Genomic DNA, 224,279 nt, shown 5'->3' with positions numbered 1-224,279 from the left:
GGCCGACCCTTCGGAAAGCGCCTGTCGCACTCCCATTTTCGAAGCAGTCCTGAAGGCGTGTTCCGAACTGTCGACAGCATGGTGCTGACCATCGAACAGCGTTACGCCGACATCGATGACCTGGAAGCCGAGCGGCCCTTTCTCCATCGCTTCGCGCGCGCCTGCTTCGACGGCAGGGATGTAGTTGCGCGGAACGACGCCACCCTTGACGGTTTCGCTGAAGGTGAAGCCCCGGCCACGCTCGTTGGGGCGAATGCTGAGCTTCACATCCGCGAATTGCCCGGCGCCGCCGGTCTGTTTGCGATGCCGGTAGTGAATCTCGGACGGCTTCGCGATAGTTTCACGATAGATCGGGCGGGGCGTTCGATCTGTTACCTCGATGTGGAAGACGTCGGACAGGGTTCGGCAGAGATCGCGCAGATGTACCGGGCCCTGGGCGCGGACGAGCTGGGCGCCGGTGCCTTCCTCCTGCAGAACGACAAGACCGCGATCCGTCTCGGCAAGTTTTGCCAGCGTTTCGGAGAGTTTGTTTTCATCGCGTTCGCTGCCCGGGACCAGGATCCTTTCAAGCATCGGCGTCGGTGGCTCGGTCCATTCGGGCGGGGCGACCGCTGCGTTTGATGTCAACAGCGACGGGACGGGCAAGTGGTCGGACTTGACTGTTGCGAAGACATCCCCCGGTGCAGGCGTGATCGCCGAACTGGACCGTCCGTTTGCGGGATCCTGCACGGCGCCGAGGCCGGAGCCGCCGAGTGATGCGCCTTGCCGCAGTCCCTCGCCAAATGCACGCACCAGCACCGTCTTGCCGATATTCTGACGATGATAGGCATGGAAGCTCACGGCGGTCAGCTTGTTTTCATCGACATTGCCCGCACGAGCCAGGCGCTGTCGAAGAGCCGTGACCTGCGGCGCCTCGTGGCGCAGCGCTTTCATCAGCCTCATCATGCCGTTGCCGTGACTTGCGGCGCCGATCAGGACCGGAATAATCCTGTTTTCGCTCAGAACCCGCGATGAAATGGCATAGAGCGCGTCGCTGGGCGGCTCGCGATCTTCGATCAGTTCCTCAAGAAGCCAGTCATCGAATTCGGACAGGTGTTCCAAAAGCTCGCTGCGCGCTTCCTGCTCGCGCTCGGCAGCACTTTCGGGGATTGCAATCAGCGCCGAAGTCTGGCCTTCCCGGTAGCGCCACGCCCGTTCGGAAATCAGATCGCAACTGCCGACGATCTTGTCTCCCTCGCGGATCGGGATCTGGCGAAGCAAAAGCGTGTGGTTGGCGTAGTCTTGAAGCGCGGCGATCACATCCCTCAGCCGCCCTCTCGGTTCGTCCATCCGGTTGACGAAGAGGATGCAGGGCGTCCCCGAGGCTTCGATTATCCGCAGATAGGGTGCGGCGAGCACGGCCTCTTCGGGAGCCGGAGAAGCACACAGAATGCAGGCGTCGCTGGCAAGAAGCGCGTGCTGCACATGCGCCAAGGCTTCGTTCGGTCCCGGCGCATCGAGCGCGCACCACGCCTCATTTCCAAAGGTGAATTCCGTGAGGTTCAGTCCATAAGGGGAGCTGGATTTTCTCGGCGTTCCCTCCAACGAGCCGAGCTTTTCGACGACCGTCGATTTTCCAGTCTGCGAGGGTCCAAGTACGGTAAAGCAACGCATCGGCATTCCTCCAACTGCCATAAACACAATTTTCAGCCATCATAGGATGCCCTGAACCGCTGCAAGGCGCCAGAGGGGTTCAGTCCCCTTGCTCCGCTACACGATCCATGCCTCTATTTAACTTTAGAGGGGTGAGCTTCAACGTCATGGCATCACGCACGAAGATAGCCGCTTCGCGGCAGCGCGGAGCTGGGGTCGACCTCCATCCCCAAGCGACAACGGAAGGCTTGAGGATGAGTGTCTTGCGCAAGAATTCAACTCGGGTTGGCCCCGGCTACCCACAGGTCGTTGTGCTCGTCGGCGCGACGGGCGATCTCTCAAGGCGCAAACTACTGACCGGGCTGTTCCACCTCACCAATGCGGGCTTCATCCCAGGATGTCGCATTATCGGCGTCTCGCTCGACGACATCGATGCCGATGCCTTCCGCACCATCGCCCGTGACTCACTGGACAAATTCTTGACTCGCAAGTTCTCGCCGTCCGAATGGGAAGCGTTTGCCGCATCGCTCGACTATGTTCCGCTCGCTGCCGGCGCCAATGCTCTCAAGGAAGCGGTCGATAGAGCCGAGAAAGCACTGGGCGCCGAGACGCGGCGCGTGCATTATTTATCCGTGCCACCAAGCGCCGCCCTTCTGGCCGTGCAACTTCTCGCCCAGGCTGAGCTGACTGAACGCTCCCGTATCATCATGGAAAAGCCCTTCGGCACGGACCTTGCCAGTGCCGTTGAACTGAACAACAAGCTGCACGAGGTGTTCGACGAGAAGCAGATATTCCGGATTGACCATTTCCTCGGCAAGGAGCCGGCGCAAAACATCCTGGCCTTCCGATTTGCCAATGGCCTGTTCGAACCAATCTGGAACCGCAACTTCATCGACCATGTGCAGATCGACGTTCCGGAGACGCTCGGCCTTTCCACCCGCGCCGCCTTTTACGAGACCACCGGCGCCTATCGTGACATGGTGGTGACCCACCTTTTCCAAATCCTCGCCTTCATGGCGATGGAGCCGCCCACTGCCCTTGAGCCTGCGCCGATCTCGGAAGAGAAGAACAAGGTGTTCCGCTCCATGTTGCCGATTGAGCCGCGCGACGTGGTGCGCGGTCAATACATCGGCTACCGTAAGGAGCCTGGCGTCGATCCCGAAAGCGACACTGACACCTTCATCGCCTTAAAATGCGCCATCGACAACTGGCGCTGGGCTGGCGTGCCCTTCTACCTGCGTACCGGCAAGCGCATGGCCGAGGGGCAGCGCATTATTTCCATCGCATTCCGCGAGCCCCCGAAATCGATGTTCCCTGCGGGCTCTGGCGTGGGGGCGCAGGGCCCTGACCACCTTACCTTCGACCTTGCCGATGCCTCCAAGGTCTCGCTTTCCTTCTATGGCAAGCGCCCTGGACCGGGCTTCCGGCTCGACAAACTCTCGCTGCAATTCGCCATGAGCGAAACCGGCCTGATTGGCGAAGTTCTGGAGGCCTATGAGCGTCTGATCCTCGACGCCATGCGCGGCGACCACACGCTGTTCACTACGGCCGAGGGTATTGAGCGGCTCTGGGAGGTTTCCCAATCTCTCCTCGATAACCCGCCGCCCGTACGCCTCTACGACCAGGGCGGCTGGGGGCCGAAGTCGATCCACCAACTCATTGCCCCGCACGCTTGGCGCCTACCGTTCGAGCGCGCCTGGAGGGATGCGGCAAAGCGTGATTGAGGGTCAACAGTTGGATCGGTGCCGGGCGACCAGAATGCGCCGACCAATTGCATGCGGAGCGTCGGGGCGGCCCTCTCTGGCTGCAGCCGCAGGTGATCGGCCGCGACAAGGAGGACGGCCGTGTCGCCGAGCCGGAGGACATCCGCATCTGGAATGGCTCCCTTTGCCGGCGGCCTCCGTCCCCCACGTTGAGAGGCGTCGTCACGGCGGGTCGCCGCTATGGCCGATGCAGGTGTCAGGTAGCTTAAGCGCCGACGGCGTGGTATTCTGTGGGGAAATTTCAAGGTGAAGCTATGCGCCGGTTTCTTACATCGGTGGCGTTGTTTTTTTCAGCGACAGTGGCGGCCGCTGGGGATCCCTTGTTCGATGCCATTTCAGCAGGAAACACCGTTGCCGTGGAACAGTCTCTGGCTTCGGGTGCCGATGTCAACAGCCGCACGCGCGATCAAGCAACACCACTCATCAACGCCGCGCTTGAAAATCAGCTTGCCGTTGCCGAGCTGTTAATAGACAGACATGCCGATGTTATGGCGAGGAATTCAGGCGGCTTTACGCCCCTTCATGCTGCGGCATTTTCGGGTAGCCTACCCATCAGCAAACTGCTCCTGGACCATGGAGCAGTTCTCGACGATGCATCCAACAAAGCCGGTGTTACGCCCCTCATGGTTGCGGGCGAAGAGAACCATGTCCTCCTAGCCGAGTTTTTGCTTACCAAGGGGGCCGATGTCAACCACGCCGAGGTTCACGGCTACGCGCCAATCACGAGGGCCATGTGGAAAGGCAATTTCGATATCGTCCGCCTGTTCAAGCGACATGGTGTGGCCTGCCCTCCGGGCAGCATCCTCGGCGCGGCCAATTACGCTAAGTGCATGGAAATACATGATTAAGACAGGAGGAGCAGATGCATTCTGGAAACGGGACACGATGCATTGGCCGTTCTTCGGCAATGATCGGTCTGGCTGTCGCAGGTGCAGTCAGCGGATCACCAGCCATGGCCGACGATTCCGTAAACACGGGCTACTTCGGCGGTGTCGCTATCATGGGGTACGACACTGTCGCCTACTTTACCGAAGGCAAAGCGACGAAAGGCTCGGAAAAAATCTCCTACGAATGGATGGGGACGCCCTGGCATTTCGCCAATGCCAAACATCGTGAGATGTTTATGAGCGAGCCGCTTAGATACGCGCCTCAGTACGGCGGCTACTGCACGGGCGAGGTGAGCGGCGGGTCCGTCACCGTCAACATCGATCCGGAAGCCTTCAAGATCGTCGAGGGCAAGCTTTACCTGATGTATGACAAGGCGGATGCGGAGGACTTTGCCGCGCATCCGGCGGACACTGTGGCCAAGGCCGATGCCAAATGGGCGAAGGTCGCGGCCGATCTCGAGCTGGATCAGTACCACTGACGGACTGACAAGCGCCTATTGGGCCGGTGAAAAATAGAAGACCTTGGTTGAATTTGCGTAAGCATAGCTGGTTTCGCCAGCCGGGTTTGCGTGTCTATAGACCGGGCCGCAATCGGCTCGCCCAAATGCGTTTTCACTTTGCTCGCAAAGCAGGTCCCCTTTGACAGAAATCTTCTCGGTCATCATTTGGGACGCCGAGCGGAATGCGGCCTTTCCGTCCACTTGGACTTGCATCAGCGCAGGGCTATCGGACGGCTCGGTCTTTCCCCGCAGAAGCTTGCCCATGACGGTGGCAGCGATCTCGGCACCCTTCAACCGATTTTGCTCGTCCCCCTGGAAGCGGAACGGCCATTCCGGCAGCCCCGCCTCGCGCAGCGCGTCGAGGATAAATGCCAAATCCTGGTCTCTGAAATGGGCACTGCCCAGCCGCCATGACGCGAGGCAGTCACGCCCCCCCATGAGACGTTCGGCCTCGGCGACAGTCGCTCGAGCCTCATCAATGCGACCGACACGGACATAGGCCATGGCGAGAGCGGTAACGAACTCGCCGTTACCTTGGGAGCCATAGCCTGCGCGTTTGAAACTGTCTATCGCCCTCTCGTAGTCGCGTTGCAGATAGAAAATCATGCCAGCCGTATATCGGTCGACAGCAGAGGGGTTCGGATCAAACCTGAGCGCCTTGTCGACCGCAGCAGCGGCGTCGGCGTGATTGCCCGTTACCAATTGAACATATGCGGCCGCCATATGGGCCTCGGCATCGGCGGGCCCGAGCGACACGGCCTTCTGCGCCGAGGCGATCGCCTGGTCATAACGTCGGTCCACGACCTGCATGATAGCGAGGACCGCATAAGGCGACGGTAGTTCGGGATCGAGGGCGAGCGCGCGACTTGCCTTGTCGTATGTTCTTTTTCGCGCCAGGGCACTCTGGAGGACGTCGTCATATGCGCTTCGCCAGACAAAGGCCGACGCATGCGCATCGGACGCGAAGGCTTCAGCAAAGCCGCTGTCGAGTTCCTCGGCCTTGTCAAACAGCGCCAATGCCTCCAGCATCCGAGAACGACGGCCGGTACGGGCCGCCTGCTCGGCACGCAGATAATAGTCATAAGCTTCGAGATTGGCGGTCGGGGGTCGGGCAATTCGCTCTACCTCGGACGGGGTGAGTTCCAGACCGAGCGCATTGGCGATCTGGCGGCTCATCGCATCCTGGACAGCAAACACATCCGCCCCGCTGCGATCAAACCGATTGGCCCACAGATGGTCGCCGCTCACAGCGTCGACCAGCTGCGCGTTGACGCGCATCAGGTCGCCCATGCGCTGAACACTGCCCTCCACGACAAAGCGCACGCCGAGGTCACGGCGTATGTCTGCCAGCAAGTGGGGCTTATCCTTGTAGGCAAAGACGGAATTCTGTGAAATGACATCAAGTTTCGACAACCTGGTGAGGTCGGTGATCAGGTTGTCGGTAATGCCGTCGGCGAAGTAATCCTGGGTTTGGTCACTCAAGTTGGCGAAGGGTAGCACTGCGATCGATGCGCGTTGCTTCTGCGGCCATTGCCAGGCGACGACAGCCGCGCTGGCAAGGATCAACAGCGCCGCGAGCGCCAGCAGTGCGATACCTCGTGACCTTGGCCGAGGGGAAAAGACGACCGTGCCGATGTGCCCTGGGTCAAGCAGAACGCGATAGACGCGAACCGGGTCCGCAATGTTTTTCAGTCGATGCTCGCCGAGTGCCGAGAAGCCGACATCGACCTTGTGCACAACATGGTCGAATGCGGTCCCGGATATGAAGATTCCGCCAGGTTCGGCAATTGCCTGCAGACGGGCGGCTATGTTGACGCCGTCGCCATAGATGTCATCGGCTTCAACGATAATGTCGCCAAGATTGATCCCGATGCGAAATCGAATGCGCTGCTCCTCGGAAACTCCTTGGTCTCTGCTGGGCATTTTCCGCTGGATGACGGCCGCACATTGAACCGCGTCCACAACGCTGGCAAACTCGACGAGTGCGCCGTCACCCATGAGTTTGATGATCCGGCCATGATGCTCTTCGATGGCGGAATCAACCAGCTCCCGGCGGCAGGCCTTCAACCGCTCGAAGGTGCCGCTCTCATCCACTCCCATGAGACGACTATAGCCTACCACGTCAGCGGAAAGTATCGCGGCGAGACGCCTCTCCATTTCTCTGCCCCACGATTTTGATACAGGGAGCTGAGCATCTTACCACGACCGAGGGCGCGCTGGCACAGGAGTCCGGTCTTTTCGCTAATTTGGGGGCTAGCCTGTTTTCACTTTCGTTCCGGCGCCAGCACGAAATCGTGCTCGACCTGCCAGAACGATCCTGCGAAACCGAGCTCCCTTGCCCTCGTGGGGTCGTCCATCAGCTTGAATTCGGCCAGCAAACTCTCCTTGACGCCGAATACCGCATCGGAATGGATGTAGCGATCGTCGGGATCGAAAATATGGGTCGTCAGCGTCTCAAACCCGTCTGCCTTGATAATATAGTGCAGATGCGCAGGCCGGTAGGGGTGACGGCCGAGCGCACCGAGCAATTGCCCCACGGGACCATCATTTGGGATCGGATAGTATTTCGGCTTCACCGCGCGGAACCAATAGTGTCCGTCCTTGCCGGTGCGGAATACGCCGCGCAAATTGAAATCGGGCTGGATGCCCTTCTGCTGGACGTCATAGAACCCTTCGTCATTCGCCTGCCAGACGTCGAGCACCGCGTTTTCGATCGGGCGGCCTTCGGTATCGAGGATTCGGCCGCTGATCACCATGTCCTCACCCTTCTGGTCGAGGCAGATATTGGCGCCCATCGGCAGTTCCGGCGCATCCGCGACATGGAAGGGGCCGAGAACCGTGCTTTCGGACGCGCCGGATGGTTTACGGTTGTTGATTGCGTCGACCAACATCGACACGCCGAGCACGTCCGACAGCAGAATGAATTCCTGCCGCCAGTCGGTGCAGGTGTGACCGGTGCGGGTGAGAAAGAGGATCGCTTCCATCCATTCGTCCTGGGTCGGCTCCAGCTCTTTCACCGCCTCATGCAGCTTGCGGGTCACCACCTCCATCACCTGCTTCAGCCGCGCATCGAGTGCATTGGTGTTGCGGCCGGTGACAACCTCGACAGAGTTTTCCTCAGTGAAATAGCCTTTTTCTTCAAAGCTCATTGTCGCCTCACCGATCCAGAATTGCTTTCAATGCACGACGCAGCTCGTTTTCCGGATCGGCGACTGCGGCATGCGAACGCCAGCCGACATGATGGTCCGGACGCACGAGCAGAACGCCGGCATCGCGGATTTCGCGGGCGCGCGCCCAGTCTCCCGTCAGGTCCTGCCATTCCTGCCGCGGGCCGATCTTATGAGTCGTGATTGGCAGGCCGAACTCCTTCGACAAAGCCCTCGCCGCCGCAATCCAGCCGTCGCCACCGATACCGGTCAACAGGGTGAAGACGCCATGACCGGTGAGATCGAGGCTCGATACTTTCCTGCCGCTGTCGTTGAACAGCCAGGCATGCGGCAGCCGCGCGCCCGGCCACGTCGTCGGTTGGAAATGCAGCTCGGCATCCTTCTCGTAGGCTGGCTCCGGCTGCCCGTCCTTGACGACGGCATTCGAAGCGTAGCGATGGTTCATCTCCACGCCATGCGCGTCGAACTCATAGACCTTATAGGCGATCGCCTCGCGGATTGCCGTGCGCTGGCGTTCGGCGTCGGCGGTATCATCGCAGCGCGCATCCATGTTCTGCTGCATTTTCACCGGATCGACGGAATCGAGCAGACCCAGCGACTTGAAGATCGGGCCGAATTCCTCGATCGACTTGTTGGCGCGGGTAACGATCTGCTTGGCAACCGGCGCACGTTCGGCCTGGTAGCTCTCGAGCAGGCCCATGCCCGCCTGACCCTTGAGGACCAATGCGAGTTTCCAGGCGAGGTTGAAGCCATCCTGGATCGAGGTGTTGGAGCCGAGGCCGTTCGAAGGCGGATGGCGATGGACGGCATCCCCCGTGCAGAACACCCGACCGTTCGACAGACTCGTCGCGTACATGTTGTTCACAGTCCAGGTCGAAACGGATTTGATCTTCGGCTTGAGATCGGCAACGCCGACCAGTTCGCGCACGACCTTGGTGGCGAAAGCATCGTCGACCTGAGGCGCGGGCTGATTGATGTCGTAACCCCAGACGATCAGCCATTCGTTCCATGGCCGCACCATGCGAACAAGGCCCATGCCGATGCCGCCGACATCGGCGCCAGGCTGCAGCACCCAGTAAAGCACCGACGGGCGATGGGCGACATAGCGTGAGAGATCAGCCTCGAACAGAATGTTCATCGAGCCGGCAACGCCCATCCTGCCTTCGAAGGTCAGGCCGGCATGCTCCGCCACCTTGGAGTTGCCGCCATCAGCGCCGATCAGGAATTTCGAGCGGATCACCAGCTCCCTGCCGGTCATGCGGTCGAGACAGGTGGTCGTGACCCCTTCGGCATCCTGAACATGGCTCACATACTCCGTCGACATGCGCGCCTGCGCGCCCCGCGAGCAGGCTGTCTTGAACAGCAGCGGCTCCATGTAAGTCTGCGGCAGGTCGTTCATGCGGGCGGGCGATGAAAGAAGGTGCTCGGCACGCGACAGCGGGTGGTTGCCCCAGCTCTGCATGCGGCCGATTTCCTCGCCGGCAACCGCCGTGCAGAAGACATTCTGCCCCATCAGATCCTGTTCGACCGCGAAGAGATAGGCCTCCTCCTCGACGTCGCGACCGAGATCGCGCAGAACCTCCATCGTTCGCTGGTTGGTGATGTGCGCGCGCGGCGTGCTAGCCAGCCAGCGATAACGGTTGATCACCATCGGCTCGAGGCCGTAGGTCGCAAGCAGCGCTGATGTCGCCGAGCCGGCGGGTCCCGTACCGATGATCAGAACGTCGGTGGTGATGTCAGCCATTTGGCCCTCCCTTTTCATCATGTAGCGTTGATCCGCCTCTCAGCAGGCGGCGGACCGGAAAGAGTTCCCAACCGGTACGGCTGGATATGAGACCCCAGAGACCGCGTGGGGCGAACAGCATCGTGACGATAGCAAGCGCCCCGAGCGCAAGGAGATACCAGGAGCCGTAGCTCGAAAAGGCATTTTGCAGGAGGAAGAAGACGAGCACGCCGACCAGCGGGCCTTCGATGGTGCCGATGCCGCCTATGACGACAATGAACACGACATAGGCGGTCCAGTCGGTCAGCGAGAAGGCGGCTTCCGGCGATATGCGCGCCTTCTGCAGGTAAATGAGCGCACCGACCATGCCGGTGACGGAAGCGGTTGCCAGATAGACAAGGATCTTCAGCCGCCGCGCATCGACGCCGAGCGCACGGGCCGCTGTCTCATTGTCGCGCACGGCAGCAAGGCCAAGGCCCTGCTTGCTGCGCAGCAGCCGATAGATGAAGCCGATCGTCAGCGCGACGAGAGCCAGCGCCAGCCAATAGGTGAGCGCATCGGCCGCGGCCGCGGAACGCATGCCGAACCAGTTCTTCAGCACCGAAATACCGAGCATATCCTTGGTGGCTTCGCGCGGCAGCGAAGTTCCCGTTCCGCCGCCGAGCATCTTCCATTGGGCGAACAGCAACCGCCCGACTTCGGCGATGACCCAGGTGCCGATCGCAAAATAGGGGCCGTAAAGCCGGAAGGAAAAGAAGGCGGCTGGCGCTGCGATCAGCATTGCAAAGAGGCCGGCGAGCGGAATGGCGAGGATCGGGTCGACGCCGGCAAGAATGACGAAGCCGAACAGCGCATAGGCGCCGGAGCCGACAAAGAGCTGCTGCCCGACCGAGATCAGTCCGGCATAGCCGGCAAGCAGGTTCCAACTCTGCGCCAGCGCCAGCATCGTCAGGATGAAGAAAAGATCCTGCACGACGCCGCGCGACACCATGAAGGGTGCAGCGGCGAGCGCGGCCGCCGCGACAAGCGAGAGGATGATGAAGATGCTCGAAAGCCGCGTCCGCGTTTCCACCCGCCAGCCCGGCGGTGCAGCAATTTCGCTCGGCATTGTTTCGAAACCCGGAGTCATGGCGCCCTCAATCCACGGCGCGAGGGAAAAGACCGCGCGGCCGGAAGACCAGCACGAGCAGGAAGGCGATATGCCCGGCAAGAATCTGCCATTCGGGATTGACCGCAGCGCCGACCGTCTGGGCAACTCCCAGGATGACCCCGCCTGCAAGCGTGCCCCACAGCGAGCCGAGACCACCGATGATAACGGCTTCGAAGGCGTAGATCAGCCGCGCCGGCCCAGCCGTCGGATCGAAGTTCGCCCGCATACCGAGATAAAGGGCAGCAACCGTCACGATCATCATCGCAAGCCCGGTCGCGACGGCGAAGATCGTATTCGGCCGAATGCCCATCAGGCTCGCCGTCACCACATCGTCCGAGGTGGCTCGAAAGGCGCAGCCGAGCTCGGTGCGGTAGATGAGCTGGTTGAGACCGACGATGACGAGGACTGCCGAGGCAAAGGTGATGAGCGGCATCAGGCCGGCGCCGACACCCCCGAATTGCAGCGAAGCCGTTTCGAGGGCGCCCGCGGAGATCCGCCGGCTATCGGCCGTGAAGCCCTCCAAAAGACCGTTCTGAATGACGATCGACAGGCCGAAGGTGACGAGCAAGGGTGGCAGGATGTCGTTGCCAAGGGTGCGGTTCAGCAGGTGATATTGCAGCAGCCAACCGACGGCGAACATCACGGGTGCGGCGATCAGCGCAGCCAGGAAGGGATTAAGCCCCAACAAAGAGACAAGCACCAGGATCAGGAAAGCCGCCAGGACGATGAGATCGCCATGGGCGAGATTGACCAGGCGCATGATGCCGAAGACGAGGCTGAGACCTGCCGCGAACAGCGCATAGAGCCCCCCGAGCAGAACACCTTGCAGAAGCGTATCAAGCCAGTTCATGGGTGTCCGCTCCAAAATAGGCCGCATGGATATCGGCGCGATCGAGTTCTGCGGGACGGCCAGTCAGGGTGATGCGGCCCTCCATCATGCAGTAGATACGATCGGCCACCTTCAGCGCCTGGGCGATATCCTGCTCGACGATCACGGTGGCGGCACCCGCAGCACGGATATGGGAAAAGGCGGCATAAATGTCCTTGATGACCACGGGGGCGAGGCCGAGGCTCAGTTCGTCGCACAGAAGAACCTCCGGGTTGGACATCAGCGCCCGGCCGATGGCGACCATCTGCTGTTGCCCGCCCGAGAGCGCCGTCGCCGGATTGCGGCGTCTCTCCTTCAGGACCGGAAATAGCGAATAGATGCTATCGAGCGTCCAAGGTCCAGCGACGCGGCGGCCATAGCGGCCGATCTGCAGATTTTCCTCGACCGACAGCGACGAGAACAACTTCCGCCCCTCCGGCACGAGCGCGATGCCGCGCCGCACGACATCGGATGCAAGCATTGCCCCAATCGGCTCGCCATGGTGCAGGACCATATCGGGCTTGTTGGCAATGACACCGGCGATCGAGCGCATCAATGTCGATTTCCCCGCGCCATTGGCGCCGATAATGGCGATGGTCTCGCCCGCCTCAAGCCTGATATCAACCCCGAGCACGGCCTGGAAATCGCCGTAGGAGGCCGTAAGGCCGCGAGTTTCGATGAGGCTCATCGTCAGACCTCCATCCCGAGATAGATTTCGCGCACCTCGCTCGAACCCATGATCGCATCGGGCTTGCCGATGCCGATCACCCGGCCGAAATTGAGCACGAGGATGCGCTCGGCCACAGCTGTAAGAGCATGCAGCACATGCTCGATCCAGATGATGGCGATGCCGCGCTGGTGAACCCGCTTGATCGTCGCGATGAGCTGGCGGCATTCGCCTTCCGTCAATCCGCCGGCGATCTCGTCGAGAAGCAACAGCTTCGGCTGGGTGGCGAGCGCACGCGCCAATTCCAGCCGCTTGCGTTCAAGCAGGGTCAACGATCCGGCAGGCACATTGGCTTTGGCGATCAAGCCGGTCTCGACAAGGATGTCCGCGCACGAAGCCGAGACATCGCTTTCCCGCGCCTTGGCACCGAAAGCACCGGCAACCAGCAGGTTTTCATAGGCCGTCAGACGCGCGAAAGGCTGCGGGATCTGGAAGGTGCGGCCCATGCCGGCAAGGCAACGTTGCATCGGCGGCACATGGGTGACATCGCGGCCGTCGAACTGGATCGATCCTCCGGCAACGGAGAGATTGCCGTTGATAAGGTTGAACAGCGTCGATTTGCCGGCGCCGTTCGGCCCGATGACGCCGAGCGCCTCGCCAGGCTCGACAGAGAAGCCGATATCCTCGGCGACGACGAGCGCGCCGAACGACTTCGAGACTCCCTTCAATTCCAGTAGGGGCATTGTCGTTCTCCGTTGGCGGCCGCCCGACCGAGTGCCGGGCAACCCTCCTTTCACGCAAGGGCTTCGAGCTTGCCGCCAAGCGGTACGTTCGGCGCCAGCCCGTTTTCGACGACGACGAGATCGTAGCCGCCGCCGGATTTCAGCCGCCATTGGCCGCCGACCAGCGGCGTCTTGGCGACATTCTTTTGCGCGAACGGCGGCAGTTTCTCGTTGCCCCAGGCAACCGGCCCGATGAGCGTGTCGAGCTTGGTCTCGCCGATCGCCTTGGCGACGGCATCGCCATCGCTCGCATCCTCGCTCCGCGTCATGACATCGACGGCGAGCTCGAACAGTGCATGGGCAAAGCCGATCGGCTGGGTCCATGGTCGGCCGGTTGTCTTGGTGAAGGCAGCCGCCACTGCGGCTGCGGTCTCGCCCGTCAGCGACGATTTGAACGGATGCGTCGGGGTCCACCAAACCTCGGTCGAGAGATTGTGCCCGGCATTTCCCAACGCTTCGACGGTCTGCGGGAAGAGAAGCGCCTTGCCGATCGAGGCGACCTTGGGCTTCAGGCCTTGCTGCTTGGCCTGGTTCCAGAAAGTGGTGAGGTCGGGTGGGATCATCACCCCGGTCAGGATATCGGTGCCTGCCTGCTTGAAGGCATTGATCTGCGCCGAGAAATCATCCGTGAGGTTCTGGTAGCGGCCGGTATCCGTCAGTCCGTAGCCGAGCTTTTCCAGGACCGGCGGGAAGCCGACGACCTTGTCGCCCCAGGCATTCCCGTCACCATCGTTCGGGAACAGGCCACCGACCTTTTTATTCGTCTCGATTTGGCTCCACATGCCTGTAAAGACGGCGATGATATCCTCAAGGCCCCAGAAGAAATGATAGGCGTAATTGAAGGGCTTCCAGGAGGCCGGATCGCCGGGATTGCCCTGCTGGCCGATGAACCAGGGCTGCCACGGCGCGACCGTGGAAATGCAGGGCATCTCCTCGCCCTCGCAGGTCGTGGAAACCGGATTGGTCGTCTCCGGCGTCGAGGATACGAGCATCAGGTTGATCTGGCTGTCGACGATCAGCTCCTTTGCGACCTCGGCAGCGCGGTTCGGGTTCGACTGGCTGTCCTTGACCACGACCTCGTAGTTCAGGCCCTTTGCCTTCGTCGTCGCCAGAAAGGCATCGATGACGAACTTGTCGGCCTCGCCGAAAGCGGCGAGCGGCCCCGTCTGCGGGCTGACATAGCCAAGCTTGATTGCCGCATTCTTGGCAATCGCCGGCATGGGCAGGCCCGACGTTGCAATCAATGCGCCGCCGGCCGCCGTCGTCTTCAGAAAATCGCGTCTCGTGAACATGTTTCCTCCTCCCATTGTCTCTCCTCCCAAAGAGCGCGCCCGCAGGCGCCTGTGTCTCAGTCCGTCGGCCGCCGGCCCTCCCAAGCGTCCTGCAGAAGCTGGCGGATCGCACTCCGTTCGATCGGTCGCGGATTCCAGTAGGGATTCTCAACAGCGATCGCAGCCGCGCGATTGAGATCATTTTCTGTCAGCCCGAATTCCTTGAGCGATAAGGGCGATCCGATCGCCCTGGCGAAATCCCAGAGCCCGCCACCGATGGCGCCGCCGAAAATATCGGCCGCGCCTGCCAGCTCCGATGCCGCGGCTGCGGCATTGAAGGCGGCCGTATGCGGCAGCATCACCGCATGGGTTTCGGCATGCGGCGTATCGAAGGAACCGCCGAGCGTATGACAAATCTTGTGATGCAACGCCATGCCGACCGTGCCGAGCACCGAGCCGCAGAGCCAGGCGCCGTAAAGGGCATCGCTGCGCGCCTCGGCGTTCTTCGGATCGTTGACGATAACCGGCAGGCTTCGGGCAAAGGCGCGCAGGCCTTCCAGCGCCATCAGGCTCGAAATCGGGTTGCGGTCTTGCGCGTAAAGCCCTTCGATCGCATGGGCCATGGCGTTCAGCCCACTCGTCACGCTCATGGCGACCGGCAGGCCGAGCGTCAGCTCGGGATCGTAAATCACGATCTCCGGCAATATGCTGGCATCGCGCACCGTCGTCTTGCGGCCGGCTTCGGTCTGCCCGAGGATCGGCGTCACCTCCGAGCCGGCATAGGTCGTGGGAATGACGATCTGGAGAAGATCGGTGCGATAGGCAACCGCCTTGCCGAGCCCCGTTGTCGATCCGCCGCCGAGGGAGACGACACAGTCCGCCGCGGTTTCCGCCACCACCCGCATCGCCGCCTCCGTCACCTCGACCGGCGTGTGCATGGTCGCGCCGGAGAAGACGCCGCAGGCAAGCGGCCCGATCTCTTCGGCCAGCGCGTCTGCATCAGCCTTCTGATGCGGCGTCGAGAGGATCAAGGCCCGCTTGCGGCCGGCTTTGGCGACCCATTGCGCGACCCGATTGCGGCTGCCGGCACCGAAGACGATTTGGGCGGGACTGCCCGCATAGGAAAAATCCCGGGTCATGCCGCCCTCCCCGGCTTTGCTCGAACCATCACGAAGGTGAGGCTCAACGCCTTGGCGGGCTGTCCATCGATCTCGGACGGCTCGAAGCAGACAATGAGCTCGGGCCGCACGCCGAAGAGGGCGTCTTCGCCAAGGTGTGGATCGCTCGCATCGTAAATCTGGGTGGTGATCGTCTCGAAGCCCTTGGCACGAACGACGAAATGCAGGTTCGCCGGGCGACGCAACGGATAGCCCGCCTCGGCGAGCAGCCGCCCGACCGGGCCATCGTCCGGCACGCCATAACCCGACGGCATGACGGAGCGATAATGGAACCGTCCGTCGATATCGGTATGGAAGAGGCCGCGCAGATTATGTTCCGGCTGCAAATCCGGCTGCTGGTTCTCGTAAAAGCCCTCGGCATTCGCCTGCCAGGTGACGACCTCGGCGCCTGCGATCGCAAGGCCATCGAGATCCTGCACCCGCACGGCCACCGCAAGCGGCTCGCCGATGCCGTCGAGCGAGATCGAAGAGCCCGATACCCTTGCTGGCGCATCATTGCGGAAAAACGGTCCGCGAATGGTATTCGGCGTCGCCGCTTTCGGTCGCCGCGAATTGATTTCCTCGACCAGGGCCGACGCGCCGATGAGATCGGACAGAAGCACCCATTCCTGTCGCCGCTCGTCCGAGGCATGGCCGACATCGGTCAGGAAGGCAATAACCTTGCGCCACTCGTCCTGGGTCGGGCGAAACTGCTTGATGAGATCATGAACATGGATGACGGCGGCAGCGATCAGCCGTGACAGATTGCCGTCACTGCCGGCGGAGAAGCGTTCCGAGAAAACCTCCGCCGACGTCGCCTCGCTGAATGTGAGCGCCTTTGCACGCTCCGCCATGCTCATCCTCCACGATCTCACGTGTATCCGAGATTGATACTAGCAGTCGGAATTGCATGGATTGATGATTTTGTTGCAAAACAATATAACGGATCGTTATGAAGTTCGATGAACGTCACCTGATCCAGCTTGCCGCCGTTGTCAAAACAGGCGGCGTAACCGAAGGTGCGGCCTTGCTCGGCCTCGCTCAGCCTGCCGTTTCGCGCACCTTGTGCATGTTGGAGAAGCGCGTGGCCGAGCCGCTCTTCGTCAAGGGTCGCCGGCCATTGCAGCCGACGCCGTTTGGCCTTTCGCTCGCCGAGCACGGCCTCGTCATGCTCGCAGCCTCGCGCAAAGCCTCCGATCTCGTCGAAAGCTTCCGCGTCGGCAAGAGCGGCGTCGTGCGGATCGGCGGCACGCCCTTCTTCATGGATGCGCTGATTGCCGGACTGTGCGCAGAGTTTCAGACAAGCCGTCCGGACGTGCGGATCGATCAAAGCTACGGTTATTTCCCGGATCTGCGCGCCGCGCTGAAGGCAGATCAGATCGACCTCGCCATATGCCCGATCGACATACTCGACGAGGGTTCCGGGCTCGAATTCCAGCAGATCCTCCCGGGCCGCAATGTCGTGGCCTGTCGGGTAACCCATCCGCTGCTTCTGAAACGGCGGCCGCAGCCGAGCCATCTGCTCGACTATCCGTGGATTGCGCCGCCACCCGGAAGCCCCCTGCTGGCGGACCTGCGGGCACTGCTGCTCTCCTTCGGCGCCACCGAGATCAAGATCCGCTACGGCGGCGGCTCGCTGATGAGTGTAATCAACTACCTGAAATCGGCGGATGCGCTGACCATCATGCCGCACAGCGTCGTCTTCGCGCAGCGCAAGGAAAAGACGATCACCGCACTGCCAATCACGATCCCTCATCCAGAGCGCGCACTTGCGATCCTCAAGCGCGTCGATGCTCCACGAGCTCCCGCCGTCGATCAATTTGCCGAATTCGTCCGCCTGGGTTTCCAAGATCTTCGGCACTTGATCAAACGTCATGAGGAGTCGGTGATTTGGGGAGTTTGAGAGCCCCCATGAGATACGAACCGGGACCGCGTTCTGGGCTAGAAGTCCCATATCTCAAATGTTCCAGGAGCAGGCCCGGCTGCGGCCGAGAAGGAATGACCGATTTGGGGCCGGGAGCGGTCGTCGGCCTATCGGCTCTCAAGAGAGAACTCGACGCCGGCGGCCACAAAGAGGGATGCGGCTTGATGGAGGTGGAGGTCGCCTGGGCTTTAGCCCTTACCTTTTGTTGACTCACCCGCCCTTGAACAATAATTTGGGAACTTGGTCGTGGGGCTTGTCCTCAAATGACGGATCATTCTCTTCAGCGTCGCCTTGCCGTCATCGTCGTTGCCGATGTGGTGGGATATTCACGCCTGATGGAGGCTGATGAAGTGGCGACGCTTGAGAACCTCAGGAAACTCCGTTCTGGCGTTATCGAGCCGGCTGTGTTGCGTCACAAGGGTCGCATCTTCAAGGTCGTGGGCGACGGCTTCCTGATCGAATTCGCCAGCGCGGTGGACGCGGTCGACGCAGCCTTGGAAATGCAACGAGCCACCACCGCTGTTGAGGGTTCCGAAGACCGGCGCCTGCTTTTGCGCGTGGGCGTCAATCTCGGAGATGTCATCGACGACGGTTCAGACGTCCTCGGCGACGGGGTCAATGTCGCGGCGCGCCTCCAGACGCAGGCCGCGCCGGGAGGTATCTGCATTTCAGCCAGCGTTCACGGCGAGATTGTCGGCGAGATCGCCGACCAGTTCTTCGATGCAGGTGAACGCTACTTGAAGAACCTGACCCGCCCAGTCCACGTGTGGCATTGGCCGGATGCGCTGCAGAGCATATTGCCGCTGCCGGAAAATCCCTCGATCGCTGTATTGCCGTTCACGAATATGAGTGGGAATGAAACGGATGAGCCTTTCGTCGACGGCTTGACTGAAGACCTGATCACCGACCTTTCCCGCACTGCTGGCCTGTTCGTCATCGCGCGCAATTCCGTCTACGGCTACAAAGGCAAGCCGATCGACGTACGGCTCGTCGCCCAGGAACTCGGCGTCCGCTACGTCCTCGAGGGGAGCGCCAGACGCGCAATGGGCCGTGTCCGCATCAATGCTCAATTGGTCGACGCGCTTGGCGGCCAGCACTTGTGGGCCGAACGGTTTGACAGGACGTTGGAAGATGTTTTCGAGTTGCAGGATGAGGTCAACGCCAAGATTGTTGAAGCTCTCGTCGGCCGGCTGACCATTCCGACGCCGCGCAATCGGCCGAAAAACTTCGAGGCCTACGATCTGTGTGTGCGCGCCCGCCTGTTGACGGAAGAGTCGCCGCAAACCGAGCGTGAGGCCTATATGCTGCTCCAACGCGCGGTCAAGCTCGAGCCATCCTATGCCGAGGCGCTCGGTCTGCTCGCCTATAACCGTTGGCTTGCCTGGACTCATTTCGGCGAGCCCGAAGATCCTAATCGTCGGATGGCGGTGACATCAGCGCAGAAGGCGGTCGACCTCGATCCCAACGATGCCGGCTGCCGTTACGTTCTGGGGACCATTCTGGCTTATGAGCGGCGATGGGAGGAATCCGAGGCCGCCTTCGCCATGGCCCTGAAACTCGACCCCAACCACGCCGATACCTGGGCCGCCATGTCTGATATGTCCGTGCTGGACGGCAGGATTGCCGACGGACTGGCGCAGATCGAAAAAGCTCTGCGGCTCAATCCCTATCCAGCCTGCTGGTATCTTTGTCATCTTGGCCAGGCGCAATACGCTGCGGGTGACTATGAGGCGGCAACCGCTACACTGCGCAGGAAAGAAACGTATCGCACCAACTCACGCAAATTCCTGGCTGCTGCGCTTGCGCAGTTGGGCCACCATGAGGAGGCGCGGCGAGAAGCGGAATTGTTCCTGATCGCCCACCCTCATTTCACGATCGGCCATTGGCTCAGCTCCCAGCCGCTGCGCGATGCATCTGTACGGGACCACTTTGTCGACGGCTTCCGAAAGGCTGGCCTGCCGGAGACGTGACAGCGGGAGGGGGACAGTCCGGACGCGCTCAGGACTTGATCAACGGAAATGCGCTGCGGCGCATTTCTGCCATCTCTGTCACAGCGCTATTACTCGAAACGACCATATGCGCCTGGTCAAGGTGCGAAGCAAACCGAGCAAGCGATGATTACGCCAAAGGCGATCATTGTAGCGGTTTGCGGGGCGCCGCGCCGCCGGCGAGTTGGGCGGATACGCCCCTCCGGCCTCCGTCATTCCAGGCCTCGAGCCGGGAATCCATGGCCACAGCCGATAATGCCGGCGTGGGTCCTCGGGTCAAGCCCGGCCAATGCCGCCTGCGGCCGAACGTGCCCGCCATCCTCACCCTGAAGAGAGCTCGTTCGCTTTCCGGGCATAGCGATCCGCCTGCTCCTGCTCGCCCATTGCTGCCAGCAGAAGGGCCAGGTTCCGATACGACTGGGGGTCCCCGGGACGCGACCTTATCGCCGTAAGGTAATGTGACCTTGCTTCCATGAAGGCGCCTTTCTCGTGAAGCAGCACCCCAAGATTGTTATGTGCTTCGGCGTAATTCGGCGACGAGCTCAGTGCTGCGCGATAGTGTGATTCTGCTGCCTCGACGTCCCGAGCCTCAAGAAGCATCGCATAGTTATAATGCGCTTCGGCGTAGTCTGACCTCAGCTGCAACGCCTGTCGGTAGTGCGCCTCAGCGGCTCCCGCATCACCGTTTTTCTCGAGGAAGACCGCGAAATTGTTGTGGGCTTCGGCAAAGCCTGGTCGAAGCCGCAGGGCCTCCTGAAAATGCTGATGCGCTTCGAAGCGGTCACCCCATTGGTCGAAAAGACCAGCCAGACGCAGAAGGGCGTCGACGTGACCCGGTCGGCACTTTAGAGCCAGCCGATAATGGGCTGCCGCTTCATCAGGGCGATCGGTTTCCTCGAGGAGTATCGCGAAATTGTAGTGAGCTTCCGGATATTGGGGCCAGAGACGAACGGCATCCCGGTATCGAGCCTCAGCGGCGGTTCTGTGGCCGGCGGCCTTCAGGATGACACCCAGATTGTTGTGCGCTTCCGGATAGTCCGCGCGTAGCTCCAATGCCTTTTCGTAACAATGCCGTTCCCCTGCCAACTCCTTCTCATCCGCAGCGGTCATTCCCGCCCCTTTCAGGAACCAGTCCTCGGCGGTCATCCGCTCTTCGGAACGCCCCGCAAGCGCTGCGTGGTCGACCGACACGATCCGATAGAGATGTCGCCTCGGCAGGAAGTCGCCCTTGAGTTCGAAGACATCAACCTCCTGGAAGAGATAGACGGGCAAATCGATAAGATCGAGTATGGTCTGCGTGACGAAGAGGGTGTCCGGCTCGGCACATGATTCCACCCGCTTCGCGATGTTCAAGGCACGACCGATCCAGGCGTGGTCATCGTGCATTCGGGAACATTCGCCGAAGTGACAGCCCACCCGGATTGGCAAATCGTTCGCCTGGCCGGCCGTCAGGTGACGCCGCCGCTGTTTCCAGTAGGCGATGAGTTTCAACGAGAAATGGACGGCTACGTCAGCAGATTCGAATAGATAAAGATGCCCGTCGCCTGTAAAATTCTCGTGCCGTCGTCCGTATTGGCTGGCAAGCGTCTGAGACAGGTAACGATATTCTGCAATCGCGCTCGTGATCGTGTCGCGCGAAACCGTGTTCCAAACCGCTGAGTGTCGGACGAGGTCTGTGAATACGGCGGCAAAATAGATGTCCATTCGCAACGGCCGGAAGTTAAAGCGATCGCGCGACATGTCCAAACGCATGCTGTCATCGCTCAACACAAGGACAATCATCATGCCACAGTACATGGTCGAAAGACATCTGCCAGGAATCACTCCCGATCAGCTCAGTGCAGCGGCATCGCGCGCAAAAAATGTCACTGCCGAGATGACCAGGCAAGGTAAGCCGGTGCGCTATCTGCGCTCGACATTCATCCCCGCCGAGGAACGATCATTCTGCCTATTCGACGCTTCGTCGGAGCAGGATGTGAAGGAGGCAAACGAACGCGCCGAGATCCCGCTGGTGAGAATTACCGAAGTCAGGCACATCTCGGCCGACGATGTGAACTAGCGCATCCAGCGCAACAAAGCGCAATTGTTGCGACACCGCGTCCGGTCAGCCCCCGCCTTGAGCCTTTCGGGCTGGCTGAAACTCTTGTTGGCTCAATGGGTCATAGACCAGCCCTGCGGCCAAGCCGGTCGGGCGGCGCTTTGGGGGATTGCGATCAGCGCCGAAGTCTGGCCTTCCCGCTAGCGCCACCCGAACCCCGCAACACTACTGTCCGGCAAACACCACCTCGTCCCAAGGTGGACGCGCCGGGAAAACCTCATCGAGAAATGTCAGAAATGCTTTGACATTCGGATTGGCGCGGCGGCTCTCTGGCCAGAGTGCAATCATGCTGGAGCGGTCGACGGCGAAGGCGGCGAGGATCGGCACGAGTTCGCCACGTTTCACATAGGGCGCGGCGATGTAGGTTGGAGAGATGCCGACGCCGCCGCCGGCGACGAGGACAGCGGCGACACCATCGCTTGTGTCCACCGTGATCCCAATCTCTGGCGTGGCCTCGAAGACTCGTTTTCCTGATGCAAAGGGCCAGCGAAGTGTCTGGCCCGAGCTCTGGAAGCGAAAATTGACGCAGTCATGCCCCGCTAGTTCGTCAGGATGTCGAGGCGTACCCCGTCGTCTCAGATACTCGGGCGAAGCAAAGGCACAAAGGCGATGCGGCGCAAGCCGTCGGGACTTCAAACGGGAGTCGGCCAGTGCTCCAACCCGAATTGCGACATCTATACCCTCCTCGATCATGTCCACGAACTGATCTCCCAGGCGCAGATCGATTGCGAGTTTCGGATGGCGTGCGCGCAAGCGAGGAAGCGCCGGGCCGAGTATATGCACGCCGACCGGAAGTGGTGCCGATATCCGGAGAATGCCGGACGGTTCGGCGCGGGCGGCCATTGCGGCCTGCTCGATATCCTCGGCCTGCCGCAGCAGACGCAGCGCGCGATCGTGCAGATCGCGGCCCTCCGGCGTAAGCGTCAGAGAGCGCGTGGTACGGAGGAACAGGACAATGCCGAGCTGCTGCTCGAGCCGCTGGACGCTCTTGCTGACGGCCGACGGTGACACCGCAAGCGCGCGGGCTGCCGCAGTGTAGCTTCCAAGGGATGCGGCCCGCGCAAATGCAATCAGGCCCGTGAGACGTTCTATACCGCTTTGTGCCATGATGGCATGAGTAAAGCGAATATTGGGCCAATTATCAATCGAGGCAATTGGAATTACTTTCTGGCCATCGGCGCAATCGAGCGCCTCCAAAACGGAGCCAGAGCGATGGGCACTCAATCAAACATCTCGGATACCCTATCAGGCAAAACCATACTCATCGTCGGCGGCACCTCGGGGATCGGCCTCGCCGCAGCCACACAAGCCAAGTCCTTCGGCGCAAAAGTCATCGTGGTTGGATCTGACGCCGAACGGGCAAAACAAGCCGCAGAACAACATGGCCTCAGTGGCTGGAGGGCGGCCGATGTGACCAAGCGCGCGGCCATCGAATCCGCGCTCGCTGATATCGACCATGTCGATCACCTCGTCTTGATGGCCGGAAGCTTCGTCGTCGGCAAGGTGCTGGAAGCCGACGTCGACCATCTCCGCCGCGCGTTCGAAGAGCGCGTCTGGGCGGCGATATATACGCTTCGGTCCCTTGGAGACCGGCTCGCCGCCGACGGTTCGGTGACATTCATATCCGGAGCACTGGGCGACCGACCAAATGCCTATGGGACGGCGGTTCTAGCTGCCGCTTCGGCAGCGATGGAAGCATTGGCACGCGGCCTTGCGTTGGAACTCGCGCCGCGCCGGGTGAACACCCTTTCGCCGGGTCCGATCGATACTCCACTGCTCGGCAAGGCACTTGGCGACGGTCGCGACGCCTTTGTCGAGGGCCTCAGGGCAACATTGCCGTTACATCGTCTCGGGAGCGCTGAGGAAGCCGGGGCGGCAGTGGTGTTCTTGATGGCGAATGGCTGGATGAACGGCGCGACGCTCAACCTGGACGGTGGATCGCGGCTGGTCTGAAGGCTTTTCAGCATTTCGATCCAGAACTCTCTGAAATGTCGCTCGGGTTTTCGAACCCTTCAAGAAGGAATTCACTAAATGTCGACTGACCCAACCAAGACAGCCCTGACCTTCTTCGGCCACTGGAACGCGGGCCACATCGACGAGGCGATCGCCATGCTTTCCGAAGAAGTGCTGTATGACAACGTACCGCTCCCGAATATCATCGGGCGCGAGAACGTCCGAAAGTTTCACCGGGATTTCGGAATTGGAACGACATTCACCGTCGATTGGACGGTGACACAGATCGCGGCGGCCGGAAATGTCGTCCTTAACGAACGGCTTGATGTGTTCCTGCATGAGGGTGGTGGAAAAATCATACTTCCGGTCATGGGGACGCTGACGGTCGTGGAGGGAGCGATCACCGTGTGGCGCGACTATTTCGATCCCTCTGATTTCGATCGGCAGTTGGCTCTCATCGGGAAATAACTCGATGGAATATATTGGAGGGCCAACGGCGAGCGGGCGGCAACGCACCCCCCACTCACCGTCATTCCAGGCCTTGAGCCGGAATCCATTGCCACAGTCGCGGAGGCGGGCGTGGGTCCTCGGGTCAAGCCCGAGGACGACGGAGGGGTGAACCTTCTGCCGATACAGTATGCGCGCGCCAAAGGCGCACGCACCGCCACCGCAAGCCTCAGCGGACACCGCGGCCACATCATCAACACGGCATCCGTGGCCGCCTACAAGCTATTTCCGACAGCGGCCGTCCACTGCGCCGACAACAACGGCGAGGCACCAACATCCGCCCGCTTTTACAGCGCGAACATTGCCCCTTCTACTTGTCTTCCCCTTCCGCCTGGATGCGATCCAACACGGCTTCCGGCGCGATGTCCTTCTTCAGCTCTTCTACCTCATGGTCCGCCTCGGTCGGGACTTCAAGCTTCTTTGCAATGGCTTCGACCATGGCGATCAGGCGTGTCGTCTCGTGTTCGTTTAATAAGCTGATCTGGAGGTCGAGATCGGCGCGGATATTGTCTTGTGCAGCCATTCGGTTCTGGTTGATCAAGACGAATGTCGAGAGAAAGATCGCCTCGACCGAAGCCTCCATAGCGAGAATGACCAAAGAGGGGTCCCAGGGTGGAACCTGTGGGAGCAATCCCACATTGGCGATGATCCAGACTCCGTAAAACACGATGTGAATGTAGACGAACATCATGGAACCGGCGAACTTGCTGATCAAAGCAGCGGAACGCTCCTGAGCAGACGCTGCATTTTGGCTCTGCCGGCGGCGCTGCATGATAGCCTCGATGTTACGGGTTAACGCAGGCGTTAATCCTTCCGCGGCCGGTGTTGTCGGGCTCTTGCGCTCCGGATGGTCGTCGTTCATTCCGCAATCCTCGGATCTGTAATTGATGGTTTCCACCTTTGCCGAAAACTGCCCTACGAAGATCCGGTTTAATGTTGGCTGCAATTCCCTGGGGCGAACGTCGCCCCGGCAGTTTGCGCCAAGCGTTGCCGCCGTCGTTCTGCAATATCTCGCTTTGAGTGGAGTGGACTGTGGGCGCGGCGAACTCAGACAGCAATCAAGTATCATGCGGCCTGCGCTGGCGAGCAGGCTATGACCGAAAGATTGCACGCGCTTGACGACCGGGTGACTAGCTACCTCCTCCGCCGGCCCGTGTGGAACATTCGCCACCGAGTGCGGTTATGGGCCAGTTCAAAGGAGGACTCGGCATGTACCATCACGTCAAAAAGCTCATGTACACCGTTCGGGTGGATGAGCCTGATCCCCGATTCGGAAATATGCTCCTTGAGCAGTTCGGCGGGGCCAACGGCGAACTCGCGGCGGCAATGCAGTATTCGATCCAAGGCCTGAACTGCGAGGATCCCGGGCGGAAAGACCTGCTGATGGATATCGGCACCGAGGAGCTCAGCCATCTCGAAATCGTCGGCACGCTTGCCAGAATGCACCTAAAACCCTTGAAGTCCGTTCGCGAGGAGGCTGAAGCCGATCCTTTGATTGCCATTGCTGGCGGCGGCGGCGTGAACCTCTTCAATTCCATGGGCAACCCCTGGACGGCCGACTATCTGAAGATAACCGGCGAGCTCGACGTGGACTTGCGAAGCAACATCGCAGCCGAAGCCCGTGCGAAGATCGTCTATGAACGCCTGATCGACTTCTGCCGCGATTCCGGCACGAAGGACGCTCTGCAATTTCTCATGACAAGAGAGATCACCCATATGCGGGCATTCCAGCTCGCACTCGAAAGCATGGGCAAACCTCCCCTCAGTGTTGGAAGAATCGCTCCCACACCGGGGCTGGTCGACCAATTCTTCAACGACTCGACGGGCGAAGGCGACCTCGGCGAGGTCGATGTTCGCGGTCCGTGGAACGAAGGAGAGCCCTGGAAATTCGTCGAGGCTCCGGCGTTCCAGGGGTTCAAGGGCGCCGACGAGACTGCACCGGCAATCGAAGCGCGAAGCGCGCCGCCGGAAAGATCGGAAGGGATCGAGGCGGTGCTCGTGGACGAGCTTCGCGACCTGCTGCATGCCGAAAAGCAGTTGCTCAAAGCGCTTCCCAAGCTGCAGAAGGCAGCCCGCTCCCAGCAACTGCAGACCTTGCTGCAGAAACATCTTGCCGAGACCGAAGCGCAGGTCGAACGGCTGAACGAGTGTCTGCGAGTACTCGGCTCCGCGGCAAGAGCAAAACCTTGCAAGGGAATGGCTGGCCTGATCGAGGAGGGTGAAGAGGTAATGGCGGAAGGCAAGAAGAGAGAAGACGCTCCTGCAGATCTGGCTCTCATCGGTGCAGCATTGCGCGTCGAACATTACGAAATTGCCGCTTACACCACCGCGCGTAATCTTGCCCTTCAGCTTGCACAGCCGGCGGTCGCTCGATTGCTGACATTGTCGCTGGGTGAGGAACAGAATGCGGGCCATCTCTTGGATCAGCTTGCTCAACCCCTTATGTCGGCGGCAAGAATGCCTGCCAGCGTCCGTTGACGTGGCTGGTAATCGTGGCACCCGCGGAGGCGTCAGAGGCGCCGCCCGCGGGTGCCGCTTTACGGCAGAATTGGGCTAAGGCTCTATCGCACGCCTCCCCGTCGAGCTTCCTGGCAGCGGCTCAACTTTGATTTGCGAGATCGTGAGCGCCGACGTAGAGCAAGGCTCCAGGCTCACCCGGGGCCTAGAGCGGTTCAGGTTTTCAGAGCTGAACCGCTCTGACCTTTTGTTTTTACGCAATTCCGGACGAAAAACCGCTTCGCACTTTTCCTGGAATTGCTCTAGCAGCGACGGCATCCCTTAGCGTGCTAGAGGACTAGCCTCGTTCAGATCGTTTCGGATCGCGGTGGCCGCTATGCCCGCCTGCCCCATTGCGGTCCCGATCTGATCCAAGCCGATGACCACGTCTCCCGCTGCATAAAGGCCAGGAAGGCTTGACCTTTGGTGACTGTCGACGATGACGCAGCCGTTCTCCGACAATTCTGCGCCGACCATAGCTGCCAGTTCCGACCGAACGTCCGATCCTAGCGCCGGGTAAATAGACGAAAACACGCCGATGCTGGAAGCTGTTGCGATTGTGATCCTATCGCGCTCAGGGTCGATAGATTTTATCGGACCTTCCTGGAGGCCGATCCGCAAGTCCCGCAGCCGATTGAGCTCAATCTCCGAGAGCTCGTGTTCCTCTTGCGGAGTAATGATCGTTACGTGTGTCGTATAACTCCGCAGGAACAGCGCCTCTGCAAACGCTCTCGATCCGCAACCGATGACGGCGACAGGCTTGTCGGTGATCTCGAACCCGTCGCAGACAGGACAGTAGCGGATAAGGCCGCGCGCAACAGCCTCGTCATGACGCTCGGCCAACATCGGTGGCTTGCGGTCGACGACGCCGGTGGCGAGAAGGACTGTTCGCGCCCGCATGCTGCCGCTGCTGGAGAGAACTCGAAAGCCGACCTGCTCCTGCTGAAGCTGTCTGACGCTCTCACTGCGGATCTGAACTTTGTACCTTTGAAGCTGTGTGCGCATCCTGACGAGAAGCTCCCCTCCGCTGATGCCCTCCGGGAACCCTGCGAGGTTATGGGAAATCGGAATGGTGGCGGCACGACTGCTATTGTCATCGAAGACGGTTGTCGAAAGGTGGTAGCGCGCGAGATAAACGGCCGCAGTCAAGCCAGCAGGTCCACCTCCGATGATAATGCAGTCGCGCATCATGTCTCCAGACCGTCGCCGCTCAAGACGTCGTAAGGCGTTGGAATAACTCACATCGCCTGCATCGACCAGGTAGACCGCTCCGAGGAAGCCGTCCGGCGTTCGTTGCTCGTCAGGCGGATACCAAGATGGTGATCATCACTAGTGCGGAGCCAACGCCCGCCCCAGCGAGGCCCGTTGTCATATAGCCGGCAAATCTCCCGGCTTGGCCGTGCCTGATCTCCTCAGCGGTGCCGAGAACGGCCGCCAGGCCGGCAGCAATCCAGCATGTAAGCGTCAACGTCCCCAAAAGTATCGCCCAGTGCGGTGCGTCGATCGAAAGCACGGTCATGCGAATACCCTCGCGGCGAGCGCCGCCTCCATAAACGCCTTGCGGGCTCCCTCGGCACTTCCACGGCGAGCGATGGCATCGACGCATCTGCGCTTGGCGATGCCGAACTCACGAGAATTGGTCGACGGCCAGCGATGGAGAAGCGCCGCAAGCGCCGCGTCCGGACCCTCAATGCGCTCACGCATGCCGTCGCCGATCCGGACGTATACCGGTGGCTTCCAAGTGACATGGAAGTCGATATTGATAACCTTTTCCATTGCAGACCTCATTGCCAGGTTTCCCCGACAACCGCCTTCAGCTGTCCGAGTTCCCAAGCCGTAATGGTTGGTCCGTTATCGGACAGCTTGGAAGAGAACATGGGGAGAAGGTCGTGATCGTTGAGATCTTACACGAGCGTCGATACGGACGGATTCGCTGGAGTGTGCAGTCTGAGCGACGGCGTCCGCGATGACGCCAAGTTCGTGCAGCGGCGGTGGAGCTACATTTCCGGTCAGAGGGTGGCACGGAGGTCGGACAGGCAGGAGGTTGGTCGAAAAGCCGGAACTCCGCGGATTATCCAACCGGGCGGGTGATCATCAGCCAGAGAATTGCCAGCACCGCCGCGAAAGCCGGAAAGCCGAAATAGAACCAGGTCCAGAACAGCCGATGGTATCGCGCCGGCAGCGGCTCACCGTTGGCCGCTGCTCCCTTCGCAATCTTGCGCATCTCCATCTGCATCCAAACGACTGGTAACCAAAAAGCACCCGTGATGAGATAAAGAACGATCGACCAAATGAGCCAGCGCTCCCAAAGGGAATAGCCGACATACCAGGCGAGTGCTATGCCGGTGACCGGCTGAGCGATCACGGCCGTTGTTGTGAAGACGAAATCCGCAATGACCACGATCCTCGCGACGGCGGCCACGGTCGCTGCATTGCCGGTGCGATGCGCGACCAACATGAAAAAGGCGATGCCCGCGCCGGTGCCGAGGAGAACGGTGGCGCCGATGATATGCAGGAATTTCAGCACGAAATAGGTCATCGCTCCTCCAGGATTGCGAGAGCAACCAGGTGCAACACGAGGATCGGCCATATCTTTGTCAACGGGCCAAGCGGCTCATTCCATAACTCTGGCAATATCGCGGTGCCGGCCGCCGCATAGAAAAGTGACAGCAGGATAGCTGCGTAAAGGCCCCACCGCGCAGTGCGGCGTATGGCGATGGCGCATCCTATCGCGATGTCCGCAAGTGCCCCGGCAATAACGGTTGGTACCGCCAAACTACCTGCCCCGCCCCCCATCATCAGCTTGACACCCTGCTCGAAGCCCGATGTCAGCGAAATTATTCCCGTCGATATCCAGAAGAGGGGCAGCAGCACAAAAGTGACGGGCTTCAGGAAGTAGAGTTTTGCAAACCAACGCTCCTGAACCGAAACCGGGCGACGTGCCAAGGCATCGTCCAACGACGATGGCCGGATACCCGTTGCGTCGATCCATTCGCTGGGATCACCGACGGCGCCGCGGACGATCTCCCTTGCGGCCGTGGTTCGAACCGGCGGCCGCCAGCCCAGCAACCCGGCAAAATCGCCGAGCCAATAGAGAAGGCTGGCGAGCGGGCGGGGCAGCAGATAGCGCTTGGCCGGAGGCCAGCCAAGCCATCTGCGGTATCGCGCCACAATCTCTTCAAACTCGAGCGCCTGCGGGCCGACGATTTCGAGCGCGATTTTAGACGGGGCCGTTTTGTCGAGCAGCCGAATGACGGTTTCGGCGACGTCGTCGAGCTGCACCACCTGAAGTTTCCCGGTCGATGGCATCACTGGCAGAAACGGCAGCGCCGCAAGTCCGCGAAACAATGCACTGGAGCCGAAGGCCGCATCACCAAGGATCACGGACGGACGCAGTATTACCCAGTCGAGATCCGTCTCCATCAAGGCCATGTCGCCGGAAAGTTTCGTCCGCGAGAACGTCGATGGCTGCTGCCGATCCACTCCAATTGCCGAGAAATGAATCACACGGCGCACGCCGGATTGCTCGCATGCGAGGAACAGCGCTCCCGGTCCCTGCGCGTGGACGCCGGCCATGTTGTGGGTCACTCCGTCCTGCAATGCCCCGGCGCAATTGACGACGGCGTCCATTCCCTCGAGATGATGCAGCCAGGCAGAGGGCGCCACTGCTTTGGCCACATCGACTTCAACCCAACTGCCGGTGCCTTCAACCGGCCGTTTTCCAGGACGCACCACACAGATGATATCATGTCCGCATGCCGCTAGCCTGGCGCAGACGGCACAGCCAACAAGACCTGTTGCACCGGTAACAAGGATTTTCATACGGACGACCTTCGCACTCAAAAGCCCCGAACCTGTGAGTTCAGGATTTCGTTCCAGTGCCCTTCCTCGTGACAATGATGGGATAAGTTTTGAATTGCGTCGACCCAGCAATTCCGAGTGCTTGAGTTCCCAGATCGCGTCTGCTCGATGCGGCGAGTTGGACGGAAACGCACCCTCATTCTCCGTCATCCCAAGGACGATGGCCACAGCCGATAACGCCGGCGTTGGTCCTCGGGTCAAGCCCGAGGACGACGGAGGGGTGAACCTTCTGCCGACACAGTATGCGCGCGCCTCCATAAAGGCGCACGCACCGACATCGCAAGCCTTAGCGGAAACCGCCGCTCGCGACCAGCCGTTCGCCGGTCAGCCAGCGGGCATCGTCGGAAGCGAGGAAGACGGCAACATCGGCGATATCGTCCGGCTGGCCGATGCGGCCGAGCGGCGTCTGGTCGGCCATGTTCTGTTCGAGATCGGAGCCGATGACGCCGGCCGTGTGGGTGCCCTCGGTCTCGACCATGCCCGGCAGAATGGCGTTGACGCGGATCTTGCGCGGGCCAAGCTCCTTGGCAAGCACGCTGTTGATGCCCTCGACGGCGCCCTTGGTGCCGGTGTAGACGGCAGTGGCCGGCAGCCCGATGCTGGTGACCACCGAGGAGATGTTGATGATGCTGCCGCCCTCGCCGAGATGCTTGGCCGCTGCCTGGGTGGTCAGGAGAACGCCGAGAACATTGACGTCGAACATGCGGCGATAGTGCTCCTCGGTCACCTCGCCGATCGGGGCGAATTCATAGACGCCTGAGTTGTTGACCAGCACGTCGAGCTTGCCGAATTCCTTGACCGCGGCATCGACCACGCCCTGCGCCTGCTCGGCTTTGGAAACATCGCCCTGCACCGCGATGGCCTTGCCGCCGGCCGCACCGATCGCCTCGACCACGGCCTCGGCTCCGGCCTTGCTCGAGGCGTAATTCACCACCACTTCAGCACCTTCAGCCGCCATCGCTTTGGCAATCGCGGCGCCGATGCCCTTGGAGGCTCCCGTGACCACTGCGACCTTTCCTGTGAGCTTAGCCATTTCTTGTTCCTTCTGATCCGGATGACCGCCGGAATTGACGGCCTTGTTCCGTAGTTCAGAAATTCGGAACTGTTGATCTCGATGTCAAGTGGCCCTATATAAAATTCATGCGACCGATTTTTCACCCCGCCCTGGAGGACATAAAACCCGAGGCGATCCTCTATGCGCTCTCCGATCCGGAGCGCGTCGCGATCTTCGCCAAACTCGCCGGCACCGCCTGCGGCGGCACCTGTTCGGCGCTCGCCGATCTCGGCGACCGCGTCATTCCGAAATCGTCGCTGTCGAACCATTTCAAGGTCCTGCGCGAATCCGGCCTGATCCGCAGCGAGCGCCAGGGGGTGGAGATGCGCAACCAGACCCGCTGCGCCGAACTCGACGAGCGCTTTCCCGGCTTGGTCAGGGCGATTCTGACGGCTTACGGACAGCTTCCCGAGCAGCTGAAGACGGGTTGACGGACCTTGAATACCTTCGATGGGTGCTGCCGGTGCAGGCCTGGGTCCTCGGGTCAAGCCCGAGGACGACGGAGGGTGGGGAGGCGATTGCGGCAAACGCAGACCCCTGGCAAAACCAGGACATCGCGCTTTCTGATCTCACCGCCAAACTTCATCACTCACCGTTAGCCGACGCGCCATCCGCTGCGAATTGGCAGAACGTACCTTCAAACTCCGTCATCCCGGCCCTGCGCCTCAGTCCCTGAGTCTGGGATCCATGCCCGGCTGATCGAGACTTGCCGACGCGTTATAAGGTTTTGGCAGAAACTTATAACGAAGTGAAATGAGGACTTCGCAGCCTATGCAATATGGAAGTCATGTTGCCCTCCTGAAGCCATTGTGATGTCGCTGCCATTGCCGGCCAACGGCTACGCAGCCCTGCCGGCGCCGCCTAAGGCGGTTGCCATTCGTCGTCGCGCAAAAAGTTAACGAGATCGCGCACTCGGCTTGCGTCACCCCGGGGCTTTGAGCCATGGGTCCCGGTTGCGTGCGGCATATCCCCTTCTCCCCGTCAGAACGGGGAGAAGGTGCCGGCAGGCGGATGAGGGGTAACACGCATCGTCCGGCTTTTTTCACACCTCAGCGGACGCGACCGCGGCGCTGATGGCGTCTGCGAGTTCCCGCGCAATTTAGTTAGAACACAACCATACGTATTTGCCTTTGGTTTAAGTTCCGCTGCTAGTGATTGCGCATCGCGATCGGGTTGTGACACAGCCACCACGGGAAGGCCGCCTTTGCATGTTGCATCATTTCATTGCTAACCGATCCGCCAATTTCGGAATCATGGAGGCGGCACAGGGATGATCAGAGTTTGTTCGTTGGTCGTAGCGTGTCTGCTGGCCGTGTCCGGCGTGCTGTTCAGATCTTTCTGGTTGTCCGAATGGGGTGTGCCCAGCTTCATCTTCCTCGCGTGGCTCCTGGGCCTCGGCTTGGGGTGGGGAGGAAAGGACAAGCCGTACTCGATCCGCTTCGGGTTCATCTGCGCCAGCGGCATCGCGCTCGTCCTTCTGGCCACGGTCTACGTCCACCGCTATTTCGGCATCGCCCTGTTGCTCGCGCTCGTTTATCTCGGCGCCAAGACGAAATTCTTTGAACGCCAGTGGGGAGCCGCTCCGACCGGCCGGACGGGCAACCAGCAGCAATGAGCCCCTAGTTGCAGGGAGGCATTGTCACACTCGAGTCGAACTTCACCGGTGGAGCACCCTGCCCGCCCTGCCTTACCAATCCGTAAGTTGCCGCCAGACTGTCGTCTCGGCTAGATCTTGCCGCACCAGGCATGTCGGGAGCGGCCGATGCGAATCCTGCTGATCGAGGACGATACCAAGACGTCCGATTATATCGCCAAGGGCTTCTCCGAGGCCGGGCATGTCTGTGACGTCATCGGCGACGGCCGCGACGGGCTGTTTCAGGCGCAGCGCGAGGCCTATGACGTCATCGTCGTCGATCGCATGCTGCCGGGCCTCGACGGCCTGGCGATCGTGCGTTCCCTCAGGGCTGCCAAGGTCGGCACGCCGGCGCTGTTCCTGACCTCGATCGGTGGCGTCGACGATCGGGTCGAGGGGCTGGAGGCCGGCGGCGACGATTATCTCACCAAACCCTTCGCCTTCTCCGAGCTTCTGGCGCGCGTCAATGCACTCGGCCGTCGCCCGCCGGTGCAGGAGCAGCGCACCGTCTTGAAGGTCGCCGATCTCGAGCTCGATCTGATCCGGCGAGAGGCGCGGCGCGCCGGCCAGGTGATCGAGCTGCAGCCGCGCGAATTCACCCTGCTCGAGGTGCTGATGCGCGGCGAAGGCCGGGTCATCACCAAGACGATGCTCTTGGAGCGGGTCTGGGATTTCCACTTCGACCCGAAGACCAGCGTCGTCGAGACCCATATCAGCCGCCTCAGGGCCAAGGTCGACAAGCCGTTCCAGGTCCAGCTCCTGCATACGATCCGCAACACCGGATACAGCCTGCATGCGCCTCGACCAGCATGATTTCAGGCCCATCGGCCTGAAAATCTCAAATCCTGTTCGCAATTTAAAGAGTAAGAGCATGATGTCTTCCGAAAACCGCGCACACTTTTCGGCATCATGCTCTAGCTTGCGCAGGAGCACGCCGTTTCGCCTGGCCGTCACCTTCGGCGTGCTCTTCGTCGTCGCCTTCGTCTTCAGCGGCGCGATCATCTATCACATGCTCAGCCTCGGCCTCGGCCGCGATGTGGACCAGTCGCTGAGCGAGATGAATTCACTGATTGTCTCGACCTATCAGCCTGGCGACACCGAAGATCTGATCAACACGCTGAACAATTATGCAAGCTTCCAGTCGACCTCCGACGGGCTCTATTCGCTGACCGATGCCGGCGGGCGCAAGCTTGCCGGCAATTTCGCGGCACCCCGCATCCCGAACGGCGTCTATACTGTCACCTCGGGCGATGTCGGGCTCAAGGGGCATGAACGCTACCGCATGCAGGTCTCGACGATCGGCCCCTACAGCCTTGTCGTGGCCGAGAACTTCAACGATGCCGACGAGATGCTGCGGATCGTGCTGGTCAGCTTCGAATGGGCAGCCGCCATCGTGGTGGCGACGGCGATCGGCGGCGGCGTCTTTCTCGCCGTTCGCGCCCAGGCACGGCTGGACCGGGTCGCCAACACCATGAACGAGGTCTCCCACGGCGCGCTCGACGCCCGCATTCCGATCACCGGCAACGGCGACGATCTCGATACGGTGGCGATCCAGATCAACGCCGCGCTGGAGCGGCTGCAGCGATTGGTCGAGAGCATGCGGCAGGTGAGCGCCGATATTGCCCATGATCTGAAAACGCCGCTCAACAGGCTGCGCCTGACGCTCGATGCTGCCGCGGCCGGAAACGAGCAGCAGGCGGATGTTTCGGCTCTGCTCGACGAGGCGCGGAATGAGAGCGACCGCATCAACGCCACCTTCGAGGCGCTGCTGCGCATTTCCCAGATCGAGGCCGGCGCCCGCAAGGAGCGTTTCCAGCAGACGGATCTCGACGCCGTGCTCACCGTCATCTCCGAGGTCTATGTCGATGTCGCCGAAGACGCGGGGCAGTCGTTCCGGATCGCCGGGCGCGCGCCTGCCGTCATCTGGGGCGACCGCGATCTCCTGACGCAGATGATCGCCAACCTGGTGGAGAACGCGATCACCCACTGCCCGGCCGGAACCGGCATCACGCTTTCGCTCCGCCGCGACGGCAGCCGCGCCCTTCTCTCGGTCGCCGATACCGGCCCCGGCATACCCGCCGAGGAAAGGGACAAGGTCTTCCGGCGGCTCTACCGGATCGACAAGAGCCGCACGACGCCGGGAAGCGGCCTCGGCCTCAGCCTCGTCAAGGCGATCGCCGAGTTGCATTCGGCCGAGATTGCGCTGACGGACAATTATCCCGGCCTTCGCGTTTCGATCGCCTTCCCATTGATGCCGGAGAAATCCTGAGCCGCCATGCCGCGAGCCTGACGAAGCGGGCAACAAAACGGCGGATTTCGGCCGCAGCGCGAAAGGGCAGCACGCTCCAAGGCCTCCGGCGGCCGAGCCGGTAGGCCGAAAGCCCCGCCTGGATCTGCGAGCAGGGATCGGCCCTTTGGCTCACCGGCAGCGGATCGACGAAGCAGGCGCGTAGCCCCTCATCGAACTCCAGGTCGAAGGCGAGATCATAGGGCAGCCGCATCGGCAACATCGCCCCGACAATCCAGCCCGCCGCCTTGCGGTTGATCAGATAGGCGCCGGAGCCCTTCTCGCGGGTCAGCGCGATGGCGAGCGAGCGGGCGGCGGTCAGCGGCTCGACCCGGTGCTTCCGCCCGGAATTGACCGTCGAGAGCCGCAGAATGTCCCACTGCGCCTCGTGCTGGAGGGCGGCCTCGAGCAGCTCGGCAAAATCATCATCGAAGTCGAGGTCGTCTTCGAGGATGAGCGCGAATTCGGCATTGCTGCCGAGGAAGCGCCTGGCGCATACGACATGGCTGAGATAGCAGCCGATCTCGAAAAGGTTCGGCCGGCGGCCGTGCCGGCGGAGATAGGATCTCTCGTCGAAGTCGGGATGCGGCAGGCTCAACCCCGCCCCGTCGACGGCCGCCACGCGCTCATAGGCAAGGCCGAAGCCTGACAGCAGCCGCTCCATTCGAAACCGTCGCAACGGCGCGCGGTCGAGATTGATGAGATAGGTATTCACCCGCAGGCTGACCGGATGAAAGGCAGGCATAAGGGCGGCAGGTGTGGCGCGCATATTCATGAGACTTGGCCTCGACTTGGCAATGACGACGCCAAGCCTGCGCTGCCAATCTCACCGGGACTTCGCCTGAATCATACATTTTCGTAAGCTGCGCCATCGCCGGCCAGAGCGATGCATTCTTACGGATTGGTATTGTCCCGGCAAAAAGCCCGTAAGAATGCCGCGCTAGATCTCGCTTGCTGCACGCAATGGGTCACTTCCCTTCCCGCGATCATGACATCAATCACGCCTTCGATGACGACGGCGACCCATTGCGTGCCGCGCCGGAGTCAGAAACTCGCGTCGGCCGGAACCCCTAATTTCCGGCATGACGCTCGATCGAGTGGGCGAGGTCGATCCATTGAGGGCGATTGTCCCACCAATGAACGTGATCGGGCGCAGGAAAGGACGGATCGGCGAATGTGCCGGCCGCGATGACGACGGTGCCGGGGAAGTATGCGCCGGATCTGGAAAATCCGCCCCCACCGCAGATCCGGCAGAAGGCTTTCATCACATCCGGTACGGTTTCGCCTAACCATAGGGAATAGTCTCCCGAAACGATCCGGACATCTTCCTCACGGAACCATACATTGTGGGCGAGAGCGCTACCGGATGCGCGCTGGCAGCGCGTGCACGTGCAGACGTGATTGTGCACCGGATCGCCATCGACCTCCAGGCACAGGGCGCCGCAGATGCACTTGGCATGAAAGACTGGCATTTGGCTCATTCCATGTTGAAACCGTTGTTTTACGCTCGCTCGCCTGTCGGGCGGCCCGGATTGAACGAGATGGCGACCTTTTTTGCTCTGATGAAGCCGTCCAGGCCGTAGCATGGGATAAGTTCAATTTCGATATCGCGGGGGTCTTCAGGCATGGCATAATAGCAGGATCGACCTCTGTCGATCGCATAGCGGAGGACTAATCCCGCAATGACGTTCTGGCCGCTAAACCCATCCAGTTGAAGATCCATGACCCCTTCGAGCCTAAACGTCACTACGGCGTGCTTATCGAGGACGATATAACCGTTGAGATCAACATCGTCGGTCATGATCCAGCCATGAATTTTCAACTCACTCGCGCCGGTTCGGTTGAGGGAAAGGCTGATGATTTCCGCGTCGTGGAAAGTTGGCTGTTTACCAAACCACGCCAGCAATTCTGCCCCCCGGGCAAATCAGAATAGATCATGGACGACCCGAACGAAAAGTTGCTGGCGTCAGCATAGCAATTCAAGATGGCGTAGCAACGGAAACTGAAGCCACAAAGTGACCGAAATTAGCAGCGGCGCCCCTTCTGCGATCGATCAAAATACTTCGTCGGCTCGGGAACAACGGGCTCCGCCGATCGTAAGGTTTGTGGGCCGTGCGGAGGTGCTTATAACACAGCCATGCACTTCGATACTCTGTGCGGCCCACTCCGGTCAAAGCCAGGACGCGTCCATAGGTTTGGAAGCGCCCACGCCATTACCCACTTCCGATCGGCTTCGCGATTGGAGCCGCACCCGCACCCTCCGTCATCCCAGGCCTTGAGCCTGGGATCCATGCCCGGAGTTGGAGATCAGCGTGGATCCTCGGGTCAAGCCAGCGGGCGAGGCACTGCTTGCCGACGGTGAGCAGCGCAAACAACTGCAGCCGCGTGCGTGGCTGTGTGGATCCCAGGGTCAAGCCCTAGGATGACGGAGTGTGGGGTTGGCCTTGTTGCCCAACGCACCGCCGGTGCCGATTGCGCCCGCTGTTGCCGGAGCGACCGCGGGTGAAGCGCGTGAGGCGCGGCTTTTGGCGTGGTACCGCCGGCCAGCGTGAGGCGCCGCCTTTGCCGGAACGTCGTCGCGCCGACGCCGCCTATCTCTCCCGGCACCACTTCTCCTCCGTCATCCCAGGCCTTGAGCCTGGGATCCACGCGGGCGAGGCACTGCGTGCCGATGGTGTGCGACGCAAACAACTGCAGCCGCGTGCGTGGCTGTGGATCCCAGGGTCAAGCCCTGGGATGACGGAGTGTGGGGTTGGCCTTGTTGCCCAACGCACCCGCCGGTGCGGACGGAGGATGAGGCACGCTCTGGGGCCGACACCCATATTACCCAACCTTCGCCCTCCTTAGCGCGATCAAGCCCCGCCGCAGCCACAGCAGTTGCTGCGGCGGCATCTGGCGCAGGTGTTCGTAATCCATCACCGCCACGTTATAGACGGTGCTGCGCACCTGCGGCCCGTCCTCGCAGCGCAGAAGGACGGCCTGCAGTTCCATCATGCGGTTGCTGGCCTTGCGGGCGCGGTCGGCGAGGCTTTCGGTCACCTCGCCTTCATGGCCCTTGACGGCGAAGAGCGACTGGGCCCTCGGGCTCGGGGCCGGGATGCCGGTCGTCTTGTGGTAGCGGGCCATGACCTCGGCATAGTCGTCGCCGGCCTGGCGCTGTTCGTCAGTGATCAGACCATCGAGGAACATGCGGCCGAGGGTATAACCGGCATAGGGGCTCCTGACCGTCTCGTCATCAACCGTCCTGCCGAAGCCGTGGATACGCCGGCGCGCCGCCATCGCGACGCTGATATTCTCCTTCTCGGTTTCGAAGGGCTTGATCTTGCCGCAGGGGAAACGCTCGACATTGGCCTTGCGCGGCCGGCCGGCGCCCTTGTTTGCCCGCTGTATCTTCACCTTGGTGGCCTTGCCGCCCATGCTGATTATCCTTCCTATCGAATGATGCCGTTTCGCAGCGCGGCGGCGACCAGGGCGGTCTCCCTGAACACGCCGAGTTTCGCCTTGGCATTGGCAATGTGGGTGTTGACGGTGATCGGCGAGATGCCGAGGATGGCGCCGATCTCTGCGGCGGTCTTGCCTTGCGCCATCCAGCCGATGATCTCTCGCTCGCGCGGGGTCACAGCACTGGTCACGGCACTCATGACGCCGGCCCGTCGATCGTCGGCACGCGCGGCATCGTCACCTCGGCGCCGGACAGCGTCACCCGCCGCACCCGGTCGGGATGGCTTATCGGTGCGGGCGTCGCGCTGGCGACCGCCAGCGTCTTGCGCGGGTCCTGCCTCGGCGGAAACCGGTCGCGGTTGCGATGCGCCATGTTGATGACGGTGTTCTTCTTCGAGCCGAAGAGTTCGGCGATTTGACGTGCCGACAAGCCCTCCTGCCAGAGCTTCTGCGCCTTGACGATCTTGTCTTCCGTCCAGAACAGATCTCTCATCCCACTGCCTCCTGTGCGTCTCGTGCGGCCCTTGCGATGACCGGATTGTCGGGAAACATCTCAGCCAGCGCCCGCTTGGCGCTGCGGCTGCCTGTCTCAGCAGCCGCATCTTGTGGGCGGCGACCTTCGGCTGCGGCGGTTCGGGCGGCGCCTCGACGCGCGGGCGGCTTTGCGCTTCCATCACCGCCTGCTGCTGGCGGGCAATTTCGGCAAAGCTCGCCGCGCTCGGGGCAAAGGCGCGGTTATGGTCCCTGACCTTGCCTGACAGGAACAGCTTGGCGGCGCGCCAGACCGCCTCTGCCGCAATGCCGTCGATGGCGACGAGATAGGCGCGGATCTGCATGTCGGGATCAATGCCGGCGCAGGCCGGAAAGCCCGAAAGCATCCCCGCTATGATCTTCACCGGAGAGGAAATCTCTTGCGGCATCGACCGTTGTCCTTCTGCCCGTGCTTGCATTGATCGACCCGGCTTCCCTCGCCTTTTCATTTAAATACCAATCGGATTTGATCGCCCGCCAGCCGCGCAGGATCTGCATCTCGGCGGCTTCGACCGGGTTGCCGGTCTTGAGATATTCCTTGAGCTGGATCCTCGCCGCATAGGCCGTCAGCGGCTTCTTCAGCGTGCGGCTGCGATGCTCGATGATCGCAGCCGCCAGCTCCTGCCCGAGCACGGGGCTGAGGATCTCCATGATGTCCTTGCTCATCTCTGCCTTTTCCATGCGATTGCTTTTCCGCTCGCGACGTGTTGCCGTCGTCATACCGGGAGCCTCGGCCGCCCTCGGGCGAAGTTGACCAGGGCGCCCGGCCTTACTGCGCGGCCGGGAAAACGCCGGACCGCGCGGCCGTCATGATCCTGCTGGGCGGTGTCGCCCTTCTCGGCGCTGCGAAGACGGTGAATCTCGCTTTCCACCGCAGGCACCGGCACGCCGAGGATGGCTGCGATTTCGATATAATCCCGGCCGGAGCGGAAGAGCTCGAGGGCGTTCATGTGAGTGGCTTGATGCGCCGGGGCGGTGCTCATCGTTTGATCTCTTTTCATTCAATCCGCGGCCGAGGCCTTCTCGCAAAGCGGGCGCCGGCGAGATCGTTTGTCTCAAATCTTGTGGAAGGTGCCGGCGTCGCCGAGGGAGCGCGGCGACGCCAGCTGCCGATAGCCTTCAGGGAGGAGTGAGGCTGTCGGAATTGATCATCGGCGGAGAGCTGGGGAAGACCGGCGTCTGCCGCATCTCTTCGGGCTCGGTCTGCCGGCCGCAATTTTCGCAATGGCGCTCGATCACCTCGGCGATCGACAGCGCCCTGCCGCAGCGCGGGCAGCCGGTGTAGCGGACATTGGCAATGCCTGAAAGCAGGGGCCGGTTGTTGATGTAATCAGTGCTTGTCATGGGCATAAGGGTACGTAAAATACCTCGCACGTCAAGCGATTTAGGGGATTACATGTACCTTTTTTTAGGGTATTATTTATATCATGTTGAAAGATCAGGAACAATTTGAGCGCGAAGAACGCGCAAAGCGTCTGGTCATGGCCAGGAAGAACGCGGGCTTTGCCGGGCCGAAGGCGATCGTCGATCGTTTCGGCTGGAACGCCAATGTTTACAAGGCGCACGAGTCGGGCCGGAACGGCTTCGGCATCGCCGACGCGAAGAAATATGCCAAGGCGTTCAGGGTCAATCTCAACTGGCTGCAGTTCGGAACCGGCGATGCGCTCGATCCGGAGGAGCGGCCGGTTTCCGTCGCCGACGTGCCGAAGATCTCCTGGGTCAGCGCCGGCCAGCTGACCGAGCAGGCGCCGATCACCGACTTCTCCGAATTCCCGACCGTCGCCGCGCTCGATCTGCCCGACGGCGACTGGATCGCGCTCGAGGTCGAGGGCAATTCGATGAACAAGATCTCGCCGCCAGGCTCGATCATTTTCGTCAACCGCCGCGACAAGCGCCTGGCGCCGAACGCGCTTTATGTCGTCGCCGACGAGACCGGGGCTGCGACCTACAAGCGCTACCGCCCGAACGACAATCCGCCCTTCCAGCCCGCCTCCTACGAGGACGTGCCGCCGCCGGAATTCCACGGCGCCGTCACCATCGTCGGCCGCGTCCGCCGGTCGGTGATCGAGATGTGAGAGCAAGGCTCTTCAAAAAATATAAATCTAATCTGTGACTTAACGCTTACCGTTGCAGCAAAATTCCAACCACTTCCCAAACAGATTCAAGATCATCCGCCCGTCTTCACGAGCCGGCAGGATCTGGTTCCAAATCGCGACACTTGCCGTGCTGATCACCGCTTTCGGCGCCACGCAGGCGATCCTGCTTTGTGGTGAACCCCTCACAACGAAGACGGCTCTCAAGACCGAAGCCCGCTCTACCCGGGCTCCACTCGCCCCGCGCAAGGTGCCTGCAGCGACCTCGCTGCACTGACGCGCCTGCAAACAACCGCTTCGAGCGCAGGCGTCCGATCCAAAGGCCGCGACGCGCCGCAGAGCGGATCATCGCCCGCCCCGCGCGCCTGCGATATCCGGATCTCTCTCACTCCCTCTCTCTTCCATCTCTTTCCAGTTCCTGAAGGCTGGTGAGGGAGGGTTCCGGCCAAAGCTTCCCCCTACCCCATGAGCAAAGCCCATGAGGCCGGGAGAGCATTGGCCATGTCCTGAAGGCCGGAGCCGGGATGGGACACGTGCCAGAGGGGCCACTCGCTTCGCCCTCGTCCTGATTTTCTGACAGCGCACTTAAGGACTTTCGCTTCCCGCGCCGCTGGGCTTCGTCAGCTCGGGAGTTGCACCCGGTCGCCCAATCATCTGGTCGAGACATACGCCTACGATTCGTACCTCGTCAATCTGTAAGGTATTTTCTGTACCTTTTTTGATTGACGATTTGGGGTATGTTATGTACCTTTTCCGATATGCCGACCGGCCGGCACGAGAGGGCAGAGCAATGCAGCATATCCGCAGGATCGAGACCGAGCAGAGCCGGCGGGACGCCCGCTGGAATGCGGTGCGAGGGCTCGACGACTGCGATGCCTATATGGCCAACGAGGCCCAGCGCATGGGCGCCCTCGGCTTTGCCTATCTCGGCCGCCCCGAACATTCGGTCCGCGGCCCGTCATGGCTGCGCGGCGCCACGGCCAGCGTCGAGGCGCATTACCGTTATGCCCGCGAGATCATGGGCATCACCGATCGCGATCAGCTCTATGCCTGAGGGAGAAACCGACATGTCCGCCGATTGCATCATCAAAGCCTTTTCCGGCTGTACCTGCCCGCCCGGCCAATGCGGAGAGAAGCCCATTATCCCGGCGCCGGTCACCTTCGTCTCCTGGCGGCTCCAGGCTATCACCTGCATCGCCTTCGGCTTGCTGGCGGCGATCGTCTCGGCCGCCTGGATGCAGCCGCAACTCAAGAATCCCGACCTCGATAATCGGAAGCAAGCATCATGGAAGTAAGCGAATGGTTTTCGAAGCGCCGCTGGTCAGGAGCTGAACTTGATGTCGCTCGCCTTCGCCGCGGTGATGAAGGCGCGGCGCACCTGCTCGGGCTCGGCGACATCGTTGAACACATCGAGCACCAGCAGCTCGGCGGCCTTGGCCGCCGGCGTCTGCTCCGGCCAGTCGTTCAGCAAGGCATTGCCGGCCTGAACGACGTTGTAAACGGTCCTGGTCTTGCCGTTGATGGTGATCTTCACCGGCTTGAAGCTTCGTCTCCTGCTCATGATGCAGCCCCTCACGCGGAACACGCGACTCAACGAGCGGCGCTCGAACTCGTTCCGGTTGCGATGACTATCTCACATCTAATTGTCGCCGAGCGAATCAACTTGCGGGCAGCCAGACGTTCGAGAGCCAGAAAAACGTGGCGACCGATTTTTGGGTCGACCGCCTGACGCACGGGAGACGGGGGGTTTAGCAAATCTCGTTGGAGGGCCCACTGAATAGATATCAGTCCTGAGTTGTAAATAATCTGCACCTCGGAGTATAAAGCTGCAATCTTACGGCTACTCATCTCTATATAGCCGCCAGACTAGCATTCACGATAGTATTAATCATTGCAATAAATATTGATTTGTGTAAAGTAACTGCACAGCGCCCAGACGCGCAATGCCTAAGGAAACACCCCCCTTTCTTAATCCCCGCTTTCGCGGGGCTTTCTTTGTCAAGTTGAATCTCCGGAGGCGGTTGGACCTATTCTGGGCTTTTCCTTGGAGCGCGGAGTGCTGTTACCGCGGCAGCTCCGCCTTTCCATCACGCATATTGGCTCCACGAAATCATGACCACGGAAGAGATCAAACGGTGTTGTGCGCATGCAAGCGCGGAGCTTACAGCAGGCAGCAAACGCTTTCTAAGCGGTCCGCATGATCACTCGATCCGAAAATGAAAAACCCCGCCGTGGCGGGGTTTCTAGCTGGTCGGAGTGGAGTGATTCGAACACTCGACCCCCACGTCCCGAACGTGGTGCGCTACCAGACTGCGCTACACTCCGTGACCAGCGGCGCTTCTATAGAACAGCCTATCTGGTTGCACAAGCGCCAAATTTCAAAAAGGCGACGGATTTTTCGACCGGTTGATGACAGAGGCCGGAATGGGCCGCTGCTGCAAAAAGACACACTCTGAGCAAATCGAACGGAAGTGCAAAAGGGGCAATTTTCTTTTGCCGGGTTCCGCGCTAAAGGGCTCGGCGGGACAGGCGAAACCGCCGTGACGGCGGCTTCGCGGCCAATGCGCTAGAGATCAGGGACGACACGATGAAACTCCGCACCATTACCGCGGCCGGGCTTGCAATTGCGCTTGCCGGATGCACGACCATTCCTTCCGCCGGCAATCCGATCGAGGCCCGCTGGGTCGGCAAATCGGCCGGCGTCTTCTTTGCCGCCTACGGGCCGCCGATCAGCGATCGCGAGGAAGGTGCGAGCACCATCTACACCTGGCGCGGCGGCTACAAGACCGTGCGCATTCCGGCGAAATATGCCGAGGGCGCCGACGGCAAGCGCGGCAAGCAGATCGCCGCCGCCCGCACCGCCTATCTGCGCTGCCAGGCCGAAATCACCACCAATTCCGATTACACGATCCGCGACATCCGCACCGTCGCCGACATTCCGGGCGTCAACGGCCCGTCCTATTGCGCAGAGTTCCTGGCGCCCGAACAGAAATAACGGACGCTTCGTCCGGCACATGGAGACAGGCGGCCAGGGTGCCGCCTGTTTTCGTTTGGGGCTACAAGTCTAGCCTCAAAGCATCCGCACGAGGGGCAGTTGCGGATCGTTTCAGGGACGGGGACGGGGTCGGGCACGGAGTCACCGAGCCAATGATGAATTTTGGTTGTGCCGCGAGGCCCCCTTGCATGTTCAATTCGCGCTGATTGATGATCGGTGCGCACTCCGGCGGATGGCCATCCGCCGGAGTGCGGACGGCCGGGACCGCAGGCCCCTTGGCTTGAACCGGGGATGAGATTGGTCCGGCCGTCCTCGCGTTTGTCCTGAACAGATGATGGGGAGCAAGTCCCGCATGCAAGGCAAGGTTTCGTTCCAAGAAGACGCGATGCCGGTAGTTTATGCCGGTGTGGACGTGAGTAAAGAGTGGCTTGATGTTCATCTGCATCCGCTGGGCGAAAGCCGGCGGTTTAGCAATGACAAGACCGGCATCGACCAGCTGAAACGGCTGCTGGCCGGGCATCGGCCCAAAAGCATCGTGATGGAGGCAACCGGTAAGTTCCATCGCCCCGCCCATCACTCGCTTTGGCTCGATGGCTTTGCCGTCGCCGTGGTCGATCCGTTGCGCGCGCGCATGTTTGCCCGCGCCTGCGGCTATCTCGCCAAGACCGATCGGCTAGATGCCCGTTTCCTGGCGCTCTTGGCCGAGAGCCTGCGCCCGCCGGCCGACACGCCGCCAAGTCCTCACATCGAGGCCTTGCAGGAGCTGGTCAATGCACGATCGGCAGCCAAATGCGACATCACCGCCCTGCAGAATCGCAGCAAGGCTGCCACCACTGCCTTTCTGCGCGGCGAACTCAACCGCCTTGTGCGACGGCTGGAGCAGCATGTCGAACGTCTCGACAAAGAGATCGAACGATGTGTCGGCGAGGATCCGCAGCTCTGCCGCAAGGCCGAGATCCTCACCTCCATTCCCGGCATCGGCCGCGTCACGGCCCTGGCCTTGATGGCCGGCATGGACGGGTTGGGGACATGTTCGGGCAAACAGGCCGCCATGCTGGCAGGGCTTGCCCCAATCGCGAACGACAGCGGTGCACGAACCGGACGTCGTTCCATCCGCGCCGGCAGGCCCACACCCCGGCGCGCGCTCTACATGGCCGCCTTGTCGGCATGTCGCTACAATCCCGCGCTTGCTCGTTTCGCAGACACGCTCAAAGCCACAGGAAAACCAGCCAAGGTCATCCTTGTCGCCATCATGCGAAAGCTGCTCGTGCTGGCAAACTGCCTTCTATCTCAGAACCGTCTCTGGACACCAAATCCGCCTTGACAGCCAACACAGATTCTCATCCGACCCTTCGGGCCACCTTCTCCCCGCTGGGGAGAAGGGAAAGCAAGTCGCTCCGACACTGGCAAACGAACCCGCCTGCTTGTAGGCACTTCATCCAATGGGGTGGATGGCGAAGCGCCACTCTCCCTCTTCTCCCCAGCGGGGAGCAACCATGTTCAATTTTTCCGGTATTGGGGCGTCCATTCGGTCTTTCGAAAGAGGATTGTGTTGGCGAGAACGATGAGTTTTCGGGCGACGGCTATAACGGCGCGCAGGTGCTCCTTTCCGCTCTGACGCAAGCGCGTGTAGAAAGCGGCGAGATCCGGATTGTGCCGGGTTGCCGTGAATGCGCACATGAACAGGCTCTTTCGCAGGCGTTCGCGACCACCCGGGATGCGGCGTCTGCCGTGATATTTTCCGCTATCGTCGTCATAGGGTGCGACGCCGGCAAGGGCGGCGATCTCGGCGCGGCTGGCATGGCCGAGTTCGGGCAGCCGAATGATCAAGCACAGGGCGCTGCGCAGCCCGATCCCCTTGATGGAGATCAGCAGATCGAGCCGTTGCGCCAAGTCGCAATCGTCGCGAACCGTCTTTTCGAGCCGCAGCAGATGGGCCTTGCGGCAGGTTTCGAGGCGGGCGACCTCGCGCAGGTGGCGGCGTTTGATCGCCTCCGACAAGGCGGTCTCGGCAAAGGTCTTGACCAGCGCGATCTGCTGCTCGATCTGTTCCAGATAGGTCAGTTCGGCGGCCAACTTGTCGAAGCGTGCGTCCGGCAGCGCCGGCAACTGCTCGAGACTTGCCGTGAACAGCGCAATCAGCACGGCATCGAGCCGATCGTTCTTGGCCCGCTTGAGCCGGCTCTTGGCAAAGAAGCGCAACTGCGCCGGCTGCAGACGCGCCGCCGGCCGCTTGCCGGCCCGCAGATGCGCCAGCAGCCGCCATTCATAGCCGCCGGAGGCTTCGAAGCCGATGCGGCTGACGTCATGCTCTCGAAGAAAGGCGTCAAGCGCCTTCAGGCCAGCGGTGTCGTACGTGACCCTCAGCCTTGCCTTACCGGGATGGAGGGCAATGTCGAGATGGCTTTTGCCGACATCGATTCCGGCACAAATCATGCTATTATCGGTCATCTTCGTCGTCCCTGTCTTGGATACGAACCCCAAGGTTCCTGCAACCACACGGGCCAGATGAAGAGCCGGTTGCGATCCTGCTCCCCACAGCCCAAAACGGCTAAGAAGGTGACGATCCGACAACCAGCTGCCGGGCGGGCGGCCACCCGCCCGGCAAGCATCAATATCCTACATTTTTTTCATCCAAGAAGGTGGCCCGAAGGGTCGGATGAGGGGGCCTCGCGGCACGACATCAATGACAGGAGCCGTCGTTGCCCGACGAGCCGTCGATAGGTCTCACCCCTCCGCCGGCCCGTAGAGGCCGAGCTGGTCGAGAAGCGCCCGCTGCCGGTCGGCATTTTCGACCAGGAGGGCGGTGTAGCGTTCGACGATCCGCGCGCGGTGATCCGGGTCGGAGACGGCGGAAAGCGCGCCTGTTATGGCGGCGATCCTTTCCGAGGTCTGGCGCAGCTCTTCCAGAAGCTCGGCCTTGCCGCCGGCCTCGGCGACCACCTGCTTCGTCACCTTGCCGATGCCGGCCGGCGTGCGGCTGCCGGCCGAGACGTAACCCTCCGGCAGGTCGCCCTTCAGATTGACGACCGACTTGAAGCGGATGACGTCGAAGATCTGTTCGACCGCCTGCTTGGCGCCGGTCACCCGTGAGGGATGGTCGGTGTCGGCAGCGGCATGCGGCAGCAGTTCGAGCTTACCCTTGTGGCGCTGTTCGAGCGGCAGGTAGGGCAGCATCGGGCCGCTGAGCGTGCCGGTCGCAGCGTCCCGGAACAGGTCGGCGTCGATTGCCGCATGCGCGATCTTGCCGGATGCCAGTGCTGCATCGAGCGCATTGGGATGGACGACTTCGCCGCGGTCGTAATTGACGAGCACCGCGCCGTCCTTCATGGCGGAGAGCACTTCTGCATCGACGGTGCCGGCATTCGAATAGACGCCGGTCGATGCATCCAGGCGGCCGAGGCCGATATGGACGGAGAGCACGTCGGCGCCTCTAGCCGCTTCGACCGGGCTTGCGGCATAGTCGAAACCCTCAGCCTCGATCCAGCGCTTGTGGTGCTCGCGGGCATAGATCGCCACATTCATGCCGAAGGCCTTGCCGAGCTTGGCGACTTCACGGCCGATATTGCCGTAGCCGAGGACGGCGAGCTTGCGGCCCTCAAGCTTTGCCGTCGGGAAATCCTTGAGCTGACGGCCCGTGTCGAAATCGCCGCCCGCGACCATGCGGTGCAATCTATCGACCGGCAAGTCGGGAACGACCTTCAGGATCGCCTTCATCACCATTTGGGCGGTCGCCCGGCTGTTGATCCCCGGCGTATTCATCAGGGCCGAAGTGCCGCCCTCGCCATTGCCGCCGCCCCAGGAAGCCGAGCCCATATTGCCGGTGCCGGCACCGATGCGCACGCCGCCGAGCGGGAAGACCGAGGCCTTTGGAATGAAGGTCGCCGCCGCGATCAGCGCGTCGTACTGGCCCTTGTCGGTCTGCGGCAGGATCTCCGCCTCGGTGCTGAGGTTCGGCTGATAGAAGAAGTGGATGCGGCCCTTTTCGAGGCCGGCGCGATCGCCGAGCGGACCGAGATGGAAGACGCCACCCTTCTCCTCGATATAGGCCTTGACCTCGCTGTAATCAGGCTCGCCGTCGGCGCCGAAACGCAGGCCCACCAGGTCGGCGATCAGCACCGTGTAAGCGCGGGTCGGATCGTCCTTGCGCAGGGCGCCTTCGGCTTTGACCGGCGCCTCGAAGGTCACGCCGTGCTTTGCCAGCTCCTCCTCGAGAACGACGATCTTGGCTCTGAGATAGGCATATTGCAGATTTTCCAGCAGTGCCACGACATCCTCCGGCTCGCGGATGCCGCCGACCCAGGCGCGGTAATCGCCCGGCGTGCCCGGGAAGGCATTGACGTAGCGGGCCGCGTCGAGGCCGGGCTCGTATTCGCCGTTCGGATGGGTGATGCCCTCATAACCCAGCAGCTGCTTCGACCGGGCGATGATCCGGGCGTGGATGTCGGCGTCGGTGATGCCGTCGTCCTCGACCTTCAGCAGCGTCACCGCAGCACCGCGGCGATCGGCATCGGTGACGGTCAATGACAGCAGCGGGTGCGACTTGACCCATTCGTCGATCACGGCGCGGTTGGCGGCGGAGCGGCGGTTGAGATCGACGACGGAGCCGACCCGGGCCTCAGACTGCAGCAGGCCGAAGGTGGTCTCGGCAAAGGCGAGCGCGCTGTAGGTGTTGATGACGCCGCCGAGCATGCGGTCCTCGGCGGCATCGTAGAACGGGCCGGCATCGACCGAGCGTTTGGCCGAAAACGGCTGCCGGGGATCGATCGGCGGCGCGATCTTCAGCTGCCGCGGGATCGCCCAGGCCGGATCCTGCTGGTTCTTCTCGATCAGCGCCAGCGCATGCGGGGTGAAGGAGGCGACGAAATAACCCGAAATGCCGCCGATCGCCTTCTGGAACGGCATGAACAGGCAGCATTTCGCCATCACGGCGCTGACCAGTTCCGGCTCCCACGGCATGGCCCCGAGCATCGAGGTGGCGTCGAACACCGCATGGCGGTTGGCCGGGTCGCCGTCGAGCCAGCTCAGGAGTTCGCGGATTTCGCGGCTGGTATAGGCGTTCGCCCCCGTCGTCTCGTGGCCGACGCCGACGAAGATCGAAACGCCGAGGTCGGCAAGTTCGGCTGCCGTCGGGATCACGCCTTCGGAGGCGGCGAAATGAATGCGGCTCTCGCAGCCTTTTTCGGCGAAGCGCTGCATCTCGATCAGCTGTGTGGCCCAGGACTGGCGGAAGAAGCCGGCGGCCTTCGACGGATTGCTCTCCGGCCGCGGCGTGTCGACATAGACGCGCTGGCCGGCGTCGTTGGCATTCATCAAATGCTGGATGCAGACGGTGAAGCCGCTATGGCCGCCGCCGAGCCCGACCGCCATGCGGTTGACCTTCGGGAAGCCGAAATAGCGATGGATCGCCCGCATCATGTCTGTCAGGATCTTGTCGGCCGGGTAGCCGCGATGCATGCTGCGAGAGATCTCGGCCGTGGTGAAGCCGCCGAGATCGTTGCCCCGATCGTCGAACTTGCGATAGGTCTTCTCGATCCAGGCGTCGAAGGCGATGCGCCGCAGGCGGCTGTCGACCTCGTCGGTCGTCGCATCGGTAATCGGCCCGACGCCGAAAAACGGGTTGGACGGCAGTTTTGGCGCACCCGACGCGGTCTGTCGAAGGGCGCTCAGTCGCTGTTCCTGCATCTGCGCAATTTCTGTCATTGCCTGCCTGTCTCTGTCCGGAGCTGAAATTGCCTTCATGGTGAAGTGAGTGCACCGGCAGGACAAGCTCATATGCGCCGAACGACAGGCGAAACGCGCCATTGCCATGGCTGCGGTGATGTTCGCGCGTTTGGCAGCAGGCGGGACGCGCCGATGCCTGCCCCTTGCATGTTCAATTCGCGCTGATTGATGATCGGTGCGCACTCCGGCGGATGGCCATCCGCCGGAGTGCGGACGGCCGGGACCGCAGGCCCCTTGGCTTGAACCGGGGATGAGATTGGTCCGGCCGTCCTCGCGTTTGTCCTGAACAGATGATGGGGAGCAAGTCCCGCATGCAAGGCAAGGTTTCGTTCCAAGAAGACGCGATGCCGGTAGTTTATGCCGGTGTGGACGTGAGTAAAGAGTGGCTTGATGTTCATCTGCATCCGCTGGGCGAAAGCCGGCGGTTTAGCAATGACAAGACCGGCATCGACCAGCTGAAACGGCTGCTGGCCAGGCATCGGCCCAAAAGCATCGTGATGGAGGCAACCGGTAAGTTCCATCGCCCCGCCCATCACTCGCTTTGGCTCGATGGCTTTGCCGTCGCCGTGGTCGATCCGTTGCGCGCGCGCATGTTTGCCCGCGCCTGCGGCTATCTCGCCAAGACCGATCGGCTAGATGCCCGTTTCCTGGCGCTCTTGGCCGAGAGCCTGCGCCCGCCGGCCGACACGCCGCCAAGTCCTCACATCGAGGCCTTGCAGGAGCTGGTCAATGCACGATCGGCAGCCAAATGCGACATCACCGCCCTGCAGAATCGCAGCAAGGCTGCCACCACTGCCTTTCTGCGCGGCGAACTCAACCGCCTTGTGCGACGGCTGGAACAGCATGTCGAACGTCTCGACAAAGAGATCGAACGATGTGTCGGCGAGGATCCGCAGCTCTGCCGCAAGGCCGAGATCCTCACCTCCATTCCCGGCATCGGCCGCGTCACGGCCCTGGCCTTGATGGCCGGCATGGACGAGTTGGGGACATGTTCGGGCAAACAGGCCGCCATGCTGGCAGGGCTTGCCCCAATCGCGAACGACAGCGGTGCACGAACCGGACGTCGTTCCATCCGCGCCGGCAGGCCCGCACCCCGGCGCGCGCTCTACATGGCCGCCTTGTCGGCATGTCGCTACAATCCCGCGCTTGCTCGTTTCGCAGACACGCTCAAAGCCACAGGAAAACCAGCCAAGGTCATCCTTGTCGCCATCATGCGAAAGCTGCTCGTGCTGGCAAACTGCCTTCTATCTCAGAACCGTCTCTGGACACCAAATCCGCCTTGACAGCCAACACAGATTCTCATCCGGCTGCCGCCACCTTCTCCCCGCTCGCGGGGCGAAGGGACCGGGCCGCGACCTCTCCGTCCCTCGCCAACCTCTCGCAGGGCACGTCCCCTCTCCCCGTCAGAACGGGGAGAGGGTTAGGGTGAGGGGCAACCGTCGGTCCGAGGCCTCTGCCCGCTCACCCACTCAAAACAGACTTGCCGCACGCAACCATCCGGCGTATGTCTTTCCCGTCGCGAAAAGCGACTGCCTCCCTTGATCCGCTCAGTGGCGGAGTAAACAGGTGGACGAATGGGTCGTCCAGGCGGTCGAGCACACGCCGGCCATGCGCATCAGCCATGGTTCGGCCAGCACCTCCCTGAAACCAACGCCTGACAAGATCAGGCCTCATCGTGAGCCATCGGCGCACTCTCGTGGGCGCTCGTGCGCTCGCGTCGACCGTGGAACGCACCCATGACCAGATCCCTTATCGTCATCTTTACCGCCATTGTCCTCGATGCCGTCGGCATCGGGCTCATCTTCCCCATCCTGCCGTCGCTGCTGCAGGACATCACCCACAGCGACGACGTCGCGCCTTATATCGGCGCGATGACCGCACTCTATGCGGTGATGCAGTTCATCTTCGCGCCGGTGCTCGGGGCGCTGAGCGACCGGCTCGGCCGCCGGCCCGTGCTGCTGATTTCGCTCGCGGGCGCGGCCGTGAACTACCTGTTCCTCGCATTGGCGCCCAACTTGCTGCTGCTGTTCATCGGCCGGGCGGTCGCCGGGCTGACGAGCGCCAACGTCTCGGTGGCCACCGCCTATATCACCGACATCTCGCCGGAGGAAAAACGCGCCCGCCGGTTCGGCCTGTTCAACGCCATGTTCGGCCTCGGCTTCATCATCGGCCCGGTGCTCGGCGGCGTGCTCGGCGATCATTGGCTGCGGCTGCCCTTCATCGCAGCCGCCGCGCTCAACGGCGCCAACCTGCTGCTCGCCTTCTTCGTTCTGCCGGAATCGCGGCCTGGCAGCCGCGAGAGGATCGATCTCGCGACCCTCAATCCACTCCAGCCGCTGCGCTCGGTGCTGGAGGTCAAAAGCCTGCTGCCCATCATCATCCTCTTCTTCCTCTTCAGCGCCACCGGCGAGGCCTATGGCACCTGCTGGGCGCTCTGGGGCAGCGACGCCTTTCACTGGAACGGGCTTGCGATCGGCCTGTCGCTCGGCGCCTTCGGTCTCTGCCAGGCGCTTGCCCAGGCCTTCCTGCCCGGACCGGCCGTCAAACTGCTCGGCGAACGCGGCGCGATCCTGACCGGCGTCGCTGGCGTCTCGATCGCGCTTTGCACCATGGCCTTTGCCGACCGGAGCTGGATGATCTTCGCCATCATGCCGGTCTTTACGCTCGGCGGCATCGGTGTGCCGGCGCTGCAGTCGCTGGCGACCCGGCAGGTCGATGAAAACAGCCAAGGCCAGTTCCAGGGCGTGCTCGCCTCGGCCGTCAGCCTCGCCTCGATCGTCGCCCCGCTTGGCTTCTCCAGCCTCTACTTCCTCGTCCGGCAGCAATGGCCGGGCGCCATCTGGCTCTCCGTCGTCGCGGTTTATGCGATCAGCGTGCCGCTGGTTCTCGGTCTCGGGCTGAAGAAGCCAGAGAGGGTTGCGGCAGGCTAGCATGGGTGTCGCCCGTCCCCCGGCCCACAAAAGGGACAGTGGCTGAGGCAGGCCCATCTCTCCTCCCTCATTCCCTTCCTCGGGCAAGGCCCGAGGGGATGTCACAGGAATCCAGTGCGCCCAAGTCCTTGGGCGCGGGAACTCTTTGACATTGCATGAGTCATTCACCGCGCCGACGCGCGGTGGCTGGATTCCTGTGACGAGCACAGGAATGAGGGAGGAGAGGGTGACGCCTTTAGCCTGCCTGGCCGCGCGGCGCCTCCCCCCGCCTGCACCGCGCTTGTCGAAATCGCCTTCACGCCGACCGGCCGTTCTTCCAGGTCAACGCAAACACGCGCAGCCAGTTGTCGAAGGCGAATTTCGACAGGCTCTGCTGGTCGAACCCGCGCTTGCGCATTGCTTCGAACAGATGCGGCAAGCCGCTGGCATCGCCGATCGCGCGGGGAATCACCGCGCCGTCGAAATCCGATCCGAGGGCGACCCGGTCTTCTCCGACGCGATCGATCAGATATTTGATATGTTCAACGACGAGATCGAGCGGGGTATCGTCGTTCAGGTGGCCATCGGCGCGGATGTCGTTGACCGAGAGGTTGAAGCCGATCACGCCGTCGCTGTCGCGAATGGCGTCGAGCTGCCGGTCGGTGAGATTGCGGGTCGACGGGCAGATGGCATGGGCGCAGGCATGGGTGGCGACGAGCGGGGCGTCGCTCAAGGCCGCCACATCCCAGAATCCCCGTTCGTTGAGATGCGCCAGATCGATCATGATGCCGAGCCGATTGCAGGTCCTGACCAGATCCTTGCCGCTCCCGGTCAGCCCGGGGCCGGTATCCGGCGACTTGGGATGGGCGAAGGGAACGCCGAAGCCGAAGATGTTCGGGCGGCTCCAGACCGGACCCAGCGAGCGCAGACCGGCTGCATGCAGGCGATGGAGATAGTCGAACTCGCCATCCAGCGCTTCCGCCCCCTCCATGTGAAGCACGACGGCAAAGGCGCCCTCGGCTCTGGCGGCGGCGATCTCCTCGACATCAACCGCCAGGCGCATCCGGCCGCCGGAGCGACCGATCAATGTCTCCAGCGCTAGACGCTGCGCCTCGATCTGCCTGCGGGCATAGAGCGGATCGACGGTCTCGGCATAGATCACCTCGTAGCCGTCTTCTCTGATGATCAGGTCGTTTTCCGGCGGATGCTCCGGGCCTGCATGCAGCGCAAACAAGCCGCCCACCAGACCGCCCTCACGCGCCCTCGGCAGATCGAGATGCCCGCTTTCCGACCGCAGCAGAAAGTCGCGGCCGGCGGAGGTGTATTCCGCGATGAATTGAACCGCGTCATTGTGCCCGTCGAAGATTTCGATTTCGGCCATGTCGGGCTCCTCCGGGATCGCCAGGATCATCTATCGATTTTGCGAGGTTTAGCTGTCTGCTAGAACGAGCGGAGATTCAATGTCATGCGGCGATTGGCGAGATCAGCCCCTCATCCGCCTGCCGGCACCTTCTCCCCGCTCGCGGGGCGAAGGGGATAGCCGCGATCTCTCCGTTCCCAGCCCACCTCTCGCAGGGCACGTGCCCTCGCCCCGCGCGCGGGGAGAGGGTTAGGGTGAGGGGCAATTCGCGATCTCAAAGGCGGCGAACATTCACGCTGCGTCCGCCTGGGCCGCCCCCTCCGCTAGCTTGCGCGCCGCCACGAAATCGACCTTGCCGGAGCCCAGCACCGGCACCTTGCCGATGGTGACCTCGGCCGGGACCATCATGTCCATGGCGCCCCTGGATTTGGCGAAGGCGAGGAATTCGGCGCGGGTGGCGTTTTCGGCGTCGGTGAGCAGCACCAGGCGCTCGCCCTTCTTGGGGTCGGGCAGCGAGGAGACCACCGAGAGCGCCCCGGGCCAGAGTTCGGCGGCGAGCGCCTCGATTGCTGCCAGCGACACCATCTCGCCGCCGATCTTGGCGAAGCGCTTTGCGCGGCCGCGGATCTTGACGAAGCCGTCCTCGTCGATGCTGACGATGTCGCCGGTGTCGTGCCAGCCATCGGCGAGCGGCTCGAGCACGCCGGGCTTTTCGGCACGGAGATAACCGGCCATGACATTGGCGCCGCGCACATGCAGGCGGCCGCCCTCATCGATGCCGGGCACCGGCTCGAGCTTCCATTCCATGCCCGGCAGGATTTTGCCGACCGTGCCGGAGCGGTTGTACATCGGCGTGTTGATGGAGATGACAGGCGCCGTCTCGGTGACGCCGTAGCCTTCGAGGATGCGCAGGCCGAATTTTTCCATATAGGTGTGGCGGGTTGCGGCCTTCACCGGCTCGGCGCCGGCGAAGATATAGCGGATCGAACGGAAATCGTACGGATGCGCCGTTCTGGCATAGCCGTTGAGGAAGGTGTCGGTGCCGAAGATGATCGTGGCGTTGGAGGCATAGATCAGCTCCGGCACGATGCGGTAATGCAGCGGCGAGGGATAGAAATAGACCGGCACGCCCGAGATCAGCGGCAGCACCGTACCGGCCGTCAGCCCAAAGGAATGGAAGACCGGCAGGATGTTGAACACCTTGTCACCGCTGTGGAAATCGATGCGGGCGGCGGCCTGGGCGGCGTTCGACAGGATGTTGCGGTGGGTCAGCACCACGCCCTTCGGCGTGCCTTCCGAGCCCGAGGTGAAGAGGATGACGGCCGGATCGTCGGTGCGGCGTTTGACCAGCGGCCGCGCCTTGCGGAGAAGCCCGATGAGCTTGTCCTTGAATGAGATTTCGGCCCTGAGATCATCGAGCCAGACGATCGTCAGCTGCTTTTCCAGCTCCTCGATCACAGGGCCGAGCTTGGCCTGGGTGACGAAGGCGCGCGAGGTCAGCACGTGTTTCACCTCGGCCGCCTTGCAGGCCGAGAGGATGTTGGCGGCACCGGCGGTGAAGTTCAGCATGGCCGGCACCTTGCCCGCGCTCATGACGGCGAGAAGGGTGGCGGCGGCGCCATTGGCATTCGGCAGCATGACGCCGAGATTCTGCTCGGGGAAGCGCGCACGGAACTTGGCGCCGAGCACCGCCGCGCCGGTCAAGAGCTTGCCATAGGTCAGCCGGCCGGTGACCGGATCCTCGACGGCGAGCGTTTTCATGCCGAATTCATGGCCGGCGCGGATGACGCGCTCCAAGACGGTCGACGAGGTATCGGCGGTGCGGAAGAGCAGGTTCGACATCACCTGGTAAAGGGCAGCCCCAGCCGCCGTGCGACGCTTGCGGCCCTTCAGCTCCGGCGGCACTTCCAGCTTCACCGGCTCGAGAATGGTGACCTTGACCTTGGGGAACAGCCGGCGGCGGACCTTGCCGTCGCCGAGATAGGAGAAATAGGTCTTCTCCAGCCCGTCGATCTTGACCGGCACCACCATCGAGCCGGTCTTGTCGGCGACCATGGCGGCCCCGTCATAGACCTTCATCAGCGTGCCGGTCACCGTCAGGCGGCCTTCGGGGAAAATGCCGATCGGATTGCCTTCCTGCGCCACCTTGATCAGCGAGCGCGTCGCCATCGGCTTGGTCGGGTCGAGCGGCAGGAACTTGCACATTTTCAGGAAGGGGCGCACCCACCAGGCCTGGGCGATCTTGTAATCGACGGCAAAGACCGGCTCCTCCTCGGTGATGGCGAGCGCGAGCGCGCCGTCGAGCAGGCTGACGTGGTTGAGCGCAATGATCGGCGCCGGGCCGGCCTTCTTGATATTCTCCAGCCCCTCGACCTCGAGCCGCATGAAGGCGCGGAACAGGATCGAGATGAAATCGCGGAAGGCATTGGTCGGCAGCGTCTTCAGCATCAGCCAGGCGACGGCGAAATTGACGATGCCGAGGCCGATCAGGATCTGAGGTATGGAAGCGCCGAGCGCCTGGATGACGGCGACGAGGCCGAGGCCGACGGTGATGAACAGCGCCGAGAGCACATTGGCCGCACCGATGACGCGGGCGCGGCGATCCTCATGCGCCCATGTCTGCAGGCCGGCGAAAGTCGGCACGGCGATGAAGGCGCCCGAGATCGCCATGCCGGCGAGATCGATGGCGACGCGGATGGTATTCTGGCCGGCGAAGAAACCGAGGATCGTCGTCGCGTGCGACGTCGAGGTGAGGCCCCAGAGGTTCCAGGCGAGATCGAGGCTGAAGAGGCCGAGCAGCGCCGTGCCGACAGGGGCCGGCAAGAGCACGATGCGGCCCGACGACATCCAGGCGGCAATGCCGGAGCCGACGGCGACGGCAATGGCAAAAACGGTGAGATAGGCCGGCACGACGAGCTCGGAGCCGCCGAGCAGCTCGGTCACCATGGTCGGCAGGATGGAGAGGGTGAAGGCGCCGACCAGCCAGAACCAGCAATTCATCAGCGCCGAGCGCCACAGCCGCTTGTCCTCACGGATTTCCATGACGAGCCTGTAGCTGGAGCGGATGACGTTGCGGTCGATCTGAAGATCCGGCGCCTTGGAGCCGGTCGCCGGGATCATGCGGGCCGAAAGCCAGCAGAGCACCGACAGCCCCATCATCATCGAGCCGAACAGCAGCACATTGTCGCCGCTGGAAAAGGCAAGGGCGGCGATGATCGTGCCGCCGAGAATGGCGATGAAGGTGCCGCCCTCGATCCAGGCATTCGCCTTCGGCAGGTCGCGGCGTTCGAGATGATCGGGCAGGATGCCGTATTTGATCGGCCCGAACAGCGCCGAGATGACGCCGAAGCCGAAGAGGGCGGCCATCAGCACAAAGATGGAGGAGAAGCCGAGGCCCACCACCGCAAGTGCGGCAATAGCGATCTCCGAGCGTTTCAGCAGTTCGGCCACCTTGGCCTTGTCGTGCTTGTCGGCAATTTCGCCGCCGAGTGCCGAGAGCAGCAGGAAGGGCACGATGAGGATGACGCCGGCGAGCGTCACCAGCGCCGCGCCCTCGCTTGCCGACATCTTGAAGAGGATGAGGAAGACCAGGGTATTCTTGAGGAAATTGTCGTTGAAGGCGGTCAGGAACTGCGTCCAGAACAGCGGCGCGAATTTCCTCGATGTCATCAGATTCTGTTGCACGGCGAGACCCTCTTTTCGTGGGCAGAGCAGGCCACAGAGTTGTTACGCAAAAGTTGAGTGCGATAACAACTCTGCGATGTGGTTAAGGAAGATCAATCTTCATCGCTACGATTGAATTTGACCAGCAGCTTTTCGGTGCGGGCATCTTCGACCTTGCGGATCAGCTTCTCGGATTCGGCATTGTCGCGCAGCGTCTTGGTGATATTCACCGTCGTCTGCACCAGCATCAATATGCCCATGGCGAGATAGCCCTTCCCCCAGAGATCGAGCGGCATCATGTAGAGGCCGAGCGCCAGCATGAAGGCGGCGGCGCCGAAGGAGAAGTAGGAGAAGCTGACCCAGCTGGCGGAGTGTTTCTGAAAACTGTCGTTCATGTCGGTGACCCTTTAATTTTGAGGGGTGAATGGTGGATGACGATCTCAGGCGGCCGGCGTGATGCGGCTCTTCAGCCGGGCGAGCACGTCATCGGCCGATGAGGTGAGCGGCGCGCCGCAGCCGGCATTGGCAAGCTTTTCGATGATGCCGGCCGGCCGTGTGGCGCCTTCCATCTCCTTCAGCGCCGCCGCCGTCAGCTCGTTCTGGCTCTGGCGCAGGCGAAGGCGGGCCAGCGTTTCCTCGGCATCGTCGAGGGTGGCAAGGCCGGGGCCGGCGACCGCGACATCGAGCTTCTGCGCCTCCTCGGTGGCACGGGCCAGCCGCTCGCCGCGCTGCAGCGCCTGCAGCCGCGCCTCGGCATCCCTGACGATGGCCTTCAGCTTGGCGATACCAGTGGTGAACTGGCTTTGCGCCTGTTCCGACGCATCGCGCTCGGCCTCGAGAAAGGCGATCGCCTCGGCGGCTTCCCGCGCCAGCCCCTCATTGCCCTTGGTGAGCGCCGCGGTGGCGCGGGTCTCGAGATCGGCGATGCGGGCAAGGATCGTCTGATGCTGCGCCTTCTCCTGCTCGTTCTGGGCGATGGCGACGGCGACGCTGCGCCGCGCCGTCTGGATCGACTGCGCGGCATCGCGGATCTGCTGGGCCAGCAGCGGCACGGCGTGGCGATCGGCGAAAGCCTGCTCGGCATCATGCGCCCTGCCCCGCAGCAATGTGGAAATCAATTTGAACATTTCTGTCCTCCGGTTTATGAACGTTGTTCACGAGATGAGTTATGGCAGAATCATGAACGACGTTCAAGATAAATTTTGAACGTCGTTCAAAAATTTGGAAGGACATGGTTAATGGCCGGCAGACGAGAAGAAAAACGCGAAGACCTGAAGGCCCGGCTGATCGAGGCGGCACGCGAGCGCATCGCCCGCGACGGGCTCGCCAACCTGCGCGCCCGCGACATCACCCAGGATGCCGGCTGCGCGCTCGGCGGCCTCTACACCGTCTTCTCAGACCTCGCCGAACTCGTCATTCACGTCAATTCTTCGACGCTCAAGGCGCTGGAGGCGAGGCTGACGCTCGACGAGGCCAAGGGCAAAAGCCCGACCGACCGCCTGCGCAACCTCGCCCAGGGCTACCTCGCCTTCGCGGTGGAACACCGCAATCTCTGGAAGGCGTTGTTCGACCACTTCCCCCCCGCCACCAGCCCGACGCCGCAATGGCACCTCGACGAACACCTCTTCCTGATGGACGTGATCGCCGAGCCGCTCGCCGAACTGCAGCCCGACATGCCGGCCGAAGACCGCGCCATCCGCGCCCGCACGCTGTTTGGGGCGGTGCACGGCGTCGTCAGCATCAGCCTCGAAGGCCGCTTCGTCGGCCTGCCGCTGGAGCGGCTGGCAAGAGAGGTGGACGAGCTGGTGCAGACGATTGCCGCAGGGGCTGAGCTGCGGCGTGAAGCCGGCGTGTGAGTGCGGCCGGCAGTGGTTTGGCAAGAGCCCTCCTCCCCTCCGTCGTCCTCGGGCCTGACCCGAGGACCCATGCCCGGTGCTGATGCAGCTCCACCCCAAAAGCTGCCCCTCACCCTAACCCTCTCCCCGTCTTGACGGGGCGAGGGGACGTGCCACACGAGACGTTGGAGAGGAACGGAAAGGCGGCGGCATATCCCCTTCGCCCCGCAAGCGGGGAGAAGGTGGCGGCAGCCGGATGAGGGGCTGGCCGGCCCAGAAGCAACTCAACGACGTTTGTCTATCAAAAAAGGCAGATATTGAAAGACAAACCATTTTGAGTGTGGCTCCTGAGAGGCAACGTGGCTTGAGAAGCAGAATTGGCGACTTTTGAGAGTCAACGACATCTCGCCTTCAGCCAATCCCCTTCCCCACCCCCCATCGTCTGGGCTTGACCCAAGCACCCCTACCCAAGCACTCTGGACCCACCCCACGCCCCCGCGAAAGGAACCCCCATGAGCCGCATCTTCATCACCGGTTCCACCGATGGCCTCGGCCTCGCCGCCGCCCGCACCCTCATCCGCGAAGGCCACGAAGTCGTCCTCCACGCCCGCTCCCGCGAGCGCGCCGCAGCCATCGCCGAGACCTCCGCCGCCGCCCTCGGCCTCGTCGTAGGCGATCTCGCCAGCGCCGAGCAAACCCGCTCCATCGCCGACCAGGTCAACGCCATCGGCCGCATGGACGCCGTCATCCACAATGCCGGCATCTACCTCGAGCGCAGCCGCGGCGAAACGCCTGAAGGCCACGCCAAGACGCTGGCCGTCAACACGCTCGCCCCCTATCTCCTCACCGCCTGGATCACGCGGCCCCACCGCCTGATCTATCTCACCAGCGGCATGCACCGCAGCGGCAGCAGCGCGCTTGACGATATCGACTGGAAGAAGCGCCCCTGGAGCGCCAGCCAGGCCTATTCCGAAAGCAAGCTCTACATCGCCACCCTTGCCGCCGCCGTCGCCCGCCACTGGCCCGACGTCCTCAGCAACGCCGTCGACCCCGGCTGGGTGCCGACAAAGATGGGCGGCGCCGGTGCGCCGGATGATCTGGAGATGGGGCATCTGACGCAGACGTGGCTTGCGACGAGCGAGGACGAAGCTGCGAAGGTGAGCGGCGGGTATTGGTATCACCGCCAGCAGCGAGAGGCGGCGGCGGAGGTGAATGATGTTCGGTTTCAGGAGGCGCTGGTGGAGAGGCTGGCCCAGCTCACAGGTGTTCGGTTGTTTGCGGAGCGGGAGTAAGGCAGGAGAAGGACCGCAACAGGTCTTCGACTTCGAGAAGACGAAGAAGCTGGTCGAGGTGATCAGAGGATTAAATGAGAGCGCGGCAGGGTGAATGGACTGGCTGGGGCGCCTGGCTTCGAACCAGGGGGCGGTACCAAGAACCGTTGACCTACCGCTTGGCTACGCCCCGAGAGGCACCAACTGCCTACAGCCCAAGTCAGCGGCGGGCCATCTCGTTTTCCACCCACTCTGCATATTCCTTCAACTGCTCGAACAGAGATTCCGCGTCGGATAGCAGCATGAAACGGCCGCCGTATTGGGCCAAGTCTTTGTTTCCCAGAATGCGAGTGAGCCTGGTTTCCTGAGATTTCGGCAGTCGGTTTCCCAAGGCATCCCGCAAGGTCTTGATGACCGCCGCGTGATCGTTTTGATTGATCTTGTTGGCGAAGGTTGCCGTGAGTGCGTCCGTATAGGCAATGGCTGCGTTGACCACAGTCGCCGCAATCGGGTTTCCGAGTGTTCCGGCCTGGGCGCTGCTGATTTGCAGTCTCGCCGATTCCAGAAATCCTCTAGCGATGATCAGGCGGTTTGCACCGTGACGAGGTTCGGATGGTTTCGAAGGGCCGCTTCTGGTCAAGGTATCTCTTTCACATCCTTATCGATTCCGGACGAGGCCCGAGCACTACCAGTCCTTCGTTGAGAAACGCTTTCCATAGGGGATCGTCGCTTTGGCGCAATCGTTTCAGGTCAGTTATCGACAAGGTGTTGACCGACGGCGAAAACGACAGTTCTTTTCCCTTGGCGGCCAGAAAGTCGATGCTGCCGTTTTGTATCGTTTGGATGTCTGGCGTATCAGCGATGAGCGCCACGTCCAGATCGCTTGAGGCGTTGTCTTCCCGTCTCGCGGCGCTGCCGAATATCCATGCGGCCACAACCTTGTCGCCAAAGAGGGATGCGCATTCCTTCACCGCGGCAAGGATATCGGCAAAGCGTCTTTCCTCTGCCACGAACAGGGCTTGCACCGGCGCAAAAAACGGGGAGTCTCGATTGAGGCTGAAAAGACGGGCATAGCCGGTTCCAACTTCGGCAACTATTCGAAGACTTGCGAGGGTTGCCAACGCAGCGAGTATGGGCGGGCGGGAGATCCTGGTTCTGCTGATGAGATCGCCAACGCTCAATTGCCCGCCGTGAAGCGATAATTCCCGCATTACCCGCACATTCGCTTCGCTCCCGAAAACAGTTGAAAGCGGGAAGCGGAGAGCGCTTTCTGGTTTTGGTCGCGCCATAGAAGCCTCGTATAGATATCTTTATGATTATAGTGATATCTATAGGATCGTAAAGATATAGGTACGCTTCTATAGTTATCTTTATGATTCCGACATAGGAGACGGCAAGCCGCTTCGTTGAAGCCGCACAATCAGGAATGAGACGGAAAAACAAACAGTGGCTGGGGCGCCTGGATTCGAACCAGGGGATGGCGGTACCAAAAACCGCTGCCTTACCGCTTGGCTACGCCCCACCAGAGCTTGAGCGGCGAACCGCTTGCTCAAATCGACGCCTGATTAGCAAAGCTCTTTGCCTGTCACAATGACTAAGTTGCGCCTGCGGCAGATTTATGCGCGCGAAGCGGCGGGCGGCGTGCTAGCATAAGGCGATATTATCAACCTGAGATCATCGTCCCGCATGGAAAGTCCCGCATTCGACCTTGCTTTCGAGCCGGCCTATGGGCGGGCCGTGCCGGTTGCTCCCGATATCTTGCGCATCACGGCGGAAAATCCTGGGCCGTTTACCTTTTTCGGCACCAACAGCTATCTCGTCGGCTCTTCCGCGCTTGCCGTCATCGATCCCGGGCCGGAGGATGAGGCGCATTATCAGGCGCTGATGGCGGCGATCGGCGGGCGTGATGTGACGCATATCTTCGTCAGCCATACCCACCGCGATCACTCGCCGCTTGCGCGTCGGCTGCAGGCGGAAACCGGGGCGGTGACGGTGGGGCAAGGGCCGCACCGGCCGGCGCGGCGGCTGCGGGAGGGCGAGGTCAATCCCTTTGCCGAAAGCGCGGACATGGATTTCGTGCCGGATATCGCGCTCAGCGATGGTCAGACGATTGCGGGCGATGGCTGGGCGCTGACAGCGGTGCTGACGCCGGGGCATACGGCCAATCATGCAGCCTTCGCGCTCGAAGGCCGCGACATCCTCCTTTCCGGCGATCATGTCATGGCCTGGTCGACCTCGATCGTGGCACCCCCGGATGGGGCGATGGCGGATTACATGGCCTCGCTCGACAAGCTGATCGCGCGCGAGGACGGCCTGCTGCTGCCCGGCCATGGCGGGCCGGTCAACGAGCCGAAAACCTTCCTGGCGGCGCTGAAGGCGCATCGGCTCAGGCGCGAGCAGGCGGTGCTGGCGCGGGTCGCGGCCGGCGATCGCGAGATCACGGAGATGGTGAAGGCGATCTATCGCGATACCGATCCGAAGCTGCATGGGGCGGCGGCACTTTCCGTGCTCGCCCATATCGAGCATCTCATGGAGCGCGGCGAGATTGCAGCGGACGGGCCGCCTTCGCTTGCCGCGCGCTATTGGCCGGGGTAAAGGAGAGGCGGAGGGAGATCTGCATGGGCCGCGCCGATTACAGCTATCGCACCGATCCCGCCGTTCCCGCCTTTGCCGATGACCGGCCGCTGATCGTCTTCGATGGCGAATGCGTCTTCTGCTCCGGCTGGGTGAAATTCGTGCTGAAGCGCGACAGGCAGCGGCGATACCGGTTCCTCGCGGCGCAGACGCCGCTTGGCGAAGCGCTTTACCGGCATTACGGCCTCGATACGCGCGACTACGAAACCAATATCCTCATCGAAGGCGGCCGCGCCTTCTTCAAATCCGACGGCACGATCCGCATGGTGGCAAGCCTCGGCTTTCCCTATTCGCTGGCGAAGCTCTTCCGGCTCCTGCCGCGGCGCGCCGCCGATGTGCTTTATGAATTCATCGCCCGCAACAGGCTGAAGATCGCCGGACGGCAGAGCTGCATGGTGCCGACGCCGGAGCAGCGCGGCCGCTTCATCGCATGAGCGGCGGCACCTTTTCCCTGCTGATCATCGGCGGCTACGGCGCCTTCGGCGGCCGGCTCGCCCGGCTGCTCGGCGAGGAACCGCGGCTCAGGCTGCTGATCGCCGGCCGCTCGCTCGAAAAGGCCGATGATTTCGTCTTCGATTTGAGATCGCCGAAAGGCGGCGCCGGGCGGCTGGGCAGCAACGATCTCGGGGCCTGGCTGCAGGCGGTGGTGTTCGATCGTGACGGCGATCTCCAGGAGCAGCTGACGCGGCTGAGGCCCAATCTCGTCGTCGATGCCTCGGGGCCGTTCCAGAGCTTCACCGGCGATGGCTACAAGGTGGTGCGGGCCTGCATCGAGCTCGGCATCGATTATGCCGATCTCGCCGACAGCAGCGGCTTCGTCGCCGGCATCGGCGGGCTCGATGCTGAGGCGAAGGCGAAAGGCACCTTCGTGCTCTCCGGGCTCAGCAGCCTGCCGGCGCTCTCCTTTGCGGCGCTGGAGGCGATGGCGCCGCATTTCTCCCGCGTCGAAAGTGTCGCGGCCGGCATTGCCCCGTCGGCGCATGTGAAGATCGGCCTCAATGTCGTCAGGGCGATCGCAAGTTATGCCGGCAAGCCGGTGGCGGTGCTGCGCGAGGGGCAGCCGGCCGAGGGGCGCGGGCTGATCGACGAGATGCGGGTGACGATCGCCCCGCCCGATGTGGCGCCGCTCGCCAGCCGCACTTTCCTGCTGGTCGATGCGCCCGACCTGGCGCTGCTGCCCGCCCGCTTTGCCGGCCTGCAATCCACCTTCACCGGCGTCGGCACTGAGCCGCAGGCGCTGCAGCGGCTGCTGAGCTTTGCCGCCCGGCTGGTGGAGATCGGGCTCTTACCCTCGCTCACGCCGTTCGCCCGGGCGCTGCAGGCTGCCAGCCACCGCCTCGCCGTCGGCGCCCATCGCGGCGGCATGTTCGTGCGCCTGGGCGGCCTCGATCATGAGGGGCGGCGGCTGACGGCCGACTGGTCGGTGATTGCCGAAGGTGATGACGGGCCGTTCATTCCGGTTCTCGGCGTCGAGCTGCTGGTGCGCCGGCTGCTCGAAGGCAAGCGGCCGGAAAGCGGTGCGCGGCCGGCGGCGGGCGAATTGTCGCTTGCGGATTTCGAAGCGGCCTTCAGCCACTTCTCGATCGCTTCAGGCATCCGGCTGGATTACCAGGAAGAGGCCCAGCCGCTCTACCGGCGCATCCTCGGCGACGCCTGGGAGAAGATGCCGCCGGCGCTGGCGGCGATGCATGCGGGCGGCACGCGGCTTGCCTCCGGCCGGGCGCGGATCGAGCGCGGCAGCGGGCTCCTCGCCAGGCTGATCGCCGGCCTCATCGGCTTTCCCGCCGCCGGCGAGGATGTGCCGGTGGCGGTGCGCTTTGCCGCCGATGGCGAGCGGGAGATCTGGACGCGCAGTTTCGGCAGCAAGACCTTCCGCAGCTGGCAGGCCGCGGGCAAGGGCCGCGAACGCCACCTGCTCGTCGAGGTGTTCGGGCCGTTCCGGGTGCTCTTGGCGCTGGTACCGGAGGGGCAGAAGCTGCGGCTCTTCGTGCGCGGCTGGCGCTTCTGCGGCATTCCGCTGCCGCTGTTCCTGGCGCCAGGCGGCGATACCTACGAGGAGGAGCGCGATGGCCGCTTCCATTTCCATGTGGAGATCGGCGGCCGACTGACAGGGCTGGTGGTGCGGTATTCGGGGTGGCTGGTGTTGGAGTGAGGGGTGGCGGCAAGCGCGCTGCTGTCCCGTTCGTGACGGTTGCCCCTCACCCTAACCCTTGCCGGGGTCGAGCCACTGGTCTCGACCCGTCCTGCGGACCCCCGTAAAACGGGGCGAGGGGACGTGCCCCGCGTGAGTTTGGTGGGGAACAAAAAGGTTGCGGCATGTCCCCTTCGCCCCGCGCGCGGGGGTCCGAAGGACGGGTCGAGGCTCGTGACTCGACCCCGGTCGGTGCCGGCAGGCGGATGAGGGGCACGCGGCGTTCTCCCTGCGTTTGCAGGCGGCCGATCAACGGCCGGCGAAACGCCCTCTGGCAGCTTCGGTGACGGGCGTATAGAGGGCGACGCGAGTCCCCTCGGGATCGGCAAACTGCGCGGTCCGATTGCCCCATGGCAGATCCTTGGGCGGGTGCACCACCGTGACCCGGTCCTTGAGCCGTGCGAATTCCGCATCGACATCAGAGACCATGAATTCGAGAATGGCCGTGCGGTTGGTGCCCGGCTCGGCGCTGCCCTCGCTGAACAGGGCGACCGTTTCGGCGCTGCCGATGGCGAGCGTCGCGCCTGGCATGACGATCTCGGCGAAGACGGGCGCAAGCCATTCGGCGCGGCAGCCCGTCACAAATTCATAAAAGGCCACCATGCTGGCGATATCAGCGGCGATCAGGCGGGTGGATGCGAATTTCATGATGTTTTCCCTGGCTGCGCACGATCTCTTGGCTTGCCTTTGTCACACAGCCGTGCTGACAGCGTTGTGGCAGCGGGAGTCAGCAGGCATGCGAAAAGCGGAGCGGCTTTTTCAGATCATCCAGATTCTTCGCCGGTCGAGCCGCCCGGTGACCTCGTCGGCGCTCGCGGAGGAACTGGAGGTCGCCAGGCGCACCGTCTACCGCGACATTGCGCATCTGATTGCCCAGCGTGTGCCGATCGAAGGCGAAGCGGGGTTCGGCTACGTGCTCGATCCGCGATACGACATGCCGCCGCTGATGCTGACGCCCGAGGAGATCGAGGCGGTCGTGCTCGGCGTGCAGATGGTGGCAAGGCTGAATGATGCGGCCATGCGCACTGCCGCCAGCGATGTCATGGCCAAGATCACATCGGTCATGCCGCCGGACCTGCTTCCCTATATTGCCGAGCCGGCGGTCGGCATCAGACCGGAGGATATCGGCCGCGATGCGATGGTCGACACGCGGCCGCTGAGGTCGGCGATCAGGGAAGGCCGCAAGCTTGAACTCGATTATCGCGCGGCGGATGGGACGGTCAGCAGCCGCATCGTCTGGCCCGTGCTGCTCGGCTATGCCGAGGCGCACAGCCTTCTGATCGCCTGGTGCCAATCGAAACAGGCCTTCCGTCACTTCCGCACCGAACGGATCCTCAAGGTCGAGATCCTCGCGGAATCCATCGGCATGTCCAGGAGCCGGCTGCGGCAGCAATGGCAGCAGTGGCGCGATGCCGAAATGCGCAAGCCGGGTCGGCTGCCGTAACTGCTTCGGCCGGCGAGCGACGTCACAGCCTCGTCGGGTTCTCGCAAAAGATCGGAACCAACGACGGCATTGCGGGCTTCTTGTGACGGTCGGTTTCGGACGACAACTTGAACTCCGGCTGCCAGAGGAAACAACTCAATGCAGAGCAGACTGTCACGGTTCGATGCTACAGCTCTGATGAAAGACGGGAAAAATCGAAAACAGCCATGCTCCACGGTGACGATCAATCCAACTCGACAATCGCAACCGACGTTCCGCAGGCGGGTGCGATCTGCTATCGAAGAAACGGAAGTGGGCAGCTTCGCATCCTTCTCGTGGGAAGTCGTCGGCATGGACGATGGGGCGTTCCGAAAGGCAATCTCGACCCTGGCGAGACGACATCGGCAGCAGCGAGGCGGGAATCCTTCGAGGAAGCGGGCGTCGTCGGCGACGTGGAGGCGACAGCCTTCGGTTCATTCAGCTACCACAAAGACAGCTCGCCGCATCACTACCATGTCACCGTTCACCTGCTGCGCGTCGTCGAGGCGCAATCTGATTTCCCGGAGAAGGGCATGCGCAAACAGAAATGGTTTCCTTTGAAAGTCGCGATCCGAGATGCGGCGCAGCCCGGCTTGAAGGCTCTGCTTTCCAGGCTGGAAGGCGTGGTCCTTTGAAGCTCGGCTTCACCAAATCGCTGTCGAGATTGTTGAAGACGCGACGGCGAGCCGTACGTCTGTTGGAGAAGACATGGAGTCCGCTTCGCCATAAGCCATCCAGGCAGGAGCGACCGAGGCTCCAGACGACCTCCGCATTTGGCAGCAACCCCGGAAGGCTTGTGATGAAGACCTTCGTGCCCGCCGATCTGCCAAGCAAGCCGGCCCTTGTGGTGGTGCTTCATGGATGCCGGCAAACGCCGGAAAGCCTGGACGCCGCCAGCGGCTTCTCGCGACTGGCCAGGGAGAGAGGGTTCGTGGTGCTTTACCCGCAGCAGACCCACGCCAACAATGCGCACAAATGCTTCAACTGGTTCCGTCCGAGCGAGGTCGCTCGCGATCGCGGCGAGGTGCTTTCCGTCAAGCAGATGATCGACCATGCCCTCAAACGACATCGAGCCGATCGCACGCGCGTTTACATTGTCGGCCTTTCTGCCGGCGGAGCGATGACAGGTGCATTGGTCGCCAACTATCCGGATATGTTTGCAGGCGCCGCCATCGTCGCCGGCATGCCCGTTGGCGCCGTGCGCGATGCGATGTCAGCGCTGCGGGCGATGAAGTCCGGCGCGGCACTGCCCGCGGATGGCTGGGGCGCAAGGATTGCCGAAATCTCCCCTCGCCAACGGTCCTGGCCGCCGATCAGCATCTGGCAGGGGACTGCGGATCGCACGGTCAACCCGGCAAATGCGAGGGCCTGCGCCGATCAATGGCTTGAAGCGAACGCTGTCGATCGAAGCAGCGTCCGTGTCGAGAAGAAGCCCTGGGGCGAGTTGTCCTCCTGGAACGTTGCAGGCGCCCGCCCCGTATCGCTCTATTCGATCCATGGCATGGGGCACGGTCTTCCCGTCAAGAGTCGAAAGCCGGCCCCCTCAGGAGCGATAGACCCATTCGTGTTGGCAGCGGAGATCTCGGCTCCGATCGAACTGATGCGTCTGTGGCGTCTGCCGAGGCGGTAAGCATGCCTGGCCACTCCAGCCGATCTCAACACCGGGCGCTGGGTCTTCTTGCAACGAGTGCTATATTCAATTTCGGTCGTTTCACCTGAGACGATCCGGGAAAGGAATTCTTCCATGGGAGACCAGAAGCGCCCGCTGCAACCCGGAAACACCGCGCCCGCGTTCGAACTCGCCACGGCCAATTTCGACGGGACGGTTTCCTTGGCCGACTTGAGCGGTCGCGCGTTCCTGATCGGCTTCTTTCGCGGGCTGCACTGCCCATTCTGCCGACGCCAGCTCGAACAGCTTGCCGGCATAGAGCCCATCCTCAGCGCAGCCGGGGTGAAGACCGTGGCCGTGATCAACACGCCGGTGGAACGCGCTCGCCTGTATGTCCGCCACCGCCCGACGCCTGTGACGCTCTTATGCGATCCCGACTGCCACACGCATCGCGCCTACGGCGTGCCGCATGCCGAGTTCCTGCCCGATGGCAGCAGCGCGCAGCCCGAATGGCCTTATCGCGCGACGATGGCGCAGTTCCAGGCGGCGCGCATCAACCCCACGGGCGAGTTCCCGGAACCGCTCCAGCCGATGGAAGCCAACACGGTGCTCAACGCCAAGGACCGCTTCGAGCTTGATGAAGCCGATCATGCGATCTTCGCGAAACACGCCACCCAGCTCGTCGGGCACTTCCTGGTCGATCAGAACGGCACCATTGCCTGGGCGCAAATCGAGGCGCTGGACGGACCCAGCAGCCTTTGCATTTTCCCGACGGCAGCGGAGATCATCGCCGCCGTGGGTGAGCTTGGACGCGAGGTTGCAGGGGCGTAGCCGGATGATTGGCGGCGCTCTGGCGGCCCGATTCACGTGGGCAAGGAACGGAGCTCGCGGCACGCCCCCTTCTCCCCTCGGGGAGCAACCATGTTTAATTCTTGCGGTGTTGTGGCGTCCATTCGGTCTTTCGAAAGAGGATTGTGTTGGCGAGAACGATGAGTTTTCGGGCGACGGCTATAACGGCGCACAGGTGCTCCTTTCCGTTCTGACGCAAGCGCGTGTAGAAAGCGGCGAGATCCGGATTGTGCCGGGTTGCCGTGAATGCGCACATGAATAGGCTCTTTCGCAGGCGTTCGCGACCACCCTGGATGCGGCGTCTGCCATGATACTTTCCGCTATCGTCGTCATAGGGTGCGACGCCGGCAAGGGCGGCGATCTCGGCGCGGCTGGCATGGCCGAGTTCGGGCAGCCGAATGATCAAGCACAGGGCGCTGCGCAGCCCGATCCCCTTGATGGAGATCAGCAGATCGAGCCGTTGCGCCAGGTCGCAATCGTCGCGAACCGTCTTTTCGAGCCGCAGCAGATGGGCCTTGCGGCAGGTTTCGAGGCGGGCGACCTCGCGCAGGTGGCGGCGTTTGATCGCCTCCGACAAGGCGGTCTCGGCAAAGGTCTTGACCAGCGCGATCTGCTGCTCGATCTGTTCCAGATAGGTCAGTTCGGCGGCCAACTTGTCGAAGCGTGCGTCCGGCAGCGCCGGCAACTGCTCGAGACTTGCCGTGAAGAGCGCAATCAGCACGGCATCGAGCCGATCGTTCTTGGCCCGCTTGAGCCGGCTCTTGGCAAAGAAGCGCAATTGCGCCGGCTGCAGACGCGCCCGGCCGCTTGCCGGCCCGCAGATGCGCCAGCAGCCGCCATTCACAGCCGCCGGAGGCTTCGAAGCCGATGCGGCTGACGTCATGCTCTCGAAGAAAGGCGTCAAGCGCCTTCAGGCCAGCGGTGTCGTACGTGACCCTCAGCCTTGCCTTACCGGGATGGAGGGCAATGTCGAGATGGCTTTTGCCGACATCGATTCCGGCACAAATCATGCTATTATCGGTCATCTTCGTCGTCCCTGTCTTGGATACGAACCCCAAGGTTCCTGCAACCACACGGGCCAGATGAAGAGCCGGTTGCGATCCTGCTCCCCACAGCCCAAAACGGCTAAGAAGGTGACGATCCGACAACCAGCTGCCGGGCGGGCGGCCACCCGCCCGGCAAGCATCAATATCCTACATTTTTCTTATCCAAGAAGGTGCCGGCAGGCGGATGAGGGGGCCACAAGGTACATCCTCGCATCACAACCTTAGAGCCTGCTGCTTTCATACGGAAGCATATCCTGAGTTTGTGAGGTAGTTTGCGCATTCTGCTGGCGAGAAGCAGTCGAGCATTTCACCAGCCTTGCGCCATGTCGCTTCGACTGTGCGAGGCTGTTCTCTCCTAATTAGGTGCTTGAGCTTGGCAAAGACTTGCTCGATGGGATTGAGGTCCGGGCTGTAAGGCGGCAGGAAGAAGAGGTGCGCGCCTGCGGCCCGGATGGCACGACGGACAGCTTGGCCCTTATGGCTGCCGAGATTGTCGAGGATGACGATGTCGCCCTTGGCGAGCGTGGGCACGAGGATCCTCTGGATATAGAGGGTAAAGAGTTCGCCGTTGATCGGCCCATCGATGACCCAAGGGGCGTCGATGCGGTCGCAGCGCAAGGCGGCAATGAATGTCAGGGTTTTCCAGTGCCCATGCGGAACCGCGGCACATAGGCGTTGACCACGCGGTGCCCACCCCTGAGGGGCGCCATGTTGGTCTTGATCCAGGTCTCATCGAGAAAGACCAGCCGCTGCGCTTCGATCCGCCGTTGATGGGTCTTCCAACGCAACCGTTTCCTGGCGATATCCATCCGCGTCTGCTCGGCCGGCAGAACCGTTTTTTTTGAAACTCAGGCCCTCGGCCCGGACGAACACCCAAACGGCGCGTCGCTCGGTCTTGATACCGCGTTCGGCCAGTTCCGCCACAAGGCCTCGCGTCGTGAACGGGCCGGATCGACAGCGCTGGCGCAGCCAGTCGGCCCGTTCGCCGGACAAAGTCCGCTGCTTGCGACCGCCGACGCGGCCGGGCGTCAGAGCGCCGGTCTCCGCAAGGCGCTTCTTCCACTTCGAAACACAGGAGGGAGCAATCGCAAGTGCTGCTGCGATCGATCGTATCGTTTCTCCGGTGTTCAGGCGCGCCATCGCCCGTTCGCGAAGATCCTCAGAATATGGGTGCGTCATCCTTGCCGGCCGTCCTTTTCCGGTAGGACAGAGAATCATATTTCAGCTGATTTGCGAATCTGCGATTCTGAAAAATCGAAGCGTGCTCTAGGCGAGAATTTTCGAAGGATGCGCAGCTGTTTGGAAAGATCAGCGCGACCGGCCCCCTCATCCGCCCTACGGGCACCTTCTCCCCGAGGGGAGAAGAGGAGATCGACAGGTTGCGGCATATCAGCCTATTCCGGCCTTCGCTTTGGGCTCAGGGCGTTCGCCGCTGCAATCGATTCACTGGATCGATTGCTGGCGCCTCTGGCGGCACCGGATCAGCGGTCGCGTCTGCCGCGCCCTCTCCCGGCCCTTCGCTTGGGCTCAGGGCGTTCGCCGCTGCAATCGATTCACTGGATCGATTGCTGGCGCCTCTGGCGGCACCGCGGCTCACCCACCCGCAATCCCCAGAAGTTCGGCGTCGAGCGCCTTCAGATAATCGCCGGCGATTTCGGCGCTGAGGCCGAGGTCGTGCTGGCCGTAGCGGGAGGCGACGCGGATGTCGACGAAGGTGGTTTCGGCCTCTTCGCGCAGCCGGATCATCATATCGAAGCGCAGGCCGAGGATCAGCGTGCGGGTGGTGGCCTGCAGCGTCACGCCGTTGGCGCCGCGGATCAGCTTGGCGACATCGTCATCATAGGGGCGCGGCGTCGGCACCGGGATGATGCCGGGCGCATCGGTCACGGCGTCGTCGCCGGGGGCGGGCTTGGCCGGTCTGTCCTCGAGATCGCGGTCCGGCTCTGATGTGCCGGTGCTCCTGACGATCGTAAAGCCGCTCTGTTTGGCAACCTTGCGGACCGCTTCCAGCACGCGGTCGAGCGCGCCCTCATAACGCCGGCCGGTGAGTTCGGGATAGGCCTCCATCTGCTTCTCGCGATCTTCAGGCGTCACCACCGGATTGCGCTTCAGCCAGATCTGGTCGGATTTCGGCGGCGATAGCCAGTCCGGTGCCGAGACCGGATCGGTGGAGACATCGTAGATCGCAGGCAGGCTGATGTAGCGTTCGGCGGCCACAGCGCCGATACCAAGCGGAAAGGCAGCATAGATCAGCGCCGCCAGCGCAGCGAGCCCACCTTCGGCGCCCGATACCCAGAGGCTGCGCAGGCCGGCCGCGGCGAGCAGTGCTGCAAGCAGCGCGCAGCCGGCAGCGGCGATCAAGAGCAGCACCAGATAGGGGGTGGCGAGCCCGCCGAAGCGGTGGGCGATCAGCACGGCGAGCGCCAGAACCAGGGAAAATGCCCCGAGCAGCCGCGAAGCGTGGGCGGCGTTGGAAACGGGACGGTCGTAACGGATGGCCATCAAACTTACCGGTTGCTCGTCAGCGCCGCGTCATGGACCACGCAAATCGCCATATCATTGTTTAGTGCAAGATTCGGATGAATTGAAACTGTTGTCGCAAGCATATCCGCTGGAATCTGCGGTGAAGCTGGAGCCCTTCTACATGAGCCCTTGCTGATATGCCAAAAAAAGGCCATTCTGCCGCGGTTTCATCTCCAGGGTCACGGACAGGAGAGACGGGATGATTTCACCCGAGATAGCAGCAAGGCCGCAGGCGTCTGCGCTTGGCGCGATCGATCACACCGAGCCGTCGCTGCCGATGGAGCTCGTCGAGCTCGAACTTTCACTCGAAGGTTATGCCGGCGGTGACGCCGGCTTCTGCGAGGCGGTGCGCCAGGCAGCCGGTCGTTCCGGCGGCGAACTGCTGTTCGACCTGCCGGCCGCCGGCCTGATCGAGGATTGCCGGCGCATCGCCGTCTTGCGCATTCCCGATGGCGAGAACATGCGCGTCGTGCTGGCGCTGCTCGATCATAACGGCACCGAGATACGCATGCAGGCGCCCGACGAGGAGACCGCCCATCTGGTGCGCTTTGCCGATGCCTTCATCGAGGTGCTGGAGCGGATCTGAGCGCGACCTAGCGCCGCTCGGCCGCGGCTTCCGCCAGGCTGCGGAAGGGAAACTTGCGCCCGCATTCGCATTTGATCATGAAGCTTTCCTGATGGTTGGAAGCCCGCTGCACGCCGAAGCCGCGCGGCAGGTGATCGACCGTGAAACCCGGATGCTTGCGCTTGGGATCGTCGATCTCCGAGGCCTCGGCAAAACCAGCATTGCCGCATTGCGGGCAGTTCAGCTTCTTCGAAAATCGATCGCGGATGGCCATGCTCGGTTCCAGTGTTTTCCGGCCTCCTCATACAGAGGAATCGCCGGCGGCGAAAGTGGAACCATCTGCCTGGGCTGCCGTTCCCTTTTTCAAAAGGAGGCGATCATGCCGAACAGAGACCCGATCCCGACACCGACGACTGACACACCGCGCGGTCCGACGCCGACGCCGGGCGTCCCCGACCGCACCCAGGAAAAACCGCCGCTCACACCGGCGCAGGACCCGGGTGATACGAAAAACCCGCAAGACCCGCCGCTCGACCCGGCGTTACTGCCGATCGGGGATCCGGCCGGGGCGGCGTAGCAACACGTCCCCTTTTGCACTCCTCACTTTTTTGAGGTTAGCCTCGGCGTCGGCGGCCCCCTCATCCGCCCTACGGGCACCTTCTCCCCGCTGGGGAGAAGAGGGAATCGCGAGGTCGCGGCATAACCCCTTCGCCCCAGCGGGGAGAAGGTGGCCCGAAGGGTCGGATGAGGGGCCGCACGGCACACCATTCACGTCATCACCCATCTCGGCGTTCGCTCGCTTGACGCCACCACCCGAATGGCATTTCCTCAGGGAAAAGCAAGGAACACCCCGATGCGCCTCCCCCTTCTCCTCACCCTCCTCGCCGTGACCGCCGGCCTTTCCGCCTGCCAGACGATGACGCCGGAGGAGCGGCGGGCGGCGGATGAGCAGAAGTGCCTGAGCTATGGTTTCCGCCGCGGCACCGATGCGTTCGCCACCTGCCTGCAGCGCATCGAGCTCGACCGGCGGGCCGAATCGCGGGCTGCGAGTGCCGAGCTGATGCACAGCATGGCCTGGGATCTGAACGGGCCATACGTCTACCGCGATCACTGGCGCTATCACCACTGAAGGCCGGCTCGCCCGGTTTTACCGGTTTTCCGAAATCACCGCCTGGGCCGCCGCCAGTCTGGCGATCGGCACGCGGAAGGGCGAGCAGGAGACATAGTCGAGGCCGATCGTCTCACAAAAGCGGATCGAGGCCGGGTCGCCGCCATGTTCGCCGCAGATGCCGAGCTTCATGTCGTTGCGGGTGCGCCGACCGCGTTCGGCGGCGATGCTGATCAATTCCCCCACCCCGTCGAAATCGAGCGAGATGAAGGGATCGTGCTCGATGATGCCCTTGCGCTGATAGGTGGGGATGAAGGCGGAGGCATCGTCGCGCGAGATGCCGAAAGTTGTCTGCGTCAGGTCGTTGGTGCCGAAGGAGAAGAACTCGGCCGCCTCGGCGATCACATGGGCGCGTAGCGCCGCGCGCGGCAGCTCGATCATCGTGCCGACGAGATAATCGATCTTCATGCCGGCTTCGGCCATGACATTGCCGGCGATGGCGTCGATGCAGGCTTTGACGTAATCGAGCTCGGAACGGAGGCCAACGAGCGGCACCATGATCTCGGGCACGACCGCCGCTCCGGTCTCCTGGGCGGCCGCCACCGCCGCCTCGAAGATGGCGCGGGCCTGCATCTCGACGATCTCCGGATAGGAGATCGCCAGCCGGCAGCCGCGATGGCCGAGCATCGGGTTGAACTCGTGCAGCGCATCGACGCGCTGGCGCAGGACAAGCGGCTCCATGCCCATGGCAAAGGCAACCTCGGCGACCTCGTCGTCGGTCTTCGGCAGGAATTCGTGCAGCGGCGGATCGAGCAGGCGGATCGTCACCGGCAGGCCGTGCATGACGGTGAAGAGGCCGGTGAAATCCAGGCGCTGCATCGGCAAGAGCTTGTCGAGCGCCAGCCGCCTGCCCTTCTCATCCTCGGCAAGGATCATCTCGCGCATGACATGGATGCGCTCGCCCTCGAAGAACATGTGTTCGGTGCGGCAAAGGCCGATGCCCTCGGCGCCGAAGGAGCGGGCGGCGCGGGCATCGGCCGGCGTATCGGCATTGGTGCGCACCGTCATCCGCCGCGCCCGGTCGGCCCAGCCCATGATGCGGCCGAAATCGCCCGAAAGCTCCGGCTGGATCATCGGCACCTCCCCCTTCAGCACCTGGCCGGCCGAGCCGTCGATGGTGATGATGTCGCCCTTCTTCAGGGTGACGCCGATGCCGAGCAGCCGTTCGTTGCGTTGATCGATGCGCATGGTGCCGGCGCCGACAACGCAGGGAATGCCCATGCCGCGGGCGACCACCGCCGCATGGCTGGTCATGCCGCCGCGCGTCGTCAGGATGCCTTCGGCGGCATGCATCCCGTGAATATCCTCCGGGCTGGTCTCGACCCTAAGCAGGATCACCTTGCGGCCCTCGGCTTCCGCTTCGACAGCTTCTTCCGCGGTGAAGACGATGGCGCCGGTCGCGGCCCCCGGTGAGGCCGGCAGGCCGGTGCCGATCACCTGGCGGTTGACGCGCGGATCGATCGTCGGATGCAGGAGTTGATCGAGGCTCGACGGTTCGATGCGCAGCACCGCCTCCTCCTCGGTAATCAATTTCTCATCGACCATGTCGACGGCGATCTTCATCGCCGCCCGGGTCGACCGCTTGCCCGCGCGTGTCTGCAGCATCCACAGCTTGCCGCGCTCGATGGTGAATTCGATATCCTGCATATCGCGGTAATGCATCTCGAGCTCGCTGCAGATGCGGGTGAGCTCGCGGAAGGCCTCCGGCATCAGCTTTTCCATCGAGGGCTTGTCGGAGCCGGAGGAAAGCCGCCCCTCCTCGGTGATGCTGTGCGGCGTGCGGATGCCGGCAACGACATCCTCGCCTTGCGCATTGACGAGGAATTCGCCGTAGAGCGCCTTCTCGCCGGTCGAGGGGTTGCGGGTGAAGGCGACGCCGGTGGCCGAGCTATTGCCGAGATTGCCGAAAACCATGGCCTGGATATTGACCGCCGTGCCCCAGCCTTCGGGGATATTGTGCAGCTGGCGATAGGTGACGGCGCGCGCGCTCATCCAGCTGGAAAAGACCGCGCCAACCGCGCCCCAGAGCTGGACTTCCGGATTCTGCGGGAATTCCCGATCGAGCTCCTCCTCGATCAGCCTCTTGTAGAGCGAGACGATATGCTGCCATTCGGTGGCGCTGAGCTCGGTATCGAGTTCGTGGCCGAGCTTGGCCTTCTCGTCTTCGAGAATCTCCTCGAAGGCGTCGTTCCCAAGCCCCATGACGACGTCGGCATACATCTGGATGAAGCGGCGGTAGCTGTCCCAGGCAAAACGCGCATCGCCGGCATCGTGGCCGAGCGCCTGCACCGTCTCGTCGTTGAGGCCGAGGTTCAGCACCGTGTCCATCATGCCGGGCATGGAGACGCGAGCGCCGGAGCGCACGGAGAGCAGCAGCGGCTGGCTGGTGGATCCGAAATGGCGGCCGGTGATGGCCTCGATCGCAGCTATGCCGGCGCGCACCTCGGCCTTCAGCCGGTCGTCGATATGGCCGCCATTCGTGTAATAAGTGTTGCAGGCGCTGCTGACGATCGTCAGCCCCGGCGGGACGGGAAGCCCGAGAGCGCACATTTCAGCGAGGTTGGCGCCTTTGCCGCCGAGAATCTCATGGTCGCGCGCGCCACCCTCAGCCTGTCCGTCGCCGAACCTATAGACCCACTTGGTCATCTTCCCCCCAACACCACAAAAGGATCAGCGTGATCCCTCAGTTTGCTGACATGTCTTGCTCCCCTCGCCGTCATCCTCGGCCTTGTGCCGAGGATCTGCTCCAGATCGACTGGCTGCAGATGCTCGGGACAAGCCCGAGCATGACGAAGGAGAAGTTTAACAAACACCGCCAGCGTCTGGGAAATCAGCTTAATGCCTTGGAGTTGAAATGAAAATCGACAAATGCGGCGAAAATGCTGCGTCGCACAATATTTTCACAGTCACTGGCGGCTGAAAGCCATGTAACCCCGCCTGAAGAAGGCATAAAAAAAGCTTTGCGGGACTGCAACAATGTCCCGCAAAGCCTTGTTTCCGTCCGGCCAGGAAAACCGGACGGGGGGTCCCTCAACCCAGGGCGATTCATGGAACCGCCCTGATCCTTGTTTTCCGCAACTCCTCAAGAGACGCTTCGCATTTCCAGGGATTGCTCAAACAGCTTCCAGGTCCTTGCCCTCTACCTGAAAAGCGCATCGCAAATTCGACAAATCCGCAACTTTGACCGCCCCGCTCTTCAGCAAAGTCATCAGGTTGCGTTGAAACAACTTCTAATGCAAGTCAGAGAAAAGAGCATCACCCAAATGGGGTAGGGACCGCAAGACAGCCGACCTTTTTTGGTGTTTATCGCCGAATGCGGGAAAATTGCACGCGATTTGTACGAATTCCGTCTCGAGCGCGAGTCCCGACCGACCAGTGAGCAATCGCCTCGTCGTCGAAACGACCCTCTCGAAATGCGGCGAGGCAGATCCTGCGCCGATTGCAGACAGCCGTTTCTGCAAAAAGCTGACGCCCGACGGCGGTGAATGTCGGAACCCCGTTTGGCCGCACGTCTTCAATGCAGACAAGCCATGGAGAAAACGATGACGATCACCATTACCGCCTTTGAACGTTCGCCCGATCGGGGCCGTGGGCTGGCGCGCGACATGCGGGTTCGCTGGGCGCTCGAGGAAGCCGGCCAGCCGTATGATGTCCGCCTCGTCTCATTCGAGACGATGAAGCAGCCGGCGCACCTGGCGCGCCAGCCATTCGGGCAGATCCCGACCTATGAGGAAGGCGATCTCACATTGTTCGAATCCGGCGCGATCGTCCTTCATATCGCCGAGCGTCATGGGGGCCTGTTGCCGCAAGACGTCAATGGACGGGCGCGGGCGACTGCCTGGATGTTTGCTGCGCTCAATACGGTGGAGACGCCGATCTTCGAGCACAGCCTCGCCAGGATTCTCGAGCGCGACGAACCCTGGTATGAGAAGCGCCTGCGTTCCCTGGAGGGCAGCATCCGCAAACGGCTGAACAGCCTTTCGGCCCATCTCGGCGACGCCGACTGGCTCGACGGCGCATTCAGCGCCGGCGATTTGCTGATGGCGTCGGTGCTGCTGCGGCTGAAGTCATCCAATATCCTCGACGATTATCCCAGCCTCGCCGCCTATGTCGCCCGCGCTGAGGCGCGACCCGCCTATCAGCGCGCCTTCGCCGCGCAGTTCGCGGTTTTTCAGGCCGCATCGGCGGCGGACTGATCAGGGATCATGGCGGGTCGGTGAACGGCGAAGGCGTCCCACGGCAGAGAAATAGAAGTCCGCGTGTTTGTGTTTGGCCATGGATCCCAGGGTCAAGCCTGGTCAAGCCCTGGGATGACGGAGAGTGTGGTTGGCGTTCTCACCACGCACCGGCGACGCAGCTTGCGGCTCTGCGCCGGCCGTAGCTTCATCGCGCCCCGCACCAACTCTCATTGGTGATCCGAGGGCTTGACCCTGGGAGCACAGCCTCCTCGCAAGACCTCAGGCAATTTCGCGCAGGCGTTCGGCTGTCTGCAGGTCGACGGAGACGAGGGTGGAGACGCCCTGCTCGGCCATGGTGACGCCGAAGAGGCGGTTCATGCGGGCCATGGTGATGGGATTATGGGTGATGATGACGAAGCGGGTCTCGGTCGAAGCCGCCATTTCGTCCATCAGGTTGCAGTAGCGTTCGACATTGTGGTCGTCGAGCGGCGCGTCCACCTCGTCTAGCACGCAGATCGGCGCCGGGTTGGTGAGGAAGACGGCGAAGATCAGCGCCATTGCAGTCAGCGCCTGTTCGCCGCCCGACAGCAGCGTCATCGTCTGCGGCTTCTTGCCGGGCGGGCGGGCCAGGATTTCGAGGCCGGCCTCCAGCGGATCATCGGATTCGATCAGCTGCAGCTCGGCGGTGCCGCCGCCGAAGAGATGGGTGAACAGCCGCTGGAACTGGCCATTGACGACGTCGAAGGCGGCGACCAGGCGCTCGCGGCCCTCGCGGTTCAGGCTCTGGATGGCGCCGCGCAGCTTGCGGATCGCGTCGATGACGTCGTCGCGCTCCTTGATCAGCGCTTCGAGCTTCTCGCTCAGCTCCTTCTGCTCCTCGTCGGCGCGCAGGTTGACGGCGCCGAGCCGTTCGCGCTCCATCTTCAGCCGCTCCAGCTCGCGCTCGACCTCGCGCGGATCGGGCAGAGCCTGCATCGGCTGCAGGCCGGCGAACCGAAGCGCCTCATGCGGCGGCACGTTCAGCGCCTCGCGAATGCGGACTTCACTTTCGTGCCGACGTTCGCGGGCCGAGACCAGGCGCTCCTCGGCGCGGCCGCGGCGTTCGCGGTATTCGGCAAGCTCGGAAAGCGCGGTCGCCGCCTTGTGATCGGCATCGCGCTGGATGCGTTCGGCTTCGGCCAGAAGATCGCCGGCATTGCGGCGCGCCTCCTCGGCCTTCTGTAATTCGCTCAGCAGGGCGCGACGCTTGTCGTCGAATTCGTCAGGCGCCATTTCGAGATCGGCCGCCTCTTCGCGCGCCTCTTCCTCGCGCTCGCGCAGTGTGGCGACATGATCCTCGCCGCTTGCCGCCCGCTGGCGCCAGGTCTCGCGCTCCTGGCCGATCGCCATGATGCGGCGCTGGCGGGCCTCGTTTTCCCTCGCCAGGCTTTCATGACGGGCGCGGGCCTCGGCGAGCGTGCCGCGGTCGGTCGCCACTTCCGCCTGCTGGAAGCGCAAGCGCTCGTCGATCTCGGTGAGATCGGGCGCGTCCTCCAGCTCGATTCGGGCGTTTTCCTCCTGGACGCCGATCTCTTCCAATTGCGCGCCCAGCTGGCTCGCAGCCTCGCTGACGACGTCGCGGCGGCGGATGAGATCGCCGGAAGCCCGCTCGGCCGCAGCCAGCGCCTCGCGCGCTTCGGCCAGATGGCGCGCCGACAGCCGGCTCATGTCGCGGGCCTCGGCCAGCCGCCGCTCCTCGAGGCGGATCGAATCGGCCGCCCCTGCCTGCCGCTCTTCGGCCTCGGCAAGCACATCACGGGCGATCGCCGCTTCGCTTTCGAGTTCGGCCAGGCGGTTCTTCTGGGCAAGGCGCAGCGCGGCAGCGCTCGGGGCATCGGCGCCGGTGACATGGCCGTCCCAGCGATAGACGGCGCCCTCCTTCGTCACCAGCCGCTGGCCGGGCTTCAGCGCCGCCATCAGGGAGCGCGCGTCGCCATCGGCGACCAGGCCGATCTGGCGCAGGCGGCGGGTGAGAGCTGATGGCGCGCTGATATGAGCGATCAGCGGCACGGCGCCTTCGGGAAGCGCCGGATCGCCGGCGCCATCGCCATTGACAGACCAATGGGCCGGCGCCTCGGCATCGAGCGGCGATTCCAGATCGTCGCCGAGTGCTGCACCGAGCGCCGTCTCGAAGCCGCGATCGACCTTCAGCTCCTCGGCAATCGGCGGGAACTTGCCGGCCGCGGCACCGGCGGCGAGCATGCGGGAAATGGTGCGGGCTTCGGTTTCCAGCGCATTCAGGCCAGAGCGGGCCTGATCGACCGGCGCGCGCGACAGTGCCTCGGCCTGACGGGCAGCCGCCAGCGCCTGTTCGACCGTCTGGACGGCGGCATCGGCATCGGCAAGCGCGATTTCGCCGGCCTCGACCATCGCGCGTTTTTCATCCGGATCGGGCAGGCCTGATATCTTCTCGCCGATCGCCGACAATTCCGCGTTTGCTTCGTCCATCTGGCGCTCGAGGCGCATGCGGCGGTCAGCCAGATCGCGAATGGCGCGCTCCAGCTGGTTGCGCCCGGCGGCGGCTTCAGCGCGCTCGGCCGTCAGCTGCGTGAAGATGCGCTCGCTGTCGGCAAGTTTTGCCGCCGCCGCTTCGAAGGCTTCGCGTGTCTCCTCGGCATGACGGCCGGAATCGGCGAGGATGTCCGAAATCTCGGCCTCTTCGGCGTCGAGCTTGGCGAGGATGACGGCATTATCGGCCACCAGCCGCTCCTCGCGGCGGATATCCTCGGCAAGCTGGGCGAGACGGCGGGTCAGTTCGTCGCGGCGGCGCAGGATGCGGCCGGCATCCTCCTCCAGCTGGCTCCTGGCGATCTGCAGGCGCTGCAGGGCGGCGGCGGCGCGCGCCTCGCCGTCGCGCAGTTCCGGCAGCTTCAGGCTGGCGATGCCCTGCTGCTTGGCTGCCTCCATCTGCGCTTGCGCCTTTTCGGCAACGATTGATGTCGCCTGGTTCAGAGCGCTGTCGGCCTCCGCCTCAGCCTCCTTGGCCTGCACCCAGCGGATATGCAGCAGCATCGCCTCGCGGGCGCGGATATCGGCCGACAGCGTCTTGAATCGATTGGCCTGGCGCGCCTGGCGCTTCAGGCTCTCGATCTGGCTTTCGAGCTGCGAGGTGACGTCGTCGAGGCGCTCGAGATTGGTTTCGGCAGCGCGCAGACGCAGCTCGGCCTCATGGCGGCGCGAATGCAGGCCCGAAATGCCGGCCGCTTCTTCCAGGAGCTGGCGGCGGGCCTGCGGCTTTGCCTGGATCAGCTCGCCAATACGGCCCTGGCCGACCATCGAGGGTGAACGGGCGCCGGTCGAGGCATCGGCAAACAGCAGCTGCACATCCTTGGCGCGGCTTTCCTTCCCGTTGATGCGATAGAGCGAGCCCTGCTCGCGCTCGATGCGGCGGGTGACCTGGATCTCGTCGCTGTCGTTGAAGGCGGCAGGTGCGGTCCGCTCGCCATTGTCGAGATAGAGGGCCACCTCGGCGGTATTGCGGGCTGGGCGGTTGCCGGAGCCGGAAAAGATCACGTCGTCCATGCCGGAGGCGCGCATGTTCTTGTATGAATTCTCGCCCATCACCCAGCGCAGCGCCTCGACGAGATTGGACTTGCCGCAGCCGTTCGGGCCGACGACGCCGGTCAGCCCCCGCTCGATGATGAATTCCGTCGGCTCGACGAAGGATTTGAAGCCGACCAGGCGCAGCTTGTTGAACTTCATGCGGAGATATCCACGGCAGGAAGCCCCCTCATCCGCCTGCCGGCACCTTCTCCCCGCTGGGGCGAAGGGGATTTGCCGCAACGTCTCGATTCCCTCTTCTCCCCAGCGGGGAGAAGGTGCCCGTAGGGCGGATGAGGGGGCCACGCCCGCAAACTGCGCTGAAAACGAAAAACGGGCGCACGGCTTTCGCCGTCGCCCGTTGTGGTCGAACGATCCGGTTCAGATGAGGCTGTCGATGAGCTTCGACATGGTGTCAACCGGCATGTCTCCAGAATAGCGCTTGCCATTGATGAGGAAGGTTGGCGTGGCGTTGACGCCGAAATCCTTCGATCCCCTTTCCCGCGTGGCGTTCACTTCATCCAGAAGCTTCTGGTTCGTCAAGCATTTCGTGAAGCTATCCTCAGTAAATCCGGCAAGCTTCGACATCTGCAGCAGTGCAGCGCGGCCGTCATCGGCGGCGGCCCAGACCTGCTGCTGCTTGAACAGCATCGAAACCATCGGGAAATACTGTTCCGGCGTGCTCAACTGCTCCGGATTGGAGGAACTGCAGCGGGCGAGCATGAAGGCCGCCGCCGCACGCGGATCGAAGGGGAATTCGCGGATGATGAACTGCACCTTGCCGGTGTCGACGTATTTCTGCTTGATGGCGTCGAAGGTGGTGTTGTGGAAATGGGCGCAATGCGGGCAGGTCATCGACATATATTCGACGATCTTGACGGGCGCGTCGGCCTTGCCAAGCGCCATTTCCGGCAGCGCGCCGGGTTTCAGCACCTCGGCCATATCGACATCGCCGTCAGACTGCGGCATGTCCCCCGCCGTGGTGGCCGCCGTCTTGATGGTATCGACATTGGTGCCGTCGGCCATGGTCTTGCCGGAAGACGAAGCATCGGCAGCGTCCTTGCTGTCGTTGCAGGCGACAAGCACGGCGGCAGCTGCGGCGATGGCGATTCCGCTCAAGAGGCGGCGTTTCGTCAGTTGCATTTCGGACATCTGCATGGGTTCCCCATAAATGAGATTGACGGCGTGACTGTGCGATATAACGGCTGACAGCCGCCCACAAGGCACTGATCAGCAACTTCCTTCAAAGAATTGTGACCGCGGGAAGACGACTAGACCAAAAATTGCAGGATTGGAGGTTTTGCTCCGAAACTCAGTCGTCCAACCCATGACGCGCCAACAGCTCGGCCAGCGGCACGGTATCGCTCTCGCTCCGCCGAAGCTCTTTGAGGCGCTTTTCAGCAAGATAGATATCTTCGAGGTCGTCGAGCTGCTCGATGATGGCTTGCCGCGCATAGAAACTCTTGCTGCGGCCGGTACGCCTCGAAAGCTGAGTCAGTCGCTTCGATATCAGGGGGCAACTGCAAGACTAGCATGATTTTTCTCCAGTCTGCTGTAGAAGTATAGCCGACGCCTACTCAGAGGGTAATTTGAATGCGTTCTTTCACCAAAGCTTTTCTCTATTCCGTACTCATTGTCTCTGTCGCATTGGCCACGAAGGTCACAAGCGGCATCGCCTCTGAAGACGGCGGGAATATTGTTTTCAGCCAGATGCTTAAATGTCTGAAGCTACCCGCGGACGCGCCGAGCTCCTATGACTTCATGGTTGTGGCGGTCATCAAGGACGGATCTGCCGATTTTCTATCCATCAACTTCCACACGCCGCCATCCGAATGGGAAAAAACGGCTGCCCCGTTGATCGCTGATGCGATCACAGAATGTGAGCCTTACAATTCGATCTCAGGCAGGATGGAATTCGCAGTTACCCGCGAGCGTATCGAAGCAGGATCAAAAAACTAAGCATGCGGTGCCGTGGCACCCCAATGTGTTGCCGGCCAAGATGGGCGTCGCTCATCAGCGCCCATTCCCCCGCTTGCCCATCACCGCAGTCCCCAGTCGCTCAATCGCCTGCCGCAGCTTGTCGCCTTCGATGCCCTCCATCATGCCTTCGAGCTTACGGGCGGCTTCGCCCTTCAGCGGCGGCGGGGTGCGGGAGCGGCGGACGGCTTGCGACACCGGTTTCTGGACGATGCGGATCTGGTGGACGGCGGCGAAGCCGAAGAAGCTGTTGATGCGCTGGATGAGTTCGCCCTGGGCATGGGTGAGGAAGAGCGCGCGTGCCCCTTCGCAGGCGATGGTCAGCACGCCGGGGCGGAAGTTGCCGTCATCGCCGCCGCCGCGAGCCCAGGCGATTTTCTCCGGGCGGGTGCAATCGGCAAAATCCTCGCCGGCGATTTCGCTCCACGAGCCGAGCAGCGCCGTGTTGATGCCGGCGCGCCGGGCAAGGACCGGATCGATCAGCCCGTTCGCCAGCTCGGAAATCTGTTTCACATCTTTGCGTGGATAACTCATCGAAACCCTTGGACGGCGCCCCGAATTGGTGCGGCCGACTTGATCGCGCGGCGTTGCTTCGCCAAGTATAGGGCCTTCCCCCCAATGCGGCAAATCATGACGACCACCACACTCGACACCCCCTCGGCAAAGCCCCTCCTCGACTGGTACGACCGCCATCACCGCGACCTGCCCTGGCGCGTTTCGCCCGGCATGGCGGCGCGCGGCGTCCGCGCCGATCCCTATCGCGTCTGGCTGTCCGAGGTGATGCTGCAGCAGACCACGGTGCAGGCGGTCAAACCCTATTTCGAGAAATTTCTCCGGCGCTGGCCTGACGTCACCGATCTCGCCGCCGCCGACAACGACGAGGTGATGGCCGCCTGGGCGGGCCTCGGCTATTACGCGCGCGCCCGCAATCTGAAGAAATGCGCCGAAGCGGTGGCGAGGGAACATGGCGGCGTCTTTCCGGACACCGAGGAGGATCTGAAATCGCTCCCCGGGATCGGCGACTATACGGCAGCGGCCATCGCGGCCATCGCCTTCAACCGGCAGGCTGCGGTCATGGACGGCAATGTCGAGCGGGTGATCTCCAGGCTTTATGCGATCGAAACACCGCTTCCGGCCGCCAAGCCGCTGATGAAGGCGAAGGTGGCGCTGCTGACGCCGCCGGGCCGGCCGGGCGATTTCGCCCAGGCGATGATGGATCTCGGAGCGACGATCTGCACGCCGAAGCGGCCGGCCTGTTCACTCTGTCCGTTCCGCGATGCCTGTCAGGCACTGAGGCTTTCCGATCCCGAGCTCTTTCCGGTCAAGGCGGCGAAGAAGGAAAAGCCCGTGCGCCATGGCGCGGCCTTTATCGCGGTGACCAGAGAGGGCGAAATCCTGCTCAGGCGGCGCGGTGAAAGCGGCCTGCTCGGCGGCATGACCGAGGTGCCGACGACAGCCTGGACGGCGCGGCTCGACGGCGAAACCTCGGCGGCGGCCGCTCCTTTCGCCGCCGGATGGCAGGCCAGCGGCACTGTTACCCATGTCTTCACCCATTTCGAGCTCAGGCTTGCAATCTGGCGGGCGGCGATTGCCCAAAAGCCTGACATGGATGACGGATGGTGGGAACCCGTTACAAATCTTGAAGCGCAGGCCTTGCCGACAGTCATGAAAAAAGCGATCGCAGCGGCTATTCCTCTCGCATTCAAAACATCCAGGGCATAAACATGACCACCGAAATAAAGCATATCGTTTTCGATATCGGCAAAGTCCTCATTCATTACGATCCCAATCTACCCTTCGCCCGCCTCATTCCCGACGAGGCCGAGCGCAACTGGTTCTTCGCCAATATCTGCACCCATGACTGGAACGTCGAGCAGGACCGCGGCCGCACCTGGGCGGAGGCCGAAGCGCTGCTGATCGAAGCGCATCCGACGCGCGAGGAGCATATCCGCGCCTTCCGCAAATACTGGCATGAGATGGTGCCGCACGCCTATGAGGAGAGCGTCGCGATCATGGAGGGACTGATCGAGGAGGGCCGTGACGTGACGATGCTCACCAACTTCGCCTCCGACACGTTTCGCGAGGCGCAGGTGCGTTTCCCCTTTCTGACGAAACCGCGCGGCGTCACCGTTTCCGGCGATGTCGGCCTGATCAAGCCCGACATCGCGATATACGAGACGCATACGAAGAGCTTCGGCCTCGATCCCGCCGCGACGATCTTCATCGACGACGCGCCGGCCAATGTCGAAGGTGCGAAGGCTTTCGGCTGGAATGCGGTGCTGTTTTCGGGCACGGATAAACTGCGCAGCGATCTCGCCGCCCATGGCGTGACGGTCTGAGACCCATGGCCTTCGACCCGGCAGAAGAAATCGAACGCTTCCACGCCGCCATCAACGCGCTGGATTTTCCCACAATCGAGGACTATTTCGCCGAGGACGCGACCTATGTCTCGAACGGGGTCGGCAGCCTTGCCGGGCGCACCGAGATCATGGCCGCCTTCCGGCGCTATTTCGACGATTACCCCGATCAGACGGCCGAGAATTCGCTGGTGGAAAACCTGACGCCCCTCTCCGGCCGCGCCGTCTGGTCGCTCCGCGCCACCCACAGCCGCACCGGCAAGCCGCTGGTGCGTGAAGGCGAGGAGACGATCACCTTCAATGAAGATGGCCGCATCACGCGCGTCGAGGTCACCGACTATCGCCAGTTCTGATCATCGCGCATCCCCGCTCAAATAGAAGACGCCCGAGGCTCGAGCCCCGGGCGCCTTGGCCTTCTTCCGCAACTGGAGGAAACCGGAAGAAGGTATTTCGATCCCCAGAGCATGATGCCGAAAAGTGTAAGCGGTTTTCGGACGACATCATGCTCTCATTTTCTGACTTGGATCCGGATTCAAATTTTAGGCCAATCTGGCCTAAAATCATCCGGATCTAGGCGCTGCTCAATCCACCTTTGCCAGATCACTGCGGATGACGGACCTCAGATCGTCGATCGGGCGCAGGGACTGCCCGTCTTCGAAGTGCCAGAAGGTCCATCCGTTGCATGCATCGAGACCCTGCACCTTGGCGCCGAGACGATGAATGGAGCCGGCCTCGCCGCCGGAGGCCACCGTGCCGTCGGCGCGCACGATGGCGCTGTAGCGGCGCCTGGCATCGGTCAGCACCTGGCCGGGCTTGATCAGGCCGCTTTCAACAAGCACGTTGAAGGCGACGCGGACTTCGGCCTTCTTGCCGGTCATGACCGTCAGTTCCGCCTTCCCGAGCGGCTCGACGGCGGCAATGCGGGCCGAAGCCGCATCGATATAATCCTGCTCCCGCTCGATGCCGACGAAGTGGCGGCCAAGGCGCTTGGCGACGGCGCCTGTTGTTCCCGAACCGAAGAAGGGATCGAGCACGATATCGCCTGGTTTGGTCGAAGCCATGATGACGCGGGCAAGCAGCGCCTCCGGCTTCTGCGTCGGATGCACCTTCTTGCCATCCTCGCCCTTCAACCGTTCGCTGCCGTTGCAGATCGGGAACAGCCAGTCCGAGCGCATCTGCACGTCGTCATTGGCCGCCTTCATCGCATCGTAGTTGAAGGTGTAGCCCTTGGCCTTGGCATTGGGGCTCGCCCAGATCATCGTCTCATGGGCGTTCTGGAAACGGCGGCCCTTGAAATTCGGCATCGGATTGGTCTTACGCCAGATGATGTCGTTCAGGATCCAGAAATTCAGGTCCTGCAGCGTGGCGCCGACGCGGAAGATATTGTGGTAGGAGCCGATCACCCAGATCGAGCCCGTCGGCTTCAGCACCCGGCGGCAGGCGAGCAGCCAGGCGCGGGTGAAGGCGTCATAGGCTTCGAAGGAGGCGAACTGATCCCATTCGTCGTCGACCGCATCGACCAGCGACTGGTCGGGACGGTGCAGCGTTCCGCCGAGCTGAAGATTATACGGAGGGTCGGCGAAGATCACATCAACGGAGTGGTTGGGCAAGGCTTCAAGGGCGCTCACGCAGTCGCCCTTGATGATCGTGTCAACCCAGGAGTCCGCCTTGACGGAAGCCTTGAGGTCGGCAAGCGGAAAAACTGACGCCATTCTGATACTCACTCATACGCTTTACGCTTAACTCTCCGTTATGGTTACCCAACTTAGTTACCAAAGCCTGAAGCGATGACCGGTTTCGGGAATTTATTGTGGCGGCACCCTCTCCTGATCACGCCGCATCATGGACTTTGCGGCTGTCGGCCGGCGCCTCGTCGCGTTCGAACATGCCGTAATCACGCACGACACTGGCGATCCGCAGGCGGTAATCGGCGAAGACGCCGCCGCGGCCGGCCTGCTGGGCGGTCCGGTGGGCCTCGCGATTGCGCCATTCCTTGACCGCCGCCTCATCACGGAAGAAGGACAGTGACAGCAGCTTGCCGCGATTGGTGAGGCTTTCGAACCGTTCGATCGAGATGAAGCCGTCGATGGTTTCGAGCTCGGCGCGCAGCTCGCCGGCGAGATCGAGATATTTGTGGCGTTCGCCCATATAGGGCACGACTTCGAAGATGACGGCGATCATGGCAGCACCAGCTTGGCGTGGGGAGCGGAGACGTTTTTCAGGAAGATGCGGTCCTCCTTAAGGATGAAGCGTTCGCGTCTGGCAAAGTCGTAATTCTCGCGGCCGAGTGGGTCGGCGGCCAGCCTGGCGCGATAGGCTTCGTAAGCGGCGAGGCTTTCGATGTTGTAGACGCCGTAGGCCGTCGTCGCCGAGCCCTCATGCGGGGCGAAATAGCCGATCAGATCGGCGCCGTTGCGAGGAATCGCCTGGCCCCAATTCTCGGCATATTCGGCAAAGGCTTGCTTCCTGAAGGGGTCGATCTCATAACGGATAAAGCAGGTGATCATCGGGTTCTCCTTTGTGCTTCCCGTTTTCGCACATTGCCGGACGGCGATGCTTCGGTTACGATCGAAGTATGAAGGAAGGACCAGACATTGCCCACATCGGCGCGCTCATCGGTGATCCCGCTCGCGCCAACATGCTTGCGGCGCTGACCGGCGGGCGGGCGCTGACGGCGACCGAGCTTGCCGGCGTCGGCGGCATCACCGTGCAGACGGCAAGCACCCATCTCGCCAAGCTCGAAGCCGGCGGCCTGATCGCCCAGCGCAAGCAGGGGCGCCACCGCTATTTCACGCTGGCCGACGAGGCTGTCGCCCGGCTGATCGAAAGCATGATGGGCTTTGCCGCCGGCCGCGGGCATCTGCGCCACCGGCCCGGTCCGAAGGAGCCGGCGCTGCGCAAGGCGCGCATCTGCTACGATCATCTCGCCGGCGATTACGGCGTGCGCATGCTCGACAGCCTGATTGCCTCAGGCGCGATCGAGGCGGTCGGAGAGGGTCTTGCGCTGACAGATAAGGGCGAGAGCGATCTCGCCCGCATCGGCATCGACGTCGGCAATCTCAGATACTCGCGCCGGCCGCTCTGCCGTTCCTGCCTCGACTGGAGCGAAAGGCGCGCCCATCTGGCCGGCAGCCTTGGCAAGGCGCTGCTTTCAAGTTTCCTCGACAGGGGCTGGGCGCGGCGAACGACGGAAAGCCGCTCGATCCTCTTTACCCCGGAAGGCGACCGGCAATTTCTATTGCTTTTTCCGGCTGGATAGACTGGCTGCAGATCTGCAAGAACCTGCCACGAAGTTGCGGACGGTGCTCCATTATGCCCTTGGGGTCTTTTCACCTTCCTGCCGCACATGCGCCCGCAGCGCCGCCAGCGTCAGCGCCAGCGCCGCGTGATTGCTCTCGGCTTCGCCCAGCACGCTTGCGCCTTCCGCCGCTTCGCGCAGTTGCGCACCGTAAAGCAGATCTTCCGGGGTCTGGCGGCCGCGGGCGAGGTGCCAGGTCGCATCCGGCCGAATTTCCCGGCAAAGATCGATGGCGTGATTGACGTCGCGGGTGAACGGCCGCGCCATCAGGAAGCCGTGCTCAGACCTGATGCTGCTCGGCAGGTAGTCGCGAGGGCCATCGAAATCTTTTGGCTCGGCCGGCCGGAATTGCTTCAGCATAAAGGCGCAGGTGATGAAGGCGTCGATCCGGCCGTCGGGCATATCCGTCTTTTCCAGGGTTTCGATGATATCCTCGATCGTCATGCAGTCTTCCTCTTCGTTCACTTTCGGGCATGCCGCGTCCCTCCCACGGCGGCGGTGGTTTCATCTTCCCGGAGCGCCATCTAGTGCACGAAGAGTTCAAAGGTAGCCCTGGCAATGTTGCTGGTTGCCGATCAACCGAATTTCATCGATTTCGCACTCGCCGCGCTTGAGTTGCCACCCCAGAGCACCCGCTCCAGTCGAACAGCGTTCGCATTCGGCACGAGCGCGGGCTGCCATCCGGCGTCCTTTGCTGGCGCGCGAAGCCATCAACCGCTAGCAGCCTTTCTTCCGCATCTTCTTTTCGATCTTTGCCTTCCTTTCAGGCCCGTCGCCGGCATGTTTTCCGCCGGTCAAACCATGATCCATCATCGCCTGCAGCTGCGCACAGCTTCTGTGATTGTGGTGCTTGCCGCCCTTGGCGGCGGCATCGGCGGATGTGAAGGCCAATAGCAGCGCTCCAGCCGCCGCTGATCGAACAAGAGCCGACAGCCTCATGGTCCCTCTCCTCTCGCCGCCCATAGTAGGATCAAGCCCCTGAACCGGCAATGATGCTGGTGTCGCTCCGCCGCAGAACAGCGTTGCAAGTTCCTTCGCAGCGGACCGATCACGATCGGAATCAGACCAAAGTCGGGGTTTCATCCGACCGAGGGCTTAGCAGAGGAACAGTGAGGTTTAACCGAAGTTTGACATGGAGCTATCCATCCACTCCGGATGCGAAAGCGCCTCAAGAACAAACGGAGGAATATCCTATGATGAAGGTAACACATCTGGCATTGGCGGCGGCCCTTCTGGCCGGCACGGCGGCGTCGGGCTACGCCCAATCGTCAAGCACGGTCGGAACCGGCGGCTCGTCGGCAGGCGGCGGAACTGCGAGCAGCACCGTCGGTACTGGTGGCAGCTCTGCCGGGGGCACCTGCCCGGCCGGCACGACCAACTGCAATTCCGGCTCGTCCTCGACCCTCGGCACCGGCGGCTCGTCGGCTGGCGGCGGCACATCCAGCAGTTCTGTCGGCACCGGCGGTAGCGCTGCTGGTTCGGGGTCCGGCTCGGGCTCTGCTTCGACGCTCGGCACCGGCGGTTCATCGGCCGGCGGCGGCACGTCCAGCAGCAGCGTGGGAACCGGCGGTAGCGCCGCAGGTTCGGGCGATGCCAATTCCGCTTCGAGTGTCGGAACCGGCGCATCGTCGGCGGATGGAGACAAGACCGGCAGTACTGTCGGCACCGGCAGCAGTGCTGCAGGCTCTTCGCACGACAACAAAGGCAAGAAAGGCTGCGCACCGGGCCAGGTCAAGAAGGACGCCGCCGGCACTAAAGGTTGCTGACGACGTCGGCCGGCGCCTTGATGGCGCCGGCCAAAACCTTTGGAGATGAAAGCAATGACCAGATTTCCGACAATCGCATTGACGGCATCGCTCGTGGCGATCGGCGGGCAGGCCATGGCCGAGGAGATCAAGCTCGACGACGGAACGACGTGCACCGTCGTCCAGTCCCAGGCGGGCGACATGTCCACCACCGTCACCGCCGGCAACGGGCATGTGTCCTCGTCGACCACGACGGGGAGCGGTTCGGCCGGCTCCACCTCGTCATCGGCCTCCGCCGGATCCTCGTCGAGTTCGGGAAGCGTCGACAGCTATTCGACCGCCAGCGTTACCCGGCCCGACGGCACCGTCATCACCAAACGTTCCGATGGAACCTGTTCGGTGACGAAACCAAAGAAATAGGAGATGGCAATGAAACCTATCAATGTTATTGCTGCCGCCTCGATCGCACTGCTCGCATCGAGCCCGGCCGTTCTTGCAGAAGAGTGTAATGCGGCAGGAACCGTTGGAACGGCGGGAAGCGCTGCTGTCGGCGGCACATCCGCGAACTCCGTCGGGACGGCCGGCGCCTGCCAGACTGACGGCGGCACGACATCGTCGATCGGATCCGGCGGAAGTGCCGCGACGGTCGACGGAAAGGCGCAAAGCAAGACCCACATCAATGACAATGGCGACAAGCTGAAGGCGCAGACCAAGGCCCAGGCGGTCGACCAGGGCACGTTCAGCAAGTCGCGCACCAAGACCAGCACGGACGGCGACAGCTTGCAAAGCACAACGCGTACGATGTCGCATGTTCCCGGCGAGAAGCCGGTGAAAGGCACGACCACTCAGAAGATCATCTTGCCGCAACAATAAGGTAAGTGGGCTCACCTCTCTTGAACAAGGTGAGCCGTGCCTTACCGCCATTGCGGATCGGCGCTCAATGCCGGTCCTCCCCGCCGCCAACACAGAGAATTCAACCATCCATCGAGCGAGACCGCTACAACCTGTGGAGCTGCAATGCTGGGTGAGCTCGTTTCGCGATTCAAGCTGCGTTCGACAGCTTCGACGCAGCCTGCGGCGTGCCTCGGTTCCTCAGTTCATGGCGTTGTGGAAAGTCTCGAAAATCAGCGCCCGCAGCCAGCGATGGGCGGGATCTGCATCCATGCGAGGGTGCCAGGCCTGGACGATGTTGAAAACCGGCACGGCGACTGGCAGGTCAAAGGTCCTGATCTCACTGATCGGGGAAGACTTGCAATAGGACTTCGGGATAGAGCCGATCAGATCGGAAGCCGCTGCAACGGCGATCACCGCCGGGAAACTCGGGACGATCAGCCTGACATCCCGGTAAAGGTCCAGCTCGGCGAGCGCCCTGTCGACGGGACCGGCATAGTCCGCTTGCGGCGAGAAGACCACATGACCACAGGCGGCATAGCCCGCAGCCGTTAGCCCTGCATCGAAGATCGGATGCCCCGCCCTTGCGACACCGACGAACCGGTCCTCGAAAAGGCTCTGGCAACGCAGCTCCCCGCCGTCGCGCGGCAGGACACCGATATCCAAATCGATTGCCGCGTCCCGCAAAGCCTGAACGTCCTTGTCCGATCGCGGCGCAAAACGAAGCCTTATCCCCGGTGCGGCGTTGGTCACGGCGGCGCTGAGGTCGGCGGCGTAGAGAAGCACGAAGGCCTCATTGGCACGGATGGTGAAGTCGCGCCGCACTTCCCGGATTTCCACGGTCGATGGCGGACTCAGCACCGCTTTCACGGCGGCCTTCAACACCTGCACCTCTTCGGCAATCGCCAGGGCATGCGGTGTGGCGACCATGCCGCGCCCGGCCGGCACCAGGATCGGATCGCCGAGTGCCGCCCGCAAGCGCGACAGCGTCCGGCTCATGGCCGATGTGCTGAGGCCAAGCCGGCGAGCGGCGGCCGATACGCTCTGCTCGCGCAGCAACGCATCCAGTGCCACCAGAAGATTGAAATCGAGATCGGACATGGCGCTATCCTATCAGGCATGGCGCTGCATGCAACGGTCAATTGCTTCAGTTGCGTCTGGCGCAGGAGATCGACGAGGGCTAATGAATCGGCCATCCCATAAGCATCCCGGAGTTTCCATGTCCCTCACCTGCACCCCCCCGATCTCTCAAGATGGCCTGGCGTCACCCCGACGGTACCTGGCTGTCGCCCTCCTGCTTCTGGCAATTGTTCTCGTCGTTCTGGATGGGGCGATTGCCAATGTCGCCTTGCCTTCGATCGCGCTTTCGCTGCACGCGCAAGCGGATAGCACCGTATGGGTCGTCTCCGCCTATCAGCTGGCCGTGCTCGTCGCCATTCTTCCCTGCGGGGCGCTCGGCGAGATCTACGGCGCGCGCAGGGTCTTCCTGATCGGCGTCGCGCTGTTTACCGCGGCGTCCGCAGCCTGCGCCTTGGCGGGCGATCTGCCCGTGCTGATCCTTGCTCGTTTCGCGCAGGGCCTTGGCGCGGGCGCGATCATGGCCCTCGCGATGATGAACCTGCGCCAGGCCCTGCCGCAGCACATGCTGGGTCCGATCATCGGCGTCAATGCCATGATCATCGCCATTTCCTCGGCGGCGGGCCCGGGCCTTGCCGGCGCCATCCTTTCCGTTACGAGCTGGCCCTGGCTGTTTGCGGTCAACATACCGCTAGGCATGATCGTTCTCTTCGGCGGCGGCCTGCTGGGGCAGGTCGAAGGCGCGAAGCGGAAGCTGAATGCGAAGGTGTTGCTGGCCAATACAGCGATGTTCATCCTGTTCTTTTCAGGCGCCGACCGGATTGCGACCGCCCCAGTCAGCGGTGCCGCCCTCATCGTGGCGTCGCTCGCCTGCCTGTTCAGCCTGCTGCGCCTCGAACGGAACAGTGACGTCCCGCTCATTCCGACCGATCTCCTGGCCGCACCGGCATTCCGCGTATCGGTCATCGCCTCGATCTTCTGCTTCTGCGGTCAGATGCTGGGCACCATCGCGCTCCCCTTCTACCTGCAGCACAGGCTGCACATGACGCCGGTTCTGGCCGGTCTCTACATGATGGCCTGGCCGGCCGCGACTGCGATCATTGCGCCCGTCTCGGGACGCCTGGCAAACCGCGTCAAGACGGCATGGCTTTGCGCCATCGGCGGGGCGCTGTTGGCGCTTGGTCTGCTGGTGGCGGGCCTGACGCCGCCCGATCCGCGCGGCATCGCCTTTGTCGTCGGCACCGTGGTCGCCGGCCTCGGTTTCGGACTGTTCCAGACGCCGAACAACCGCATTCTCCTTCTTTCGGCACCGAAAGCCAGAAGCGGTGCGGCCGGCGCCATGCAGGGCACCGCGCGGCTTCTCGGCCAAACCCTGGGCGGGATCTCCATGTCAATCCTATTTGCAACATTGCCGTTGTCGACGGCACTCGACTTTGCGGTGGTCATATCAGGCGGCTGCGCTGCCGCAGCCAGTTTGGTCAGCCTGAGCCGGGCGCGCCACGAAGTGGCGGGACAGCCCGGAGCGTCCTGAACGAGCTTCTGGTTGTCCGGGTGGGAGCGGGCTTTACGGAGCCGGTCGCCTGCCGCATCGCAGCCATGCTTGAGATCAGGTTGAGCTTTGGCCGGCCATCGTGTAAAGCCGCAGCATCCCCGGACAAGACCAGATTTCCAGCAAGGCGTGAACAATGGACGGCTTCGATCTCATCATCTTCGACTGCGACGGTGTTCTCGTCGATTCCGAAATCATCGCGGCCGAAGTTGAATCCGCGCTGCTGACGGAGGCCGGATATCCGATCGGCGTCGAGGAAATGGGCGAGCGTTTCGCCGGCATGACCTGGCACAACATCCTGCTGCAGGTCGAGCGTGAGGCCAGCATCCCGCTTTCGGCCTCTCTGCTCGACAAGTCCGAGAAGCTGCTCGACCTCAGGCTAGCGAATGACGTCAAGGCGATCCCAGGCGTCGAATTCGCCGTCTCCAGGCTGCCGATGAAGCGCTGCATCTGCTCGAATTCGAGCATGAAGCGGCTCGACATGATGCTGGGCAAGGTCGGCCTGAAGCCGCTCTTCGCGCCCAACATCTTCTCCGCCAAGGACCTCGGCCCCGACCGCGTCAAGCCGAAGCCGGATATCTTCCTGCACGGCGCAAGCCGCATGGGTGTTTCACCCGACAAGACTGTCGTGGTCGAGGATTCCGTTCACGGCGTACATGCGGCGCGCGCCGCCGGCATGCGCGTCATCGGCTTTACCGGCGCCTCGCACAGCTACCCCGCCCATGCCGACAAACTGACCGACGCCGGCGCCGAGACGGTGATCTCACGCATGAACGACCTGCCGGGCGTCGTTGCCGCGCTGGCCGCCTGGGAAGGCGTGCTTTAAGGACTCGGCCATTCGCTCGGCTGCTGGGCCCCTCAAGCCCTGGGATGACGGAGTGTGTGGCTGGCGTTCTCGCCAAACGCATCGGCGGCGCAGCTTGTGAGACGTCGCTGAGGTTTGTGAAGGACGCTCCTGCCGAAGCGCCGCATCTGCCGTCGCTTCATCGTGGCTGCCGAGCCGATGTGCCCAGACACCACCTCTGATGCGCCGGCGGGCTAATGCATCCGGCACCACCTCTCTCAGCGCCGCGGAGTTATCGATCGCCGCACCACCTCTCCTCCGTCATCCCAGGGCTTGACCCTGGGACCCATGCGGCGGGCACTGTGCGAACAGCGATGGCATTCAACTGCAGGGAAGTTATCCAAGCCGAGTGCTTGGCCGTGGATCCCAGGGTCAAGCCCTGGGATGACGGAATGTGGGGTTGGCGATGTTGCCAAACGCACCGGCGGCGCAGCTTTTAAGACGTCGCTATTACCGAGGCTTGTGAGGGGCGCTCCTGCCGAAGCTCGTGCGAATGCAAAATCTAGCTGCTCTTCTTGCTCTTGGCCGGCTGGGTGTCGAAGCCAACGTTGACGCGCACCAGGGCGCCGGCGCCGACGGGCATCTTGATGCCTTCCTTGCGGAAGATGACCTGCGTGCCCGGCGAGCCCGCCGGGATTTCGGTCGCGAACTTGGTGACCTCGGAGTAGAGCACGTTCTCGCCGTCGAGAACGCTGACGCGAATCGGCAGCGTCACCGGGCCGGGAGCGCCGGCGGGGCCGGTGATCAGGCGCAGCTGGGCGACGACGGTCATCGTCAGATTGGTGTCGTTCAACATGCACTGGCGGGTGTAATCGCCGAAGGAGGCCTGGACGACGATCTGCTGCGGATCGTCCTTCTTGCCCTTGGCGTAAGTGCGGAAGATCGCATCCTGATCGCGCATGAAGATCTGCGGGCAGGCGCCCTGGACGACGGGGGCAGTCGTGCCCTGCGCGGTCTTGGCAGTGCCGATCGACGGATTGTTCGAGGAGGGGTTGGCGGGTGCCAGCGGCATGATCTGGGCGTTGCCGTTCGGCTGGGCGGGCGCAGCCTCCGGTTTGCTGTCGCCGCCGATGCCGAGCGAATTGCAGCCGGCGAGCAGGCCGACAAGAGAAGCGGAGACGATGAGACGCGAGACCTTGCCGAGCACGATATTCCACCCCTTGCACAAGCGTTTCTTGGCGGCCCCATGTCTTTTGCGTGAGGCCTTTCACGACGGTTTGCGATGGTCTATATCAGCGGCTCAAATAAAAATCGATTGGGTACGCGCCGTTTTGATGCACTTTTCGCCGCCGGATGCGGGCAACTTCAACAAGATAACGGCGATCATATGTCCGCAGGGCCACGCCTTCTCGGTTTCCGGCAAGGCAAGCCATGGCCGCGCCCGGCCCGATGTCTTTCAGCGATAGATCAAGGATGATGAACGTGGACTATATCTCGACCCGCGGCGAGGCCCCTTCCCTCGGCTTTTGCGACGCCCTCTTGACCGGGCTGGCGCGCGACGGCGGGCTCTACGTTCCCAGGGAATGGCCGCACTTCTCCAAGAAGGAGATCCGTGCGCTCAGGGGCAAGACCTATCAGGAGATCGCCTTCACCATTCTCTCGCCCTTCACCAATGGCGAGATCCCCGAGGCGACCTTCCGGGCAATGATCGACGAGGCCTACGGCACGTTCCGCCATCCGGCGATCGCGCCGCTCATTCAGACCGGGTCGAACAGCTTCGTCATGGAACTGTTCCACGGTACGACGCTCGCCTTCAAGGACGTGGCGATGCAGCTGCTGGCGCGGCTGATGGATTATGCGCTGGAAAAGCGCGGCGAGCGGGCGACGATCGTCGGCGCCACTTCGGGCGACACCGGCGGGGCGGCGATCGACGCCTTCGCCGGGCGCGAGCGCACCGATATCTTCATCCTCTTCCCGCACGGCAAGGTCTCGCCGGTGCAGCAGCGGCAGATGACGACCTCAACCTCTTCGAACGTGCATGCGCTCGCCGTCGAGGGCAATTTCGACGATTGCCAGAACCTGGTGAAGGCGATGTTCAACGATGCGGCCTTCCGCGACAAGGTCCGTCTCTCCGGCGTCAACTCGATCAACTGGGCCCGGATCATGGCCCAGATCGTCTATTATTTTACGACGGCGGTGGCGCTCGGCGGCCCGGACCGGAAGATCTCGTTCACGGTGCCCACCGGCAATTTCGGCGATATCTTCGCCGGCTACTGCGCCAAGCGCATGGGCCTGCCGATCGACCGGCTTGTCATCGCCACCAATGAAAACGACATCCTGACCCGGACGCTGAAGACCGGCCGCTACGATATGAAGGCGGTCAAGGCGACAAGCTCGCCGTCGATGGATATCCAGATCTCGTCGAACTTCGAGCGGCTGCTGTTCGAAGCCTATGGGCGCGATGCCTCGAAGGTACGCGCGGCGATGGAAAGCCTGAAGCAATCGGGCGGCTTCGAGATCGCTCCCGAGGCGCTGAAGGCGATTCGCCGCGACTTCCGGGCCGGGCGCGCCAGCGAGCGGCAGGTGGCCGAGACGATCCGCAAGACCCATGCCGCGACCGGTTATCTCCTTGATCCGCATTCGGCGATCGGCGTCTTCGTCGCGGCCAAGAACGAGAAGCCGAATACGCCGATGGTGACGCTTGCGACCGCGCATCCGGCGAAATTTCCCGTCGCCGTAAAATCGGCCAGCGGTATTGACCCGGCGCTTCCGACGTGGCTTGCTGGTCTGATGCAAAGGGAGGAGCGCTTCCAGATCATCAAACCGGAGCTGAAAGCCGTTGAGACCTTTATCGGCCAGCACGCCCGCAGCGAGACGACAGCAGGCGCAGAAAGATAGCCAATGACAGTTGAGTGCACCCGGCTCAAATCCGGGCTGACAGTAGTCACAGAAACAATGCCGCATCTGGAAAGCGTTGCGCTCGGAGTCTGGATCAAATCGGGATCGCGCAACGAGACGGAAGACGAGCACGGCATCGCCCACTTGCTCGAACATATGGCCTTCAAGGGCACGGCGCGGCGTACGGCCCGCCAGATCGCCGAAGAGATCGAGGATGTCGGCGGCGAGGTTAACGCCGCCACCTCGACCGAGACGACTTCCTATTACGCCCGCGTGCTCAAGGACCACGTGCCGCTCGCCGTCGACATCCTCGCCGACATCCTGACGGAATCGGCCTTCGAGGAGGAGGAGCTGGAGCGTGAGAAGCAGGTGATCCTGCAGGAGATCAACGCCGCCAACGACACGCCCGACGACGTGGTGTTCGACCGTTTCTCCGAGGCCGCCTATCGCGACCAGACGCTCGGGCGTGCGATCCTCGGAACGCCTGAGACCGTCGTCTCCTTCACGCCGCAGCAGATCCGCACCTATCTCGGCCGCAACTACACGACCGACCGCATGTTCGTGGTGGCGACCGGCGCCGTCGATCACCAGGAATTCCTGCGCATGGTCGAGCAACGTTTCGCCAGCCTGCCGACGCAGCCTTCGGCGCCGCCGGTCATGGAAGCGGCCCGTTATATCGGCGGCAGCGTGCGCGAGCCGCGCGACCTGATGGACGCGCAGATCCTGCTCGGCTTCGAGGGCAAGCCTTACCACGCCCGCGACTTCTACTGCTCGCAGATCCTCGCCAATATCCTCGGCGGCGGCATGTCCTCGCGGCTGTTCCAGGAAGTGCGCGAATTCCGCGGCCTCTGTTATTCCGTCTATGCCTTCCACTGGGGCTTTTCCGATACCGGCATCTTCGGCATCCATGCCGCGACCGGCGGCGAAAACCTGCCGGAGCTGGTGCCTGTCATCATCGACGAGTTGCACAAGTCGGCCAACGATATCCACCAGAAGGAGATCGAACGCGCCCGCGCCCAGATCCGCGCCCAGTTGCTGATGGGCCAGGAAAGCCCGGCCGCCCGTGCCGGCCAGATCGCACGGCAGATGATGCTCTACGGCCGGCCGATCTCCAATCCGGAGATGATGGAACGGCTGGAGGGCATCACCATCGAGCGGCTGACCGACCTCGCCGGCCGGCTGTTCTACGATACGGTGCCGACGCTTTCGGCGATCGGGCCCTTGGAGCAGCTCGCGCCGATGGAAGACATCATCGCCTCGCTTTCGGTCCCGGCGCCGAAGACGATGCAGGCCAGTTGAGCCGACGTCCGTCTGCCGGGAGTGATCGATGCCAAAATCGGTGTTTCGGTTCCTGTCGCGGCAGCCGGATGCGGTGGAGCTGGAGAATGACAAATATCTCCTGCGCCTGCCGCGCTACCAGGATTTCAACCAGTGGCACCGGCTGCGCGCCGAAAGCCGCAAGTTCCTCGAACCCTGGGAGCCGACCTGGCGGCGCGACGAGCTGACGGAAGGCGCCTACCGCGCCCGCGTCATCCGCGGCAAGCAGGAATATGCCTCCGGCCAGGCGATCCCGCTGTTCATCTTCCTCAAGGAAAACAGGACGCTCGTCGGCGGCATCACCATCGGCTATATCAGGCGCGGTGCGGCACAAAGCTGCATGATCGGCTACTGGATGGGCGAACGCCATGCCGGCCAGGGGCATATGTACGCTGCCCTTCAGTTGGTTATTCCTTACATCTTCTCCGGGCTTGAGTTGCACCGTATTGAAGCAGCCTGTATTCCAGATAACGCGCGCAGCATGCGCCTGCTTGAAAAGGCCGGGTTTCAGCGGGAAGGTTATCTGCGCGGATATTTGAAGATCAACGGTCAGTGGCACGATCACGTGATGTTCTCACGGCTCGCCACCGATACGGATAAAGGCAGGAAAACCGACAGCCGATGACCAGAAACAGCATGCTGCCCAAGTCACCGTCCGGACGAGTGATCGCGGTGATCGCAGCCCTTTTCCTGGCGGTCTTCGCCCTTTCGGCGGGCGTTTCGCAGGCGGCCGAACCGGTGAAGATTTCCCGCGACGATACCGCGCTCGACCTGACGGCGACGACCGAGATCTACGCCAACCAGGGCGAGGCCTTCCAGGTGTCCACGGCCGCCGGCGCCGACGGCATCCGCCGGCGCATCGAGGTCCGGGCGAGTTCGGAGAACCATCAGGGCGACTGGGCGGTGTTTGCGCTCGCCAACGTCTCGGAGGAACAGCTGGAGCGCGTCATCGTCGCGCCGCATTTCCGTCTGGTCAATTCCAAGCTGTTCTGGCCGGATCTCGGTTCGCAGCGCATTATCGCCATTACCCCGAGCGAAGGTTTTGCGCTCGATCGCCAGCCCAGCGACGAGGCCGACGTCTTCCGGATCACGCTCAATCCGGGCGCCGTCATCACCTTCGTCGCCGAACTGTCGACGCCGCAACTGCCTCAGATCTATCTCTGGGAACCGAACGCCTACAAGGATACGATCAACGCCTTCACGCTCTATCGCGGCATCGTGCTCGGCATTGCCGGCCTGCTCGCCGTGTTCCTGACCATCCTCTTCGTCGTCAAGGGCACCTCGATGCTGCCGGCAACGGCGGCGCTCGCCTGGGCAGTGCTCGGCTATATCTGCGTCGACTTCGGTTTCCTCGGAAAGCTCATCAGCGTCGCCTCGGCCGACCAGCGAATATGGCGCGCTTGCGCCGAAGTGGCGCTCGCCTCGAGTTTCGTCATCTTCCTCTTCACCTATCTGAACCTCAATCGCTGGCACGCCCATCTCGGCTACGCCACGCTCGCCTGGGTGCTTGGCCTTGCCCTGCTGTTCGGCGTGGCGATCTACGATCCGTCGATCGCCGCCGGGATCGCCCGGCTGTCCTTTGCGCTGACGGCGGCGACCGGCCTGCTGCTCATCATCTATCTCGGCTTCAATCGCTATGATCGCGCCATTCTGCTGGTGCCGGCCTGGGCGCTGACGCTCGTCTGGCTGTTCGGGGCGTGGCTGACCGTGACCGGGCGGCTGGACAACGACATTATCCAGCCGGCGCTCGGCGGCGGCCTGGTGCTGATCGTGCTCCTGATCGGCTTCACCGTCATGCAGCACGCCTTTGCCGGCGGCGCCTTTCAGCAGGGACTGTTTTCCGATCTCGAGCGACAATCCCTGGCCTTGACCGGCTCCGGCGATATGGTGTGGGACTGGGATGTGGCGCGCGATCGCGTCGTCACCATTCCCGACGTCTCGGTCAAGCTTGGTCTCTCCCCCGGCACCATGCACGGGGCGGCGCGTAACTGGCTGCCGCGGCTGCATCCCGACGACCGCGACCGCTTCCGCGCCACGCTCGACGTGCTGCTCGAACACCGGCGCGGCCGGCTGAACCACGAATTCCGCATCCGCGCCGAGGACGGGCATTTCCATTGGCTCTTGATCCGCGCCCGGCCGGTGCTCGGCTCCAACGGCGAGATCATCCGCTGCGTCGGCACGATCGTCGACGTCACCGAGCAGAAGAATTCCGTCGAGCGGCTGCTGCATGATGCGCTGCACGACAATCTCACCGGCCTGCCGAACCGGCAGGTCTTCCTCGACCGGCTGCAGTCGGTGCTGGCGCTGGCGCCGGGCGGCGAGACGCTGCGCCCGACTGTGATGGTGATCGATATCGACCGCTACAAGCTGGTCAATGATTCCCTCGGGGTTGCCGCCGGCGACAACATCCTGATTGCGCTGACGCGGCGGCTGCGGCGTCTGATGAAGCCGCAGGACACGCTGGCGCGGCTTGCCGGAGACCAGTTCGGCCTCATCCTGGTCTCCGAGCACGATCCGGCCAAGGTCGCCGATTTCGCCGATGCTGTGAGCAAGGCGATCATGGTGCCGATCAATTTCGCCAATCGTGAGATCATCCTGACGGCCTCGATCGGGCTCGCCTCCTGGGTGGACCGGCAGGAGAGCGCCAGCGGCCTGCTCAGTGATGCGGAGCTTGCGATGTATCGGGCAAAACGGGCCGGCGGCAACCGCGTCGAGCCGTTCCAGCCGGCTTTCCGCGACTTCGGCACCGACCGGCTGCAGCTCGAAACCGATCTGCGCCGCGCCATCGAGCGCAGGGAATTGTCGATGGTCTACCAGCCGATCGCCCGGCTTGAAGATGTCGAGGTCGCCGGCTTCGAGGCGCTGATGCGTTGGGAGCATCCGAAACGCGGCAATATCCCGCCGTCGGAATTCATTCCGCTTGCCGAGGCGTCCGACATCATCGGTGCGCTCGGCATGTTCGCGCTCGAACAGGCGACCAATGACCTGATGAGCTGGCAGAACCAGACCGGCGAACTGCCGATCTTCGTGTCGATCAACCTGTCGAGCGTGCAGTTGCTCAACAACGAGCTTTACGACGACGTGCGCTCGGTTCTCGCCAAGACGCATTGCGCGCCCTCGCGGCTGAAGCTGGAACTGACGGAATCCATGGTGATGGAAAACCCGGAACAGGCCCGCCTGGTTCTGCAGAAGCTCAAAGAGGCCGGCATCGGGCTGGCGCTCGACGATTTCGGCACCGGTTATTCCTCGCTTGCCTATCTCACCCGCTTCCCCTTCGACACGATCAAGCTCGACAAGGCGCTGGTGCGTGACAGCAGCGACAAGAAGGCGACCGTGCTGCGGTCGGTGATATCGATGGCGCGCGAGCTCGAGATGAAGGTGGTGGCCGAGGGGATCGAATCCAACGAGGACGCGATCGAGCTTGCCAAAATGGGCTGCAGCTACGGACAGAGCTATCTGTTCGGCCCGCCGATGCCGTCGGAATCGGTGCTGCGGCTGCTTCGCGACCGGTTTCCCCTGACGAAACGGGCGTGATCACCGGCAATGATCTCCCTAGAATGGCGATTGACCGGCGGCCGGCAATATGCGCCACTCGCTTATCATATAAGGAATTTGCGATGCTCAAACTTCTGCTCGCCCTGTCGATCGGCGTCTTTTTCGTTTCGCCGCTTCAGGCAGGTGACGTCCATCCCGTCATGAAAGCCTGCGTGCCTGGGGTGAAGCATTGTGAACGATGGACCCAGGAATTCCAGACGGCGCTGGCGCTGGCACAGAAGGGCGATCATGCCGCACAGCAGACCGTGGCTTTCTGCCTGTCTTCCGGATGCCATGGCGCGGTGGTCGTCGACAAGGTCGCCTCCTGCAGCTGGCATCTCGTCATCACCAATTCAGGTGCGGCCACCGTGCTCGACCGGTCCAACCTCAGGAACACCTGCCGGCCGATGACGCCGGCTCAGAAGGACGAAGCCCGTGCTCACGCCGGCGAGCTCGTCCGCAAGATCTACAATCGTGACATGGCCGCGACCGACCCGATGTAAGCCTGGCCGCCTCCGGCGCTCGGCAACGCCGACGTAAATAAAATCTCATTGCCCTCCAGGCTTTGGCCGCTATTCTCCTCGCAACAAAATCGGGAGGACAATAATGATCCTGCACTGCGTGTTCCTGCGGCTGAAGACGGCGCTGACGATGGACGACAAGCAATCGCTGTTCGAGGCGATCGTCGCGCTGAAACAGGTCATCCCCGGCATATTGGATATCAAGTACGGACCGAATGTTTCGCCCGAAGGCCTGCATGCCGGCTTTGTCGACGGTTTTGCCGTGACATTCGAAAGCGCCGAAGCGCGGGATGCCTATCTCATCCATCCCGCCCATGTGGCCGTCGGCGAGCGTATCGTCTCCTCGACGGACGGCGGCCTTGCCGGCATCCTGGTCTTCGACCTCAATCTCTAGCGTAGGAAGCGCGCCGCTTGATTCAAAGCTTCATGCGACGCCCTTTCAGAGCGGCCAGCCTTTAGCTCGATTTCGCCATGGCGGCGGCGAGTTGATCGACATTGTAGCGGAACATCTTCTCATAGGTCGGCGCCGGACCCTTGGCGTCGGAGAGCGATTCAACATAGAGCTCGCCGCCGGGCTCGGCGCCGGTTGCCTTGGCCACCTGCTTGACGAGGCGCGGATCGTTGGAATTTTCGAAGAAATAGGCCTTCACATGCTCGCTCTTGATCTGCTCGATCAGCTTGGCGACGTCGGCGGCAGACGCTTCGCTTTCGGTGGACAGACCGAGCGGCGCGAGGAAGCTGACATTATACTCGCGGCCGAAATAGCCGAAGGCATCGTGGCTGGTCAGCACCTTGCGGCGGTCGTCGGAGATCTTGTCGAATTTCGAATGGGCATAGGCGTTCAGTTCATCCAGCTTCTGCGTGTACTTCTCGGCATTGGCCTTGAAGGCTGCGGCATCGGCCGGATCGGCCGCCGACAGCGCCTTTTCGATATTGGCGACCCAGACCTTGACGTTGACGGGACTGTTCCAGACGTGCGGGTCGGTGATCTCAGCACCGTCCTCCTCCATGGTGCGAGTGGCAATGCCTTCGGACACCATGACCGGCTTGCCCTTGTAGCCTGAGGCGGTGATCAGCCTGTCCATCCAGCCTTCCAGCCCTTCGCCGCTGACGAAGGTGACTTGTGCCGCCTCCAAATTCTTCGCATCGGCGGGCGACGGTTCGAATTCGTGGGGATCGCCGTTCGGACCGACGAGGCTCGTCACCTTCACATGGTCACCGCCGACCTCCTTGACGACATCAGCAAGCACGGTGAAGGACGCAACCACCTTCAGCGTTTCGGCCGAGGCGGGCGCGGCCGAGAGCGCCATGAGTGCAGACAGTGCAGCGGCGGAGAGAAACAGTCTGGGCGGGTTCATCGAAGTCTCCTTGTGGTCAGCCCTTCAGATGCGGGCGGGGAAAGAGGCGCCGGGCGATGCCGGAGGGCGCGAAAAGGATCGAGAAGGCGTAGATCACAGCTGCCGTCATGATGATCGTCGGGCCGGAGGCAAGCTCGAGATGGTAGGAGGCGATAAGGCCGAAATAGCCGGAGGCGGCGCCGGTGGTGGTGGCAATCAGCATCATCACGGGCAGGCTGCGCGACCAGAGCTGGGCGACGGCGGCCGGCAGCATCATCAGACCGACCGCCATCAGCGTGCCGAGCGCCTGAAAGCTGGCGACGAGGTTCAGCACGACGAGCAGCAGGAAGAGGACATGATAGACCGGGCCGCGGCCGCCGACGGCGCGCAGAAAACCCGGATCGAAGCATTCGGCCACCAGCGGCCGGTAGATGGCCGCGAGGACGACCAGCGTCAGCGAGGTGATCGCGCCGATCTGATATAGCGCCGGCGCATCGATCGCCAGGATGGTGCCGAAGAGCACATGCAGCAGATCGATGTTCGAACCGCGCAACGAGACGATCAGCACGCCGAGCGCCAGCGACGCAAGGTAGAAGCTGGCAAAACTTGCATCTTCCCTCAAAACAGTCATGCGGCTGACGGCGCCGGACAGCAGCGCCACCGACAGACCGGCGACAAGGCCGCCGATGCCCATCGCCGTCAGCGACAGCGAGCCGGCGACGAGGTAACCGATCGCCGCCCCCGGCAGGACCGCATGGCTCATGGCGTCGCCCATCAGGCTCATCCGTCGCAGCATCAGGAAGACGCCGATCGGCCCCGAGCCGAGCCCGAGGCAGAGGCAGGCGACGAGAGCCCGGCGCATGAAACCGAAATCGGCAAAGGGCGCGAGGAAGAGATCATAGGCCGTCATGCCGCCGGCGCCTCTTGGGATTCGCAGGCCGCGGCATCCTCGTCCCAGCGCTCGGCCATGGCGCGCGCCTGCAAAAGATTGGCCGGCGACATGACCTCGGAGGTCGGGCCCCAGCCGACCAGTTCGCGGGCAAGCAGCAGGGTTTCGGGGAAATGGCCGCGGACGAGATCGAAATCGTGAAGCACGGCAATGACCGTGCGGCCCTCGCCATGCCAGCGCAGGACGAGATCGACGAGATCCCTGGTCGTGCGGGCATCGATTGCCGTGAACGGTTCGTCGAGCAGGATGATGCGGGCATCCTGCAGCAGCAGCCGGGCAAAAAGCACCCGCTGTAACTGTCCGGCCGAAAGCGAACCGACATGGCGCCGGCCGAAGCCTTCGAGACCGACCGCCGACAGCGCCTCGCCCGCCCTTTTCACATCGGCCGCAGTGATCCGGCCGAAGGCGCCCGATGTCTTCCAGGCGCCGAGCATGACGGTGTCGATGGCCGAGATCGGAAAGCGGCGGTCGATCTCGGCCGCCTGCGGGAGATAACCGAATTCCGCCCGCCCGAGCCGATGCTCGACCCTGCCCTCGGCCGGGCGAAGCTCGCCCATGATCGCCTTCAACAGCGTCGACTTGCCCGCCCCGTTCGGCCCGGCAATCGCCGTCAGGCTGCCCGGCGCAAAGGCGCCGGAGACATGATGGACGGCGGGATGCCTGTCATAGGCGACGGTGAGATCGTCGAGACGGATCAACGGCGTCATGGCAGCAGAACCGCCAAATGGATGGTGAGCCAGAGGACGGCAATGACCAGTGCCACGCCGAGCACCCTCGATAGGGCCGATTGTCCCATGAGGCTGATGGGAAGGCGATCGGGGTTTCGCGGCATGGCTCGTCCTACAATGTAATAACATTACGGTTATGTTATAACGATTGCGGCAAGATTGAGGCGGGAGCTCGTCCTGATTTGTTATGATGGGACAGGGAGGTGCGGCTATTTGACAGCCAAAACTGTCGACCGCGCTACGTCGATTTCAACCTGGGTAGCCATCACAGCGGCCCCTCATCCGCCTGCCGGCACCTTCTCCCCGCTCGCGGGGAGAAGGGGATACGCCGCGACCTCTCCGTTCCCAGTTACCTTCCGCAGGGCACGTCCCCTCTCCCCGTTTTTACGGGGAGAGGGTTAGGGTGAGGGGCAGTTTTGTGCCCAATGCCTACCGAAACTCAGAGCAGCTCCAGCATCGCCGCCGCACCGGAAACCGTCGCCTGGCCAGGGCTTTCCTCGACGTTGAGGGACTTCACCACGCCGTCTTCGACCAGCATCGAATAGCGCTTGGAGCGCAGGCCGAGGCCGCCGGCGGAGAGGTCGGCTTCGAGGCCGACGGCCTTGGTGAAGGCGGCGTCCCAATCGGCGAGGAAGTGGATCTTGCCGAGGCCGCCGGAGGATTGCGCCCAGGCGCCCATCACATGCCAGTCGTTGACGGCGAGAACGGCGATGTCGTCGACGCCCTTGCCGAGGATGGTATCGCGGTTTTCGAGATAGCCCGGCAGGTGGTTCAGCGAGCAGGTGGGCGTGAAGGCGCCCGGCACGGCAAAGAGCACGACGCGCTTGCCGGCGAAGAGCTGCTCGGTGGTGATTTCGACCGGGCCGTCGGCGGTCTTTTCCTTGAAGGTGGCGGCAGGAAGCTTGTCGCCGATCGCGATGGTCATGGTTTTCTCCTCGGGTTCTGTGGGTTCGGGCTGTGCGGCGGGCGCCGCCGGGGATGGGGCGACTATAAGTGCCGATCAGTCAAAGGCAAGCGTGGTCTCCATCGCCCTGTCGCCATCGATGACAAGCACGTCCCAGCGCTTGCCTGAAATATCGTAATCCTTGGGCAGCCTGCCGATTGCCATATCGGTCTTGAAGGTGGCGCCATCGCGTTTGCCGCCGCTCTGCTTGGTGAAGGCATAACCGCTCGGGCCGGTGACGATGATATCGGGGGCGCTCTTCCCGTCACCCGGCAGAGCGAGCGTCAGCGACAGCGTCTTCCTGTCAGGTGAGATCGCATGCGCCGTCACCTTGAAATCATCCGAAGGCGGCTTCGGCAGCGTCGCATCAGCGGCCGCAAGGATCGCCTCTTCCTGCGGATGCGACTGCATGGCACGGCCGAGCTTCAGGCTCAAATTCGCCTGGAAGGGAATGCAGATATCCTTGCAGATGCCGATGAAGACGGCGGCGTCGATCTTCACCTCGCCTTTGCCGGCCGCTGTCAGGGACAGCGGCAGCGTCACCGGCGCGTCATAGGCGATATCCTCGATCCCGCCGTTGAAAAAATGCTTCGGCACGGGATAGCCAATGGCGTCGAGCGTGACGCCGGTCGCCGGCGCTATGGTGACCTGAGGCGGAATGCCACTGTTGCCGGGTTCGCGCCAGTAGGTGATCCAGCCGGGTTTCGGCTCGATCTGCAGGCCGGCGCGAATTTTGCCGCCGGCATCCGGCGCCAACGCCACGAGGCGCATGCGGCCGCCCTCGGCCTCGGCCCAGGCGCTCATTTCCGCATGGGCCTGGCAAAGGGGCATAAGAACAGCGGTCCCTGAGACGGCCGCAATTAAAAACCTGCGCGGGACCAAGCTAATAATCATCATGGAACAACGGTTTACCGAAAGTGCTCTCCGGCCGCCAGAAGCCGCGCCCATTTAAATCTTCATTTTCGGTTGATTGATTTGTGACATTGGCCCATCTTTCTCTTGTCGGGGCCTTGGTGCGGTCTGGCAGCAGGAGGAACGATGTCCTTATCGACGCTGAAGAACAGACGGGAACGCGGCTTCTTCGATGGCCAGTTCCTCATCGCCATGCCAGGCATGGAAGACCGCAATTTTGCGCGCACGGTGATTTACATCTGCGCGCATTCGGATGCCGGCGCCATGGGCTTCGTCATCAACCGGCCGCAGAGCCTCACCTTTACCGACGTGCTCCTGCATCTCGACATGATCAAGCAGGAAGAACCGATCGTGCTGCCGCAGCGGGCGCGTGACTTCCCGATCCAGACGGGCGGCCCGGTGGAGAGCGGCCGCGGCTTCGTGCTGCATTCGGACGATTATGCCAGCGACTCCTCGATCCCGGTCAGCGACGACATCTGCCTGACGGCGACGCTCGACATCGTGCGCGCCATCTCCAAGGGCGCCGGGCCGAAGCGCGCGACCATGCTGCTCGGCTATTCCTCCTGGGCGGCCGGCCAGCTCGAAAACGAGGTCGCCAACAATGGCTGGCTCACCTGCCCGGCCAATGAGGAACTCATCTTCGACCGCAACCTCGATGACAAATACGAGCGGGCGCTTGCCGGCATGGGCATCAACGCCGCCATGCTATCGGCCGAGGCCGGCCACGCCTGACGGTCGCGGCTCCCTGGCGGTCGCGGCTCCCTGGCGGTCGCGGGAACGAATAGCCGCCAGTGACGTTCCCTTTCCGCGCGGACGACAGGTCCGACGCCGAAGCATGGAGACATCACAGATGGGTAGCACCAGCGACAAGATTTCAGGCAAGGCAAACGAAATTGCCGGCAAGACCAAGCAGGCCGCCGGCAAGGCCACGGGCAATCGCGACATGCAGGCCGAGGGCGACGTCCAGGAAGCCAAAGGCAAGGGACAGGTCGCAACAGGCAAGGTCAAGGACAAGCTCAAAGGCGCCGTCGACCGGCTCTGAATCACCAGCTCAACCCGGATGAACCATGCCTGCCGCGCACGCACGCGGCGGGCATTTTTCATCCGCCCCCTGCTTTGCAGAGATCAAAACGATGAAACTCTTTGCCTGCGACAATTGCGATCAGGTCGTCCACTTCGATAACCGGCACTGCGTCCGCTGCAATCACCGTCTCGGCTTCCTCCCGGGCGACCTTGCCATGCATGCGCTGGAGCCGCGCGACGAAATGGTCTGGCAGCTCGTTTCCGACCCCGACCGGCACGTGCGCTTCTGCGCCAATGCCGGCCTCGACATTTGCAACTGGCTGGTAGACGTCGAGAGCGACGGTGAATTCTGCACCGCCTGCCGCCACAACCGGCTGGTTCCGAATACCGACACTCAGGACGGCATCGATCGCTGGCGGCGCATCGGTCAGGCGCAGCGTCATCTGTTCTATTCGCTCTTGCGCTGGAAGCTGCCGCATCCCGATCGCGGCCAAGATCCGCAAGGCGGTCTGGTCTTCGATTTCCTCGAAGATTCCCTGCAGGGCAACGGCAATGTCGTGCCGGCCATGACCGGTCATGAGGAAGGCCTGATCACCATCCGCGCCGCCGAAGCCGACGACGCGACGCGCGAACAGGCGCGCAGCTCGATGAACGAGCCCTACCGCACGCTGCTCGGCCATTTCCGCCACGAGGCCGGCCATTTCATCTGGAACAAGCTGGTGCGAGACCAGAACCGCCTCGACGATTTCCGCGCCGTCTTCGGCGACGAGCGGTTGGATTATGCGGCCGCCCTGCAAAACCACTATTCCAACGGTCCGCCTTTGGGGTGGCAGAGCAATTTCATCAGCGCCTATGCTTCGTCGCACCCCTGGGAGGATTTTGCCGAATGCTTCGCGCATTACCTCCACATCGTCGACACGCTGGAGACCGCCCGCGCCTTCGGCATCGCCATCGATCCGCGCGGCCACGAGGAAATAGCAGGCGAGGTCGATTTCATTCCCTATAGGGCGAAGAGCGCCGAGCAACTCGTCAGCGCCTGGGTGCCGCTCAGCATCGCGATCAACGCCATCCAGCGCAGCATGGGCCAGCCCGACGCCTATCCCTTCGTGCTCTCGTCGCCCGTCGTCTCGAAGCTCGAATATCTGCATCGGCTGATCCAGGCCGCAGCAACGGCGCCGCTGCAGTGAGACTGGGACGTGGACTCATTGACGCGCAGCCTTCGGAGGACCCGTACGCCATCGCACCGACCGCTCGTCGGCATCCACGGAAAGAACGGGAAGGGATAGGGAAGAAACTGCTGAACGAGGGCGCTCCAGAATCTGGAACCCGAACCAGCCGCAATGACTGGTGCGACAAGCGGGATATTCGCTGCCCGATATCGCACAGGAACTTGGCCGCTTCCGCTTTGTTAGAGCGGCAGGAAAGCACGGACGTTCCCCCTGTGCGATCCCGTGTAGTCAACACCCTGCCCCGCTTCGGCGGGGCCTCTTTTTCGCCGACCGAGAATTTGAGAAATCTTGCTACCTATTCCAACCCATCCCAATAAGTCTTGCCGGCCGCTCATCGACTAACATGTTGGCACCGATCAGGCGCTCGTATTCTGCCTCGGGGGCGCCGTACGACGCGCCAGCAACATCCAGAAGAATCTGGCGGTTTAAAATTCGCACGTTGCCTCGCGTCGATTTGATTGCGTGCATTCCTTCCAGGATGTGCAATTGATCGGTCACACCGGAACGTCTGACCCCAAGCATCAAGGATAAAAATTCGTGCGTAAGGGGCATGTCGTCGACGACAATACGGTCATGGCACATGAGTAACCAGCGAGCCAATCGCTGGTGCATTTTGTAGCGCCCCGCCGCCAAGGCCGAGTGCGCCAGCTGCAATTCCCTGGTTTGAACGTAGCGGAGGAAGGTGAGATGGGTTTCGCGATCAGCCATGAGAGAGAGAAAGCGGCTGGTCGACAACTCAAGGCCAGAGCCCGCAACCTGCATGAAAGTTCTGTTCGGCGTTCGATCGGTTCCGAGCAGTACGGGATATCCGCTGATACCTTCGTATCCGATATGGCCGACCTCCAGACTGTTTCGATCTGAACTCACAGCTACCATAGAGGCCAAGCCGCTCTCGATGAAATAGATGCGCTCGATTGGCTTCCCGGATTCAACCAGCGGACGGCCAACTGGGAGTTCAACGCGTTTTAGATGGGGCGCAATGTGCTCAAAAGCATCCCCAGGAAGCCGGAGCAGCAATCTGTTCGTTATCCCCCTCTGAATTATTTTGGGCATGGCTCGCCTCCTTTGATGGGCTCCACATCATCTCTTTTAAACGCGGGGAATAACAAATCGAAACAATCTCGCCGGGAGAGCAGGACATCTGTGCGTATCCGCGCAGTACCGCGGAAAGTGTTTGATTTCGATGGCAATTGCAAAATGGGCAACTGGCAGCATCGGGCTTCACTGGCGCAGGCCGCCCGATGCACTGCCCCGCTATTGCGTTTGAGGAAATCATTTCTACCTGATACGGCGATCCTGTATCTTTCTTATCGGCGGCCGTGAGAGTCGTTCTGGCGCCAACTGGAGTAAATTATGGGCTTGGGTGATGGACAAGTGCAGGCCACCGCGGGCTCTCGGCCTCCTTACGAGGCCGCGGCCTTTCTTGCGGCCATCATCGAATCGTCAGATGATGCCATTGTCAGCAAGAGCTTGTCCGGCGTTATCACGACGTGGAACAAAGGTGCCGAGAGAATATTCGGATATTCTGGAGACGAGGTAATAGGCCAGCCTATCACCATCATCATCCCGAACGATCGCCTCGATGAAGAACCGGCCATACTTAACCGCATTCAAGCAGGCGAGCGCGTCGATCACTTTGAAACGGTAAGGCGGTGCAAAGACGGCAAACTGATCGACATCTCTCTGACAATCTCCCCGATCAGAGACGCCAGCGGCGAAATTGTCGGAGCGTCCAAGATTGCCCGCGACATCTCGGAGCGGAGGCGGGCAGCCGAACATCGGGAACTGCTCCTCAGGGAAATGCATCACCGGGTAAAAAACCTGTTCGCAATCATCGGCAGCATTCTCACCCTCGGCGCCCGGTGCGCGGCTACGCCAGGCGATCTCGCCTCCAGCACGATGGAGAGGCTCATGTCTCTGGCCCGCGCACATGAGATAACGTTGCCAAGTCTAACGGAACATTCCGTTGTAGATCAGCCAGCCACGCTGTTTCAGCTTCTCTCGAACATCCTTGCGCCATATGGCCGCGATGATAATCAGCAATGGAATTTCCATGGGGATGACGTCGAGGTAGGCCAGGCGAAGATCACCAACCTCGCGCTGCTGCTTCACGAACTCGCGACGAACTCGGCAAAGTACGGAGCGCTCTCTGTCGACGGCGGGGCCGTCGAGATCACAACCGCACTCGCGCCCGACACCGTGGAGTTCGTTTGGCTTGAAACGAACGGACCGCCCCCCGCGGATCCAAGTCCGGCTTCTTCCGGCTTTGGAACCATCCTGGAGCAAAGGATAGCTCGGAGCCTTAACATTGAAATCGAGCGGTCATGGACGCCAGCAGGACTATCCATTCGGCTTTCTCTCCCGCGCCTGGCGATCATGTAGGTTTGGCCCGAGACCGTAATCAGTGGACGCAGCTGGGGCCCGACCCGCAACGATTGCCCGACCGAAGTCGAATAGGGGGATGGCCGCCCAACGCACAGGAGATACGATGCTCGGGGTTTAGCAAGTTATCGCTGAGCAGCCCGCCCCTATGATAGGGAATGTTGCTGCAAGTAGAAGTCAATTTGTGTTCTCGTGCGAAACCAAAAAATAGACCCGCTGGTTGAACCAACCTGCGACTCAATATTGCAAAGAGAGGGACCGGCTCTGCCGAGCGCCCCAATGAACAATCCAGTCTCTCAAATTACGCGTTTGTCAATTGTATACTTTATTGTCAAAAGAAATCTAATAGGGAAGATACTTTATACGACGCACAAGCGGCGTCAGTACACCCCACCTTTCTGCCCCGCCTCGGCGGGGCTTCTCTCCCACTACCATGGGCTGCTGGTGGAACCTTGTTGCGTTACTGCGGTTACAGCTATTCAGATCCGATCTTTCCGTTGAACGCCTTGGCCCCGCTTAACGGGGCCTTTTTTGTCTGGTTTCGTACAGGAACCGCCGCGACGGAATCAGGTTAGCTCATCGGATCGCGGGAGGAAGGTTACCGCGAAGTGCCCCTCCTCTTAGCATGCGCCCCAAGAGTCGGGTCGTGCGGAGGCTCTGGTCAGCTCCCAAGCGACGCTCCGCGCGGCCCGGCGCCTGGAAAAATTGGCTGCATTGGACGCCATGTCATGTGCATCAAATGCCGGCTCTCCTTCATGGCCAGATAACTGTCAGTGATGTGACGTGGACGTCGGCACGTTGACCTGCAGCGAATGACTGTTATCAAACTTCATGATCAGCAGCGTGACCAGCTCTTCGCGCGTCTTATGTCCTTCGTTAAATAGGTCGACTGCCGCGCTGCAAAGCAGCTGCATTGCTTGTTCCGTTGGCGCGGCGTGATTATGCAGGAACCAAGTCCGAACAGCATCTGAAATCACGTTCACATCTGCCAGCTGAAGTGAGAGACTGAAGTCCGCCATACCATTCTCCTCAAGCGCCGCAACAGTTCGCTCGGAGCGCACGAAGAAAACAATAGTGCATCAAACTCTTAGGGCCAACCGTCTGTGCGGTTTTGACATTTGCTGGCGAGAGTGCGCCTTTATCCATCACTCCACTGAGTTGGAGCAATTCGCCGGTCAGCTTTCAAGCGACGCTCCGCGTTGCCGCATTCCCCGACGTTCCCATAAAGCAGTAGCCGTGATGAGCGCACATCGCGCTCATACTCAACGTCGAACCGGCGCTTGCCTTTGGCAGACATGGGCGTCACTATCTTAGGTCAATCTGTAACGAAATGGCCGGAAATTTTGAGGGAGAGAATGGCCCTCGGGCGGCTCGCATTTTCCCTGTCTAAGCGCTCTCGCGAAGAGTCCTGGTCTCTCCGCGGATGGGCCATCGCCGTCGCCGCGATCAGCACCGGGGGCGCGTTGCTCACGGGCGCACTGGCGGGCTGGTACTCCTGGCACGAGCAGAAAGCGCGGCTCGACCAGAGCATGGTGGCGACGACACGCGCCATCATCAAGGCCACCGAATATGAACTCGATAAAGTCGTCGCGCTGGCCCGCGGGCTAGCGATCGCGCCGAGCCTCCAAAGCGGCGATATCAATTCGTACGAGAAACGCGCGCGCGCGCTCATCCAGCCGTTCGGATATTTTTTCGTTTTGACCGACTCGGGCTCTTCGAAGGATCTCTTCGATACGACTGTCCCACCGGGCACTGGATATCCGGTTCTGCCGTCCGAGTGGATGCGGGACCTCGAAAATATGCAAACGCCTATCGTACGGCCTCTCTTCCAAAGACCCGCAGATGGCATGTGGACGGCCTTGTGCAGATGACAACCTCCTTCCCGCAGGGCAAAAATTATGTGATCTCATTGGGCGTCCCTTACGAGCGGTTTCAGCGCATCATCGATGAACAGCAACTCCCGCCCGAATGGTCGCCCGTTCTCATCGATCAAGAAGGGAAAATCGTCGCGCGCCGGCTAAATCCGAAAAAATTCATCGGAGCCAAAGCTGCAAACCCACAATTTAAGAACCAAGCCAGCCTAGACATTACGTATGACGGCAGAGAGCTTGAGGGTTTTAAAACGGCGAACGCCAGAAGCCGTTCCGAAAAGTTTGGCTGGACGGCAGCGGTCGCTGTACCCCGGTCGCTACTGCTGCAAGAGTTCTTGGGTCCGGCGGCGTTTGCGGCGCTCACTGGATTCTTCGTCTGTCTGGCGGCGCTCGGGACAATCGGACTGCTTGTATCGCGCCTGATCCGGGACGTTCGGGTTCTCTCGAAAGCAGCCGAGCAACTTTCCGAACGGCAGGTCGTCCAAGCGGGGGCAATGCACATCACCGAACTAAAGGGGGTCGCAACCGAAATCCAACACGGAGCGAACGACTGAAAGAAAACGGCGAGCGCATGGAGGTCATGGTCGCGGAACTTCAGCACCGCACCGAAACTTGATCGCCGTCGTGCGCTCAATTGCCAGTCAAACCATGGCGATAACCGGTCCGACTGAGGCCTTTCAAGATGAATTCAGTCGTCGGCTCGAGGCTCTCGGACGGGTTCAGGGACTGTTGTCCCGGGCGGATCAAGAACCGATCACGATTCAATCGCTTGTCGCAATGGAGCTTGACGCGCTTGGCGCCAAGGATATGCCTGACCGCATCCAGCTCATTGGGCCCGAGGTTCGTATCCAGCATTGGATCGTACAGACGTTCGCCCTCGCTCTCCATGAACTCGCGACCAATGCGCGCAAGTACGGCGCGCTTTCCACTGACAAAGGTGACCTGAAGGTGACTTGGCGGACGTATTCCGACCAAAAGACGCAGAGGCTTCACCTCGAATGGCTTGAAACTGGCGGCAACGGAAATGGCCACCAGGCAAACGGCTCAGGTGGGTACGGCCGTGAGCTCATCGAGCGAGCGCTGCCGTATAGCCTCAACGCAAAGACGTCATTTGAGCTAGGTGAGAACGCGCTGCATTGCTCTATCGACATGCCGTTGGATCGCAGCAGAAGCCGGAGGCGCGACTCATGACTACAACCCTCGTCGGACGGCGACTGCTGATCGTGGAAGACGAATATTTGATCGCTCGGGATCTCGCCCAGTTATTACGGAGCGGTGGCGCAGAGGTTATCGGGCCCGCTGCCACGGTTGATGCAGCCCTGGACCTGATCGATGAAAACCCGTCTCTCGACGGCGCGGTCCTCGACATCAACCTTCAGGGGGAGATGGCCTATCCGATCGCCGACGTGCTGACCAAACGCGGGGTACCCTTCGTATTCGCTACCGGATATGACGACGCCACTATTCTGGGTCGCTATAGGGATATTCCCCGATGTGAGAAGCCAGTGGCTGTACTGAAGATTGCTCAATCGCTTTTCTGATTTTCGCGTTCGTAAAGCGGCGCCATCTGTGCCTACCCGCCCAGGCGTCGATATCGGCTGATAGCACATCGGGTCATGTCGATTGCGGGCTTTGCTCTGCCCTTCGAAAACAGCAAGATTCCCACCCTGTCCGCTACAGCAGAAGTGCTAGCGTCAATCGTTGGGAGGGTATCATCCTTTCTGCTCGATCGAATATTTTATCATCATCATCGCGGCTGCCTTGTTGAGCAACAGATCGCGCTCGTCGGCCAGATCCTGTTCGAAACGCTCGCAGAGCTTTTCATAGACTTCAAACAGCGCCCTGGCCTCATCATGCCCGCGATACCTGCTCTCCAGGCGAGTGATTGTCGACTTCAGCTCGTCTACAGTTGGTATGGAAGCCACACTCGCCTCCTGAACAAAAGATCTCACGGTCGAGACAGATATGTGGAAAGTTTCAGGCGTGACAATGTTCATGTCGATGAAGCCCCCCTGGGGTCGCGATTGGCTGGGACGTCACCACGCATTCCGTCATCCTCGGCCTTGAGCTGCCTTGAGCCGAGGATTCACGCCCCAGCTGCTGGTTGTCGCGTGGATGCTCGGGTCGAGCCTGGTCCAGCCCGAGTATCCCTTAAAACGAAACCGCCTTACCCTTCTTGAAAGGCTCCATGCCGCGGCGCGCGAGTTCATCTGCACGTTCGTTTTCCGGATGGCCGGCATGGCCCTTGACCCAGTGCAGCGTCACCTTATGGCGGTTGCGGGCTTCTTCCAGCGCCTGCCAGAGCTCGGCATTCTTCACCGGCTTCTTGTCCGATGTCTTCCAGCCGTTTTTCTTCCAGCCGGAGATCCACTTGGAGATGCCGTCCTTGACATAGGCGCTGTCGGTATAGAGGTCGACCTCGCAAGAGCTCTTCAGGGCCTGCAGCGCCGAGATCGCCGCCATTAGTTCCATGCGATTGTTGGTCGTCTCCGCCTCGCCGCCGCAAAGCTCCTTTTCCACCTCGCCGTAGCGCAGCACCGCGCCCCAGCCGCCGGGACCGGGATTGCCGGAGCATGCGCCGTCGGTGAAGATATCGACATGTTTCATAGGCTCAACCCGTATTCGGCGGCCGAACCGATCTGGCGGTGGAAGCGCAGCTTGCGCAGATATTCGAGCGGATCTTTCTTGGTGACCATGGCGCCTTCCGGCGTCATCAGCCAGTCATAGAGCCGGGTCAGGAAGAAGCGCAGCGCCGAGCCGCGCGCGAGCACCGGCAGGGCGGCGATTTCTTCACCGCTCATCGGCCTGATGCTCTGGTAACCATCGAGCATCGCCATGCCTTTGGTGATGTTGTAGGCGCCGTCCTTCTCGAAGCACCAGGCATTCAGGCAGATCGAGACGTCATAGGCGAGCAGGTCGTTGCAGGCGAAATAGAAATCGATCAGGCCGGAGAGCTCATCACCCAAAAAGAAGACGTTGTCGGGGAAGAGGTCGGCATGGATGACGCCGGACGGCAGGCTCTTCGGCCAGACGGCGGCGAGAAAATCCAGCTCATTGCGGATCTCGCCCTGCAGGCCGGGCTCGACCTCATCGGCACGCGCCTCGGATTTCTCCCAGAGCCCCCGCCAGCCGTCGATCGACAGCGCGTTGGGGCGCTTCAGATCGAAGCCCTCGCCCGCCACATGCATCTCGGCCAGCGCCTTGCCGACCTCGCGGCAATGCTTCGCCTCCGGCTTCCTCAGCCACATCCCTTCGAGGAAGGAAATCAGCGCGGCCGGGCGGCCGGAGAGCGAACCGAGCAGCGCGCCGTCGCGGCGCGGCAACGGCAGCGGGCAGGAGAGGCCGCGGGCCGAAAGATGCTGCATCAAGCCGAGGAAGAACGGCAGGTCGCGCTTTTCCACGCGCTTCTCATAAAGCGTCAGGATCAGCGGGGCCTTGGAAGTATGCAGCAGGAAATTGGAGTTTTCGACGCCTTCGGCAATGCCCTTATAGGAGAGCAGCGTGCCTGCATCATATTCCGTCAGGAACCATTTCAGATCGTCTTCGGCGATATCGGTGTAGACTGCCAAGTGAGGTCTCGTCTCTGTATTGTGGATGGTAGATGACCGGGACGCGGGTGGCGGCCTAGCCGTTGACGAAGGCCATGTCGGCCGCCGTCAGCTCGATGCTGCGCAATTCGCGATTGACCAGGAAGTTTTCGGTTTCCTGCACCGTCTCGGCCAGCTCGACGCGGGCATCGAAGCGGGCGCGGAAGGCTTCGATGATCTCGTTGACGATCACCTCAGGCGCCGAGGCGCCGGCGGAAAGGCCGAGCGTCGAAATCGCGCCGATTTCCTCCCAGCCGAGCTCGGCGGCGCGCTGCACCAGGATCGATTTCTTCGCCCCTGCCCTCAGCGCCACTTCGACGAGGCGCTTGGAATTGGACGAATTCGGCGCACCGACGATGATGAAGAGATCGCAGCCGGGGGCTGCCTGCTTCACCACTTCCTGGCGGTTGGTCGTGGCGTAACAGATCGAGTCCGCCGCCGGCGCAGTCAAATTCGGGAAGCGCTCCTGCAGGCGGGCAATGACGCCGGCCGTATCATCGACCGACAGCGTCGTCTGGGTGACATAGCCGAGATTGTCGGGATCGGCGGGGGCGTAGGCGTCGGCATCCTCGATGGTCTCGATCAGCGAAACCGCGCCTTCCGGCAACTGCCCCATCGTGCCGATCACTTCGGGGTGGCCGGCGTGGCCGATGAGGACGACATGGCGGCCAAGGCGATTGTGGCGCATCGCCTGCTTGTGGACCTTGGAAACCAGCGGACAGGTGGCGTCGAGATAGAAGAGATTGCGGCTCACCGCATCCTCCGGCACCGATTTCGGCACGCCATGGGCGGAGAAGACCACCGGCTGGGCGCGATGCTCGGCCGGGATCTCGTCCAGTTCCTCGACGAAGACGGCGCCCTTTGCCTCCAGTCCTTCGACGACATAACGATTGTGGACGATCTCGTGGCGCACATAGACCGGCGCGCCATAGGATTTCAGCGCCAGCACGACGATCTGGATGGCGCGGTCGACTCCGGCGCAAAAGCCGCGAGGGCCGCAGAGCCTGATCGTCAAGGGAGGTTTCGCCGCAATATTCATGTCCGTTCCGTCAAAATTCCATCCAGCGTGGGAGTAAGGGACCTCTAGCCCAATATGGCCGGGAATTGAAGCGATACTATTGCCGCGGCGCCTTGCCGGGTTTTCGGAACCAGGAGATCGCCACCACGGCGACGAGCACGGCGGCAAGTCCGTACCAGGTCAGGGCATATTGCAGATGATCGTTCGGCAGATCGACCTGGGTGACGCCGCCGATCGGCAGGCCGGCCGGGTTGGACGTGGAATCGGCATCGACGAAGAACGGGATGACGCGCGCCTTCTCCAGACCGACGCTCTCGGCCATGACGTCGAGATCCTTCCAGTAGAAGATGTTCTTGCGGACGTCGTTGTCAGGCACCAGCCAGGAGGGCTTGCCGGCAAGTTTGGCGCGCGCCAGGCCCGTGACCGTCTGCTGATCCGTCAGCTGGCCCTGCACGCGCATTTCGGGCTCCTTGTTCTCATAGGGAACGAAGCCGCGGTTGACGAAGAGGATGCGCCCGTCGGCAAGCTCGAGCGGGGTATATACGTAAAAGCCGGTCTGGCCGCGCCAGGTGGCGAAGAAGTGCCGTTCCTTGTTGTTGATATAGCGGCCGGTGGCAGTGACCTTACGGTATTCGATATCGCCGCCGGAGGCCGCCAGTACCTCGATGTCGGCGAGCGGCACCGGCGCGGCAGCCTGGCGCGCGGCGATATCGGCGAGCAGGCCTTGCTTCCAGTGGAGGCGCTGCAGCTGCCAGGTGCCGAGCGACAGCAGGATGGCCAGCGCAATCAGCACCAAAATGCCGGTTATCACAGGCAGCCGGCGGCGCGGGGCGGCGCGATCGATGTCAGTCACTCAGACGTCCTTCGCGGGCATTGTGGCGGTACTGCATGGCAATCAGGATGCCCTTGAACCAGCGCAGCGTCAGAAGCGACAGGATGATCGTCAGCGGCCCGAAGATGAGGATATGCACCCAGATCGGCGGCCCGTAATTGACCTGCAGCCACAGAACCATGCCGATGATGATGAAGCCGACGATCAGGATGACGAAGACGGCGGGACCGTCACCGGAATCGGCGAAGGAATAGTCGAGGCCGCAGGAGGCGCAGCGCGGCTGCAGGCCCAGCAGGCCATTGAAAAGTTTGCCATGGCCGCAGCGAGGGCAGCAGCCCTTGATACCGGTTTTTACCGGATCTAGAGGGGGAAATTGCGCGCTGTCGTCGCTCATGCTGCTCCTCTGTACGGCCACTTGCGGCCGCGGCATTTTCGATGCTGCCTTAACTCTCCCATAAAGTATTCGCATCCCGAATGGAAATGCCTGCGCGGTTTCGCCGCTGCATAATTCCTCCGATCGGAATCGATGTGAGGAATGATGCAGCAATTCAAGGCGTTACGGCGTCCTTTGCGTGTCTGAGAAGACACGCGGCGCTGTAATGATTCGCGCCAAACAGAAGAAGAAGACTGATGACCAATGACAGCCATGCCGGACAGATCATCATCCTGAACGGGGCGCCGAGAAGCGGCAAATCCAGCATTGCGCGCGCGATTCAGGACGAATTCGAAGGTCCGTGGATCAACCTCGGCGTCGACGCCTACAACAACATGACGCCGAAGCGCTACCTGCCCGGCATTGGCCTGAGGCCCGGCGGCGAGCGCCCGGATCTCGAGGCGCTCGTGCCGTTCCTCTACGCAGCCCTTTACGAATCGATCGCCATTCATGCCGGCCTGGGGCTCAATGTTGTGGCGGATCTCGGCCATCACGACAGCTACTCGCAGCCGCTCGGTATTCTCGCCGATTGCGCCCGGCGGCTGGAGGGGTATCCCGTGCTGTTCGTCGGCGTGCGCTGTCCGATCGAGAGCATCGTGCAGCGGCGCGAGATCAAGCAAGAGGGGCGCGAGACACTTTATGCAAGAGCATCCGAAGACGTGCCGGTCCCAGAACCGGTGCAGCGCTGGCAGGATGAGGTGCATCGGCCTGGCATCTACGATATGGAGGTCGATACGTCGGTGCTGACCGCGCTGGAATGCGCCGAAGCGATCCGCCACCAACTCGACCTCGGCATACCCGCCCCCTCGGCCTTCGAACGGATCGCTGGCGGACGTTGATGGCGATAAATCGTCAACAGCTGTAGGAGGCGTTTGGCAATCAAGGTCGCATTGCCTCCCGCAGCACTTCTATGGTCTCAATGACAGATCGCCCTTCAACCTGGGGCGGCTTCGCGCGCTCGCAAAACTCGCGCCAGACAAACAACGTTAGTTCCGCGCCGTCCGTCGGGGTTTCCCCCCGACCGTCAGCAAAATTCTGCAGCACGCGATAGCGGCTGTCTTTCCAGAACAGTTCCTCCACCCAATCATAGATCGGGATGATATGAAAATGGATGGGATAGCCGGGAGAATGTCCATATCGGCCGATATAAACGCGCTGCGCTCCAAATTTCCGCTTCAGTAGGTCCTGAGCTGTCGCCAGCAACGGACCAAGCTCTTTCAACGCGGCCTCGGACAAATCGGAAAGATCGTTCGTATCCGTCTTGGAGCTGATCATGAGATAGCCGGGAAGAGCGGAATTCATCCGATGGTTCACCAACCATCCATCCGTCTCGGCAATATGAAAACGATCGGGGATCTGCAAATTGCCTACTCCTCTGCGAATTCGGGAATTCTAGGGATGGAGCATTCTTGATCTCTTCCGGATCATGCAAATGCTTTGTCGATGCCCAAGCATGGGATGAGTGTCCGCCTCTGACCAATTGCACGTCCCACTCTCCATTAGGCTCAGGTTTGACCGACTTGACCCGAGCATCGACGCCGAGTTCGGCAGCAAATGACACCATGACCTCTTCCGGGTGCGAAGCTGGGGCCGAAAGCTAAGAGACCATCGACATCTCTGCCATTTGCCGACGACGATGCGCCCCGCCCATCCGGGTAATATCAATGTGATCAATCGCGGCGTAGTGTTCCATTTGGCTTTGAGAGGAGGATGCTATGCCTACCATATTGGCCTACCACGACGTCAAGGACGTCAAGCATTGGCTCACTTCACCGCGCCGCAAAGAGGTCTTCGAGCCCCTCGGCTGCACAAACATTCGTACATTTGTCGATCCACAGGCGTCCAATCGCGTTGGCCTCGTCATGGACGTTCCCGACATGGGCCGCCTGGAGGAATTTATGAAGTCCAAGCAAGCGGCGGATGCGATGGATTATGACGGAGTGTTGCCGGAGACCTTGGTGATTCTCACTCAATCGTAGCGGGACGTCAGGGGCCGCGCCGTGGATTAAGCCCTGCGATCACGGTGCGTGGAGCCAAAAACAGAAAAGGCGGACCCGAGGCCCGCCTTTCGCTTGAACATCGCTCCCGATCAGCCTGCGGCCACCGGAGCGCCCCAGCCGCCCCAGACGTAGATGCAGAAGAACAGGAACAGCCAGACGACGTCGACGAAGTGCCAGTACCAGGCGGCTGCCTCGAAGCCGAAATGCTGCTTCGGGGTGAAGTCGCCGCGCAGCGCGCGCAGCAGGCAGACCAGCAGGAAGATCGTGCCGACGAGGACGTGGAAACCGTGGAAGCCGGTCGCCATGAAGAAGGTCGCGCCGTAGATCGAATTCTTGAAGTCGAACGGAGCGTGGGCATATTCGTAAGCCTGCACGCAGGAAAACAGGATGCCGAGCAGCACGGTCAGCGTCAGACCCTGAACGAGGCCCTTGCGATCATTGTGCAGCAGCGCATGGTGCGCCCAGGTGACCGTCGTGCCGGAGAGCAGCAGGATGACGGTGTTGTAGATCGGCAGGTGCCAGGGATCGAGGACTTCGATGCCCTTCGGCGGCCAGACGCCGCCGGTATAGGCCATGCGCGAGGCCTGGATCGCCTCGTTCGGAAACAGGCTGGCGTCGAAATAGGCCCAGAACCAGGCGACGAAGAACATCACTTCCGAAGCGATGAACATGATCATGCCGTAACGCAGGTGCAGCGAGACGACGCGGGTGTGAGAGCCCTCATGGGCTTCCTTCACCGTATCGGCCCACCAGCCATACATGACGTAGAGAACCAGCACGAGACCGATGTAGAAGAGCCAGGGATTGGCGAGTTCGGCGCCGGCGACCTTGAAGGAGCCGCCGTTCAGGTAACGCATGTAGCAGACGCCACCGATCGCCATGATGAAGGCGCCGAGCGAGGCGAGAATCGGCCATGGGCTCGGATCGATGATGTGGTAGTCGTGGTTCTTCTGATGCGCATCGGCCATGTGGCTATCCCCGGATGTCTTCCTCACTTCGCTCCCGGCTTAGCCGGAAACGAGCCTTGATCAAAGTTTCTTTTCAATCTTTACCGCTCCACCCTCATTCGAAGCGACGGGCTTCGGACCCTCTTTCGGGTAGAACGTATATGACAGCGTCACCGTGTGGATATCCTTCGATTCCACCGCCTTGACGATTTCAGGGTCGATATAGAACACGACCGGCATTTCCAGCTTCTCGCCCGGCTTCAGGTCTGTTTCCGTAAAACAGAAACATTGCACCTTGTTGAAATAGGCGCCCGCCTCGCCCGGCGTGACGTTGAATACCGCCTGGCCGCGCTGGGTTTCGTTCGAGCGGTTCTCGGCGACGAAATTGACCTGGATGGTTTCGCCGATCTTCGGATTGACCTCGCGCTCGACCGGCTTGAAATTCCACTGCAAGCCAGGGGCGACATTGGCGTCGAAGGTCACGCGCATCTTGCGGTCGAGCACGACGCTCGACATCTGCTCGACGCGCTGCGTCGTGCCGTTATAGCCGGTCACCTGGCAGAAGATGCGGTAGAGCGGCACGGCGGCATAGCTCATCGCGCCCATGCCGAAGACGAAACTCAGGCACATCAAAACGACCGCGCCGTTGTTGCGGCCCTGCTTCCTGGGTGCGGCGGCTTTTTCGCTCATCCGGCCATTCCCCCGCCGATCTTGACGATCGTGATCGCATAGAACAGGACGACGAGGCCGGCCAGCACGAGCCCGAGGGCGATGTTGCGGTTGCGGCGCGACTTCATCTGCTTTTCGGTGAGCTTGACGAGATCCATCAGAACGAGCCTCCTGCTTGCGAGACCAGCATGGCGGCCAGCCGGTCGATCATCAGCGCGGAAAAGATGGCGAAGAGATAGAAGATCGAGAAGGCGAAGAGCTTCTTTGCCGGGATCATCTTCAGATCGCCGTCGGGCATGCGCCAGACGGCGATGGAACAGGTGATTAAGATCGCGCCGAGAGCGGCGGCAACCAGGCCGTAGCCGAAGCTTGCGAAACCGAGGACGGAGGGCAGCACCGCGCAGATGGCGGTCAGCACCGCATAGGCGACGATCTGATGCTTGGTCATCCGCTCGCCGGCGACGTTCGGCAGCATCGGCACGCCGACGGCCTCGTAATCGCGCATCTTGAAGAGGGCAAGCGCCCAGAAATGCGCCGGCGTCCACAGAAAGATGATCAGGAAGAGAACAGTGCTCTCGATCGTCACCGAATTCGTGACGCAAGCCCAGCCGATCATCGGCGGAAAGGCGCCGGCGGCACCGCCGATGACGATGTTCTGCGGCGTCGAGCGCTTCAGCCACATGGTGTAAATGACGGCGTAGAAAAAGATGGTGAAGGCGAGGATGCCGGCCGACAGCCAATTGACGGCAAGGCCGAGAATGACGACCGAAAAGCCCGACAACACTAGCCCGAAGGCGAGCGCTTCCGACGGGGCGATGCGGCCGGCCGGGATCGGGCGCTTGGCCGTGCGGCTCATGACCGCGTCAATGTCGGCGTCGTACCACATGTTCAGCGCGCCCGAGGCACCGGCGCCGACGGCGATGCAAAGGATCGCGATCAGGCCGAGGACAGGGTTGATGTGGCCCGGGGCCAGCACCAGGCCGGCAAAGGCGGTGAAGACCACGAGCGACATGACCCGTGGCTTCAAGAGCTCGAAATAATCGCGCGCGCTCGCTTCCGACATTTCGCCGTCCTCTGCAAGCGCCTCGTGATTGTCGATAACCGTCATCATTCCGTCCTGAATTTACTTATGCCGAACGCCGTCTCGAGTGCGGCGTCCGGTTTTCCGCACGTCTTACTTGATGCGCGGCAGCTGTTCCCACTGGTGATAGGGCGGCGGCGAAGGCAGCTGCCATTCCAGCGTCGTCGCACCCTCGCCCCACGGATTTTCGCCGGCGAGGCGCTTCTTGGCGAAGGCTTCGAAGACCGACACGAGGAAGATCAGCACGCCGAAGGCCGAGATGTAGGAGCCGATCGAGGAAACATAGTTCCAGCCGGCAAAGGCATCCGGATAATCGATGTAGCGGCGCGGCATGCCGGCGAGACCAAGGAAGTGCTGCGGGAAGAACACCAGGTTGACGCCGATGAACATGACCCAGAAATGCAGCTTGCCGAGGAACTCGTTGTACATGTAGCCGGTCATCTTCGGGAACCAGTAATACCAGCCGGCAAAGATCGCGAAGACGGCGCCGAGCGACAGAACGTAGTGGAAGTGAGCCACGACGTAATAGGTGTCATGCAGCGAGCGGTCGAGACCGGCATTGGCAAGCTGGACGCCGGTGACGCCGCCGACCGTGAACAGGAAGATGAAGCCGATCGCCCAGATCATCGGGGTGCGGAACGAGATCGAGCCGCCCCACATCGTCGCGATCCAGGAGAAGATCTTCACGCCCGTCGGGACGGCGATGACCATCGTGGCGAAGACGAAGTAGCGCTGCGCATCGAGCGACAGACCGACCGTATACATATGGTGGGCCCAGACGACGAAGCCGACGGCGCCGATCGCGACCATGGCATAAGCCATACCGAGATAACCGAAGATCGGCTTCCTCGAGAAGGTCGAGATGATGTGGCTGATCATGCCGAAGCCCGGCAGGATGAGAATGTAGACCTCGGGATGACCGAAGAACCAGAACAGGTGCTGGTAGAGGATCGGGTCGCCGCCGCCTTCCGGAGAGAAGAAGGAGGTACCGAAGTTGCGGTCGGTCAGCAGCATGGTGATGCCGCCTGCCAGAACCGGCAGCGACAGCAAGAGCAGGAAAGCGGTGATCAGCACCGACCAGGCAAACAGCGGCATCTTGTGCAGCGTCATGCCGGGGGCGCGCATGTTGAGGATCGTTGTGATGAAGTTGATCGCGCCGAGGATCGACGAGGCGCCGGCGATATGCAGCGCGAAGATCGCCAGGTCGACCGCCGGTCCGGGCGTGCCGCTCGTTGCCAGCGGCGGATACATCGTCCAGCCGCCGCCGGTGCCGTAAGCGCCTGCCGGGCCCTCGACGAACATCGACAGCAAGAGCAGCGCGAAGGCCGGAACGATCAGCCAGAAGGAGATGTTGTTCAGGCGCGGGAAGGCCATGTCGGGGGCGCCGATCATGATCGGCACCATCCAGTTGGCAAAACCGCCGATCATCGCCGGCATGACCATGAAGAAGATCATGATCAGCGCGTGCGCCGTCGTGAACATGTTGAACATCTGCTTGGCGCCGTCAATCGCGGCATCGCCCTCATAGCCGTAGACCATCGAGGCCAGGCCGTGGAAGATCTGGATGCCCGGCTCCTGCAGCTCCATGCGCATGGCCACCGACAGCGCGCCGCCGATGATGCCGGCGATGATTGCGAAGATCAGGTAGAGCGTACCGATGTCCTTGTGGTTGGTCGAGAACAGCCAGCGATTGATAAAGCTCGGCTTGTGCCCGTGATCATGGTGATCGTGATCATCATGCGCATGGTCGTGGTGGGCATGAGAATGATCGTCGTGAGCGGAAGGTCCAGCCATTGTCCCGATCCCCTTTAATTACTGTGCTTCGGCAACGTCGACGGTCTTTGCGGGACCATCGGTTGTGGCCATGAGTGTCTTGTAGGCGCCGGGCAGGTCGCTGGCGGCCGTGGTCAGCCACTGCTTGTACTTGTCCTCGGAGACGACGCGGATGGCGATCGGCATGAACGCATGGTCCTTGCCGCAGAGTTCGGAACACTGGCCATAGAACAGGCCTTCGCGCTCGGCCCTGAACCAGGTCTCGTTCAGGCGGCCCGGCACGGCGTCGATCTTGATGCCGAAGGACGGCATGGCGAAAGCGTGGATGACGTCGGTCGGTGCCGCGGTCACGAGAACGCGGACCGTCTTATTGACCGGCAGCACCAGCTCGTTGTCGACGGCGAGCAGTCTCGGATAGACCGACTTGTCTTCCTTGCCGGCGGCCGCGCGATCCTGATCCTTCAAGAGGTAGGAATCGAAGGCGAGCGGGCTGTCGCCCGAACCTTCATATTCATAGTTCCACTGCCACTGGGTGGCGGTCGCCTTGATCGTCACGTCAGGATTTTCGGGCAGCGTCAGCTGGGCTGTCAGAAGGTTGAAGGAGGGAATGGCGAGGAAGAGCAGCACCAGGACCGGCCCCACGGTCCAGATGACCTCGATCAGCGTATTGTGGCTCGTGCGCGACGGAACCGGGTTAGCGCTGGCGCGGAACTTGAAGCAGACGACGATGAGCAGGATCAGGACGAAGAGCGTGATCGGAACGATAAACCACAGGGTATATTGTTCGAACCAATGAATTTCCCGCATGATCGGCGTCGCCGCCGGCTGCAGCGTCGCCTGCCACGGCGTCGGCTGGTCGGCATATGTGCCGGAAGCAAAAAGCAGACAGACCAGCGTGGTCAGGGCTGCATAAGCCTTCTTCATCACCTTATTATCTCCCTCGAGCGCTTGACCTGCTAAATCGAACGCAGAATCCTTGCCATCTTCAGCGCTTCAAACCACAGTTTGGCATTTGCCGCAACAGGCAGGAGCAATTGTCTATGCGGCATTTTTGCTTAAAGCACAGGCAGGCCGAACGGCAAAACATCCCAAGTTTTTCATCGGCATATGAAAAATGCCCTTTCCGGCCGATCCGCCCGCCGTACATTATATGACAAAGGTCCAATTTCTGCCGCAGTCCCCCGGTTTTCACGGGGTGGGGCTTTTCATTTCCGGTGGGCAGCTTCAACAATAGCCGCAATGATTCGATATCCAGAGGTTTCCATGGGTTTCCGTTCCCTCGCGCGGTCGCTTCTCGTGACTGCAAGCATCGCGGCCGCAGCGACGACGCCCGTCTTCGCGCAGCAACCCGCCCCTTCCCCGGCCACGCCCACCACCCCTGCACCGGCCACCCCTGCACCGGCCGCCCCTGCCCTGGCCCAGCAGCCCCCGGCTGCCAACCCGAATATCCAGGTGACGCCCGGCCAGACCCAGCCGCAGGCGCCGGGCACAGTGAAATCCAATCACGGCGCATGGTCTGTCGTCTGCGACAAGCCGGCCGGCGCGGCGACCGAGCAATGCGCGCTGATGCAGAATGTCATCGCCGAGGACCGGCCGGAGGTCGGGCTTTCCGTCGTCGTCTTGAAGACGGCCGACCGCAAATCGAAGATCCTGCGCGTGCTGGCGCCGCTCGGCGTGCTCCTGCCGAACGGCCTCGGCCTCAATGTCGACGGCAAGGATATCGGCCGCGCCTACTTCGTCCGCTGCTTCGCCGACGGCTGTTATGCCGAAGTCGTGCTCGAGGACGAGCTGCTGAAGACCTTCCGCAGCGGCGCCCAGGCCACCTTCATCGTCTTCCAGACCCCGGAAGAAGGCATCGGCATCCCCGTCGACCTCAAGGGCTTCGCCGAAGGTTTTGACGCGCTGCCGTGAGGCTGGCGGCCGTCTACCATGGGTCCGCCCCCCTCATCCGGCTGCCGCCACCTTCTCCCCGTAAACGGGGCGAAGGGACCATGCCGGGACCTCTCGGTTCCCACCTCACCCTCGCAGAGCAAGTCCCCTCGCCCCGTTTACGGGGAGAGGGTTAGGGTGAGGGGCAGTCCTCGAGATCGTTGTCGGCCGCTAGGCCAGTCACCGGAAAAAGAAGAGCGAGAACAACTCCACTCGCACCACGTCTCATCATTTCAAGCAAATAGGCCCCTAACTGATCATCTCAAAACAGCCGCGCCGCCACCCAGCGCGAAACGATAAAACGCTTACATCTCTTTCGAAGCCATTCCATTTCCAAGATCGCTCTGCCCAACAAAGAATAATTCGAAGACAGGGCTTCACTCCTTATAAGGTTGAGCCCTATCTAAGGCGCAAGCGCATTCCCGAACGCATGCCATTGGAGCCAGACCATGACCACCGATCTCCTGACGCTTTTCGATGCCGACGAGGCCACGATGCGCGGCCTTGTCGCCGAAGCGCTCGCCGGCGCCGATGACGGCGAGCTGTTTATCGAGCATGCCCAGGCCGAGGCGCTGACCTTCGACAATGGCCGGCTGAAGGGCGGCAGCTTCAATACGGAACAGGGGTTCGGGCTTCGCGCCGTTGCCGGCGAAGCCGTGGGTTATGCCCATGCCGGCGATCTCTCGGTGGCGGCGCTGAAGCGGGCGGCCGATGCCGTCGGCGCGGTGACGCGCGGCTATTCCGGCTCCTATGCTGCAGCCCCGCAAGGCACCAACAAGAAATTCTACGGCGACCAGAACCCGATCGGCCAGCCGAGCTTCGAGGAGAAGGTCAAGGTCCTGCAGGATATCGACGCCTATCTCAGGAGCAAGAACGACAAGGTGCGGCAGGTGACTGCTTCGGTCGCGGCGAGCTGGCAGGTCGTCGACATCCTGCGCGCCGACGGCCACCGTGTCCGCGACATCCGGCCGATGACCCGCATCAATATTTCCGTCGTGGTCGGCGAAGGCGAGCGGCAGGAGAGCGGCTCTCACGGCAGCGGCGGGCGCATCGGCTTTGGCGATTTCATTGCCGAGGGCAGCTGGCAATATGGCGCCGACGAGGCGCTGCGCCAGGCGCTCGTCAATCTGGAAGCGATCGATGCGCCGGCCGGCACGATGGACGTCGTTCTCGGCTCCGGCTGGCCGGGCGTGATGCTGCACGAGGCCGTCGGCCACGGGCTGGAAGGCGATTTCAACCGCAAGAAGACGTCGGCCTTTGCAGGCCTTCTCGGCCAGATCGTCGCCGCGCCCGGCGTCACCGTCGTCGATGACGGCACGATCGACAACCGCCGCGGCTCGATCACGATCGACGACGAGGGTACGCCGTCCGGCTACAACGTGCTGATCGAGAACGGCAAGCTGGTCGGCTACATGCAGGACCGGCAGAATGCCCGGCTGATGGGCATGGCGCCGACCGGCAATGGCCGCCGCCAGGGCTATGCCCACGTGCCGATGCCGCGCATGACCAACACCTATATGCTCGGCGGCGACAAGACGCCCGAAGAGATCATCGCCTCGGTGAAGAAGGGCATCTATGCCGTCTCCTTCGGCGGCGGTCAGGTCGACATCACCTCCGGCAAATTCGTCTTCGGCTGCACCGAGGCCTATCTGATCGAGAACGGCAAGCTCGGCGCGCCGATCAAGGGGGCGATGCTGATCGGCAATGGCCCGGATGCGATGAAGCGGGTGTCGATGATCGGCAACGACATGAAGCTCGATACCGGCATCGGCAATTGCGGCAAGGCCGGCCAATGGGTTCCGGTCGGCGTCGGCCAGCCGCATCTGCGCATGGATCAGATCACCGTCGGCGGCACGCAGACCTGAGGCGGAGTATTTCCTCATGGCAGAGATCGAAATCAGACCCTTTGCCGCCGGCGATGCCGATGACGTGCTGTCGGTGATCCTGCCGATTCAGCGCGAGGAGTTCGGCATCGACATCACAGCCGATGCGCAGCCGGATCTCCGGGTCATCCCGGATTTCTACCAATCCGGCAAAGGTCAGTTCTGGGTCGCCGTCAAGGACGGCGCGATCGTCGGAACGCTGGGCTTGAAGGATATCGGTAACAATCAGGCAGCGCTGCGCAAGATGTTCGTCGCCGCCGAGGTTCGCGGCCGCGAGCACGGCGTGGCAGCGCGGCTTCTCGAGCGCCTGTTCGACCACGCCAGAGATGCCGGCCTCACCGACATCTTCCTCGGCACCACGGACAAATTCGTTGCCGCCCATCGCTTCTACGAGAAGAACGGCTTTACCGAGATTGCCAAGAGCGCCCTGCCCCGCTCCTTCCCGCTGATGGCCGTGGACACCACGTTTTACCGGTATAAGGTCGGCTGACTGCGGATGCCGCAAAGGGTCGGCGGCCGATAACGGCCATGTTCCTGTCGCGCCACAACTGTCATAAAACTGTCACAAACCGAAACTCGGCCCTATCTCTTCAACGGGATAGGGTTTAGGACGGCTCGTCATCCATAGCGCAGATCAAAAATCACGAGGTGTTCATGCTGGGTTGGTTTCGGAAATTGATGCCGCGCGAAGACCGGTTTTTCGTCCTTTTCGAACAACATTCCAGAACGATCGTCGGCGCCGCACAGGCTCTGGACAGGTTGCTGTCGGGAGTAGAGATCGAGCATCAATGCGAAACGATCGTGCGGTTGGAAGATCAGGCCGACGATATAACGCGCGAAGTCATGCAGGCCGTCCGGCGTAGCTTCATCACACCTTTCGATCGTGGAGACATCAAGGATCTCATCCAATCCATGGATGATGCGATCGACATGATGCACAAGACCGTCAAAACCATCCGGCTCTTCGAGCAGACCAGCTTCGATCCGGGGATGCAGGAGATGGGCAAGACCGTTGTGGAAGCTGCCAATCTCATCGCCGAGGCCATTCCCTTGCTCGATCGCATGAACGCCAATGCGCCGCGGCTTTCTGCCATCGTCGAACAGGTCACGCGGGTGGAAGGGCGCTCCGACGAGTTGCACGAGCAGGGGCTCAAGGATCTGTTTCGCCGGCACCGCGCCGGCAATGCGATGGCCTATTTGATCGGCAGCGAGATCTACGGCGAGCTGGAGAAGGTGGTCGACCGTTTCGAGGACGTCGCCAACGAGATCAGCGGCATCGTGATCGAGAATGTCTGATGGATGCCGCCCTCGCTCTTCCGCTTCTTGTCGGCCTCATCGGCGTCGCGCTGCTGTTCGATTTTCTCAATGGGCTGCATGATGCGGCCAATTCGATCGCAACAATCGTCTCGACACGGGTCCTGAGGCCGCAATATGCGGTCTTCTGGGCGGCATTCTTTAATTTCATCGCCTTCCTGTTCTTCGGCCTGCATGTGGCCGAGACGCTCGGGACCGGCATCATCGATCCGGCGATCGTGACACCGCAGGTGATTTTCGCGGCCTTGATCGGCGCCATCGTCTGGAATGTCGTGACCTGGATCTTCGGTATTCCCTCCAGTTCATCCCATGCCCTGGTCGGCGGGCTGGTCGGTGCGGGCCTTGCCAAAGCAGGGTTGAGCTCGATCGTCTGGAGCGGCCTTCTCAAGACCGCGAGCGCCATCGTCATGTCGCCGATGATCGGGTTCCTGCTGGCATTGTTCCTCATTCTGGCGGTGACCTGGACCTTCATCCGGCAAACGCCTTTTGCCGTCGACCGGTCCTTCCGTTTTCTGCAATTCGTGTCGGCATCGCTCTATTCGCTCGGTCACGGCGGCAATGACGCCCAGAAGACCATGGGCATCATTGCCGTGCTTCTTTACTCGCAAGGCTATCTCGGTGGCAGCTTCCACGTGCCGCTCTGGGTGGTGATTTCATGCCAGGCGGCGATGGCGCTCGGCACCTTGTTCGGCGGCTGGCGCATCGTCCATACGATGGGCTCGAAGATCACCCGGCTGAACCCGATGCAAGGATTCTGCGCCGAAACGGGCGGTGCCTTGACGCTGTTCGGCGCCACCTGGCTCGGCATCCCCGTTTCGACCACCCACACCATTACCGGCGCCATCATCGGCGTCGGCGCCGCCCGGCGCGTCTCCGCCGTCAGGTGGGGGCTTGCCGGCAACATCGTGATCGCATGGATCATCACCCTGCCGGCCGCGGCAATGATTTCGGCAGTTTCGTTCTGGCTCGTGAGCCTGTTGGGCCAGCTCTCTTAGTCGATCGGACAGCTGACGTGGCGCTTAGGTCGTCTGTGCCGGCTGAAACCGCCACTTCCGTTCGACCGCGGCGGCGATGTCGATGTCGTTACGGCGAGCAAACAGCAGGAGGTGACCGAGCAGGTCGGCAGTCTCGTCGGCGAGATCGCGCCTGATATCCTCGGGAGAGCGGCCTTTGGCACGGCCCCGACCGGTCAGCCGGTTCCAGGCCTGGGTGAGCTCTCCCATTTCCTCCTGCAGCTTCAAAAGGAACCAGTCGTCATCCCGCTCGATGCCGCTCTCGGCGACATGGACAGCGGAAGCGGCTTCGAACTGGTCGGCGAGACGGCGCAGCATGGATGTTCTCCTTTTGTTTATGGAGGAGACGCTGATTCCCGCTGCTTGTCCAGAGCCGAGTATGATGCCGCTGGGATCAGCTGTGGTCGGGCAGCAGCACGCAGTCATAGGAGCGCTGCTTCAGCGCATCGCAGGCGGAGGCGGCGGCGTCCTTGCTGGCGAAGCCGACGAAGCGGGCGCGATAGATCCGGTTCGCCCCCTGCCCGACCGCCTCAGTGTAGGGCGAGGCGGAAACCAGCGGTGCGCCGCCTTCCGACTGGGCCTGTGCAAGAAGCGCACGCGCCGCATCGGCGCTGGGGGCCGCCGAAATCTGGATCTGCCAGGTGCCGTCGGTTTTCTCGGCCGGAGCCTTGCCGGTCTTGCCGGCATTCAGGATCTCGTCCATGGCGACAGGACGTTCCAGCGGCACGACGGCGTCATCGGCATAAGCCAGGCTCTTGCCTGCGGGATCTTCGTCCGGGCGCCGGGCGTTGAGCGGCACCGGAACATCGGAAGAGTCAGCCGCAGACGCGACTTCGACCGGTTCCCTGGCGCCGACGCTCGCCATCAGCCTGGCGCCGCCGGATGACGAGGCGCGGCCGAGATAGCGGTCGAGCAGCGCTTCCATCCTGGCGTCGCGGCTGCGGGCGGTGCGGCCGCCGAGCACGACGCCGACGACGCGGCGGTTGCCGTCTCTGACGGCGCTGACGAGGTTGAAGCCGGACGCGTTGGTGTAACCCGTCTTGATGCCGTCCATGCCCTGGTAGCGGTACATGAGATTGTTGTGGCCGCGCACGGTCTTGCCGCGGAAACTGAAGCTTGCCGTCGAGAACAGGCGGTATTCATTGGGATAATTCTTGATCAGCGCCACGGCGAGCGTCGACATGTCGCGCGCCGTCGTCACCTGGCGGCTGTCCGGCAGGCCAGAGGCATTGACGAAGACGGTGCGGCTCATGCCGAGCTGGCGGGCTTTGGCCGTCATCATCCGGGCAAAGCCGGCCTCCGAACCGCCGAGCGTCTCGCCGATCGCGGCAGCGGCGTCATTGGCGGATTTGACGATCATGCCATAAACTGCCTCGCGCACCGTTATGGTGCCCCCGGCCTTGACGCCGAGCTTGGTCGGCGGCCGCGCGGCAGCGTATTTCGACATCTGGATCGGCGTATCCCAGGCGATCTTGCCGCGCTTCAGCGCCTCGAAGGTGAGATAGAGCGTCATCATCTTCGTCAGCGACGCCGGATGGTTCAGCGTATCGGCGTTTTCGGAGGCGAGGACCTTGCCCGTGCGGGCATCGAGGACCAGCGAGGCGCTGCCGGCAAGAGCCGCAAGCGGCGCCGAAACGGCCAGCGTTACGGTCAAAACAGCCGCCAATAGCTTTCTCATGGAGTTCCCCCTGATGCGCTGGCTCTCGATGGGCCGGCCATGTGTCGTAATGTGACAGAAGCCGGAAGTTTGGCGCGACTTTGCGGCAACGCCTACGATTTTTCTAGTCTTTTCATCGCCTTGGTTAACAGAAAACGAAAGAAGCTGTGTGAAAGCGGGATTCAGCAAGGCTTAAGCCGCCGTTGCTAGTTTGTGGCAAACGACAATGGGCGGCGCATGACGGGGCAATTGAAGCGACTGGCAAAACGCGTGGCGATCGGCGCCGGGCTCGAGGCATCCTCGTTGATCGCCGCGGCCGGCCTGATGCGGCAGGCGCGCGGGCGCGGGGTCATCTTCACGCTGCACCATGTCCGCCCGCACGAGCCCCACGCCTTTGCGCCGAACGCGCATCTTGAAATAACGCCGCATTTTCTCGATGCGGCGCTCAGGCGACTGACGCGCGACGGCTTTCGCTTCGTGCGGCTCGACCAGCTGCCGGCGCTTCTGGCCGAACCCGAGGGCGGCCGGCCGTTTGCGGCCTTTACGCTCGACGACGGCTACATCAACAACATGGAGCATGCGCTGCCGGTGTTCGAGCGGCATCGGGCGCCTTTCACGGTGTTCGTCACCAAGGGTTATGCCGAACGTTCCCACAGCATCTGGTGGGAAACGCTCGCCGTCCTGTTGCGACGGCCAAAAGAAATCCGCTTCGATTTCGGCCACGGCAGCGAGCGGCTGGCCCTCGCCGACCCGCGGCAGCAATGGGATGCCTTCGACCGCTTCGCCGGGTATATCCACCGCTTCGACGAGGCGCGCGCCGTTGCCACCCTCGATATGCTGGCCCGGGAACACGGCATCGAGCCGACCGATATCGTGCGCGATCTGGTGATGGGACCGGTGCAGTTGCAGCGGCTCGCCCGACATCCGCTTGCAACGCTCGGCGCCCATACGAACAGCCATCGCGCGCTTGCCCGCCTGCCGGAGGCCGAAGCGCGGATCGAGATGGAAGTTTCGGCCGATTATGTCGAGGCGCTGACCGGCGCCCGTCCCGCCGCGATAGCCTATCCCTACGGCACGCCGGAGGCGGCGACCGCCCGGGAGGAGACACTTGCCGGCCGGCTGGGCTTTTCGGTCGCGGTCACGACGCAGCCGGGGCTGCCGGCGACTGGCAAGACCGGCTATCTCCCGCGCATGTCGCTGAACGGCTACTACCAGAAGCGGCGCTACGTCTCGGCGCTTGCTTCCGGCATTCCGCTGAAACTGATGGGCCGGTAGAGGGTAAGCTAAGGATACATCCGTACCTTTTCCCAGGCCCCGACTGGGGATGGGCGACGAAATTCGATGCGGTCATGCAGGCGGAACTGCTGATCTTTCCAGAATTCGATCGAGGTCGGCCGGATGCGGAAGCCCGACCAATAGGGAGGCCGGGGTATCTCGCCAATGGCGTAGCGGGCGGTGTATTCCGCCACCGCCTTTTCCAGCGCGAATCGGCTTTCGAGCGGACGCGATTGTTTGGAGGCCCAGGCGCCGATGCGGCTGCCGCGCGCCCGCGTCTTGAAATAGGCGTCGGCTTCGGCGTCGCTCACGATCTCGACAGGTCCGCGCAACCGCACCTGACGGCGCAGGCTTTTCCAGTGGAAACACATGGCGGCTTTCTTCTGCCCCAAGATTTCGCGACCTTTCTGGCTCTCGAAATTGGTGTAGAAGACGAAACCGTCATCGTCGAATCCCTTCAGGAGCACCATGCGGACATTGGGAAGACCATGCTCATCGACCGTTGCCAGCGCCACGGCATTGGGATCGTTCGGTTCGGAGGCCTCCGCTTCCTTCAGCCATTCGGCAAAGAGCTTGAAGGGCTCGCCACTTTCGGTAAAGTCACCGCTTGTTAACTCGTTTGCCGACATATTGGTTCAAATGCCCCGGATTATTCAAAACTCGCCCAGCTTTTGATAACTGGACAGGACGCAGGGTGGAAGTCATAGCAAAGTCATATCGCCATACAAAGGGCCTGCGGCAACGCAGCAGCGTCTTCCTGGTTGTCGGCGCCGCAATGCTGTCGCTGTCCGGCTGCCTCGCGGGCGGGATGGATTTCTTGAGCGAAGCCAAGGTCGACCGGTCGGTGGCCACCGGCACCGTGCCGCAGACGCCGCCGAGCACCGACACGCTTTCGGACGAGATGACAGTGCGCAACGCCGTGACCTCGGCCGATGTGCACAAGCTCGAAGGCCAGCCGCTTCCCTGGGCGAATGCATCGACCGGCAGCGCCGGCGTCATCGATACGATCGTCGAAAACAACGAATCGGGCCAGGTCTGCCGGCAGTTCCGCACGACGCGGCATTCCTATGTCGGGATCGCCAAATTCTACGGCAAGACCTGCCTCGTCGGCGGCGGCAACTGGCAGCTGCTGAGCTTCCAGCCGGAAAGCTAATTTCCGGCGTGAAAGTTAATGTCCGGCGGGAAATTTGATCTGCCGGAACCGATTCGGCGCGCGACAGTTAACGGCCGCCGGCTTTATCGCGAATGCTTAGCAAAGAGCTAACCATTTACGGCAAAACACTCCCCATCTCTCCACGGAAATAAGAAGTGATTAGCAACTCGGCCGCACGATCGGTGTCGAGAGTGGCTCTGCCTGCCTTTGCGGTCGGTGGCGCCTCACATGTTGATATTGGACTTCGAGATTGGGCGGGGATGCCGGGCAAGGACAGGCGTCACCCGCATCGCAACACCGGCGGTTTTGACATGCGCGATCCTTACAAAATTCTGGGCGTCAAGCGCGACGCGGCGGCAGAAGAGATCAAGGCGGCCTGGCGCAACATGGCCAAAGCAGCCCATCCCGACCACAATCAGGACGATCCGACGGCGACTGCCCGCTTCGCCGAAATCGGCCGCGCCTACGAAACGCTGAGAGACCCGCGCAAACGCAGCCTGTTCGACAATGCCATGCGGGCGGCGGAAGCCAAGAAGCAGGAACAGACGATCATGCAGCAGCGCCAGGCCGCGCGCGAGGCTGCGGCCCGCGCCAAGGCGGCGCAGGCCAATGCCGAGCGGGTGATGGAAGAGCTTGCGCGGGCTGCCCAGAAGGCCGCGGCCGAGGGCCCAAAACAGCAGGCCGGCACCGGCGAAGGTGCCGAGGAGATGGTCGAGCGCATTTTCGGCGCGCAGACACGCGCTGCGGCGGGCGGCCAGGCGCAGGGCCGCGCCCAGCAGACGCAGTCCCAGCAGACGCAGGGCCAGACACAGTCCGAAGCGGGCAAACGTGTGGATGGCGAGGCCCCCGAAGCCGAGGAGGAACCCGGCGAGACATCAAACAATGCCGCCAACCTGTCGCTGCCGCTCAGCATCCTGACATCGCTGGTACGCCGTTTCACCGGCGCCAAGGATAGCGGCCTCGAGAAAGCGCCGGACGAGGTGACGACGGCGACGGTCACGATCGACGACGTGCTGAAGAGCTGCTGGATCACCGCGTCGCTGCCGGAGGGTCGCGAAATCGGCTTCGCCTTGCCGGCGGGCACGACGGATGGTCACGAGATCCGGCTCAAGGGACAGGGCTTCAAGCTGCCGGGCATGCAGCGCGGCGATGCCGTCGTCAATATCCGCATCGCCCCCGATCCGCGCTTCACCGTCGATGGTTTCGACCTGCATGCCGTGCTGCCGATCAGTATCGAGAATGCCGTGCTCGGCACCGAGGCGCGCATCGAAGGCCCGGCCGGGCCGCTTGATATCACCGTTCCCGCATGGTCGGGCTCGGACAAGACGATCGCGATTCCCGGCCAGGGATTGCCGCGGGAAGACGGCAGCAGAGGCGATCTCGTCGTCGAATTGCGCATCATCCTGTGGGAAAAACCCGACGATAAGATCACAGATCTCATGCGGAGCATGCGCGAAGGCCTGTTCCTATGAAATTTTTATGACATTCGCACCCTTTGTTACGATCCCTAACAGTTGATGATCCAGGCCAAGCTTGAACCGATTAACGGCCTATGCCATAGGCAGGATCGATCAGAATCCTAGGGAGCGAAATATGGCTCAAGCATCCGGCCTCATGGCAGGCAAACGCGGCGTCATCATGGGTGTCGCCAACAATCGTTCGATTGCGTGGGGTATTGCCAAGGCCATTCATGCGCAGGGCGGAGAAGTTGCGCTCACCTATCAGGGCGATGCGCTGAAGAAGCGTGTCGAGCCGCTCGCAGCCGAAATCGAAGCGACGCTCGTCGGCCATTGCGACGTCGCCGACGAAGCCACCATCGACGCGGTTTTCGAGAATGTCGAAAGACTGTGGGGCAAGATCGATTTTCTCGTGCATGCGATCGGCTTTTCCGACAAGGACGAGTTGACCGGCCGCTACATCGACACCTCGCCCGACAATTTCAATAAGACGATGCAGATCTCCGTCTATTCCTTCACCTCGGTCGCACGCCGCGCCGAGAAGCTGATGACGGAAGGCGGCTCGATGCTGACGCTGACCTATTACGGCGCCGAGAAGGTGATGCCGAATTATAATGTCATGGGTGTCGCCAAGGCCGCCCTCGAAGCCAGCGTCAAATATCTCGCCGTCGACCTCGGGCCGCAGAACATCCGCGTCAACGCCGTTTCGGCCGGACCGATCAAGACGCTCGCCGCCTCCGGCATCGGCGATTTCCGCTATATTCTGAAGTGGAACGAATATAACGCCCCGCTGCGGCGCACCGTCACCATCGAGGAAGTCGGCGATGTCGGCCTCTATCTCCTGTCCGACCTTTCGCGCTCGGTCACCGGCGAAGTGCACCATGCCGACAGCGGTTATCATGTCATCGGCATGAAGGCCGTCGACGCGCCGGATATTTCGGTCGTCAAGGACTAAATGCCTCCGGAGTCTGGACCGTGCTTATCTATGTGATCAGACACGGTCAGACGGACTGGAACGCCGAGCGCCGCCTGCAGGGCCAGAAGGACATTCCGATGAACGCCATCGGCCTGGAACAGGCCCGTCAGAACGGCATCGAGCTGGCCAAGATCCTCGGCGATACGGTTGGCGAATTCGATTTTGTCGCAAGCCCGCTCGGACGCACGCGCGCAACGATGGAAATCATGCGCGCCGCCATGGGACTGCCGCCGCTTGCCTATCGCACCGATCCGAGGCTGGTGGAGATTTCCTTCGGAGACTGGGAGGGCTCGACGCTCAAGGAACTGAGGGCGACGCAGGCCGAGCGGGTGGCCGAACGCAATGCCTCGAAATGGGATTTCATTCCACCCGGCGACGATGCGGAGAGCTACGAGATCCTCTCCTGGCGCACAAGCGCATGGCTGCACTCCGTCGATCGCCCGACTGTCTGCGTCACCCATGGCGGCGTCATCCGCACGCTGTTCCAGGCGATTGCCGACCTGCCGAAGAGCACCGCCGCCGAAGGCGGTATACCACAGGACCGGATCGTCAGGATCGATACGCGCGAGCGGACAATCGTCTGGCTGTAGGCATCGCAGGGCTCTGCGCTCAGTGTTGGTCGGATTGGGATGGGAGCGAGTTGTTCGGCCCGGGGGAGATCGCCAATATGAGCCCCTTGCATGTTCAATTCGCGCTGATTGATGATCGGTGCGCACTCCGGCGGATGGCCATCCGCCGGAGTGCGGACGGCCGGGACCGCAGGCCCCTTGGCTTGAACCGGGGATGAGATTGGTCCGGCCGTCCTCGCGTTTGTCCTGAACAGATGATGGGGAGCAAGTCCCGCATGCAAGGCAAGGTTTCGTTCCAAGAAGACGCGATGCCGGTAGTTTATGCCGGTGTGGACGTGAGTAAAGAGTGGCTTGATGTTCATCTGCATCCGCTGGGCGAAAGCCGGCGGTTTAGCAATGACAAGACCGGCATCGACCAGCTGAAACGGCTGCTGGCCAGGCATCGGCCCAAAAGCATCGTGATGGAGGCAACCGGTAAGTTCCATCGCCCGCCCATCACTCGCTTTGGCTCGATGGCTTTGCCGTCGCCGTGGTCGATCCGTTGCGCGCGCGCATGTTTGCCCGCGCCTGCGGCTATCTCGCCAAGACCGATCGGCTAGATGCCCGTTTCCTGGCGCTCTTGGCCGAGAGCCTGCGCCCGCCGGCCGACACGCCGCCAAGTCCTCACATCGAGGCCTTGCAGGAGCTGGTCAATGCACGATCGGCAGCCAAATGCGACATCACCGCCCTGCAGAATCGCAGCAAGGCTGCCACCACTGCCTTTCTGCGCGGCGAACTCAACCGCCTTGTGCGACGGCTGGAACAGCATGTCGAACGTCTCGACAAAGAGATCGAACGATGTGTCGGCGAGGATCCGCAGCTCTGCCGCAAGGCCGAGATCCTCACCTCCATTCCCGGCATCGGCCGCGTCACGGCCCTGGCCTTGATGGCCGGCATGGACGAGTTGGGGACATGTTCGGGCAAACAGGCCGACGAACCGGACGTCGTTCCATCCGCGCCGGCAGGCCCGCACCCCGGCGCGCGCTCTACATGGCCGCCTTGTCGGCATGTCGCTACAATCCCGCGCTTGCTCGTTTCGCAGACACGCTCAAAGCCACAGGAAAACCAGCCAAGGTCATCCTTGTCGCCATCATGCGAAAGCTGCTCGTGCTGGCAAACTGCCTTCTATCTCAGAACCGTCTCTGGACACCAAATCCGCCTTGACAGCCAACACAGATTCTCATCCGGCTGTCGCCACCGAACCGGGCTCGAGCCACGTGTCTCGACCCGTCCTTCGGACCCAGGCTCGCGGGGCGACGGGACATGCCGCGCCCTCTCCGGTCCATTCGCTCTCGTGGGGCAAGTCCCTCGCCCCGCAAGCGGGGAGAGGGTTAGGGTGAGGGGCAGCCATTGGCGCCAACCTCACACGACCATTCTCCGGAAACTGCCTACTTGACGATATCGAGATCGTTGATGACGCGCTTGCCGTCGACCTCGGTGTAGAAGACGATGACCTTCACGCCGGCTTCGAGGCCGTCGAAATTGAATTCCTCCGGCGCCTGATAGGTCTTGCCATCGTCGAGCGTCAGCACGAGATTGGCCGTGTCGACCTTCTTGATCGTCGCTTCGACATCGGCGCTCTCGGCAAAACCGCTCATCGGCGACAGGAAACTTGCTGTGGCCAAAAGCGTGGCGACGACGAAACGCATGGCAACAATCCTCTTGAAACGCTGCACGAGAACACTGGCCACAGATAATCTCCTGAATATGGCGAAAATTGCCCGTAAGAATGGCTTTTCCCGCCCAATTGATGAATGGCATTTTAAACATAATCAAGGCGCTGCGTTAACCACGCGCTTCCCCCGCTGATCTCACCGCCTCTGCGGCCGGAACTGGATGGCGGCTGGCTTCCTGACGGCCATGCTGCCGCAAAGGAGCGAAACAGCATTTCCGCCGCTGCCGGTTTGACGCAAAGAAAGGCTTTTGCCTCGGCGGTTTTTTGGCCTATGAGTGTCGCGCCTTTTCAAGCAATGGCGCGGCCGGCGGCGACCGGCGCTCAGGCGCCGCCGTGGGAACACATGTCGCACAATACATTCGGTCACCTCTTCCGCGTAACCACCTGGGGCGAAAGCCACGGTCCGGCGCTCGGCTGCGTCGTCGACGGCTGCCCTCCGGGGCTGCGCTTCAAGCTCAAGGACCTGCAGGTCTGGCTCGACAAGCGCAAGCCCGGCCAATCCCGCTTCGTGACGCAGCGGCGCGAGGACGACCTGGTGAAGGTGCTGTCCGGCGTCATGCTCGATGCCGACGGCGAGACGATGATTACGACAGGCACGCCGATCTCCATGCTGATCGAGAACACCGATCAGCGCTCCAAGGATTATGGCGAGATCGCCCGGCAATACCGACCCGGCCACGCCGACTATACCTATGACCTCAAATACGGGATTCGCGACTATCGCGGCGGCGGCCGCTCCTCGGCGCGCGAGACCGCCGCCCGGGTTGCGGCCGGCGGCATCGCCCGCCTGGTCGTGCCGGGTGTCACCGTGCGCGGCGCCCTAGTGCAGATCGGCAAACACAAGGTCGACCGCAGCAACTGGGACTGGGACCAGGTCGGACAAAACCCGTTCTTCTCGCCGGATGCGGCAATCGTGCCGGTCTGGGAGGAATATCTCGACGGCATCCGCAAGGCTGGCTCGTCCATCGGCGCTGTTATCGAAGTGATCGCCGAAGGCGTGCCCGCAGGTCTCGGCGCGCCGATCTATTCCAAGCTCGATCAGGACATAGCCTCGCTGCTGATGTCGATCAATGCCGTCAAGGGTGTGGAGATCGGCAATGGTTTTGCCGCCGCCGAAACCTCAGGCGTAGACAATGCCGACGAGATGCGCATGGGCAATGACGGCACGCCGATCTTCCTTTCCAACAATGCCGGCGGTATTCTCGGCGGGATCTCGACCGGACAGCCGATCGTGGCGCGTTTCGCCGTCAAGCCGACCTCGTCGATCCTGACCGAACGCCAGTCGATCGACGCCGATGGCAAGAATGTCGACGTGCGCACCAAGGGCCGGCACGACCCTTGCGTCGGCATTCGCGCCGTGCCGATCGGCGAGGCGATGGTCGCCTGCGCCATTGCCGATCATTATCTTCGCGACCGCGGCCAGACAGGCCGTCTGAAATAGGAGCGTCCATGTCTTACGATCAGAAGCGCGTCGTCGACGCCATCAGGGCCTTCGAGGCCGGCGAAATCGTCGTCGTCATGGACGACAATGACCGCGAGAACGAGGGCGATTTGATCGTCGCCGCCGTCCACACCACGCCGGAGAAGATGGCCTTCATCGTGCGCCACACCTCAGGCATCGTCTGCGCGCCGATGCCGAAGGAAGAGGCCAAGCGCCTCAACCTCAACGCCATGGTGGCGGAAAACGATTCGGCCCACACGACCGCCTTCACCGTCTCGGTGGATTTCAAGCACGGCACGACGACCGGCATCTCGGCCGACGACCGGACGCTGACTGTGCGCAACCTTGCCAATCCGAATGTCGGAGCAGCCGATTTCGTCCGTCCCGGCCATATCTTCCCGCTGGTATCGCGCGAAGGCGGCGTGCTGATGCGCTCGGGCCATACGGAAGCGGCCGTCGATCTCTGCCGGCTCGCCGGCCTGCCGCCGATCGGCGTCATCTCCGAACTGGTCAATGACGACGGCACCGTCACCCGCGGGCCGCAGGTTGTCGATTTCGCCGAGAAACACGGGCTGAAGCTCGTCTCCGTCGCCGACCTCATCGCTTATCGCCAGCGCAAGGAAACGCTGGTCGAGCACGGCGCGAGCTTCGACATCGACACGCCGTTCGGCAAGGCCAAGGCCCACACCTATGCCCTGCCCTGGGACCCGATGCAGCATCTCGCCGTCGTCTTTGGCGACATCCGCGACGGCGTCGACATTCCGGTGCGCCTGCATCCGGAAAATGTCGCCGAGGATCTCTTCGGCAAGAACAGCCCGGTCGACTTCTACATGGAGAAGATCGCCGCCGAAGGCCGCGGCATCATTGTCTATCTGCGCGAGGGCTCCGTCGGCGTCGGCCATTACGACAATGGCCGCAAGGCCCGCAACCAGGGCCGCGAAGCCCATGCCGAGGCGCAGACGCGCGAGAGCGAATGGCTGGAAATCGGCCTCGGCGCCCAGATCCTTAAGGATCTCGGCGTCAGCTCGATCAAGCTGCTCACCAGCCGCGAGCGCCACTATGTCGGCCTGGAAGGTTTCGGCATCAAGATCAGCAAGACGGAGATCTGCTGAGGGTCAAACGAAAGCCGGATGGCAGCCCCTCATCCGCCTGCCGGCACCTTCTCCCCGCCCGCGGGGAGAAGGGGACATGTCGCACCGGCGTCCTCCATCTCAACGTTTGGCACGTCCCCTCGCCCCGTTTACGGGGAGAGGGTTAGGGTGAGGGGCAATCTGATGCGCTCTCTCGAGGAAATTATCCTCTCCACCCCTCCAAAAGCACCACCTTCTCCACGCCAGCAAACCGCGCCACCCGATCCAGCTCCGCCTCCAGCCTCTCCAGCCGCCCGGCTGAAGCCTTGACACCCGGTTCCAGCCAAAGCCGCCTGACATCGAGGGTCGATTTCTTGCGGTCCGCCTTCATGTCGATGCGGCCGATCAGGCGGTCGCCTTCGAGCAGCGGGAAGACGTAATAGCCATATTCGCGCTTGGCTTCGGGCACGAAGACCTCGATGCGATAGAAGAAGCCGAACAGGCGTTCGGTGCGACTGCGGTCGCGGATCATCGGGTCGAAGGGGCTGAGTACGCGGATGCGCGGCGGAGCGTCCGGATAGGTGTCAAGCGTCGAGAGAAAGTCGGCAAAGGCCCAGGAGGGGCGAGGCTTGCCGCCGGGCGCCGGTTCGATCAGCACTTCGGTCAGCTCGTCACGATGGGCTGATACCCAGGCCTTGGCCTCGTCGGGCGAGACCAGGTTCCAAAAGGCTGCGATTTCGCCGTGGGTGGCGAAACCGAGGCGGGCAAGCGCGCTGCGGCAGGCCCAATCGACGAAGTCTTCGCGGCTCACCTCCGGCTCGCGGAATTCAGCGGGGATAACGCGCTCGGTCAGATCATAGATCTTCTGGAAATTCGAGCGGCCGGCGATGGCGAACTTGCCGGTGTGCCAGAAATATTCGAGCGCCGTCTTGTTCGGATGCCAGTTCCACCAGCCGCCGGAGACGTGGCCATCGGCCTTGACATCGCGCGCCAGCATCGCGCCGTCGCGCCGCACACGTTCATAGGTCTCCTCGAAAGCCGCCTCGAAACCCTCGCCGCGCCACTTGCGCCAGCGCTCGACGAGGACTTTCTCCTGGTGGCGGAACTTGTGCTTCCAATAGACGAAGAAGGCGCTGGGCAGGATGGAGGCGTCGTGCGTCCAGTGCTCGAACAGCGCGCGCTCCTTTTCGAGCAGTGCCTTCAGATGCTCGCGCCGATAGGTCTGGTTGCGGGAAAACAGGATCTGATGATGCGCCCGCTCCACCGTCTGGATGCTGTCCACCTGGACGAAGCCGAGATCGTGGATCAACTGCAGCAGGCCGGCCTTGGTCAAGGCACGGTTCGGTGAGGCGCTGAGGCCCTGCTTGGCAAGAAAGACACGGCGGGCATCGGAATTGGACAGCAGATTCGTCATGCATCCATCATAACGCGGAAAATCTTCCTAGCCACCCGATATCGACAGCGAGATTTGCTCTTTGTAGAAGCAGTGCTGTCGGGTTGGCGCCAATGGCTGCCCCTCACTGGGCGAGGGGATGTGCCCTGCGAGGGGCCCGCGGGGAACCGAGAGGGCGCGGCATGGTCCCTTCGCCCCGTTTACGGGGAGAAGGTGCCGGCAGGCGGATGAGGGGCATCGGCAACCCCTCCGGTAGAAAATGCGAGGGAATTAGTTTGGATATTCGCTTCGAAGGCGCCGGTGTCAGTTTCGGGGCGCGGGTGGCGCTCGAGCCGCTGACGCTCGGCATCACCGGCAAACGGATTGGCATCATCGGACTGAATGGCTCGGGCAAGACAACCTTTGCGCGGCTGATCAATGGGCTGACCAAGCCGACCACTGGCCGCGTCATGGTCAACGGCCGCGACACGGCCGACGAGAAGACTGTTGGCGCCGATGTCGGCTTCATCTTCCAGTCGCCGCAGAACCAGATCATCCTACCGATCGTCAAGGACGACATCGCCTTCGGGCTGAAGCGGCGCGGCTTCAGCAAGGCTGAGATCGAGGCAAGGGTCCAAGGCGTGCTGGCCCGCTTCGGCGCCGAGGCGCTAGCCGATCGCCGGGCGCACGAGCTTTCCGGCGGCGAGCTCCAGCTGGCGGCGCTCTGCTCGGTGCTGGCGACCGGCCCGGGCATTCTCATCCTTGACGAGCCGACCAACCAGCTCGATCTCAAAAACCGGGCTCTGGTCGAGAGGATCATCGCCGGACTGCCGGAAAGCGCCATCGTCATCACCCACGACCTTGAGCTGATTGCCGGTTTCGATCGGGTGCTCGTGTTTCACGAAGGGCGGCTTGCCGCCGATGCGCCTGCGGCCGAAGCGGTCGCCCGCTATCGGGAGATCGCCGCCTGATGCAATCGCTCTACGTCGAAGGCAACAGCCCGATGCACCGGCTTTCGCCACGGGCAAAGCTCCTGTCGCTGACGGCCTTCGCCATCCTGCTGTTCATCGGCCACAATCTCCTCCTGCTCTCGGGCGCCGTGCTGGTGGCGGCGGTGCTCTACGGCACGGTCGGCCTGCCGCTCGGCGAGGCGTTGCGACGGCTGCGGCCGATCTTCATGACGATTGCGGTCGTCGCCCTCTTCAACTTCATCTTCAATCCCTGGCAGGCGGCGCTCGTGCCCGTGCTACGGTTGACGGCGCTGATGCTTCTCGCCGCCAGCGTGACGGCGACGACTTCAATTACCGAGTTCATCGACGAGGTGACGGCGCTTGCCAGCCCGCTCGAACGCACCGGCGGGGTTCAGGCCGATGATATCGGCCTTGCTCTCGGACTGGTGCTGCGCTTCGTGCCTGAGATCGTCAACCGTTACCAGGCGATCCGCGAGGCGCACAGGGCGCGTGGGCTGAAGGTCCGGCCGACAAGTATGCTTGCGCCGCTGATCATTCTGACGCTGAAGGACGCGGATAATGTCGCCGCGGCGATTGACGCGCGCCGCATTCGGCGGCATGGAAGTTAACGATCTTTTAATACGGAGTTCATGATGAGCACCCGCGACCTCGTCCTTACCGCCCTCTTTGCCGCGATCATCGTGGCGCTCGGCCTGCTGCCGCCGATCTCGCTCGGCTTCATTCCGGTGCCGATCACCGCCCAGTCGCTCGGCGTCATGATGGCCGGCGTCGTGCTCGGCGCCCGGCGCGGCGCGATCGCCGTGCTGATCGTGCTGCTGCTCGTCGCGATCGGCCTGCCGGTGCTTTCCGGCGGCCGCGGCGGCCTGGCGATCTTCGCCTCGCCGACAGCGGGCTTCCTCGTCGGCTGGATCTTCGGCGCCTTCGTCACCGGCTATCTCAGCGAGCGCCTGGTCAACCATGGGCAATCCGGCCTGGTGCAGACGGTGAGCTTCTTCCTCGCCGCCATGATCGGCGGCATCGTCGTGCTCTACGCCTTCGGCATCACCTATCTCGCCACCGTCGCAGGCCTCGGCTTCACGAAAGCCTTCGTCGGCTCCATGGCCTTCATCCCGGGCGATGTGATCAAGGCCGTCGTCGCCGCCCTCCTCGGCCGCGCGGTCATGGTCGGCTATCCCCTGCTGCCGGCGCGCGCTTGAGCGTTTAGGGCCTATCCGTACCGTCAGTGGCCGCCTTCCACCGAAGGTGGCCACTGCGTATTAGAGGATGTCGCATGGATGCTCGGGGCAAGCCCGAGCAGGACGGAGAGTGGGGTCAAGGTCGAGGCAAGAGCCGAGAAGGGGGAATTCGGACATCATTGCGCCTCGGGCCTACTCCCTCTCCTCAATTTTACCCCTAGACCCGAGACTCCCTCGCCAGAAAAACGGCAGCCCGTTGCCCAAGTCGATCGAGCAATCCTCGCAAAAGGGTCCGCATCGGCGGCTCTCCCCATTTGCATACGGCAAGCGACATGGCGCAGATGATCGCGACGGCCAAAGCCAGTGCCAGCAGCGGCGCCATTCCGCGGGCGGTCAGCCAGTCGAGAAGCTGGACGCCGATGGCGAGATGCAGGAGATAGAGCGGATAGGTCATCGCGCCGAAGGTTTTCACCGATCGAAGCAACAAGGTTGGCAGACGGCTGATCCGCTTGGCATAGCCGACGCTTGCGACGATCGATATCAATCCAGCCAGCCAGATTGCGATTGCGGGAAAGGAGGAGAAAGAATGACCCGCTGCGGCGAGCGTGCGGTCGCTGCTGTTCTCTCCGGCCATGTAGATCTGGGCGCCCCCCGCCGCCAAGGCGCAGAAGAAGCCCAGCCAGGATATCCCACTCATCCGGCCTTGGGACAGCAGCCAGATATAGATGCCGACGGCAAATTGGCAGCCGTAGTAAAAGGGGATGGCCCGCCAGGCGGTCTCGGTGAACATGTCCTGTATGGCTGCATCGGGAACGGCGTAAGACAGCGCGATGAAAGCCGCGCTGGCCAGCGACAGGCCGAGCGCCAGGGCGGACATCCTCGTCTTCTGCCCGGTCGCGCACATGATGAAGACGATGGCGTAGAAGCAAATCTCGCATGCCAGGGTCCAATACTGGCCATCGATCCAGGGCCCCACGGGATAGAGCGTGATCGAGCGCAGATAGTTCATGAGGATGCGCCAGTTGACGTCCTGTGTGGCAATGACGATCAGCGTCAGCGATGCGCAGATCCATACCGCCGGATAGAGCCGCAGAATACGCCCCCTGAGAAATGACAGGGCACTGGCGGAAGCGGCGGAATTGACGATGACGAAGCCCGATATGACGAAGAACAATTCGACGCCGACCCATCCGGGCTGGGCGACATTCTCGATCGTCGGCATTTTGTACGGTCTGAGATATAAAGGCGAGGCCCAGGAAGTAAATCCGAGATGGAACACTGTCACCATCAGGGCACATGCAAAACGCAGTGCGTCGATCCCGTAAATATACGGGTTTCCCGCCGCAGATTTAGCCATATTGATTGTCTCCAACACCTTCGCCCAGCCCGCCTCGACAGACATAGGGCTCAAGTTTCCTGTGACGACCCATAAATTGGATTGCGTGTTGGATCCGTCCGTCTATTCGTCCGTCAGATCAGTTCCGCAATCCTCGAGCGGGCCTGACATTCCGGCCTATTTGGAGGCCTGGTACGGAGTGGAGTTCGGGCAACAAAAAACCGCCTTGAGGCGGTCGGGCATGCTATCGATTTCCGTTTGATCTAGTCTCCTCCACCGTCCCCGCCACCTCCGTCGCCGCCATCGCAGCCCCCGTCATCAGAGACCTCGAACCCAATTCCGCCATCGCCACCCGAATCGGGACTGCGCCTGGTATTTGCGGTGGTCTGGGCAGTTGTTCCGGCTTTTACCGCGGTTACGGCGAAAGCGAGGAGGCCTGCAACGAGCATGGTCGTCAGAAGATATGAATCCAATCAGTTTCCTTTCGTTTGCTTCAGGAAATCGCGTTTCCTGATCAAAAGTGTAGATTATTTTTCAATCGCCGCAATAGCACCAATATGAAACTTTCATGACATTTCAGCTCGGGTCAAAACGAGCCAGGCCCCGTGGTTTCCAGCCTATTCCATGGTCGGCGGGCCGCCGGATCGACACTCCGCCGTGAACCATTCCGCAAAGCGGCGAACCGGCTTCTTCGCCCAGGAGCTGGTGATCAGGTAATAGCCTTGAGTCTCTGCCGTCGAAATGTCCGAGAGCACAACGAGGTCGCCGCGATCGATCTCTCGCCGGAACACTTCGACAGGGCATAGTGCGACGCCATGCCCAGCGATTACCGCCGTGGCAAGAATGTTGAAGTCCTGGAATATCGGCCCGCGAAGCGGGTCGGGCGCCGTTATCTCAGCCTTTCGGAACCATTCTTTCCAGCCGTCCATGGATTCATCGTGCAGCAGTTCGGCTGCCGCAAAGGGAACGCCGTCGGCCATCCAGTTTCGCCTTGCCAGATAATGAATGCTGGCCACCGGCTGGTTGCGCCTGGAGAAAAGCAGGCGGCTCTCCCGTCCCCCTGACACGTCTTCTCCCATGGTAATGAGAACATCCAGGCTTTCATCATCGAAGCGCTCTTCCGCTTTTGCATAGACGATCCTGACATCAAGATCAGGATCGCTCTCCCGAAAAGATGGAAGTGCCGGAACCAGCCAGCGCGACGCGATCGAAGGAATGCATCCCACGGTTATCGAACGCATATTGTGGTCTCTGCGCACGTTGCCGGTGGCGTGGGCGATGGCGACCAGCGAGCCCGAAACGGCCAGGTAATATTCGGCGCCCGCCGGCGTCAGTGCAACGCCGCGTCCGGATTTTTGCAGCAGCTTGCGTCCCATCCATGTCTCCAGATGTTTGATCTGGTGACTGATCGCGGCATGGGTCACGTGCAGTTCGTCTCCGGCCTTTGAAAGACTCATGAGCCGGGCGGTTGCTTCGAAGGCTCTCAATGCGTTCAGCGGCGGCAGTTGCATATGTTCGAATTCCTCACATAAGCAGCAGGATCCATTGGCCGCCCGATATGTCGAATCTTTTAGTATCACTCGGAACATGCCGGAGAATATCCGATCGCCCTCGGCCCGCGCCAGATTATATGTAGAATATTCTAACAAGTCTCTCAAATTAGATCATTTGAAAGAGTCGCGGCTGCAGTGCCTAATGGATCACGGAGATCAAAACATCTCAGCCATTCGCGAGGAGACGAACATGTTTGTGAGAAGCCTGAGAGAAGTCGAGCAGACCGAGCGTTTCGTCGATTGGGGCAATGGCACAAGCCATCGTCTGCTGACCAGGGATGACGGGATGGGGTTTACCGTCTGCCACACCGTTGTTCGCGCCAACACCGAAGCCCTGCTGCAGTACCGCAACCATCTGGAGGCCTGCTACTGCATCCAGGGAGCAGGCGAGGTCGAGGATATGGACGGCAATGTCTTCCCCATCCGCGCCGGCGATATCTACGTTCTCGACAAACACGATCGGCACTATTTGCGGGGTGGCAAGGATGAGGATCTCATCCTCGTCAGCGTCTTCAATCCACCATTGAATGGCACGGAACGTCACGATCTAAGCAATAGAAGCGGTTCGGAATACTGAGCCGGCCGCCCCGCCCGCACACCACGCCGTTCAGGTTTTTCGCCGCCGCGGGCGATGGTCCGGGGCGGAAAGCGATGGGTTCGGCGGTGGCCGTCAAACCAGCCCCGGCACGACGAACACCAACCAGGCGACGATCGGGCCGATAATCGCAATCAGCGCGCTATAGATCAGCAACTGCTTGAGGACCTGCTCTCGCCTGTCATCCGGCGCATTGGCAACCACGAGGGCGCCATTGGTGGAGAAGGGGCTGGTATCGACGATCGTCGTCGAGATGGCGATGGCCGCGACCACGCCTATGGCGCTGACATGTCCCTGCATGAGGAACGGAACCGCAAGCGGGATGATGGCGCCGAGCAGCGCGGTCGAGGATGCAAAGGCCGAGACGATGGCGCCGGTAAAGCAAAGCAGGAGCGCCACCAGCAGCGGCATGCCGAGACTGGATATGCCGTTCGCGACATAGTCGACCGTACCGGCCTTCTCCATGACGCCGACATAGGTGATGATGCCGGCAATCAAAAGCACGGTCGACCAGCTGACCTTGTCGATGGCCGCCTTCTGGGTCTTCGGGGACAGCAGCGCCAGCGCAACGGCGACGGTCATGGCGACCAGACCGACATTGAACTTGAAAACCAGGGCGCCGATGCCGAGCGCCGTCAGGCCGATCAGGGTGGTGATTCTCTCATTGTTCAGACGCAGCGTCGCCGCCGTATCGGCCGCCGTGCCGTAGGCATGGTCCCGGATCGGCTTTGCCGGCGTGCCGCCGTGGCCCCTGATCGAGGCCGACACGCCCTCGGGATGCAGTTCGAGCAAGGGGCCAGGTGATGTTGCCGGCGCGTGCTTCATGACCTTTGCGCCGCCGAAGGCGAAGAACACCAGCACTGATATCGCCAGGTTGAAGAAAAAGCTCGAGAGAAACAACGACGTCGGAGCGAAAGGCAGGCCGGCCTTCGCCACGATCTGGTTGGTGATGCCGCCATAGATGCTGATCGGTGAAAAGCCGCCTGCCTGGGCGCCGTGGATCACCATGAGACCCATCATCACCGGGTGAATGCGGTACTGAATGGCAAAGCTCAGGGCCACAGGGGCGAGAATGGCTACTGCGGCCGGCCCAAGCGCGCCGAAACCGGTGATGACGGCGGCGACGAGGAACATAACCCAGGGGATCAGGCCGATGCGTCCACGCACCAGGCGCACGGCGCATTCGACCAGCCAGTCGATGGTGCCGTTGATCTGCGCGATGGCGAAGAGGTAGGTGACGGCGACGAGCGTCAGGAACAGATCGCTCGGGAAGCCGGCAAAAATATCGCCGGTCTTCATGCCGATTGTCATGGAGCCGAGGACGAAGGCGCCGGCAAAAGCGAGCGCGCCCATGTTGATCGGCTGGATCGTCGCAATGATGAACATCGCGACCAGCAGGCCTATGGCCAGTATTTCAATACCCATGATTCCCCTCCCTCCGGTGCCTCCAGCGCCGTAGCTGTTGCGTTCAAGTTTGATGCGGATGCCGACACGCCTCCTCCCAGAGGGCGGTCGCCTTACGTCCTGGTGTAAAGATCGGCGTATTGCTGCCGCAGGATGTTCTTCTGAACCTTGCCCATCGTGTTGCGCGGCAGGTCGTCGGCGAAGATGATGCGTTTGGGTTGCTTGTAGCGCGCGAGGCGGTCTTGGAGGGCGCTGACAATGCTCTTTTCATCCAGGACGGCGCCAGGCTTGCGCACGACGACGGCGGTGACGCCTTCGCCGAAATCCGGGTGCGGCACGCCGATCACAGCGCTTTCGACGACACCGTCGATCTGGTCGATCTCGCTCTCGACCTCTTTCGGATAGATGTTGTAGCCGCCCGAAATCACCAGATCCTTGCCGCGGCCGACGATGTGGACATAGCCGTCCCGATCAATCTTGCCGAGATCGCCGCTGATGAAGAAACCGTCGGCGGTGAATTCGGCCGCGGTTTTCTCCGGCATGCGCCAATAGCCCTTGAAGACGTTCGGCCCCTTGATTTCGATCATGCCGGTTTCTTCAGGCGGCAGCACCTGTCCGGTGGCGGGATCGGTCACCCGCACCGTCACGTCAGGCAGCGGCAAGCCCACCGTCCCGGCAATCCTCTTTCCGTCATAGGGGTTCGACGTGTTCATATTGGTTTCGGTCATGCCGTAGCGCTCGAGAATCGCGTGGCCTGTCCGCGCCTGGAACGCGGTATGCGTCTCTGCCAGCAGCGGCGCCGAGCCTGAGATGAACAGGCGAATGTTGGCCGCCGCCTGTTTGTCGAAGCGCGGGCTTTGCAGGAGACGCACGTAGAAGGTCGGCACGCCCATCAGCATCGTTGCCTGCGGCATCAGCGAAACGACCTCATCGGCGTCGAACTTCGGCAGCAGGAACATCGAGGCGCCGGCGAGCAGCGTGACGTTGGTGGCGACGAAGAGCCCGTGCGTGTGGAAGATCGGCAGGGCATGAATCAGCCGGTCATCTGATGTGACGCGCCAGTAGTCCCGCAGGGTCAGGGCGTTGGAGAGCAGATTTCCATGGGTGAGCATCGCTCCCTTCGAACGGCCCGTTGTTCCCGAGGTGTAGAGGATCGCGGCCAGATCATCGGCGGCGCGCGAGGCATCGACAAAGTCGGCCGGCTCGTCGCGCGCAAGATCGAGCAAAGAGCCGCTGCCGTCGGCATTGAGCGTTTCGACGATCGCGCCGTGGCGTTTGGCGATGGACTCCACGCCTTCCCGGGCGGCCGGGGCGACGACCACCAGACGCGGCTCCGCATCACCGATGAAATAGTCGAGCTCGGCCAGCGTATAGGCGGTGTTGAGCGGCAGGTAGACGGCACCGCTGCGAAGACAGGCGAGATAGAGGATGAGCGCCTCGACGCTTTTTTCGACCTGCACCGCAACCCGGTCGCCGGGGCGGATGCCGAGCGTGTCCATCGCGCCGGCGACGCGGCCGGAAAGAGCGAAGGCGTCGTCATAGGTCCATATGCGGGTGCTATCGATCCGGATGAACGCTGCGTCGCCGGGCGCGGCGGCCCGCATGGCGTCGAAAAGATGGTTGCTCACTTTCGCCCTCCTCCAAGCGTGGAATTCATCAGTTGTACGAATGCTCGAGAGCCCTGCTGGCCATGGCCGCCGCGGCGGCCGTCATCGCTCTGGCTGAGCAGGTTTTTGACGGCGGGCGAGGCGATCACTTCGCCGCGCTGCGCCAGCGCCTCGTGGTTGGCGACGATGTCGTCGAGCTTGTAGAGGTAATTGACCATCAGACCGTGCGCCTGCTGGATAGCCTTGGGCGAGCGGTCGCCGAGGAAATTCAATCGTTCAAGCCGCGCGCCATTGCCGAGATGGAAGCGGGCAACGGGATCGACGGGACGGCCCTTCGGCGTCCGCTCGGTCAGGAAGTAGCGCGCCGCAAGCGGCAGCAATACGCGCTCCACTTCGGCCGCGCCGTTCTCCTTGCCGGGCCAGTTCGGATCGTCGAGCAAGGCCAGCGTTTTCAGGGCCGCTTCGGATAGAACCAGACCGTCTGCCGAGGCGCGGACCTTGGCAAGCCAACGGGCAAGGCCCGGGACCGGCGACAGTGTGACGAAATTCTTCAGGCCGGGCAGGTCCCGGCGCAGGTCTTCCACGACCTGCTTGATCAGGAAATTGCCGAAGGAGATCCCGCGCAGGCCATCCTGGCAGTTGGAGATCGAATAGAAGACGGCCGTCGTCGCCTCGTCGGCATTGATCTGCTCCCTGCCCTCATCGAGCACATCGGCGATCGCCTTCGGCACGGATCGGGTAAGCGCCACCTCAACGAAGACGAGCGGCTCGTCGGCCAGTCGCGGGTGGAAAAAGGCAAAGCATCGACGGTCGGCCGGCGCCAAGCGACGGCGCAACTCCTCCCAGCTGGCGATCTCATGCACGGCCTCGTATTTGATGATCTTCTCCAGGATGTTTGCCGGCGTCGACCAGTCGATGGGTCGCAGCGTCAGGAAGCCGCGATTGAACCAGGAGCCGAACAGATGTGTGAAGTCGGCATCAAGCGCGTCATAGGCTTCTGATCGGTCTTTGGAAGCAAGCAGTTGCTGACGCATGCGAACGAGCGTGGCGGTGCCGTTCGGCGCGTGATTCAACCGGCGCAGAAGCTCCTGCCGCCGCGGCTCGGCTGCCTGGTGGAGCGCAATAACGGCGGCCGAACTCTTGTCGGTGCGGTAGCGTTCAATCGCCTGGTCGAGCTTGCTCGCATCAGGCCCGAATTTTTCGTGAAGCATCTGGAGGAATGCCTGCGCGCCTTCGCTGTCGAGGGCCTCCCAGCGATCAAGTATCTCGGCCGCAAGGGCCATGCCGGATGCTTCGCCCCGGCTCGACAGCAGCATTTCACAGAGGGTCTGAAGATCGGCTTTGGCGGCGGCCTGTGTGTTGCGCGAGCCGGAAAACAAAAGCTGGCGACCGTGATCCGTGATGCTTTGCAGCATGTCGGTGAAGAAAGACGCCTCGGGCATGCCATTCTCCTCTCTTCCGAAGACCAGCCGTATTGTGCGGCCATTCAGACCATCTGCTTCCCATCGCCGGGCTTCATCGGTAGTATGTAGAGTGTCATCTTTCGTACACGGCGTCAACATTCGTGTATACAAGAATGGCGCTTGTGTATGAAGGATGCGAGACAAATGTCAGAGAATGCCGGCCGGTGGCTTCGGGATGAGATTGAAAACGCGATACTTTCCTACGAGTTCGCCCCCGGTGAACGGCTTGATGAAACGGTGCTTGCCAATCGGTTCGGCGTTTCGCGAACGCCGGTGCGCGAGGCGTTGATGCAGCTTGACGCCATCGGGCTGATCGAAATGCGCCCGCGCCGCGGTGCGATCGTGATAGATCCCGGGCCGCACCGGATCTATGAGATGTTCGAGGTGATGGCGGAACTCGAAGGCCTGGCGGGATCGCTCGCCGCGCGCCGGCTGGACAAGGCCTCCCGGGAAGCGATCACCGCCACCCACAGCCGATGCGAACAATCGGCCGGCGCCGGCGACAGCGATGCCTATTATTACGACAATGAGGAATTCCATAAGGCGATCTACGCGGCAAGCCGCAGCGATTTCCTTGAGGAGCAATGCCAGCAACTGCATCGACGCCTGCGGCCGTACCGCCGCCTCCAGCTGCGCGTGCGCAATCGCCTGTCGACCTCCTTCTCGGAACATTGCGCCATCGTCGACGCGATCTTTGCCGGAGATGGAGATGCCGCCCGCCGCCTGCTGCGAACGCATGTCGGCATTCAGGGCGAGAGGTTCAGCGATCTGGTGGCCAGCATGGCGTCGAGGTGACGAGAGCCCCAAATTTCAGCCGGCGGAAAGCCGAGCCGCATCGCGGAGATCAAGAAAACCATCTGCGTAAAAACCGAAGCACCGGGCTCTTACTCTTGAGGTTCATCTCCACGATGCGGGGAAAAGAAAGTGTTTTTCTTATTGCGCCAGGCCGAGAGAAGTGCTTTCCAAAAATGCCGCAGCGCCAGAAGCTGCGCGGCTCTGTGTTCCATACATGAACGTCACGACGTCGTCGGCGTCCCACCGACCGGTCTCTCGCTCGTCCTTCATCGCTACCTGCCGCAACGCCCCTAATCCAAAAACCCATACAGCCAGTCGCGCGTTTCCTCCGGCAGGGAGGCCGGCTGCTCGTCCTCTCTGTTGCGGGCCTGCCAGATGATCTCGACCTCGGCGGCGCGCTCCTCCCCCGTGTCGATCGAAACCAAAAAGCCGATGGAGCGCACCCCGATCTTGTCGATGGCGGCGGTGAAGATTGCCGGCTCGTCATGGTGCAGCGGGCGGTGAAGCATGCAGGAGATCTTGCTGGCGCTATAGAGCGGTTCGTCGTCTACATCGGGCCGTGCCGACCAGAAGCTCGCAATGACGGATTCAGCGTAAGAAATATAGGAAGCCAGGAACATCTTGCCGTTCATATCGACATCGCGAAACGGCACGCGTATTTCCGTCACCCCAGGACGCTTTGACTCACTCATCAACAATACTGCCTTACAACATTCCCCCAAACCGACATTACTGCATAATTCATTGGATCGAAACAGATTTGATTCAAAGCGTTAGAGCCTGGCTTGCAGGTTCTCGAAGGCGCGCCGCGGGTATGACGATGCGATCGGAGCAAATATTGCGAGCAACGGTTCGCGTCCCCGAGCGTGGGCAAGCGCCGCGGGAGCACTTGTTGAAATCGGCGGGCGATGCCCCATCTGCTGTGGAACATGATAGAAGCGGCCGATAGAGTGTCTCCATGAGCACCCGTCTTTACGAACACCCGATCTTCCTGGAACATGTGACGCCCGCCGGACACCCCGAGCGGTCGGACCGGATCCGCGCCATCAACGTCGCGCTGGAGCATCCGAATTTCGAACGGCTGGAGCGCCGGCAGGCGCCGCAGGCGAGCGAGGATGCGGTGCTGCTTGCCCATCCGGAGGAGCATCTTGCCGCTGTCATAAGGGAGATTCCCGAGGAAGAGGATCGGATCAACCAGCTCGAAGCCGATACCTATGCCAGCGTCAAGAGCCTGCAGGCGGCGCTGACCGGCATCGGCGGCGCGATGGCGGCGGTGGACGACGTCTTTTCCGGCCAGGCCGACAATGTCTTCGTCGCCGCCCGTCCGCCCGGGCACCATGCCGAGAAGATGACGGCGATGGGCTTCTGCTTCTTCAACAATGCGGCGATCGCCGCCCGCCATGCGCAGAAGAGGCACGGCGCCGAGCGCGTCGCCATCGTCGATTGGGACGTGCATCACGGCAACGGCACCCAGGATATCTTCTGGGACGATGCCTCGGTGCTGTTCTGTTCGACGCATCAGATGCCGCTCTATCCCGGCACCGGCGCTAAGGAGGAGAAGGGCAAGCACAATACCATCGTCAATGCGCCGCTTTCGCCGAATGTCGGCAGCGACCATTTCCGCGAAGCGTTCAAATCGCGCGTGCTGCCGGCGCTCGACGATTTCCGGCCGGATCTGATCATCATCTCCGCCGGCTTCGACGCGCATCACCGTGATCCGCTGGCGCAGATTAATCTGACGGGTGAGGATTTCGACTGGGCGACGGGCAGAGTTCTGGAACTGGCCGACCGGCACGCGAAGAACCGGGTCGTCAGCCTGCTCGAAGGCGGTTATGATCTCGAAGGGCTGGCCGAATCGGCGGGCATGCATATTCTGAGAATGATGAAGGGTTGAGAATGACTGACAGCGCCAAGCCTGAAGTATCAGGCCTTTCCTTCGAAAAGGCGGTCGCCGAACTCGAAAGCATCGTTGCCCGGCTGGAACGCGGCGACGTGGCGCTTGATGAATCCATCGAAATCTATGAGCGCGGCGAAGCGCTGAAGAAACATTGCGAGACGCTGCTTTCGGCGGCCGAGAACCGCATCGAGAAGATCAGGCTCGACCGCGCCGGCAGGCCACAGGGCGTCGAGCCGCTGGACGGCGCCTGAGCGTAGCGAACGCGGCACTTGAAGACGCTTGGCGATCGGCTTCCGGTCGATCTATGATCCCCTTCCGGAACCATCAGGGGACAAACAATGACGGACAGATTGAAGGGCAAAATCGCCATCATCTCGGGCGGCGCGACCGGCATGGGGGGTGCTGCCTCGAAGCTGTTTGCGGCCGAAGGCGCGCGCGTTGCGATCATCGACCGCAATGGTCAGGCGGCCGCCGAGACCGTGAAGCAAATCCGTGATGCCGGCGGCGAGGCCGACTGCTGGACGGCCGATGTCTCGGACGAAGCCGCCGTCAATGCCGCCGTGGCCGGCGTCGAGGAACGCTATGGCGCGGTGACGGTCCTCTTCAATCATGCCGGCACCATCGTCATCAAGCCTTTCCTGGAGACGACGCTTCAGGAATGGGACTGGCTGCACGCCGTCAATGTGCGCTCGATGTTCCTGATGACCAAGGCGGTGCTGCCGAAGATGATCGCCGCCGGCGGCGGATCGATCGTCTGCACCTCGTCGATCTCGGCGGTCGCCGCCACCCCGATGGAAGTGCTCTACGACACCACCAAGGGCGCGGTGCACATGTTTGCCCGCGCCATCGCCGTCGAGTTCCGCGACCGAAACATCCGCTGCAACGCCGTCTGCCCCGGTTTCATCCGCACGCCGCACGGGCTGCGCGAGGTCGCCGACCTGCAGGCGCTCGGCGTCGATGTTTCGGATGCCGCCATCGCCGCGCAGCAGGGACGGATCGGCGAACCGGAAGACGTGGCGCGCGCCGCCCTTTATCTCGCCAGCGATGAATCGAGCTTCGTCAATGGCGCTCATCTCTTCGTCGATAACGGCTTCACCGCAATCTGACATCATGGAGCCTCTTCGGCACATCCTGTTGGACGCGCGGCGCTGCAGGGACTATCTGTGGTCGACGTCCCTGCAAGCGGAGATCCCTCATGTCCTTCTTTCCCGGTAAAGATCCCCTGCCCGGCGATGCCTTCGCCTGCGATGCGATCGAGAACCTGATCATTCCGCGCAGCAGCGATATCGGCGGCTTCCAGGTGCGGCGCGCGCTGCCGACGCGGCAGCGGCGGCTGGTCGGGCCGTTCATCTTCTTCGACCGCATGGGACCGGCGATCCTGAAGCCCAATGAGGCGCTCGACGTCAAGCCGCATCCGCATATCGGCCTTTCCACCGTCACCTATCTGTTCGACGGCGAGATCCGCCATCGCGACAGCCTCGGCACGGAAAAGGTCATCCGTCCAGGCGACATCAACCTGATGACGGCCGGCCGCGGCATCGTCCATTCCGAGCGCACGCCGGACAATCTGCGCGGCCATCCGTTGCTGATGTCCGGGCTGCAGACATGGCTCGCGTTGCCCGACGACAAGGAGGAGATCGATCCTTCCTTCGCCCATACGGAAAAGACCGACATGCCGCTGATCGAAACATCAGGGGTGCGCGGCCGGGTCGTCATCGGTTCGTTCGAAGGCATGACATCGCCGGTCGGCACGTTCTCCGACACGCTCTATATCGATCTCAACCTGCAGCCGGGCGTCCGCTTTCCCTTCGGCGCCGGCCATGAGGAGCGCGCCGTCTACGTGCTGTCGGGCGAGGTGGTCATCGCAGGCGATCGCTTCGCCGCCGATCAGTTGCTGGTCTTCCGGCCCGGCGATCCTATCACGCTGGAAACCGGCGGCGACGGCTGTCATCTAATGCTCTTCGGCGGCGCGGCGCTGAATTCGAAACGCTATATCTGGTGGAATTTCGTGGCGTCCTCGAAGGAGCGGATCGAAAAGGCCAAGGAGGAATGGCGCACCGGCCGCTTCGATATCGTGCCGGGTGACGAAGAAGAATTCGTGCCTCTGCCGGAGGGATGACGGCGCGGGATCGCCACCGTCAGCTTCGGGAATTCAGCCCACCGCGAAATAGCGCGTCAGCGCCCCCTTCGTGCGATTGACGTAGCCGTCCAGCCAACTGTCGTCGACGTTGAGGAAGCCCGACCAGCCTTTCTTGCCTTGACGCTTCAGTTCCGCCTCGACCGCACGAAACCGGTAGTGGTCGTAGACATCGAGGATATGCACCGCATAGGCCTCGGCAAGGGCGCGGTCGCCTTTGACGATCAGCATGTTCTCATCATTGGCGTAGGAGGCCTTGAAACCGAGATTATGGCTGCCGAGGACGACGACGCAGTCATCCGATAAGGGATCGATCACCAGCACCTTGTCGTGAATGATGGCGCCGACCTTCTTGGCCGTCAGTTCCTCCGCGCCGAAATCCGCCAGCAGTTGCCGGTCGTCGATGCGCGAGGCGCGGACGATCGAGACGTTGGCCTCGTCGAACGTATGCGGCGAGATGGCGTGGACATCGTCGTCCTCGTCGTCGGGATCGTTCTTTTTGCTGGGGACATAGTTGGGCATGGCCTGGGGGCTGGAAACGGCGCCGGTGACGATCAGCTTCTGATCCTTGAGGCCGATGTCGATCGCCTCGCCGACGATGCAATCCTTGCCGGACTGTCCGGGATAGAAGGCCAGAAACAGCACCGCATGCTCGGCGCGGCGCATCAGCCGGTAGACCTCGCGAAGGTCGGGCGGTGTATCCTTGCGCTTCCTTCGGCTCTGCATGTTCGGCGAGAACCATGCTTCCACCGAAGCGCCATTGCCGGTGGGCACAATGGACGGCGTCTCGTTCGAGCGACGGAACGCCTTGCTCTGCTGGTTGTCGGGCATACCGTCATCGAATTCGACCGGCTCTTCCAGCGTTGCATTGTCTTCCAGCATCCGCTCCCAATAGGAGACATAGGCCGCGGCAACGGCATCGTTCCTGACGATCAGCGCATTGTTGGATTGGCCGGCAAGGCCCGTCGCCGTCCAGTTGGTGCTGCCGGTGAAGACGCTGCGATCCGCGCCGCCAGGCGGAATATGGACGACGAACTTGTTGTGGCCGATCTGACTCGAATTGTTGAACATGCGGTGGTGAATCTCAGCGCCGGCCTCGATCAACGCGTTACGTGCATGGGCATTGCGCACATCCCAGTTGTCACCGACCTTTCCGGTATTGGCGAGGATGAGGCTGAGCTTGTCCTTGTTGGCAAGCAGCAGGTCGAGCAGTTCCTCATCCTCGAGCTCGTAGAGCGCGACAAGGAACCGGCCAGGCGCATTCATGAAGTCCTTGAGCATGGGAATGACATCGCCGGCAAGATATTTGCGGATGCCGTTTTCCGGATTGGAGATCATGTCGATCAGCTCGTTCGGCTGTTTGACGCCGTCTTCCAAGAGCACGTTTCGCAGCCACTGGGCGGCGAGGATGCCGTTGGTGAAGGTGGACTCGAACTGGCCACGCTTGCGCGTCACATGCACCGGATTGGAGGCGACGGCCGGCCCGAGATAACCGAGCGGCCGCGGAGGCCCCTCATAGGCCTTGACCGCGATCTTCTCGAAGGTGCCGTCGAGCTTTTTGATCGGCCGGCCATTTTCATCCCGCTTGTTGATTTCGACGATCTCAGGCGTCGGATCGGGCGCGGCCTGCATGCCCGGCTTCAGGTCGCCGAGCGGGCGGATTTCATAGCGCACGCGGACCTCGTCCGGTCGGCGCTTCATCTCGTTGCGGCGCTTGCGCAGCGTCAGGTCGCGCCAGGACAGCTTCTGCACCGGCCAGAGCGACGTCGTCTGCGGCAGCCAATGCGGATTACGCTGCCCCTTGAAGGCGATCCAGGCGGCGCAGGTCACCCGGTCCTCGCTGCCGTCGGACCTTATCGACACGTTACCCTGTTCGTCGAGATAAACGCGGACGACTTCGAACCCGAGGCACCCGTCGATCTTGGCATCGATGTCCCAGGCCACATAGGCGACCTCGTTATTCACGTAGGCATGCGCTGCAACAATCGTTCCCATGACCCGTCCCCCAGTCAGTCCGGCAACATTGCTACCATTCCGTGTCATATTCAAGCTGTTCGCCAGCGCTTCGCGCATTCGATCGCCCGGGCAAAATCAGGCAAATGCAACTCACAGAAATAGAAAGTGATATCTTCCGAAACCGCTCACACTTTTTTCCGCCATGCTCTAAGGTGAAAACCTTCGGTTCCTGAAATGCACTTGTTTTGCCCCGATCTAATCGAATAAAGCGAAACGAGGAAAAGCAAGAAAGAGCACCCGCCCGTGACACAACTGCCGAAGACTCCCCTGCTCGACCAGGTCATCTATCCAGCCGACCTGCGCAAGCTCGAGGATCGCGAGCTGCCGCAGCTTGCCCGCGAAGTCCGGGACGAAATGATCGATGCGGTGTCGCGCACCGGCGGTCATCTCGGCGCCGGCCTCGGCGTGGTCGAGCTGACGATCGCCATCCACAGCGTCTTCGATACGCCCAACGATCGGCTGATCTTCGATGTCGGCCACCAATGCTATCCGCACAAGATCCTCACCGGCCGGCGCGACCGCATCCGCACGCTGCGCCAGGAAAACGGCCTTTCCGGTTTCACCCGCCGGGCCGAAAGCGAATATGATCCGTTCGGGGCGGCGCATTCCTCGACCTCGATCTCGGCCGGCCTCGGCATGGCGATCGCCGCCGATCTGGAGAAGACCGACCGGCGCGTCATCGCCGTCATCGGCGACGGGGCGATGTCGGCCGGGATGGCCTATGAGGCGCTGAACAATGCCGGCGCCCTCGACGCCCGCCTCATCGTCATTCTCAACGACAACGACATGTCGATCGCCCCGCCGACGGGGGCGATGAGTGCCTATCTCGCCCGCCTCGCCTCGGGGCGCACCTATATGGGTTTCCGCGATTTCGGCAAGAAACTGACGGCCTATCTCGGCAAGAACATCGACCGGGCAATCACCCGCGCCGTCGAGCATGCGCGCGGCTACGTCACCGGCGGCACCATGTTCGAGGAGATGGGCTTCTATCATATCGGCCCGATCGATGGGCACTCCTTCGACCACCTGCTGCCGGTGCTGCGCAATGTGCGCGATAACGCCCGCGGACCGGTGCTGATCCATGTCGTCACCCAGAAGGGCAAGGGTTATCCGCCGGCGGAAGCCGCGGCCGACAAATACCATGGCGTCAACAAGTTCGACGTCATCACCGGCGCGCAGGCGCGGGTCAAGCCGAATGCGCCGAGCTATACCAGCGTCTTTGCCGAAGCGCTGGTGCAGGAAGCCGCACTTGACGACAAGATCGTCGGCATCACCGCCGCCATGCCGAATGGCACCGGCCTCGACAAACTCGCCGAGGCCTTTCCGTCGCGCTGTTTTGACGTAGGTATCGCCGAACAGCATGCCGTGACCTTCGCCGCCGGCCTCGCGGCGGAAGGCTACAAGCCGTTCGCCGCGCTTTACTCCACATTCCTTCAGCGCGCCTACGACCAGGTCGTGCACGACGTGGCGATCCAAGGCCTGCCGGTGCGTTTCCCGATCGACCGCGCCGGCTTCGTCGGCGCCGACGGGCCGACCCATGCCGGCTCCTTCGACACAGCCTTCCTCGCCACCCTGCCCGGCTTCGTGGTGATGGCGGCGGCCGACGAGGCTGAACTCAAACATATGGTGCGCACGGCCGCCGCCTATGACGCCGGCCCGATCTCCTTCCGCTATCCCCGCGGCGAAGGTGTGGGCGTCGACATGCCGGCGCGCGGCGAAATCCTGCAGATCGGCAAGGGCCGCATCGTCAAGGAAGGCACCAAGGTGGCGCTGCTCTCCTTCGGCACCCGGCTTGCCGACTGTCTGCTTGCCGGCGAGGATCTCGACGCCGCCGGGTTGTCGACAACGGTCGCCGACGCGCGTTTCGCCAAACCGCTCGACCACGACCTGATCCGCCAGCTCGCCCGCCACCACGAGATGCTGATCACCGTCGAGGAAGGCTCGGTCGGGGGCTTCGGCAGCCAGGTGATGCAGTACCTTTCGAGCGAAGGCCTGCTCGACAACGGCCTGAAGATCCGTTCGCTCGTCATGCCCGACATCTGGATGGAGCAGGCCAAGCCCGAAGCGATGAATGCCCATGCGGGATTGGATCGCGCCGGGATTGTTTCGACGGTGTTCCGGGCGCTAGGGCGCGGTGTTGCGGTTGGGGTTGCGGGGTAGGCAAATTTTTGAGGGTTGCGCCGCCCCTCATCCGCCTGCCGGCACCGACCGGGGTCGAGCCACGGGTCTCGACCCGTCCTTCGGACCCCCGTAAACGGGGCGAAGGGACCATGCCGCACCCTCTCCGTTCTCCATTAACCTTTCGCAGGGCACGTCCCCTCGCCCCATTTACGGGAGAGGGTAAGGGTGAGGGGCGGTTCCTGCTCGCACCTATGCCAATCTTCTCAATAAAAAAGGGCAGCACATCACTGCGCCGCCCTCTTCCTTAGCCTTTCCTTCCGAAAGCGCGCTCTCAGAACTCCGTCCAGTCCTCCTGAACCGCAACCGCAGCGCTCGCCTGTTTGCCGCCGAAGGCCTTGGTGACCTTGCTGGCGAGTGCGCGGGCCGGTGACGCGATGGGGCGCGAGGCCGGCGTTGCGGCTGCCGTCCTCTGGACCGGAGCGGCAAGCTCGGTTCCGAGCTTGAACTGGCGCAGCAGCTCGTCCAGGGCGCTTGCTTCCTGGGCAAGCGCATGGCTTGCAGCGGTCTGCTGCTCGACCATCGCCGCATTCTGCTGCGTGCCCTGATCCATGTTGTTGACGGCGGTATTGATCTCCTGCAGGCCGATCGACTGTTCGCGCGTGGCGGTGACGATCGCGTTGACGTTGCGGTTGATCTCCTGCACCTCGGCGACGATGGCTTCCAGCGCCTTACCGGTCTCGCCGACCAGCGTGACGCCGGTTTGCACATGCGTGCCGGAATTGGTGATCAGGTCCTTGATTTCCTTTGCAGCCTTGGCGGAACGCTGCGCCAGCTCGCGCACTTCCTGGGCGACGACTGCAAAGCCCTTGCCTGCCTCGCCGGCGCGTGCCGCTTCGACGCCGGCGTTCAGCGCCAGGAGGTTGGTCTGGAAGGCGATGTCGTCGATGACGCCGATGATGTTGGAGATTTCGCCGGAGGATTTTTCGATCTGCTGCATGGCCGAGACCGCCTTGCGGACGACATCGCCGGATTTTTCGGCGCCGAGGCGGGTGCGCTCGACGAGATTGCCGACATCCTCGGCGCGCTTGGCGCTGTCGCGCACCGTCGTCGTCACCTGCTCGAGCGCTGCAGCGGTCTCTTCGACGGCTGCGGCTTGCTGCTCGGTGCGATGGGCAAGATCGTCGGCAGCCGAGCGGATTTCGCCAGCGCCTGCATTGATCGCCGAGGCATTGCGGCCGACTGACTGAAGTGCCGCCTGCAGCTTTTCGACGGCGTGGTTGAAGTCGTTGCGCAGGCTGTCATATTGCGGCGCGAACGGCGTCTGGATGCGGGCAGCGACATCGCCGACGGCAAGGCCGGCAAGGCCACCGGCGAGAGCGTCGACGGCATAGCGGAGCTCGCCTTCTTCGCGCGCCTTCTGCTCATCGCTTGCCTGGCGCTGGCGCTCTGCATCGTCGCGCATGCGGTCGGTTTCCCCGGCAAGACGCAGCTTCTCGATCGCCGCCTGCTTGAAGACCAGGACCGACTTGGCCATGCGGCCGATCTCGTCGCCGCGTTCGACAGCCGGAACCTCGATATCGTTCTGGCCGCCGGCGAGCCGGTCCATGGCAGCGGTCATGCCGACGACCGGGCGGACGATGGTGCGCGACATCAGCCAGGCAAGAAGGGCGGCGGCAAGCGAGGCGACGATGCCACCGGCAAGCAGCGTCGTCGTCAGATCGCTGTTGGCATCAGCCCGGATCGCAGCGAGCGCATTCGACTTTTCGCGGGCGGTCGCCTTGATCTTGGCGGACGCCTGGCGGAAACCGTCGAGCTGACCCTTGGCGGCGTTGACGCCGATCTTGACGACCTCTTCGATCGGCATGTCGGTTTCCTTGCGCGCCTTGGTCTGCGGTTCGGCAAGTTCATGGAAATAAAGGTCGGCCGCCTTCTGCATGCCGTCGATCATCTCGACCAGCTGCGGCTCGCCGGCCGCGGTCTGCTTGGCGGCGGCGATTGCCTTCAGCATGCGCTCGCGATTGGCGAAGACATCGCCATAGGTGCTGTCGCTGCGGAAGAGAATGAAGCCGCGCAGGTTGACCGCCTGCTCGAGCATGGCCTGCAGCGCATCGTCGATCTGGTTGACGAGCAGCTCCGATTTTTCCTGCTCGGTGGAGGCGGCCGCCGATGCCGTCGCCTTGGAATAGACGAAAGACGAAACGGACACGAAGATCAGAATGAGGGCTGCGAACGTGGCCGCAAGCTTCCCATTCAAGGATATGTTTTTAACAGACATCGGTGAGTTCTCCTGGCGACAGTCGGCGCGGCGAGAGACAGTCGCGCGCAAGGCGCAACCGCAGAGACTTGGAATTGGAAACATGATCGGCGGAAGACGCCTGCGCCTTCATGGCACGAAGCGGTTCGGACCAACCGCTGCAATCGTGCCGACCCTATGCGGACAGGCTTTAAATTTGTTTAAATCGCGGATCGCAGGAATTGCCCTGCAACCGGCAGGAATAAAATGCTTGCAAGCGGCGGCTTTGCCGGTCATTCACAGCCGATGTCCGATCAAAACAGCCAACGCCTCGACCAGCTTCTCGTCTCCCGCGGCCTCTTTGCCAGCCGCTCTCGGGCGCGCGACGCCGTGCAGCGCGGCACGGTCCGGATCGCCGGTGAGGTGGTAACCAAGGCCGGCGCGCTCTTCGGCGACGATGCCGATATCGAGATCGACGACCCGGCACAGGCTTACGTCTCGCGCGCCGCGCTGAAGCTTGCGGCCGCTCTCGACCATTTCCGGCTCGATCCGGCCGGCCATCACTGTCTCGATATCGGCGCCTCCACCGGCGGCTTCACCGAAGTGCTGCTGCTCAGGGGCGCCCGGCACGTCACCGCAATCGATGTCGGCCATCGGCAGATGCATCCGCGGCTATCCGGCGATCCGCGGGTGACGAACCGCGAAGGCCTCAACGCCCGCAGTCTCAGCGCCGACGATATCGGCGAGCCCGCCACCTTCATCGTCTCCGATGTCTCCTTCATCTCGCTGAAGCTGGCGCTGGCTCCGGCGCTCGATCTCGCTGCGGCGGGTGCTGTCGCCGTGCTGCTGGTCAAGCCCCAGTTCGAGGCCGGGCGCGAGGCGATCGGCAAGGGCGGACTGTTGAAGGACCCCTCGTCTGCTCCCGCCGTCGCTGCGGAATTGGAGCGCTGGTTCACCGAGGACATGGGCTGGAATAGCCTCGGCCTCATCCCCTCCCCGATTGCCGGCGGCGACGGCAATCAGGAATTTCTTCTGGCAGGATTGAAACCGTGAGCACCGAAACCGTTACCATCGAGAAGCTCGGCGCCCAGGGCGACGGCATTGCCGGCAGCGCCGGCGGGCCGGTCTATGTGCCCTTTTCCCTGCCGGGGGAAACGGTGGCGATCGCCCGTGTCAAAAACCAGGGCACGATCATGTCGATCGCGACGGCCTCGCCCGACCGGCAGGAGCCGGCCTGCCGGCATTTCGGCCCTGATGGCATCAACGGCACCTGCGGCGGCTGCACGCTGCAGCACCTGGCGGATGGCCCCTACCGCGCCTTCAAGCGGCAGCTGGTCGTCGATGCGCTGAAATCCAAAGGGCTGACGCCGGAGGTCGGCGAGATCGTTCCGGCCCGGCCGGGCGAACGCCGGCGCGTCGTGTTTGCGGCGCGCAAGACCGAGAAGGATATGTTGATCGGCTTCAACCAGGCCGAAAGCCATCATATCGTCGCCATCGAGGAATGTCCGATCTCGTCGGCAGGGATCGTCGCCCGGCTGCCGGCGATCAAGGCGATTGCCACCTCGCTCGCGACCAATGCCGAACCCTTCCGGGTCGCCGTGCTGGAAACGCTCTCCGGTCTCGATCTGGCGATCGACGAGATCAAGAAACTCTCCGACCCGCAGCGGCGCAAGGCGATCGAAACCGTGCTCGGCCTGCGCGGCATCGCCCGCGTGACGCTGAACGGCGAAATCCTCGTCGAGCCGGCCAAGCCGATCATCGATTTCGGCGGCGTCGAGGTTTCGCCGCCGGCCGGCGGCTTCGCCCAGGCGACCAAGCCGGCGGAAGAGGCGATGGCGGAGCTGGTGCTCGCCCATGTCGGCAAGGCCAAGCGGATCGCCGATCTTTTTGCCGGCGCCGGCACGTTTTCGCTGAGGCTGGCGCGGATCGGCCGCGTGCATGCGGTCGAGGCCGAGGCAGCGGCGCTCGCCGCACTCGACCAGGCCGCCCGCAAGACACAGGGGCTGAAGCCGGTGAGCGTCGAAAAGCGCGATCTCTTCCGCCGTCCTGTGATGACGCAGGAGTTCAAGCCCTACGACGCCGTCGTCTTCGATCCGCCGCGCGCTGGCGCGGAGTTTCAGTGCAGGGAGCTTGCCCGCTCAGCCGTGAAGAAGATCGCGGCCGTCAGTTGCAACCCGCTGACGCTGGCGCGCGACCTCGCGATCCTCGTCGAGGGCGGCTACTGCATCACCGGGGTAACACCGATCGACCAGTTCCTCTGGACCTCGCATGTCGAGGTCGTGGCGACGCTGGAGAAATAGGCCGCTTCGCCCCGGCGCGATCGCGATTCCGGAGCGTCGAGAACATTTTATCGGTCGCCAGGCTCGCTTTCCGGCTGCAAGCTCATGCGCAGTGGTCGCGTTCCAAGCTTTGCGCCGGTCACGGCATCGATTGCGATCGGCTCGATCTCTGCTCCTGACTCGACGTCGATATAGCGGGCGAGTTCGCCATCGCAATGGCGGTGTGCCCAAGCCCCGATCATCATCAGCACAGGCAGAAAATCGCGCCCGGCTTCGGTGAGGACATATTCTTCGCGAGGCGGCCGTTCGGAATAGAGCCGCTTCTCCAGCAGACCGTCCTCCGTCAGCGCCTTGAGACGCTTGGTCAGCATGGTCGGCACGATGCCGAGGCTCTTCCTGAACTGGTCGAAGCGAGTGAGGCCCGTATGGGCGTCGCGCAAGACGAGAATGCTCCACGCATCGCCGACGGATTGAAGGCCGCGGGCGACCGGGCATTGGGGAATCGAATTATTTTTCATTCAATATCTTTTCGATAGTGACACGATATCGAAAAGATAGTAACAGATCGGTCAAAGATGATCCACCCTTTTGAAAGCTGACAATATGACCGACAAAAACAGAAGCGTTGCACTCGTCACCGGTGCGTCCTCTGGCATCGGCCTCGCAACGGCGCAATCGCTGGTCAAGGCCGGCTACCGCGTGTTCGGCACCAGCCGCAAACCGGTGGCCAATAGGCCCGGGATAACGATGCTGATCTGCGACGTGGCCGATGAAGCCTCGGTGCAGGCGGCTGTTGCGGAGATCGTCCGGCAAACCGGCCGCCTCGACCTCGTCGTCAACAATGCCGGCGTCGGCCTCATCGGCGGCGCGGAAGAATCCTCGATCGCCCAGGCCCAAAGGCTTTTCGACGTCAACGTCTTCGGCGTCGCGCGCGTCGCCAATGCCGTGCTGCCGGTCATGAGGAAGCAGAAGAGCGGCCGGATCATCAACATGAGCTCGATCCTCGGCCTCATCCCGGCTCCCTACAATGCCTTCTATGCTTCGACCAAACATGCGCTCGAGGGCTATTCCGAATCGCTCGATCATGAAGTGCGCAACTTCGGCATTCGTGTTGTTCTCGTCCAACCCGGCGTCACCAGAACATCCTTCGAGGAAAATCTGACACGAGCAGACCAACCTCTTCCGGTCTATGCTTCGGAGCGCGCCCGCAGCGAAGCGCTGATGCGCAAGTGGGTGGAAACGGGCGATGCGCCCGAGGTCGTCGCCGACATGGTCGTGAAAGCCGCAACCGCGAAGAAGCCGAAGCTGCGCTACTCCGCAGGCAAGCAATCGCGCCAGGTCCGCTCGCTTCGCCGCTACCTCCCCGAGCGGCTGGTCGACAGCCTGCTGCGCAAGGTCAATGAGTTTCCGGCCTCAGCCTGACACGTTCATCGAGGATAGGATTCAGATTGCAAGCCGACAGGCTTAAACTTCCTGTCCTCGACCACGGAAACCGATTCTCAATGCGCAAGACCAAAAGACGCAATCCCTACTATGCGGGCCCGGTGTCCGATCACTTCGACGGCACGCTTTTCTTCAATCCCGAAGGGATCGAGCCACTTGGATTCCGCGAGCTCTTGCGGTGGCAGTTCGGCGGCGGCCGTGACCGGTGGCCGCGGTCGGTCCCAAGTCCATATCCGGCCGCCAAGCCGGATCCCCATGTCGGTGGCGGGGATCTGCGGGTGACCATGGTCGGGCATGCAACACTGCTGGTGCAGGTCGCCGAGCTCAATATTCTCACCGATCCGGTGTGGTCGGAGCGGGTCAGCCCCTTCACCTTTGCCGGCCCCAGACGCGTCGTTCCACCGGGCATCGCCTTCGATGATTTGCCGCCGATCGATCTCGTGCTGGTCTCGCACAATCATTATGACCATCTCGATATCGCAACGCTGATACGGTTGCATGCGAAGCATCGGCCGCGGATCGTGACGCCGCTCGGCAATGACACGATCATGCGCCGCGCCGTGCCCGATCTGCAAACGACAGCGATGGATTGGGGCGAGCGCATTTCGCACGCCGGCATAAGCATCGATGCGGAGCCGGCCCATCATTGGTCCGCCCGCGGCGGCGCCGATCGCCGGATGGCGCTCTGGGCCTCGTTCGTCCTGTCGACACCAGCCGGCAAGATCTATCACGTCGGCGATACGGGCTTTCACCGCGGCATCAATTACAAAGCGGCGCAGCGGAAACACGGCGGTTTTCGCCTGGCGATTTTACCCTTCGGCGCCTATGAGCCACGATGGTTCATGAAAGGGCAGCATCAGAATCCTGAGGAGGCGGTGATGGGGATGAAGCTGGCAAATGCGGCCTATGTGGCCGGGCACCACTTCGCCACGTTCCAGCTGACGAATGAAGCGGTCGACGCGCCGGTAAGAGCGTTGCAAGAGGCGATGAGCGAGCATGAGATTGCCTCGGACCGGTTCCGGCCGCTCAGGGCCGGAGAGGTGTTCAACGTGCCGATGGTCTAATCGGTATCCGTTTGCTGCCGGACCGCCGTTCAGCGGCGCATGAAGGCTTCGAAGGCGGCGCGCGCTTCGGCGCTCTTCAGCCGCGCGGCGAAATGGCGGGCCTCGACATCGATGCGGGCGATGACCTCTTCCCGGGAGCCGCAAATGAGATCACGGGCGATCCTCAAGGCTTCCGGCGGCTTGGCGGCGAGTTTCGCGGCCGCGATCAGCGCCGCATTCTCCACCTCGTCCGGCGTCGTCACCTTCCAGATGAGGCCGGCCTCGCGAGCTTCTTCGGCGCTGAAGGCCTCGCCGGCGGCCAGCATGGCAAAGGCGCGCTGGTGGCCCATGACGCGCGGCGCGATCAGGCTGGAAGCCGCTTCCGGCACCAAAGCCAGATCGACGAATGGCGTGCGGAACTGGCTGCGGTCGGAGGCGATCGTCAGGTCGCAGTGCAGGTTGAGGGTGGTGCCGATGCCGATCGCCAGGCCGTCGACCCCTGACACCAGCGGCTTTTCGGATCCGGCAAGCGCGTAGAGGAAATCGATCAGCTCGTCTCCCATGCTGCCGCCCATGGCCGTGGCAAGAAAATCGCCGATGTCGTTGCCGGCCGAGAAGCTGCCTTCGGTGCCGAGAAAGACCGTCACTCTGATATTCGCGTCCGTATTGGCGGCGGTGAGCGCCTCGGTCATGGTGCGATACATCGCCCGTGTGAAGGCGTTCTTCTTTTCCGGCCGGTTGAAGCGGATCAGCTGAACGCCGGGATGGGCGGAAGGCTGCTCGACGATGATGTGATCGGTCATTGGATCTCCTCGGAACTTATGGGGTCTCGTCAGGCAAGCAGAATGCGGGCGGCGGCAAGGCTTGCCGCGCCGTTGACCACCCGGTCGCGCAAGGCCGCGGTCTCGGCGAGCAGGTTTTCAGCGGCGAAGCGGCAGAGCGCGATACGGCCCTCGCCCTTGCCGTCGCCGCTTTCGGCCAGAGCCCCCTTGGCGAGGTAACAGCCGGTGAGCACGAGGCCGAACAGGCGCTGATAGGGGGTGGCGCCGGCAAGCGCCTCGGCGGCCTTGTCATCGGCAAGTACTGCCAGAAGCCAGGCGGTCGCCGCGTCGAGATCGGCGATCGCGACGGCGAGTCTCGCGGCAGTTTCGCCGAAACCATCGAGATTGGAGCGCTCGACAGCCTCGGCGATCGCCTTCAATTCGCCGATAAAGCCCATGACCTGATCGCCGCCGGAGAGCGGCAGCTTGCGGGTGACGAGGTCGATTGCCTGGATGCCGTTGGTGCCCTCATAGATCGGCGCAATGCGGGCGTCGCGGAGATAACGGGCCGCACCCGTCTCCTCGATGAAACCCATGCCGCCATGCACCTGAATGCCGAGCGAGGCGACATCGACGCCGGCATCGGTCGAAAACGACTTGGCGATCGGCGTCAGAAGCGCGGCGCGCTCCTTCCAGTGGCGGCTGGTGTCGCCGGCCCGACGCGACATGTCGATCGCATGGGCGCAGGCATAGGAGATGGCGCGCGCCCCTTGCGTCAGCGCCCTCATGGTCAGGAGCATGCGAGCGACATCGGGATGGTCGACGATCGGGCTCATGCCGGGCCCGGTCGAACCTGGCGCCCTGCCCTGCGTGCGCTCCCTGGCATAGGCAAGGGCCTTCTGGGTGGCGGCCTCGGCGATCGCCACGCCCTGCATGCCGACGGCGAGGCGCGCATTGTTCATCATCGTGAACATGCAGGCGAGCCCCTTGTTCTCCTCGCCGACCAGCCAGCCGATCGCCCCCTTTTCGTCGCCGAACCGGCCGTCGCCATAGATCATCGTGCAAGTCGGCGAACCATGAATGCCGAGCTTGTGCTCCAGCGCGTGGCAGAAGAGATCGTTGCGGGGCCCAAGCGAGCCGTCGTCGTTCACCAGGAATTTCGGCACCAGGAAGAGCGAGATGCCGCGCGTGCCGGCCGGTGCATCCGGCAGCCGCGCCAGCACCAGATGGATGATGTTGTCGGCAGCGTCGTGTTCGCCCCAGGTGATGAAGATCTTCTGACCCGATATGCGATAGCTGCCGTCGGGCCTACGTTCGGCACGGGCCTTCAGGACGCCGAGATCGGAACCGGCATGCGGCTCGGTCAGGTTCATGGTGCCTGTCCACTCGCCCGACACCATCTTCGCCAGATATTTCTCCTTGAGCGCGGCGCTGCCATGGGTGCTGACCGCCTCGATGGCGCCCATGGTCAGCGTCGGAGCGAGCGCAAAGGCCATGGATCCGGAATTCCACATTTCGAGAGCCGCGACATTCAGCATGTCAGGCAAGGCCTGGCCGCCGAAAGCCTCTGGCGCCGTCAGGCCGTTCCAGCCACCTGCAATCCAGCTGCGGTAGAGATCACGCCAGCCATCCGGCAGCCGGACCTCGCCATCGACGAGGCGGGCGCCCTGGCGGTCACCGATCTCGGCGAGAGGCGCCACCTCCTCTGTGGCAAAACGTCCCGCCTCGTCCAGGATTGCGTCGACGAGATCCTCGCCGAGATCGTCAAAAAGACCTTTCGACATCGCCTCGCCCATGCCAGCTACATGCTTCAATGTGAACGCGATTTCCTCAACGGGCGCCTTGTACATGCTTTCTCCTCCGTCGGGTGCCTGCACCTCATGCAAAGCCCCCCCGGCAAGGGCTAGTTGATTTTTACGTAAACGTCAATTTTGATTCATACGACGCAATGCGATAATTCCACCGGCATGGCGCTTTCTTCTTGCACCGCGGCGCCCATGGACGGCATGGAGAACTGAAGACAATATATCGCCCTCGCAAAGGATCGGCGACCGATGGATACATTGCCCGTCAACATACCCGGTTTCGTCTGGGCCTATCGTTTCTCGCCGGATGAAAAGACGGCGGTGCGGCTGACCAACACCGCGACGGTAGCGGATCTGATCGCCGAGAACTGTTTCTACTGGCTGCATCTCAACCTCGTCGACGCCCGTGTGCCGGCCCTGCTCGAGACGCTCGACGGACTGACGGAGGAGGCGAGATCGGCCTTGACGACGCATGACACGCATGCGGCGCTGACCGTTGACGAGCAGATGCTCTATGGCACGCTCGTCGATTGCCAGCGCGATTTCGACCAGGACATCAACAATCTCGGCTGGCTGCATTTCGCCATGTCCGACCGCTTCATCATCACCACAAGGCTGCAGCCGCTGCGCAGCGTCGAGCGGGCGCGCACGCTGATCGAGAAGAATCCAGGCAAATTCTCGCGACCGGTCGATCTCTTCGAACTGCTTGTGATCGAATTCCAGCGGACGCTGATCGCGATCGTCATCGAACTCACCGAGGAACTCAACCAGATCGAGGATATCGTCTACGACAATGCGCCGCGCGACGAGCGCCGGCGGCTGGCGCCGGTCCGGCGAACCGTGGTGCGGCTGCACCGGCATCTGCGCACCGTGCTGGCGCTGATGCGCCGCGCCGGGGCAGCCGACGAGGACGAAATGCCCTTCGGCTTCGACGATGTGGCCCGGCGGCTGACGAGCCGGCTGGAAACGGTCGACCACGATGTCTATGCCCTGCAGGACCGGGCCCGGCTGCTGCACGAAGAAATCGATTCGAAACAATCCTCAGAGACCAACCGCCACCTCTATCTGCTGTCGATCATGACGGCCTTCCTGCTGCCGCCGACGCTGGTGACAGGTTTCTTCGGCATGAACACCGCCAACCTGCCCTTCGCCGTCGGCGATTACGGCACGGGATACGCCGTCATCCTGATCATCGCCTCGATCGTCTTCGCCTGGTGGCTGCTGCGGCGGGTGGATATTCTTTGAGGGTGAAAGGTTCGGCGTGACTCTCGGAGTGCGAGCTCGCTCCTATTCCGTCAAACGTCGCGGTACTTGCCACAGAGCTCACCCAACGCTCCGTCATCCCAGGGCTTGACCTGGCCTGACCCGAGGATTCATGTAGGCCTCCTCCACCAGCACCGGACATGGATCCTCTGCTCAAGGCAGCTCAAGGCCGAGAGTAGGTTAACGTTCTTGCCAATTCGCCGCCGACGCAGCGGATGGCGCGGCGTTGCGCCTATCGCATCATGCGGGACGCGGCCACTGTCAGCATTGCGACGCTTCGTCCATCTGTTTATGGCCTCGGCGATGGCGGGCAATCCCGGAGATCGGTGCCCGCGTGATCAGCTGCTTCATGCCACCACCTCGCGCGGAACGGTTCTTGCACGGTTACTAATATGTTCACCGTGGGGAGGCCTGATGTCATGAAGTGGCACACACCTGGAGAATTCAGCCCGCTGATGCTCGTTGTGAACGGGCCGGAAAAATACAAGCTTGTCGCGAGCCTTTGGGAGGCGGCCCAGATGCTCACGGCTTGCTGGCCGCTCGACGACGGGGAAGAATACCTGACCGCGGTGAAGGCTTGCCGGGATGCGATCCACGGGGACCTTCCTGCTGAGGACGCACGGTACGCGCTTATCCGTGCCGCCAAGGAAGCAGGCATTCCGGTGATCACCGTCGTTCACTGAGTTGTTGCGCCGTTGCTTCGTGCCACGGCCCTACACTTCGCTCCCCATGTTTGGCCCTTCCCCTCTTCCGTTTGCAGGAAAGGGGAAGGGTGACGGGCAGCATTCGGGACCTATCAATAAGGCGAATAGCACTGCTGGCGCGGGCCGTTATAAGGCTGGAAGGTGTTGTCGTAGGCGCGGTAGGACCGGTAGCGGTTCGCGCACCAGGCGACATGAGCCGAACCCATGTGCGGCGCGGGCGCGGCGTAGCGCGGAGCAGCAATGACCGCGCCGGCGCCGAAGGCGGCGAGCGGATACCAGTAGCCGTTATAGCGGCGATAGCCGGGGCGGTAGTAGGAATAGCCGCGATAGCCGCCATACCAGCCGGGGCGGTAGTAGGCGCCGGGGCGATAGCCGGGCCGGTAGTAGTCGCGGCGGTAAGGCCGATAATAATCGCGGTAGTATTGGACGTTCTCGACAGCCGAGGTTTTTTCAACCTGCGGCGCGGCCGGCATCTGTATTGCTTGCGACGGCACGAAGCCCGTCAGCACGACGGCGGCGGCCAATACCGCGGTCGCAATTTTGTTTCTCAGGCCGATCATTTCTTTCTCTCCATTCAGCAGCGATAACCGCTTGGTCTTGCAACGCTTTCGGGAGAAAATGGTTCCAAAAGCGGCCGGAACGGGCCGCTTTTGGATAAGCGGGGTCAACCGGCGCGCTCAGGCGACGGCGGAGATTTTCGCCGTTTCACCCTGCAGGCGGTTCACCATGAAGTTCGAGTACCATTCGAGGAACTGCATGACGCCGCCCTCGTGCACGGCCGAATAGGGACCGGGCTCATAGGCGGGCGAGTGGATGCCGAAGGCATTCTCTTCGACGATCCGGCGGTCCTGGTCGTTGGTCTCGGTCCAGACGTGGGTCAGCTCCTCGAGATTGTAATCGACGCCTTCCACGGCGTCCTTGTGGACGAGCCACTTGGTCGTCACCGCCGTCTCGTTGGCGCTGAGCGGCAGCACCCGGAAGGAGATGGCGTGGTCGCCGAGCAGATGGTTCCACGTCGTCGGATAGTGGAAGAGCAGCATCGTGCCGATACGATTGATCGAGATGTCGTCGGAGATCCGGCGCTGCACGGCCGGCTTGCCCGACATGGTGTAGCTTTCGGCATCCTCGATCAGCGGCATGCGGGCGGTGCGGAACTGGCCATCCGGCGAGATCTGGAACTTGCTCGGCAGGCCGGCTGCCTCGCAGCGCGCCCAATGGCCTGCAATCTCCGGATCGTCGGCGCCGCCGTCTGTGCCGGTGACGCTCGGCGCTTCCGGATAGGTGCGGCAGAGTTCCGGGTGATTGGCGGCGCAGTGGTAGCACTCGCGGTTGTTTTCCCAGACGAGCTTCCAGTTGCCCTTCTCGATGATCGTGCTCTGGAAAGCCACCTTGGTCTCGCCGATCCGATGCGGCGCCATATAGGGCTCGATCGTGTCGCGCACCGGCTTGAAATCGGGGGCGACGTCGGCAAGGCAGATGAAAATATAGCCTGCGACGCTCTCGCAGTGGACGGGCTTCAGGTTGAAGCCGGTTTTGTCGAAATCGTCGCCCATGTGACGGGCAAAGGCAAGTTTGCCGTCGAGATCGTAAGTCCACTGATGATAGGGGCAGACGAGACGCACGGAAGAGCCGTGCTCCTTGGTGCAGACTCGCGAGCCGCGATGACGACAGCTGTTGTGGAAGGCGCGGATGACATTGTCACGGCCGCGGACGATGACGACCGGATAGGTGCCGATCTGGACGGTGAAATAGGCGCCCGGCTTCGGCAACTCGCAATCATGGCCCATGAACAGCCAGTCGCGATAGTAGATCATCTCCATGTCGAGTTTGAAATAATCCTCGTCGGTGTAGAACGGCTGTTCGAGGCTGAAGCCCTCGCGGCGGTTCTTGAGCTGACGTAAAACGTTGCTGCGAATATCCATCTTCATGTCCTCGTGCACCGGCTGCCGCCTTCAGCGGAAGGCTATGGAAGCGCGCCTGCTAACCTTCTCCTGCGGGAGAATTGTTCATGGCGCCATTTAATCACCTGGCATTCCCGCCGCTTGGTTGTAATGCGACATCGGCTTCGAAATTGACGACAGGAAGCGCGGAGGCTTCAAAACAGCCCTTCCCGGTCGACCCGATCTCCGACTCTGCAGGCAATTATCGTCAATTGCGACATTGCGTAAAGACCGGATTGGCAAAGAAGGCGGCTCTCCGGTATCGGCGATTGTCGCATTTACGACATTGCCGGCTTCCGGCCGATGCGACGGCCGCATCTTAATGCTGCGTTAAGCATACGCTCTTATCCTGCTTTCGACCTCAGACCGACAAAGCATGTAAACCATGGCCAGACTCCGCTATTTCGACGCGAAAGAAGTAATCCGGCCGCAGGAGCGGCCACTGGTCGCCGCCCATTCCGAATTCCTGCGCACCGGCCGCATCCCCCGCGACCGGCGCCACTGGCTGGCCGAGGAAAGGCGCTACCTCACCCATGACGAGGTCGCCGCAAAGACCGGCCGCAAGCTGCAGGCGGCCGGCGAGAAGACGCATCAGCACATCAACGGCTTCCATCACTCGATCCAGTTTCCGAAGATGATCTTCCACCGGACGCTGGAGGACAGCCCGCATCTCGGCTATTGCCACGTCACCGCAGCGCGCACGAAATTCGCCCGCTACGAGGAGGTCAGCTGGGCTTTCTACATCGCCAACTTCTATTCCGAAATCGGCGACAACGACAACTTCTTCGAACGGATCGACGTCGGCTATTCGCGGATGTATTTTGCCGTCGCGATCAAGCCGGGCGAGGAGTCCTCCGAAAAGATGACGATCGACCGCTCGGTGCGCGGCAACGGGCTGCTCTTTCGCACCCACGATCCGCAGGCAGCGATCCGCAACATCCTGCTGCTCGGCGCCCGCAACGAACAGCTGCGCGAAATCATCCGCCAATTGTGAGCGAACAAGGCGATTGATCGTAAGCGGCGGAAAGCCTAATGACTGCCGGAACCAGAGACGGGCAGCATATGGCACGCATTATCGATATCAGAGCAGACAGGCAGGCGGCGCTCGAAGCGGCCTGTGCCGCTCTTTCCCAAGGCTTTGCCGTCGCCATGCCGACGGAGACCGTCTACGGCCTTGCGGCCGACGCCACCAATCCGGCAGCCATCACCCGCATCTACGAGACCAAGGGACGGCCGCGTTTCAACCCGCTGATCTGCCATATGGCCGATCTCGATATGGCCGAGCACCATGCCGAGTTCGACCCGGTATCGCGGGCGCTCGCCGAAGCCTTCTGGCCCGGCCCGCTGACGCTGGTGCTGCCGCTGAAGGCTGAAAGCCCGATCCACGCTCTGGCGACCGCCGGTCTCGACAGCGTCGGCGTGCGTGTGCCCAAGGGCTTTGCCGGCACGCTGATCGGTGCCTTCGGGCGGCCGCTCGCGGCGCCGAGCGCCAATACGTCAGGCGCCATCAGCGCCACAAGTGCTGCCCATGTCGAAGCCGATCTCGGGGCGAGAATTCCATTGATCCTCGATGCCGGTCCGAGCGCCGTCGGGGTCGAATCGACCATCGTCAAGGCGGAGGGCGGCCGGCTGCGGCTGCTTCGGCCCGGCGGACTGGCGGCGCGCGAGATCGAGCGCGTCGCGGGCCAGCCGCTGCTGCGCGCGAAAAAGGCATCGGCGGCAATCGAGGCGCCCGGCATGCTCGCCTCGCATTATGCGCCGGGCGCCAGCGTGCGCCTCAATGCGACCAAAGTGGAACCGGGCGAAGCGCTGATCGCCTTCGGCGGTGCGGCGGTCGAAGGCGCACACACGGCACGCGTCGTCCTCGATCTCAGCCCACGCGGCGACCTGGCGGAAGCGGCGGCCAATCTTTTCGACTATATGAAGCGGGCCGATGCCAGCGGCGTATCGAGCATCGCCTTTTCGCCGATCCCGGACGACGGGCTCGGCGAAGCCATCAACGACCGGCTGCAAAGAGCCGCCGCTCCGCGTGACTGACAGACCCGATGAAAGCGAAAGAGGATCGACCCGATGAGCAGTCCCGGAATTTCCGCCGATCTTCTCGACCGTTTCGCCGCAATCGTCGGCGAAAAATATGCGCTGCGCGGCGAGGCCGATCTGGCGCCGCACCTGATCGAAAATCGCGGGCTCTACCATGGCTCCTCCCCTCTCCTGCTGAAGCCAGGTTCGGTCGAGGAGGTCTCCGAGATCATGAAGCTTGCGACCGAGACCAAAACGGCGATCGTGCCGCAGACCGGCAATACCGGCCTCGTCGGTGGCCAGACGCCGCGCACGGGGCAGGCCGACATCATCCTGTCGCTCGAACGCATGACGAGGATCCGCGACGTCGACCCGGTGGCCAACGTGCTGGTCGCCGATGGCGGCGCGATCCTGGCCGATGTGCAGAAAGCGGCCGAAGCGAATGGGCGGCTGTTTCCGCTCTCGCTCGGCTCGGAGGGCTCCTGCCGCATCGGCGGCAATCTCTCCACCAATGCCGGCGGCACGGCCGTGCTTGCCTATGGCAATATGCGCCAGCTCTGCCTCGGCCTCGAAGTGGTGCTGCCGACCGGCGAGATCTGGGACGGCCTGCGCCGCCTGAAGAAGGACAATACCGGCTATGACCTGCGCGATCTCTTCATCGGCGCCGAAGGCACGCTCGGCATCATCACCGGCGCGGTGCTGAAGCTGTTTCCTCAGCCGCTCGGTCATCAGGTGGCGTTTGCCGGCCTCAATTCGGTCGAAGATGCGCTTGCGCTTTTCAACCTTGCCGCCAGCCTCTGCGGCACCTCGCTCACCGGTTTCGAACTGATGCCGCGCTTCGGCGTCGAGATCACCACCCGTCATATCGACGGCGTGCGCGATCCGCTGGATGCGGCCTACCCCTGGTACGTGCTGATCGACATCTCGACCTCGGATTCGGCCGAGACGGCGGAGCGGATGATGAACGGCGTGCTGGAACAGGGCTTCGAGACCGGGCTGGTGCAGGACGCCGCGATCGCCGCCTCCGTCGCCCAGCAGAAGGCGATCTGGCACATGCGCGAGAGCATGTCGGACGCGCAGAAGCCGGAAGGCGGTTCAATCAAGCACGACGTCTCCGTGCCGGTGTCGAAGATCCCGCATTTCATGGCCGAGGCGGAGAAAGTCGTCATGGCAGCCATGCCGGGCGCCCGCATCTGCGCCTTCGGCCATATGGGCGACGGCAATATTCACTACAATATTTCCCAGCCTATCGGCGCCGACAAGGCCGCCTTCATCGCACGCTGGCGCGAAATGAACCACATCGTGCATGGACTGGTGCTCGCCCATGGCGGCTCGATCTCGGCCGAACACGGCATCGGCCAGCTGAAGCGCGACGAACTGGCGGCAATCCGCCCGGCGATCGAAATCGAGCTGATGCGCCGCATCAAGCGCGCCTTCGATCCGGCTGGTATCATGAACCCTGGGAAGGTGGTCAGTCTCGAAATATGAGGTTTGCCCCTCATCCGCCTGCCGGCGCCGACCGGGGTCGAGCCACGGGTCTCGACCCGCCCTTCGGACCCCCGCACGCGGGGCGAAGGGGATATGCCGCAGCCTCTCCGTCTCCCGACAACCTCATCGCAGGGCAAGTCCCCTCGCCCCGTTTACGGGGAGAGGGTTAGGGTGAGGAGCAGCCGTCCGTACGAATGGCTGTCTTGGCTTGAGCCTGCTGATCGTGGGAAACTCGGAGCAATTTCCCGTTGCTCGAACCACCTTACGCCTGCTGCGTGCCGCCGCCGGTCAGGATCTGCAGGGCCGGCGACTGCTGGGTGCTGTTCTGGACGTCGTACATCGCGGTGAAGCGCCGCAGCAGCTTGTCCACCTTCTTCGGATCCTGGAGGTCCTCGAGCTTGACGAAACGATTAATGAGATCGGCCTGTTTGGCGACGTCCATGCCCGATATCTGTGACGGCAGGCTGTAAGCCGTGGTGATGACCTGATAAAGCGCCTTGTCGCCAAGGAGCGAATAGATTGAGGTGATGCTGGAGGCTTTGCGGCTGAAATAGAGCGCCAGGCGGACGCCGTCGTTGCTTTCGCCTTGCTGGGTTTCCAGCGTCTGCTGCAGGTAGAGCTCCTGGGTATTGTCCTCGGCCGCCTTGTTCTGGATGGCGCCGATCTTGGCACGGGTCAGATTGCCGTCCTTGTCGAAGTTGAAGGCAGCGACGATATCCTTGAAGCGCGCATCGGCCTTGGTGTTGAGGTAGCTCTTCTTGTCGTCGGGATCGGAAGTGAAGATCTTCTTCAGCGTCGCCTTGTCGTAATCCTTCGGGTCGAGGTTGTTCGCCTTCAACACCAGATCGGTCAGGCGGCTGTCAGCGAGGAAATCGTCGAGCGACTGCACTTTCGCCATACCCTTGGCGAAATAATCCACCTCGGCGGTTGCGTCCTTCGATGCCTTGTCCTTTACCGGGCCGGCCTTCAGCAGCATGGTCACATGCGCCTTGTAGTCGGTGGCGTATTTGGCCATGGTCGCGTCGGGCAGCGCCTGGAGGGGTGCGGCCGCCTTGCCGTCGGGGCCGAAATTGAAGGCGCGGGCGAGATTGGTAATTCGCTCGTCCTTGAGCGAGGCGATATAGCCGTCCGGATCGTAGGCATCGCTCGTCAGGATCTTGCGCATCATCGAGCGCGGCACGTCCTGATCGGTCAAGCCGAAGGCCTGCAGCGCGACATGATAGAGATCCGGCAGGTTGTCGTTGCTCCTGGTGAAATCGGCCGTTCGATTGGTGCGCAGGAAATCATTGACGGTCTTGACGTCGGAAAAGTTCAAGAGGCTGCTGCTGTCGGCCATCATGCTCTTGTAATTGTCGGCAACTTCTTCGATCGCCTCGTCGCGCTCGTCGTCATAGCGCGCCATGTAGTTGTCGTTGGTGGTCTGCGCCTGATCTGCGGTCTGGATCGAGCTGACGACGGGAAGCGATCCGTCGGCGGCAAAATTGAAATCGGCATTGAGGTCGGAATAGCCGGCCGCGGCGGCGGCGGTCGCATCAGTCAGGATGCTCCTGAGATCGGCGTCCGTGATATCGAACGGCAGATTGTAGGTGCTCTTCAGGAAGGTGGTGATTGCAGGATCGGCGATGAGATCATCGACATTGGAGATCGTCGCCATACGGGCGGAATAGTCGTCCGTGCGCGCCGTGGCGGCAATTTTCGTGTTGGTGATCTGGGCGGACGTCTGTGCCGCCATGCCGTCCTCGAGCGAACCGTCCGCCTTGAAGTTGAAGGCGGCAGCGACGTCGGCATAGGTGCCGGTGCCGCTCTGATCGGTCAGGATAGCGCGCAGATCGACATCGCTGACGGTCGAGGGGATGCCGTAAGCGTTGCGGATGAAATTATTCAGCCGCCGGTCGGCCAGCAGCTGGTCGACATTGGAGATGCCGGCGATGGTTGCCTGGTAATAGACGGCGGCATCGTCGGCCTTGCTTGCCGTGCTGGCGCTTTGCGCCGCGCTCTGCGTGGCATAGAGGGTCGCGACCGAGCCGTCCGTTTTGAAATTGAACAGATCGTGGACGTCGCTGTAGCCCTGGGCGCTGGCCGCCGAGGGATCGACGAGGAAGCTCCTCAGCGTTGCGTCGGAGACGCTGTCGGCGATCTGCATGCTGGTTCTGAGATAGCTGACGGCGACGGGATCTGACATGATGTCGTCGACATTGGTGACATTGCCGATCATGCTGTTGAAGTGCGTTGCGTTCGCCGCCGATTTGTCGGTGGTCGACTTGCGCTGCGCGTCGGTCTGAATCACCGACCCGTTGATCGAGCCGTCAGCCTGGAAGTTGAAGTCGGCATTGAGATCGGCATGCCCCTGGGCGGCGGCATAGGTCGAGTCCGTCAGAATGCTCTTCAGCTCGGCATTGCTGAAACTGCTGCCGAGGCCGTAGGCATCCTTGATATAGCGTGCCAGAACGCTGTCGGCGAGCAGGTCGTCGACATTGGTGATGCTGCTCGACCGCGAGGTCACGCTATAATAATTGGCGGTGCTTGCCGCCGCGTCCTTCAGCTTGTTCGACTGGGCGATCGTCTGTGCACGCGCCGTTGTCGATGTCGTGCCGTCGGCCTTGAAATTGAAGGCGTTGTAGACATTGGTGAAGCCCATCAGCTGGGCGTAGCCGGGGTCGGTCAACACCATGCGCAGCGCCGGCGCGGTGAAATCGGCGCCCATGCTGTAGGCGGTCTTGATATAGGACGTCAGACGACTGTCGGCGACGAGATCGTCGACATTGGTGATCGTGCCGATCTTGGCAGTATAATAGGCCTGGTTGTATTCGGCCGCCGTCTTGCTGACATAGACGACATCGGAACCGACGGAATTGTCGATGATGACGGACTGGTTATTCAGCGTATAGGTCTCGATGATCGACGCCTTCTGCGTCGCGGTCTGGGCGCTGCCGTTGACCGTACCGTCGGCATTGAAGCTGAATTGGGCGGCAAGAGCCTTGTACTTGTCGCCGCCCTGCGCGTTCACGACACTTGTCGGGTCGCTGAGATCGCTCGTCAGCACCTGCCGCAGGAAATCCTTCGAGGCATAGGTGGGATCGATCTTGAAGGCCTTCAGCACATAGGTGCGCAGCCGGGTGTTGTTGACCAGGTCGTCGACGGTCTGCACGCTGTCGATATTGTTGCTGTAATAGGTGCTCTCGGTGGCCGCCGCCTTGTCGGCATCGACGAAGGACTGCTTGTAGAGGCCGATGAGCTCGTCTTCCTGCGCGTCGGTCTGAACGTCCTTCTCGGGCGCATTGAAGTTGAAGGCGGCCGCGAATTCACGGTAGCGCGTATCGGAGAGCTTGTTGGCGTAGCTGTTCGGGTCCGTTAGATCGCTTTCGAGCACCTTCTTCATGAAGGCCTTGGCATAGGTCATATCCTCAAGGCCATAGGCCTTCATGGCGTAGCTGTAGAGCTTGTAATCGCCGAGAAAGTCGTCGACGTCTTTGACCTTGTTGATATTGTCCGCGTAATACTGGGCATCCTTCTTGACCGTCGCCTGCGAGGCGACCTTGTTCAAGCTCGACGTCATGTCCTTCGACAGGATCGTGTAAGCGAGGGAGGCCGTGATCATGAAAAGCGCCCTTTTCGGCAAAATCTCTAAAAGAACGACAAACTGCTGGTAAGCCCATTTTGCCACGCAAAGCTTACCCGAGACTTACCTTTCGACTGCGCCATTTCAGGTCAGCCAGCCGTTCACCTTCCGGAAACCCTGCCGGATTCGGTTTTGATAACCATCAGGGGAGGCAAAGTTTTCTTAACCGCAATTTTTAAGCAGTACGGAAGGGGGGCCGCCTATTGTCGGCCATAGAGGACGAAAAGTCCCGAGGAGAAGACCGCAAACCGGCTCTCAGGTAAGACAAGGGTAGAATGAAATGAACAATCCCGTTTTGAAGCCCGTTTGGGCTGGCACGACGCTGCGTCTCGATCCGTCCCGCTTCCCGCAGCAAATCAGCTACGCCATCCATGATTGTTCGGATGATGTCAGCATCACGATAGACGAACGTGGCGCAGTGCTGCGGAAAGTCCTTCCCTCCAGCGGTCTGCCGCTCTCGATTGCCCTGCCGAGGCGCGTCTTCAAGGGTGTCGCCGCCCGCGCCATCGACCATGGCGACGGCGAGGTCACCGTCACGCTCGAACTTCACCACGCCGATCCCGAGCTCTGCATTCCGCTGCTCGTTGCCCATGATCTCAGCGACATCGCCGCCGACTGGCGCAGCTGGTCGGAGGCCTTCCGCATTCCGATGCTGATGGTCGAGGCAGATGGCGTCGCCCGGCCGCTCGAGGACCATATCGGGGCGCTGCGCACCAGTGACCTCAAGCCGCGTCGCCGTCATTCCTACTTCGCCAATCGCCGTCCGCGCTTTCTCGTGCGTCGCACCACCGGGCAGCTGGGCGTCGCCATGAAGATCGAAGGCAAGGAAATCATTGCCCGCAACTGACCGAAATCGCGACTGTGCCATCTCGGCAGGAAGATCTGGAAGAAGCGAAACCCGGCCCTCGCGCCGGGTTTATCGTTTCACGAACCATTCCATTCAGGGAATGGCAAAGAGCAGCGAAAAGAACAGCCCGGCGAATATGGTCAGGCCGACGCGGTTGTTCGACTTGAAGAGCGCCAGGCATTGGGCGGGATCGTTGATATCAAGGCGGATAATCTGCCAGGCGAACATGCCGGCCGCGCCGAACAAGGCCAGAAAGGCGATGAGATTGGCGCCGGCGAGCGCGAAGGCAGCAAACATCAGCACCAGCGTCAGCCCATAAAGGCCGATCAGCCATTGCCTCGTCTTATCGCCGAAGAGACGCGCGGTGGAGCGCACGCCGATCAGCTCGTCATCCTCCTTGTCCTGATGTGCATAGATGGTGTCGTAACCGATCGTCCAGGCGACGGAGGCGGCATAAAGCAGGATGGCGGCAAAGGAGAGGCCGCCCAGAATGCCGGCCCAGCCCATCAGCGCGCCCCAGGAAAAGGCAAGGCCGAGATAAAATTGCGGCCAGTCGGTGAAGCGCTTGGCATAGGGATAAAGTGCCACGATGCCGAGCGAAAGCAGGCCGAGAAAGACGGTGAACCAGTTGAACTGCAAGAGCACGAAGAGGCCGACCAGCGCCTGAATGCCGATGAAGATCTTCGCGCGTCCGCGGGTGACGCGGCCCGAGGGCAGCGGACGCGAACGGGTGCGCGCCACTTCCATGTCAATCTCGTGATCGACGAGATCGTTATAGGTACAGCCGGCGCCGCGCATGGCGACGGCACCGATAAAATAGAGGAAAAGGTGGGACATCAGCAGGCTGCCGGAATAAAGCCCTTGGCCGATCGCCGCATTGGAGGCGAGCGTGGCCGACCAGAAGCACGGCCACATCAAGAGCTCCCAGCCGATCGGGCGATCCCAGCGTGCAAGCTGCGCATAAGGCCAGAGCCATGGCGGCAGGGTCCGGTAAACCCAGTTATCGGAAGGTGCGTCGGAGACGCGATCGTTGAACTCGCCGGTATCTTGCATGCCATCCATCTAGCGGCGGGCTGGCGATCCGGTCAAGAAGCGATCGCGACGGCGCCAGAAGCGTGTCGCATCAAATCTGATTCCTGTAATGCGCTTTGGCTCTTTGTGATGCATGTCGTCCGGAACCGCGGCATAGTTCCGGGCGACATGATTTGATCACTGCAGAGAGAAATTGAACCTGTAGGTCGCCGAGACACCGATGAGCACCTGGTTCTTCGAGCCGCGCTGCCGCACGAGACTGCTGTCGGCCGCCGGACCCGCCAGGCGCTTATATTCGAGGAAAGAGCTGGCCGACAGGTTTTCCGTCGCCTTCCATGTCAGAGCCGCACCGGCGCCATAGGACTGGATGCCCGATGACGGCTTGTATTGGTCAAGCCCGCTCGCCGCCGCCTGTTTGGCGTTGACGCCGTAATAGGCATCATAATAGCCGCTGGTGGCGAATGTCGCGCGCGGACCGCCTGACAGTTGCAGGTTGGGGGCGATATCGGTGAAGGCATCAACGGCGAGATCGGCAACGACGCCGTCATGCGAGCGGATGCCCTGGCGAACTTCGGCGCGGGCGCGCAGGAAATCGGTCGGATAAACTTCGACGAAGCCACCGGCTTCCGCTCCCCATTTGACCTTCTTCATGCCCTTCAGCTCGTGACCGTCGCCCTCAACGCGCGAAGGCACGAATTTGCCGACGATACCGGCGCGGAAGGTGCCATTATCCATGAGGGCCAAGGACGGATTGTCGTTGCGCGAGGAAAAGCGTGGAGCCGAGCCCTGCCGGCCGGCCGAAATCAGCGGGCTGAACCGGAATTCATAACGCCGTGAACCCTCGAATTTCGGCGCTGAAAAGCCGGCGACACCAACGCTCAGATACCAGTCGCCGGACCAGAAATGCTGGCCGCTTTCCTGCGCGGTGGCCGAACCAACGGATGAAAAAGCAATAAGAAAAGAAATCGATACGACTGATCGATGAGACACGTCTGCACTCCAGGAAACGCAAAAACAAAGCCGCGGAGAGCGGCGGCCGCTAGACTTATCCTGATGTCGTTACCCCAATGTTAACCACAGTGAAACTCATGAAACTCATGCCGTGCGGCCCCCCTCTTCCGCCCTACGGGCACCTTCTCCCGCTTGGGAGAAGAGGGGATTGAGACCTCGCGGCACGCCCCCTTCTCCCCTCGGGGAGCAACCATGTTTAATTCTTGCGGTGTTGTGGCGTCCATTCGGTCTTTCGAAAGAGGATTGTGTTGGCGAGAACGATGAGTTTTCGGGCGACGGCTATAACGGCGCACAGGTGCTCCTTTCCGTTCTGACGCAAGCGCGTGTAGAAAGCGGCGAGATCCGGATTGTGCCGGGTTGCCGTGAATGCGCACATGAATAGGCTCTTTCGCAGGCGTTCGCGACCACCCTGGATGCGGCGTCTGCCATGATACTTTCCGCTATCGTCGTCATAGGGTGCGACGCCGGCAAGGGCGGCGATCTCGGCGCGGCTGGCATGGCCGAGTTCGGGCAGCCGAATGATCAAGCACAGGGCGCTGCGCAGCCCGATCCCCTTGATGGAGATCAGCAGATCGAGCCGTTGCGCCAAGTCGCAATCGTCGCGAACCGTCTTTTCGAGCCGCAGCAGATGGGCCTTGCGGCAGGTTTCGAGGCGGGCGACCTCGCGCAGGTGGCGGCGTTTGATCGCCTCCGACAAGGCGGTCTCGGCAAAGGTCTTGACCAGCGCGATCTGCTGCTCGATCTGTTCCAGATAGGTCAGTTCGGCGGCCAACTTGTCGAAGCGTGCGTCCGGCAGCGCCGGCAACTGCTCCAGACTTGCCGTGAAGAGCGCAATCAGCACGGCATCGAGCCGATCGTTCTTGGCCCGCTTGAGCCGGCTCTTGGCAAAGAAGCGCAACTGCGCCGGCTGCAGACGCGCCGCCGGCCGCTTGCCGGCCCGCAGATGCGCCAGCAGCCGCCATTCATAGCCGCCGGAGGCTTCGAAGCCGATGCGGCTGACGTCATGCTCTCGAAGAAAGGCGTCAAGCGCCTTCAGGCCAGCGGTGTCGTACGTGACCCTCAGCCTTGCCTTACCGGGATGGAGGGCAATGTCGAGATGGCTTTTGCCGACATCGATTCCGGCACAGATCATGCTATTATCGGTCATCTTCGTCGTCCCTGTCTTGGATACGAACCCCAAGGTTCCTGCAACCACACGGGCCAGATGAAGAGCCGGTTGCGATCCTGCTCCCCACAGCCCAAAACGGCTAAGAAGGTGACGATCCGACAACCAGCTGCCGGGCGGGCGGCCACCCGCCCGGCAGGCATCAATATCCTACATTTTTCTTATCCAAGAAGGTGGCCCGAAGGGTTGGATGAGGGGGCCGCACGGGCCGACGCCAGCTATGGAATTTGCCCTATCTCTGGTTCCAGCGGCGGATGACCGGCTCGGTCAGGTCGTGCTCATAACCGAGCACGCTGATGCTGGCGGTATCGAGCACGAAATGCGCGCCACCCTGCGGCGGCAGGCCGAGCCAGCGGGCGGCCAGCACGCGCAGGAAATGCGAGCTGGAAAAGATCAGGATGGGCGCTGCCGCTTGGCGAAGCGCATGGATGACGGCATCGGCGCGGGCACCGACATCGGCAGCCGTTTCGCCGTTCGGGCAGCCGTCGCGAAAGAGCTGCCAGCCGGGACGTTCCGCCAGGATCGCCTTCGTCGTGACACCTTCATAGGCGCCATAGTCCCATTCGGCGAGCTCGTCGCGGATCACCGCGTCCGCTCCGAAGCCGGCGAGCGCGCAGGTGTTGCGGGCTCGCGCCGACGGGCTCGACCAGACGGCGGGAAAGGAAAGGCCGGCCAGCCGCTCGGCAAGTTTTCGAGCGGCGGCTTCACCATTCGCCGTCAAGGGAATATCGCTGCGCCCGGTATGGCGCCCGGACAGGCTCCATTCGGTTTCACCGTGTCGAACCAGATATATTTCGGGAAACGCACTGCTCATCCGCATTCCCTTTCATTCCAAACGCTGCGGCGGTTCAGAACGTCACCTTTTCCAGCGGCGCCCGCCGCGCCTCGAATTCCTTCAGCTTGGCTTCATTCTCGGCGATGTAGTTGCGGTTGTCGGGAACGGCGAACTGGTTCTTGGCGATCTGGATCTGCAGGATGAACAGCTCATCCCAGCGGAAGCCCATTTCGGAACCGGCGAGATAGAATTCCCACATGCGGAAGAACTGTTCGTCGTAAAGGGCCACCGCCTCAGCCTTGCGCGCCACGAAACGCTCGCGCCAGTGGCGCAGCGTATAGGCGTAATGCATCGGCAGGATTTCGACGTCCTTGACCAGCAGCCCGGCCTTTTCAAGCGGCGGCAGCACCTCGCCGACGGAAGGGATGTAGCCGCCCGGAAAAATATATTTCTCGATGAAGGCATTGGTGCCAAAGCTCGGCTTCGGACGGCCGATCGAATGCAGCACCATGACGCCGTTGTGGTCGAGCAGGTCCGAGACCTTGCGGAAGAAATTGCCGTAGTTGCCGATCCCGACATGCTCGAACATGCCGACCGAGACGATGCGGTCGAACTTCCTGCCCGTCATGGTGCGGTAATCCTGCAGCTCGAAACGTACCCGCTCGGAAAGACCGCGTTTCTCGGCGCGTAAGCGGGAGACCTTCAGCTGCTCTTCGCTCAGCGTGATACCGGTGAAATCGGCTCCCTCCGTCGCCTCCGCCAGATACATGCCCATGCCGCCCCAGCCGGAGCCGATTTCCAGGATGCGCTGGTTGGGCTTAAGCAGCAGCTTGGCTGCGATATGGCGTTTCTTGGCGAGTTGCGCCTCGTCGAGACTGATGCCCGGCGGGTTGAAATAGGCGCAGGAATATTGCCAGTCCTCGTCGAGGAAAAGATCGAAGAGCTTGGCCGAGAGATCGTAATGATGGGCGACATTGTGCTTGTTACGATTGATCGGCACGCGGCTTTTCAGCTGCTGCCAGGCGATACGGCCGACGAGCAGCGCCGCCATCTTGAAGTCGAAGATCTCGTTGGTGGTGTTCTGCTTCACCAGCGACAGGAAGTCGTAGATGTTGCCCTGTTCGAGAATGAACCGGCCCTGCATGTACATCTCGCCGAGCTTCATCGTCGGGTCGCGGCGGATGGCGTCTTCAGCATCCTGATCGGCAAGCCGGGCGACCACCAAGTCGCCGGTGCCGTCGCCGATCACGTGGGTCTCGCCGTTGGCAAGGGTAAGCTTCAACGAACCCTTGCGGATGATTTGCTGGACGATCGATAAGAAAGCCGACGCCATGGACGCCTCGCAAATGTGACAGGATGGTCACATCAACTTAATAGCTCTCACTCGCCTTACAAGCGCCGGATTTAGCAGTCAGCGCAGAACGCTGCCAAACTGTGGCATTTTTGCCAGAATACCGGCTAAATCCTTATTTTCGCTTCATGGCTTCAGCGAGTGCAGCGCCGAAAGCACCCTGGCCCTCCGCTTTCGGAGCTGCGGGCCGGCGCTCATTCTGCGGCCGGGCGCCCTGACTTGCGCGAGAATCACCCCGCGCCTGAGACGCAGAAGAACCATCGTCGCGGCGCATCGAAAGGCCGATGCGCTTGCGCTTGGCATCGATTTCCACGACCCGCACATTGACGACATCGCCCGCCTTGACCACCTCATGCGGGTCCTTGACGAAGCGATCGGCGAGTTGCGACACATGCACCAGGCCATCCTGGTGCACGCCGATATCGACGAAGGCGCCGAAGGCCGCGACATTGGTGACCGTGCCTTCGAGCACCATGCCGGGCGTCAGGTCGGAAATCTCGTGGACGCCCTCGGCGAAGGTCGCGGTCTTGAAGCTCGGACGCGGGTCGCGCCCGGGCTTTTCCAGCTCGGCGATGATATCCTTCACCGTCGGCAGGCCGAATTTCTCGTCGATGAACTGACGCGGATCGATCGATTTCAAGATGGCGCTATCGCCCATCAGCGTGCGCAGGTCGCGGCCGCAGGCGGCGACGATCTTCTTGGCGACGCCGTAGGCCTCGGGATGCACCGAGGAGGCATCGAGCGGCTCCTTGCCGTTCGGAATGCGCAGGAAGCCGGCGCATTGTTCGAAGGTGCGGCCGCCGAGGCGTGCGACCTTCAGCAGATCGCGCCGCGTCTCGAAGCGGCCCTCGCTGTCGCGGTGGCGGACGATGGCCTCTGCGATCGACGGGCCGAGGCCGGAGACACGGGCGAGCAGCGGCGCCGAGGCGGTGTTCAAATCGACGCCGACGGCGTTCACTGCGTCCTCCACGACTGCATCGAGCGAACGCGACAGCTTCTGCTGGTCGACATCGTGCTGATACTGGCCGACGCCGATCGATTTCGGCTCGATCTTGACGAGCTCGGCGAGCGGATCCTGCAGGCGGCGGGCGATGGAGACGGCGCCGCGCAGCGATACGTCGAGATCGGGAAACTCCGCCGCTGCGGTCGCCGAGGCGGAATAGACCGAGGCGCCGGCTTCCGAGACGATGACCTTGGTCGGCTTCGGGGCCGGCAGATCGGCCAGCATGTCGGCCACCAGCTTTTCCGTTTCGCGGCTGCCGGTGCCGTTGCCGATCGAGATCAGCTCGACATTGTGCTTGCGGATCAGCGAGGCGAGTTCGATCTGGGCGCCGCGCACGTCGTTCTTCGGCTGGAAGGGATAGACGGTCGATGTCGCCACCACCTTACCGGTGCCGTCGACGACAGCGACCTTGACGCCGGTGCGAATGCCGGGATCGAGCCCCATCGTTGCGCGCGAACCGGCCGGAGCGGCCAGCAGCAGGTCCTTCAGATTGCGGGCGAAGACATGGATTGCTTCCTCTTCGGCCCTTTCGCGCAGCTCACGCATCAGATCGAGCGACAGCGACATGGAAAGCTTCACCCGCCAAGTCCAGCTGGCGACCTCCATCAGCCAGCGGTCGCCGGGGCGACTCGTGCCGATCTCGTAGGCAGCGGCGATCATCCGTTCGACCGGCTTATTCGGCGAGGCGGCCTCGGCATCGGCCTCGATCGTCAGCGTCAGCACCTCCTCGTTCCAGCCGCGCAGCATGGCAAGCGCCCGGTGGCCGGGCGCGGTCGCCCAGCGTTCCGAGTGATCGAAATAGTCGGAAAACTTCTCACCCGCCGCCTGCTTGCCATCGACGACCTTGGCTTTCAGCAGCGAAGCCTGGCGCATATGGGCGCGCAACTTGCCGAGCAGGTCGGCATTTTCGGCAATGGCTTCGGCAATGATGTCGCGAGCGCCTTCGAGCGCCGTCTTCACGTCGGGCACATCAGCCGTGACGAAGCCTTCAGCGAGCACCGCTGGCTCCCGGCCGCGATCGGCAAGGATCGCCTCGGCAAGCGGGCCGAGGCCGCGTTCCCGGGCGATTTCGGCGCGGGTACGCCGCTTCGGCTTATAGGGCAGATAGAGATCCTCGAGCTCCGCCTTGGTTGCGGCACCCGCGACCTTGGCCATCAGCTCCTCAGTCATCTTGCCCTGGCCGGTGATCGATTCGACGATCGTGTCGCGCCGGGCCTCGAGCTCGCGCAGGTACACCAGCCGCTCGGCGAGATCGCGCAGCTGCGTGTCATCGAGCCCGCCCGTCACTTCTTTGCGGTAGCGGGCGATAAAGGGCACGGTGGCCCCCTCGTCGAGCAGCTCGATGGCGGCCTTGGCCTGGTCGGGCCGGGCATTGATTTCGGAGGAGATGCGGGCTGCGAGAAAACGGAGGTCTGCGGCCATGGGATTCCCTATGTCGACGAAAGTTGCGGGACCATAGCGGCGAAAAGCGGCAAGGCAATGCCCGACTGGGGTTTCCACAGCGGAAGTTGACGGGTTGGGGCTACACGGCACAACGCCAACCGTTGCCCACTACCCCATTGCTCTGTTCCGTTTTTGCGGTTGTGCAGATGCGGCATTCTTTGATAGCAGAAGCAACGTTTTTGGATCGCCCTGCCGCGGGCGCAAGGAAAAGAGTGACATGCCAAACCTTCTTCTCGAACTTCGCTCCGAAGAGATTCCGGCCCGCATGCAGCGCAAGGCTGCGGGCGACTTGAAGAAGCTCGTCACCGATGCGCTCGTCGAAGCCGGCCTGTCCTATGAAGGCGCGCGCGAATACTGGACGCCACGACGGCTGGCGCTCGACATTCACGGCCTGACGGCGCGCTCGGCCGATGTGCGCGAGGAGCGCAAAGGGCCGCGCACCGACGCTAACGAGAAGGCGATCGAGGGCTTTCTTCGCGGCGCCGGCCTTTCGTCCGTCTCTGAGGCCCAGGTGGTGAGCGACCCGAAGAAGGGCGATTTCTACGTCGCTGTGATTTCCAAACCCGGCCGCTCGACGGAAGAGATCGTCGCCGAAGTGATGCCCGGCATCATCCGCGATTTCCCCTGGCCGAAATCGATGCGCTGGGGCAAGGCTTCCTCCAGGCCCGGCGCGCTGCGCTGGGTGCGGCCGCTGCAGTCGATCGTCTGCACCTTCGGCCCCGAACATGAAGAGACCACCGTCATCCCCTTCGAGATCGACGGCATTACCGCCTCCAACATCACCTACGGCCATCGTTTCCATGCGCCCGACGCGATCACCGTGCGGCGCTTCGACGATTATGCGGCGAGCCTGGAAAAGGCCAAGGTCATCCTCGATGCCGAGCGGCGCAAGGATATCATCCTGCACGATGCCCGCGACATTGCCTTCGCCAACGGCCTCGAGCTGGTGGAAGACGAAGGCCTGCTGGAGGAAGTCTCCGGCCTCGTCGAATGGCCGCAGGTGCTCATGGGCAGCTTCGAGGAGGATTATCTCTCCATCCCCTCGGAGATCATCCGGCTGACGATCAAGACCAACCAGAAGTGTTTCGTAACCCGCAGGCAGGGTGAAGAGACGCTGTCGAACAGGTTCGTTCTCGTCTCCAACATCCAGGCGAGCGACGGCGGCAAGGAAATCGTCCACGGCAACGGCAAGGTGGTGCGCGCCCGGCTTTCGGATGCCCTGCATTTCTGGAAGCGCGACCAGGGCGATATGCCCGATCTCGATACGCTGAAAGCATCTGCGGCAAAATTCGGCCTCGACCTGATGAAGCCGCTCGACCAGCGCATGGCCAAGCTCGACGCGCTCGAGGTGACGTTCCATGCCAAGCTTGGCACACAAGGCGCGCGCGTCGCACGCATTCGCGCGCGGGCATCGGAGCTCGCGAAAATTATCGGCGCCGACGCGGCTCTCGTCGATCGCGCCGCCGTGCTCGCCAAGGCGGATCTGCGCACCGAAGCCGTTGGCGAGTTTCCGGAACTGCAGGGCTTGATGGGCCGCAAATATGCGGTGCTGCAGGGCGAGAACGCCTCCGTCGCCGCGGCGATCGAGGACCATTACAAGCCGCAAGGCCCCTCAGACCGCGTGCCGGACGACAAGGTGGCGATCACGCTGGCGCTGGCCGACAAGCTCGACACGCTGACGGGCTTCTGGGCGATCGACGAAAAGCCGACGGGCTCGAAGGATCCCTTCGCCCTGCGGCGAGCAGCCCTCGGCGTCGTCCGCATTCTGCTCGAGCGACGGATCCGCCTGCCGCTGTTGGCGACGACCAAGGATGGTGATCTGCTCTCCTTCTTTCATGATCGTCTCAAAGTCTATCTGCGCGATCAGGGCGCCCGGCACGATCTGATCGATGCCGTGCTGACGCCTGAAGCCGACGACCTGTTGATGGTGGCGCGCCGCGTCGAAGCGCTGACGGCTTTCATCACCTCGGAGGACGGCGAGAACCTGCTTGCCGGCACCAAGCGCGCCACGCAGCTGCTCGCCGCCGAGGAGAAGAAGGGCACCGTCATCGCCGACGGCGTTTCGCCGGCGCTCTTCAGGCTCGATGCCGAGAAGGAGCTGTTCGCCGCCATAACGAGTGCCTCGGAGGATGCGGCGAACGCCGTTGCCGCGGAGGATTTCCGCTCGGCGATGGAGGCGCTTTCCAAGCTGCGCGGCCCGGTCGACCGCTTCTTCGAAGAGGTGCTCGTCAACGACGAGGATGCCGCGATCCGCGCCAACCGTCTTGCCCTGCTGCGGTTGATCCGCGAGGCAACGGGAACGGTGGCTGATTTCTCGAAGATTTCGGGGTGAGCGGATTTTGAGCTGGGTGCTCTCGCCAGTGCTAACGCGAACGCTGTGCTTGCCGCATGGATCCTCGGGTCAAGCCCGAGGATGACGGAGTGGGGAGTGAGCACTGCGCCAAATGCGGCGCCGCAGACGCAATACGATCAGCGACTTCGAATTCAGTTTCCCAGAGCGCAGCCAGCTTTTCATGGGAAAGATGCAGACGTCCTTTCTTGCCAACAGTGCCGCCCATCTCTCCGTCATGCTCGGCCTTGACCTGCCTTGACCCGAGCATCCATGCCAAGCACTCTGCTTGTGCGGTTTGTTTTGGTCGGTCACCATACATCGATGATCCAACCCTAGCATCACCGCCCCAATGCGGTTACTCAAGCAGCCATGCAAAACAAGATTCTCGTCAGCGCCTGCCTCGTGGGGCACGCCGTCCGTTATGACGGGCGGGCGAAGCCGTTGCTTCACCCGGCGATCGAGAGATGGCGGGCCGAAGGGCGGTTGGTGACGATCTGTCCGGAGATATCCGCGGGCATGCCGGTGCCGCGGCCGCCGGCGGAGATCGCGGATGGAGCGACCGGCGAAGAGGTTCTGGCCGGCACGGCTCGGGTTATAGAGCTGACGGGCGGCGATGTGACGGAAGAGTTCCAGCAGGCGGCCGGAAATGCCGTGGCACTCGCACGCCAGACCGGTTGCCGCTTTGCGCTGCTCATCGACGGCAGCCCGTCCTGCGGGTCTGGGTTCATCTATGACGGCACGTTTTCCGGCCGCCGGCAGGCCGGCAGCGGCGTCACGGCGGCAGCACTGAAAGCGGCCGGCATCGAAGTGTTTTCCGATCGGGAGATCGAGCGGCTGATCGAGCGCATCGCACGATAGGCCTCCAAATGACACGGCCGCCGGAGAACCGACGGCCGCTAAGAATTTCGTGATAAAAAGGCTTGTTGCCTCCGCGCCGTTTAGGCCGCGCGGCGACCCTGATGTGCAACGGGAGCAGCGCCGGCATTGCCGACCCGGAAGCCGCGGATGAGATCGATCAATTCGTCGGTGTCGCTGGCGAGCGTCTCGGCCGATGCAGTGGTCTCTTCGGCCATGGCGGCGTTCTGCTGGGTGGCGGCGTCGAGCTGGTTCACCGACGAGGAGATCGAGCGCAGCGTCGTGTCCTGCTCGGAGGCGCTGTGGGCGATCTTGGCGACGATCTCGTTGGCGGCCTTGATCTGGTCGGAGATGCGCTTCAGCGCCTCGCCTGCCTCGCCGACCAGACGGACGCCGTGTTCGACCTGGCTGGAGGAGCGGGCGATCTGGTCCTTGATCTCCTTTGCCGCGGCGGCGGAGCGCTGGGCAAGTTCGCGCACCTCCTGCGCGACGACAGCAAAACCCTTGCCGGATTCGCCGGCACGGGCAGCCTCGACGCCGGCGTTCAAAGCCAGGAGGTTGGTCTGGAAGGCGATCTCGTCGATGACGCCAATGATCTTTGATATCTCCGAAGACGATTTCTCGATGCCGCTCATCGCCTCGATCGCCTGGCTGACGATCGCATCGCTGTGGGTGGTCTCGGCACTGACGGCATGCACGCGCTTGCTCGCCTCATGGGCGCCATCGGCCGTCTGGCGGACGGCAACCGTGAGCTCATCGAGGGCGGCGGATGTTTCCTCCAGGCTTGCGGCCTGGCGCTCGGTGCGCTGCGACAACTCGTTGGAGGCGCGGCGGATCTCTTCCTTGCTGGTGCCGATATCACTGCCCTTGGCGCTGACCTTGGCCATGGCGGCCTCGAGATGCGACAGCGCATCGTTGAAGTTATCGCGAAGGGCGGCGTATTTTTGGCCGAGATCGGCGCAGCGGACCGTAAGGTCGCCGCGGGCGATCAGTTCCAGCGCCTGGCCGATCGTCGCCACCACGCGGGCCTGGAGCGCCGTCTCGTCCTGCTGCTGGCGCAGGTTGTTTTCGCGCTCGCTTTCCAGCGCCAGCTGCTGGGCCGCCTCGCGATCGGACATCTGATGGCGTTCGCGGATCTTTTCCTGCAGCGACAGCGTCGCCTTCGCCATCATGCCGACCTCATTGTTCATGCCGGTATGCGGGATGGTGATGGAAACGTCCTCTTCGGAGACCGCCTTCAGGGCGGCATGGACATTGTTGAGAGGGCCAGAAATGCCGCGAATGACGACGTAGGCAGCCGCCATGGCAAGGACGAAGAGAACGATGCTGCCGGAGAGCGCGGTCAGGATCGTGCTGTTAATCTGGGCATCGAGATCATCCATATAGACGCCGGTGACAACGACGACCTTCCAGGGGTCGAAGGCCTGGCCGTAGGCCGTCTTGCGATAATCGCCGGCCGGCTGGCCCGGCTTGCTGGTGGAATAAAATTCGACCAGACCGCCGCCCTGGCGGCCGAGCTTGACCAACTCTTCGCGGTAAAGCTTGCCCTTGCTGTCCGGCTGGCCCTTCAGGTTCTGTCCGACCTTCGAGGCATCGTAGTGGAACATCATCTGGACATCGTAGCTATAGCCGAAGAAATAACCGTCCGGATCGTATTTCATGCCGTTTATGGTGGCGTAAGCCTGCTTCTGGGCATCCTCCAACGTCATGTCGCCTGCGGTGACCTTGGCCTGGTAAAGCTTCAGAACCGAGATCGCCGACTGAACCTCGGCCCGGAGCATGTCGTAACGCTCCTTGTAAATCGCATCGACCGAGGAGCGGATCTGCAGGGACGTCGCGATCGCAAAGGCCACCATCAAGCCGACGATCAGCAATATGAGCTGCTTCGATATTTTCAAATTTTTCATGATTCCTCGCAAAGGGAATGAGCGAATACATTCCGGTGCGGTCTTCTACCGCCTGTGCGAGCGCATCTGAGAAGGACGCGTCTACCGCTGCTAAACAACATGCTGCGACCGGCGAATAAGAATTGAAGGTGACTCAATAAGAAAGCTTTAATTTTATTCGAACTGACGCGAATTTCCCTAAAAATCAGGGGGCTGAGTTACTAAGACAAGCGGTGAGTTTCCCCTCATAGTCGAATATCGCTCGTTTTCGCTCTGCGGATCTGCCGGGGCCTCAAAGCAGGAATGCACCCCCGCTTCTCTTCGAGGGTGCATCCGCTCCACCGCAGTGGAACCCCAAGCGATCGAAACCTTGATCGGGCAGGGGCAGGGAACTGTCGCAGCGACTCAAATTGGCTTAAGGGCACACAGCCCTCTGATGCCGTGGTTTTTTAGAAGCGCAGCTTGAATTCGGAAACATCGGGAGCCGGCGGCTGCTCAACCATGCCGGCGGCAACCGGCTTGGCATCGCCGCCAATGACGGCTGCAGTCGTTGCGTTCATGTCGATGCCTGGCGCGGGCGAGATCGAAGGTTCGGCGGCTGCCAAGGCTTCCGGCGTTGCCTTGCTGACGAAGACGACGGGCGAACCGCCCATCCAGGCTTCGGTGCGGAAGATCTTCGTTTCGCCGCCGACGTCGCGAACTTCGCTTGCCTGGAGGACGCCGGGTTTCAGTTCCGGCACCGTATAGTCCTTGCGGCTTTGCTCGGCCTGTAGCGGCGGGCAAGCAGTGCAGCGTTCAGTGACGATGCTGCCTTCGGCACGTCCTGCCGTTTTGCCGATCACCTCGATCGAGGAGGCCATCGCCGAGCCTGCCATCAGCAGGACTGCCGCACCGAGGAAAATCTGACGCATCAACGCACCTCCGTCTCACTACGACAGCGGTATAGCGCAGCTTCGTTTCCATCCCGTCAGGGGAAAGGCTAAAAATTTAAGGAACGCGACGATTTATGCGTCGTTCGAGGCTTTTTCGCGCTCGATCGCGCGCCAGCCGATGTCGCGCCGGCAGAAGCCGTTTTCCCACCGAACCCTATCCAGCAGGGCATAGGCGCGGCCCTTCGCCTCGGCAACCGTGCCGCCCGATGCCGTGACGTTCAGCACGCGGCCGCCGGTTGCGACCAGCACGCCGTCCTTCATGCCCGTGCCGGCATGAAACACCTTCTCGCCCTCGCCTGCCTCCGGCAGGAATTCGATCGGCGTGTTCTTCTCATAGGTGCCGGGATAGCCCTTCGAAGCCATGACCACCGTCAGCGCCGGATCGTCGCTCCATTCGGCGCTCACCTGATCGAGCGTACCATTGGCGGTGGCAAGCAGCAGCGGCAGCAGATCGCTCTTCAGCCGCATCATCAGCACCTGACATTCCGGATCGCCGAAGCGGACATTGTATTCGATGAGCTCCGGCCCCTTCTTCGTGATCATCAGTCCGGCGAAAAATACGCCGGAGAAGGGATGACCGCTCTCGGCCATGCCGCGAATCGTCGGCTCGATGATCTCCTTCATGGTGCGCTCGACCATCTCGGCCGTCATCACAGGCGCCGGCGAATAGGCGCCCATGCCGCCGGTATTGACGCCGGTATCGCCCTCGCCCACCCGCTTGTGATCCTGGGCGGTCGCCAGCGGCAGCGCATGTTTTCCATCGCAGAGACAGAAGAAGCTCGCTTCCTCGCCATCGAGATAGGCTTCGACGACAACTTCGGCGCCAGCGGCGCCAAAAGCGCCCTCGAAGCAGTCTTCGACGGCATAGAGCGCTTCGTCGAGCGTCATCGCAACAGTCACGCCCTTGCCGGCGGCCAGCCCGTCGGCCTTGACGACGATCGGAGCGCCCTGGGCGCGAATATAGGCTTTGGCTTTCGGCGCGTTGTTGAAGCGCTGGTAAGCGCCGGTGGGGATGCCGTAGCGGGCGCAGATATCCTTGGTGAAGCCCTTGGAGCCCTCGAGTTGGGCGGCACCGGCGGAGGGCCCGAAGACTGCCAGGCCGTCGGCGCGCAGCCGGTCGGCGAGGCCGGCGACGAGCGGCGCCTCGGGCCCGACGACGACGAAGTCGATCGCCTTGTCCTTGCAGAAAGAGGCGACCGCTTCGTGATCCTCGACAGTCAAGGGCGCGAGGATCGCATGTTCGCCAATGCCGGGATTGCCGGGGGCGGCGTAGAATTCGCTCATCAACGGCGATTGCGCCAGCTTCCAGGCGAGCGCGTGCTCGCGTCCGCCCGATCCGATCAACAGAACCTTCATGCGCGACCCCTTTCCTGTTCCGTCAGGCGGTTAAGGGCCAAGGGCCGAAAGGTCAAGCGGGAAAGCTTACCAGCCCCCGCCTCCGCCGCCGCCTCCACCGCCGCCGGAGGAGCCGCCGCCGGAAAAACCGGAGGATGAACTCGATGGCGGCGGCGAGGGTATCGTCGACGCGATGGTGGAGGCCATCGACGAGGAGAAGCCGCCAATGCGATCGGAGAAGCTGCCGCTGTTGAAATCGCCGGAATACCAGGAGGGCGCATAGGCTGCGGCCGCGCCAGCGGCAGCGGCCGCAAGCCAGGTCTCGAAGGTGCGCGACCAGGGCTTTTCGACGCCGAGCGCCACCGCATAGGGCAGCAGCGTCTCGAAATGCTGCGGCGACATTTGTGGGGCGCCGGCCATATTCATGCGATCCTTCTCGGCCAGCGTCAGATATTGTCGCAAGCCGTCAATGCCGTCCATCATCCTGGCGCCGAGTGGGGTCGGCGCGCCCATGATGAAGAAATAGAGGACATTGAGCAGCACGATGCCGCCGACGGCAAAGAGCATCGGCGTCTCGTGCAATTCCACCAGCGACGAGGCAAGCGTCAGGACGATAATGGAAAGAATGCCGATGCCGACAAAAACGCCGACCGCTGCGGCGATGACGGCCATGACCTTGGCGAACAGCGATCTGCCCTGGTGCAGCGACTTGACCAAACCGGCGATGAAGACGGCAATAAAGACGGAAATGCCAATCGGGATCAGCATCAGCGCGATCGTATCCGGCTCCAGTGAGCCGAAGACGAACAACGCCACCAGGGCGGCGGCGCTCAGCGCAACGCCGCCGGTGGTGTAGCCGATGTTGGAATTATAATATTTGCCGCGATGCTCCCTCTCGATCGCCGAACGGAAGGACTGGCCGATCGTTTTCACCCGCTCACCATTCGCCTCGTCGATCGTCAGCGTCCGGCCTTCGCCGCCGGCAGCCTTCAGCAGCTCTGTCTCGCCGGCCCGGAATTTCTCCTTGCCGAGCGGCTTGCCGGTGCCGCGGATGATGATCGAATCCTTGAGGTCTTCGAGCTTGACATAGCCGCGCACCGCAAGATTGAGGGCGGTTGCGGCAAGCGCCGTCCAGCCGCCGCCCGAGAAGCCCTTATTGTCGATATAGTTGACCAGCGCCGGCGAGATGCCGTCTGGCGCATCCCAGCGCGGCACGACGACGCCTCGGGCGGGATCGCGGCCGACCTTCAGCCAGGATCTGAGGTAATAGGCGAAAACCAGGGTCAGGCCGCCGAAGCCGATGAAATAATTGCGGTTGTCCTTCAGCCACCAGGTGCTTTCCATATCCTCACTCGGCGGATCGATCGAGCCCTTCGGCATGCGGATCGCAAAGGTCAGGCCTTCATTGGGGCCAAGAGGCGCGGTGGTGGAAAAGACGATGCCGGCGCCGCTTTCGCTGACACTGGCATTCTTTCCCCTGGCGCCCTGCGGGCCGGTAAAGAAGGTCGTCTCGGTCGCGCTGACATCAGGCGGCAGGTTCACGGTTGCGGTGACTGACCGGATCGGAAAGATCCAGCCATTGCCGGTGACGTTCCAGTAGAGTTCGTCGTGATCGTCGAAGTAGCGGATCTGGCGGTTGGTCCGGTAGGTGAAGACGTAGCGATGACGGCCCGGCGTCACCGTCACCTCGGCGGAGCCGGCATAAATGCGGATACCGCCGGATATCGATTCCGTGTGCCAGGGCTCGTTCGCGCCATCGCGCGTGACCGAGACCATGTCGAAATCGACGCTGCGGCGACGGCCGCCGGCGTCGGTGAAATAGAGCGGGAAATCCCGGAAGATGCCGTGGTTGATCCGGTTACCCTCGGCATTGACGGTGATGGTTTCCGTCACCGTCATCACGCCGCTCTTTTCGAGCGCGATCTCGGAGGCGAAACTGTCGATCACCTCGGCTGCAAAGGCCGCCGGGGCGGCGACCATCAGGAGCAGCGCCAAGCAAAACCCCAAAAACCGACGCCCCATCCCTGTCTCCCCGCCGGCTGCCCCGGCTGCGCCTTGCTTCAATCCTTATCCCGATAGGTCACGCCAAGCGCGGCAAGCGTCCGCCAATAGGCGGGGAAGGTCTTGCCGACGCAATCGGGGTCGAGAATAGTGATGCCGTCGATCTTGAGGCCCGCAAGTGCGAAGCTCATCGCGATGCGGTGGTCGGCAAAGGTGTCGATCTCGGCCGGCAACGTCTGACCGGCGAGAGCAGGATCGGAGTGGACGATCAGATCGTCCCCCTCCTCGACGGCCAGACCTTCGCGGATATTGTTGAGTCCGGTTGACAGGGCGCGGATGCGGTCGCATTCCTTGACGCGCAGATTGGCGATGCCGACGAAGCGGACCGGCGTCTCGTTGAAGGCGGCCAGCACGGCGATGGTCGGAACGGCATCCTGCATCTGCGAGCCGTCGATTTCAGCCGGCAGATGCGGAAATTTGGCGATCGTCTCGTAGGCCTTGGCATCCGGCTGGGTGAAGGCATCGTTCGGCACGCCGAGATCGATCTTGCCATCGCTCAGCACTTCGGCCGCCCAGAGATAGGTCGCGGCGGATGCATCAGGCTCGATGACGAAATCGGCGGCGCGATAGCCGGTCGGCTCGACGCGCCAGGTAACGGTGCTGGTCTTTTCGACCTTGGCGCCGAAGGCCTTCATCGCCGCGGTGGTGAGATCGATATAGCCAAGCGCGCCGATATCCTCGCCGACGAGTTCGATGTCGACCGGACGGTCGCCGCCGGCTGCCATCATCAGCAGCGCCGAAACATATTGGCTGGACAGCCCACCATCGATCAGGATTCGATCGGCCTCAAAGCGGCCCGTGCCTCTGACGGTGACCGGCGGGCAGCCGGTCTCAGCTGCGACGTCGATGCCGAGCGTGCGCATCGCTTGAACCAGCGGTCCGATCGGGCGCTTGCGCATGTGCTCATCGCCGTCGACGATGACGGTGCCGTCGACCAGAGCCGCAGCCGCTGTCAGGAAGCGTGTGGCCGTGCCGGCATTGCCGAGGAAGAGCGGCGCCTTCGGCGGCATGAGCCTGCCGCTACCGGTGACGACGAAGGTCGTGTCGTCAGGCTCTTCAATCACAACGCCCATGGCGCGCAGCGCATCGGCCATATAACGGGTATCGTCGCTCTTCAGCGCACCGGTCAGCCGGCTCGTGCCCTTGGCAAGACCGGCGAGCAGCAGGGCGCGATTGGTGATCGATTTCGAACCCGGTGGCATCGCGCGGCCCGAAAGCGGCCGGCCCGGCGGGATGATCGTGAGTTTGGCTTTGCGTGTCATGCTATGTCTTCCGTCCATGAGCGAGGCTAAATCGCGTCGCCATCTCCCTTTGCTCTTAACCGCTTTCTCGCAAAGGCAAAATGCCGGATCGTCAGAATTTGACGCTGGGGACGGCGCGATCGGCCTCGTTGGTGATTTCGAAATACTCGCGCTTGGCAAAACCGAACTGGCCGGCAACAAGATTGGAGGGGAAGCTTTCGACCTTGACGTTCAGGTCGCGGGCCGCGCCATTGTAATAACGCCGCGCCATCTGCAGCTCACCTTCCATGGTTTCAAGCGACGCCTGCAGCTCGGCGAAATTCTGGTTGGCCTTGAGATCGGGATAGGCTTCGGCGAGCGCGATCACCCGGCCGAGCGCCTGGCCGAGCAGCCCTTCCGCCTGAGCCCTGCCGGCGACATCGCCCGATGGCACGGCCTGCGCCTTGTTGCGCAGCGCAACCACCTCCTCGAGCGTCGACTTTTCATGGGCGGCATAACCCTTGACTGTCTCGATCAGGTTCGGAATCAGATCGGCGCGGCGCTTCAACTGCACATCGATGCCCGACCAGGCTTCCTCCGCCATCTGCCGAGAGCGAACCAGGCCGTTGTAGATGAAGACGACATAGAGTGCGACCAGAACGATGACGCCAAGCGCAATATACATCGCGAATCCCCTGCAACGAAGTAATGTTTGTACAAAGACTACGCAGGATACCCGGCTGTCGTCAAACGCCGATATGCGTGAGAATTCGAGCCGCCGTCTGCGCCGGCGAAAGGTCCGTCGTATCAATTTCAACTGTGCGTTCAGCCAGTCCGCGCAACAGTCTGTAGTTTGCCCGGAGCTGCTGCAGCCTCGCCGTATCGGTCAGCTTGAGCGCCTCGGATCGGCCGGGAGAGATGAGGCGCCTGGCATTCTCCTCCGGCGCGCAATCGAGGAGAACCGCGACCAGATCCGCGCCTCTGGCGGCAGCCAGATCGCGATACCAGTAGAACATCGCACTATCATGCTCGTCATCGGCAAGAGCATCGGTAAAGACGAAACTTTCAGCCGGATCAGCGCGCACGGCATGGTCGAAAAAAGCTCGCCGAATCTGCTCACGCAGAGATAAATGCAGAGGGTTGCTGCGGGCGAAAAGCGCTTCGGCTGGATTAAGCAGCGTGTGATTGTCGATAAGCCGCGCGCCGATTCTTTTCGCCAGCAAGCGGCCGATAGTCAGCTTCCCGGTGCCTGGCCAGCCGTTGATATGGACGATACGGCTGGCAGGCTTTTGCGTCATGCCGCCTCTTTCGACAGGTTGACGCCGCCGGCGTCGGTCAGCAGGAAGGCTTCGCCGCAGGCCTTCGCAAGCGTGCGCACCCGCAGGATGTAGCTCTGGCGCTCAGTGACCGAGATGACGCCGCGTGCGTCGAGCAGGTTGAAGACGTGGCTGGCCTTGATGCACTGGTCATAGGCGGGGAAGACGCATTTGTGCAGGCGCTGATTGTCGCTTTGGCCCGGCGCGCCGGCATCGAGCAGCGCCCGGCACTCCTTCTCGGCATCGACGAAATGGCGATGCAGCATTTCGGTATTGGCGAATTCGAAATTGTGACGCGAATATTCCTGCTCGGCCTGCAGGAAGACGTCGCCATAGCTGATCTTCTCGTCGCCTTCGCGGCCATTGAAATTGAGGTCGTAGACATTGTCGACGCCCTGGACATACATGGCGAGGCGCTCGAGGCCGTAGGTCAGTTCGCCCGCGACCGGCGCGCATTCGATGCCGCAGACCTGCTGGAAATAGGTGAATTGCGAGACTTCCATGCCGTCGCACCAGCATTCCCAGCCGAGGCCCCAGGCGCCGAGCGTCGGGCTTTCCCAATCGTCCTCGACGAAACGGATGTCGTGCAGCAGCGGATCGAGGCCGATCGCCGCGAGCGAACCGAGATAGAGCTCCTGCAGATTGGGCGGATTCGGCTTCAGGATGACCTGATACTGGTAATAATGCTGCAGCCGGTTCGGGTTTTCGCCATAGCGGCCATCCGACGGGCGTCGGGAGGGCTGGACGTAAGCCGCTTTCCACGGCTTGGGGCCGAGGGCGCGCAAGGTCGTTGCCGGGTGGAAGGTGCCGGCGCCGACCTCCATGTCGTAGGGCTGCAGCACCGCGCAACCCTTGTCCGCCCAGTAGCTATGCAGGGTCAGGATCAGCGCCTGAAAGGAGCGCTTCGGGTTCATATGGTCTGGGAGAGCTGACATGGGATGGCACCGCTGGCTTGGGAATTATCGGCGCGACAGGTGCCATGGAGGGCGGCAGGGGTCAAGGGTTTTGCAGCGGTCGGGATCGAACGTCGATGTGGAAGCGGAACCTAACTGCGCCTAACCTCAATCAAGCGATGGTGGGCTAGGCACCCCCCTCTGTCCTGCCGGACATCTCCCCCACAAGGGTGGAGATTGGCAAGAGGCTTGACCATCGCCCCCTCCCTAACGGCAGCGACAATCACAATGCTCAGTTGCTTGGGGAAGCCGTCACGCCCAGCCGATCTCCCTCCTTGTGGGGGAGATGTCCAGCAGGACAGAGGGGGGTGCCCAGCCCACCTACGTTTGCGCGGCGGACCCGCAGCGGGATGAGGCAAATCCAAGGCTGTATCTATTCCTCATCCCGCTTCAGCCGATATTCCCCGGTCACGGGGTCCTTGACCAGCGTGCCGATCGCGCCGGTCTGGCGTTCCTTTTCGGCGCGGCGCGATTTTTCGGCGAGCTTGCGGGCATCGGAGACGAAGCGGCGGTAGAGCCACCAGGCTGAGAACACCAGGACCAGGATCGTGATAAGCTGTGCCATGCCCCTCTCTTGCTCCTCTCAAAGCCCGAAGCGGCTCCACAATGCTCTCTCTTCCGCCGCTTCGACAAGTCCTGTTGCGAGACCTGCCCCCGCGCCTTCGAGTGTAACAGGCGATACGCCGGGAATGCGGCGGCCGAAGAGGCCGCGGCCGGCGGTGACGAGTTCCAGCCGGGTCTTCTGGCCGTAGCGCCGCTTCAATTCCTGGCGCATGTCGCCGAGGCCATCGATGAGGCCAAGCTCGAGGCCGCGGGTGCCGCTCCAGAACAAGCCGGAAAACACCGTCGCATCATCCGTCAGCTTGCCGGCGCGGCGCTCGCGCACCATTGCGATGAAGACCTGGTGGATTTCGAGCTGCAGGCTCTTGAGGTACTCGATATCCTTTTCCTTTTCCGGCTGGAACGGATCGAGGATCACCTTGTTTTCGCCGGCCGTATAGACGCGGCGCTCGACGCCGATCTTCTTCAGGAGTTCGGGAAAGCCGAAACCGCCGGAGACGACGCCGATCGAGCCGACGATCGAGGTGGCGTCGGCGATGATCTCGTCGCCGGCAAGCGCGATCATGTAACCGCCGGAAGCGGCGACATCCTCGACGAAGACCAGCACCTTCTTCTGCTTTTCGCGGGCGAGCTCGCGGATGCGGGTGAAGATCAGTCGGGACTGGACCGGCGAGCCGCCCGGCGAATTGATTGTTATGGCAACGGCCGGCGCCTCCTTCTTGGCGAAGGCCTTTTCCAGGACGGGGGCGACATTGGCGAGATTGAGGGTGGGGCGGAACTGGCCGCCGCCGCTGATGATCGCACCCTGCAGCCTGACGACGGGAATGGTGAGGCCCTCCCTGCGGAACCGTTTCGGCAGCAGCTTTCTCAAGAATCCGGCCATTTCCCATCCTTCGCTTCGGGTCGCACGATCGTCACTTCGCAATCGCATCCATGTATGCGCTGGAACGACAAACGCAATGCCCGCGTTCCTGAAAAACACCCGATTGATTTTCTTGTTGCGAATGACTTGCATTATCATTCTAATCGGTCATAGTGCACGGACGATAACTAGGTGGAAATGGCATGGACGCTCTCAATCCCAATGCAAACAGCGGCTGGCGGCACGAACGCGGCGAGGCGTCGCTGTCGGATGTCTACCGCACTGTCGGAACGGGGCGTCACAGCTCGATGTGGCGCCGGGCGGCGGCCTTTGCCGGGCCGGGCTACATGGTCGCCGTCGGCTACATGGACCCGGGCAACTGGGCGACCTCGCTCGCCGGCGGCTCGAAATTCGGCTATGCGCTGCTCACCGTGGCCCTGCTTTCCAACATGATGGCGATCGTGCTGCAATCACTCTGCGCGCGCCTGGCGATCGCCTCCGGCCGCGACCTCGCACAGGCCTGCCGCGACGCCTTTCCCAAATGGGTTTCGGTGCCGCTCTGGGCCTTTGCGGAAATCGCCATCATCGCGACCGACATTGCCGAGGTGATCGGCACGGCAATCGGTCTCAATCTGCTGTTCGGCATTCCGCTTGAGCTCGGCGTTCTCATCACCGCCCTGGATGTCTTTCTGATCCTCTTCCTGCAGAGGCTCGGCTTCCGCTGGGTGGAAGCCTTCATCATCGCGTTGCTTGGGGTAATCGCGCTCTGCTTCGGCGTGCAGATCTTCCTTGCCGATCCGCAATGGGGCGCCGTCATCACCGGCTTCTTCCCCACGACCGAGATCGTCACCAACCCGGAAATGCTCTATCTGGCGCTCGGCATCCTCGGTGCGACCGTCATGCCGCACAATCTCTATCTGCACTCCGGCATCGTGCAGACGCGGGCCTATGGTCACACGATCCCCGAGAAGAAGGAGGCGCTGACCTATGCGACGATCGACTCCACCGTCGCGCTCTGTTTCGCGCTGTTGATCAATGCCTCGATCCTGATCCTTGCAGCCGCCGCCTTCAATGCCAATGGCAAGACCGATGTCGTCGAGCTCGGCAACGCCTATGCGCTGCTGTCGCCGCTGCTTGGCCTCGCCATCGCCCCGACGCTCTTCGGCATCGCGCTTCTCTGCTGCGGCCTCAACTCGACGGTGACGGCGACGCTTGCCGGCCAGATCGTCATGGAAGGCTTCCTCAAGATCCGGCTGAAACCCTGGGTGCGCCGGCTGATCACCCGCGCTATCGCCATCGTGCCGGCGGCGGTCGTCACCATCTGGTACGGCAACCAGGGCACGGCTGAACTGCTGATCCTCACGCAGGTCGTGCTCAGCCTGCAGCTTTCCTTCGCCGTCTTCCCGCTGGTAATGTTCACCGCCAGCCGGGCCAAGATGGGCGAACTCGTGGCGCCGCGCTGGCTGAGCGGCATCGCCTATGTGATCGCCGTCGTGATCGCCGGGCTGAACGTCAAGCTGCTCTTCGACTTCGTCACCGGCTAGCGTTTGACGATCGAAGCCTGGAATAGGCCGCCCGGCCATTGTTGAAATCGTCGACCAGAGGGGAGAATTTGTGGCTTCCCTCTTCGTGCATGACGAGGGCCGCGCGCAGCGACAGCCGCGCCCGTGAGCCCTTGATGGCGGTCACCAGGATGCGGACGGCATTTTCCCCGGGGCGCGGATGGATGGCCGTCACCTCGATGCCCCCGAAGCGGCGGCCGCAGGCATCGATGATCTCGGCGATCGACTGGGGTCTGGCGATCAGCGACAATTGCCCGCCCGGGATCATGATGGCGCCTGCCGTGCGGATCCAGCTTTCGAACAAGCCGTCAGTCATCGCATGGGCTTCGGCCTTCAGCGCATCGGGCGTGCGCCGGTCGCCGGCATCGTTGAAGGGCGGGTTCATGATCACGTGATGGAAGCTTTCATCGGCAAGGCCGGCATCGTTGCGCGCCTTGGCGGTCAGCGCTACATCGGCCTCGACGACACTGAGGCGGGCGGCGAGATGGGCGTTTTCCGGCAACAGGATGCTGCGGCGGGCATATTCGGCCATCTCGGCAGAGCGTTCGAAGAGCACCACTTGCGCCTTAGGAAGGCGCGAGGCGACGGCAAGGCCGGCGGCACCGGCGCCGGCGCCGAGATCGGCCACCCTGATCGCGCGATCGTCGGCGACGAGGGCGGCCAGCAGCATCGCATCCATGCCGGCGCGATGACCCCTGCCCTTCGGCTGCACCAGATGAAAGGCGCCGCGATGGAAGGCATCGATGGTTTCAGCCGGTCCGCCGGTCATCGTCCGCTCACGTCCTGTCGCGCAGCTCGCCGCCGAGGCCGGCATCGATCAGAATGCGGCGGGCCCGGTCGGCCATGTCCTCATCCACCAGCAGGCGGCGCGGCAGCATGCCGAGCGAGCCTTCCAGCACGCTCATGCCCTGATCGGCGATGAAGCAGTGAATTCCGGCATCCTTCATCAGGCTCTCGGCGAAGGAGAGCAGAACGGGATCGTTGGCGCGGATAAGTTCATGCATTTGCCGTCTTTTTCCTTCCAATTTCGGCTGGCGCGACAATTCACCCCTTGCCGCGTCCATCGCCCCTTTCTATTGTCAGATGCAATGAGTGAACAGGAGTCCGGGTCGTTGGGCGTGGTCATACCGCTTGAAGAAAGCAAAAACAAACTGGCATCCATCAAGCCGCTGGTCGATCTCACCCGGGCTGACATGGAGCGGGTGAACCAGCTCATTCTGTCCAAGGCCGGCTCCGACGTGCAGATGATCCCCGAAGTGGCCAACCATCTGATTTCATCAGGCGGCAAGCGGCTGCGGCCGATGCTGACGCTGGCGGCCGCCTCGCTGTTCGACTATCGCGGCGAAAACCACGTCAAGCTCGCCACCTCGGTCGAATTCATGCACACGGCGACACTGCTGCATGACGACGTCGTCGACGAAAGCGACCTGCGCCGCGGCAAATCGACGGCGCGGATGATCTGGGGCAACCAGGCAAGCGTGCTGGTCGGCGACTTTCTGCTCGGCCAGGCCTTCCGCATGATGGTCGATGTCGGCTCGCTCGATGCGCTCGACGTCCTGTCGTCCGCGGCCTGCGTGATTGCCGAAGGCGAAGTGCTGCAGCTTTCCGTCGCCAAGAACATGGAAACGACGGAGGACGATTACCTCTCCGTCATCCGCGCCAAGACGGCGGCTCTCTTTGCGGCCGCCGCCGAAGTCGGGCCGATCGTCGCCGATGCCGGCCGCTCCGGCCGCAATGCGCTGAAATCCTACGGCATGAATCTCGGCCTCGCCTTTCAGCTCGTCGACGACGCGCTCGACTATGGCGGCAAGGCCGCCGATCTCGGCAAGAATGTCGGTGACGATTTCCGCGAAGGCAAGATCACGCTGCCCGTCATCCTCGCCTATCGCCGCGGCACGACGGAAGAGCGCGCCTTCTGGCGCGATGCGATCGAGGCCGGCAATAGCAGCGACGCCAACCTGGAAAAAGCGCTCGGGCTGATCACCAAATACGGCACGCTGAGCGACACGATCGGCCGGGCGGTCCATTACGGCACGATCGCGCGGGACGCGCTGGCGCCGCTACCCGATACGGTATGGAAATCCGCTCTGATGGAAGTGATCGACTTCTGCATCGAGCGCGTCAATTGATCGAACGCCCCGATCGAGGCTGATTTTCTTGCAGCGCCGCTCCAAAAAAGCCATCCTGTTATGACTCAGTGATGACGACTGATTTGCGACCGGCAGCGGCCGGACGCTCTCGAAGAAAGGTTTTCTAATGCGGCAGAGAATTGCCATCCGTCTCCTTACGAGCGCAGCGCTGGCGGCTGTCCTTTCGCTTGGCGGCGTTGCCGGCGTGAGTGCCGAAGATGCGGCCAAGGCGGGCGATGCCGGCAAAGCCGAGAGCTTCTTCGATGCCGATAACGTCACCACGTTCTCAGGCGCCTTCCTCGCCGCGCGCACAGCCGATGTCGATCACGATTACGAGACCGCGATCGCGCTCTACAAGAAGGCGCTGCAGATCGAGCCCGGCAATCCCGAGATCCGTCAGCGGCTGATGATCTCGCTGCTGCTCAACGGCGACATCAAGGAAGGCGTCAAATACGCCAATGATCTGAAGAGCGATCCTTCGGTCGAGCGTATCACCACGATCGTGCGCGCCATGGATGCCGTGCGCCGCGACGACTACAAGACAGCCGAGTCGATCCTGAAATATAAGGGTCCGAACGATCTCGACCGGATGATGAACGACCTGCTGCTCGCCTGGGCCCGCGTCGGCGCCGGCCGCGGCAAGGAAGCGCTCGCCATGGTCGAGAAGATGAAGGGGCCGGACTGGTTCCGCATCTTTCAGAACTACAATGCCGGCGCGATCGCCGTCGTTACCGGCGATGTGAAGTCGGCCCGCCAGCATCTCAACGACGCCGTGCTCGACAAGGAAGGCGGGGCGACGGCGCCCGACACCTTCATGCGCGCGGTGATGGCGCTTGCCCGCCTGGAGGCGGCGCAGGGCAACAAGCAGAAGGCGCTCGATGCGGTTTCCGTCGGCGATAACCTGCTGCCGAACTACGCGCCGCTGAATGCGCTGCGCGACAGCATCGAGAAGGGCGAGAAGCAGGAGCAGCAGGTCAAGACGGCCGAAGAAGGCGCCGCCGGCGTGCTCTTCTCCGTCGGCGGTGCTCTGAACCGCGATGGCGCCGAGGATATCGTCTCTCTCTACCTGCAGACCGCGAAGGCGCTCGACCCCAACAGCGCCGATACACTGGTGCTGCTCGGCGGCATCGCCGAAAAGCAGAACCAGATGGACCGCGCCATCTCCCTCTATAAGAAGGTGCCGGAAGATTCGCCGATGCGGCGCATCTCCGAGCTTCAACTCGGCCTCGCCCTTGCCCAGGGCGGCAAGGTCGACGAGGCGCGCAAGCACCTGCAGGCGCTGATCGCCTCCGATCCGAAGGATATCCGCAGCTACCTCGCCTATGGCAGCGTGCTCTCCGACGCCAAGGACTACGAGGCGATGGCCGCCAATTACGACAAGGCGGTCGAAGTGATCGGCCCAATCCCCGGCCGCGCCAACTGGAGCGTCTTCTTCCAGCGCGGCATTGCCTATGAGCGGCTGAAGAAGTGGGACCAGGCCGAACCGAATTTCCGAAAAGCCCTGGAGCTCAACCCCGACCAGCCGCAGGTGCTGAACTATCTCGGCTATTCCTGGATCGACATGAACCGGAATCTCGACGAAGGCCTCGCCATGATCAAGAAGGCTGTCGATCTTCGCCCTGACGACGGCTACATCATCGATTCGCTCGGCTGGGCCTATTTCCGCCTTAACCGCTTCGACGACGCCGTCGACGAGCTGGAGCGGGCTGCGCAGATCAAGGCCGGCGACGCGACGATCAACGACCATCTCGGCGATGCCTACTGGCGGGTCGGGCGCAAGCTCGAAGCAGTCTACCAGTGGAACCGGGCGCTCGCCTCCGAGCCTGAAGCGGCCGAAATTCCGAAGATCAAGGAAAAGATCGCAAACGGCCTGCCCGCTAGCGACGATGCCAAGGCGGCCGACAAGAAGCAGCCGGATCCGGCGCCGGTCATGCCGCCGCCGGTCGACAAGAAGTCCTGACGGGCGCGACCTATGCCTGAGCAGGGCTTGGCCGACGCTTTCGGCGTCACCGAAGAGGCGCGCGCGAAGATCAATCTCGCCCTGCATGTGACGGGCCAACGGCCGGACGGCTATCACATGCTCGATATGCTGGTGACCTTCGCAGGTTGCGGCGACCGGCTGGGCTTCCTGCCCGCGCAGGCCGACGCCTTCACCCTGTCGGGCCGCTTCGGAGAGACGCTTGCCGGCGACGGCGACACCAACCTTGTAATCAGAGCGCGCGATCTCCTGCGCGAGGCTGTCGGCGCCCTTGCCTTCCCTGTTCACATCCATCTCCAGAAGAACCTGCCCATTGCCTCCGGCATCGGCGGCGGCTCGGCCGATGCGGCGGCGACCCTGCGGGGGCTGATGCGCCTCTGGGGCTTGCGATTGCCGGTGGAGACGCTGGCGGCGCTGGCGCTGAAGCTCGGCGCCGACGTGCCCATGTGCCTCGAGAGCCGGCCGCTGATTGCCCGCGGCATCGGGGAGGAGATCGAAGCCGTGCCCAATCTGCCGGCCTTTGCCATGGTGCTGGCCAACCCGCTGAAGGGGGTTTCGACGCCGGAGGTTTTCCGCCGGCTCACGGCAAAGAACAATTCACCCCTGACGCTCGCACACACCGAAGGCTGGCTTGCGGCGATCGGCGCGGCTCGCAACGACCTGGAGCCACCGGCACGCGAAGCCGTGCCCGAAATCGCGGCGATCTCGGCGATGCTGCAGGCTGAGGGCGCTCTTCTTGCCCGCATGTCCGGCTCCGGCGCCACCTGCTTCGGGATCTTCGCCGATATGGCCGCCGCGCGCCATGCGACGGCAGCTCTTCACGAGGCGCGGCCCGACTGGTATTTCCAGGCGACGGAAACGGTTTCGGGGGGCATGTGATGGCAGGTTTGGACGAAAAACGGCCCTTCATCGCCGTCGGCATAGCCGTCCTCACCGTCTCGGATACGCGCACGCCGGAGACGGACAAGTCCGGCGATACGCTGGCGGTGCGGATCGCCGAGGCCGGCCACATGCTGGTCGAGCGGGCGATCGTGCCCGATGACCGGGAGAAAATCGCCGCTCAGGTCAAAGCCTGGACCGAGCGGGATGAGATCGATGTCGTTATCACCACGGGCGGCACCGGCTTTACCGGCCGAGACGTGACGCCCGAGGCGCTGGAGCCGCTGTTCGAAAAGCGCATGGATGGCTTTTCCGCTGTCTTCCACCGTATCTCCTATGACAAGATCGGCACGGCGACAATCCAGTCGCGCGCCACCGCGGGCGTTGCCAACTCCACCTTCATCTTCGCCCTGCCCGGCTCGCCCGGTGCCTGCCGGGACGCCTGGGACGGCATATTGAAAGCACAGCTCGACTATCGCAGCGTGCCTTGCAACTTCGTCGAGATCATGCCGCGCCTGGACGAGCATCTGAAACGCGGCGCAAAGAAATAGACTGGCGCTGCCGTTACAGTGCCGCGGTCGCGCCGTCGAAAACCTGATTTAGACTTTCGAGGCCGACGCGCTGGCCTGTGTTATGTGGCAATGCCCGGCAGAGCCGGCATCGAATCCCAGCCATCACCCGACAGCAGAATGCAACTTATGCCGTGGACATCCGTGACGACGAGCGTCCAGGTGCCGCTTTTGGCGGCATAGACCTCGAGAACGGCGTTTTGGTTGATCAGGCCGACGGCGGTGAGCTTCTCACCGAAATTCCTGTCGAGGAAACTGATGACGTCGGGTCGGCCTGCGCAACTGAGCATCGTCTGCGATGCTGCCGAATTCGGATGCGCGATCACCAATGTCGGCAATATGACGGCCAGCAGGCCGTAGATCCTACCGCGTACGCCGCAGATCCTACCGCGCATGCGGTAAATCCTACCGCTTGGCATGACGCACCTCCTTTCGCCGGAAACCCGGCAGAAGAGGAGATTTTTCGCCGACCTGTTCTGCCGTTCACCGGCATTCCACGGCATCCGTTGCGAAGCGCGGCGCTTCGGCGGCGCCATAGGTGAAGTATAGCGCGAAATCCGATTGGGCGCCATCTTTGCACGATGGCGGGACGTAATCACCAAAGCGCGCTTGCGACGAGACCAGCCATCCGGCTGCCGCCACCTTCCCCCTTGCGGGCGAAGGGGATATGCCGCACCGGCTTCCTCCATCTCGACGTTGCACTGGGCACGTCCCCTCGCCCCGCTTTTACGGGGAGAGGGTTAGGAGAGGGACAATCTCTCAGACAGGCTCGATGCAGCGATGGGCATTCTACCGCGTGGCACGCGCCACCCAGGAAGGAATCAATTCACTTGCAAGCTTGCGCGGCTTCTGGCCCTTGGCGAAGTCGGCAACAGGCATCCCGCTTCTGGCAGCGGCGAGCGCCAGGTTCTTCGGCATCAACAAGCCAAGCTCCAGCGGCGGTCGACCGCGGGCAACACGCTGGAAGAACGGGCGTCGATAGCCGCGCGAGGCGGCAAAGCGCGCTGGTGTCTTATTCAGCGCCACATATTCGGCGATCTCATCGATCCAGCCGGCCTGCGGCCTGGCGCCCGGCTCGATAAAGAGCAGCCATTCGCCTCGGGCGGAGCGCACGATGTCCTTGATATCCCATTGTGAATGGAACCGGCAGCCGGCGGCGTCGGCGACCCGCGAGGTGCCGTCTCGCGAGCCGTGATCGAGCACGATCACATCGCTGACGAGCCCTTCCACCGCGCCTGCCACCAATACCGATAAGGTCTGCGCCAGTTCGGATTCCTGATCCTGGCATTCGAGAACAACCGTCAACATCGACTATTCATAATGCGCCGCACAATTTTTTGCCAGCACCGTTTTGCGTATTTTGTTCTTGCATTGTTCTCGTTTTATCGATAGGAATTTAATCATCACAAACGGGCGGAGACAACGGCTTTCCGCTGCGGGAGAATCCGATGAGAGAGCAGTCCCTGGCAGGGCAGGCCGCATTCGCGCCTGCCAATACGGCAGATATTGCCGATGCGATGATCGTGTCCTCCGGTCTTCGGGTCGAGGTTGACCGGCGGCGCGGGCGTGGAGCGGGACTGAACCCAACAGGCCGGTTCGAAGCGCTGCAGCGGGAGACCTTCGACGACGGTTGGCAGACGCTGGAAGAACTGCCACCGTTCAAGACCGTGGTTCAGATCGAAAAGCCGCGCACCGCGATTACACGCAATGAATCGCCGGACCTTTCCTTCGACCGCTCGATCAATCCCTATCGCGGCTGCGAGCACGGCTGCATCTATTGTTTCGCCCGCCCGACGCACGCCTATATGGGGCTTTCGGCGGGGCTCGATTTCGAGACGAAGCTCTTCGCCAAGCCCGATGCGGCGAAGCTCTTGGAGCGGGAGCTCGCCAAGCCGGGGTACAAGGTGAGGGTGATCGCGATCGGCACCAATACCGACCCCTATCAACCGATCGAGAAGGAATGGCGCATTATGCGCGGCATCCTCGAGGTGCTGAACAAGGCGAACCATCCGGTGTCGATCGTCACCAAGTCGGCGATGATCCTGCGCGATCTCGACATTCTGCAGGAGATGGCCGGCAAGAACCTGGTGCGCGTCGGCATCTCGGTCACCACGCTCGACCGCAAGCTTGCCCGGGCGATGGAACCGCGCGCCGCCACGCCGCCGCGACGGCTGGAGACCATTCATGCGCTGTCTGAGGCAGGGATTCAGACTGCCGTCATGGCCGCTCCGCTGATCCCGGCGCTGAACGACCACGAATTGGAGCGCATTCTGGAATCGGCGAAGGCTGCCGGCGCGACCGAGGCGAGTTATGTCATCCTCAGGCTGCCGCTTGAAGTCAGCCCGCTCTTTCGCGACTGGTTGCTGCAGCACTATCCCGATCGTTACCGGCACGTGATGTCGCTGGTGCGCTCGATGCGCGGCGGCAAGGATTACGACGCCGAATTCGGCAAGCGCATGAAGGGCGCCGGTCCCTATGCCTGGCAGATCGCCCGGCGCTTCGAAATGGCGGCGAGACGCTTCGAGCTGACACGCCGCAGCGTGCCGTTGCGCGACGATCTGTTCGTGCCACCGGATGGCAGCGGCGTACAGCTGTCTCTGCTCTGATTTTTTAAGCTTGCGCATCGGCTGCTCAGAAAATCCGCCCTGTTTTCGAGCCCCGAGCGCAATTTCCGCGGATGGCCCTGACCGCCTCCATCCGCCGGACCGTCCCCGGCCGCCGCCCTGATCCGGGGACTTGCGGGAAATCGGGTTGGCGTGCGAGGTTCAGCCGCATGAAACGTCGCACGCCACCCGATTCTCCCCTGCTTTTCGACACGGTCCCTCTCGTGCCGGATTTCAAGCTTGAGCTCAAAGCCCGCAAGGCCGGCCACTGGCCGGTCGCCGGCGCCGACGAGGCAGGCCGCGGGCCGCTGGCGGGGCCCGTGGTGGCCGCTGCGGTCATCCTCGATCCGAAGCGCATCCCTGAAGGCCTCAACGATTCCAAGCAGCTCTCGGCGCAGCGGCGCGAAGAACTCTTCGTGCAGATCCTGGCGACCGCGACGGTTTCCATCGCCTCCTCCAGCTCGACCCGGATCGACGAAACGGACATACGCAAGGCAAGCCTGGATGCGATGCGCCGCGCCATCTGCAGCCTCGCCATTCCCGCAAGCTACGTCCTGACAGATGGGCTTGATGTGCCGCCCGGCCTCGATTGCCCAGGACAGGCCGTGGTCAAGGGTGACGCCCGCTCGGTTTCTATCGCCGCCGCCTCTATCGTCGCCAAGGTGACGCGCGATCGGATGATGGCGCGGGCGCATCATGTATTTCCCGATTACGGTTTTGCGGCCCACGCCGGCTACGGCACGGCGCAGCACCGCGCCGGCATTGAACAGCACGGCCCCTGCTCCCTGCACCGGATGAGCTTTCGGCCACTGCGGAAGGACGGCGACGAGCCTGAGATGGACGAACTGCTTTCGGAATAGTCGCCGAAAAAAGATCGGCATATTCCGCCTTTGGACTGGCGATCAGCCCCTCATCCGGCTGCCGCCACCTTCTCCCCGCATGCGGGAGAAGGGGATATACCGCCCTCTCCGTTCCCCTTAGTCTAGCTCTCGCAGACACGTCCACTCGTAAGGCCATCCGAGAGCGAGCTGCAAAAGGACAGAGTGGAAGGGACAGAAAGGTTGCTGCATGTCCCCTTCTCCCTGCAAGCGGGAAGGTGGCGGCAGCCCGATGAGGGGCGGACGCCGGAGCAGGGACGCTGCGCTGCCTCCGCACGAGGCCAAGCAAAGAACAGGCCTTATCACCAAAGAAAAAGGCCGGGACATGCCCGGCCTTTCCTTATTCCAGTCGATACTGCTCAGTTGAGCCGTGTCTTGACCTGTCCGACGGCGTTGCCGAAGAGCTCGGACTGGACCTTGCCGTCGGCCTTCTTGGCGAGCACCGTTTCTGCGGCCGCGATGGCAAGGTCGACGGCGGCGGAACGCACCGCCTTCATCGCATCGGCCTCGGCCTGCTTGATCTTCTGCTCCGAGAGCGCCGTGCGGTTGGCGACGAATTCTTCCGTCTTCTTCTTCGCCTCGGCGGTCAGCATCTCGGCTTCGCGCTCAGCGGCGGCAACGATATGGGCCGCTTCCGCTTCCGCTTCCTTGCGCTTGCGCTGGTATTCAGCGAGCAGATGCTGGGCTTCCTCGCGCAGGCGCTTGGCTTCGGCCAATTCATTGCGGATCTGGTCGGCGCGGTCGTCAAGCGAGCGTGCCATCATGCCCGGAACCTTCAGATAGACGACCAGCGCCAGAAAGAGGACGAGGCCGACAAAGGCGAAGAAAGTCGCGTCGAAATGAAATTCCATCGATCAAGCCTCCTTCTTGGCGGCCGCGACGGCGGCGGCGACATCTGCCTGCGCAGCGCTGCTGCCGATCAGCTGTTCGACGACGGCGGCTGCCGTTTCCTCGGCAATGGTGCCGACGTCGGCGAAGGCCTTGGCCTTGATGTCGGCGATCCGGGCTTCCGCAGCCTTGATCTTTTCCGACAGGCTGGCCTCGACGGTGCGGCGATCCTCTTCGGCCTTGACCTTGGCGGCGTCGCGGGCGGCGGAACCGATCGCGTGGGATTTGGCGCGGGCAGCGGCCAGTTCGCCTTCATAGGTCTCGACGGCGGCATCGGCTTCCGCCTTCAGGCGGCCTGCTTCTTCCAGGTCCTGGGAGATGCGCGTGTGGCGCTGGTCGAGGATGGCCCCGATGCGCGGCGCAATGACCTTTTGCATAAGGAGGTAGAAGACGCCGAACGTAATCACCAGCCAGAGCAGCTGGGAGGCGTAGGTCGTCGAATCGAAAGGCGGGAACGGGCCGCGGGCGTGTTCGCCTTCGGCAACACCGGTCTCGGTATGGACCTCGCCTGCGGCCGGAGCGGCATGCGCATCCGTGCCGGTCGCTGCCGCCGGTGCTTCTTCAGCGTAAGCCGGGGTCACAAAAAACATGCTCACCTCCAGGTGGACTGCAAATGCAAAGGATCACGGCTTGCGGTCGCAGGCCGTGATCCATCTATTCGCCGATATCAGACAGCGAAGAGGAGGAGGAGAGCGACGAGCAGCGAGAAGATGCCCAGAGCTTCCGTAACGGCGAAGCCGAATACCAGACGGCCGAACTGGCTGTCAGCGGCAGACGGATTGCGCAGAGCGCCGGAGAGGTAGCTGCCGAAGATATTGCCGAGGCCGAGAGCCGTACCGGCCATACCAAAGCAAGCCAGGCCTGCACCGATGAACTTTGCTGCTTCCGCTTCCATGTTGAACTCCTTTGAAATGGTTGTTGCGGCGAATGACTGACGCCCTGGAGACGTCGTTGTCGTTATCCTTAGTGCCCGCCCGGATGGATTGCGTCGTTGAGGTACATGCAAGTCAGCACCGCGAAGACGTAAGCCTGAAGGAAGGCGACGAGGAACTCGAGACCGGTCAGGGCGACGGTCATGATGAGAGGAAGAACGGCGCCGCCGACACCGACCGCACCGAGGGTTCCAAGCGAGGCGACGAAGCCTGCGAACACCTTCAGCGTGATGTGACCGGCGAGCATGTTGGCGAAAAGACGAACGGAGAGCGAAATCGGACGGGACAGGAAGGAAATGATTTCGATCGAGACGACCAGCGGCAGCAATATGCCGGGCACGCCCGAGGGCACGAAGACATTCAGGAAGTGGAAGCCGTGCTTATAGAAACCGTAAGCGAGCACCGTACCGATGACGAGAATCGCCAGCGCGAAGGTGACGATGATCTGGCTGGTGATCGTGAAGAAATAGGGGAACATGCCGAGCAGGTTCGCCGTCAGCACGAACATGAAGAGCGAAAAGACCAGCGGGAAGAACTTCATCCCCTGCTTGCCCGCGCCCTCCTTCAGCATGTTGGCGATGAATTCATAGGACATTTCCGCGACCGACTGCGAACGGCCGGGCACGATGGCGCGGTTCGAGGTCGAGAAATAAAGGAAGCCTGCGGCAACGGCTGCCGAAGCGACCATGAAGAGCGATGCGTTGGTGAACGAAAAATCAATTCCGCCGATTTCGATCGGCACAATCTTCTGGATCAGGAACTGATGAGTCGGATCGTTAGACACCGCTTGTTCTCTCTCTTTGGCCCGCAGGACGCGGGGTCATTGCACTGGACCGGGACCGGCCCCCTATTTCTTGTCGTCCTTGTCCAGAGGGTGGGCCACCACCCCCGCAGAACGCAGCACGTTCAGAACGCCGGCACAGAATCCGAGAAGCAGAAGAACAATCAACCCCCAAGGCGCCGTGCCAACAAAACGGTCGAGAAGATAGCCAAGGACGGCGCCGACGACGATCGCGGAAATGAACTCGCTGGAAAGCTTCATCGCCTGGGCATAACCTTTGCGGCTTTCCTCGGCGCGGGCTTCGCTTGCCTCTTCCACTTTCGCCTCTACGCGCTTGGTCGCGAGTTCCGCTTCCAGCTGCGCACGGCGCTTCTCAAGACTTTCCTCGCGGTCGTCCGCCATGGATCTCTCCTCGCCTGCCCGTCGCCCGCACTCCCGCTACCCCGGTCATTCGGACCCCGGACGCGAAGGTTGAGAACCTTCCGGCCCGTTCTGAAGTCGCGCGCAACATAGTTTTAGGGCTTGGTATAGTCAAGGCGTAGACGGCTTCTGTCCAGCCAGAAAATAAATTTGTGAAATCAAAGGGATAAGTCGATTTCCGGCCGAGCGCGCAAATTCGACGGAAAGAATCCGCTTTTGGGGGCGGAAAATCGGCATCGCCCAACGCCTTCTCTCAGCTCCAGCCGCCGCCATAGGTGCGATAGAAGACGTGAAGACCGATGCGCCCGACCTTTTCCATGGTCTTTGCCCATTTCGGGCGGACGTAAACGGCATGGTAGTGCGTCGCCGAACCCACCTGCGGCAGCCAGATCCTGCCTGATGTCACCGCCATGGCCACATCGCGGGCGACCCGCCAGTGATATTGCGAATTCACCCGGTCCTTGATGGCGTCGCAGGCGAAGGAAAACTGGCAGCGGTTGCGCCAATCCTCGTTCTGGTAGACGACGCCGCAGATGCTCTTGGGATAGGCGGGGTTGCGAACGCGGTTGAGTAT

General features: G+C 62.3%; 219 protein-coding genes, 3 tRNA genes and 5 pseudogenes (2 of these 227 only partly in view). 102 read left to right on the top strand and 125 right to left on the bottom strand.

Annotated elements, in window-relative coordinates:
* Positions 1–1,653, bottom strand: the 5' portion of a protein-coding gene (locus NXC14_RS05610) for an elongation factor G (RefSeq protein ID WP_085779997.1). The gene continues 309 nt to the left of window position 1, outside the view; only the first 1,653 of its 1,962 coding nucleotides appear in the window; its start codon is at positions 1,651–1,653; its stop codon lies beyond the left edge, outside the window.
* Between the two features lie 233 nt (positions 1,654–1,886).
* On the opposite strand from NXC14_RS05610, the gene zwf reads away from it, so the two are divergent.
* The 3 genes from zwf (at position 1,887) to NXC14_RS05590 (ending at position 4,761) form a co-directional block, all read left to right on the top strand.
* Complete coding sequence (zwf, locus tag NXC14_RS05605; RefSeq protein WP_085777320.1) at positions 1,887–3,356, top strand: glucose-6-phosphate dehydrogenase; 1,470 nt, start codon at positions 1,887–1,889, stop codon at positions 3,354–3,356.
* A 293-nt stretch (positions 3,357–3,649) separates the two neighbouring features.
* Entirely contained in the window at positions 3,650–4,243 is a 594-nt protein-coding gene (locus NXC14_RS05595) for an ankyrin repeat domain-containing protein (protein WP_085777318.1), read from the top strand.
* Positions 4,244–4,302: 59 nt separating this feature from the next.
* Entirely contained in the window at positions 4,303–4,761 is a 459-nt protein-coding gene (locus NXC14_RS05590; RefSeq protein ID WP_085777317.1) for a YHS domain-containing (seleno)protein, read from the top strand.
* A 15-nt stretch (positions 4,762–4,776) separates the two neighbouring features.
* Here the strand turns inward: NXC14_RS05590 and NXC14_RS05585 are convergent, their stop codons facing one another.
* From NXC14_RS05585 to NXC14_RS05540, 10 genes are all read right to left on the bottom strand, one after another.
* A complete protein-coding gene (locus tag NXC14_RS05585; protein WP_085777316.1) occupies positions 4,777–6,939 on the bottom strand; it encodes a tetratricopeptide repeat protein in 2,163 nt (720 codons plus the stop codon).
* Between the two features lie 107 nt (positions 6,940–7,046).
* On the bottom strand, positions 7,047–7,931 hold the full coding sequence (locus NXC14_RS05580) for an intradiol ring-cleavage dioxygenase (RefSeq protein ID WP_085777315.1): 885 nt from the start codon (positions 7,929–7,931) through the stop codon (positions 7,047–7,049).
* Positions 7,932–7,938: 7 nt separating this feature from the next.
* Positions 7,939–9,693 (bottom strand): FAD-dependent monooxygenase, encoded by a 1,755-nt coding sequence (locus NXC14_RS05575; RefSeq protein WP_085777314.1) that lies wholly within the window; start codon positions 9,691–9,693, stop codon positions 7,939–7,941.
* Entirely contained in the window at positions 9,686–10,801 is a 1,116-nt protein-coding gene (locus tag NXC14_RS05570) for a branched-chain amino acid ABC transporter permease (RefSeq protein ID WP_085777313.1), read from the bottom strand. The genes NXC14_RS05575 and NXC14_RS05570 overlap by 8 nt, the downstream gene beginning before the upstream one ends.
* Positions 10,802–10,808: 7 nt before the next feature.
* Positions 10,809–11,672, bottom strand: coding sequence for a branched-chain amino acid ABC transporter permease (locus NXC14_RS05565; protein ID WP_085777312.1), 864 nt, complete (start codon positions 11,670–11,672; stop codon positions 10,809–10,811).
* Positions 11,659–12,378: an ABC transporter ATP-binding protein gene (locus NXC14_RS05560; RefSeq protein ID WP_085777311.1), complete on the bottom strand. Its 720-nt coding sequence runs from the start codon at positions 12,376–12,378 to the stop codon at positions 11,659–11,661. Before NXC14_RS05560 ends, NXC14_RS05565 begins: the two co-directional genes overlap by 14 nt.
* Positions 12,379–12,380: 2 nt before the next feature.
* The gene (locus NXC14_RS05555) at positions 12,381–13,100 is read right to left on the bottom strand and encodes an ABC transporter ATP-binding protein (protein ID WP_085777310.1); all 720 of its coding nucleotides are present in this window, start codon (positions 13,098–13,100) and stop codon (positions 12,381–12,383) included.
* Positions 13,101–13,150: 50 nt separating this feature from the next.
* Complete coding sequence (locus tag NXC14_RS05550) at positions 13,151–14,431, bottom strand: ABC transporter substrate-binding protein (RefSeq protein WP_085777309.1); 1,281 nt, start codon at positions 14,429–14,431, stop codon at positions 13,151–13,153.
* A gap of 56 nt (positions 14,432–14,487) precedes the next feature.
* Positions 14,488–15,549 carry a maleylacetate reductase gene (locus NXC14_RS05545; RefSeq protein WP_085777308.1) on the bottom strand — a complete coding sequence of 354 codons (1,062 nt, stop codon included), beginning with the start codon at positions 15,547–15,549 and terminating at the stop codon, positions 14,488–14,490.
* Positions 15,546–16,421 (bottom strand): dioxygenase, encoded by an 876-nt coding sequence (locus NXC14_RS05540; protein ID WP_085777307.1) that lies wholly within the window; start codon positions 16,419–16,421, stop codon positions 15,546–15,548. The genes NXC14_RS05545 and NXC14_RS05540 overlap by 4 nt, the downstream gene beginning before the upstream one ends.
* 98 nt (positions 16,422–16,519) lie before the next feature.
* On the opposite strand from NXC14_RS05540, the gene NXC14_RS05535 reads away from it, so the two are divergent.
* Both NXC14_RS05535 and NXC14_RS05530 read left to right on the top strand, forming a co-directional pair.
* Positions 16,520–17,470, top strand: coding sequence for a LysR family transcriptional regulator (locus NXC14_RS05535; RefSeq protein ID WP_085777306.1), 951 nt, complete (start codon positions 16,520–16,522; stop codon positions 17,468–17,470).
* Positions 17,471–17,754: 284 nt separating this feature from the next.
* Positions 17,755–19,461, top strand: a complete 1,707-nt coding sequence (locus NXC14_RS05530; protein WP_085777305.1) for an adenylate/guanylate cyclase domain-containing protein — start codon at positions 17,755–17,757, stop codon at positions 19,459–19,461.
* 339 nt (positions 19,462–19,800) lie between these two features.
* Here the strand turns inward: NXC14_RS05530 and NXC14_RS05525 are convergent, their stop codons facing one another.
* Positions 19,801–21,264 (bottom strand): tetratricopeptide repeat protein, encoded by a 1,464-nt coding sequence (locus NXC14_RS05525; RefSeq protein ID WP_245362133.1) that lies wholly within the window; start codon positions 21,262–21,264, stop codon positions 19,801–19,803.
* Here NXC14_RS05525 and NXC14_RS05520 point away from each other — a divergent pair.
* Entirely contained in the window at positions 21,263–21,538 is a 276-nt protein-coding gene (locus NXC14_RS05520; RefSeq protein ID WP_085777304.1) for a DUF4242 domain-containing protein, read from the top strand. The two genes, NXC14_RS05525 and NXC14_RS05520, sit on opposite strands and share 2 nt — an antisense overlap.
* Positions 21,539–21,742: 204 nt before the next feature.
* Here the strand turns inward: NXC14_RS05520 and NXC14_RS05515 are convergent, their stop codons facing one another.
* The gene (locus NXC14_RS05515) at positions 21,743–22,684 is read right to left on the bottom strand and encodes a LysR family transcriptional regulator (RefSeq protein WP_085779995.1); all 942 of its coding nucleotides are present in this window, start codon (positions 22,682–22,684) and stop codon (positions 21,743–21,745) included.
* 105 nt (positions 22,685–22,789) lie between these two features.
* Between NXC14_RS05515 and NXC14_RS05510 the strand changes: the two genes are divergently transcribed.
* Complete coding sequence (locus NXC14_RS05510; protein WP_085777303.1) at positions 22,790–23,530, top strand: SDR family oxidoreductase; 741 nt, start codon at positions 22,790–22,792, stop codon at positions 23,528–23,530.
* A gap of 78 nt (positions 23,531–23,608) precedes the next feature.
* Positions 23,609–23,998 (top strand): limonene-1,2-epoxide hydrolase family protein, encoded by a 390-nt coding sequence (locus NXC14_RS05505; protein ID WP_085777302.1) that lies wholly within the window; start codon positions 23,609–23,611, stop codon positions 23,996–23,998.
* Between the two features lie 349 nt (positions 23,999–24,347).
* On the opposite strand, the gene NXC14_RS05500 is transcribed toward NXC14_RS05505, so the two are convergent.
* Positions 24,348–24,899, bottom strand: a complete 552-nt coding sequence (locus NXC14_RS05500) for a DUF1003 domain-containing protein (RefSeq protein WP_085777301.1) — start codon at positions 24,897–24,899, stop codon at positions 24,348–24,350.
* Between the two features lie 347 nt (positions 24,900–25,246).
* Here NXC14_RS05500 and NXC14_RS05495 point away from each other — a divergent pair, with 347 nt between their 5' ends.
* Positions 25,247–26,515 carry a DUF892 family protein gene (locus tag NXC14_RS05495; RefSeq protein WP_085777300.1) on the top strand — a complete coding sequence of 423 codons (1,269 nt, stop codon included), beginning with the start codon at positions 25,247–25,249 and terminating at the stop codon, positions 26,513–26,515.
* Between the two features lie 300 nt (positions 26,516–26,815).
* On the opposite strand, the gene NXC14_RS05490 is transcribed toward NXC14_RS05495, so the two are convergent.
* From NXC14_RS05490 to NXC14_RS05465, 6 genes are all read right to left on the bottom strand, one after another.
* The gene (locus tag NXC14_RS05490) at positions 26,816–27,721 is read right to left on the bottom strand and encodes an NAD(P)/FAD-dependent oxidoreductase (protein WP_085777299.1); all 906 of its coding nucleotides are present in this window, start codon (positions 27,719–27,721) and stop codon (positions 26,816–26,818) included.
* A 112-nt stretch (positions 27,722–27,833) separates the two neighbouring features.
* Entirely contained in the window at positions 27,834–28,052 is a 219-nt protein-coding gene (locus NXC14_RS05485; protein ID WP_085777298.1) for a hypothetical protein, read from the bottom strand.
* Positions 28,049–28,309 carry a DUF982 domain-containing protein gene (locus tag NXC14_RS05480; protein ID WP_085777297.1) on the bottom strand — a complete coding sequence of 87 codons (261 nt, stop codon included), beginning with the start codon at positions 28,307–28,309 and terminating at the stop codon, positions 28,049–28,051. The genes NXC14_RS05485 and NXC14_RS05480 overlap by 4 nt, the downstream gene beginning before the upstream one ends.
* Positions 28,310–28,604: 295 nt before the next feature.
* Positions 28,605–29,072 (bottom strand): DUF2269 domain-containing protein, encoded by a 468-nt coding sequence (locus tag NXC14_RS05475; protein ID WP_085777296.1) that lies wholly within the window; start codon positions 29,070–29,072, stop codon positions 28,605–28,607.
* Positions 29,069–30,355 (bottom strand): SDR family oxidoreductase, encoded by a 1,287-nt coding sequence (locus NXC14_RS05470; RefSeq protein ID WP_085777295.1) that lies wholly within the window; start codon positions 30,353–30,355, stop codon positions 29,069–29,071. The genes NXC14_RS05475 and NXC14_RS05470 overlap by 4 nt, the downstream gene beginning before the upstream one ends.
* A gap of 325 nt (positions 30,356–30,680) precedes the next feature.
* Positions 30,681–31,427, bottom strand: a complete 747-nt coding sequence (locus NXC14_RS05465; RefSeq protein WP_085777294.1) for a glucose 1-dehydrogenase — start codon at positions 31,425–31,427, stop codon at positions 30,681–30,683.
* Between the two features lie 107 nt (positions 31,428–31,534).
* On the opposite strand from NXC14_RS05465, the gene NXC14_RS05460 reads away from it, so the two are divergent.
* The 4 genes from NXC14_RS05460 to NXC14_RS05440 all read left to right on the top strand — a co-directional run bounded on the left by NXC14_RS05460 (position 31,535) and on the right by NXC14_RS05440 (position 35,350).
* The gene (locus NXC14_RS05460; RefSeq protein WP_085777293.1) at positions 31,535–31,879 is read left to right on the top strand and encodes a helix-turn-helix domain-containing protein; all 345 of its coding nucleotides are present in this window, start codon (positions 31,535–31,537) and stop codon (positions 31,877–31,879) included.
* An 839-nt stretch (positions 31,880–32,718) separates the two neighbouring features.
* Positions 32,719–33,063, top strand: a complete 345-nt coding sequence (locus NXC14_RS05450; protein ID WP_245362132.1) for a hypothetical protein — start codon at positions 32,719–32,721, stop codon at positions 33,061–33,063.
* A 147-nt stretch (positions 33,064–33,210) separates the two neighbouring features.
* Positions 33,211–33,894 carry a winged helix-turn-helix domain-containing protein gene (locus NXC14_RS05445; RefSeq protein WP_085777291.1) on the top strand — a complete coding sequence of 228 codons (684 nt, stop codon included), beginning with the start codon at positions 33,211–33,213 and terminating at the stop codon, positions 33,892–33,894.
* 58 nt (positions 33,895–33,952) lie between these two features.
* Complete coding sequence (locus NXC14_RS05440) at positions 33,953–35,350, top strand: HAMP domain-containing sensor histidine kinase (RefSeq protein ID WP_085779993.1); 1,398 nt, start codon at positions 33,953–33,955, stop codon at positions 35,348–35,350.
* Here the strand turns inward: NXC14_RS05440 and NXC14_RS05435 are convergent.
* The 10 genes and pseudogenes from NXC14_RS05435 to NXC14_RS05390 form a co-directional block, all read right to left on the bottom strand.
* Entirely contained in the window at positions 35,247–36,143 is an 897-nt protein-coding gene (locus NXC14_RS05435; protein ID WP_085777290.1) for a glycosyltransferase family 25 protein, read from the bottom strand. The genes NXC14_RS05440 and NXC14_RS05435 overlap by 104 nt on opposite strands.
* Before the next feature lie 295 nt (positions 36,144–36,438).
* A complete protein-coding gene (locus NXC14_RS05430; RefSeq protein ID WP_085777289.1) occupies positions 36,439–36,840 on the bottom strand; it encodes a GFA family protein in 402 nt (133 codons plus the stop codon).
* Positions 36,841–36,869: 29 nt separating this feature from the next.
* Complete coding sequence (locus NXC14_RS05425; RefSeq protein ID WP_085777288.1) at positions 36,870–37,274, bottom strand: Imm50 family immunity protein; 405 nt, start codon at positions 37,272–37,274, stop codon at positions 36,870–36,872.
* 917 nt (positions 37,275–38,191) lie between these two features.
* Positions 38,192–38,785 (bottom strand): hypothetical protein, encoded by a 594-nt coding sequence (locus tag NXC14_RS05420; RefSeq protein WP_085777287.1) that lies wholly within the window; start codon positions 38,783–38,785, stop codon positions 38,192–38,194.
* Positions 38,786–38,799: 14 nt separating this feature from the next.
* Positions 38,800–39,009: a helix-turn-helix domain-containing protein gene (locus NXC14_RS05415; RefSeq protein ID WP_085777286.1), complete on the bottom strand. Its 210-nt coding sequence runs from the start codon at positions 39,007–39,009 to the stop codon at positions 38,800–38,802.
* On the bottom strand, positions 39,006–39,302 hold the full coding sequence (locus tag NXC14_RS05410) for a GcrA family cell cycle regulator (RefSeq protein ID WP_085777285.1): 297 nt from the start codon (positions 39,300–39,302) through the stop codon (positions 39,006–39,008). The genes NXC14_RS05415 and NXC14_RS05410 overlap by 4 nt, the downstream gene beginning before the upstream one ends.
* Positions 39,299–39,687, bottom strand: a pseudogene (locus tag NXC14_RS33290) (hypothetical protein). The gene NXC14_RS05410 and the pseudogene NXC14_RS33290 overlap by 4 nt, the downstream one beginning before the upstream one ends.
* The gene (locus tag NXC14_RS05400; protein WP_085777284.1) at positions 39,653–40,021 is read right to left on the bottom strand and encodes a hypothetical protein; all 369 of its coding nucleotides are present in this window, start codon (positions 40,019–40,021) and stop codon (positions 39,653–39,655) included. The pseudogene NXC14_RS33290 and the gene NXC14_RS05400 overlap by 35 nt, the downstream one beginning before the upstream one ends.
* Before the next feature lie 35 nt (positions 40,022–40,056).
* Positions 40,057–40,323, bottom strand: coding sequence for an RNA polymerase subunit sigma-70 (locus NXC14_RS05395; protein WP_085777283.1), 267 nt, complete (start codon positions 40,321–40,323; stop codon positions 40,057–40,059).
* Positions 40,324–40,459: 136 nt separating this feature from the next.
* Positions 40,460–40,684 carry a hypothetical protein gene (locus NXC14_RS05390; protein WP_085779992.1) on the bottom strand — a complete coding sequence of 75 codons (225 nt, stop codon included), beginning with the start codon at positions 40,682–40,684 and terminating at the stop codon, positions 40,460–40,462.
* Positions 40,685–40,767: 83 nt separating this feature from the next.
* Between NXC14_RS05390 and NXC14_RS05385 the strand changes: the two genes are divergently transcribed.
* The 3 genes from NXC14_RS05385 to NXC14_RS05370 all read left to right on the top strand — a co-directional run bounded on the left by NXC14_RS05385 (position 40,768) and on the right by NXC14_RS05370 (position 42,728).
* Positions 40,768–41,415 (top strand): S24 family peptidase, encoded by a 648-nt coding sequence (locus tag NXC14_RS05385; RefSeq protein WP_085777282.1) that lies wholly within the window; start codon positions 40,768–40,770, stop codon positions 41,413–41,415.
* Between the two features lie 808 nt (positions 41,416–42,223).
* Complete coding sequence (locus NXC14_RS05375) at positions 42,224–42,487, top strand: hypothetical protein (protein WP_085777280.1); 264 nt, start codon at positions 42,224–42,226, stop codon at positions 42,485–42,487.
* Between the two features lie 13 nt (positions 42,488–42,500).
* The gene (locus NXC14_RS05370; protein ID WP_085777279.1) at positions 42,501–42,728 is read left to right on the top strand and encodes a hypothetical protein; all 228 of its coding nucleotides are present in this window, start codon (positions 42,501–42,503) and stop codon (positions 42,726–42,728) included.
* Positions 42,729–42,754: 26 nt separating this feature from the next.
* Here the strand turns inward: NXC14_RS05370 and NXC14_RS05365 are convergent, their stop codons facing one another.
* Both NXC14_RS05365 and NXC14_RS05360 read right to left on the bottom strand, forming a co-directional pair.
* Positions 42,755–42,994: a DUF982 domain-containing protein gene (locus NXC14_RS05365; protein WP_085777278.1), complete on the bottom strand. Its 240-nt coding sequence runs from the start codon at positions 42,992–42,994 to the stop codon at positions 42,755–42,757.
* Between the two features lie 687 nt (positions 42,995–43,681).
* Positions 43,682–43,758 (bottom strand) — tRNA-Pro (locus tag NXC14_RS05360).
* 262 nt (positions 43,759–44,020) lie between these two features.
* Between NXC14_RS05360 and NXC14_RS05355 the strand changes: the two genes are divergently transcribed.
* Positions 44,021–44,428, top strand: coding sequence for a hypothetical protein (locus NXC14_RS05355; protein WP_085777277.1), 408 nt, complete (start codon positions 44,021–44,023; stop codon positions 44,426–44,428).
* A 352-nt stretch (positions 44,429–44,780) separates the two neighbouring features.
* Positions 44,781–45,752 carry an IS110 family transposase gene (locus tag NXC14_RS05350; RefSeq protein WP_085777276.1) on the top strand — a complete coding sequence of 324 codons (972 nt, stop codon included), beginning with the start codon at positions 44,781–44,783 and terminating at the stop codon, positions 45,750–45,752.
* Between the two features lie 176 nt (positions 45,753–45,928).
* Here the strand turns inward: NXC14_RS05350 and NXC14_RS05345 are convergent, their stop codons facing one another.
* A complete protein-coding gene (locus NXC14_RS05345; protein WP_085777275.1) occupies positions 45,929–46,879 on the bottom strand; it encodes an IS110 family transposase in 951 nt (316 codons plus the stop codon).
* 276 nt (positions 46,880–47,155) lie between these two features.
* Complete coding sequence (locus NXC14_RS05340; RefSeq protein WP_085777274.1) at positions 47,156–50,131, bottom strand: NAD(P)-dependent oxidoreductase; 2,976 nt, start codon at positions 50,129–50,131, stop codon at positions 47,156–47,158.
* Positions 50,132–50,463: 332 nt separating this feature from the next.
* Between NXC14_RS05340 and NXC14_RS05335 the strand changes: the two genes are divergently transcribed.
* Positions 50,464–51,435 carry an IS110 family transposase gene (locus tag NXC14_RS05335; RefSeq protein ID WP_085777273.1) on the top strand — a complete coding sequence of 324 codons (972 nt, stop codon included), beginning with the start codon at positions 50,464–50,466 and terminating at the stop codon, positions 51,433–51,435.
* A gap of 453 nt (positions 51,436–51,888) precedes the next feature.
* Positions 51,889–53,082 carry a TCR/Tet family MFS transporter gene (locus NXC14_RS05330; RefSeq protein ID WP_085777272.1) on the top strand — a complete coding sequence of 398 codons (1,194 nt, stop codon included), beginning with the start codon at positions 51,889–51,891 and terminating at the stop codon, positions 53,080–53,082.
* A 295-nt stretch (positions 53,083–53,377) separates the two neighbouring features.
* Here the strand turns inward: NXC14_RS05330 and NXC14_RS05325 are convergent, their stop codons facing one another.
* The 4 genes from NXC14_RS05325 to NXC14_RS05310 all read right to left on the bottom strand — a co-directional run bounded on the left by NXC14_RS05325 (position 53,378) and on the right by NXC14_RS05310 (position 59,211).
* The gene (locus NXC14_RS05325) at positions 53,378–54,442 is read right to left on the bottom strand and encodes a dipeptidase (RefSeq protein WP_085779991.1); all 1,065 of its coding nucleotides are present in this window, start codon (positions 54,440–54,442) and stop codon (positions 53,378–53,380) included.
* A gap of 270 nt (positions 54,443–54,712) precedes the next feature.
* A complete protein-coding gene (locus tag NXC14_RS05320) occupies positions 54,713–58,105 on the bottom strand; it encodes an acyl-[ACP]--phospholipid O-acyltransferase (RefSeq protein WP_085777271.1) in 3,393 nt (1,130 codons plus the stop codon).
* Positions 58,106–58,197: 92 nt separating this feature from the next.
* Positions 58,198–58,479 carry a YiaA/YiaB family inner membrane protein gene (locus tag NXC14_RS05315; RefSeq protein WP_085777270.1) on the bottom strand — a complete coding sequence of 94 codons (282 nt, stop codon included), beginning with the start codon at positions 58,477–58,479 and terminating at the stop codon, positions 58,198–58,200.
* 45 nt (positions 58,480–58,524) lie between these two features.
* Positions 58,525–59,211 carry a PspA/IM30 family protein gene (locus NXC14_RS05310; protein WP_085777269.1) on the bottom strand — a complete coding sequence of 229 codons (687 nt, stop codon included), beginning with the start codon at positions 59,209–59,211 and terminating at the stop codon, positions 58,525–58,527.
* A gap of 111 nt (positions 59,212–59,322) precedes the next feature.
* On the opposite strand from NXC14_RS05310, the gene NXC14_RS05305 reads away from it, so the two are divergent.
* A complete protein-coding gene (locus tag NXC14_RS05305; RefSeq protein ID WP_085777268.1) occupies positions 59,323–59,940 on the top strand; it encodes a TetR/AcrR family transcriptional regulator in 618 nt (205 codons plus the stop codon).
* Positions 59,941–60,431: 491 nt separating this feature from the next.
* Complete coding sequence (locus NXC14_RS05300) at positions 60,432–61,211, top strand: SDR family NAD(P)-dependent oxidoreductase (protein ID WP_085777267.1); 780 nt, start codon at positions 60,432–60,434, stop codon at positions 61,209–61,211.
* Between the two features lie 100 nt (positions 61,212–61,311).
* Here NXC14_RS05300 and NXC14_RS05295 read toward each other — a convergent pair.
* From NXC14_RS05295 to NXC14_RS05280, 4 genes are all read right to left on the bottom strand, one after another.
* Positions 61,312–61,383: transfer RNA gene (locus tag NXC14_RS05295), tRNA-Gln, on the bottom strand.
* Between the two features lie 27 nt (positions 61,384–61,410).
* Positions 61,411–61,830 carry a hypothetical protein gene (locus tag NXC14_RS05290; RefSeq protein ID WP_245362131.1) on the bottom strand — a complete coding sequence of 140 codons (420 nt, stop codon included), beginning with the start codon at positions 61,828–61,830 and terminating at the stop codon, positions 61,411–61,413.
* A 10-nt stretch (positions 61,831–61,840) separates the two neighbouring features.
* On the bottom strand, positions 61,841–62,479 hold the full coding sequence (locus NXC14_RS33285) for a nucleotidyltransferase domain-containing protein (RefSeq protein ID WP_245362130.1): 639 nt from the start codon (positions 62,477–62,479) through the stop codon (positions 61,841–61,843).
* A 158-nt stretch (positions 62,480–62,637) separates the two neighbouring features.
* Positions 62,638–62,712: transfer RNA gene (locus NXC14_RS05280), tRNA-Gln, on the bottom strand.
* 164 nt (positions 62,713–62,876) lie between these two features.
* Here NXC14_RS05280 and NXC14_RS05275 point away from each other — a divergent pair.
* From NXC14_RS05275 to NXC14_RS05265, 3 genes are read left to right on the top strand one after another with little or no spacing between them, the layout of a single operon-like run.
* The gene (locus NXC14_RS05275) at positions 62,877–63,785 is read left to right on the top strand and encodes an MBL fold metallo-hydrolase (protein WP_085777266.1); all 909 of its coding nucleotides are present in this window, start codon (positions 62,877–62,879) and stop codon (positions 63,783–63,785) included.
* A 23-nt stretch (positions 63,786–63,808) separates the two neighbouring features.
* The gene (locus NXC14_RS05270; protein ID WP_085777265.1) at positions 63,809–64,258 is read left to right on the top strand and encodes a DCC1-like thiol-disulfide oxidoreductase family protein; all 450 of its coding nucleotides are present in this window, start codon (positions 63,809–63,811) and stop codon (positions 64,256–64,258) included.
* Positions 64,255–65,976, top strand: a complete 1,722-nt coding sequence (locus NXC14_RS05265; protein ID WP_085777264.1) for a DUF4166 domain-containing protein — start codon at positions 64,255–64,257, stop codon at positions 65,974–65,976. The genes NXC14_RS05270 and NXC14_RS05265 overlap by 4 nt, the downstream gene beginning before the upstream one ends.
* A gap of 288 nt (positions 65,977–66,264) precedes the next feature.
* On the opposite strand, the gene NXC14_RS05260 is transcribed toward NXC14_RS05265, so the two are convergent.
* The gene (locus tag NXC14_RS05260) at positions 66,265–66,663 is read right to left on the bottom strand and encodes a VOC family protein (RefSeq protein ID WP_085777263.1); all 399 of its coding nucleotides are present in this window, start codon (positions 66,661–66,663) and stop codon (positions 66,265–66,267) included.
* Between the two features lie 88 nt (positions 66,664–66,751).
* Here NXC14_RS05260 and NXC14_RS05255 point away from each other — a divergent pair, with 88 nt between their 5' ends.
* From NXC14_RS05255 to NXC14_RS05240, 4 genes are all read left to right on the top strand, one after another.
* Positions 66,752–67,459: a YafY family protein gene (locus NXC14_RS05255; protein WP_085777262.1), complete on the top strand. Its 708-nt coding sequence runs from the start codon at positions 66,752–66,754 to the stop codon at positions 67,457–67,459.
* Between the two features lie 206 nt (positions 67,460–67,665).
* Entirely contained in the window at positions 67,666–68,112 is a 447-nt protein-coding gene (locus NXC14_RS05250; protein ID WP_085777261.1) for an NUDIX hydrolase, read from the top strand.
* Positions 68,109–69,107: a PHB depolymerase family esterase gene (locus tag NXC14_RS05245; RefSeq protein ID WP_085777260.1), complete on the top strand. Its 999-nt coding sequence runs from the start codon at positions 68,109–68,111 to the stop codon at positions 69,105–69,107. The genes NXC14_RS05250 and NXC14_RS05245 overlap by 4 nt, the downstream gene beginning before the upstream one ends.
* 114 nt (positions 69,108–69,221) lie before the next feature.
* Entirely contained in the window at positions 69,222–69,917 is a 696-nt protein-coding gene (locus NXC14_RS05240) for a redoxin domain-containing protein (RefSeq protein ID WP_085777259.1), read from the top strand.
* A 94-nt stretch (positions 69,918–70,011) separates the two neighbouring features.
* Here NXC14_RS05240 and NXC14_RS05235 read toward each other — a convergent pair whose 3' ends face one another.
* The 3 genes and pseudogenes from NXC14_RS05235 to NXC14_RS05225 form a co-directional block, all read right to left on the bottom strand.
* On the bottom strand, positions 70,012–70,818 hold the full coding sequence (locus NXC14_RS05235; protein ID WP_157131377.1) for a transposase: 807 nt from the start codon (positions 70,816–70,818) through the stop codon (positions 70,012–70,014).
* 400 nt (positions 70,819–71,218) lie between these two features.
* Positions 71,219–72,160 (bottom strand): annotated as a pseudogene (locus NXC14_RS32900) (IS630 family transposase).
* A 414-nt stretch (positions 72,161–72,574) separates the two neighbouring features.
* The gene (locus NXC14_RS05225) at positions 72,575–73,483 is read right to left on the bottom strand and encodes a DUF1499 domain-containing protein (protein ID WP_085777258.1); all 909 of its coding nucleotides are present in this window, start codon (positions 73,481–73,483) and stop codon (positions 72,575–72,577) included.
* Positions 73,484–73,703: 220 nt separating this feature from the next.
* On the opposite strand from NXC14_RS05225, the gene NXC14_RS05220 reads away from it, so the two are divergent.
* A complete protein-coding gene (locus NXC14_RS05220) occupies positions 73,704–74,090 on the top strand; it encodes a hypothetical protein (RefSeq protein ID WP_085777257.1) in 387 nt (128 codons plus the stop codon).
* A gap of 7 nt (positions 74,091–74,097) precedes the next feature.
* Here the strand turns inward: NXC14_RS05220 and NXC14_RS05215 are convergent, their stop codons facing one another.
* On the bottom strand, positions 74,098–74,343 hold the full coding sequence (locus NXC14_RS05215) for a hypothetical protein (protein WP_085777256.1): 246 nt from the start codon (positions 74,341–74,343) through the stop codon (positions 74,098–74,100).
* Between the two features lie 105 nt (positions 74,344–74,448).
* Here NXC14_RS05215 and NXC14_RS05210 point away from each other — a divergent pair, with 105 nt between their 5' ends.
* Positions 74,449–74,646, top strand: a complete 198-nt coding sequence (locus NXC14_RS05210) for a hypothetical protein (protein WP_085777255.1) — start codon at positions 74,449–74,451, stop codon at positions 74,644–74,646.
* Positions 74,647–74,658: 12 nt separating this feature from the next.
* Here the strand turns inward: NXC14_RS05210 and NXC14_RS33280 are convergent.
* A pseudogene (locus NXC14_RS33280) lies at positions 74,659–74,853 on the bottom strand (hypothetical protein); the annotation flags it as partial.
* Between the two features lie 69 nt (positions 74,854–74,922).
* Here NXC14_RS33280 and NXC14_RS05205 point away from each other — a divergent pair.
* Positions 74,923–75,198, top strand: coding sequence for a hypothetical protein (locus NXC14_RS05205; protein WP_198175505.1), 276 nt, complete (start codon positions 74,923–74,925; stop codon positions 75,196–75,198).
* A gap of 18 nt (positions 75,199–75,216) precedes the next feature.
* Here NXC14_RS05205 and ppdK read toward each other — a convergent pair whose 3' ends face one another.
* Positions 75,217–77,883, bottom strand: a complete 2,667-nt coding sequence (gene ppdK, locus NXC14_RS05200; RefSeq protein ID WP_085777253.1) for a pyruvate, phosphate dikinase — start codon at positions 77,881–77,883, stop codon at positions 75,217–75,219.
* A gap of 896 nt (positions 77,884–78,779) precedes the next feature.
* On the opposite strand from ppdK, the gene NXC14_RS05195 reads away from it, so the two are divergent.
* Complete coding sequence (locus tag NXC14_RS05195) at positions 78,780–79,433, top strand: glutathione S-transferase family protein (RefSeq protein ID WP_085777252.1); 654 nt, start codon at positions 78,780–78,782, stop codon at positions 79,431–79,433.
* Positions 79,434–79,694: 261 nt separating this feature from the next.
* On the opposite strand, the gene NXC14_RS05190 is transcribed toward NXC14_RS05195, so the two are convergent.
* The 3 genes and pseudogenes from NXC14_RS05190 to NXC14_RS05180 all read right to left on the bottom strand — a co-directional run bounded on the left by NXC14_RS05190 (position 79,695) and on the right by NXC14_RS05180 (position 84,529).
* Positions 79,695–83,156: a chromosome segregation SMC family protein gene (locus tag NXC14_RS05190; protein ID WP_085777251.1), complete on the bottom strand. Its 3,462-nt coding sequence runs from the start codon at positions 83,154–83,156 to the stop codon at positions 79,695–79,697.
* Between the two features lie 219 nt (positions 83,157–83,375).
* Entirely contained in the window at positions 83,376–84,152 is a 777-nt protein-coding gene (locus tag NXC14_RS05185) for a DsbA family protein (protein WP_085777250.1), read from the bottom strand.
* Positions 84,153–84,306: 154 nt separating this feature from the next.
* Positions 84,307–84,529: pseudogene (locus NXC14_RS05180) on the bottom strand (TraY domain-containing protein).
* A gap of 58 nt (positions 84,530–84,587) precedes the next feature.
* Between NXC14_RS05180 and NXC14_RS05175 the strand changes: the two are divergent.
* Positions 84,588–84,953: a hypothetical protein gene (locus NXC14_RS05175; protein ID WP_085777249.1), complete on the top strand. Its 366-nt coding sequence runs from the start codon at positions 84,588–84,590 to the stop codon at positions 84,951–84,953.
* A 54-nt stretch (positions 84,954–85,007) separates the two neighbouring features.
* Here the strand turns inward: NXC14_RS05175 and NXC14_RS05170 are convergent, their stop codons facing one another.
* A complete protein-coding gene (locus NXC14_RS05170) occupies positions 85,008–85,505 on the bottom strand; it encodes a DUF721 domain-containing protein (protein WP_085777248.1) in 498 nt (165 codons plus the stop codon).
* Positions 85,506–85,601: 96 nt separating this feature from the next.
* Here NXC14_RS05170 and mutY point away from each other — a divergent pair, with 96 nt between their 5' ends.
* From mutY to NXC14_RS05155, 3 genes are read left to right on the top strand one after another with little or no spacing between them, the layout of a single operon-like run.
* Positions 85,602–86,693 carry an A/G-specific adenine glycosylase gene (mutY, locus tag NXC14_RS05165; protein WP_085777247.1) on the top strand — a complete coding sequence of 364 codons (1,092 nt, stop codon included), beginning with the start codon at positions 85,602–85,604 and terminating at the stop codon, positions 86,691–86,693.
* Positions 86,694–86,695: 2 nt separating this feature from the next.
* Positions 86,696–87,310 carry an HAD family phosphatase gene (locus NXC14_RS05160; RefSeq protein WP_085777246.1) on the top strand — a complete coding sequence of 205 codons (615 nt, stop codon included), beginning with the start codon at positions 86,696–86,698 and terminating at the stop codon, positions 87,308–87,310.
* 5 nt (positions 87,311–87,315) lie between these two features.
* Complete coding sequence (locus NXC14_RS05155; protein ID WP_085777245.1) at positions 87,316–87,681, top strand: nuclear transport factor 2 family protein; 366 nt, start codon at positions 87,316–87,318, stop codon at positions 87,679–87,681.
* 228 nt (positions 87,682–87,909) lie between these two features.
* Here the strand turns inward: NXC14_RS05155 and NXC14_RS05150 are convergent, their stop codons facing one another.
* The 3 genes from NXC14_RS05150 to NXC14_RS05140 form a co-directional block, all read right to left on the bottom strand.
* A complete protein-coding gene (locus NXC14_RS05150) occupies positions 87,910–89,040 on the bottom strand; it encodes a site-specific DNA-methyltransferase (protein WP_085777244.1) in 1,131 nt (376 codons plus the stop codon).
* Between the two features lie 118 nt (positions 89,041–89,158).
* Entirely contained in the window at positions 89,159–89,509 is a 351-nt protein-coding gene (locus tag NXC14_RS05145) for an antibiotic biosynthesis monooxygenase (RefSeq protein ID WP_085777243.1), read from the bottom strand.
* The gene (locus NXC14_RS05140) at positions 89,506–89,835 is read right to left on the bottom strand and encodes an NIPSNAP family protein (RefSeq protein ID WP_085777242.1); all 330 of its coding nucleotides are present in this window, start codon (positions 89,833–89,835) and stop codon (positions 89,506–89,508) included. The genes NXC14_RS05145 and NXC14_RS05140 overlap by 4 nt, the downstream gene beginning before the upstream one ends.
* Before the next feature lie 68 nt (positions 89,836–89,903).
* On the opposite strand from NXC14_RS05140, the gene NXC14_RS05135 reads away from it, so the two are divergent.
* Positions 89,904–90,587 carry a metalloregulator ArsR/SmtB family transcription factor gene (locus tag NXC14_RS05135; RefSeq protein WP_085777241.1) on the top strand — a complete coding sequence of 228 codons (684 nt, stop codon included), beginning with the start codon at positions 89,904–89,906 and terminating at the stop codon, positions 90,585–90,587.
* Between the two features lie 51 nt (positions 90,588–90,638).
* Here the strand turns inward: NXC14_RS05135 and NXC14_RS05130 are convergent, their stop codons facing one another.
* Positions 90,639–91,070: a hypothetical protein gene (locus NXC14_RS05130; RefSeq protein WP_085777240.1), complete on the bottom strand. Its 432-nt coding sequence runs from the start codon at positions 91,068–91,070 to the stop codon at positions 90,639–90,641.
* 273 nt (positions 91,071–91,343) lie between these two features.
* Positions 91,344–91,565 (bottom strand): hypothetical protein, encoded by a 222-nt coding sequence (locus tag NXC14_RS33275; protein ID WP_085777239.1) that lies wholly within the window; start codon positions 91,563–91,565, stop codon positions 91,344–91,346.
* A gap of 254 nt (positions 91,566–91,819) precedes the next feature.
* Here NXC14_RS33275 and NXC14_RS05120 point away from each other — a divergent pair, with 254 nt between their 5' ends.
* The 3 genes from NXC14_RS05120 to NXC14_RS05110 are packed head-to-tail and all read left to right on the top strand — an operon-like array spanning position 91,820 to position 93,244.
* Positions 91,820–92,392 (top strand): hypothetical protein, encoded by a 573-nt coding sequence (locus tag NXC14_RS05120; protein ID WP_085777238.1) that lies wholly within the window; start codon positions 91,820–91,822, stop codon positions 92,390–92,392.
* A gap of 54 nt (positions 92,393–92,446) precedes the next feature.
* Positions 92,447–92,791 (top strand): hypothetical protein, encoded by a 345-nt coding sequence (locus tag NXC14_RS05115; protein ID WP_085777237.1) that lies wholly within the window; start codon positions 92,447–92,449, stop codon positions 92,789–92,791.
* A 9-nt stretch (positions 92,792–92,800) separates the two neighbouring features.
* Entirely contained in the window at positions 92,801–93,244 is a 444-nt protein-coding gene (locus NXC14_RS05110) for a hypothetical protein (protein WP_085777236.1), read from the top strand.
* A 219-nt stretch (positions 93,245–93,463) separates the two neighbouring features.
* Here NXC14_RS05110 and NXC14_RS05105 read toward each other — a convergent pair whose 3' ends face one another.
* Positions 93,464–94,363, bottom strand: coding sequence for a LysR family transcriptional regulator (locus NXC14_RS05105; RefSeq protein ID WP_085777235.1), 900 nt, complete (start codon positions 94,361–94,363; stop codon positions 93,464–93,466).
* Positions 94,364–94,481: 118 nt separating this feature from the next.
* Between NXC14_RS05105 and NXC14_RS05100 the strand changes: the two genes are divergently transcribed.
* On the top strand, positions 94,482–95,870 hold the full coding sequence (locus NXC14_RS05100) for an MFS transporter (protein WP_198175503.1): 1,389 nt from the start codon (positions 94,482–94,484) through the stop codon (positions 95,868–95,870).
* Positions 95,871–96,024: 154 nt separating this feature from the next.
* Complete coding sequence (locus tag NXC14_RS05095; protein WP_085777234.1) at positions 96,025–96,714, top strand: HAD family hydrolase; 690 nt, start codon at positions 96,025–96,027, stop codon at positions 96,712–96,714.
* Positions 96,715–97,234: 520 nt separating this feature from the next.
* Here NXC14_RS05095 and NXC14_RS05090 read toward each other — a convergent pair.
* The gene (locus NXC14_RS05090) at positions 97,235–97,882 is read right to left on the bottom strand and encodes a hypothetical protein (RefSeq protein WP_198175525.1); all 648 of its coding nucleotides are present in this window, start codon (positions 97,880–97,882) and stop codon (positions 97,235–97,237) included.
* Positions 97,883–98,145: 263 nt separating this feature from the next.
* Here NXC14_RS05090 and thrC point away from each other — a divergent pair, with 263 nt between their 5' ends.
* The 6 genes from thrC to NXC14_RS05060 all read left to right on the top strand — a co-directional run bounded on the left by thrC (position 98,146) and on the right by NXC14_RS05060 (position 105,336).
* Positions 98,146–99,570 (top strand): threonine synthase, encoded by a 1,425-nt coding sequence (gene thrC / locus NXC14_RS05085; RefSeq protein WP_085777233.1) that lies wholly within the window; start codon positions 98,146–98,148, stop codon positions 99,568–99,570.
* A gap of 3 nt (positions 99,571–99,573) precedes the next feature.
* Complete coding sequence (locus NXC14_RS05080) at positions 99,574–100,869, top strand: pitrilysin family protein (protein ID WP_085777232.1); 1,296 nt, start codon at positions 99,574–99,576, stop codon at positions 100,867–100,869.
* Between the two features lie 28 nt (positions 100,870–100,897).
* Positions 100,898–101,512: a GNAT family protein gene (locus NXC14_RS05075; protein ID WP_085777231.1), complete on the top strand. Its 615-nt coding sequence runs from the start codon at positions 100,898–100,900 to the stop codon at positions 101,510–101,512.
* Positions 101,509–104,421 (top strand): sensor domain-containing phosphodiesterase, encoded by a 2,913-nt coding sequence (locus NXC14_RS05070; RefSeq protein WP_085777230.1) that lies wholly within the window; start codon positions 101,509–101,511, stop codon positions 104,419–104,421. Before NXC14_RS05075 ends, NXC14_RS05070 begins: the two co-directional genes overlap by 4 nt.
* A gap of 83 nt (positions 104,422–104,504) precedes the next feature.
* Entirely contained in the window at positions 104,505–104,924 is a 420-nt protein-coding gene (locus tag NXC14_RS05065) for a hypothetical protein (RefSeq protein WP_085777229.1), read from the top strand.
* Between the two features lie 103 nt (positions 104,925–105,027).
* Positions 105,028–105,336, top strand: a complete 309-nt coding sequence (locus tag NXC14_RS05060; RefSeq protein ID WP_085777228.1) for a Dabb family protein — start codon at positions 105,028–105,030, stop codon at positions 105,334–105,336.
* A gap of 61 nt (positions 105,337–105,397) precedes the next feature.
* On the opposite strand, the gene NXC14_RS05055 is transcribed toward NXC14_RS05060, so the two are convergent.
* The 5 genes from NXC14_RS05055 to NXC14_RS05035 form a co-directional block, all read right to left on the bottom strand.
* The gene (locus NXC14_RS05055) at positions 105,398–106,300 is read right to left on the bottom strand and encodes a zinc ABC transporter substrate-binding protein (RefSeq protein ID WP_085777227.1); all 903 of its coding nucleotides are present in this window, start codon (positions 106,298–106,300) and stop codon (positions 105,398–105,400) included.
* A gap of 16 nt (positions 106,301–106,316) precedes the next feature.
* A complete protein-coding gene (locus NXC14_RS05050) occupies positions 106,317–107,189 on the bottom strand; it encodes a metal ABC transporter permease (protein WP_085777226.1) in 873 nt (290 codons plus the stop codon).
* The gene (locus NXC14_RS05045; protein WP_085777225.1) at positions 107,186–107,935 is read right to left on the bottom strand and encodes an ABC transporter ATP-binding protein; all 750 of its coding nucleotides are present in this window, start codon (positions 107,933–107,935) and stop codon (positions 107,186–107,188) included. Before NXC14_RS05045 ends, NXC14_RS05050 begins: the two co-directional genes overlap by 4 nt.
* 460 nt (positions 107,936–108,395) lie before the next feature.
* Entirely contained in the window at positions 108,396–108,881 is a 486-nt protein-coding gene (locus tag NXC14_RS05040) for a peroxiredoxin (RefSeq protein ID WP_085777224.1), read from the bottom strand.
* A 75-nt stretch (positions 108,882–108,956) separates the two neighbouring features.
* Positions 108,957–109,796, bottom strand: coding sequence for a protein-disulfide reductase DsbD domain-containing protein (locus tag NXC14_RS05035; RefSeq protein WP_198175502.1), 840 nt, complete (start codon positions 109,794–109,796; stop codon positions 108,957–108,959).
* A 141-nt stretch (positions 109,797–109,937) separates the two neighbouring features.
* On the opposite strand from NXC14_RS05035, the gene NXC14_RS05030 reads away from it, so the two are divergent.
* From NXC14_RS05030 to NXC14_RS05020, 3 genes are all read left to right on the top strand, one after another.
* On the top strand, positions 109,938–110,543 hold the full coding sequence (locus NXC14_RS05030; RefSeq protein WP_011424313.1) for a YqgE/AlgH family protein: 606 nt from the start codon (positions 109,938–109,940) through the stop codon (positions 110,541–110,543).
* A 118-nt stretch (positions 110,544–110,661) separates the two neighbouring features.
* The gene (locus tag NXC14_RS05025; protein ID WP_064800933.1) at positions 110,662–110,853 is read left to right on the top strand and encodes a CsbD family protein; all 192 of its coding nucleotides are present in this window, start codon (positions 110,662–110,664) and stop codon (positions 110,851–110,853) included.
* Positions 110,854–110,944: 91 nt separating this feature from the next.
* A complete protein-coding gene (locus NXC14_RS05020) occupies positions 110,945–112,021 on the top strand; it encodes a putative zinc-binding metallopeptidase (RefSeq protein WP_085779985.1) in 1,077 nt (358 codons plus the stop codon).
* Positions 112,022–112,354: 333 nt separating this feature from the next.
* Here NXC14_RS05020 and NXC14_RS05015 read toward each other — a convergent pair whose 3' ends face one another.
* Positions 112,355–113,116, bottom strand: coding sequence for a Crp/Fnr family transcriptional regulator (locus NXC14_RS05015; protein WP_085777223.1), 762 nt, complete (start codon positions 113,114–113,116; stop codon positions 112,355–112,357).
* A gap of 300 nt (positions 113,117–113,416) precedes the next feature.
* Between NXC14_RS05015 and NXC14_RS05010 the strand changes: the two genes are divergently transcribed.
* Positions 113,417–114,445 carry a PAS domain S-box protein gene (locus NXC14_RS05010; RefSeq protein ID WP_085777222.1) on the top strand — a complete coding sequence of 343 codons (1,029 nt, stop codon included), beginning with the start codon at positions 113,417–113,419 and terminating at the stop codon, positions 114,443–114,445.
* A 770-nt stretch (positions 114,446–115,215) separates the two neighbouring features.
* Here NXC14_RS05010 and NXC14_RS05005 read toward each other — a convergent pair.
* Positions 115,216–115,464, bottom strand: a complete 249-nt coding sequence (locus tag NXC14_RS05005) for a hypothetical protein (RefSeq protein WP_085777221.1) — start codon at positions 115,462–115,464, stop codon at positions 115,216–115,218.
* Positions 115,465–115,731: 267 nt separating this feature from the next.
* Here NXC14_RS05005 and NXC14_RS05000 point away from each other — a divergent pair, with 267 nt between their 5' ends.
* Genes NXC14_RS05000 through NXC14_RS04985 form a run of 4 tightly spaced genes read left to right on the top strand, consistent with a single transcriptional unit; the run spans position 115,732 to position 117,857 of the window.
* Positions 115,732–116,316: a hypothetical protein gene (locus NXC14_RS05000; protein WP_157131375.1), complete on the top strand. Its 585-nt coding sequence runs from the start codon at positions 115,732–115,734 to the stop codon at positions 116,314–116,316.
* Entirely contained in the window at positions 116,307–116,870 is a 564-nt protein-coding gene (locus NXC14_RS04995) for a hypothetical protein (protein ID WP_198175501.1), read from the top strand. Before NXC14_RS05000 ends, NXC14_RS04995 begins: the two co-directional genes overlap by 10 nt.
* Before the next feature lie 58 nt (positions 116,871–116,928).
* On the top strand, positions 116,929–117,507 hold the full coding sequence (locus NXC14_RS04990; RefSeq protein WP_245362129.1) for a sensor histidine kinase: 579 nt from the start codon (positions 116,929–116,931) through the stop codon (positions 117,505–117,507).
* Positions 117,504–117,857 carry a response regulator gene (locus NXC14_RS04985; RefSeq protein WP_085777218.1) on the top strand — a complete coding sequence of 118 codons (354 nt, stop codon included), beginning with the start codon at positions 117,504–117,506 and terminating at the stop codon, positions 117,855–117,857. Before NXC14_RS04990 ends, NXC14_RS04985 begins: the two co-directional genes overlap by 4 nt.
* 171 nt (positions 117,858–118,028) lie before the next feature.
* Here the strand turns inward: NXC14_RS04985 and NXC14_RS04980 are convergent, their stop codons facing one another.
* The 6 genes from NXC14_RS04980 to NXC14_RS04955 form a co-directional block, all read right to left on the bottom strand.
* The gene (locus NXC14_RS04980; RefSeq protein WP_157131374.1) at positions 118,029–118,313 is read right to left on the bottom strand and encodes a hypothetical protein; all 285 of its coding nucleotides are present in this window, start codon (positions 118,311–118,313) and stop codon (positions 118,029–118,031) included.
* A gap of 154 nt (positions 118,314–118,467) precedes the next feature.
* Complete coding sequence (gene rnhA, locus NXC14_RS04975; protein WP_085777216.1) at positions 118,468–118,923, bottom strand: ribonuclease HI; 456 nt, start codon at positions 118,921–118,923, stop codon at positions 118,468–118,470.
* Entirely contained in the window at positions 118,920–119,885 is a 966-nt protein-coding gene (locus NXC14_RS04970; RefSeq protein WP_085777215.1) for a homoserine kinase, read from the bottom strand. The genes rnhA and NXC14_RS04970 overlap by 4 nt, the downstream gene beginning before the upstream one ends.
* A 55-nt stretch (positions 119,886–119,940) precedes the next feature.
* Positions 119,941–120,942, bottom strand: coding sequence for a 4-hydroxy-3-methylbut-2-enyl diphosphate reductase (gene ispH / locus NXC14_RS04965; RefSeq protein WP_085777214.1), 1,002 nt, complete (start codon positions 120,940–120,942; stop codon positions 119,941–119,943).
* A 76-nt stretch (positions 120,943–121,018) separates the two neighbouring features.
* A complete protein-coding gene (locus NXC14_RS04960) occupies positions 121,019–121,774 on the bottom strand; it encodes an SURF1 family protein (protein WP_085777213.1) in 756 nt (251 codons plus the stop codon).
* On the bottom strand, positions 121,767–122,147 hold the full coding sequence (locus tag NXC14_RS04955; protein WP_085777212.1) for a DUF983 domain-containing protein: 381 nt from the start codon (positions 122,145–122,147) through the stop codon (positions 121,767–121,769). Before NXC14_RS04955 ends, NXC14_RS04960 begins: the two co-directional genes overlap by 8 nt.
* A 236-nt stretch (positions 122,148–122,383) precedes the next feature.
* On the opposite strand from NXC14_RS04955, the gene NXC14_RS04950 reads away from it, so the two are divergent.
* Positions 122,384–123,025, top strand: a complete 642-nt coding sequence (locus tag NXC14_RS04950; RefSeq protein ID WP_085777211.1) for a chloramphenicol phosphotransferase — start codon at positions 122,384–122,386, stop codon at positions 123,023–123,025.
* A 40-nt stretch (positions 123,026–123,065) separates the two neighbouring features.
* Here NXC14_RS04950 and NXC14_RS04945 read toward each other — a convergent pair whose 3' ends face one another.
* Positions 123,066–123,548 (bottom strand): HIT family protein, encoded by a 483-nt coding sequence (locus NXC14_RS04945; RefSeq protein WP_085777210.1) that lies wholly within the window; start codon positions 123,546–123,548, stop codon positions 123,066–123,068.
* A 353-nt stretch (positions 123,549–123,901) separates the two neighbouring features.
* On the opposite strand from NXC14_RS04945, the gene NXC14_RS04940 reads away from it, so the two are divergent.
* Complete coding sequence (locus NXC14_RS04940; RefSeq protein WP_085777209.1) at positions 123,902–124,165, top strand: hypothetical protein; 264 nt, start codon at positions 123,902–123,904, stop codon at positions 124,163–124,165.
* Between the two features lie 110 nt (positions 124,166–124,275).
* On the opposite strand, the gene NXC14_RS04935 is transcribed toward NXC14_RS04940, so the two are convergent.
* The 6 genes from NXC14_RS04935 to coxB form a co-directional block, all read right to left on the bottom strand.
* Complete coding sequence (locus NXC14_RS04935) at positions 124,276–125,154, bottom strand: cytochrome c oxidase subunit 3 (protein WP_085777208.1); 879 nt, start codon at positions 125,152–125,154, stop codon at positions 124,276–124,278.
* A 60-nt stretch (positions 125,155–125,214) separates the two neighbouring features.
* Entirely contained in the window at positions 125,215–125,823 is a 609-nt protein-coding gene (locus NXC14_RS04930) for a cytochrome c oxidase assembly protein (protein ID WP_085777207.1), read from the bottom strand.
* Entirely contained in the window at positions 125,820–125,960 is a 141-nt protein-coding gene (locus NXC14_RS32890) for a hypothetical protein (RefSeq protein WP_004672998.1), read from the bottom strand. The genes NXC14_RS04930 and NXC14_RS32890 overlap by 4 nt, the downstream gene beginning before the upstream one ends.
* A complete protein-coding gene (locus NXC14_RS04925) occupies positions 125,960–126,910 on the bottom strand; it encodes a heme o synthase (RefSeq protein WP_085779984.1) in 951 nt (316 codons plus the stop codon). The genes NXC14_RS32890 and NXC14_RS04925 overlap by 1 nt, the downstream gene beginning before the upstream one ends.
* 66 nt (positions 126,911–126,976) lie before the next feature.
* Positions 126,977–128,677: a cytochrome c oxidase subunit I gene (ctaD, locus tag NXC14_RS04920; RefSeq protein WP_085777206.1), complete on the bottom strand. Its 1,701-nt coding sequence runs from the start codon at positions 128,675–128,677 to the stop codon at positions 126,977–126,979.
* Between the two features lie 18 nt (positions 128,678–128,695).
* Positions 128,696–129,580, bottom strand: a complete 885-nt coding sequence (gene coxB / locus NXC14_RS04915; RefSeq protein WP_085777205.1) for a cytochrome c oxidase subunit II — start codon at positions 129,578–129,580, stop codon at positions 128,696–128,698.
* Between the two features lie 315 nt (positions 129,581–129,895).
* On the opposite strand from coxB, the gene NXC14_RS04910 reads away from it, so the two are divergent.
* The 5 genes from NXC14_RS04910 (at position 129,896) to NXC14_RS04890 (ending at position 134,777) form a co-directional block, all read left to right on the top strand.
* On the top strand, positions 129,896–130,567 hold the full coding sequence (locus tag NXC14_RS04910) for an invasion associated locus B family protein (RefSeq protein WP_085777204.1): 672 nt from the start codon (positions 129,896–129,898) through the stop codon (positions 130,565–130,567).
* 467 nt (positions 130,568–131,034) lie between these two features.
* The gene (tldD, locus tag NXC14_RS04905; RefSeq protein ID WP_085777203.1) at positions 131,035–132,450 is read left to right on the top strand and encodes a metalloprotease TldD; all 1,416 of its coding nucleotides are present in this window, start codon (positions 131,035–131,037) and stop codon (positions 132,448–132,450) included.
* 16 nt (positions 132,451–132,466) lie between these two features.
* On the top strand, positions 132,467–132,958 hold the full coding sequence (locus tag NXC14_RS04900; protein ID WP_085777202.1) for a GNAT family N-acetyltransferase: 492 nt from the start codon (positions 132,467–132,469) through the stop codon (positions 132,956–132,958).
* Between the two features lie 164 nt (positions 132,959–133,122).
* Positions 133,123–133,764: a DUF47 domain-containing protein gene (locus tag NXC14_RS04895; protein WP_085777201.1), complete on the top strand. Its 642-nt coding sequence runs from the start codon at positions 133,123–133,125 to the stop codon at positions 133,762–133,764.
* Positions 133,764–134,777 (top strand): inorganic phosphate transporter, encoded by a 1,014-nt coding sequence (locus NXC14_RS04890; RefSeq protein WP_085777200.1) that lies wholly within the window; start codon positions 133,764–133,766, stop codon positions 134,775–134,777. Before NXC14_RS04895 ends, NXC14_RS04890 begins: the two co-directional genes overlap by 1 nt.
* 24 nt (positions 134,778–134,801) lie before the next feature.
* Here the strand turns inward: NXC14_RS04890 and NXC14_RS04885 are convergent, their stop codons facing one another.
* Together NXC14_RS04885 and NXC14_RS04880 are read right to left on the bottom strand one after the other, a co-directional pair.
* Entirely contained in the window at positions 134,802–135,113 is a 312-nt protein-coding gene (locus NXC14_RS04885) for a pyrophosphatase (RefSeq protein WP_085777199.1), read from the bottom strand.
* 76 nt (positions 135,114–135,189) lie between these two features.
* Positions 135,190–136,473 carry a D-alanyl-D-alanine carboxypeptidase family protein gene (locus NXC14_RS04880; protein ID WP_085777198.1) on the bottom strand — a complete coding sequence of 428 codons (1,284 nt, stop codon included), beginning with the start codon at positions 136,471–136,473 and terminating at the stop codon, positions 135,190–135,192.
* A 216-nt stretch (positions 136,474–136,689) separates the two neighbouring features.
* On the opposite strand from NXC14_RS04880, the gene NXC14_RS04875 reads away from it, so the two are divergent.
* Positions 136,690–137,727 (top strand): polysaccharide deacetylase family protein, encoded by a 1,038-nt coding sequence (locus NXC14_RS04875; protein WP_085777197.1) that lies wholly within the window; start codon positions 136,690–136,692, stop codon positions 137,725–137,727.
* Positions 137,728–137,735: 8 nt separating this feature from the next.
* Here NXC14_RS04875 and pdxH read toward each other — a convergent pair whose 3' ends face one another.
* Positions 137,736–138,356 carry a pyridoxamine 5'-phosphate oxidase gene (pdxH, locus tag NXC14_RS04870; RefSeq protein ID WP_085777196.1) on the bottom strand — a complete coding sequence of 207 codons (621 nt, stop codon included), beginning with the start codon at positions 138,354–138,356 and terminating at the stop codon, positions 137,736–137,738.
* Positions 138,357–138,421: 65 nt separating this feature from the next.
* Between pdxH and NXC14_RS04865 the strand changes: the two genes are divergently transcribed.
* The 5 genes and pseudogenes from NXC14_RS04865 (at position 138,422) to NXC14_RS04845 (ending at position 143,085) form a co-directional block, all read left to right on the top strand.
* Complete coding sequence (locus NXC14_RS04865) at positions 138,422–138,880, top strand: RT0821/Lpp0805 family surface protein (RefSeq protein ID WP_064800911.1); 459 nt, start codon at positions 138,422–138,424, stop codon at positions 138,878–138,880.
* A 311-nt stretch (positions 138,881–139,191) separates the two neighbouring features.
* On the top strand, positions 139,192–140,352 hold the full coding sequence (locus NXC14_RS04860) for a DnaJ C-terminal domain-containing protein (RefSeq protein WP_085779983.1): 1,161 nt from the start codon (positions 139,192–139,194) through the stop codon (positions 140,350–140,352).
* Between the two features lie 121 nt (positions 140,353–140,473).
* Positions 140,474–141,292, top strand: a complete 819-nt coding sequence (gene fabI, locus NXC14_RS04855) for an enoyl-ACP reductase FabI (RefSeq protein ID WP_085777195.1) — start codon at positions 140,474–140,476, stop codon at positions 141,290–141,292.
* A 20-nt stretch (positions 141,293–141,312) separates the two neighbouring features.
* Positions 141,313–141,903: a histidine phosphatase family protein gene (locus NXC14_RS04850; RefSeq protein ID WP_085777194.1), complete on the top strand. Its 591-nt coding sequence runs from the start codon at positions 141,313–141,315 to the stop codon at positions 141,901–141,903.
* A gap of 254 nt (positions 141,904–142,157) precedes the next feature.
* Positions 142,158–143,085, top strand: a pseudogene (locus NXC14_RS04845) (IS110 family transposase).
* A 224-nt stretch (positions 143,086–143,309) separates the two neighbouring features.
* Here the strand turns inward: NXC14_RS04845 and NXC14_RS04840 are convergent.
* Complete coding sequence (locus NXC14_RS04840) at positions 143,310–143,570, bottom strand: DUF1344 domain-containing protein (RefSeq protein ID WP_003569889.1); 261 nt, start codon at positions 143,568–143,570, stop codon at positions 143,310–143,312.
* A gap of 369 nt (positions 143,571–143,939) precedes the next feature.
* Here NXC14_RS04840 and aroC point away from each other — a divergent pair, with 369 nt between their 5' ends.
* The gene (gene aroC, locus NXC14_RS04835; RefSeq protein ID WP_085779982.1) at positions 143,940–145,037 is read left to right on the top strand and encodes a chorismate synthase; all 1,098 of its coding nucleotides are present in this window, start codon (positions 143,940–143,942) and stop codon (positions 145,035–145,037) included.
* An 8-nt stretch (positions 145,038–145,045) separates the two neighbouring features.
* The gene (gene ribB / locus NXC14_RS04830; protein WP_085777193.1) at positions 145,046–146,149 is read left to right on the top strand and encodes a 3,4-dihydroxy-2-butanone-4-phosphate synthase; all 1,104 of its coding nucleotides are present in this window, start codon (positions 145,046–145,048) and stop codon (positions 146,147–146,149) included.
* A 181-nt stretch (positions 146,150–146,330) separates the two neighbouring features.
* Here the strand turns inward: ribB and NXC14_RS04825 are convergent, their stop codons facing one another.
* The gene (locus NXC14_RS04825) at positions 146,331–147,521 is read right to left on the bottom strand and encodes a winged helix-turn-helix domain-containing protein (protein WP_085777192.1); all 1,191 of its coding nucleotides are present in this window, start codon (positions 147,519–147,521) and stop codon (positions 146,331–146,333) included.
* A gap of 254 nt (positions 147,522–147,775) precedes the next feature.
* On the opposite strand from NXC14_RS04825, the gene NXC14_RS04820 reads away from it, so the two are divergent.
* Genes NXC14_RS04820 through NXC14_RS04810 form a run of 3 tightly spaced genes read left to right on the top strand, consistent with a single transcriptional unit; the run spans position 147,776 to position 149,646 of the window.
* On the top strand, positions 147,776–148,450 hold the full coding sequence (locus tag NXC14_RS04820) for an ABC transporter ATP-binding protein (RefSeq protein WP_085777191.1): 675 nt from the start codon (positions 147,776–147,778) through the stop codon (positions 148,448–148,450).
* Positions 148,450–149,058, top strand: coding sequence for an energy-coupling factor transporter transmembrane protein EcfT (locus tag NXC14_RS04815; RefSeq protein WP_085777190.1), 609 nt, complete (start codon positions 148,450–148,452; stop codon positions 149,056–149,058). Before NXC14_RS04820 ends, NXC14_RS04815 begins: the two co-directional genes overlap by 1 nt.
* Positions 149,059–149,082: 24 nt before the next feature.
* Positions 149,083–149,646, top strand: a complete 564-nt coding sequence (locus NXC14_RS04810; protein ID WP_011424275.1) for a biotin transporter BioY — start codon at positions 149,083–149,085, stop codon at positions 149,644–149,646.
* Between the two features lie 196 nt (positions 149,647–149,842).
* Here the strand turns inward: NXC14_RS04810 and NXC14_RS04805 are convergent, their stop codons facing one another.
* Complete coding sequence (locus tag NXC14_RS04805; protein ID WP_085779981.1) at positions 149,843–150,982, bottom strand: acyltransferase; 1,140 nt, start codon at positions 150,980–150,982, stop codon at positions 149,843–149,845.
* A gap of 596 nt (positions 150,983–151,578) precedes the next feature.
* A complete protein-coding gene (locus tag NXC14_RS04800) occupies positions 151,579–152,472 on the bottom strand; it encodes a LysR substrate-binding domain-containing protein (protein ID WP_085777189.1) in 894 nt (297 codons plus the stop codon).
* Positions 152,473–152,704: 232 nt separating this feature from the next.
* Here NXC14_RS04800 and NXC14_RS04795 point away from each other — a divergent pair, with 232 nt between their 5' ends.
* Positions 152,705–153,091: an ectoine synthase gene (locus NXC14_RS04795; RefSeq protein WP_085779980.1), complete on the top strand. Its 387-nt coding sequence runs from the start codon at positions 152,705–152,707 to the stop codon at positions 153,089–153,091.
* A 93-nt stretch (positions 153,092–153,184) separates the two neighbouring features.
* Here the strand turns inward: NXC14_RS04795 and NXC14_RS04790 are convergent, their stop codons facing one another.
* The 3 genes from NXC14_RS04790 to NXC14_RS04780 all read right to left on the bottom strand — a co-directional run bounded on the left by NXC14_RS04790 (position 153,185) and on the right by NXC14_RS04780 (position 157,562).
* The gene (locus NXC14_RS04790; RefSeq protein ID WP_085777188.1) at positions 153,185–154,534 is read right to left on the bottom strand and encodes an SLC13 family permease; all 1,350 of its coding nucleotides are present in this window, start codon (positions 154,532–154,534) and stop codon (positions 153,185–153,187) included.
* 92 nt (positions 154,535–154,626) lie between these two features.
* A complete protein-coding gene (locus NXC14_RS04785; protein ID WP_085777187.1) occupies positions 154,627–156,141 on the bottom strand; it encodes a malonyl-CoA synthase in 1,515 nt (504 codons plus the stop codon).
* Positions 156,138–157,562, bottom strand: a complete 1,425-nt coding sequence (locus NXC14_RS04780; RefSeq protein WP_085777186.1) for a malonyl-CoA decarboxylase — start codon at positions 157,560–157,562, stop codon at positions 156,138–156,140. The genes NXC14_RS04785 and NXC14_RS04780 overlap by 4 nt, the downstream gene beginning before the upstream one ends.
* 165 nt (positions 157,563–157,727) lie before the next feature.
* On the opposite strand from NXC14_RS04780, the gene NXC14_RS04775 reads away from it, so the two are divergent.
* Positions 157,728–158,378 carry a GntR family transcriptional regulator gene (locus NXC14_RS04775; RefSeq protein ID WP_085777185.1) on the top strand — a complete coding sequence of 217 codons (651 nt, stop codon included), beginning with the start codon at positions 157,728–157,730 and terminating at the stop codon, positions 158,376–158,378.
* 290 nt (positions 158,379–158,668) lie between these two features.
* On the opposite strand, the gene NXC14_RS04770 is transcribed toward NXC14_RS04775, so the two are convergent.
* A complete protein-coding gene (locus tag NXC14_RS04770) occupies positions 158,669–159,070 on the bottom strand; it encodes a thioesterase family protein (RefSeq protein WP_085777184.1) in 402 nt (133 codons plus the stop codon).
* A 266-nt stretch (positions 159,071–159,336) separates the two neighbouring features.
* Here NXC14_RS04770 and NXC14_RS04765 point away from each other — a divergent pair, with 266 nt between their 5' ends.
* The 4 genes from NXC14_RS04765 (at position 159,337) to NXC14_RS04750 (ending at position 162,394) form a co-directional block, all read left to right on the top strand.
* Complete coding sequence (locus tag NXC14_RS04765) at positions 159,337–160,272, top strand: histone deacetylase family protein (RefSeq protein WP_085777183.1); 936 nt, start codon at positions 159,337–159,339, stop codon at positions 160,270–160,272.
* A 2-nt stretch (positions 160,273–160,274) separates the two neighbouring features.
* On the top strand, positions 160,275–160,526 hold the full coding sequence (locus NXC14_RS04760) for an exodeoxyribonuclease VII small subunit (RefSeq protein WP_039618216.1): 252 nt from the start codon (positions 160,275–160,277) through the stop codon (positions 160,524–160,526).
* Positions 160,527–160,613: 87 nt separating this feature from the next.
* Entirely contained in the window at positions 160,614–161,381 is a 768-nt protein-coding gene (locus tag NXC14_RS04755) for an SDR family oxidoreductase (RefSeq protein WP_085777182.1), read from the top strand.
* Positions 161,382–161,470: 89 nt separating this feature from the next.
* Positions 161,471–162,394, top strand: a complete 924-nt coding sequence (locus NXC14_RS04750; protein ID WP_085777181.1) for a pirin family protein — start codon at positions 161,471–161,473, stop codon at positions 162,392–162,394.
* 33 nt (positions 162,395–162,427) lie between these two features.
* On the opposite strand, the gene NXC14_RS04745 is transcribed toward NXC14_RS04750, so the two are convergent.
* On the bottom strand, positions 162,428–164,407 hold the full coding sequence (locus NXC14_RS04745; RefSeq protein WP_085779979.1) for a phospholipase D-like domain-containing protein: 1,980 nt from the start codon (positions 164,405–164,407) through the stop codon (positions 162,428–162,430).
* A gap of 264 nt (positions 164,408–164,671) precedes the next feature.
* Between NXC14_RS04745 and dxs the strand changes: the two genes are divergently transcribed.
* The gene (gene dxs / locus NXC14_RS04740; protein ID WP_085777180.1) at positions 164,672–166,588 is read left to right on the top strand and encodes a 1-deoxy-D-xylulose-5-phosphate synthase; all 1,917 of its coding nucleotides are present in this window, start codon (positions 164,672–164,674) and stop codon (positions 166,586–166,588) included.
* A 292-nt stretch (positions 166,589–166,880) separates the two neighbouring features.
* Here the strand turns inward: dxs and NXC14_RS04735 are convergent, their stop codons facing one another.
* On the bottom strand, positions 166,881–168,824 hold the full coding sequence (locus tag NXC14_RS04735; protein ID WP_085777179.1) for a methyl-accepting chemotaxis protein: 1,944 nt from the start codon (positions 168,822–168,824) through the stop codon (positions 166,881–166,883).
* A 264-nt stretch (positions 168,825–169,088) separates the two neighbouring features.
* Between NXC14_RS04735 and NXC14_RS04730 the strand changes: the two genes are divergently transcribed.
* Together NXC14_RS04730 and NXC14_RS04725 are read left to right on the top strand one after the other, a co-directional pair.
* Complete coding sequence (locus NXC14_RS04730; RefSeq protein WP_085779978.1) at positions 169,089–169,835, top strand: TlyA family RNA methyltransferase; 747 nt, start codon at positions 169,089–169,091, stop codon at positions 169,833–169,835.
* Positions 169,832–171,082, top strand: a complete 1,251-nt coding sequence (locus tag NXC14_RS04725; RefSeq protein WP_085777178.1) for a class I SAM-dependent RNA methyltransferase — start codon at positions 169,832–169,834, stop codon at positions 171,080–171,082. The genes NXC14_RS04730 and NXC14_RS04725 overlap by 4 nt, the downstream gene beginning before the upstream one ends.
* 47 nt (positions 171,083–171,129) lie before the next feature.
* Here NXC14_RS04725 and NXC14_RS04720 read toward each other — a convergent pair whose 3' ends face one another.
* Positions 171,130–171,579 carry a helix-turn-helix domain-containing protein gene (locus NXC14_RS04720; protein WP_085777177.1) on the bottom strand — a complete coding sequence of 150 codons (450 nt, stop codon included), beginning with the start codon at positions 171,577–171,579 and terminating at the stop codon, positions 171,130–171,132.
* 85 nt (positions 171,580–171,664) lie between these two features.
* Between NXC14_RS04720 and NXC14_RS04715 the strand changes: the two genes are divergently transcribed.
* Together NXC14_RS04715 and NXC14_RS04710 are read left to right on the top strand one after the other, a co-directional pair.
* Positions 171,665–172,483: an oxidoreductase gene (locus NXC14_RS04715; protein ID WP_004680452.1), complete on the top strand. Its 819-nt coding sequence runs from the start codon at positions 171,665–171,667 to the stop codon at positions 172,481–172,483.
* An 80-nt stretch (positions 172,484–172,563) separates the two neighbouring features.
* Positions 172,564–173,568, top strand: coding sequence for an MBL fold metallo-hydrolase (locus NXC14_RS04710; RefSeq protein ID WP_085777176.1), 1,005 nt, complete (start codon positions 172,564–172,566; stop codon positions 173,566–173,568).
* A 29-nt stretch (positions 173,569–173,597) separates the two neighbouring features.
* On the opposite strand, the gene NXC14_RS04705 is transcribed toward NXC14_RS04710, so the two are convergent.
* Positions 173,598–174,350: a crotonase/enoyl-CoA hydratase family protein gene (locus NXC14_RS04705; protein WP_085777175.1), complete on the bottom strand. Its 753-nt coding sequence runs from the start codon at positions 174,348–174,350 to the stop codon at positions 173,598–173,600.
* A gap of 29 nt (positions 174,351–174,379) precedes the next feature.
* A complete protein-coding gene (locus NXC14_RS04700) occupies positions 174,380–176,158 on the bottom strand; it encodes an acyl-CoA dehydrogenase (RefSeq protein ID WP_085777174.1) in 1,779 nt (592 codons plus the stop codon).
* 204 nt (positions 176,159–176,362) lie between these two features.
* On the opposite strand from NXC14_RS04700, the gene NXC14_RS04695 reads away from it, so the two are divergent.
* Positions 176,363–177,358, top strand: coding sequence for a transporter (locus NXC14_RS04695; RefSeq protein WP_085777173.1), 996 nt, complete (start codon positions 176,363–176,365; stop codon positions 177,356–177,358).
* 437 nt (positions 177,359–177,795) lie between these two features.
* Positions 177,796–178,059: a DUF982 domain-containing protein gene (locus NXC14_RS04690; protein ID WP_085779977.1), complete on the top strand. Its 264-nt coding sequence runs from the start codon at positions 177,796–177,798 to the stop codon at positions 178,057–178,059.
* A gap of 113 nt (positions 178,060–178,172) precedes the next feature.
* Here NXC14_RS04690 and NXC14_RS04685 read toward each other — a convergent pair whose 3' ends face one another.
* Positions 178,173–178,640 carry a BA14K family protein gene (locus tag NXC14_RS04685; RefSeq protein ID WP_085777172.1) on the bottom strand — a complete coding sequence of 156 codons (468 nt, stop codon included), beginning with the start codon at positions 178,638–178,640 and terminating at the stop codon, positions 178,173–178,175.
* Positions 178,641–178,757: 117 nt separating this feature from the next.
* Complete coding sequence (locus NXC14_RS04680; RefSeq protein ID WP_085779976.1) at positions 178,758–180,002, bottom strand: aromatic ring-hydroxylating dioxygenase subunit alpha; 1,245 nt, start codon at positions 180,000–180,002, stop codon at positions 178,758–178,760.
* Between the two features lie 403 nt (positions 180,003–180,405).
* Here NXC14_RS04680 and NXC14_RS04675 point away from each other — a divergent pair, with 403 nt between their 5' ends.
* The 3 genes from NXC14_RS04675 (at position 180,406) to NXC14_RS04665 (ending at position 183,527) form a co-directional block, all read left to right on the top strand.
* A complete protein-coding gene (locus tag NXC14_RS04675; protein WP_085777171.1) occupies positions 180,406–181,014 on the top strand; it encodes a DUF6656 family protein in 609 nt (202 codons plus the stop codon).
* Positions 181,015–181,082: 68 nt separating this feature from the next.
* Complete coding sequence (locus NXC14_RS04670; protein ID WP_085777170.1) at positions 181,083–182,057, top strand: L-threonylcarbamoyladenylate synthase; 975 nt, start codon at positions 181,083–181,085, stop codon at positions 182,055–182,057.
* 33 nt (positions 182,058–182,090) lie between these two features.
* Entirely contained in the window at positions 182,091–183,527 is a 1,437-nt protein-coding gene (locus tag NXC14_RS04665; RefSeq protein ID WP_085777169.1) for an FAD-binding oxidoreductase, read from the top strand.
* 262 nt (positions 183,528–183,789) lie between these two features.
* Here the strand turns inward: NXC14_RS04665 and NXC14_RS04660 are convergent, their stop codons facing one another.
* The gene (locus tag NXC14_RS04660) at positions 183,790–187,125 is read right to left on the bottom strand and encodes a DUF1217 domain-containing protein (protein WP_085777168.1); all 3,336 of its coding nucleotides are present in this window, start codon (positions 187,123–187,125) and stop codon (positions 183,790–183,792) included.
* A 301-nt stretch (positions 187,126–187,426) separates the two neighbouring features.
* Here NXC14_RS04660 and NXC14_RS04655 point away from each other — a divergent pair, with 301 nt between their 5' ends.
* Positions 187,427–187,993: a DUF6101 family protein gene (locus NXC14_RS04655; RefSeq protein WP_085777167.1), complete on the top strand. Its 567-nt coding sequence runs from the start codon at positions 187,427–187,429 to the stop codon at positions 187,991–187,993.
* 93 nt (positions 187,994–188,086) lie between these two features.
* On the opposite strand, the gene ubiA is transcribed toward NXC14_RS04655, so the two are convergent.
* From ubiA to NXC14_RS04625, 6 genes are all read right to left on the bottom strand, one after another.
* Positions 188,087–189,046 (bottom strand): 4-hydroxybenzoate octaprenyltransferase, encoded by a 960-nt coding sequence (gene ubiA, locus NXC14_RS04650; RefSeq protein WP_085779975.1) that lies wholly within the window; start codon positions 189,044–189,046, stop codon positions 188,087–188,089.
* A gap of 156 nt (positions 189,047–189,202) precedes the next feature.
* Positions 189,203–190,015: a MipA/OmpV family protein gene (locus tag NXC14_RS04645; RefSeq protein WP_085777166.1), complete on the bottom strand. Its 813-nt coding sequence runs from the start codon at positions 190,013–190,015 to the stop codon at positions 189,203–189,205.
* Between the two features lie 217 nt (positions 190,016–190,232).
* Positions 190,233–191,183: an IS110 family transposase gene (locus tag NXC14_RS04640; RefSeq protein ID WP_085777165.1), complete on the bottom strand. Its 951-nt coding sequence runs from the start codon at positions 191,181–191,183 to the stop codon at positions 190,233–190,235.
* Positions 191,184–191,433: 250 nt separating this feature from the next.
* Positions 191,434–192,015 (bottom strand): histidine phosphatase family protein, encoded by a 582-nt coding sequence (locus NXC14_RS04635; protein ID WP_085779974.1) that lies wholly within the window; start codon positions 192,013–192,015, stop codon positions 191,434–191,436.
* Between the two features lie 34 nt (positions 192,016–192,049).
* Positions 192,050–193,309: a cyclopropane-fatty-acyl-phospholipid synthase family protein gene (locus tag NXC14_RS04630; protein ID WP_085777164.1), complete on the bottom strand. Its 1,260-nt coding sequence runs from the start codon at positions 193,307–193,309 to the stop codon at positions 192,050–192,052.
* A gap of 133 nt (positions 193,310–193,442) precedes the next feature.
* Positions 193,443–195,752 carry a Tex family protein gene (locus tag NXC14_RS04625; RefSeq protein ID WP_085777163.1) on the bottom strand — a complete coding sequence of 770 codons (2,310 nt, stop codon included), beginning with the start codon at positions 195,750–195,752 and terminating at the stop codon, positions 193,443–193,445.
* 238 nt (positions 195,753–195,990) lie between these two features.
* On the opposite strand from NXC14_RS04625, the gene glyS reads away from it, so the two are divergent.
* The 3 genes from glyS (at position 195,991) to NXC14_RS04615 (ending at position 198,963) form a co-directional block, all read left to right on the top strand.
* Complete coding sequence (gene glyS, locus NXC14_RS04620) at positions 195,991–198,105, top strand: glycine--tRNA ligase subunit beta (protein ID WP_085777162.1); 2,115 nt, start codon at positions 195,991–195,993, stop codon at positions 198,103–198,105.
* Positions 198,106–198,217: 112 nt separating this feature from the next.
* Positions 198,218–198,364, top strand: coding sequence for a hypothetical protein (locus NXC14_RS32315; RefSeq protein ID WP_157131373.1), 147 nt, complete (start codon positions 198,218–198,220; stop codon positions 198,362–198,364).
* Positions 198,365–198,474: 110 nt separating this feature from the next.
* Entirely contained in the window at positions 198,475–198,963 is a 489-nt protein-coding gene (locus NXC14_RS04615; protein ID WP_085777161.1) for a DUF523 domain-containing protein, read from the top strand.
* Between the two features lie 80 nt (positions 198,964–199,043).
* On the opposite strand, the gene NXC14_RS04610 is transcribed toward NXC14_RS04615, so the two are convergent.
* From NXC14_RS04610 to NXC14_RS04560, 10 genes are all read right to left on the bottom strand, one after another.
* Positions 199,044–200,867 carry a methyl-accepting chemotaxis protein gene (locus NXC14_RS04610; protein WP_085777160.1) on the bottom strand — a complete coding sequence of 608 codons (1,824 nt, stop codon included), beginning with the start codon at positions 200,865–200,867 and terminating at the stop codon, positions 199,044–199,046.
* Between the two features lie 428 nt (positions 200,868–201,295).
* Positions 201,296–201,757: a plant virulence effector HPE1-like domain-containing protein gene (locus NXC14_RS04605; RefSeq protein ID WP_085777159.1), complete on the bottom strand. Its 462-nt coding sequence runs from the start codon at positions 201,755–201,757 to the stop codon at positions 201,296–201,298.
* Positions 201,758–201,850: 93 nt separating this feature from the next.
* Entirely contained in the window at positions 201,851–203,134 is a 1,284-nt protein-coding gene (gene purD, locus NXC14_RS04600) for a phosphoribosylamine--glycine ligase (RefSeq protein ID WP_085777158.1), read from the bottom strand.
* A gap of 66 nt (positions 203,135–203,200) precedes the next feature.
* Positions 203,201–205,135, bottom strand: coding sequence for a DUF2207 domain-containing protein (locus NXC14_RS04595; protein ID WP_085777157.1), 1,935 nt, complete (start codon positions 205,133–205,135; stop codon positions 203,201–203,203).
* Positions 205,136–205,173: 38 nt separating this feature from the next.
* The gene (locus tag NXC14_RS04590; protein ID WP_085777156.1) at positions 205,174–206,436 is read right to left on the bottom strand and encodes a 3-phosphoshikimate 1-carboxyvinyltransferase; all 1,263 of its coding nucleotides are present in this window, start codon (positions 206,434–206,436) and stop codon (positions 205,174–205,176) included.
* Between the two features lie 91 nt (positions 206,437–206,527).
* Positions 206,528–207,079 carry a LemA family protein gene (locus NXC14_RS04585; RefSeq protein WP_054181439.1) on the bottom strand — a complete coding sequence of 184 codons (552 nt, stop codon included), beginning with the start codon at positions 207,077–207,079 and terminating at the stop codon, positions 206,528–206,530.
* A 61-nt stretch (positions 207,080–207,140) separates the two neighbouring features.
* On the bottom strand, positions 207,141–207,692 hold the full coding sequence (locus NXC14_RS04580) for an AAA family ATPase (protein ID WP_085777155.1): 552 nt from the start codon (positions 207,690–207,692) through the stop codon (positions 207,141–207,143).
* The gene (locus NXC14_RS04575; RefSeq protein ID WP_064694016.1) at positions 207,689–208,645 is read right to left on the bottom strand and encodes a glycine--tRNA ligase subunit alpha; all 957 of its coding nucleotides are present in this window, start codon (positions 208,643–208,645) and stop codon (positions 207,689–207,691) included. Before NXC14_RS04575 ends, NXC14_RS04580 begins: the two co-directional genes overlap by 4 nt.
* A 391-nt stretch (positions 208,646–209,036) precedes the next feature.
* The gene (locus NXC14_RS04565; protein WP_003584596.1) at positions 209,037–209,228 is read right to left on the bottom strand and encodes a hypothetical protein; all 192 of its coding nucleotides are present in this window, start codon (positions 209,226–209,228) and stop codon (positions 209,037–209,039) included.
* An 18-nt stretch (positions 209,229–209,246) separates the two neighbouring features.
* Entirely contained in the window at positions 209,247–210,107 is an 861-nt protein-coding gene (locus NXC14_RS04560) for a S49 family peptidase (RefSeq protein WP_085777154.1), read from the bottom strand.
* Between the two features lie 182 nt (positions 210,108–210,289).
* Between NXC14_RS04560 and NXC14_RS04555 the strand changes: the two genes are divergently transcribed.
* Positions 210,290–211,630 carry an Nramp family divalent metal transporter gene (locus tag NXC14_RS04555; RefSeq protein ID WP_085777153.1) on the top strand — a complete coding sequence of 447 codons (1,341 nt, stop codon included), beginning with the start codon at positions 210,290–210,292 and terminating at the stop codon, positions 211,628–211,630.
* Here the strand turns inward: NXC14_RS04555 and NXC14_RS04550 are convergent.
* Together NXC14_RS04550 and NXC14_RS04545 are read right to left on the bottom strand one after the other, a co-directional pair.
* On the bottom strand, positions 211,620–212,417 hold the full coding sequence (locus NXC14_RS04550; protein ID WP_085777152.1) for a methyltransferase: 798 nt from the start codon (positions 212,415–212,417) through the stop codon (positions 211,620–211,622). The two genes, NXC14_RS04555 and NXC14_RS04550, sit on opposite strands and share 11 nt — an antisense overlap.
* 7 nt (positions 212,418–212,424) lie before the next feature.
* Positions 212,425–212,652, bottom strand: coding sequence for a DUF2007 domain-containing protein (locus NXC14_RS04545; protein WP_085777151.1), 228 nt, complete (start codon positions 212,650–212,652; stop codon positions 212,425–212,427).
* Between the two features lie 108 nt (positions 212,653–212,760).
* On the opposite strand from NXC14_RS04545, the gene NXC14_RS04540 reads away from it, so the two are divergent.
* The 4 genes from NXC14_RS04540 to moaB all read left to right on the top strand — a co-directional run bounded on the left by NXC14_RS04540 (position 212,761) and on the right by moaB (position 217,185).
* Positions 212,761–213,777: a polyprenyl synthetase family protein gene (locus NXC14_RS04540; protein ID WP_064800854.1), complete on the top strand. Its 1,017-nt coding sequence runs from the start codon at positions 212,761–212,763 to the stop codon at positions 213,775–213,777.
* 127 nt (positions 213,778–213,904) lie between these two features.
* The gene (locus NXC14_RS04535; RefSeq protein ID WP_085777150.1) at positions 213,905–215,737 is read left to right on the top strand and encodes a tetratricopeptide repeat protein; all 1,833 of its coding nucleotides are present in this window, start codon (positions 213,905–213,907) and stop codon (positions 215,735–215,737) included.
* 12 nt (positions 215,738–215,749) lie between these two features.
* Entirely contained in the window at positions 215,750–216,634 is an 885-nt protein-coding gene (locus tag NXC14_RS04530) for a 4-(cytidine 5'-diphospho)-2-C-methyl-D-erythritol kinase (protein ID WP_085777149.1), read from the top strand.
* The gene (gene moaB, locus NXC14_RS04525) at positions 216,634–217,185 is read left to right on the top strand and encodes a molybdenum cofactor biosynthesis protein B (RefSeq protein WP_085777148.1); all 552 of its coding nucleotides are present in this window, start codon (positions 216,634–216,636) and stop codon (positions 217,183–217,185) included. The genes NXC14_RS04530 and moaB overlap by 1 nt, the downstream gene beginning before the upstream one ends.
* Before the next feature lie 80 nt (positions 217,186–217,265).
* On the opposite strand, the gene NXC14_RS04520 is transcribed toward moaB, so the two are convergent.
* Together NXC14_RS04520 and NXC14_RS04515 are read right to left on the bottom strand one after the other, a co-directional pair.
* Positions 217,266–217,622: a hypothetical protein gene (locus NXC14_RS04520; protein ID WP_085777147.1), complete on the bottom strand. Its 357-nt coding sequence runs from the start codon at positions 217,620–217,622 to the stop codon at positions 217,266–217,268.
* 370 nt (positions 217,623–217,992) lie between these two features.
* Positions 217,993–218,511, bottom strand: coding sequence for a glycosyltransferase family A protein (locus tag NXC14_RS04515; RefSeq protein WP_085777146.1), 519 nt, complete (start codon positions 218,509–218,511; stop codon positions 217,993–217,995).
* A 140-nt stretch (positions 218,512–218,651) separates the two neighbouring features.
* On the opposite strand from NXC14_RS04515, the gene NXC14_RS04510 reads away from it, so the two are divergent.
* Positions 218,652–219,809 (top strand): PA0069 family radical SAM protein, encoded by a 1,158-nt coding sequence (locus NXC14_RS04510; RefSeq protein ID WP_085777145.1) that lies wholly within the window; start codon positions 218,652–218,654, stop codon positions 219,807–219,809.
* A gap of 167 nt (positions 219,810–219,976) precedes the next feature.
* Positions 219,977–220,666, top strand: coding sequence for a ribonuclease HII (locus NXC14_RS04505; RefSeq protein WP_085777144.1), 690 nt, complete (start codon positions 219,977–219,979; stop codon positions 220,664–220,666).
* 377 nt (positions 220,667–221,043) lie between these two features.
* On the opposite strand, the gene NXC14_RS04500 is transcribed toward NXC14_RS04505, so the two are convergent.
* From NXC14_RS04500 to NXC14_RS04475, 6 genes are all read right to left on the bottom strand, one after another.
* Complete coding sequence (locus NXC14_RS04500) at positions 221,044–221,535, bottom strand: F0F1 ATP synthase subunit B (protein WP_085777143.1); 492 nt, start codon at positions 221,533–221,535, stop codon at positions 221,044–221,046.
* A gap of 3 nt (positions 221,536–221,538) precedes the next feature.
* On the bottom strand, positions 221,539–222,162 hold the full coding sequence (locus NXC14_RS04495) for a F0F1 ATP synthase subunit B (RefSeq protein WP_085777142.1): 624 nt from the start codon (positions 222,160–222,162) through the stop codon (positions 221,539–221,541).
* A 77-nt stretch (positions 222,163–222,239) separates the two neighbouring features.
* A complete protein-coding gene (locus tag NXC14_RS04490; RefSeq protein WP_003588243.1) occupies positions 222,240–222,467 on the bottom strand; it encodes a F0F1 ATP synthase subunit C in 228 nt (75 codons plus the stop codon).
* A 68-nt stretch (positions 222,468–222,535) separates the two neighbouring features.
* A complete protein-coding gene (locus tag NXC14_RS04485; RefSeq protein WP_085777141.1) occupies positions 222,536–223,288 on the bottom strand; it encodes a F0F1 ATP synthase subunit A in 753 nt (250 codons plus the stop codon).
* A 63-nt stretch (positions 223,289–223,351) separates the two neighbouring features.
* A complete protein-coding gene (locus tag NXC14_RS04480; protein WP_085777140.1) occupies positions 223,352–223,687 on the bottom strand; it encodes an AtpZ/AtpI family protein in 336 nt (111 codons plus the stop codon).
* 271 nt (positions 223,688–223,958) lie between these two features.
* Positions 223,959–224,279, bottom strand: the 3' end of a protein-coding gene (locus tag NXC14_RS04475; protein WP_198175524.1) for a cell wall hydrolase. It continues 891 nt past the right edge of the window; only the last 321 of its 1,212 coding nucleotides appear in the window; its start codon lies beyond the right edge, outside the window; its stop codon occupies positions 223,959–223,961.

The organism is Rhizobium sp. NXC14, assembly GCF_002117485.1.
Taxonomy (GTDB): domain Bacteria; phylum Pseudomonadota; class Alphaproteobacteria; order Rhizobiales; family Rhizobiaceae; genus Rhizobium.
The sequence above is the reverse complement of the archived record's forward strand: the minus strand, read 5'-3'. Positions and strand labels throughout refer to the sequence as shown.

Bases quoted from the DNA above. Each gene is read 5' to 3' on its own strand.
- NXC14_RS04700 (WP_085777174.1), bottom strand. From the start codon at position 176,158: ATGTACAAGGCGCCCGTTGAGGAAATCGCGTTCACATTGAAGCATGTA.
- NXC14_RS04665 (WP_085777169.1), top strand. From the start codon at position 182,091: ATGAGCAGTCCCGGAATTTCCGCCGATCTTCTCGACCGTTTCGCCGCA.
- NXC14_RS05355 (WP_085777277.1), top strand. From the start codon at position 44,021: ATGAAACTCCGCACCATTACCGCGGCCGGGCTTGCAATTGCGCTTGCC.
- NXC14_RS05480 (WP_085777297.1), bottom strand. From the start codon at position 28,309: ATGGAAAAGGTTATCAATATCGACTTCCATGTCACTTGGAAGCCACCG.
- NXC14_RS33285 (WP_245362130.1), bottom strand. From the start codon at position 62,479: ATGGCGCGACCAAAACCAGAAAGCGCTCTCCGCTTCCCGCTTTCAACT.
- fabI (WP_085777195.1), top strand. From the start codon at position 140,474: ATGGCTCAAGCATCCGGCCTCATGGCAGGCAAACGCGGCGTCATCATG.
- NXC14_RS05390 (WP_085779992.1), bottom strand. From the start codon at position 40,684: ATGACAAGCACTGATTACATCAACAACCGGCCCCTGCTTTCAGGCATT.
- NXC14_RS04550 (WP_085777152.1), bottom strand. From the start codon at position 212,417: ATGACCGGCGGACCGGCTGAAACCATCGATGCCTTCCATCGCGGCGCC.
- NXC14_RS05170 (WP_085777248.1), bottom strand. From the start codon at position 85,505: ATGAGTTATCCACGCAAAGATGTGAAACAGATTTCCGAGCTGGCGAAC.
- NXC14_RS05510 (WP_085777303.1), top strand. From the start codon at position 22,790: ATGGGCACTCAATCAAACATCTCGGATACCCTATCAGGCAAAACCATA.
- NXC14_RS05340 (WP_085777274.1), bottom strand. From the start codon at position 50,131: ATGACAGAAATTGCGCAGATGCAGGAACAGCGACTGAGCGCCCTTCGA.
- NXC14_RS04655 (WP_085777167.1), top strand. From the start codon at position 187,427: ATGAACAATCCCGTTTTGAAGCCCGTTTGGGCTGGCACGACGCTGCGT.
- NXC14_RS04630 (WP_085777164.1), bottom strand. From the start codon at position 193,309: ATGGCGTCGGCTTTCTTATCGATCGTCCAGCAAATCATCCGCAAGGGT.
- NXC14_RS04585 (WP_054181439.1), bottom strand. From the start codon at position 207,079: ATGTATATTGCGCTTGGCGTCATCGTTCTGGTCGCACTCTATGTCGTC.
- NXC14_RS04610 (WP_085777160.1), bottom strand. From the start codon at position 200,867: ATGAAAAATTTGAAAATATCGAAGCAGCTCATATTGCTGATCGTCGGC.
- mutY (WP_085777247.1), top strand. From the start codon at position 85,602: ATGACGACCACCACACTCGACACCCCCTCGGCAAAGCCCCTCCTCGAC.
- NXC14_RS04765 (WP_085777183.1), top strand. From the start codon at position 159,337: ATGAGCACCCGTCTTTACGAACACCCGATCTTCCTGGAACATGTGACG.
- ispH (WP_085777214.1), bottom strand. From the start codon at position 120,942: ATGAATATTGCGGCGAAACCTCCCTTGACGATCAGGCTCTGCGGCCCT.
- NXC14_RS04825 (WP_085777192.1), bottom strand. From the start codon at position 147,521: ATGACGAATCTGCTGTCCAATTCCGATGCCCGCCGTGTCTTTCTTGCC.
- NXC14_RS05595 (WP_085777318.1), top strand. From the start codon at position 3,650: ATGCGCCGGTTTCTTACATCGGTGGCGTTGTTTTTTTCAGCGACAGTG.
- ribB (WP_085777193.1), top strand. From the start codon at position 145,046: ATGTCTTACGATCAGAAGCGCGTCGTCGACGCCATCAGGGCCTTCGAG.
- NXC14_RS05350 (WP_085777276.1), top strand. From the start codon at position 44,781: ATGCAAGGCAAGGTTTCGTTCCAAGAAGACGCGATGCCGGTAGTTTAT.
- NXC14_RS05150 (WP_085777244.1), bottom strand. From the start codon at position 89,040: ATGGCGTCAGTTTTTCCGCTTGCCGACCTCAAGGCTTCCGTCAAGGCG.
- NXC14_RS05460 (WP_085777293.1), top strand. From the start codon at position 31,535: ATGCGACCGATTTTTCACCCCGCCCTGGAGGACATAAAACCCGAGGCG.
- NXC14_RS04745 (WP_085779979.1), bottom strand. From the start codon at position 164,407: ATGGGAACGATTGTTGCAGCGCATGCCTACGTGAATAACGAGGTCGCC.
- NXC14_RS05370 (WP_085777279.1), top strand. From the start codon at position 42,501: ATGTCCGCCGATTGCATCATCAAAGCCTTTTCCGGCTGTACCTGCCCG.
- NXC14_RS05365 (WP_085777278.1), bottom strand. From the start codon at position 42,994: ATGAGCAGGAGACGAAGCTTCAAGCCGGTGAAGATCACCATCAACGGC.
- NXC14_RS04695 (WP_085777173.1), top strand. From the start codon at position 176,363: ATGGATACATTGCCCGTCAACATACCCGGTTTCGTCTGGGCCTATCGT.
- NXC14_RS05210 (WP_085777255.1), top strand. From the start codon at position 74,449: ATGCCGAACAGAGACCCGATCCCGACACCGACGACTGACACACCGCGC.
- NXC14_RS05045 (WP_085777225.1), bottom strand. From the start codon at position 107,935: ATGACGCCGTTGATCCGTCTCGACGATCTCACCGTCGCCTATGACAGG.
- NXC14_RS04800 (WP_085777189.1), bottom strand. From the start codon at position 152,472: ATGCAACTGCCGCCGCTGAACGCATTGAGAGCCTTCGAAGCAACCGCC.
- NXC14_RS04980 (WP_157131374.1), bottom strand. From the start codon at position 118,313: ATGAACATTGTCACGCCTGAAACTTTCCACATATCTGTCTCGACCGTG.
- NXC14_RS05145 (WP_085777243.1), bottom strand. From the start codon at position 89,509: ATGATCGCCGTCATCTTCGAAGTCGTGCCCTATATGGGCGAACGCCAC.
- NXC14_RS04790 (WP_085777188.1), bottom strand. From the start codon at position 154,534: ATGGGTATTGAAATACTGGCCATAGGCCTGCTGGTCGCGATGTTCATC.
- NXC14_RS05535 (WP_085777306.1), top strand. From the start codon at position 16,520: ATGAAGTTCGATGAACGTCACCTGATCCAGCTTGCCGCCGTTGTCAAA.
- NXC14_RS05205 (WP_198175505.1), top strand. From the start codon at position 74,923: ATGCGCCTCCCCCTTCTCCTCACCCTCCTCGCCGTGACCGCCGGCCTT.
- NXC14_RS05495 (WP_085777300.1), top strand. From the start codon at position 25,247: ATGTACCATCACGTCAAAAAGCTCATGTACACCGTTCGGGTGGATGAG.
- NXC14_RS05400 (WP_085777284.1), bottom strand. From the start codon at position 40,021: ATGGAAAAGGCAGAGATGAGCAAGGACATCATGGAGATCCTCAGCCCC.
- NXC14_RS05525 (WP_245362133.1), bottom strand. From the start codon at position 21,264: ATGATGATTGTCCTTGTGTTGAGCGATGACAGCATGCGTTTGGACATG.
- NXC14_RS05175 (WP_085777249.1), top strand. From the start codon at position 84,588: ATGCGTTCTTTCACCAAAGCTTTTCTCTATTCCGTACTCATTGTCTCT.
- NXC14_RS05250 (WP_085777261.1), top strand. From the start codon at position 67,666: ATGCTCCACGGTGACGATCAATCCAACTCGACAATCGCAACCGACGTT.
- NXC14_RS33275 (WP_085777239.1), bottom strand. From the start codon at position 91,565: ATGAGGCTGTCGGCTCTTGTTCGATCAGCGGCGGCTGGAGCGCTGCTA.
- NXC14_RS04690 (WP_085779977.1), top strand. From the start codon at position 177,796: ATGAAGTGGCACACACCTGGAGAATTCAGCCCGCTGATGCTCGTTGTG.
- NXC14_RS05570 (WP_085777313.1), bottom strand. From the start codon at position 10,801: ATGACTCCGGGTTTCGAAACAATGCCGAGCGAAATTGCTGCACCGCCG.
- NXC14_RS04840 (WP_003569889.1), bottom strand. From the start codon at position 143,570: ATGCGTTTCGTCGTCGCCACGCTTTTGGCCACAGCAAGTTTCCTGTCG.
- NXC14_RS05195 (WP_085777252.1), top strand. From the start codon at position 78,780: ATGACGATCACCATTACCGCCTTTGAACGTTCGCCCGATCGGGGCCGT.
- NXC14_RS05345 (WP_085777275.1), bottom strand. From the start codon at position 46,879: ATGACCGATAATAGCATGATTTGTGCCGGAATCGATGTCGGCAAAAGC.
- NXC14_RS05215 (WP_085777256.1), bottom strand. From the start codon at position 74,343: ATGGCCATCCGCGATCGATTTTCGAAGAAGCTGAACTGCCCGCAATGC.
- NXC14_RS04480 (WP_085777140.1), bottom strand. From the start codon at position 223,687: ATGGCGGACGACCGCGAGGAAAGTCTTGAGAAGCGCCGTGCGCAGCTG.
- NXC14_RS04795 (WP_085779980.1), top strand. From the start codon at position 152,705: ATGTTTGTGAGAAGCCTGAGAGAAGTCGAGCAGACCGAGCGTTTCGTC.
- NXC14_RS05475 (WP_085777296.1), bottom strand. From the start codon at position 29,072: ATGACCTATTTCGTGCTGAAATTCCTGCATATCATCGGCGCCACCGTT.
- NXC14_RS04985 (WP_085777218.1), top strand. From the start codon at position 117,504: ATGACTACAACCCTCGTCGGACGGCGACTGCTGATCGTGGAAGACGAA.
- NXC14_RS04805 (WP_085779981.1), bottom strand. From the start codon at position 150,982: ATGGCTAAATCTGCGGCGGGAAACCCGTATATTTACGGGATCGACGCA.
- NXC14_RS04670 (WP_085777170.1), top strand. From the start codon at position 181,083: ATGGCACGCATTATCGATATCAGAGCAGACAGGCAGGCGGCGCTCGAA.
- tldD (WP_085777203.1), top strand. From the start codon at position 131,035: ATGACCACCGATCTCCTGACGCTTTTCGATGCCGACGAGGCCACGATG.
- NXC14_RS05585 (WP_085777316.1), bottom strand. From the start codon at position 6,939: ATGGAGAGGCGTCTCGCCGCGATACTTTCCGCTGACGTGGTAGGCTAT.
- NXC14_RS04685 (WP_085777172.1), bottom strand. From the start codon at position 178,640: ATGATCGGCCTGAGAAACAAAATTGCGACCGCGGTATTGGCCGCCGCC.
- ppdK (WP_085777253.1), bottom strand. From the start codon at position 77,883: ATGACCAAGTGGGTCTATAGGTTCGGCGACGGACAGGCTGAGGGTGGC.
- NXC14_RS04875 (WP_085777197.1), top strand. From the start codon at position 136,690: ATGACGGGGCAATTGAAGCGACTGGCAAAACGCGTGGCGATCGGCGCC.
- NXC14_RS05220 (WP_085777257.1), top strand. From the start codon at position 73,704: ATGATTTCACCCGAGATAGCAGCAAGGCCGCAGGCGTCTGCGCTTGGC.
- NXC14_RS05550 (WP_085777309.1), bottom strand. From the start codon at position 14,431: ATGTTCACGAGACGCGATTTTCTGAAGACGACGGCGGCCGGCGGCGCA.
- NXC14_RS04750 (WP_085777181.1), top strand. From the start codon at position 161,471: ATGTCCTTCTTTCCCGGTAAAGATCCCCTGCCCGGCGATGCCTTCGCC.
- NXC14_RS05490 (WP_085777299.1), bottom strand. From the start codon at position 27,721: ATGCGCGACTGCATTATCATCGGAGGTGGACCTGCTGGCTTGACTGCG.
- NXC14_RS05375 (WP_085777280.1), top strand. From the start codon at position 42,224: ATGCAGCATATCCGCAGGATCGAGACCGAGCAGAGCCGGCGGGACGCC.
- NXC14_RS04635 (WP_085779974.1), bottom strand. From the start codon at position 192,015: ATGAGCAGTGCGTTTCCCGAAATATATCTGGTTCGACACGGTGAAACC.
- NXC14_RS05395 (WP_085777283.1), bottom strand. From the start codon at position 40,323: ATGAGCACCGCCCCGGCGCATCAAGCCACTCACATGAACGCCCTCGAG.
- NXC14_RS04580 (WP_085777155.1), bottom strand. From the start codon at position 207,692: ATGACGCAAAAGCCTGCCAGCCGTATCGTCCATATCAACGGCTGGCCA.
- NXC14_RS05005 (WP_085777221.1), bottom strand. From the start codon at position 115,464: ATGGCGGACTTCAGTCTCTCACTTCAGCTGGCAGATGTGAACGTGATT.
- zwf (WP_085777320.1), top strand. From the start codon at position 1,887: ATGAGTGTCTTGCGCAAGAATTCAACTCGGGTTGGCCCCGGCTACCCA.
- NXC14_RS04955 (WP_085777212.1), bottom strand. From the start codon at position 122,147: ATGAGCGACGACAGCGCGCAATTTCCCCCTCTAGATCCGGTAAAAACC.
- NXC14_RS04675 (WP_085777171.1), top strand. From the start codon at position 180,406: ATGGCCAGACTCCGCTATTTCGACGCGAAAGAAGTAATCCGGCCGCAG.
- NXC14_RS05315 (WP_085777270.1), bottom strand. From the start codon at position 58,479: ATGAACGACAGTTTTCAGAAACACTCCGCCAGCTGGGTCAGCTTCTCC.
- ubiA (WP_085779975.1), bottom strand. From the start codon at position 189,046: ATGCAAGATACCGGCGAGTTCAACGATCGCGTCTCCGACGCACCTTCC.
- thrC (WP_085777233.1), top strand. From the start codon at position 98,146: ATGATGAACGTGGACTATATCTCGACCCGCGGCGAGGCCCCTTCCCTC.
- aroC (WP_085779982.1), top strand. From the start codon at position 143,940: ATGTCGCACAATACATTCGGTCACCTCTTCCGCGTAACCACCTGGGGC.
- NXC14_RS05255 (WP_085777262.1), top strand. From the start codon at position 66,752: ATGCGAAAAGCGGAGCGGCTTTTTCAGATCATCCAGATTCTTCGCCGG.
- NXC14_RS05185 (WP_085777250.1), bottom strand. From the start codon at position 84,152: ATGCAGATGTCCGAAATGCAACTGACGAAACGCCGCCTCTTGAGCGGA.
- NXC14_RS05070 (WP_085777230.1), top strand. From the start codon at position 101,509: ATGACCAGAAACAGCATGCTGCCCAAGTCACCGTCCGGACGAGTGATC.
- NXC14_RS05545 (WP_085777308.1), bottom strand. From the start codon at position 15,549: ATGACCCGGGATTTTTCCTATGCGGGCAGTCCCGCCCAAATCGTCTTC.
- NXC14_RS05505 (WP_085777302.1), top strand. From the start codon at position 23,609: ATGTCGACTGACCCAACCAAGACAGCCCTGACCTTCTTCGGCCACTGG.
- ctaD (WP_085777206.1), bottom strand. From the start codon at position 128,677: ATGGCTGGACCTTCCGCTCACGACGATCATTCTCATGCCCACCACGAC.
- NXC14_RS05240 (WP_085777259.1), top strand. From the start codon at position 69,222: ATGGGAGACCAGAAGCGCCCGCTGCAACCCGGAAACACCGCGCCCGCG.
- purD (WP_085777158.1), bottom strand. From the start codon at position 203,134: ATGAAGGTTCTGTTGATCGGATCGGGCGGACGCGAGCACGCGCTCGCC.
- NXC14_RS04640 (WP_085777165.1), bottom strand. From the start codon at position 191,183: ATGACCGATAATAGCATGATCTGTGCCGGAATCGATGTCGGCAAAAGC.
- NXC14_RS05225 (WP_085777258.1), bottom strand. From the start codon at position 73,483: ATGGCCATCCGTTACGACCGTCCCGTTTCCAACGCCGCCCACGCTTCG.
- NXC14_RS05465 (WP_085777294.1), bottom strand. From the start codon at position 31,427: ATGGCTAAGCTCACAGGAAAGGTCGCAGTGGTCACGGGAGCCTCCAAG.
- NXC14_RS04895 (WP_085777201.1), top strand. From the start codon at position 133,123: ATGCTGGGTTGGTTTCGGAAATTGATGCCGCGCGAAGACCGGTTTTTC.
- NXC14_RS05580 (WP_085777315.1), bottom strand. From the start codon at position 7,931: ATGAGCTTTGAAGAAAAAGGCTATTTCACTGAGGAAAACTCTGTCGAG.
- NXC14_RS05115 (WP_085777237.1), top strand. From the start codon at position 92,447: ATGACCAGATTTCCGACAATCGCATTGACGGCATCGCTCGTGGCGATC.
- glyS (WP_085777162.1), top strand. From the start codon at position 195,991: ATGCCAAACCTTCTTCTCGAACTTCGCTCCGAAGAGATTCCGGCCCGC.
- NXC14_RS05515 (WP_085779995.1), bottom strand. From the start codon at position 22,684: ATGGCACAAAGCGGTATAGAACGTCTCACGGGCCTGATTGCATTTGCG.
- NXC14_RS05440 (WP_085779993.1), top strand. From the start codon at position 33,953: ATGATGTCTTCCGAAAACCGCGCACACTTTTCGGCATCATGCTCTAGC.
- NXC14_RS32890 (WP_004672998.1), bottom strand. From the start codon at position 125,960: ATGGATCTCGTCAAGCTCACCGAAAAGCAGATGAAGTCGCGCCGCAAC.
- pdxH (WP_085777196.1), bottom strand. From the start codon at position 138,356: ATGTCGGCAAACGAGTTAACAAGCGGTGACTTTACCGAAAGTGGCGAG.
- NXC14_RS04710 (WP_085777176.1), top strand. From the start codon at position 172,564: ATGCGCAAGACCAAAAGACGCAATCCCTACTATGCGGGCCCGGTGTCC.
- NXC14_RS04555 (WP_085777153.1), top strand. From the start codon at position 210,290: ATGGACGCTCTCAATCCCAATGCAAACAGCGGCTGGCGGCACGAACGC.
- coxB (WP_085777205.1), bottom strand. From the start codon at position 129,580: ATGAAGAAGGCTTATGCAGCCCTGACCACGCTGGTCTGTCTGCTTTTT.
- NXC14_RS04930 (WP_085777207.1), bottom strand. From the start codon at position 125,823: ATGAGCGAAAAAGCCGCCGCACCCAGGAAGCAGGGCCGCAACAACGGC.
- NXC14_RS05035 (WP_198175502.1), bottom strand. From the start codon at position 109,796: ATGATGATTATTAGCTTGGTCCCGCGCAGGTTTTTAATTGCGGCCGTC.
- NXC14_RS05560 (WP_085777311.1), bottom strand. From the start codon at position 12,378: ATGAGCCTCATCGAAACTCGCGGCCTTACGGCCTCCTACGGCGATTTC.
- NXC14_RS04490 (WP_003588243.1), bottom strand. From the start codon at position 222,467: ATGGAAGCGGAAGCAGCAAAGTTCATCGGTGCAGGCCTGGCTTGCTTT.
- rnhA (WP_085777216.1), bottom strand. From the start codon at position 118,923: ATGAAACATGTCGATATCTTCACCGACGGCGCATGCTCCGGCAATCCC.
- NXC14_RS04900 (WP_085777202.1), top strand. From the start codon at position 132,467: ATGGCAGAGATCGAAATCAGACCCTTTGCCGCCGGCGATGCCGATGAC.
- NXC14_RS05335 (WP_085777273.1), top strand. From the start codon at position 50,464: ATGCAAGGCAAGGTTTCGTTCCAAGAAGACGCGATGCCGGTAGTTTAT.
- NXC14_RS05300 (WP_085777267.1), top strand. From the start codon at position 60,432: ATGAGCCGCATCTTCATCACCGGTTCCACCGATGGCCTCGGCCTCGCC.
- NXC14_RS05110 (WP_085777236.1), top strand. From the start codon at position 92,801: ATGAAACCTATCAATGTTATTGCTGCCGCCTCGATCGCACTGCTCGCA.
- NXC14_RS04720 (WP_085777177.1), bottom strand. From the start codon at position 171,579: ATGAAAAATAATTCGATTCCCCAATGCCCGGTCGCCCGCGGCCTTCAA.
- NXC14_RS05010 (WP_085777222.1), top strand. From the start codon at position 113,417: ATGGGCTTGGGTGATGGACAAGTGCAGGCCACCGCGGGCTCTCGGCCT.
- NXC14_RS05265 (WP_085777264.1), top strand. From the start codon at position 64,255: ATGAGCGGCGGCACCTTTTCCCTGCTGATCATCGGCGGCTACGGCGCC.
- NXC14_RS04760 (WP_039618216.1), top strand. From the start codon at position 160,275: ATGACTGACAGCGCCAAGCCTGAAGTATCAGGCCTTTCCTTCGAAAAG.
- NXC14_RS05135 (WP_085777241.1), top strand. From the start codon at position 89,904: ATGAAGGAAGGACCAGACATTGCCCACATCGGCGCGCTCATCGGTGAT.
- NXC14_RS05555 (WP_085777310.1), bottom strand. From the start codon at position 13,100: ATGCCCCTACTGGAATTGAAGGGAGTCTCGAAGTCGTTCGGCGCGCTC.
- NXC14_RS05020 (WP_085779985.1), top strand. From the start codon at position 110,945: ATGAAACTCTTTGCCTGCGACAATTGCGATCAGGTCGTCCACTTCGAT.
- NXC14_RS04730 (WP_085779978.1), top strand. From the start codon at position 169,089: ATGTCCGATCAAAACAGCCAACGCCTCGACCAGCTTCTCGTCTCCCGC.
- NXC14_RS04500 (WP_085777143.1), bottom strand. From the start codon at position 221,535: ATGGAATTTCATTTCGACGCGACTTTCTTCGCCTTTGTCGGCCTCGTC.
- NXC14_RS05080 (WP_085777232.1), top strand. From the start codon at position 99,574: ATGACAGTTGAGTGCACCCGGCTCAAATCCGGGCTGACAGTAGTCACA.
- NXC14_RS05590 (WP_085777317.1), top strand. From the start codon at position 4,303: ATGATCGGTCTGGCTGTCGCAGGTGCAGTCAGCGGATCACCAGCCATG.
- NXC14_RS05140 (WP_085777242.1), bottom strand. From the start codon at position 89,835: ATGATCACCTGCTTTATCCGTTATGAGATCGACCCCTTCAGGAAGCAA.
- NXC14_RS05190 (WP_085777251.1), bottom strand. From the start codon at position 83,156: ATGAAGTTCAACAAGCTGCGCCTGGTCGGCTTCAAATCCTTCGTCGAG.
- NXC14_RS04715 (WP_004680452.1), top strand. From the start codon at position 171,665: ATGACCGACAAAAACAGAAGCGTTGCACTCGTCACCGGTGCGTCCTCT.
- NXC14_RS05100 (WP_198175503.1), top strand. From the start codon at position 94,482: ATGTCCCTCACCTGCACCCCCCCGATCTCTCAAGATGGCCTGGCGTCA.
- NXC14_RS04545 (WP_085777151.1), bottom strand. From the start codon at position 212,652: ATGCATGAACTTATCCGCGCCAACGATCCCGTTCTGCTCTCCTTCGCC.
- NXC14_RS04505 (WP_085777144.1), top strand. From the start codon at position 219,977: ATGAAACGTCGCACGCCACCCGATTCTCCCCTGCTTTTCGACACGGTC.
- NXC14_RS05330 (WP_085777272.1), top strand. From the start codon at position 51,889: ATGACCAGATCCCTTATCGTCATCTTTACCGCCATTGTCCTCGATGCC.
- NXC14_RS05445 (WP_085777291.1), top strand. From the start codon at position 33,211: ATGCGAATCCTGCTGATCGAGGACGATACCAAGACGTCCGATTATATC.
- NXC14_RS04950 (WP_085777211.1), top strand. From the start codon at position 122,384: ATGACCAATGACAGCCATGCCGGACAGATCATCATCCTGAACGGGGCG.
- NXC14_RS05270 (WP_085777265.1), top strand. From the start codon at position 63,809: ATGGGCCGCGCCGATTACAGCTATCGCACCGATCCCGCCGTTCCCGCC.
- NXC14_RS05105 (WP_085777235.1), bottom strand. From the start codon at position 94,363: ATGTCCGATCTCGATTTCAATCTTCTGGTGGCACTGGATGCGTTGCTG.
- NXC14_RS05055 (WP_085777227.1), bottom strand. From the start codon at position 106,300: ATGAACCCGCCCAGACTGTTTCTCTCCGCCGCTGCACTGTCTGCACTC.
- NXC14_RS05310 (WP_085777269.1), bottom strand. From the start codon at position 59,211: ATGTTCAAATTGATTTCCACATTGCTGCGGGGCAGGGCGCATGATGCC.
- NXC14_RS05325 (WP_085779991.1), bottom strand. From the start codon at position 54,442: ATGGCCGAAATCGAAATCTTCGACGGGCACAATGACGCGGTTCAATTC.
- NXC14_RS04910 (WP_085777204.1), top strand. From the start codon at position 129,896: ATGATTCGATATCCAGAGGTTTCCATGGGTTTCCGTTCCCTCGCGCGG.
- NXC14_RS04565 (WP_003584596.1), bottom strand. From the start codon at position 209,228: ATGGCACAGCTTATCACGATCCTGGTCCTGGTGTTCTCAGCCTGGTGG.
- NXC14_RS04775 (WP_085777185.1), top strand. From the start codon at position 157,728: ATGTCAGAGAATGCCGGCCGGTGGCTTCGGGATGAGATTGAAAACGCG.
- moaB (WP_085777148.1), top strand. From the start codon at position 216,634: ATGGCAGGTTTGGACGAAAAACGGCCCTTCATCGCCGTCGGCATAGCC.
- NXC14_RS05235 (WP_157131377.1), bottom strand. From the start codon at position 70,818: ATGACGTCAGCCGCATCGGCTTCGAAGCCTCCGGCGGCTGTGAATGGC.
- NXC14_RS05520 (WP_085777304.1), top strand. From the start codon at position 21,263: ATGCCACAGTACATGGTCGAAAGACATCTGCCAGGAATCACTCCCGAT.
- NXC14_RS05015 (WP_085777223.1), bottom strand. From the start codon at position 113,116: ATGCCCAAAATAATTCAGAGGGGGATAACGAACAGATTGCTGCTCCGG.
- NXC14_RS05540 (WP_085777307.1), bottom strand. From the start codon at position 16,421: ATGGCGGAGCGTGCAAAGGCGCTCACATTCAGCGAGGCGACGTCGGCG.
- NXC14_RS05130 (WP_085777240.1), bottom strand. From the start codon at position 91,070: ATGACGATCGAGGATATCATCGAAACCCTGGAAAAGACGGATATGCCC.
- NXC14_RS04705 (WP_085777175.1), bottom strand. From the start codon at position 174,350: ATGACCGATCACATCATCGTCGAGCAGCCTTCCGCCCATCCCGGCGTT.
- NXC14_RS04535 (WP_085777150.1), top strand. From the start codon at position 213,905: ATGCGGCAGAGAATTGCCATCCGTCTCCTTACGAGCGCAGCGCTGGCG.
- NXC14_RS04770 (WP_085777184.1), bottom strand. From the start codon at position 159,070: ATGAGTGAGTCAAAGCGTCCTGGGGTGACGGAAATACGCGTGCCGTTT.
- NXC14_RS05120 (WP_085777238.1), top strand. From the start codon at position 91,820: ATGATGAAGGTAACACATCTGGCATTGGCGGCGGCCCTTCTGGCCGGC.
- NXC14_RS04680 (WP_085779976.1), bottom strand. From the start codon at position 180,002: ATGGATATTCGCAGCAACGTTTTACGTCAGCTCAAGAACCGCCGCGAG.
- NXC14_RS04935 (WP_085777208.1), bottom strand. From the start codon at position 125,154: ATGGCCGATGCGCATCAGAAGAACCACGACTACCACATCATCGATCCG.
- NXC14_RS04605 (WP_085777159.1), bottom strand. From the start codon at position 201,757: ATGCGTCAGATTTTCCTCGGTGCGGCAGTCCTGCTGATGGCAGGCTCG.
- NXC14_RS04590 (WP_085777156.1), bottom strand. From the start codon at position 206,436: ATGACACGCAAAGCCAAACTCACGATCATCCCGCCGGGCCGGCCGCTT.
- NXC14_RS04520 (WP_085777147.1), bottom strand. From the start codon at position 217,622: ATGCCAAGCGGTAGGATTTACCGCATGCGCGGTAGGATCTGCGGCGTA.
- NXC14_RS05060 (WP_085777228.1), top strand. From the start codon at position 105,028: ATGATCCTGCACTGCGTGTTCCTGCGGCTGAAGACGGCGCTGACGATG.
- NXC14_RS04860 (WP_085779983.1), top strand. From the start codon at position 139,192: ATGCGCGATCCTTACAAAATTCTGGGCGTCAAGCGCGACGCGGCGGCA.
- NXC14_RS04625 (WP_085777163.1), bottom strand. From the start codon at position 195,752: ATGGCCGCAGACCTCCGTTTTCTCGCAGCCCGCATCTCCTCCGAAATC.
- NXC14_RS04815 (WP_085777190.1), top strand. From the start codon at position 148,450: ATGCAATCGCTCTACGTCGAAGGCAACAGCCCGATGCACCGGCTTTCG.
- NXC14_RS05260 (WP_085777263.1), bottom strand. From the start codon at position 66,663: ATGAAATTCGCATCCACCCGCCTGATCGCCGCTGATATCGCCAGCATG.
- NXC14_RS04615 (WP_085777161.1), top strand. From the start codon at position 198,475: ATGCAAAACAAGATTCTCGTCAGCGCCTGCCTCGTGGGGCACGCCGTC.
- NXC14_RS05565 (WP_085777312.1), bottom strand. From the start codon at position 11,672: ATGAACTGGCTTGATACGCTTCTGCAAGGTGTTCTGCTCGGGGGGCTC.
- NXC14_RS04780 (WP_085777186.1), bottom strand. From the start codon at position 157,562: ATGCCCGAGGCGTCTTTCTTCACCGACATGCTGCAAAGCATCACGGAT.
- NXC14_RS05575 (WP_085777314.1), bottom strand. From the start codon at position 9,693: ATGGCTGACATCACCACCGACGTTCTGATCATCGGTACGGGACCCGCC.
- NXC14_RS04660 (WP_085777168.1), bottom strand. From the start codon at position 187,125: ATGATCACGGCCTCCCTCGCTTACACGATCCTGTCGAAGGACATGACG.
- NXC14_RS05415 (WP_085777286.1), bottom strand. From the start codon at position 39,009: ATGAGTGCCGTGACCAGTGCTGTGACCCCGCGCGAGCGAGAGATCATC.
- NXC14_RS05435 (WP_085777290.1), bottom strand. From the start codon at position 36,143: ATGAATATGCGCGCCACACCTGCCGCCCTTATGCCTGCCTTTCATCCG.
- NXC14_RS05160 (WP_085777246.1), top strand. From the start codon at position 86,696: ATGACCACCGAAATAAAGCATATCGTTTTCGATATCGGCAAAGTCCTC.
- NXC14_RS05430 (WP_085777289.1), bottom strand. From the start codon at position 36,840: ATGCCAGTCTTTCATGCCAAGTGCATCTGCGGCGCCCTGTGCCTGGAG.
- NXC14_RS05065 (WP_085777229.1), top strand. From the start codon at position 104,505: ATGCTCAAACTTCTGCTCGCCCTGTCGATCGGCGTCTTTTTCGTTTCG.
- NXC14_RS05420 (WP_085777287.1), bottom strand. From the start codon at position 38,785: ATGGGCGGCAAGGCCACCAAGGTGAAGATACAGCGGGCAAACAAGGGC.
- NXC14_RS04925 (WP_085779984.1), bottom strand. From the start codon at position 126,910: ATGACGGTTATCGACAATCACGAGGCGCTTGCAGAGGACGGCGAAATG.
- NXC14_RS05025 (WP_064800933.1), top strand. From the start codon at position 110,662: ATGGGTAGCACCAGCGACAAGATTTCAGGCAAGGCAAACGAAATTGCC.
- NXC14_RS04940 (WP_085777209.1), top strand. From the start codon at position 123,902: ATGCCTACCATATTGGCCTACCACGACGTCAAGGACGTCAAGCATTGG.
- NXC14_RS04510 (WP_085777145.1), top strand. From the start codon at position 218,652: ATGAGAGAGCAGTCCCTGGCAGGGCAGGCCGCATTCGCGCCTGCCAAT.
- NXC14_RS04595 (WP_085777157.1), bottom strand. From the start codon at position 205,135: ATGGGGCGTCGGTTTTTGGGGTTTTGCTTGGCGCTGCTCCTGATGGTC.
- NXC14_RS05500 (WP_085777301.1), bottom strand. From the start codon at position 24,899: ATGAACGACGACCATCCGGAGCGCAAGAGCCCGACAACACCGGCCGCG.
- NXC14_RS05095 (WP_085777234.1), top strand. From the start codon at position 96,025: ATGGACGGCTTCGATCTCATCATCTTCGACTGCGACGGTGTTCTCGTC.
- NXC14_RS05040 (WP_085777224.1), bottom strand. From the start codon at position 108,881: ATGACCATCGCGATCGGCGACAAGCTTCCTGCCGCCACCTTCAAGGAA.
- NXC14_RS05385 (WP_085777282.1), top strand. From the start codon at position 40,768: ATGTTGAAAGATCAGGAACAATTTGAGCGCGAAGAACGCGCAAAGCGT.
- NXC14_RS04575 (WP_064694016.1), bottom strand. From the start codon at position 208,645: ATGTCAGCTCTCCCAGACCATATGAACCCGAAGCGCTCCTTTCAGGCG.
- NXC14_RS04560 (WP_085777154.1), bottom strand. From the start codon at position 210,107: ATGGCCGGATTCTTGAGAAAGCTGCTGCCGAAACGGTTCCGCAGGGAG.
- NXC14_RS04810 (WP_011424275.1), top strand. From the start codon at position 149,083: ATGAGCACCCGCGACCTCGTCCTTACCGCCCTCTTTGCCGCGATCATC.
- NXC14_RS05050 (WP_085777226.1), bottom strand. From the start codon at position 107,189: ATGACGGCCTATGATCTCTTCCTCGCGCCCTTTGCCGATTTCGGTTTC.
- NXC14_RS05530 (WP_085777305.1), top strand. From the start codon at position 17,755: ATGACGGATCATTCTCTTCAGCGTCGCCTTGCCGTCATCGTCGTTGCC.
- NXC14_RS04495 (WP_085777142.1), bottom strand. From the start codon at position 222,162: ATGTTTTTTGTGACCCCGGCTTACGCTGAAGAAGCACCGGCGGCAGCG.
- NXC14_RS05450 (WP_245362132.1), top strand. From the start codon at position 32,719: ATGATCAGAGTTTGTTCGTTGGTCGTAGCGTGTCTGCTGGCCGTGTCC.
- NXC14_RS04515 (WP_085777146.1), bottom strand. From the start codon at position 218,511: ATGTTGACGGTTGTTCTCGAATGCCAGGATCAGGAATCCGAACTGGCG.
- NXC14_RS05470 (WP_085777295.1), bottom strand. From the start codon at position 30,355: ATGAAAATCCTTGTTACCGGTGCAACAGGTCTTGTTGGCTGTGCCGTC.
- NXC14_RS04880 (WP_085777198.1), bottom strand. From the start codon at position 136,473: ATGAGAAAGCTATTGGCGGCTGTTTTGACCGTAACGCTGGCCGTTTCG.
- NXC14_RS04890 (WP_085777200.1), top strand. From the start codon at position 133,764: ATGGATGCCGCCCTCGCTCTTCCGCTTCTTGTCGGCCTCATCGGCGTC.
- NXC14_RS32315 (WP_157131373.1), top strand. From the start codon at position 198,218: ATGCGGCGCCGCAGACGCAATACGATCAGCGACTTCGAATTCAGTTTC.
- NXC14_RS05485 (WP_085777298.1), bottom strand. From the start codon at position 28,052: ATGACCGTGCTTTCGATCGACGCACCGCACTGGGCGATACTTTTGGGG.
- NXC14_RS04885 (WP_085777199.1), bottom strand. From the start codon at position 135,113: ATGCTGCGCCGTCTCGCCGACCAGTTCGAAGCCGCTTCCGCTGTCCAT.
- NXC14_RS05410 (WP_085777285.1), bottom strand. From the start codon at position 39,302: ATGAGAGATCTGTTCTGGACGGAAGACAAGATCGTCAAGGCGCAGAAG.
- NXC14_RS05075 (WP_085777231.1), top strand. From the start codon at position 100,898: ATGCCAAAATCGGTGTTTCGGTTCCTGTCGCGGCAGCCGGATGCGGTG.
- NXC14_RS04755 (WP_085777182.1), top strand. From the start codon at position 160,614: ATGACGGACAGATTGAAGGGCAAAATCGCCATCATCTCGGGCGGCGCG.
- NXC14_RS05155 (WP_085777245.1), top strand. From the start codon at position 87,316: ATGGCCTTCGACCCGGCAGAAGAAATCGAACGCTTCCACGCCGCCATC.
- NXC14_RS05305 (WP_085777268.1), top strand. From the start codon at position 59,323: ATGGCCGGCAGACGAGAAGAAAAACGCGAAGACCTGAAGGCCCGGCTG.
- NXC14_RS05030 (WP_011424313.1), top strand. From the start codon at position 109,938: ATGTCCTTATCGACGCTGAAGAACAGACGGGAACGCGGCTTCTTCGAT.
- NXC14_RS04530 (WP_085777149.1), top strand. From the start codon at position 215,750: ATGCCTGAGCAGGGCTTGGCCGACGCTTTCGGCGTCACCGAAGAGGCG.
- NXC14_RS04735 (WP_085777179.1), bottom strand. From the start codon at position 168,824: ATGTCTGTTAAAAACATATCCTTGAATGGGAAGCTTGCGGCCACGTTC.
- NXC14_RS05275 (WP_085777266.1), top strand. From the start codon at position 62,877: ATGGAAAGTCCCGCATTCGACCTTGCTTTCGAGCCGGCCTATGGGCGG.